210 protein-coding genes, 4 tRNA genes and 4 pseudogenes (2 of these 218 running past the window's edge) are annotated in these 229,039 nt (G+C 59.6%); 116 read left to right on the top strand and 102 right to left on the bottom strand.

From position 1 onward, the window contains the following. On the top strand, positions 1–549 hold the 3' portion of the coding sequence (locus KI231_RS19120) for a shikimate 5-dehydrogenase (protein ID WP_212809586.1). The gene continues 270 nt to the left of window position 1, outside the view; only the last 549 of its 819 coding nucleotides appear in the window; its start codon lies beyond the left edge, outside the window; it ends in the stop codon at positions 547–549. Between the two features lie 347 nt (positions 550–896). Next, on the top strand, positions 897–1,415 hold the full coding sequence (locus KI231_RS19115) for a cupin domain-containing protein (RefSeq protein ID WP_212809584.1): 519 nt from the start codon (positions 897–899) through the stop codon (positions 1,413–1,415). A gap of 117 nt (positions 1,416–1,532) precedes the next feature. Here the strand turns inward: KI231_RS19115 and KI231_RS19110 are convergent, their stop codons facing one another. Continuing rightward, positions 1,533–2,177, bottom strand: a complete 645-nt coding sequence (locus tag KI231_RS19110; protein WP_103306619.1) for a YceH family protein — start codon at positions 2,175–2,177, stop codon at positions 1,533–1,535. Between the two features lie 125 nt (positions 2,178–2,302). Between KI231_RS19110 and KI231_RS19105 the strand changes: the two genes are divergently transcribed. Next, the gene (locus tag KI231_RS19105; protein WP_123529389.1) at positions 2,303–2,812 is read left to right on the top strand and encodes a DUF1993 domain-containing protein; all 510 of its coding nucleotides are present in this window, start codon (positions 2,303–2,305) and stop codon (positions 2,810–2,812) included. 254 nt (positions 2,813–3,066) lie between these two features. Here KI231_RS19105 and sstT read toward each other — a convergent pair whose 3' ends face one another. Beyond that, entirely contained in the window at positions 3,067–4,299 is a 1,233-nt protein-coding gene (gene sstT, locus KI231_RS19100) for a serine/threonine transporter SstT (protein ID WP_103305221.1), read from the bottom strand. A 338-nt stretch (positions 4,300–4,637) separates the two neighbouring features. Here sstT and KI231_RS19095 point away from each other — a divergent pair, with 338 nt between their 5' ends. Next, positions 4,638–5,801: an MFS transporter gene (locus tag KI231_RS19095; protein ID WP_103305222.1), complete on the top strand. Its 1,164-nt coding sequence runs from the start codon at positions 4,638–4,640 to the stop codon at positions 5,799–5,801. Here the strand turns inward: KI231_RS19095 and nhaR are convergent. Beyond that, complete coding sequence (nhaR, locus tag KI231_RS19090) at positions 5,796–6,695, bottom strand: transcriptional activator NhaR (protein ID WP_212809583.1); 900 nt, start codon at positions 6,693–6,695, stop codon at positions 5,796–5,798. The two genes, KI231_RS19095 and nhaR, sit on opposite strands and share 6 nt — an antisense overlap. Positions 6,696–6,837: 142 nt before the next feature. Between nhaR and KI231_RS19085 the strand changes: the two genes are divergently transcribed. Then, entirely contained in the window at positions 6,838–7,080 is a 243-nt protein-coding gene (locus KI231_RS19085; RefSeq protein ID WP_103305224.1) for a hypothetical protein, read from the top strand. Positions 7,081–7,109: 29 nt separating this feature from the next. Then, positions 7,110–7,859, top strand: coding sequence for a TerC family protein (locus KI231_RS19080; protein WP_103305225.1), 750 nt, complete (start codon positions 7,110–7,112; stop codon positions 7,857–7,859). A gap of 242 nt (positions 7,860–8,101) precedes the next feature. Here the strand turns inward: KI231_RS19080 and KI231_RS19075 are convergent, their stop codons facing one another. Next, the gene (locus tag KI231_RS19075; protein ID WP_177431430.1) at positions 8,102–8,269 is read right to left on the bottom strand and encodes a hypothetical protein; all 168 of its coding nucleotides are present in this window, start codon (positions 8,267–8,269) and stop codon (positions 8,102–8,104) included. 233 nt (positions 8,270–8,502) lie between these two features. Here KI231_RS19075 and KI231_RS19070 point away from each other — a divergent pair, with 233 nt between their 5' ends. The 3 genes from KI231_RS19070 (at position 8,503) to KI231_RS19060 (ending at position 9,686) form a co-directional block, all read left to right on the top strand. Next, positions 8,503–9,174: a C39 family peptidase gene (locus KI231_RS19070; RefSeq protein ID WP_103305226.1), complete on the top strand. Its 672-nt coding sequence runs from the start codon at positions 8,503–8,505 to the stop codon at positions 9,172–9,174. Positions 9,175–9,263: 89 nt separating this feature from the next. Beyond that, entirely contained in the window at positions 9,264–9,470 is a 207-nt protein-coding gene (locus tag KI231_RS19065) for a DUF6021 family protein (RefSeq protein ID WP_212809581.1), read from the top strand. A gap of 12 nt (positions 9,471–9,482) precedes the next feature. Continuing rightward, positions 9,483–9,686: a hypothetical protein gene (locus KI231_RS19060; protein WP_212809579.1), complete on the top strand. Its 204-nt coding sequence runs from the start codon at positions 9,483–9,485 to the stop codon at positions 9,684–9,686. 53 nt (positions 9,687–9,739) lie between these two features. Here the strand turns inward: KI231_RS19060 and pbpG are convergent, their stop codons facing one another. Then, positions 9,740–10,678 carry a D-alanyl-D-alanine endopeptidase gene (gene pbpG, locus KI231_RS19055; RefSeq protein ID WP_103305229.1) on the bottom strand — a complete coding sequence of 313 codons (939 nt, stop codon included), beginning with the start codon at positions 10,676–10,678 and terminating at the stop codon, positions 9,740–9,742. 230 nt (positions 10,679–10,908) lie between these two features. Continuing rightward, positions 10,909–11,763, bottom strand: a complete 855-nt coding sequence (folD, locus tag KI231_RS19050; RefSeq protein WP_212809577.1) for a bifunctional methylenetetrahydrofolate dehydrogenase/methenyltetrahydrofolate cyclohydrolase FolD — start codon at positions 11,761–11,763, stop codon at positions 10,909–10,911. A gap of 275 nt (positions 11,764–12,038) precedes the next feature. Here folD and KI231_RS19045 point away from each other — a divergent pair. From KI231_RS19045 to KI231_RS19000, 10 genes are all read left to right on the top strand, one after another. Then, positions 12,039–12,115: transfer RNA gene (locus KI231_RS19045), tRNA-Arg, on the top strand. A gap of 32 nt (positions 12,116–12,147) precedes the next feature. Continuing rightward, positions 12,148–12,223: transfer RNA gene (locus KI231_RS19040), tRNA-His, on the top strand. 58 nt (positions 12,224–12,281) lie between these two features. Beyond that, positions 12,282–12,366 (top strand) — tRNA-Leu (locus KI231_RS19035). A 76-nt stretch (positions 12,367–12,442) separates the two neighbouring features. After that, positions 12,443–12,518, top strand: a tRNA-His gene (locus tag KI231_RS19030). A 402-nt stretch (positions 12,519–12,920) separates the two neighbouring features. After that, the gene (gene tig / locus KI231_RS19025; protein ID WP_103305231.1) at positions 12,921–14,231 is read left to right on the top strand and encodes a trigger factor; all 1,311 of its coding nucleotides are present in this window, start codon (positions 12,921–12,923) and stop codon (positions 14,229–14,231) included. Between the two features lie 92 nt (positions 14,232–14,323). Continuing rightward, positions 14,324–14,959 carry an ATP-dependent Clp endopeptidase proteolytic subunit ClpP gene (gene clpP, locus KI231_RS19020; protein ID WP_007951559.1) on the top strand — a complete coding sequence of 212 codons (636 nt, stop codon included), beginning with the start codon at positions 14,324–14,326 and terminating at the stop codon, positions 14,957–14,959. Between the two features lie 112 nt (positions 14,960–15,071). Continuing rightward, positions 15,072–16,355 carry an ATP-dependent Clp protease ATP-binding subunit ClpX gene (gene clpX / locus KI231_RS19015; RefSeq protein ID WP_016775335.1) on the top strand — a complete coding sequence of 428 codons (1,284 nt, stop codon included), beginning with the start codon at positions 15,072–15,074 and terminating at the stop codon, positions 16,353–16,355. 163 nt (positions 16,356–16,518) lie between these two features. Continuing rightward, positions 16,519–18,915: an endopeptidase La gene (lon, locus tag KI231_RS19010; RefSeq protein WP_007917325.1), complete on the top strand. Its 2,397-nt coding sequence runs from the start codon at positions 16,519–16,521 to the stop codon at positions 18,913–18,915. 148 nt (positions 18,916–19,063) lie between these two features. Then, a complete protein-coding gene (locus KI231_RS19005; protein ID WP_003183171.1) occupies positions 19,064–19,336 on the top strand; it encodes an HU family DNA-binding protein in 273 nt (90 codons plus the stop codon). 227 nt (positions 19,337–19,563) lie between these two features. Continuing rightward, positions 19,564–21,435, top strand: coding sequence for a SurA N-terminal domain-containing protein (locus KI231_RS19000; RefSeq protein ID WP_212809575.1), 1,872 nt, complete (start codon positions 19,564–19,566; stop codon positions 21,433–21,435). 725 nt (positions 21,436–22,160) lie between these two features. Here KI231_RS19000 and KI231_RS18995 read toward each other — a convergent pair. Further along, entirely contained in the window at positions 22,161–23,366 is a 1,206-nt protein-coding gene (locus KI231_RS18995; protein WP_212809574.1) for an MFS transporter, read from the bottom strand. 118 nt (positions 23,367–23,484) lie between these two features. Here KI231_RS18995 and KI231_RS18990 point away from each other — a divergent pair, with 118 nt between their 5' ends. Together KI231_RS18990 and KI231_RS18985 are read left to right on the top strand one after the other, a co-directional pair. Continuing rightward, the gene (locus tag KI231_RS18990) at positions 23,485–24,384 is read left to right on the top strand and encodes a LysR family transcriptional regulator (protein WP_212809573.1); all 900 of its coding nucleotides are present in this window, start codon (positions 23,485–23,487) and stop codon (positions 24,382–24,384) included. A gap of 92 nt (positions 24,385–24,476) precedes the next feature. Further along, positions 24,477–25,322, top strand: coding sequence for a DUF2242 domain-containing protein (locus tag KI231_RS18985; protein WP_212809572.1), 846 nt, complete (start codon positions 24,477–24,479; stop codon positions 25,320–25,322). 345 nt (positions 25,323–25,667) lie between these two features. Here KI231_RS18985 and KI231_RS18980 read toward each other — a convergent pair whose 3' ends face one another. Together KI231_RS18980 and KI231_RS18975 are read right to left on the bottom strand one after the other, a co-directional pair. After that, a complete protein-coding gene (locus KI231_RS18980; protein WP_212809570.1) occupies positions 25,668–26,708 on the bottom strand; it encodes an AraC family transcriptional regulator in 1,041 nt (346 codons plus the stop codon). Between the two features lie 3 nt (positions 26,709–26,711). Continuing rightward, positions 26,712–27,839: a carbon-nitrogen hydrolase family protein gene (locus tag KI231_RS18975; RefSeq protein WP_212809569.1), complete on the bottom strand. Its 1,128-nt coding sequence runs from the start codon at positions 27,837–27,839 to the stop codon at positions 26,712–26,714. A gap of 208 nt (positions 27,840–28,047) precedes the next feature. Here KI231_RS18975 and KI231_RS18970 point away from each other — a divergent pair, with 208 nt between their 5' ends. Both KI231_RS18970 and KI231_RS18965 read left to right on the top strand, forming a co-directional pair. Next, a complete protein-coding gene (locus KI231_RS18970; protein ID WP_103305237.1) occupies positions 28,048–30,087 on the top strand; it encodes an oxidoreductase in 2,040 nt (679 codons plus the stop codon). 145 nt (positions 30,088–30,232) lie between these two features. Next, positions 30,233–31,159 (top strand): 1-aminocyclopropane-1-carboxylate deaminase/D-cysteine desulfhydrase, encoded by a 927-nt coding sequence (locus KI231_RS18965; RefSeq protein ID WP_212809567.1) that lies wholly within the window; start codon positions 30,233–30,235, stop codon positions 31,157–31,159. 207 nt (positions 31,160–31,366) lie between these two features. Here KI231_RS18965 and KI231_RS18960 read toward each other — a convergent pair whose 3' ends face one another. The 3 genes from KI231_RS18960 to KI231_RS18950 form a co-directional block, all read right to left on the bottom strand. Beyond that, positions 31,367–31,915: a cytochrome b gene (locus KI231_RS18960; RefSeq protein WP_212809566.1), complete on the bottom strand. Its 549-nt coding sequence runs from the start codon at positions 31,913–31,915 to the stop codon at positions 31,367–31,369. 191 nt (positions 31,916–32,106) lie between these two features. Beyond that, complete coding sequence (gene phnX, locus KI231_RS18955; RefSeq protein ID WP_212809564.1) at positions 32,107–32,934, bottom strand: phosphonoacetaldehyde hydrolase; 828 nt, start codon at positions 32,932–32,934, stop codon at positions 32,107–32,109. Between the two features lie 151 nt (positions 32,935–33,085). Further along, entirely contained in the window at positions 33,086–34,195 is a 1,110-nt protein-coding gene (locus tag KI231_RS18950; RefSeq protein ID WP_212809562.1) for a 2-aminoethylphosphonate--pyruvate transaminase, read from the bottom strand. A 112-nt stretch (positions 34,196–34,307) separates the two neighbouring features. On the opposite strand from KI231_RS18950, the gene KI231_RS18945 reads away from it, so the two are divergent. Continuing rightward, positions 34,308–35,168, top strand: coding sequence for a LysR substrate-binding domain-containing protein (locus KI231_RS18945; RefSeq protein ID WP_212809560.1), 861 nt, complete (start codon positions 34,308–34,310; stop codon positions 35,166–35,168). Positions 35,169–35,360: 192 nt separating this feature from the next. On the opposite strand, the gene KI231_RS18940 is transcribed toward KI231_RS18945, so the two are convergent. Continuing rightward, positions 35,361–36,233 carry a LysR family transcriptional regulator gene (locus KI231_RS18940; RefSeq protein WP_103305243.1) on the bottom strand — a complete coding sequence of 291 codons (873 nt, stop codon included), beginning with the start codon at positions 36,231–36,233 and terminating at the stop codon, positions 35,361–35,363. Between the two features lie 282 nt (positions 36,234–36,515). Between KI231_RS18940 and KI231_RS18935 the strand changes: the two genes are divergently transcribed. Both KI231_RS18935 and KI231_RS18930 read left to right on the top strand, forming a co-directional pair. Beyond that, positions 36,516–37,841 carry an MFS transporter gene (locus KI231_RS18935; protein ID WP_212809558.1) on the top strand — a complete coding sequence of 442 codons (1,326 nt, stop codon included), beginning with the start codon at positions 36,516–36,518 and terminating at the stop codon, positions 37,839–37,841. A gap of 72 nt (positions 37,842–37,913) precedes the next feature. Further along, the gene (locus tag KI231_RS18930) at positions 37,914–39,305 is read left to right on the top strand and encodes an FAD-dependent oxidoreductase (RefSeq protein WP_212809556.1); all 1,392 of its coding nucleotides are present in this window, start codon (positions 37,914–37,916) and stop codon (positions 39,303–39,305) included. A gap of 6 nt (positions 39,306–39,311) precedes the next feature. Here the strand turns inward: KI231_RS18930 and KI231_RS18925 are convergent, their stop codons facing one another. After that, positions 39,312–40,712 (bottom strand): type VI secretion system Vgr family protein, encoded by a 1,401-nt coding sequence (locus tag KI231_RS18925; RefSeq protein WP_212809554.1) that lies wholly within the window; start codon positions 40,710–40,712, stop codon positions 39,312–39,314. Between the two features lie 221 nt (positions 40,713–40,933). On the opposite strand from KI231_RS18925, the gene KI231_RS18920 reads away from it, so the two are divergent. Then, entirely contained in the window at positions 40,934–41,638 is a 705-nt protein-coding gene (locus KI231_RS18920) for a YebC/PmpR family DNA-binding transcriptional regulator (RefSeq protein ID WP_038362748.1), read from the top strand. A gap of 123 nt (positions 41,639–41,761) precedes the next feature. On the opposite strand, the gene KI231_RS18915 is transcribed toward KI231_RS18920, so the two are convergent. Both KI231_RS18915 and zapE read right to left on the bottom strand, forming a co-directional pair. Further along, positions 41,762–43,075 (bottom strand): leucine-rich repeat-containing protein kinase family protein, encoded by a 1,314-nt coding sequence (locus KI231_RS18915; protein ID WP_212809552.1) that lies wholly within the window; start codon positions 43,073–43,075, stop codon positions 41,762–41,764. 96 nt (positions 43,076–43,171) lie between these two features. Continuing rightward, positions 43,172–44,311: a cell division protein ZapE gene (zapE, locus tag KI231_RS18910; protein WP_212809550.1), complete on the bottom strand. Its 1,140-nt coding sequence runs from the start codon at positions 44,309–44,311 to the stop codon at positions 43,172–43,174. A 285-nt stretch (positions 44,312–44,596) separates the two neighbouring features. On the opposite strand from zapE, the gene KI231_RS18905 reads away from it, so the two are divergent. From KI231_RS18905 to KI231_RS18875, 7 genes and pseudogenes are all read left to right on the top strand, one after another. Continuing rightward, positions 44,597–45,118, top strand: a complete 522-nt coding sequence (locus KI231_RS18905; RefSeq protein ID WP_502937183.1) for a Csu type fimbrial protein — start codon at positions 44,597–44,599, stop codon at positions 45,116–45,118. 106 nt (positions 45,119–45,224) lie between these two features. Beyond that, complete coding sequence (locus KI231_RS18900) at positions 45,225–45,758, top strand: Csu type fimbrial protein (protein WP_103305250.1); 534 nt, start codon at positions 45,225–45,227, stop codon at positions 45,756–45,758. A 20-nt stretch (positions 45,759–45,778) separates the two neighbouring features. Further along, positions 45,779–46,314: pseudogene (locus KI231_RS18895) on the top strand (Csu type fimbrial protein). 4 nt (positions 46,315–46,318) lie between these two features. Beyond that, positions 46,319–46,819, top strand: a complete 501-nt coding sequence (locus KI231_RS18890) for a Csu type fimbrial protein (protein WP_103305252.1) — start codon at positions 46,319–46,321, stop codon at positions 46,817–46,819. A 34-nt stretch (positions 46,820–46,853) separates the two neighbouring features. Continuing rightward, positions 46,854–47,642 carry a fimbrial biogenesis chaperone gene (locus KI231_RS18885; RefSeq protein WP_212809548.1) on the top strand — a complete coding sequence of 263 codons (789 nt, stop codon included), beginning with the start codon at positions 46,854–46,856 and terminating at the stop codon, positions 47,640–47,642. 245 nt (positions 47,643–47,887) lie between these two features. Next, positions 47,888–50,245, top strand: a complete 2,358-nt coding sequence (locus KI231_RS18880; protein ID WP_212809546.1) for a fimbria/pilus outer membrane usher protein — start codon at positions 47,888–47,890, stop codon at positions 50,243–50,245. Continuing rightward, positions 50,242–51,213, top strand: a complete 972-nt coding sequence (locus KI231_RS18875) for a Csu type fimbrial protein (protein ID WP_103305256.1) — start codon at positions 50,242–50,244, stop codon at positions 51,211–51,213. The genes KI231_RS18880 and KI231_RS18875 overlap by 4 nt, the downstream gene beginning before the upstream one ends. 122 nt (positions 51,214–51,335) lie before the next feature. On the opposite strand, the gene KI231_RS18870 is transcribed toward KI231_RS18875, so the two are convergent. Both KI231_RS18870 and KI231_RS18865 read right to left on the bottom strand, forming a co-directional pair. After that, complete coding sequence (locus tag KI231_RS18870) at positions 51,336–52,082, bottom strand: anti-sigma factor family protein (RefSeq protein ID WP_212809544.1); 747 nt, start codon at positions 52,080–52,082, stop codon at positions 51,336–51,338. Continuing rightward, positions 52,079–52,585 (bottom strand): RNA polymerase sigma factor, encoded by a 507-nt coding sequence (locus KI231_RS18865; protein ID WP_212809542.1) that lies wholly within the window; start codon positions 52,583–52,585, stop codon positions 52,079–52,081. Before KI231_RS18865 ends, KI231_RS18870 begins: the two co-directional genes overlap by 4 nt. Before the next feature lie 269 nt (positions 52,586–52,854). Between KI231_RS18865 and KI231_RS18860 the strand changes: the two genes are divergently transcribed. The 5 genes from KI231_RS18860 (at position 52,855) to KI231_RS18840 (ending at position 58,368) form a co-directional block, all read left to right on the top strand. Next, on the top strand, positions 52,855–54,450 hold the full coding sequence (locus KI231_RS18860) for an amino acid adenylation domain-containing protein (protein ID WP_212809540.1): 1,596 nt from the start codon (positions 52,855–52,857) through the stop codon (positions 54,448–54,450). Beyond that, positions 54,447–55,781, top strand: a complete 1,335-nt coding sequence (locus KI231_RS18855; protein WP_212809538.1) for an FNR domain-containing protein — start codon at positions 54,447–54,449, stop codon at positions 55,779–55,781. The genes KI231_RS18860 and KI231_RS18855 overlap by 4 nt, the downstream gene beginning before the upstream one ends. 52 nt (positions 55,782–55,833) lie before the next feature. Next, positions 55,834–56,598: an enoyl-CoA hydratase-related protein gene (locus tag KI231_RS18850; protein ID WP_212809536.1), complete on the top strand. Its 765-nt coding sequence runs from the start codon at positions 55,834–55,836 to the stop codon at positions 56,596–56,598. Positions 56,599–56,719: 121 nt separating this feature from the next. Continuing rightward, on the top strand, positions 56,720–57,826 hold the full coding sequence (locus KI231_RS18845; protein ID WP_212809534.1) for a catalase family peroxidase: 1,107 nt from the start codon (positions 56,720–56,722) through the stop codon (positions 57,824–57,826). Then, entirely contained in the window at positions 57,823–58,368 is a 546-nt protein-coding gene (locus KI231_RS18840; protein WP_103305262.1) for a cytochrome b, read from the top strand. The genes KI231_RS18845 and KI231_RS18840 overlap by 4 nt, the downstream gene beginning before the upstream one ends. Here KI231_RS18840 and KI231_RS18835 read toward each other — a convergent pair. Further along, positions 58,365–59,579: an MFS transporter gene (locus KI231_RS18835; RefSeq protein ID WP_212809532.1), complete on the bottom strand. Its 1,215-nt coding sequence runs from the start codon at positions 59,577–59,579 to the stop codon at positions 58,365–58,367. The two genes, KI231_RS18840 and KI231_RS18835, sit on opposite strands and share 4 nt — an antisense overlap. Positions 59,580–59,729: 150 nt before the next feature. Continuing rightward, a complete protein-coding gene (locus KI231_RS18830; RefSeq protein ID WP_103305264.1) occupies positions 59,730–60,881 on the bottom strand; it encodes a M14 family metallopeptidase in 1,152 nt (383 codons plus the stop codon). 97 nt (positions 60,882–60,978) lie between these two features. On the opposite strand from KI231_RS18830, the gene KI231_RS18825 reads away from it, so the two are divergent. Beyond that, on the top strand, positions 60,979–61,218 hold the full coding sequence (locus tag KI231_RS18825) for a hypothetical protein (protein ID WP_103305265.1): 240 nt from the start codon (positions 60,979–60,981) through the stop codon (positions 61,216–61,218). A 143-nt stretch (positions 61,219–61,361) separates the two neighbouring features. Here the strand turns inward: KI231_RS18825 and KI231_RS18820 are convergent, their stop codons facing one another. Further along, entirely contained in the window at positions 61,362–61,700 is a 339-nt protein-coding gene (locus KI231_RS18820; RefSeq protein ID WP_103305266.1) for a DUF6124 family protein, read from the bottom strand. A 129-nt stretch (positions 61,701–61,829) separates the two neighbouring features. On the opposite strand from KI231_RS18820, the gene KI231_RS18815 reads away from it, so the two are divergent. Then, positions 61,830–62,489, top strand: a complete 660-nt coding sequence (locus KI231_RS18815) for a LexA family protein (protein WP_249412051.1) — start codon at positions 61,830–61,832, stop codon at positions 62,487–62,489. 41 nt (positions 62,490–62,530) lie between these two features. On the opposite strand, the gene KI231_RS18810 is transcribed toward KI231_RS18815, so the two are convergent. The 4 genes from KI231_RS18810 to KI231_RS18795 are packed head-to-tail and all read right to left on the bottom strand — an operon-like array spanning position 62,531 to position 68,093. Next, a complete protein-coding gene (locus tag KI231_RS18810) occupies positions 62,531–64,480 on the bottom strand; it encodes an acetyl/propionyl/methylcrotonyl-CoA carboxylase subunit alpha (protein WP_212809528.1) in 1,950 nt (649 codons plus the stop codon). Continuing rightward, complete coding sequence (locus KI231_RS18805) at positions 64,480–65,295, bottom strand: gamma-carboxygeranoyl-CoA hydratase (RefSeq protein WP_212809526.1); 816 nt, start codon at positions 65,293–65,295, stop codon at positions 64,480–64,482. The genes KI231_RS18810 and KI231_RS18805 overlap by 1 nt, the downstream gene beginning before the upstream one ends. Before the next feature lie 13 nt (positions 65,296–65,308). Beyond that, positions 65,309–66,916: a carboxyl transferase domain-containing protein gene (locus KI231_RS18800; RefSeq protein WP_212809524.1), complete on the bottom strand. Its 1,608-nt coding sequence runs from the start codon at positions 66,914–66,916 to the stop codon at positions 65,309–65,311. A 13-nt stretch (positions 66,917–66,929) separates the two neighbouring features. Continuing rightward, positions 66,930–68,093, bottom strand: a complete 1,164-nt coding sequence (locus KI231_RS18795; protein WP_103305271.1) for an isovaleryl-CoA dehydrogenase — start codon at positions 68,091–68,093, stop codon at positions 66,930–66,932. A 359-nt stretch (positions 68,094–68,452) separates the two neighbouring features. On the opposite strand from KI231_RS18795, the gene KI231_RS18790 reads away from it, so the two are divergent. Then, a complete protein-coding gene (locus tag KI231_RS18790) occupies positions 68,453–70,150 on the top strand; it encodes an AMP-binding protein (protein WP_212809522.1) in 1,698 nt (565 codons plus the stop codon). Between the two features lie 682 nt (positions 70,151–70,832). Here KI231_RS18790 and KI231_RS18785 read toward each other — a convergent pair. The 3 genes from KI231_RS18785 to KI231_RS18775 form a co-directional block, all read right to left on the bottom strand. Beyond that, entirely contained in the window at positions 70,833–71,732 is a 900-nt protein-coding gene (locus tag KI231_RS18785) for a hydroxymethylglutaryl-CoA lyase (RefSeq protein WP_212809520.1), read from the bottom strand. Between the two features lie 138 nt (positions 71,733–71,870). Then, complete coding sequence (locus KI231_RS18780) at positions 71,871–72,272, bottom strand: MerR family transcriptional regulator (protein ID WP_212809518.1); 402 nt, start codon at positions 72,270–72,272, stop codon at positions 71,871–71,873. 196 nt (positions 72,273–72,468) lie between these two features. Then, positions 72,469–73,398, bottom strand: coding sequence for a LysR family transcriptional regulator (locus KI231_RS18775; protein WP_095189900.1), 930 nt, complete (start codon positions 73,396–73,398; stop codon positions 72,469–72,471). Positions 73,399–73,580: 182 nt separating this feature from the next. Here KI231_RS18775 and KI231_RS18770 point away from each other — a divergent pair, with 182 nt between their 5' ends. Further along, positions 73,581–74,810 (top strand): acyl-CoA dehydrogenase, encoded by a 1,230-nt coding sequence (locus tag KI231_RS18770; protein ID WP_212809516.1) that lies wholly within the window; start codon positions 73,581–73,583, stop codon positions 74,808–74,810. A 130-nt stretch (positions 74,811–74,940) separates the two neighbouring features. On the opposite strand, the gene KI231_RS18765 is transcribed toward KI231_RS18770, so the two are convergent. Both KI231_RS18765 and xthA read right to left on the bottom strand, forming a co-directional pair. Continuing rightward, positions 74,941–76,275: a substrate-binding domain-containing protein gene (locus tag KI231_RS18765; protein ID WP_212809514.1), complete on the bottom strand. Its 1,335-nt coding sequence runs from the start codon at positions 76,273–76,275 to the stop codon at positions 74,941–74,943. Positions 76,276–76,542: 267 nt separating this feature from the next. Beyond that, positions 76,543–77,355: an exodeoxyribonuclease III gene (xthA, locus tag KI231_RS18760; RefSeq protein WP_103305276.1), complete on the bottom strand. Its 813-nt coding sequence runs from the start codon at positions 77,353–77,355 to the stop codon at positions 76,543–76,545. Between the two features lie 322 nt (positions 77,356–77,677). Here xthA and KI231_RS18755 point away from each other — a divergent pair, with 322 nt between their 5' ends. The 8 genes from KI231_RS18755 (at position 77,678) to KI231_RS18720 (ending at position 90,380) form a co-directional block, all read left to right on the top strand. Continuing rightward, the gene (locus tag KI231_RS18755) at positions 77,678–78,328 is read left to right on the top strand and encodes a GNAT family N-acetyltransferase (RefSeq protein ID WP_103305277.1); all 651 of its coding nucleotides are present in this window, start codon (positions 77,678–77,680) and stop codon (positions 78,326–78,328) included. A 65-nt stretch (positions 78,329–78,393) separates the two neighbouring features. Next, a complete protein-coding gene (locus KI231_RS18750; RefSeq protein ID WP_212809512.1) occupies positions 78,394–80,121 on the top strand; it encodes an autotransporter assembly complex protein TamA in 1,728 nt (575 codons plus the stop codon). Then, the gene (locus KI231_RS18745; protein WP_212809510.1) at positions 80,118–83,792 is read left to right on the top strand and encodes a translocation/assembly module TamB domain-containing protein; all 3,675 of its coding nucleotides are present in this window, start codon (positions 80,118–80,120) and stop codon (positions 83,790–83,792) included. The genes KI231_RS18750 and KI231_RS18745 overlap by 4 nt, the downstream gene beginning before the upstream one ends. Before the next feature lie 118 nt (positions 83,793–83,910). After that, complete coding sequence (locus tag KI231_RS18740) at positions 83,911–85,233, top strand: HdeD family acid-resistance protein (protein WP_212809508.1); 1,323 nt, start codon at positions 83,911–83,913, stop codon at positions 85,231–85,233. Positions 85,234–85,487: 254 nt separating this feature from the next. Further along, complete coding sequence (locus KI231_RS18735; RefSeq protein WP_103305281.1) at positions 85,488–85,970, top strand: MarR family winged helix-turn-helix transcriptional regulator; 483 nt, start codon at positions 85,488–85,490, stop codon at positions 85,968–85,970. Then, complete coding sequence (locus KI231_RS18730; RefSeq protein ID WP_212809506.1) at positions 85,960–87,429, top strand: efflux transporter outer membrane subunit; 1,470 nt, start codon at positions 85,960–85,962, stop codon at positions 87,427–87,429. The genes KI231_RS18735 and KI231_RS18730 overlap by 11 nt, the downstream gene beginning before the upstream one ends. Positions 87,430–87,444: 15 nt before the next feature. Then, entirely contained in the window at positions 87,445–88,647 is a 1,203-nt protein-coding gene (locus KI231_RS18725; protein WP_212809504.1) for an HlyD family secretion protein, read from the top strand. Between the two features lie 203 nt (positions 88,648–88,850). Then, positions 88,851–90,380: a DHA2 family efflux MFS transporter permease subunit gene (locus KI231_RS18720; protein ID WP_103305284.1), complete on the top strand. Its 1,530-nt coding sequence runs from the start codon at positions 88,851–88,853 to the stop codon at positions 90,378–90,380. A 124-nt stretch (positions 90,381–90,504) separates the two neighbouring features. Here KI231_RS18720 and lpxH read toward each other — a convergent pair whose 3' ends face one another. Both lpxH and KI231_RS18710 read right to left on the bottom strand, forming a co-directional pair. Further along, entirely contained in the window at positions 90,505–91,257 is a 753-nt protein-coding gene (lpxH, locus tag KI231_RS18715) for a UDP-2,3-diacylglucosamine diphosphatase (protein ID WP_212809501.1), read from the bottom strand. Next, positions 91,254–91,760, bottom strand: coding sequence for a peptidylprolyl isomerase (locus KI231_RS18710; protein ID WP_103305286.1), 507 nt, complete (start codon positions 91,758–91,760; stop codon positions 91,254–91,256). The genes lpxH and KI231_RS18710 overlap by 4 nt, the downstream gene beginning before the upstream one ends. A gap of 251 nt (positions 91,761–92,011) precedes the next feature. Between KI231_RS18710 and KI231_RS18705 the strand changes: the two genes are divergently transcribed. From KI231_RS18705 to KI231_RS18695, 3 genes are all read left to right on the top strand, one after another. Beyond that, positions 92,012–93,712 (top strand): glutamine--tRNA ligase/YqeY domain fusion protein, encoded by a 1,701-nt coding sequence (locus KI231_RS18705; RefSeq protein WP_212809499.1) that lies wholly within the window; start codon positions 92,012–92,014, stop codon positions 93,710–93,712. A 22-nt stretch (positions 93,713–93,734) separates the two neighbouring features. Further along, positions 93,735–95,117, top strand: a complete 1,383-nt coding sequence (gene cysS / locus KI231_RS18700) for a cysteine--tRNA ligase (RefSeq protein ID WP_139054552.1) — start codon at positions 93,735–93,737, stop codon at positions 95,115–95,117. 297 nt (positions 95,118–95,414) lie between these two features. Next, entirely contained in the window at positions 95,415–96,623 is a 1,209-nt protein-coding gene (locus KI231_RS18695; RefSeq protein WP_212809497.1) for an MFS transporter, read from the top strand. A gap of 107 nt (positions 96,624–96,730) precedes the next feature. Here the strand turns inward: KI231_RS18695 and KI231_RS18690 are convergent, their stop codons facing one another. Further along, a complete protein-coding gene (locus tag KI231_RS18690; protein ID WP_212809495.1) occupies positions 96,731–98,569 on the bottom strand; it encodes a sigma-54-dependent Fis family transcriptional regulator in 1,839 nt (612 codons plus the stop codon). Positions 98,570–98,951: 382 nt separating this feature from the next. On the opposite strand from KI231_RS18690, the gene KI231_RS18685 reads away from it, so the two are divergent. The 6 genes from KI231_RS18685 to KI231_RS18660 are packed head-to-tail and all read left to right on the top strand — an operon-like array spanning position 98,952 to position 104,902. Next, complete coding sequence (locus KI231_RS18685) at positions 98,952–100,046, top strand: ABC transporter ATP-binding protein (RefSeq protein WP_212809494.1); 1,095 nt, start codon at positions 98,952–98,954, stop codon at positions 100,044–100,046. Then, positions 100,046–101,155, top strand: coding sequence for an ABC transporter ATP-binding protein (locus KI231_RS18680; RefSeq protein WP_212809493.1), 1,110 nt, complete (start codon positions 100,046–100,048; stop codon positions 101,153–101,155). The genes KI231_RS18685 and KI231_RS18680 overlap by 1 nt, the downstream gene beginning before the upstream one ends. Beyond that, entirely contained in the window at positions 101,152–102,018 is an 867-nt protein-coding gene (locus tag KI231_RS18675) for a carbohydrate ABC transporter permease (RefSeq protein WP_007912484.1), read from the top strand. The genes KI231_RS18680 and KI231_RS18675 overlap by 4 nt, the downstream gene beginning before the upstream one ends. A gap of 9 nt (positions 102,019–102,027) precedes the next feature. Continuing rightward, complete coding sequence (locus KI231_RS18670; protein ID WP_003192012.1) at positions 102,028–102,828, top strand: carbohydrate ABC transporter permease; 801 nt, start codon at positions 102,028–102,030, stop codon at positions 102,826–102,828. Positions 102,829–102,838: 10 nt separating this feature from the next. Further along, a complete protein-coding gene (locus tag KI231_RS18665; protein ID WP_103305295.1) occupies positions 102,839–103,111 on the top strand; it encodes a DUF2160 domain-containing protein in 273 nt (90 codons plus the stop codon). A gap of 48 nt (positions 103,112–103,159) precedes the next feature. Continuing rightward, positions 103,160–104,902 carry an ABC transporter substrate-binding protein gene (locus tag KI231_RS18660; RefSeq protein ID WP_103305296.1) on the top strand — a complete coding sequence of 581 codons (1,743 nt, stop codon included), beginning with the start codon at positions 103,160–103,162 and terminating at the stop codon, positions 104,900–104,902. Positions 104,903–105,140: 238 nt separating this feature from the next. On the opposite strand, the gene KI231_RS18655 is transcribed toward KI231_RS18660, so the two are convergent. The 4 genes from KI231_RS18655 to KI231_RS18640 all read right to left on the bottom strand — a co-directional run bounded on the left by KI231_RS18655 (position 105,141) and on the right by KI231_RS18640 (position 108,194). Next, positions 105,141–105,518, bottom strand: a complete 378-nt coding sequence (locus KI231_RS18655; protein ID WP_100845719.1) for a type II toxin-antitoxin system VapC family toxin — start codon at positions 105,516–105,518, stop codon at positions 105,141–105,143. After that, complete coding sequence (locus KI231_RS18650) at positions 105,515–105,853, bottom strand: type II toxin-antitoxin system Phd/YefM family antitoxin (protein WP_224789363.1); 339 nt, start codon at positions 105,851–105,853, stop codon at positions 105,515–105,517. Before KI231_RS18650 ends, KI231_RS18655 begins: the two co-directional genes overlap by 4 nt. Positions 105,854–106,089: 236 nt before the next feature. Continuing rightward, positions 106,090–107,523 (bottom strand): heavy metal sensor histidine kinase, encoded by a 1,434-nt coding sequence (locus KI231_RS18645; RefSeq protein WP_212809490.1) that lies wholly within the window; start codon positions 107,521–107,523, stop codon positions 106,090–106,092. Next, positions 107,520–108,194 (bottom strand): heavy metal response regulator transcription factor, encoded by a 675-nt coding sequence (locus tag KI231_RS18640; protein WP_212809488.1) that lies wholly within the window; start codon positions 108,192–108,194, stop codon positions 107,520–107,522. Before KI231_RS18640 ends, KI231_RS18645 begins: the two co-directional genes overlap by 4 nt. A gap of 411 nt (positions 108,195–108,605) precedes the next feature. Here KI231_RS18640 and KI231_RS18635 point away from each other — a divergent pair, with 411 nt between their 5' ends. From KI231_RS18635 to KI231_RS18610, 6 genes are all read left to right on the top strand, one after another. Continuing rightward, a complete protein-coding gene (locus tag KI231_RS18635; RefSeq protein ID WP_212809486.1) occupies positions 108,606–109,853 on the top strand; it encodes a TolC family protein in 1,248 nt (415 codons plus the stop codon). A 49-nt stretch (positions 109,854–109,902) separates the two neighbouring features. Continuing rightward, positions 109,903–111,096, top strand: a complete 1,194-nt coding sequence (locus KI231_RS18630) for an efflux RND transporter periplasmic adaptor subunit (RefSeq protein ID WP_212809484.1) — start codon at positions 109,903–109,905, stop codon at positions 111,094–111,096. Between the two features lie 15 nt (positions 111,097–111,111). Then, positions 111,112–114,261: a CusA/CzcA family heavy metal efflux RND transporter gene (locus tag KI231_RS18625; RefSeq protein WP_212809481.1), complete on the top strand. Its 3,150-nt coding sequence runs from the start codon at positions 111,112–111,114 to the stop codon at positions 114,259–114,261. A 201-nt stretch (positions 114,262–114,462) separates the two neighbouring features. Then, positions 114,463–114,666, top strand: coding sequence for a co-regulatory protein PtrA N-terminal domain-containing protein (locus tag KI231_RS18620; protein WP_212809479.1), 204 nt, complete (start codon positions 114,463–114,465; stop codon positions 114,664–114,666). Between the two features lie 67 nt (positions 114,667–114,733). Beyond that, entirely contained in the window at positions 114,734–115,066 is a 333-nt protein-coding gene (locus KI231_RS18615; RefSeq protein WP_212809476.1) for a DUF2790 domain-containing protein, read from the top strand. Between the two features lie 369 nt (positions 115,067–115,435). Next, a complete protein-coding gene (locus tag KI231_RS18610) occupies positions 115,436–115,816 on the top strand; it encodes a DUF6124 family protein (protein WP_103306800.1) in 381 nt (126 codons plus the stop codon). Positions 115,817–115,883: 67 nt separating this feature from the next. On the opposite strand, the gene KI231_RS18605 is transcribed toward KI231_RS18610, so the two are convergent. Both KI231_RS18605 and KI231_RS18600 read right to left on the bottom strand, forming a co-directional pair. Continuing rightward, positions 115,884–116,666, bottom strand: coding sequence for a hypothetical protein (locus tag KI231_RS18605; protein WP_249412050.1), 783 nt, complete (start codon positions 116,664–116,666; stop codon positions 115,884–115,886). A 217-nt stretch (positions 116,667–116,883) separates the two neighbouring features. Beyond that, on the bottom strand, positions 116,884–118,209 hold the full coding sequence (locus tag KI231_RS18600; protein ID WP_212809474.1) for an OprD family porin: 1,326 nt from the start codon (positions 118,207–118,209) through the stop codon (positions 116,884–116,886). A 520-nt stretch (positions 118,210–118,729) separates the two neighbouring features. Between KI231_RS18600 and KI231_RS18595 the strand changes: the two genes are divergently transcribed. After that, positions 118,730–119,197 carry a GNAT family N-acetyltransferase gene (locus KI231_RS18595; protein ID WP_212809473.1) on the top strand — a complete coding sequence of 156 codons (468 nt, stop codon included), beginning with the start codon at positions 118,730–118,732 and terminating at the stop codon, positions 119,195–119,197. Between the two features lie 70 nt (positions 119,198–119,267). Here the strand turns inward: KI231_RS18595 and nuoN are convergent, their stop codons facing one another. The 22 genes from nuoN to KI231_RS18485 form a co-directional block, all read right to left on the bottom strand. Then, entirely contained in the window at positions 119,268–120,731 is a 1,464-nt protein-coding gene (gene nuoN, locus KI231_RS18590) for an NADH-quinone oxidoreductase subunit NuoN (protein ID WP_007920173.1), read from the bottom strand. A 7-nt stretch (positions 120,732–120,738) separates the two neighbouring features. Next, a complete protein-coding gene (nuoM, locus tag KI231_RS18585; RefSeq protein WP_212809471.1) occupies positions 120,739–122,271 on the bottom strand; it encodes an NADH-quinone oxidoreductase subunit M in 1,533 nt (510 codons plus the stop codon). 39 nt (positions 122,272–122,310) lie between these two features. After that, positions 122,311–124,164, bottom strand: a complete 1,854-nt coding sequence (gene nuoL / locus KI231_RS18580) for an NADH-quinone oxidoreductase subunit L (protein ID WP_212809469.1) — start codon at positions 124,162–124,164, stop codon at positions 122,311–122,313. Then, positions 124,161–124,469, bottom strand: a complete 309-nt coding sequence (gene nuoK / locus KI231_RS18575) for an NADH-quinone oxidoreductase subunit NuoK (protein ID WP_003180046.1) — start codon at positions 124,467–124,469, stop codon at positions 124,161–124,163. Before nuoK ends, nuoL begins: the two co-directional genes overlap by 4 nt. Positions 124,470–124,472: 3 nt before the next feature. After that, on the bottom strand, positions 124,473–124,973 hold the full coding sequence (nuoJ, locus tag KI231_RS18570) for an NADH-quinone oxidoreductase subunit J (RefSeq protein WP_025108991.1): 501 nt from the start codon (positions 124,971–124,973) through the stop codon (positions 124,473–124,475). A gap of 9 nt (positions 124,974–124,982) precedes the next feature. Then, a complete protein-coding gene (gene nuoI / locus KI231_RS18565) occupies positions 124,983–125,531 on the bottom strand; it encodes an NADH-quinone oxidoreductase subunit NuoI (protein WP_016987418.1) in 549 nt (182 codons plus the stop codon). Positions 125,532–125,542: 11 nt separating this feature from the next. Continuing rightward, a complete protein-coding gene (gene nuoH / locus KI231_RS18560; protein WP_007964859.1) occupies positions 125,543–126,550 on the bottom strand; it encodes an NADH-quinone oxidoreductase subunit NuoH in 1,008 nt (335 codons plus the stop codon). Beyond that, on the bottom strand, positions 126,547–129,261 hold the full coding sequence (gene nuoG / locus KI231_RS18555) for an NADH-quinone oxidoreductase subunit NuoG (protein ID WP_212809467.1): 2,715 nt from the start codon (positions 129,259–129,261) through the stop codon (positions 126,547–126,549). The genes nuoH and nuoG overlap by 4 nt, the downstream gene beginning before the upstream one ends. Positions 129,262–129,397: 136 nt before the next feature. Continuing rightward, positions 129,398–130,750, bottom strand: coding sequence for an NADH-quinone oxidoreductase subunit NuoF (nuoF, locus tag KI231_RS18550; protein ID WP_212809465.1), 1,353 nt, complete (start codon positions 130,748–130,750; stop codon positions 129,398–129,400). Continuing rightward, entirely contained in the window at positions 130,747–131,244 is a 498-nt protein-coding gene (nuoE, locus tag KI231_RS18545) for an NADH-quinone oxidoreductase subunit NuoE (RefSeq protein ID WP_003223804.1), read from the bottom strand. Before nuoE ends, nuoF begins: the two co-directional genes overlap by 4 nt. Before the next feature lie 2 nt (positions 131,245–131,246). After that, positions 131,247–133,031, bottom strand: a complete 1,785-nt coding sequence (gene nuoC, locus KI231_RS18540) for an NADH-quinone oxidoreductase subunit C/D (RefSeq protein ID WP_103306793.1) — start codon at positions 133,029–133,031, stop codon at positions 131,247–131,249. A gap of 73 nt (positions 133,032–133,104) precedes the next feature. After that, positions 133,105–133,779, bottom strand: coding sequence for a NuoB/complex I 20 kDa subunit family protein (locus tag KI231_RS18535; protein ID WP_103306792.1), 675 nt, complete (start codon positions 133,777–133,779; stop codon positions 133,105–133,107). A 10-nt stretch (positions 133,780–133,789) separates the two neighbouring features. Continuing rightward, on the bottom strand, positions 133,790–134,203 hold the full coding sequence (locus tag KI231_RS18530) for an NADH-quinone oxidoreductase subunit A (protein WP_003223812.1): 414 nt from the start codon (positions 134,201–134,203) through the stop codon (positions 133,790–133,792). A gap of 646 nt (positions 134,204–134,849) precedes the next feature. Then, entirely contained in the window at positions 134,850–136,175 is a 1,326-nt protein-coding gene (gene aceA / locus KI231_RS18525; RefSeq protein ID WP_093434273.1) for an isocitrate lyase, read from the bottom strand. A 477-nt stretch (positions 136,176–136,652) separates the two neighbouring features. Beyond that, the gene (locus KI231_RS18520; RefSeq protein WP_212809463.1) at positions 136,653–137,405 is read right to left on the bottom strand and encodes a secretin N-terminal domain-containing protein; all 753 of its coding nucleotides are present in this window, start codon (positions 137,403–137,405) and stop codon (positions 136,653–136,655) included. A gap of 254 nt (positions 137,406–137,659) precedes the next feature. Continuing rightward, on the bottom strand, positions 137,660–138,085 hold the full coding sequence (locus KI231_RS18515) for a GNAT family N-acetyltransferase (RefSeq protein WP_016987414.1): 426 nt from the start codon (positions 138,083–138,085) through the stop codon (positions 137,660–137,662). After that, complete coding sequence (locus KI231_RS18510) at positions 138,078–139,247, bottom strand: ribosomal protein uL16 3-hydroxylase (RefSeq protein WP_201237675.1); 1,170 nt, start codon at positions 139,245–139,247, stop codon at positions 138,078–138,080. The genes KI231_RS18515 and KI231_RS18510 overlap by 8 nt, the downstream gene beginning before the upstream one ends. 86 nt (positions 139,248–139,333) lie before the next feature. Further along, complete coding sequence (gene purB / locus KI231_RS18505; protein WP_016987412.1) at positions 139,334–140,704, bottom strand: adenylosuccinate lyase; 1,371 nt, start codon at positions 140,702–140,704, stop codon at positions 139,334–139,336. Positions 140,705–140,830: 126 nt separating this feature from the next. After that, positions 140,831–141,454, bottom strand: coding sequence for a high frequency lysogenization protein HflD (gene hflD, locus KI231_RS18500; RefSeq protein ID WP_103306789.1), 624 nt, complete (start codon positions 141,452–141,454; stop codon positions 140,831–140,833). Further along, on the bottom strand, positions 141,451–142,575 hold the full coding sequence (gene mnmA, locus KI231_RS18495) for a tRNA 2-thiouridine(34) synthase MnmA (protein WP_212809461.1): 1,125 nt from the start codon (positions 142,573–142,575) through the stop codon (positions 141,451–141,453). Before mnmA ends, hflD begins: the two co-directional genes overlap by 4 nt. Before the next feature lie 59 nt (positions 142,576–142,634). Beyond that, positions 142,635–143,081, bottom strand: coding sequence for an NUDIX hydrolase (locus KI231_RS18490; RefSeq protein ID WP_103486069.1), 447 nt, complete (start codon positions 143,079–143,081; stop codon positions 142,635–142,637). Between the two features lie 202 nt (positions 143,082–143,283). Beyond that, positions 143,284–145,509, bottom strand: a complete 2,226-nt coding sequence (locus KI231_RS18485) for an NADP-dependent isocitrate dehydrogenase (RefSeq protein WP_212809459.1) — start codon at positions 145,507–145,509, stop codon at positions 143,284–143,286. Between the two features lie 481 nt (positions 145,510–145,990). Between KI231_RS18485 and icd the strand changes: the two genes are divergently transcribed. Beyond that, positions 145,991–147,247 carry an NADP-dependent isocitrate dehydrogenase gene (gene icd / locus KI231_RS18480; RefSeq protein ID WP_212809457.1) on the top strand — a complete coding sequence of 419 codons (1,257 nt, stop codon included), beginning with the start codon at positions 145,991–145,993 and terminating at the stop codon, positions 147,245–147,247. A 78-nt stretch (positions 147,248–147,325) separates the two neighbouring features. Here icd and KI231_RS18475 read toward each other — a convergent pair whose 3' ends face one another. Further along, a complete protein-coding gene (locus KI231_RS18475) occupies positions 147,326–147,607 on the bottom strand; it encodes a cold shock domain-containing protein (RefSeq protein ID WP_212809455.1) in 282 nt (93 codons plus the stop codon). A 224-nt stretch (positions 147,608–147,831) separates the two neighbouring features. Here KI231_RS18475 and clpS point away from each other — a divergent pair, with 224 nt between their 5' ends. Then, positions 147,832–148,215 carry an ATP-dependent Clp protease adapter ClpS gene (gene clpS, locus KI231_RS18470; RefSeq protein ID WP_011334948.1) on the top strand — a complete coding sequence of 128 codons (384 nt, stop codon included), beginning with the start codon at positions 147,832–147,834 and terminating at the stop codon, positions 148,213–148,215. A 30-nt stretch (positions 148,216–148,245) separates the two neighbouring features. Beyond that, entirely contained in the window at positions 148,246–150,516 is a 2,271-nt protein-coding gene (gene clpA, locus KI231_RS18465; RefSeq protein ID WP_103306784.1) for an ATP-dependent Clp protease ATP-binding subunit ClpA, read from the top strand. 819 nt (positions 150,517–151,335) lie between these two features. Here clpA and KI231_RS18460 read toward each other — a convergent pair. The 5 genes from KI231_RS18460 to trxB all read right to left on the bottom strand — a co-directional run bounded on the left by KI231_RS18460 (position 151,336) and on the right by trxB (position 155,790). Continuing rightward, positions 151,336–152,478 carry an IS481 family transposase gene (locus KI231_RS18460; RefSeq protein WP_212809453.1) on the bottom strand — a complete coding sequence of 381 codons (1,143 nt, stop codon included), beginning with the start codon at positions 152,476–152,478 and terminating at the stop codon, positions 151,336–151,338. Between the two features lie 513 nt (positions 152,479–152,991). Next, positions 152,992–153,210: a translation initiation factor IF-1 gene (infA, locus tag KI231_RS18455; RefSeq protein ID WP_002553999.1), complete on the bottom strand. Its 219-nt coding sequence runs from the start codon at positions 153,208–153,210 to the stop codon at positions 152,992–152,994. 112 nt (positions 153,211–153,322) lie between these two features. After that, positions 153,323–154,030, bottom strand: a complete 708-nt coding sequence (locus KI231_RS18450; RefSeq protein WP_103306781.1) for an arginyltransferase — start codon at positions 154,028–154,030, stop codon at positions 153,323–153,325. 57 nt (positions 154,031–154,087) lie between these two features. Next, on the bottom strand, positions 154,088–154,768 hold the full coding sequence (gene aat, locus KI231_RS18445; protein ID WP_212809451.1) for a leucyl/phenylalanyl-tRNA--protein transferase: 681 nt from the start codon (positions 154,766–154,768) through the stop codon (positions 154,088–154,090). A gap of 62 nt (positions 154,769–154,830) precedes the next feature. After that, on the bottom strand, positions 154,831–155,790 hold the full coding sequence (gene trxB / locus KI231_RS18440) for a thioredoxin-disulfide reductase (RefSeq protein WP_212809449.1): 960 nt from the start codon (positions 155,788–155,790) through the stop codon (positions 154,831–154,833). Positions 155,791–156,053: 263 nt separating this feature from the next. Between trxB and KI231_RS18435 the strand changes: the two genes are divergently transcribed. The 6 genes from KI231_RS18435 to cysG all read left to right on the top strand — a co-directional run bounded on the left by KI231_RS18435 (position 156,054) and on the right by cysG (position 163,734). Continuing rightward, on the top strand, positions 156,054–158,495 hold the full coding sequence (locus KI231_RS18435; protein ID WP_166223936.1) for a DNA translocase FtsK: 2,442 nt from the start codon (positions 156,054–156,056) through the stop codon (positions 158,493–158,495). 67 nt (positions 158,496–158,562) lie between these two features. After that, positions 158,563–159,183: an outer membrane lipoprotein periplasmic chaperone LolA gene (lolA, locus tag KI231_RS18430; RefSeq protein WP_008087013.1), complete on the top strand. Its 621-nt coding sequence runs from the start codon at positions 158,563–158,565 to the stop codon at positions 159,181–159,183. A gap of 163 nt (positions 159,184–159,346) precedes the next feature. After that, positions 159,347–160,669, top strand: coding sequence for a replication-associated recombination protein A (locus KI231_RS18425; RefSeq protein WP_064117801.1), 1,323 nt, complete (start codon positions 159,347–159,349; stop codon positions 160,667–160,669). Further along, positions 160,669–161,043: a fluoride efflux transporter CrcB gene (gene crcB / locus KI231_RS18420; protein ID WP_103306776.1), complete on the top strand. Its 375-nt coding sequence runs from the start codon at positions 160,669–160,671 to the stop codon at positions 161,041–161,043. Before KI231_RS18425 ends, crcB begins: the two co-directional genes overlap by 1 nt. A gap of 15 nt (positions 161,044–161,058) precedes the next feature. Then, the gene (serS, locus tag KI231_RS18415) at positions 161,059–162,339 is read left to right on the top strand and encodes a serine--tRNA ligase (RefSeq protein ID WP_212809447.1); all 1,281 of its coding nucleotides are present in this window, start codon (positions 161,059–161,061) and stop codon (positions 162,337–162,339) included. Beyond that, positions 162,340–163,734: a siroheme synthase CysG gene (gene cysG, locus KI231_RS18410; RefSeq protein WP_212809445.1), complete on the top strand. Its 1,395-nt coding sequence runs from the start codon at positions 162,340–162,342 to the stop codon at positions 163,732–163,734. Positions 163,735–163,882: 148 nt separating this feature from the next. Here cysG and KI231_RS18405 read toward each other — a convergent pair whose 3' ends face one another. The 8 genes from KI231_RS18405 to KI231_RS18370 all read right to left on the bottom strand — a co-directional run bounded on the left by KI231_RS18405 (position 163,883) and on the right by KI231_RS18370 (position 168,515). Further along, a complete protein-coding gene (locus KI231_RS18405; RefSeq protein WP_212809443.1) occupies positions 163,883–164,884 on the bottom strand; it encodes a glutathione S-transferase family protein in 1,002 nt (333 codons plus the stop codon). Between the two features lie 92 nt (positions 164,885–164,976). Further along, positions 164,977–165,978, bottom strand: a complete 1,002-nt coding sequence (locus KI231_RS18400) for a glycosyl transferase family protein (RefSeq protein ID WP_212809441.1) — start codon at positions 165,976–165,978, stop codon at positions 164,977–164,979. Then, positions 165,975–166,310: a TusE/DsrC/DsvC family sulfur relay protein gene (locus KI231_RS18395; protein WP_212809439.1), complete on the bottom strand. Its 336-nt coding sequence runs from the start codon at positions 166,308–166,310 to the stop codon at positions 165,975–165,977. Before KI231_RS18395 ends, KI231_RS18400 begins: the two co-directional genes overlap by 4 nt. Continuing rightward, on the bottom strand, positions 166,307–166,600 hold the full coding sequence (gene tusB, locus KI231_RS18390; protein ID WP_212809437.1) for a sulfurtransferase complex subunit TusB: 294 nt from the start codon (positions 166,598–166,600) through the stop codon (positions 166,307–166,309). The genes KI231_RS18395 and tusB overlap by 4 nt, the downstream gene beginning before the upstream one ends. Further along, the gene (gene tusC / locus KI231_RS18385) at positions 166,600–166,956 is read right to left on the bottom strand and encodes a sulfurtransferase complex subunit TusC (RefSeq protein WP_103306769.1); all 357 of its coding nucleotides are present in this window, start codon (positions 166,954–166,956) and stop codon (positions 166,600–166,602) included. The genes tusB and tusC overlap by 1 nt, the downstream gene beginning before the upstream one ends. A gap of 1 nt (position 166,957) precedes the next feature. Further along, the gene (gene tusD / locus KI231_RS18380) at positions 166,958–167,350 is read right to left on the bottom strand and encodes a sulfurtransferase complex subunit TusD (RefSeq protein ID WP_103306768.1); all 393 of its coding nucleotides are present in this window, start codon (positions 167,348–167,350) and stop codon (positions 166,958–166,960) included. 105 nt (positions 167,351–167,455) lie between these two features. Beyond that, positions 167,456–168,160, bottom strand: coding sequence for a YoaK family protein (locus KI231_RS18375; RefSeq protein WP_212809435.1), 705 nt, complete (start codon positions 168,158–168,160; stop codon positions 167,456–167,458). Between the two features lie 25 nt (positions 168,161–168,185). Next, entirely contained in the window at positions 168,186–168,515 is a 330-nt protein-coding gene (locus KI231_RS18370; RefSeq protein WP_212809434.1) for a DUF6388 family protein, read from the bottom strand. 134 nt (positions 168,516–168,649) lie between these two features. On the opposite strand from KI231_RS18370, the gene KI231_RS18365 reads away from it, so the two are divergent. Beyond that, the gene (locus KI231_RS18365) at positions 168,650–169,000 is read left to right on the top strand and encodes a hypothetical protein (RefSeq protein WP_103306766.1); all 351 of its coding nucleotides are present in this window, start codon (positions 168,650–168,652) and stop codon (positions 168,998–169,000) included. A gap of 99 nt (positions 169,001–169,099) precedes the next feature. Here the strand turns inward: KI231_RS18365 and KI231_RS18360 are convergent, their stop codons facing one another. Continuing rightward, positions 169,100–169,525, bottom strand: coding sequence for a GNAT family N-acetyltransferase (locus KI231_RS18360; protein WP_103306765.1), 426 nt, complete (start codon positions 169,523–169,525; stop codon positions 169,100–169,102). 149 nt (positions 169,526–169,674) lie between these two features. On the opposite strand from KI231_RS18360, the gene KI231_RS18355 reads away from it, so the two are divergent. The 4 genes and pseudogenes from KI231_RS18355 (at position 169,675) to KI231_RS18340 (ending at position 172,758) form a co-directional block, all read left to right on the top strand. Further along, positions 169,675–170,112: a hemerythrin domain-containing protein gene (locus KI231_RS18355; protein ID WP_103306764.1), complete on the top strand. Its 438-nt coding sequence runs from the start codon at positions 169,675–169,677 to the stop codon at positions 170,110–170,112. A 222-nt stretch (positions 170,113–170,334) separates the two neighbouring features. Beyond that, entirely contained in the window at positions 170,335–170,970 is a 636-nt protein-coding gene (locus KI231_RS18350; protein ID WP_212809432.1) for a lytic polysaccharide monooxygenase auxiliary activity family 9 protein, read from the top strand. A gap of 43 nt (positions 170,971–171,013) precedes the next feature. After that, positions 171,014–172,012: pseudogene (locus tag KI231_RS18345) on the top strand (chitinase); the annotation flags it as partial. Between the two features lie 155 nt (positions 172,013–172,167). Further along, on the top strand, positions 172,168–172,758 hold the full coding sequence (locus KI231_RS18340) for an NUDIX domain-containing protein (protein WP_212809430.1): 591 nt from the start codon (positions 172,168–172,170) through the stop codon (positions 172,756–172,758). 111 nt (positions 172,759–172,869) lie between these two features. On the opposite strand, the gene KI231_RS18335 is transcribed toward KI231_RS18340, so the two are convergent. Beyond that, entirely contained in the window at positions 172,870–173,385 is a 516-nt protein-coding gene (locus KI231_RS18335) for a methylated-DNA--[protein]-cysteine S-methyltransferase (protein ID WP_213028813.1), read from the bottom strand. A 152-nt stretch (positions 173,386–173,537) separates the two neighbouring features. Between KI231_RS18335 and ggt the strand changes: the two genes are divergently transcribed. From ggt to KI231_RS18320, 3 genes are all read left to right on the top strand, one after another. Then, positions 173,538–175,265, top strand: a complete 1,728-nt coding sequence (gene ggt / locus KI231_RS18330; protein ID WP_212809428.1) for a gamma-glutamyltransferase — start codon at positions 173,538–173,540, stop codon at positions 175,263–175,265. Positions 175,266–175,332: 67 nt separating this feature from the next. Continuing rightward, a complete protein-coding gene (locus tag KI231_RS18325; protein WP_212809426.1) occupies positions 175,333–175,866 on the top strand; it encodes a cysteine hydrolase family protein in 534 nt (177 codons plus the stop codon). 193 nt (positions 175,867–176,059) lie between these two features. Next, the gene (locus tag KI231_RS18320) at positions 176,060–177,073 is read left to right on the top strand and encodes a lysozyme inhibitor LprI family protein (RefSeq protein ID WP_212809424.1); all 1,014 of its coding nucleotides are present in this window, start codon (positions 176,060–176,062) and stop codon (positions 177,071–177,073) included. A 67-nt stretch (positions 177,074–177,140) separates the two neighbouring features. Here the strand turns inward: KI231_RS18320 and KI231_RS18315 are convergent, their stop codons facing one another. Continuing rightward, the gene (locus KI231_RS18315) at positions 177,141–177,785 is read right to left on the bottom strand and encodes a TetR/AcrR family transcriptional regulator (protein ID WP_212809422.1); all 645 of its coding nucleotides are present in this window, start codon (positions 177,783–177,785) and stop codon (positions 177,141–177,143) included. 142 nt (positions 177,786–177,927) lie between these two features. Between KI231_RS18315 and KI231_RS18310 the strand changes: the two genes are divergently transcribed. Continuing rightward, positions 177,928–178,386, top strand: coding sequence for a GNAT family N-acetyltransferase (locus KI231_RS18310; RefSeq protein ID WP_212809420.1), 459 nt, complete (start codon positions 177,928–177,930; stop codon positions 178,384–178,386). A gap of 118 nt (positions 178,387–178,504) precedes the next feature. Continuing rightward, a complete protein-coding gene (locus KI231_RS18305; RefSeq protein ID WP_212809418.1) occupies positions 178,505–179,140 on the top strand; it encodes a hypothetical protein in 636 nt (211 codons plus the stop codon). A gap of 42 nt (positions 179,141–179,182) precedes the next feature. On the opposite strand, the gene KI231_RS18300 is transcribed toward KI231_RS18305, so the two are convergent. Together KI231_RS18300 and KI231_RS18295 are read right to left on the bottom strand one after the other, a co-directional pair. Beyond that, a complete protein-coding gene (locus tag KI231_RS18300) occupies positions 179,183–179,728 on the bottom strand; it encodes a hypothetical protein (RefSeq protein ID WP_212809416.1) in 546 nt (181 codons plus the stop codon). A gap of 107 nt (positions 179,729–179,835) precedes the next feature. Beyond that, entirely contained in the window at positions 179,836–180,138 is a 303-nt protein-coding gene (locus tag KI231_RS18295) for a DUF7693 family protein (protein WP_212809414.1), read from the bottom strand. Positions 180,139–180,296: 158 nt separating this feature from the next. Here KI231_RS18295 and KI231_RS18290 point away from each other — a divergent pair, with 158 nt between their 5' ends. Beyond that, complete coding sequence (locus tag KI231_RS18290) at positions 180,297–181,742, top strand: SulP family inorganic anion transporter (RefSeq protein WP_212809412.1); 1,446 nt, start codon at positions 180,297–180,299, stop codon at positions 181,740–181,742. An 82-nt stretch (positions 181,743–181,824) separates the two neighbouring features. On the opposite strand, the gene KI231_RS18285 is transcribed toward KI231_RS18290, so the two are convergent. Continuing rightward, a complete protein-coding gene (locus KI231_RS18285; RefSeq protein ID WP_212809410.1) occupies positions 181,825–182,718 on the bottom strand; it encodes a DMT family transporter in 894 nt (297 codons plus the stop codon). A gap of 90 nt (positions 182,719–182,808) precedes the next feature. Between KI231_RS18285 and KI231_RS18280 the strand changes: the two genes are divergently transcribed. Next, positions 182,809–184,140, top strand: coding sequence for an aminotransferase-like domain-containing protein (locus tag KI231_RS18280; RefSeq protein ID WP_212809408.1), 1,332 nt, complete (start codon positions 182,809–182,811; stop codon positions 184,138–184,140). An 88-nt stretch (positions 184,141–184,228) separates the two neighbouring features. Beyond that, positions 184,229–184,612, top strand: coding sequence for a c-type cytochrome (locus KI231_RS18275; RefSeq protein WP_212809406.1), 384 nt, complete (start codon positions 184,229–184,231; stop codon positions 184,610–184,612). 21 nt (positions 184,613–184,633) lie between these two features. Here KI231_RS18275 and KI231_RS18270 read toward each other — a convergent pair. Further along, positions 184,634–185,523, bottom strand: a pseudogene (locus tag KI231_RS18270) (LysR family transcriptional regulator). Positions 185,524–185,683: 160 nt separating this feature from the next. Here KI231_RS18270 and KI231_RS18265 point away from each other — a divergent pair. After that, the gene (locus KI231_RS18265) at positions 185,684–186,985 is read left to right on the top strand and encodes an NAD(P)/FAD-dependent oxidoreductase (RefSeq protein WP_212809404.1); all 1,302 of its coding nucleotides are present in this window, start codon (positions 185,684–185,686) and stop codon (positions 186,983–186,985) included. A 52-nt stretch (positions 186,986–187,037) separates the two neighbouring features. Next, positions 187,038–188,126: a polyamine ABC transporter substrate-binding protein gene (locus KI231_RS18260; RefSeq protein WP_212809401.1), complete on the top strand. Its 1,089-nt coding sequence runs from the start codon at positions 187,038–187,040 to the stop codon at positions 188,124–188,126. A gap of 81 nt (positions 188,127–188,207) precedes the next feature. On the opposite strand, the gene KI231_RS18255 is transcribed toward KI231_RS18260, so the two are convergent. After that, positions 188,208–188,648 (bottom strand): phage infection protein, encoded by a 441-nt coding sequence (locus KI231_RS18255; protein ID WP_212809399.1) that lies wholly within the window; start codon positions 188,646–188,648, stop codon positions 188,208–188,210. A gap of 157 nt (positions 188,649–188,805) precedes the next feature. Further along, positions 188,806–189,378 (bottom strand): chorismate mutase, encoded by a 573-nt coding sequence (locus KI231_RS18250; RefSeq protein WP_212809398.1) that lies wholly within the window; start codon positions 189,376–189,378, stop codon positions 188,806–188,808. Positions 189,379–189,536: 158 nt separating this feature from the next. Here KI231_RS18250 and KI231_RS18245 point away from each other — a divergent pair, with 158 nt between their 5' ends. From KI231_RS18245 to KI231_RS18235, 3 genes and pseudogenes are all read left to right on the top strand, one after another. After that, positions 189,537–190,895, top strand: a complete 1,359-nt coding sequence (locus KI231_RS18245; RefSeq protein WP_212809397.1) for an MATE family efflux transporter — start codon at positions 189,537–189,539, stop codon at positions 190,893–190,895. A 157-nt stretch (positions 190,896–191,052) separates the two neighbouring features. Then, positions 191,053–192,050: pseudogene (locus KI231_RS18240) on the top strand (acyltransferase family protein). A gap of 93 nt (positions 192,051–192,143) precedes the next feature. Continuing rightward, positions 192,144–192,701 (top strand): YceI family protein, encoded by a 558-nt coding sequence (locus KI231_RS18235; protein WP_212809396.1) that lies wholly within the window; start codon positions 192,144–192,146, stop codon positions 192,699–192,701. Between the two features lie 15 nt (positions 192,702–192,716). Here KI231_RS18235 and KI231_RS18230 read toward each other — a convergent pair whose 3' ends face one another. Both KI231_RS18230 and KI231_RS18225 read right to left on the bottom strand, forming a co-directional pair. Beyond that, positions 192,717–192,929: a YXWGXW repeat-containing protein gene (locus tag KI231_RS18230; protein ID WP_212809394.1), complete on the bottom strand. Its 213-nt coding sequence runs from the start codon at positions 192,927–192,929 to the stop codon at positions 192,717–192,719. 42 nt (positions 192,930–192,971) lie between these two features. After that, positions 192,972–193,295, bottom strand: coding sequence for a YXWGXW repeat-containing protein (locus KI231_RS18225; RefSeq protein WP_103306738.1), 324 nt, complete (start codon positions 193,293–193,295; stop codon positions 192,972–192,974). A gap of 218 nt (positions 193,296–193,513) precedes the next feature. On the opposite strand from KI231_RS18225, the gene KI231_RS18220 reads away from it, so the two are divergent. Beyond that, positions 193,514–194,200: a GNAT family N-acetyltransferase gene (locus KI231_RS18220; RefSeq protein ID WP_212809392.1), complete on the top strand. Its 687-nt coding sequence runs from the start codon at positions 193,514–193,516 to the stop codon at positions 194,198–194,200. A gap of 198 nt (positions 194,201–194,398) precedes the next feature. On the opposite strand, the gene KI231_RS18215 is transcribed toward KI231_RS18220, so the two are convergent. Continuing rightward, positions 194,399–195,037, bottom strand: a complete 639-nt coding sequence (locus KI231_RS18215) for a TetR/AcrR family transcriptional regulator (RefSeq protein ID WP_212809390.1) — start codon at positions 195,035–195,037, stop codon at positions 194,399–194,401. A gap of 85 nt (positions 195,038–195,122) precedes the next feature. On the opposite strand from KI231_RS18215, the gene KI231_RS18210 reads away from it, so the two are divergent. Then, positions 195,123–195,710 (top strand): NAD(P)H-dependent oxidoreductase, encoded by a 588-nt coding sequence (locus KI231_RS18210; protein WP_212809388.1) that lies wholly within the window; start codon positions 195,123–195,125, stop codon positions 195,708–195,710. Between the two features lie 19 nt (positions 195,711–195,729). Here KI231_RS18210 and KI231_RS18205 read toward each other — a convergent pair whose 3' ends face one another. After that, positions 195,730–196,848 carry a DmpA family aminopeptidase gene (locus KI231_RS18205; RefSeq protein ID WP_212809386.1) on the bottom strand — a complete coding sequence of 373 codons (1,119 nt, stop codon included), beginning with the start codon at positions 196,846–196,848 and terminating at the stop codon, positions 195,730–195,732. Positions 196,849–197,015: 167 nt separating this feature from the next. Beyond that, a complete protein-coding gene (locus KI231_RS18200; protein ID WP_212809384.1) occupies positions 197,016–198,119 on the bottom strand; it encodes a polyamine ABC transporter substrate-binding protein in 1,104 nt (367 codons plus the stop codon). Between the two features lie 110 nt (positions 198,120–198,229). Here KI231_RS18200 and KI231_RS18195 point away from each other — a divergent pair, with 110 nt between their 5' ends. Continuing rightward, positions 198,230–199,003: a helix-turn-helix transcriptional regulator gene (locus tag KI231_RS18195; protein WP_212809382.1), complete on the top strand. Its 774-nt coding sequence runs from the start codon at positions 198,230–198,232 to the stop codon at positions 199,001–199,003. Between the two features lie 157 nt (positions 199,004–199,160). Here KI231_RS18195 and KI231_RS18190 read toward each other — a convergent pair whose 3' ends face one another. Next, positions 199,161–200,102: a class I SAM-dependent methyltransferase gene (locus tag KI231_RS18190; RefSeq protein WP_212809380.1), complete on the bottom strand. Its 942-nt coding sequence runs from the start codon at positions 200,100–200,102 to the stop codon at positions 199,161–199,163. 199 nt (positions 200,103–200,301) lie between these two features. Between KI231_RS18190 and KI231_RS18185 the strand changes: the two genes are divergently transcribed. Then, positions 200,302–200,715 (top strand): response regulator, encoded by a 414-nt coding sequence (locus tag KI231_RS18185; protein ID WP_103307235.1) that lies wholly within the window; start codon positions 200,302–200,304, stop codon positions 200,713–200,715. A 55-nt stretch (positions 200,716–200,770) separates the two neighbouring features. After that, positions 200,771–201,436: an HAD-IA family hydrolase gene (locus KI231_RS18180; RefSeq protein WP_212809378.1), complete on the top strand. Its 666-nt coding sequence runs from the start codon at positions 200,771–200,773 to the stop codon at positions 201,434–201,436. A 125-nt stretch (positions 201,437–201,561) separates the two neighbouring features. Here the strand turns inward: KI231_RS18180 and KI231_RS18175 are convergent, their stop codons facing one another. Together KI231_RS18175 and KI231_RS18170 are read right to left on the bottom strand one after the other, a co-directional pair. Further along, entirely contained in the window at positions 201,562–202,221 is a 660-nt protein-coding gene (locus KI231_RS18175) for a methyltransferase family protein (RefSeq protein WP_212809376.1), read from the bottom strand. Positions 202,222–202,309: 88 nt separating this feature from the next. Then, on the bottom strand, positions 202,310–203,251 hold the full coding sequence (locus KI231_RS18170) for a LysR substrate-binding domain-containing protein (protein WP_212809374.1): 942 nt from the start codon (positions 203,249–203,251) through the stop codon (positions 202,310–202,312). Positions 203,252–203,363: 112 nt separating this feature from the next. Here KI231_RS18170 and KI231_RS18165 point away from each other — a divergent pair, with 112 nt between their 5' ends. From KI231_RS18165 to KI231_RS18155, 3 genes are read left to right on the top strand one after another with little or no spacing between them, the layout of a single operon-like run. After that, the gene (locus tag KI231_RS18165) at positions 203,364–204,386 is read left to right on the top strand and encodes an aldo/keto reductase (protein ID WP_212809372.1); all 1,023 of its coding nucleotides are present in this window, start codon (positions 203,364–203,366) and stop codon (positions 204,384–204,386) included. Further along, positions 204,383–205,180: an SDR family NAD(P)-dependent oxidoreductase gene (locus KI231_RS18160; protein ID WP_212809370.1), complete on the top strand. Its 798-nt coding sequence runs from the start codon at positions 204,383–204,385 to the stop codon at positions 205,178–205,180. Before KI231_RS18165 ends, KI231_RS18160 begins: the two co-directional genes overlap by 4 nt. Positions 205,181–205,200: 20 nt before the next feature. Continuing rightward, positions 205,201–205,611: an SRPBCC family protein gene (locus KI231_RS18155; protein ID WP_103307229.1), complete on the top strand. Its 411-nt coding sequence runs from the start codon at positions 205,201–205,203 to the stop codon at positions 205,609–205,611. Positions 205,612–205,735: 124 nt separating this feature from the next. Here the strand turns inward: KI231_RS18155 and KI231_RS18150 are convergent, their stop codons facing one another. Both KI231_RS18150 and KI231_RS18145 read right to left on the bottom strand, forming a co-directional pair. Further along, positions 205,736–207,130 (bottom strand): sensor histidine kinase, encoded by a 1,395-nt coding sequence (locus KI231_RS18150; RefSeq protein WP_212809368.1) that lies wholly within the window; start codon positions 207,128–207,130, stop codon positions 205,736–205,738. Beyond that, entirely contained in the window at positions 207,108–207,791 is a 684-nt protein-coding gene (locus KI231_RS18145; protein WP_042559723.1) for a response regulator transcription factor, read from the bottom strand. The genes KI231_RS18150 and KI231_RS18145 overlap by 23 nt, the downstream gene beginning before the upstream one ends. Before the next feature lie 165 nt (positions 207,792–207,956). Here KI231_RS18145 and KI231_RS18140 point away from each other — a divergent pair, with 165 nt between their 5' ends. The 7 genes from KI231_RS18140 to hcnC all read left to right on the top strand — a co-directional run bounded on the left by KI231_RS18140 (position 207,957) and on the right by hcnC (position 214,961). Continuing rightward, the gene (locus tag KI231_RS18140; protein WP_212809365.1) at positions 207,957–208,292 is read left to right on the top strand and encodes a YdcA family protein; all 336 of its coding nucleotides are present in this window, start codon (positions 207,957–207,959) and stop codon (positions 208,290–208,292) included. A gap of 191 nt (positions 208,293–208,483) precedes the next feature. Further along, entirely contained in the window at positions 208,484–209,425 is a 942-nt protein-coding gene (locus KI231_RS18135) for a hypothetical protein (protein WP_103307226.1), read from the top strand. 295 nt (positions 209,426–209,720) lie between these two features. Beyond that, positions 209,721–211,070, top strand: coding sequence for an NHL repeat-containing protein (locus KI231_RS18130; RefSeq protein WP_212809364.1), 1,350 nt, complete (start codon positions 209,721–209,723; stop codon positions 211,068–211,070). Positions 211,071–211,207: 137 nt separating this feature from the next. Next, positions 211,208–211,747, top strand: coding sequence for a hypothetical protein (locus tag KI231_RS18125; protein WP_103307224.1), 540 nt, complete (start codon positions 211,208–211,210; stop codon positions 211,745–211,747). 241 nt (positions 211,748–211,988) lie between these two features. Then, positions 211,989–212,303, top strand: coding sequence for a (2Fe-2S)-binding protein (locus tag KI231_RS18120; protein ID WP_103307239.1), 315 nt, complete (start codon positions 211,989–211,991; stop codon positions 212,301–212,303). Further along, on the top strand, positions 212,300–213,709 hold the full coding sequence (gene hcnB / locus KI231_RS18115) for a cyanide-forming glycine dehydrogenase subunit HcnB (RefSeq protein ID WP_212809362.1): 1,410 nt from the start codon (positions 212,300–212,302) through the stop codon (positions 213,707–213,709). Before KI231_RS18120 ends, hcnB begins: the two co-directional genes overlap by 4 nt. Continuing rightward, positions 213,702–214,961: a cyanide-forming glycine dehydrogenase subunit HcnC gene (gene hcnC / locus KI231_RS18110; protein ID WP_212809360.1), complete on the top strand. Its 1,260-nt coding sequence runs from the start codon at positions 213,702–213,704 to the stop codon at positions 214,959–214,961. The genes hcnB and hcnC overlap by 8 nt, the downstream gene beginning before the upstream one ends. Positions 214,962–215,109: 148 nt before the next feature. Here hcnC and KI231_RS18105 read toward each other — a convergent pair whose 3' ends face one another. Further along, a complete protein-coding gene (locus tag KI231_RS18105) occupies positions 215,110–216,918 on the bottom strand; it encodes a monovalent cation:proton antiporter-2 (CPA2) family protein (RefSeq protein ID WP_103305854.1) in 1,809 nt (602 codons plus the stop codon). Positions 216,919–217,162: 244 nt separating this feature from the next. Between KI231_RS18105 and KI231_RS18100 the strand changes: the two genes are divergently transcribed. Next, a complete protein-coding gene (locus tag KI231_RS18100; protein WP_212809358.1) occupies positions 217,163–218,206 on the top strand; it encodes a hypothetical protein in 1,044 nt (347 codons plus the stop codon). 124 nt (positions 218,207–218,330) lie between these two features. Then, positions 218,331–219,245, top strand: coding sequence for a LysR family transcriptional regulator (locus KI231_RS18095; RefSeq protein ID WP_103305856.1), 915 nt, complete (start codon positions 218,331–218,333; stop codon positions 219,243–219,245). On the opposite strand, the gene KI231_RS18090 is transcribed toward KI231_RS18095, so the two are convergent. Both KI231_RS18090 and KI231_RS18085 read right to left on the bottom strand, forming a co-directional pair. Beyond that, entirely contained in the window at positions 219,235–220,005 is a 771-nt protein-coding gene (locus KI231_RS18090; protein WP_212809356.1) for a substrate-binding domain-containing protein, read from the bottom strand. The two genes, KI231_RS18095 and KI231_RS18090, sit on opposite strands and share 11 nt — an antisense overlap. Before the next feature lie 12 nt (positions 220,006–220,017). Next, on the bottom strand, positions 220,018–221,310 hold the full coding sequence (locus KI231_RS18085) for an MFS transporter (RefSeq protein WP_212809354.1): 1,293 nt from the start codon (positions 221,308–221,310) through the stop codon (positions 220,018–220,020). Between the two features lie 545 nt (positions 221,311–221,855). On the opposite strand from KI231_RS18085, the gene KI231_RS18080 reads away from it, so the two are divergent. Continuing rightward, positions 221,856–222,164 carry an RcnB family protein gene (locus tag KI231_RS18080; RefSeq protein WP_103305859.1) on the top strand — a complete coding sequence of 103 codons (309 nt, stop codon included), beginning with the start codon at positions 221,856–221,858 and terminating at the stop codon, positions 222,162–222,164. A gap of 9 nt (positions 222,165–222,173) precedes the next feature. Here the strand turns inward: KI231_RS18080 and KI231_RS18075 are convergent, their stop codons facing one another. Further along, positions 222,174–223,253, bottom strand: a complete 1,080-nt coding sequence (locus KI231_RS18075) for a sensor domain-containing diguanylate cyclase (protein ID WP_212809352.1) — start codon at positions 223,251–223,253, stop codon at positions 222,174–222,176. Positions 223,254–223,416: 163 nt separating this feature from the next. Between KI231_RS18075 and KI231_RS18070 the strand changes: the two genes are divergently transcribed. Next, positions 223,417–223,755, top strand: a complete 339-nt coding sequence (locus KI231_RS18070) for an FKBP-type peptidyl-prolyl cis-trans isomerase (protein ID WP_103305861.1) — start codon at positions 223,417–223,419, stop codon at positions 223,753–223,755. 87 nt (positions 223,756–223,842) lie between these two features. Here the strand turns inward: KI231_RS18070 and KI231_RS18065 are convergent, their stop codons facing one another. From KI231_RS18065 to ftrA, 4 genes are all read right to left on the bottom strand, one after another. Next, on the bottom strand, positions 223,843–224,145 hold the full coding sequence (locus tag KI231_RS18065; RefSeq protein ID WP_103305862.1) for a helix-turn-helix domain-containing protein: 303 nt from the start codon (positions 224,143–224,145) through the stop codon (positions 223,843–223,845). Between the two features lie 165 nt (positions 224,146–224,310). After that, entirely contained in the window at positions 224,311–224,580 is a 270-nt protein-coding gene (locus KI231_RS18060) for a hypothetical protein (RefSeq protein ID WP_103305863.1), read from the bottom strand. Between the two features lie 2 nt (positions 224,581–224,582). After that, positions 224,583–224,963, bottom strand: coding sequence for a DUF6124 family protein (locus KI231_RS18055; protein WP_103305864.1), 381 nt, complete (start codon positions 224,961–224,963; stop codon positions 224,583–224,585). A 439-nt stretch (positions 224,964–225,402) separates the two neighbouring features. Next, complete coding sequence (ftrA, locus tag KI231_RS18050; protein WP_212809350.1) at positions 225,403–226,377, bottom strand: transcriptional regulator FtrA; 975 nt, start codon at positions 226,375–226,377, stop codon at positions 225,403–225,405. A gap of 101 nt (positions 226,378–226,478) precedes the next feature. On the opposite strand from ftrA, the gene KI231_RS18045 reads away from it, so the two are divergent. From KI231_RS18045 to KI231_RS18035, 3 genes are all read left to right on the top strand, one after another. Then, positions 226,479–226,907 (top strand): rhodanese-like domain-containing protein, encoded by a 429-nt coding sequence (locus KI231_RS18045; protein ID WP_212809348.1) that lies wholly within the window; start codon positions 226,479–226,481, stop codon positions 226,905–226,907. Between the two features lie 261 nt (positions 226,908–227,168). Further along, the gene (gene aotJ, locus KI231_RS18040; protein ID WP_008082447.1) at positions 227,169–227,948 is read left to right on the top strand and encodes an L-arginine-binding protein AotJ; all 780 of its coding nucleotides are present in this window, start codon (positions 227,169–227,171) and stop codon (positions 227,946–227,948) included. Positions 227,949–228,145: 197 nt separating this feature from the next. Beyond that, positions 228,146–229,039 carry the 5' portion of a succinylglutamate desuccinylase/aspartoacylase family protein gene (locus KI231_RS18035; protein WP_212809346.1) on the top strand. It continues 219 nt past the right edge of the window, so only the first 894 of its 1,113 coding nucleotides appear in the window; its start codon is at positions 228,146–228,148; the stop codon falls past the right edge of the window.

Below are 229,039 nucleotides of genomic sequence, written 5' to 3'. Positions count from 1 at the left end.
AACACCATCGTCAACACAAAGGGCCATCTCAAGGCCTACAACACCGATTACATCGCCGTCGCGCAGTTGCTGGAAACCCATGCGGTGCCCAAGACATCGACTTTCGCTCTGCGCGGCAGCGGCGGCATGGCCAAAGCGGTGGCCAGTGCCTTGCGCGATGGTGGCTATAAAAACGGTTTGATCATCGCCCGCAACGAGCGCGCCGGGCGTGCGCTGGCGGACTCGCTGGGCTATCGCTGGCAGGCTGAACTGGGCGATGAACGTGTGCAGATGCTGATCAACGTTACCCCGGTTGGTATGGATGGCGGCCCGGAAGCGGGGCAGTTGGCGTTTGAGCCTGAGGTGATCGCGGCCGCAGAGACGGTGTTCGATGTGGTGGCGATTCCGTCGGAAACACCGCTGATCGTGCGTGGCCGGGCCGAAGGCAAGCGGGTGATTACCGGACTTGAGGTGATTGCGATCCAGGCGCTGGAGCAGTTTGTGTTGTACACCGGGGTGCGGCCGACTGAGGAGCAGTTTCAGGCAGCGGTGAATTTCGCACGTAGCTGATGCTGCAGATTCTGTGGTGAACGAGCGGGCCCCATCGCTGGCAAGCCAGCTCCCACAATGCCGGGGACTGTTCACATACTTGTATTCCACCCCGATACCTGTGAGAGCTGGCAAGCCAGCTCCCACAATGCCGGGGACTGTTCACATACTTGTATTCCACCCCGATACCTGTGAGAGCTGGTAAGTCAACTCCCCCAATATTGCGGGTTGTTCACTTATTTGTGTTCCACCCCGATACCTGTGGGAGCTGGCTTGCCAGCGATGAAGTCACCGCGGTTTATCGGTTGCCTACACTGAATCTCCCAGCAAGCACAGACTTGCCCACACACAAAAAAACCGAGGTCAGCATGCATCCGCCCATCCTCAACCTGCATCAGGTCGAACTCGAACCGCTTCCCGCAGCCCTGGCGCCAGAAGGCGAAACCGCCGGGCGCTACCAGCAGCGCATGGCCCGAATCGGTCAGCAACTCGGTGCGCAGAAGCTCGGTTATCGTTTGTATGCGTTGCCGCCGGGCATGCGCGGCAGCCCGTTTCACAGTCATCGGGTCAATGAAGAGATGTTTTACGTGGTGGCCGGGGAGGGCGAGGTGCGCCTCGGCGCCGAGCGCTTCCCGATCCGCGCCGGAGACGTGATCGCTTGCCCGGCGGGTGGCCCGGAAAAGGCGCATCAGATCATCAATACCAGCCAGGCTGAATTACGTTATCTGGCAGTCAGCACCCAGCAGCAACCGGACATCTGTGAATACCCGGATTCGAACAAGTACGCAGTGATGGACAACTTCAGTGTCGATGCCGAGGGCAACGCCTCAGGCTTTGTCGCCGTGGCACGGCAGGCGGATGGCGTTGATTACTGGGATGGGGAATAAAACGTAGAACCCCTGTAGGAGTGAGCCTGCTCGCGATGGCGTCGTGCCAGTCACATCATCTTTGGATGACACTCCGCTATCGCGAGCAGGCTCACTCCTACCTTGGATTTGTGGTGGTTATTCGAGGCGCGCCAGGCGTTCTTCCAGCGCTGCAATCCGCGCTTCCAGCTCTTCGATTCGTTCCACCGAAACACCGCCGCTCGCACGTTCCCCCGGATTCTGCCGAGCCGCCAGAATCGCCTCGATATCCGCCGGATCACCCAGCGCATGGGTATAGCGATCCTCGCGCTGCCCCGCCTGACGCGGAATCAACACCGCCAGCCCGCGCGCAATCAAGCGTTCCAGCTGATGCACCACCTGCTCGGCATCTTCAAAATCATGCATGCGTCCGCTGCGGGTGAGCAATTCGTTGATGGTTTGCGGACCACGCAAAAACATCAAACCACTCAGAATCACCTGCGCCGGCACCAGTTCCAGCGCCTTGTCGACCTTGTGCTCCCAGCGGTCGGCGCGGCTGCCCATGACCAGTTTGGCGAAACCACGACCTTCGAGGGCGCGCAGGCTCTGGCCGACCTGGCCCTGGGTGAGGTTCATCACCGGTTCGCGGCTGGTTTTCTGATTGCAGGCCGTTACCAGCGCGTTGAGGGTCAGCGGATAGGTTTCCGGGCTGGTCGCCTGTTTCTCGATCAGCGAACCCAGAATACGGATTTCCGTGGCGTTGAGCCGTGGCTCGTCAAAGGTGGATTCTTGTTCGGTGGTCATCGCGCGTTCCCTTTGCAGTCGAAGGCGCTTAGCCTAATCCTTGCCAAACAAAAGGCAAGCCGTGTGGTCATCAAGCATGGCTATAATCGCCCCCACGATCCACCCAGCCACTACACGAGACTGCCATGACCATTTCCCTGTACGCCGCATCCGTCCCGGTTTTTCAACAAATGCTCAACGCCCTGAGCGATGTGCTGAAAAAGGCTGAAGCCCACGCCACCGAGAAAAACATCGACCCGAACGCCTTCCTGCAAGCACGCCTGTACCCGGACATGTTCCCGCTGGTGCGTCAGGTACAGATCGCGGTCGACTTCGCCAAGGGCGTTTCCTCGCGTCTGGCTGAAGTCGAAGTGCCGAAGTACGACGACACTGAAACCACTTTCGCCGAGCTGCAAGCGCTGATTGCCAAGGTTCTCGCCTACATCGGCGAGATCAAGCCTGAGCAGATCAATGGCAAGGAAGGTATCGAAATCGTCACCCGCCCGGGCACGCCGAAAGAGAAGCGCTTCAGCGGCCAGGCTTACCTGCTGACTTACGGTCTGCCGCAGTTCTTCTTCCACGTCACCACCACCTACGCGCTGCTGCGCCATAACGGTGTTGAAGTGGGCAAGCGTGATTACATGGGCGCGTTCTAAATCGCCAAGAGCCCCTAATCGGAACGCCGCCCGCCTAACCCTCTCCCGGAGGGAGAGGGGACTGATCGCTGTGTTCTTGCGTCCTGCATCGACCTGATCCATCGAGTCGAACTCAGAATCTGAACAGCCCCCGATCAGCTCCCTTTCCCCCTCGCCCCCTTGGGGGAGAGGGTTGGGGTGAGGGGGTAAAGATCTCAGCCACAAAAAAGCCCGCCCAGGTTCACACCTCGGCGGGCTTTTCATTGCAGCGATTATTATGCGGCGCGTTGGGCCTTCTCTTCCTCACCCAGACAGGCTGCGGCGGTGAACAAAACATCGGTGGACGAATTCAACGCCGTCTCCGCCGAATCCTGCAACACCCCAATAATGAAACCAACCGCCACCACCTGCATGGCGATCTCGCTCGGAATGCCGAACAGGCTGCACGCCAGCGGGATCAGCAGCAGCGAACCACCGGCCACGCCCGACGCACCGCACGCGCAGATTGCCGCTACGACGCTGAGCAGGATTGCGGTCGGGATATCCACGGCAATACCCAACGTGTGCACGGCCGCCAGGGTCAGCACAGTGATGGTAATCGCCGCACCGGCCATGTTGATGGTCGCGCCCAGCGGGATCGACACCGAATACGTATCTTCATGTAGGCCCAGACGCTTGCTCAATTCCAGGTTGACCGGAATGTTCGCCGCCGAACTGCGGGTGAAGAACGCGGTGATGCCGCTTTCGCGCAGGCACTGGAGGGTCAGCGGGTAGGGGTTGCGACGCAGTTTCCAGAACACGATCATCGGGTTCATCACCAGCGCCACGAACAGCATGCAGCCGAGCAGCACGGCCAGCAGATGCGCGTAACCGATCAGCGCGCCGAAGCCCGAGGTGGCGAGGGTCGAGGCGACCAGGCCGAAAATGCCCAGCGGTGCGAAGCGAATCACCACGCGTACAATCAGGGTCACGCCATTGGACAGGTCACCCAGCACTTCGCGGGTGGTGTCACCGGCATGCCGGATCGCGACCCCCATGCCGATCGCCCACGCCAGAATGCCGATGAAGTTGGCGTTCATCAGCGCGGTCACCGGGTTGTCGACCACGCTCAGCAGCAGGCTTTGCAGCACTTCGGCGATGCCGCCCGGTGCGGTCACGGCAATATTGTCGGTCGACAGCACCAAGTGCGACGGAAACGCCATGCTGGCAACCACCGCGACTACCGCCGCAGCGAACGTGCCCAGCAGATACAGAAACAGAATCGGCCGAATATGGGTTTCCTGGCCGTGTTTGTGATTGGCAATCGAGGCCATCACCAGCACGAACACCAGAATCGGTGCCACGGCTTTCAGCGCCGAGACAAATACCTTGCCGATAAATGCAGTGCTTTTCGCCGCATCCGGGGCGAACATCGCCAGGGCGATACCGGCAATCAGACCGATCAGGATCTGCGTGACCAGGCTCAGGTTCTTGAGACGGTGCAATAGAGAAGGGGAAGAAGCGGTCATAACGGCATCTCTGATTTTTTATAGGGTGCAAGGCTGCGCGAAAGCGGTGGCAATATCAGGGGCAGGCCACCGTCACGAGCCGAAAGGTCTGACGCAACATCAGCGCTTTTAAACACGACGCTGAATAGGCTGTTCGTTTTTCAGGGCGCGGACTTTATCACAGCGTAGGCTTTATCCTTCAGGCCTGTGACGATCTGCCACCCGACTGACCGTCAAGATCGGCAGGTTTGTGCAAGTCAGTCTCGAAACACTCTGTTAAGATTCTCCATCCTCATTTTCAAGTTCTGCCAGCGGGCCTTACGGTCAACGCTGGTGTCGTCGTTTTGCTGGAGTTACCCATGCTGTTGCCCATCCTTCTGTTGTCTGCCGCCGGCTTCACGGTGCTGACCACGGAGTTCGTCATCGTCGGCCTGCTGCCGTCGATTGCCCGCGACCTTGAAGTCACGATCCCGCAGGCCGGTCTGCTGGTGACTCTATTCGCTTTTACCGTGGCGATGTTCGGCCCATTCTTGACTGCGTATTTCGCCCGCTTCGAACGGCGGAAACTGTTTATCACCATCCTGATCATGTTCGGCCTGGCCAATACCGTGGCCGCGCTGGCGCCGAACATCTGGGTGATGGCGATTGCCCGCTTGATCCCGGCACTGGGGCTGCCGGTGTTCTGGGCGCTTGCCAGTGAAACGGCGGTGGACATCGTCGGCCCGGACTATGCCGGTCGCGCCATCGCCAAGATCGGCTTCGGCATTGTCTGCGCCACGGTGTTCGGCATTCCGGTCGGCACGCTGATTTCCGACGCATTCGGCTGGCGCAGTGCTTTCGGCATTCTCGCGGTTATCGCGTTTGCCAAGGCGCTGTTGTTGTTTGTCTACCTGCCAAAAACCGATCTGCACCAGCACCAGGTCAGCTTCCGCTCACAGTTCAAGATCCTGCGCAGCCCGTTGATGATCGGCCACATCCTGCTGTCGATTCTGGTGTTCAGCGGCATGTTTACCGCTTACACCTATCTGGCCGACATTCTTGAACGCCTGGCCGGATTCAACGGCACGGTGGTCGGCTGGTGCCTGATGGGCTTCGGCGCGGTCGGGCTCATCGGCAACTCCTTGGGCGGGCGTGCCGTGGACCGCCATCCGCTGGGGGCGTCGGTGTTGTTCTGTGCGTTCATGATTGCCGGCATGGTGTCGCTGGTGCCGAACATTCATTCGCCGTTGGGCCTGGCCGTGGCGATGGGCATCTGGGGCGTGACCCAGGCGGCGCTGTTCCTGGTCAGCCATGTGCGTCTGATGAAAGCCGCGCCAGAAGCGCCAGCCTTTGCCGCCTCGTTGAATATCGCCGGGGCCAATCTGGGGATTGGCCTGGGCGCCATGGTCGGTGGCCGGGTCATCGACAGCGCAGGTCTAGGCTTCCTTGGCTTTGCTGCCGCCGGGTTCATTCTGCTGTCGGTATTCCTCGCCATGGTCTTGATGACGCTCAAGCCGCGCGAAATGTGCGCAGAGGCCTCATAACGCTGTAAACAGCTCGCGTCGGGCACCTTCGGTAATCGCAACGATGCCGGGGTGCTTGACCTTGCGCTCCACCGAAATGGCGTAAAACGACTCGGTCACGGCATCGGTCTGGCCAATCAGCTCGACGCCATACTGGCGCCTCACCTCATCGGCAATCACGCTCGGGCCGATAAAAATCCCGCTGCCGGATTGGCCGAATGCCTGCATCAAGGCACTGTCATCGAACTCCCCAACGATTTGCGGCTGGATCTGCTGTTCGGCAAACCAGCGCTGCAAACGGCTGCGCACCACGGTTTCCGCCCCGGGAATCAACAGTGGCGCGCCGTGCAGGCTGCGCGGAAAGTCCTGCCCGTAACGCTCGGCGAGTTCGGCGGTGGCGAAGAAACTGATCCCGCACTCGCCGAGCTTCTGGCTGTAGCCCTTGATGTCGAGGTGCGACGGCATCGGACTGTCGGAGATCACCAGATCGAGACGTTGAATCGCCAGATCCGCCAGCAAGCGTTCGAGTTTGTCCTCGCGACAGGTGATGCGCAGCGGCTCGTTCAGCTCCATGGTCGGCGCGATCAGGCGATAAACGATGGATTTTGGCACCACATCGGCAACGCCGACGCGGAACAGGATCTGCTGTTCGTTGGGCTGGGCGCGCAGCATCAACTCCAGTTCGCCGCCCAACTGAAACATCTGTTCGGCGTAGGGCAGGGCCTGGCGCCCGGCTTCGGTGAGTTCGAGTTGTCTTCCCACCCGTTTAAACAAATCGATGCCGTAAGTTTGTTCGAGCAGGGAGATCTGTCCGCTGATGGTCTGCGGTGTCAGGTTCAGTTGCTCGCAGGCACGCACGATGCTGCCAGTCTTGGCCACCACCCAGAAGTAATGCAGTTGTCGGTAATTGAGCATCGGTGCGTCCCTGGTGTGCGGATTCGTAAAAAACGAAGTATAGCCGCTGAAAATACGAATTTTCCTGAAGTGTTTGTCTCCCTAGAATGCCCAGCCATCGACGGCCGGTCTGTGACCCTGTCTGTTCATTCGAAGGAAGCCCATGAAATACACACTCCCAGCGTTGTTGTTTACGTCTTTACTGGTTCTGACCGGTTGCGATCAGGCCGAGAAAAGCGCCCAGCAGTTGATGGGCAAAGCCGCCGAAAGTGCCAAACAGGCCATCGACGACACCCACAAGGCTGCCGAACAAGCGCTCAGCGATGCCACCGGCGGGCTGATCGAGAAAAAAGAAACCCCGGAAAAAGACTCGGAAAAATCCGAGTCTTCCTCCAAGACCATCTAATTCGTCTTACACAGAGTCAGGACTGACCCATGGAATATCTGTTAGAACTCGCCGCCAGCCCCACCGCCTGGGTTGCTTTGGCCACACTGGTGGTGATGGAGATCGTGCTTGGCATCGATAACCTGATCTTTATCTCGATCCTGACCAACAAGCTGCCCGAACAGCACCGGCAGAAAGCGCGCCGCATCGGTATTGGCATGGCGTTGATCCTGCGACTGGCGCTGTTGAGCACCATCGCATTCATCGTGCAGTTGACTGCGCCGGTGATCGAAATCCTTGGCCAGGCCTTCTCCTGGAAGGACATGATCCTGATTGCCGGTGGTCTGTTCCTGGTGTGGAAGGCAACGACGGAAATCCATCACAGCATGGATCCGGCGCCGGAAGATCCGAAGTCGGCCACGTCGACGGTGACCCTGGGCTTCGCGGCCGCTATTGGCCAGATCCTGATGCTCGACATGGTGTTCTCGATCGACAGCATCATTACCGCGGTCGGCATGACCGAACATTTGCCGATCATGATCATCGCGGTGGTGGTCTCGGTGCTGGTGATGTTGCTGGCGGCTGACCCGCTGGCCAAGTTCATCAACGACAACCCGACGGTGGTGATGCTGGCCCTGGGCTTCCTGATCATGATCGGCATGACGCTGATCGCCGAAGGCTTCGGTGCCCACGTACCGAAAGGTTATGTGTATGCCGCGATGGCGTTCTCGGCGGCGATTGAAGTGTTGAACATGATGTCGCGCCGGGCTCGGCAGAAGAAAGTGGCTGAGCAGGTGTAAACGCTGAAAATGCAAAAACCGCCTGAGCTATTGAAGTTCAGGCGGTTTTTTTTTGCTCAGGAGTTGTGCTGCGCATCGGAGCCAACCCCTCACCCCAGCCCTCTCCCGAGGAAGAGGGAGCCGATCTTTTGTTGTTTTCAAACCTGAGTTCGACTCGATATTTCAGGTCGATGTACTTCGGATGAACAACCCGGTCAACTCCCTCTCCCTCTGGCAGAGGGCTAGGGTGAGGGGCTATCGCTTCAGTGCGCAGTCGCGTGGCGAACGCGTTGCTTTTCAACTTTTTCAATGGGCGTGGTGTGAACCGGAGGGTGATGACGCCGCGCAATCCGCAACACCCCCCAAAGCATGGCGGCGGCAACAGCCAGCCAGCCGGCAATCAACATTACGATGGTCATGGTCAGGCTCATCAGTGCCTCCTCTTCGCCCTGCATCGGGCGCACACTTTTCAATTCGCTCTGTTTCAGTGACAGTCTAGTCAACGCCGTGTTTCAGGCTATTGACCAAAGGTCGGTGGTGACCAATCAGTTCGCTCTATGCAATCGATGCGTCTACGGTTTAGAGCTATACCGCAGCCGTTCGCGGCCCTATGATCGCTGGCGTTGCCGGAACACGATGACCGGTGTCTGAACAGAGAGTGACGATGGTCCAGGTATTTTCTCGAATGCGTGCGGCGTTGCTGGTCGCTGGCTGCGTGGCGGTGTTGGCCGGGTGTGCGGGCAGTGTGGCGCCAGAGGTCAAGCGCCTGCCGGAGCGGGTCGAGCTCAGTGGCACGTTCTATAGGGGTGAGGCCAACCAGTCCGGGCCGCAGGTGCTCGCCAGCCTGTTGTCGCAGCAAGGGATCGTGATCACCCCGGGGCTGCTGGAGAAACCACTGCACCTGCCCGGTGCCGAAGACAAGCTGCAAGAGAACATGCAGAACCTTGCCCGGGAATACGGCATGGTCGTCTATCCCCTGGACAAGAATCTGCCGGCCTTGCTGACACAGGTCGCCGCCGGGTATCCGGTGATGGTGCGCTTTAGCGAAGGCTCGGCATTCTGGGCCGAACCGCGTTACGCAATCCTTTCCGGCTACGACCGCAACAAACAGAAAGTGCTCCTGCGCGCCGGTATGAATCGCCGCGAATTGATGGGGTTCAGTGCCTTCGAGTCGGCCTTCGAAAAGTCTGGCGGGTGGGCCATCCTGATCCAGAAGCCCTCGCAGATCCCGGCAGCCGTTGATAGTCAGCGATGGCTGAAAGCGGCCGATGAGTTGTCACGTGCCGGTCAGGAACCGGAAGCGGCGCAGGCGCGCAAGGCGCTGGCTGCGCACTGACGTTCCGTTCGTCATTTGCCGGGCACGACTGCGCCCGGCAAGCCTCCTACGCTTATAGCCCGTTGTTCGCGGGTGAATCAGGAGGCGACATGACAGATTCCCCATCTCCGCAAGGCCCGCATTCTTCCGAGCATTCCTCAGGCGATGATCTCGGATTCGACCCGGACTCCCCGGATCTCGATGATCCGCAAGTCGATCCTGTGGGGCCCGCCAAGGCGCCCAAGGATGTACAGCCCGGTGAGGACAACAAGAAACCGTCCAAACCCTACGATCCGTTAGCCAATCTCAAACCTTGAGGTGAGGTGCGTATGAGTACCGATTCAAGCTTCGATGACCAAAAGCCCGATAGTGTGCCGACCACTCCGGAAGAGGGCGTCGATCCGGTACTGGACCCGGACAGTCCGATGCGCGATCCATTGGCTCGGCCTCTGGTAGCACCAGGGCTTACGCCGGATCCGAGCAAGGGCGATGGCATTCCTGATGACGACAAGATGCCACTGCCCAACGACTGATTCACAGACGAAAAAAAGCCCCGAAGATTCGGGGCTTTTTCTTATGCTGCGATTTACTTGGACGCTTCAACCACGCCGCTCTGGCGCGCCTTGAGGTTTTTCTCGGCTTTGTATTGCTGAGCCACCGCCGGAACACTGGCGCTCTTGCCGGTTTCCATCCAGCTGCGAATGCGGCTGGCATCGGCAAAATGCGTGTACTTGCCAAACGCGTCGAGAATCACCAGCGCAACCGGGCGGTTGCCCATCTTCGTCACCAATACCAGGCAATGGCCGGCGGGATTGGTGAAGCCGGTTTTGGTGATCTTGATATCCCAATCGGCCTTGTTGACCAAGTGATCGGTATTGCGGAAACCCAGGGTGTAATTGGGTTTGCGGAAAGAGACGGTTTTTTCCTTGGTGGTGGTGAGTTCGCTGAGGATCGGATATTTGCTCGCGGCCACCAGCAACTTGCTCAGATCGCGGGCAGTGGAAACGTTGCGCTCCGACAGACCGGTCGGCTCGACGTAGTGGGTGTTGGTCATGCCCAGCGCCCTGGCCTTGGCGTTCATCGCCGCGATAAAGGCGACATATCCACCCGGGTAATGATGCGCGAGGCTGGCGGCCGCGCGGTTTTCCGAGGACATCAGGGCAATCAGCAGCATCTCGCGGCGCGGCAGCTCACTCTTGAGTTTGACTCGGGAAAACACGCCCTTCATTTCCGGCGTGTGGCTGATATCGACATCGATCCATTCGTCCATGTTCTGTCGGGCTTCAACCACTACCAATCCAGTCATCAGCTTACTGACGGAAGCGATCGGCACGATCACGTCAGGGTTGCTGGAGTAGATGACTTTGTTGGTCTGCATATCCATGAGCAGGGCGCTGCCGGAAGCGATCTTCAATGTCGAAGCGTCACGTGGGGCAGCGGTGGTTTCCGCAGCGTTGATCGTTGGCGTGATGAATGTGCCTGTAAAAGCAAAAAACAGGCTCAGAATCGAAAGACGAATTTTCACGCTGGCAAACTCATAAAGGTTGGATATTCCGTTAGTTTGTAACGGGTTATTTCTTAAAACCGGCGCATTCTAGGAGTATGGCTGAAGATCTGTCGATGGTTGTTTGGAAGACCTGAAAATCTCGTGAAAAGGCCTGAAAAAAGAGGGGTTTCCGGCGAACGGTTAGTGTTTTTTCTCAGGCATGAAAAACCCCGCACGGGGCGGGGTTTCGGTACTGCGAAAAATACGGTTTAAACGTGCAGGGTTTCCGCTGCATAAAGCGTATTTTCCAGCAGGCAGGCACGGGTCATCGGGCCGACGCCGCCCGGGACCGGAGTAATCCAGCCGGCGCGCGGCAGGGCGGTTTCGTAGACAACGTCACCGACCAGTTTGCCGTCGTCCTGACGGTTGATACCGACGTCGATGACGATCGCGCCTTCCTTGATCCACTCGCCTTTGACCAGCCCCGGCTTGCCGGCGGCCACGACCACCAGGTCAGCACGGCCGACGTGGCCAGCCAGATCCTTGGTGAAGCGGTGGGTCACGGTCACGGTGCAACCGGCCAGCAGCAGCTCCATCGCCATCGGGCGACCGACGATGTTGGACGCGCCGACAACGACGGCGTCCATGCCATAAAGATCAGCACCCGTGCTTTCCAGCAAGGTCATGATGCCTTTAGGCGTGCACGGGCGTAGCAGCGGAATGCGCTGGGCCAGGCGACCGACGTTATAAGGATGGAAACCGTCAACGTCTTTGTCCGGGCGGATGCGCTCCAGCAGCTTGGAGGCGTCCAGATGCTCGGGCAGCGGCAGTTGAAGCAGGATGCCGTCGATCGCCGGGTCGTCATTGAGACGATCGATCAGATCGGTCAGCGCCTGCTGAGTGGTTTCAGAGGGCAGGTCGTAGGCTTGAGAGAGGAAGCCGACCTCTTCACAGTCTTTACGCTTGTGCGAGACATAAACCTGAGAGGCAGGATCGCTGCCGACCAGGATCACCGCGAGGCCGGGAGTGCGCAGGCCTTGCTGGCGACGCTCGGCAACTCGTTGGGCGATCTGCTGGCGCAGGCTGGCGGCGATCGATTTGCCGTCGATTAGTTGTGCAGTCATTGCGCGTGATTAACCATCGAGAGGGGAAAAAAAGAGAACGCATTCTCGCATGTCGAGCGGTGAGGGCAAAGGCGCTTGGTCAGCAAATTCCCCTAACTCCTTTAATTAAATGAATTTTTTTCAAAAATGATTTGACGACCTTCGGAGCGCTCTATACTATTCGTCGCACTTGTCGGGCACAGCCTAGCACTGGTTAAGAAGGTGAGGCGGAATCAACGTTCTGCAACACTGGAAAGCACTTAGTTTGTAGTCCTTTAAGAGTACAGATTAATAAGGCGCCCGTAGCTCAGCTGGATAGAGCATCCGCCTTCTAAGCGGATGGTCGCAGGTTCGAGTCCTGCCGGGTGCGCCATTAGGCAGCTTTGGCACAAGTAGCGTTATATGGTGGGCGTAGCTCAGTTGGTAGAGCACGGGATTGTGACTCCCGTTGTCGTGGGTTCGATCCCCATCGTCCACCCCATATTTCGAAAGGCGCCAGATGTAACAGTCTGGCGCCTTTGCTTTAAAAAGCTTCATCCGCGGATGTGGTGGAATTGGTAGACACACTGGATTTAGGTTCCAGCGCCGCGAGGCGTAAGAGTTCGAGTCTCTTCATCCGCACCAATCAAAGCTTCATGCATGTCTTCGGGCTGGTGAGGTTCAACAAAGAAGTTGTTTGGCTTTTTTGTTACGCAATATGGTGGGCGTAGCTCAGTTGGTAGAGCACGGGATTGTGACTCCCGTTGTCGTGGGTTCGATCCCCATCGTCCACCCCATATTTCGAAAGGCGCCAGATTTAACAGTCTGGCGCCTTTTTTGTTTTTGCGGTTTCAAAAGCCGGCGCTTGCCGGTTTTCGGTCGCAGGGGCAGGGCGCTTCGTCGTATTTATGTTGCTCGATGATGCTGCACTGCTCGCCGGGCTTGCTTGCAAGAACGGCCGTCAAGGAGTGATGGGCAGTCCCTTCTATATATAGAAGAGGTCGGCGCAGAGCCTTGGCGTGATTGGTTGTATTCGCCTGTGGGACGCGCTGCATCTGTGCATCTATCCCTATAAATTGCCCGCTGTTTTTTTACCCGTTTTCAGTAGGGTGACTTCTTGAGTTTGACCCACTAGAATGCATGCCCTTGATTCTGGGGTCGGAAACGGCCGGCTAACGTCTGTGCAACGAGGAATATCCATGCAAGTTTCTGTTGAAAATACTACTGCTCTCGAGCGCCGCATGAGCGTCACTGTGCCGGCAGAGCGCATCGAGACTCAGGTCAACAAGCGTCTGCAGCAGACTGCCCAAAAGGCCAAGATTGCTGGCTTCCGTCCAGGCAAAGTGCCAATGAGCGAAATCAAGCGCCGTTTCGGTGCGGATGCTCGTCAGGAAGCTGTTGGTGATGTCATCCAGTCCTCCTTCTATGAAGCAGTGGTTGAGCAAAAGCTGAACCCGGCAGGTTCGCCATCGATCGAGCCTAAGTCGCTCGAAGCTGGCAAGGATCTGGAATACGTTGCTGTATTCGAAGTGTTCCCTGAGTTCACCGTTGCCGGCTTCGAAGGCATCACTGTTGAGCGCCTGAGCGCTGACGTGGCTGACGCTGATCTGGACAAGATGCTCGACATCCTGCGCAAGCAGAACACCCGTTTCGAAGTGGCCGATCGCGCTGCCCAGAACGAAGACCAACTGAACATCGATTTCGTTGGCAAGGTTGACGGCGAAGCATTCGCTGGCGGCTCCGCCAAGGGCACTCAGCTGGTGCTGGGTTCCGGCCGCATGATCCCGGGCTTCGAAGAAGGCCTGGTAGGTGCTAAAGCTGGCGAAGAACGCGTTCTGAACCTGACTTTCCCTGAGGACTATCAGAACCTGGACCTGGCTGGCAAAACCGCCGAGTTCACCGTCACTGTAAACACCGTTTCCGAGCCAAAACTGCCTGAGCTGAACGAAGAGTTCTTCGCTCAATTCGGCATCAAGGAAAGCGGCATCGACGGTTTCCGCACCGAAGTTCGCAAGAACATGGAGCGTGAACTGCGTCAGGCGATCAAATCCAAGGTCAAGAATCAGGTAATGGACGGTCTGCTGGCCACCAACCCGATCGAAGTGCCTAAGGCTCTGCTGTCCAACGAAGTTGACCGTCTGCGCGTGCAGGCTGTTCAGCAGTTCGGTGGCAACATCAAGCCTGATCAACTGCCGGCCGAGCTGTTCGAAGAGCAAGCCAAGCGTCGCGTAGTGCTGGGTCTGATCGTGGCTGAAGTGGTCAAGCAGTTCGACCTGAAGCCTGACGAAGCCCGCGTTCGCGAAATGATTCAGGAAATGGCTTCGGCTTACCAGGAGCCTGAGCAGGTCGTGTCGTGGTACTACAAAAACGAGCAACAACTGAACGAAGTGCGTTCGGTTGTGCTGGAAGAACAAGTTGTGGATACTGTTCTGCAGAAAGCTAGCGTGACCGACAAATCGGTCTCTTACGAAGAAGCGGTCAAGCCGGTAGAAGCTCCAAAAGCCGACTGATTGTTTTTGCGTTAAGAAGTACACACATAAGCCAGCCTTCGAGCTGGCTTATGCGTATTCAAGACATAACTATTTGGGAGTGACTGCAGAGCATGTTCCGTAATTCGTATATTCAGCAGAACTCTGATATCCAGGCCGCAGGCGGCCTGGTCCCGATGGTTGTCGAGCAATCTGCTCGTGGCGAACGCGCCTATGACATCTACTCGCGCCTGCTCAAGGAGCGAGTGATCTTTCTGGTTGGTCCGGTAGAGGACTACATGGCCAACCTGATCTGCGCGCAACTGCTGTTCCTTGAAGCGGAAAACCCGGACAAGGACATCCATCTCTATATCAACTCCCCGGGCGGTTCGGTGACTGCAGGCATGTCGATCTACGACACCATGCAGTTCATCAAACCCAACGTATCAACCACTTGCATCGGCCAGGCCTGCAGCATGGGCGCATTCCTGCTGACCGCAGGTGCTCCAGGCAAGCGTTTCTGCCTGCCGAACTCGCGTGTGATGATTCACCAGCCTTTGGGCGGTTTCCAGGGCCAGGCGTCGGACATCGAAATCCACGCCAAGGAAATCCTCTTCATTCGCGAGCGTCTGAACACGCTGATGGCCAAACACAGCGGTCGCACTCTGGAAGAAATCGAGCGCGATACCAACCGCGACAACTTCATGAGTGCGGAAGCTGCGAAGGAATACGGCTTGATCGACGAAGTGATCAACCAGCGCCCAGCTTAAAATAAGCAGCTCAAAATAGGCTTGGTCGGCTGGTCTGATCAGCGGCGGGCTTGAAAAAGCCCGCAATAGCCTTCATCTTGTGTTGCAAGCCTATCGGATTTGGATCGAACGAATGACTGACACCCGCAACGGCGAGGACAACGGCAAGCTGCTCTATTGCTCCTTCTGTGGCAAAAGCCAGCATGAAGTGCGCAAATTGATTGCCGGCCCCTCGGTCTTTATCTGCGACGAGTGCGTCGACCTGTGCAATGACATCATCCGCGAGGAGGTGCAGGAAGCCCAGGCCGAAAGCAGCGCGCATAAATTGCCTTCGCCTAAAGAAATCAGCGGCATCCTTGATCAGTATGTGATTGGTCAGGAGCGTGCGAAAAAGGTTTTGGCCGTAGCGGTGTACAACCACTACAAGCGCCTGAACCAGCGTGACAAAAAGGCTGACGACGTCGAACTCGGCAAGAGCAACATCCTGCTGATCGGCCCGACAGGCTCCGGTAAAACCCTGCTGGCCGAAACACTGGCCCGCCTGCTGAACGTTCCGTTCACCATCGCTGACGCAACCACCCTCACCGAGGCGGGGTACGTAGGTGAAGATGTCGAGAACATCATTCAGAAACTGCTGCAGAAGTGCGATTACGACGTAGAAAAAGCCCAGATGGGTATTGTCTACATCGACGAAATCGACAAGATTTCCCGCAAGTCCGACAACCCGTCGATCACCCGCGATGTTTCCGGTGAAGGCGTGCAGCAGGCCTTGCTCAAGTTGATCGAAGGCACGGTCGCTTCCGTTCCGCCGCAAGGTGGCCGCAAGCATCCGCAGCAGGAATTCCTGCAGGTCGACACTCGTAACATCCTGTTCATCTGCGGTGGTGCTTTCTCGGGTCTCGAGAAGGTTATCCAGAACCGTTCCACCAAAGGTGGCATCGGTTTCAACGCGGAAGTGCGCAGCAAGGAAGAAGGCAAGAAAGTCGGCGAATCCCTGCGTGAAGTCGAGCCTGACGATCTGGTCAAGTTCGGTCTGATCCCTGAGTTTGTCGGTCGTCTGCCAGTCCTCGCGACGCTGGACGAGCTGGATGAGGCTGCGTTGATGCAGATCCTCACCGAGCCGAAAAATGCTCTGACCAAACAGTATGCCAAGCTGTTCGAGATGGAAGGCGTGGATCTGGAATTCCGTTCCGACGCGCTGAAATCTGTCGCCAAACGTGCCCTGGAACGTAAAACCGGTGCCCGTGGGTTGCGCTCGATTCTCGAAGGTGTGCTACTCGACACGATGTACGAAATCCCCTCGCAGTCCGAGGTGAGTAAAGTCGTGATCGACGAGAGTGTGATCGAAGGCAAGTCCAAGCCACTGTATATCTACGAAAACAGTGAGCCGACGGCCAAGGCAGCGCCGGACGCGTAAGCGTCCACCGCGTCGCAACAAAGAAGGGGCCTTCGGGCCTCTTTTTTTTTATGTCGTTTTTTACATCCGCTTTGCGCTTGTTTTTTTTCAAGGCAGCCCCCATCTTGGTTTCAAGCTTAATTCCATCTGATTACGGCCATATGGCCGCCGTAGAGGCGAAATCATGAAGACAACCATCGAATTGCCTCTCCTGCCATTGCGTGATGTCGTGGTTTATCCGCACATGGTTATCCCGCTGTTCGTGGGGCGCGAGAAATCCATCGAAGCCCTCGAGGCAGCGATGACGGGCGACAAGCAGATCCTGCTGCTGGCCCAGAGAAACCCGGCTGACGATGATCCCGGTGAAGACGCTCTCTATCGCGTAGGTACCATCGCCACTGTTCTACAGCTGCTCAAGCTGCCTGACGGCACCGTCAAGGTTCTGGTCGAGGGTGAGCAGCGCGGCACCGTCGAGCGCTTCAGCGAAGTCGACGGCCACTGCCGTGCCGAGGTCTCGCTGATCGAAGAAGTCGACGCCGCCGAGCGCGAATCCGAAGTGTTCGTGCGCACGCTGCTGTCGCAGTTCGAACAATATGTACAGTTGGGCAAGAAAGTCCCGGCTGAAGTCCTGTCTTCGCTCAACAGCATCGATGAGCCGGGCCGCCTGGTCGACACCATGGCTGCGCACATGGCGTTGAAGATCGAGCAGAAGCAGGAAATCCTCGAAATCATCGATTTGTCTGCCCGGGTCGAGCACGTTCTGGCGTTGCTGGATGCCGAGATCGATCTGCTGCAAGTCGAAAAACGTATTCGTGGTCGCGTCAAAAAACAAATGGAGCGCAGTCAGCGCGAGTACTACCTGAACGAGCAGATGAAGGCCATTCAGAAAGAACTCGGCGACAGCGACGAAGGCCACAACGAAATCGAAGACCTGAAAAAGCGTATCGACGCTGCCGGTCTGCCGAAAGACGCGTTGGCCAAGGCCACTGCCGAGCTGAACAAGCTCAAGCAAATGTCGCCGATGTCCGCTGAGGCCACCGTGGTGCGCTCGTACATCGACTGGCTGGTGCAGGTGCCTTGGAAGGCCCAGAGCAAGGTACGTCTGGACCTGGCGCGCGCTGAAGACATTCTCGATGCCGATCACTACGGCCTCGAAGAGGTCAAGGAACGTATCCTTGAATACCTCGCCGTACAAAAACGCGTGAAGAAAATCCGTGGTCCGGTGTTGTGCCTGGTCGGTCCTCCGGGCGTGGGTAAAACCTCGCTGGCAGAGTCGATTGCCCACGCCACCAACCGTAAATTCGTGCGCATGGCCTTGGGTGGCGTACGTGATGAAGCGGAAATTCGTGGTCATCGCCGGACTTACATCGGTTCGATGCCGGGAAGATTGATTCAAAAGATGACAAAGGTTGGCGTACGCAACCCGCTGTTCCTGCTCGATGAAATCGACAAGATGGGTAGCGACATGCGTGGCGATCCGGCGTCGGCGTTGCTGGAAGTGCTCGATCCCGAGCAAAACCACAACTTCAACGATCACTATCTTGAAGTCGATTACGACCTGTCGGATGTGATGTTCCTCTGCACCTCGAACTCGATGAACATCCCGCCGGCGCTGCTCGACCGGATGGAAGTGATCCGTCTGCCGGGCTACACCGAAGACGAGAAGATCAACATCGCAGTCAAATACCTGTCGCCCAAACAGATTGCCGCCAATGGTCTGAAGAAGGGCGAGCTGGAATTCGACGCAGAAGCGATCCGCGACATCATTCGTTACTACACCCGTGAAGCGGGTGTGCGTGGCCTTGAACGTCAGATCGCCAAGGTCTGCCGCAAGGCTGTGAAAGAGCACGCGCTGGAAAAACGCTTCTCGGTGAAAGTGACAGCTGATCTGCTGGAGCATTTCCTCGGTGTGCGCAAATTCCGCTACGGTCTGGCTGAGCAGCAAGATCAGATCGGTCAGGTGACCGGGCTTGCCTGGACTCAGGTTGGCGGCGAACTGCTGACCATCGAAGCGGCGGTCGTACCGGGCAAGGGACAGTTGATCAAGACCGGTTCGCTGGGTGATGTGATGGTCGAATCGATCACTGCGGCCCTGACAGTGGTGCGCAGCCGTGCGAAGAGCCTGGGCATTCCTCTGGACTTCCACGAGAAGCGCGACACGCACATTCACATGCCGGAAGGGGCGACGCCGAAAGACGGTCCTAGCGCCGGTGTGGGCATGTGCACGGCGCTGGTGTCGGCATTGACCGGCATCCCGGTGCGCGCCGATGTTGCCATGACCGGTGAAATCACTCTGCGTGGTCAGGTGCTGGCAATTGGTGGTTTGAAGGAAAAACTGCTGGCGGCCCACCGCGGTGGAATCAAGATTGTGATTATTCCGGAAGAGAACGTGCGCGATCTGAAGGAGATTCCTGACAATATCAAGCAGGATCTGCAGATTAAACCGGTTAAATGGATTGACGAGGTCCTGCAAATTGCGCTGCAATACGCGCCGGAGCCCTTGCCGGATGTGGCTCCGGAGATAGTTGCCAAGGACGAAAAACGCGAGTCTGACTCTAAGGAAAGAATTAGCACGCATTAATACGTTTTTGCCTGGGTGGCTTCCTTGACAGCTTTTTAGAGCCCTTGTTATAAAGCGGCTCTTAAGTGTCTGTAGGCCATTCAGCACTCGTTTTTGCTTTCACCAAAAAACTTAGAATCATCTCAAAATAGATATAAGGGGACTTAGAGTGAACAAGTCGGAACTGATTGATGCTATCGCTGCATCCGCTGATATCCCGAAAGCTGCTGCTGGCCGTGCGCTGGACGCTGTAATCGAATCCGTCACTGGCGCTCTGAAGGCTGGCGACTCCGTTGTTCTGGTTGGTTTCGGTACTTTCTCCGTGACTGACCGTCCGGCTCGTACCGGTCGTAACCCTCAGACCGGCAAGACTCTGGAAATCCCGGCTGCCAAGAAGCCAGGTTTCAAAGCCGGTAAAGCATTGAAAGAAGCTGTTAACTAAGTTTCAGGTTTTTACCCATCCGGGTCGGGGTCATGCCTGACTTGGCAGCGGAGCGGTAGCGCAGGTCGCTGAAACAGCTGCCTGTAACGCCGGGATCGAGGGTTCGAGCCCTGTCCGCTCCGCCAGTTACGAGAAGGCGCATCCTCGGATGCGCCTTTCTTCTATCCGGATTCTACCCACGCTCCACGGTTGCCTAATTTTGAAGTTCAACCGTTTCTGGGGGACGCATGCTGCAGAATATCAGGGACAATTCACAAGGCTGGATTGCCAAGACCATTATCGGAGCCATCATTTTGCTGATGGCGTTGACCGGTTTCGACGCCATTTTCCAGGCCGCCACTCACAAGAATGAGGCGGCCAAGGTCAACGGTGAAGAAATCAGCCAGAACGAGCTGAGCCAGGCGGTTGATATGCAACGCCGTCAGCTGATGCAACAGTTGGGCAAGGACTTCGATGCTTCTTTGCTTGACGAGAAAATGCTCCGCGAATCGGCCCTCAAGGGACTGATCGATCGCAAGCTGCTGCTGCAAGGCGCAGAACAATCGAAATTCGCTTTCTCCGAAGGCGCGCTGGATCAAGTGATCCTGCAGACACCTGAATTCCAGGTCGACGGCAAGTTCAGCTCCGAGCGTTTCGACCAGGTGATCCGTCAACTGGGTTACAGCCGTATGCAGTTCCGCCAGATGCTGGCTCAGGAAATGCTGATCGGCCAACTGCGCGCCGGTGTGGCGGGCAGCGGTTTTGTCACTGACGCCGAAGTGATGGCATTCGCCCGTCTGGAAAAACAGACCCGTGATTTCGCTACGCTGAACATCAAGGCTGACCCGGCTGCGGTCAAACTGACCGACGACGAAGTCAAGGCTTACTACGATGAACACGCCAAGGAGTTCATGACTCCGGATCAGGTGATCATCGACTATGTAGAGCTGAAGAAGTCTTCGTTCTTCGATCAGGTCGCCGTCAAGGACGAAGACCTGCAGGCGGCGTATCAAAAAGAGATCGCCAACCTGTCGGAGCAGCGTCGTGCCGCGCACATTCTGATCGAAGTGAACGACAAGATCACCGAAGCTCAGGCCAAAGCGAAGATCGAAGAAGTCCAGGCGCGTCTGGCCAAGGGCGAGAAGTTCGAAGCGCTGGCCAAGGAGTTCTCGCAGGACCCGGGTTCGGCCAACAATGGTGGCGACCTCGGTTATGCCGGTCCTGGCGTCTATGACCCTGCCTTCGAAAAAGCTTTGTACTCTTTGGCCAAAGATCAGGTGTCGGAGCCGGTGCGCACCGACTTCGGTTACCACTTGATCAAACTGTTGGGTGTGGAAGCGCCTGAAGTGCCAACGCTGGCCAGCCTGAAAGACAAGCTGACCCGCGAGTTGAAAGCAGCGCAGGTTGAGCAACGTTTCGTCGAAGCGACCAAGCAACTGGAAGACTCCGCGTTCGAAGCATCTGACCTGGCTCAGCCAGCGGCGGATCTGAAGCTGACCGTGCACACCTCCAAGCCGTTTGGCCGTGAAGGCGGTGAAGGTGTTGCCGCTAACCGTGCCGTGGTCACTGCCGCATTCAGCACTGAAGTGATTGATGAAGGTGCCAACAGCACCGCCATCGAACTGGATCCGGAAACTGTGATTGTGCTGCGCTCCAAGGAGCATCTGAAGCCTGCGCAACTGCCTCTGGAAAGCGTGAGTGCGGCGATTCGCACCCAGCTGACCAAAGAGCAGGCCAGCGCTGCTGCCAAGACCAAGGCCGAGAAGCTGATCGCCGATCTGCGCGATGGCAAGGCGCCGCTGGACAAGGCTGTTGAAGGGCAGAACTGGAAAACCACTGAAGCGGCCACTCGTGGTCAGGAAGGGGTTGATCCTGCTGTGTTGCAAGCGCTGTTCCGTATGCCGAAACCGGCTGCCAAGGACAAACCGACGTTCAGCAGCGTGACGTTGCCGGATGGCAGTCTGATGATCGTGCGTCTGAATGGCGTTAACGAAGCGGCTGCGCCGACTGATGAAGAGAAGGTCCAGTACCGTCGCTTCCTGGCGTCGCGTGAAGGTCAGCAGGACTTTGCGGCGTATCGCAAGCAGTTGGAGAGTCAGGCTGACATCAAGAAGTTCTGATGTTTGACTGAGATTTGATAAGGGAGCCCCGGCCGATTGGTCGGGGCTTTTTTATTGGGCGGGTGATTGTTGGTGGATCCGTTGCTGTGGGTGTGGCTGATTAGGGTTCCGCCCTTACGGCGGGTCACTTTTTCCAGACGCCGAAAAAGTAACCAAAAAGGCTTTACCCTGACGTACGGCCCTCGCTGTGGCTCGGGTTCCTTCGCTCCGGGGTTCATCCGGGGCATCGCCTCCGGTTTGCTTCGCTGCACCTCCTCTCGATGTCCTCCCCGGATGAACCCCTCCGCTCAGCCTTCCGACGGGCGATTTAGATCAAGAGCGGTACTCGAGCTAACGCTCATTGTGTTGAGTGGTGAAGGTCAAAGGCGGTACTCGAGCTAACGCTCATTGTGTTGAGTGGGGCGGCATGCGCCGCGTTTGGGGTCTACGCATTTCTTTGTGGGAGCTGGCTTGCCAGCGATGGCGGGCTGACAGCCGACCAATCTCTGGCTGGTGAACCTGTTTCAAACTGTGGGAGGGGGGCTTGCTTCCGAAGGCAGTGTTACGGCCACTAATTTCTGGCGGGTATTCTCATGCTCTCTAGGAGCTGCCGAAGGCTGCGATCTTTTGACTTTGACGTTGTGATGATCAAAAGATCGTGGCCTGCGGCAGCCCTACACAGGGAATCTCGGCATCGCCGGGGGATATCCGGTCGGGTGTTGCGAGGGTATTTAAACCATTGAGCATTATGCCGCTCGTGGAAATCCATGGTGTCGAGCATTGGTAGCGGCATAGAAGGTCGTGACCAGCAGCACCGCGACGATCCACGGAAAGTGCTCGACCCCCACGCTGTCCAGCAGCAGTCCACCCGCCAGTCCCCCTCCGGCTATGCCGACATTCCACAGCGTGACCAGCATCGACTGGGCGGTGTCGGCGGCGTCCTTCGCGGCTTTCGCTGAAGCGGTTTGCAGCAGCGAGGGCATGGCGCCGAATGCCAGTCCCCACACGGCTGTGGCGATGTAGACCACGCTTGGCGATTCGCGCCAGATGCCCAGGGCGATGGCTGCAAACATGAAGAGGATTGCGCTGATCAGCACCAATTCGCGCAGCCAGCGGTCGATCAGGCTGCCAACGATCCACAGGCTCAGTACTGACGCCACGCCGAATGCCAGCAACACCCGGTCGATTTCACCGCCCAATCCTGACAGTTGCAGGAATGGCGCGATGTAGGTGTACAGAAGATTGTGTGCAACCACGTAGGACAGGGTTACGAACAGCACCGGTCGCACGCCTGGCAGGGTGAAGACCTGACGCAGTGGCAGGCGTTTGCCGGCACGCTCGCCTGGGAAGTCTGGCACTTGCCAGCGTACCCAGATCACCAGCAGCACGGTCAATGCGGTCATGATTGCGAAGCTCAGACGCCAGCCAATCAGGGTGCCGAGCAGGGTGCCGGCGGGGATTCCCAGGGACAGTGCAATCGGTGCGCCGAGCATGGCCACGGTGATCGCGCGACCTTGCAGGTGTGGGGCGACCATTCGGCTTGCGAATCCGGCGAGCAGGGCCCAGAGCAGGCCGGCAAACACGCCGGCGATGAACCGTGCAGTCAGGGTCAGCCAGTACAGCTCAGACACGGCGGTAATGCTGTTGGCAATGGCAAAGCCGCCGATGGCGGACAGCAGCAGTGGTCGGCGACGCCAGCCGCGAGTGGCGATGGTCAGCGGTATGGCGGCGACGATCGAGCCGATGGCGTAGAGCGTGACCAGTTGCCCGATCAGCGCTTGAGAGACATTCAGGCCACTGCTCATTTGTGGCAACAGGCCGGCCGGCATGGCTTCGGTCATTACTGTGATGAAACCGGCGGTCGCCAGCGCCAGTAACGCGGCGAGCGGTAAGCGTTCGGCGGTTGCGGGTGGATTATCGAGCGTAGTGCAGGTGAGTGGTGCGTCGTTCATGAGCCAGCATCCCTGTGCAGAGTTGACGAGGGACACAGGGTAGAGCGCTGCGCATTGGCGAAAAACAGGTTATGGTTCCGAACATATCGGACATGGATGTCGTCAATGGAGGGTTGGTATGGATAGCCTGGGCAGTATTTCGGTGTTTGTTCAGGTCGCCGAAACGCGCAGTTTTACTGAGGCTGGCCGGTTGCAAGGGGTGTCGTCTTCGGCGGTGGGTAAAAGCATTGCGCGACTTGAGGCGCGGCTGAACGTACGGCTGTTTCATCGCACCACACGCAGTGTCACGCTGACCAGCGAGGGCGCACTGTTTCTCGAGCGTTGCCGCAAGATCCTCGCCGAGGTCGAGGCGGCTGAGTTCGAGCTGTGCGATGCCGCTTCGCAACCCCACGGCAAGTTGCGGATCAGCCTGCCGCAGGTGCATGGGCTGGTGATGCCGGTCATGAACGAATTCATGACGCAGTATCCACAGATCGAACTGGATCTGGATCTGACTGATCGCATGGTCGACGTGGTGGAGGAGGGTTTCGATGCTGTCATCCGTACCGGCAAACCGCGTGATTCACGGCTGATGGCACGACCGTTGGGCGAATTTCATATGGTGTTGGTGGCCAGCCCGGCTTATTTGCAGCAACGCGGTGTGCCACAAACCCCCACCGAGCTGGCGACTCACGCGTGTTTACGCCACACCTTCCATGCCACCGGCAAACTGGAGCCGTGGCCCTTGCGTAGAGAACCCTTCACCGCAGAGCCGATATTGCCGGCGCGGCTGGTCAGCACGTCCATTGAGGCCGTTGCCCACGCGGCATTCGCCGGCATGGGCATTGCCTGCCTGCCGGATTTCATGACCCTTGAAGCGGTCGCGCAGGGACGCCTGCAGCGGGTGCTGGACGCGTATCTGGAGCACACCGGGCAGTTTTGGGTCTTGTGGCCGTCGAGCCGCCATGCCACCGCCAAATTGCGGGTTTTCATCGATCATTTATCGAGGCGACTTTTTCCCGACGCCGAAGGTCGATAGAGTTGTAACCGTTTTAAGACACTAATCCATACGCCGCGGGGTCACGATCTGTTGCACAATACGCCCCGGACTGTTTTCCCTCAGGATGTTCAATGTTGATTTCCACTCCCATGCGTGTTGTCGGGTTGGCGCTGTTGTTGACCGCTGTTGCCGGCTGTTCGAAAGACAAGCCGATGTATGAGCATGAAAACTTCGATGATTCCGGTACGTTCTCGCGCAATTATCCGGTGACCGACACCGCCAGTTGCGAAGCGGCACGCCGGGCGTTGCTCAGTCAGGGCTACATCATCACCAGCAGCGACCCTAAACTGGTCAGCGGCCACAAGAGCTTCCAGCAGACCGGCGAAACGCACCTGGAAATCAGTTTCAACGTGGTCTGTGCCGAAGATGCCAGTGGCAAGCATCACGCCACGGTGTTCGCCAACGCCCTGCAGGATCGCTACGCACTGAAGAAGACCAACAATTCGGCCAGTCTGGGTGTCGGTGTGCTCGGCTCGGTGTCGATGCCGATCGGCTCGTCGGACGATTCGATGGTCAAGGTCGCCAGTGAAACGGTGACGGCGCAGAAGTTCTATGAGCGCTTCTTTACCCTGGTCGAGCAGTTCTTGCCGGCAGAGACGAAGAAAGCGGCGCACATCGAAGAGAAACCCAAGACCGACCTGGGCGTACCTGAGCCGAAAGCGGCTCCGGCGAATCTGGCGCCGGCTGCTGAAACCGCTCCTGCACCGGCAGCCCCGGCCGTGACCGCACCAGCTCCCGTCGAGACCGCCCCGGTCAGTTCCGAACCGGTTGCGCCGCCAGTGGACGCTACGCCGATCACTCCGGCACCAAGCGCAGAACCTGCGCCGACCACGGAAACCATCACGCCACCGGCTAATCCGACGAACATCCCACCGCCGTCCGAGCCGATTCCGGCGTTGCCTGCCAACGGCCAATAAGCCAACGCCGGGCACCCTTCTGTGGGAGCGGGCTTGCTCGCGAAAGCGGTTGATCAGTCACATCGATGTCGGATGTGCCGACGCTTTCGCGAACAAGCTTGCTCCCACAGTGGTTTCAGGCCTTCTTGAAAAATCCCATGATAAATTCCTGACCGCCTGCTACGTTTTATCCATGAAGGTCGCGTTTCACTATTCCTTCATACGGGCAAGATATGCTCGGGACACAAACGAAGAGAGCAGTAGGGGAATACACAATGGACGACTATCAAGAAGAACTGCTCGAATACCAGGCCTTTGAGCTGGATCCGCCAGAGCCTGCGGAAGACGCGACCGAGCTTTGAGGTTTCAGGCTGTTTTGCGATGACTGCGGCGGAATTCGCCAGGCGTCTGGCTGCTCCAGCGCTTGAATGCTCGCTGGAACGCTTCGGCTGAAGCAAACCCCAGCAGGTAAGCGATCTCGCCAAACGCCAGTTCCGTGTCGCGGATGTAGGTCATCGCCAGATCACGGCGAGTGTCATTGAGGATCGCGCGAAACTGCGTGCCTTCTTCGGCCAGTTTGCGCCGCAAGGTCCAGGTCGGCAGCTTCAGGCGCGCCGCCACTTCCTCCAGATCCGGTTCCCGCCCACCGTTGAGCAACGGACCGAGCAATTGCGTGATGCGTTCGCGCAGGCTGCGGGTGCGGGTCAGTTGTTCCAGTTCCCGTTCACACAGTTGCAGCAAGTGCCGCCAGGTACTCGGGCAGTGTTCGGGGTTGCGCTGGGCGAGGCTGCTCAGGCTCAGGCGTAATTGGTTGCGTTCGGCGCCGAACTGAATCGGGTTATCTCCCAGGGTTGCATAGGCATCGCGATAATCCGGTTCATCGAATTCGATGTCGATGCGCTCGGCGCGCAATGGTTCGCGACCGACGCTGGATAACTGGTGCAGCCAGCCAGCGATGATCGAGTCCACCACAAAGCGGTTGTAGGCGTTGTACGGGCTGATCGAATAGAAGCGCAACCAAGCACCGTTGGCGTCTTCGTGGAAACTCGACTGGCCGCGATAATTGGAACCGTACAACGGCTCGAAACGGATCAGGCAGCGGGCCGCTTCACGCACCGTCGGCGCCTGCGCGGCGGTCACACCGGCCAGTCCCGCCTGGCTCAATCGGCTGAGCTGGCCCATGCGCAGGCCTAATGCCGGATCTTCCGTCAGTTGAATCGCGCTATGGCCCAGACGCATATAACGCGGAATCGACAGCCGTGCTCCGGCCTCGGCCAAACGAGCGGCATCCAGACCGTATTGCTCAAGCAGCGGCTGGGGATCGGCGCCATGACTGCGCACGGCATCGACGAGGCTATGCACGAAACCTACCGACAGATCCCCGAGACGCATCGGTAGCGGCTTCATCATTTACAACCAGATATTCAGCAAACGGGCGCCACGGGCTTCGCCATCGGCGAACTGCTGACCGTTGCTGCTGAGAAAACTTTGACCGGAGCTCGACAGGTCCCAGAACTGCCCGCGCAGAAACACGCTCATGCCGGCAATCGCGCGGCTGCTGGGCGGTTGCGCAGTCAGGGTCAGGCGATGCCATGCCTGACCTTCACTGACCTCACCGGGCTTGAGGCTGACCGAACTCGGTGTGCTCGACCCCTTATAGCCACGCCACGGCTTGTCCCACGTGCCATGGCCGAACACCTGCGCCGGCACCGCAACCAATTGCGCGCCTTGCTCGTCGAGTTTGCGATAGTTGTCCGGATACCAGCTGTCGCTGCCGATCAACACGCCGAGGCGCCCGGCCGGGGTGTCGACGACGTTGATTGTCTGTTCACCGGCCTGGATGACATCACGCTGATCGAACACCGAATGCATCTGCCGTTGCGGCTGGCCGAGGGGCGCACCGTCGCGACCGAATACCACGCTGCTGTTGTAGAGCGCACCGCTGCCGGGTTTGAGCTGACCATCACGGATGCTGGGCTCGGGCAGCACGATCGAGCCGGCTACCAGCGTCACGTGAAATTCCTTGGCCAGACCACCGAACAGGGCCTGGTAATCCTTGGCCATGGATCGCGACTTCATGCGCAGGTGCGCGTCGTTGACGCGGTCGCTGCCCTTGGCGCTGAGCCAGGCGCGGGCGAATAACAGTGGATTGCTCGCCGCCAGCCAGTTCATCGCTTCGGCGAGACTTGGCGCCTGATACAACTCATCTTTCTCGCCGCTGATCATCAGCCAGGTGCCGATGTGTTCCGGCAACACCACCACAGTTTTGTCGTTCAACAGGCCCTGATCCTGCGCTTGCTGCAGATAGGCCGCGAGTTTGCGGTGCAGGCGCTCGGGGCTCTGATAATCGGTAGGGAACAGTTCGGGCTGAATGCCTAGCAGATTGCCACGGTCGGCCGGTGTGCCTTGGTCGACCGCCAGTTTGATGCGCAAGTCCGACAGGTAATGTCCCGCCGGCCGGTCTGCCGCCCACATGGCGTAGGTGGTCAGGGTGGCCACGATGGCCATGGAGAAAAACAGGTACAGAAGTTTGCGCATGAAAACCAACAACAGCCGGGTACAGGGTGTGGCGACTAGGGTAGGGCCCATGGCGCTGGTTGCCAAGGGGCGCTGCGCATTTTGATCATTAACTTGTCAGTTACGGTCATTGAGTGACAGCGATGCGACTCTTAGTCTGTCGAACATGACTGACGGGGGACGTAGAGCTCCCGCAATTTTTCCGTGATCGCTCGTTGTGGAGTTACCGATGACCACCGCTCATTACCCGCACCTGTTGGCCCCGCTGGACCTGGGATTCACCACGCTGCGCAACCGCACCCTGATGGGCTCGATGCACACTGGTCTTGAAGAGAAACCGGGCGGCTTCGAGCGCATGGCGGCGTACTTTGCCGAACGTGCCCGTGGCGGCGTCGGCCTGATGGTGACTGGCGGTATCGGCCCGAACGATGAGGGCGGCGTGTACTCCGGCGCGGCCAAGCTGACTACCGAGGAAGAAGCGCTCAAGCATCGCATCGTCACCCGCGCGGTGCATGAAGCGGGCGGCAAGATTTGCATGCAGATCCTCCACGCCGGACGTTATGCCTACAGCCCGAAACAAGTTGCGCCAAGTGCGATTCAGGCGCCGATCAATCCGTTCAAGCCCAAAGAGCTGGACGAGGAAGGCATCGAAAAGCAGATCAGCGATTTCGTCACCTGTTCGGTACTGGCGCAGACCGCCGAGTACGACGGCGTCGAGATCATGGGCTCGGAAGGTTATTTCATTAACCAGTTCCTCGCCGCGCATACCAACCACCGCACCGACCGTTGGGGCGGCAGCTACGAAAACCGTATGCGCCTGCCGGTGGAGATCGTGCGTCGCGTCCGCGAAGCGGTCGGCCCGAACTTCATCATCATCTTCCGTCTGTCGATGCTCGATCTGGTCGAGGGCGGCAGCACCTGGGACGAGATCGTCACCCTGGCCAAAGCCATCGAGCAGGCAGGCGCGACCATCATCAACACCGGTATCGGCTGGCACGAGGCGCGGATCCCGACCATCGCCACCAAAGTGCCGCGTGCGGCATTCAGCAAGGTCACGGCCAAGCTGCGCGGTTCGGTGAACATTCCGCTGATCACCACCAACCGCATCAACACCCCGGAAATCGCCGAGCAGATTCTGGCCGAGGGCGATGCCGACATGGTTTCGATGGCGCGGCCGTTCCTCGCCGACCCGGACTTCGTCAACAAGGCTGCCGAAGGCCGTGCCGACGAAATCAATACGTGCATCGGCTGCAACCAGGCGTGCCTCGACCACACCTTCGGCGGCAAGCTCACCAGTTGCCTGGTCAACCCGCGTGCCTGCCACGAAACCGAGCTTAACTATTTGCCGGTGCAGCAGATCAAGAAAATCGCCGTGGTCGGTGCCGGCCCTGCCGGGTTGTCCGCCGCCACCGTGGCGGCCGAGCGCGGCCATCAGGTGACCTTGTTCGATTCGGCCAGTGAAATTGGCGGCCAGTTCAACATCGCCAAGCGTGTGCCGGGCAAAGAGGAATTTTTTGAAACCCTGCGCTACTTCAAACGCAAGTTGCAGACCACCCATGTCGAGGTGTGCCTGAACACCCGTGTCGACGTGGCGAAACTGGTGGAAGGCGGTTATGACGAGATCATCCTCGCCACCGGTATTGCGCCGCGTGTGCCGGCGATTCCGGGCGTCGAGAATGCCAAGGTATTGAGCTATCTCGACGTGATCCTTGAGCGCAAGCCGGTCGGCAAGCGTGTCGCGGTGATTGGCGCTGGCGGTATCGGTTTCGATGTGTCGGAATTCCTTGTCCATCAAGGTGTGGCCACCAGCCAGGATCGCGCCGCGTTCTGGAAGGAGTGGGGCATCGACACTCACCTTGAGGCACGGGGTGGTGTCGCCGGGATCAAACCTGAGCCACATGCACCGGCCCGCGAAGTGTTCCTGTTGCAGCGCAAAAAAACCAAGGTCGGCGACGGTCTGGGCAAGACCACCGGCTGGATTCATCGCACAGGTCTGAAGAACAAGCAGGTGCAGATGCTCAACAGCGTTGAATACCTGAGCATCGACGACGAAGGCCTGCACATCCGTATCGGCGAAACCGGCGAGCCGCAGGTGTTGGCGGTGGACAACATCGTGATCTGCGCGGGCCAGGATCCGTTGCGTGAGCTGCACGACGGGCTGGTGGAGGCCGGGCAGAACGTGCACCTGATCGGCGGTGCGGATGTCGCGGCCGAGCTGGATGCCAAACGGGCGATCAACCAGGGCTCGCGTCTGGCGGCCGAACTCTGATTTCCCAGGCCTAGCGTGCCAATGGCTATCGCGAGCAGGCTCACTCCTACAGGTGGACGCATTTCAAATGCAGGAGTGAGCCTGCTCGCGATGGCTGCTTATGAGCGACTAGAATGCTGGCTCTGTCCAGATCGAATCGCCGCTCATGTTTTTGCCTCCCTCCGATTGGCCACCCCAAGCCCCTCTCGAACCACTTCAACTCCACTGGCTCACTGCCGCCAATGTTGAAGTGGCGATCCTGCGCCTGGATCAGATCGATCCGCTGATCAGCGGCAACAAGTGGTTCAAGCTTACCGAACATCTCAAGGCCGCCGAACGGGCCGGTGCCGAAGGCATCATCAGCCTCGGCGGCGCACATTCCAATCATCTGCATGCGCTAGCGGCGGCGGGCAAACGGCTAGGCTTCAAAACGGTCGGGCTATTGCGTGGGCATGCGCAGGAAACGCCCACGGCGAGGGATTTGCAGGCGTTCGGCATGCAGCTGCATTGGCTGGGTTACGGCGGTTATCGGGCGCGGCATGAACCGGGGTTCTGGGCACCGTGGCAGGCGCAATATCCGACGCTGTTTGCGGTGCCAGAGGGCGGCGGTGGATTGCCTGGGGCGTTGGGTTGCGCGGCGCTGAAGGTTCAGGTGGACGCGCAATTGGCGAATCTCGGCTGGAGCGATTACCACGGATGGTGGCTCGCATGTGGCACCGGAACCACTTTGGCGGGGCTGGTGCTGGCGGAGGCGGGTGCGCATCCGGTGTATGGCGCGCTGGCGGTGCCGGAGGATCATGGGGTGGCGCCTCAGATCAAGGCAGTCCTCCACGAAGCTGGAATGGCCAATACAGGGTATGAATTGATTGATGCCAGTCGTGGCGGTTTTGCCAGGGTCGATGCTGGGCTGCTTGAGTTTATCGACCGTAGCCAGCAGGCGAGCGGTATGCTGCTGGAGCCGCTTTACACCGGCAAGGCGTTGCTGGCGCTAAAGAGCCACGTCGAGGCGGGTAGATTTGCCAGCGGCACTCGGCTGATTTTCGTGCATACCGGCGGATTGCAGGGGCGACGGGGATTCGACCGCGTCCCCTGATTGCAGCGTATCTCTGTCATGAGGGGATTTATTGTGGCGAGGGGATTTAGCGAAACGTCGCACCGCCCCGATGGGCTGCGAAGCGGCCCCAAAACTTCAATATGCGGTAAATCAGGACGACCAGTGGTGGCTGAATTGGGGCCGCTGCGCAGCCCATCGGGGATAAATCCCCTCACCACAGGGAATCCAGCATGTTCCAAAAGCGTTTCAGCCGCGTTTGGGCATCATCCGCAACATCGTGTTATCCCTCACCACGTAATGGTGATAGATCCCCGCCAGCGCGTGCAGCCCGATCAGCCAGTAACCGATAGTGGCGATCAGCACGTGCCAGCCTTCCACTTGTTTGGCGAACGCTTTGTCCTCACCCACCAGCAACGGCAGATCAAACCCGTAGAACATCACCTGATGCCCTTCGGCGCTGGTGATCAACCAGCCGAGAATCGGCATGCTGATCATGAACAGGTACAGCGCCCAGTGCATCAGCCGAGCCAGCACGGTTTGCCATTGCGGCGAAGCAGGAAAAATCTGCGGGGCGGGGCCGACGCTGCGGGCCAGCAGGCGAAACCACACCAGCACGAACACGGTCAGGCCGAGCATGTAGTGGGCTTCCTTGATGAGCGTGCGCCCTCCACTGCCCTTGGGGAACAGGCCGCGCAATTCCATGCTGGCGTACACCAGCACCAACAACACCAGCATCAGCCAGTGCAGCAGAACCGATACGGTGCTGTAGCGAGATTCGGAGCTTGTCCACGGCATACGGTGTTTCCTCACAGATCAGCGTCGAAAACGGCCGTTCTTGCGCGACGGCATGTCTTAACTGTAATTCGCTTTGGCGGATTTGCTTGAGACTGATCGGCCTTTCAATGCGCTGGGTCAGGGGGATGGACAATAAAAAAACGCCAGTGTCGGGCAGACACTGGCGTTTTGGCTTTGAGCTCAGACGGTGATCAACTCGATTGCGGCATCTCGCCATTGGCCAGGCGCTTGTTGATGTCAGCGATTACTTCCGGCAGATCGCTGATGGTGTCGATCATGTAATGCGGGCGCGAACTTTCGAACAACGCGTGGATGCGCTTGCGCTCGCTGGCCAGTTCGTCGCTGCCCAGCGCACGGAAACCGGCGTAATCAAGCCCAAGCGCGTTGCCGGAACAGATCAGCGCCACGGTCCACATCCCGGCGCGACGGCCTTCGAGGATGCCCGGTACGGTGTCGTCGATCTTCACGCAAGCGGCGACATCGTCAATACCCAGGGCAATCACGTTGGCCAGTGCCTGCGCCGGCCATGGGCGACCATTGGGTACTTCGTCGGTGGCGACTACGTGATCGGCGACGTAGCCGTTGCTGGCGGCCAGCGCCACGACTTTGTCCATCACCTGTTTCGGGTAGCCGGAGCAGGAACCGATCTTGATGCCCTGTTGGCGCAGGTTGGCAATGGTCTCCAGCGCGCCGGGAATCAGCGCCGAGTGCTCGGCGATTTTCTCGATTTGCAGGGGCATGAAGCGGTTGTAGATGGCGGTGACGTCATCGTCGGTCGGGGTGCGGCCGAACGCTTTGCGATAACGCTCGGCGACTTGTGGCTGATCGCACAGAGTGCGGATGTGATCCCACTTGCCCATGCCCATTGGCCCGCGGGCTTCTTCGATGGAGACTTGGACGTCGAACTCGGCAAAGGCTTCGACGAAAATCTGCGTGGGTGCGAACGAGCCGAAATCGACCACGGTGCCGGCCCAGTCGAGGATGGCGGCTTGCAGCTGGGTTGGGTTGGTGTAGTTCATGGCAAAGATTCCTATGAGAACAAGCTATTCAAAAGGTTCGGCGATCCTGTGGGAGCGGGCTTGCCCGCGATGGGGCACTTTCAGTCGACATTTATGCTGAATGTCATACCGCTATCGCGGGCAAGCCCGCTCCCACAGGGATCAAGTCGGATCAGATTTCGAGGACTTCCATCTCGCGCAGTACTTCGCCCACGGCCGCGACGGCCTGGCGCATTTCGTCCGGGCTGACGTGACCAATGCAGCCAACGCGGAAGGTTTCGACCTGGGTCAGTTTGCCGGGGTAGAGGATGTAACCCTTGGCCTTGACCCGTTCGTAGAAATCCTTGAACTGGTAACGCGGATCTTTCGGCGCATGAAACGTGGCGATGATCGGCGCCTGAATGGCCGCCGGCAGGAAGCTGCGCAAACCCAGCTTGCCCATCTCTTCCATCAGGGCCTGACAGTTGGCGACGTAGCGCGCGTGCCGTGCCGGCAGGCCGCCTTCTTCGTTGTATTGCAGCAAGGCTTCGTGCAGCGCCGCGACCACGTGGGTCGGCGGGGTGAAGCGCCACTGGCCGGTTTTTTTCATGTAGGCGTGCTGGTCGAACAGGTCCATCGCCAGCGAATGCGAATTGCCGGCCGCCGCAGCCAGCGACTCTTTGCGAGCGAAAACAAAACCCATCCCCGGCACGCCTTCCAGGCATTTGCCGGACGCGGCGATCAGCGCATCGAACGGCACGTGCTGCGCATCCACCGGCAGTGCGCCGAAGGAACTCATGGCATCGATGATCAGACGTTTGCCGTGTTGCTGAACAACCTGGGCGATCTCTGGCAACGGATTGAGGATGCCGGTGCTGGTTTCGCAGTGAATCAAGGCGACGTGGGTGATGGAGACGTCGGCGCGCAGCAGACGATCGACGTCAGCAGCGGTAGTCGGTTCGTCTTCAGCGGTTTCGAAGGTACTGAAAGATCGGCCGAGCACTTCGCAGATCTTCGCCAGACGCTTGCCATAAGCGCCGTTGATCAGCACCAGCACTTTGCCGTCGCGTGGCACCAGTGTGCCGATGGCCGCTTCAACCGCGAAGGTGCCGCTGCCTTGCAGGGGCACGCATTCATGGGTCGCGGCGCCATTGAGGATCGCCAGCAGTTGTTCGCAAAGGCTGGCGGTCAGTTGATTGAAGCGGTCATCCCATGACCCCCAGTCGACCATCATCGCCTGGCGGGTGCGGGCCGAAGTGGTCAACGGGCCGGGAGTGAGCAGGATGGGTTCGGCGATACTCATTCGTGTGTCCTCGGATTGCGCTGGGGGATGAAGCTACGGGGCATACGTTGCAATTCGCCGTTGCATCAATCAAATTGTTTGTTGTTATGCCAGCCATCAGTGAGAGTTATTCATGAATCTGTTCCAGCTCCGCGCCTTTGATGCCGTGGCCCGTGAGGGCAGCTTCACCCGTGCCGCCGCGCGCCTGTTTATCAGCCAACCGGCGGTCACCGGACACATCAAGGCGCTGGAGGAGCACTACCAGATCACCTTGCTGCGACGCACTGCGCGACGGGTGGAACTGACGGAGGAGGGCACCAAACTGGCGGCCATTACCCGGGCGATGTTCGGGCTGGCGGAAGAAGCGCAGACGATGCTCGAAGCCAACCGGCAATTGCTCACCGGGCGGCTGGAAGTGGCGGCGGATGGCCCGCACATGGTGATGCCGATGCTCGCCAGTCTGCGTGCGCGCTATCCGGGGATCACGGTCAATCTGCGCTTGGGCAATGCGCAGGAAACCCTGACGGCGCTGTTATCCGAACACGCCGACGTAGCCGTGCTGACCGAAGTCGAACCGCGTAAAGGCTTGCATTTGCAGGCGCTGAGCGAGTCGCGGATTTGCGCGTTGGTGCCGGCAGGGCATCCGTGGGCGGCGCGCGCTTTAGACGTGAAACTCAAAGAGCTGGATCAAGTGATCATGGTGCTGCGTGAGCCGAGTTCGATTACCCGGCGCACGTTTGACCAGGCCTGTACGCAGGCGTCGATCCAGCCGCGGGTGTTGCTGGAACTGGACAGCCGCGAGGCAGTAACGGAAGCGGTGGCGGCGGAACTGGGGGTGGGCGTGGTGTCCTCGGTGGAAGTCAGCCATGACCCGCGAGTGGTAGCGATTCCGATTATTGGCGAGGGATTGGTCAATCGGCACATGATCGGCTGCATGGAGCGGCGACGGGAGTTGCGCTTGATTCAGGCGTTTTTTGGTCTCGCACCAGTCTGATACACCGTGGCGCATTCATCGCTGGCAAGCCAGCTCCTACAGGTTTTTCTGGTGTACACAAAATGTGTGAACGGGCTGAATCCCTGTGGGGGCTGGTAAGCCAGCTCCTACAGGTTTTTCTGGTGTACACAAAATGTGTGAACGGCTGAATCCCTGTGGGAGCTGGCTTGCCAGCGATGGGGCAGGTCCTGATTACACAAGACTCTCCCGGACCATCTCCAGGAAAGTCGCCACCACCCGCCGCGAGCTCTGCTCGCGCAAACACACCAGTGTCTCGGTCAAGCGCCGGGTGCAATCGATGATCGGCAATGCGCACACCCGCGAATCCGCACCAAACTCCGCCGCCGACACCACCCCGACACCAATCCCCACCACCACCGCCTCGCGTGCCGCTTCCCGGCCTTCGACCTGAATGGCCGGGCGTATGCGAAATCCGGCCCGGGCCATTTCCTCTTCCAGCGTCTGCCGCGTCACCGAACCATGTTCGCGCAACACCAGCGGCGTGTCGTCGAGGTCCGCCAGACAGATCGACTCGCGTTCGGCCCACGGATGATTGCGCGACACGAACGCCACCATCGGATCGTTGCGCAGTGGCACGCAGAGCAAGCGCTCATCACTGACATCGCGGCCCAGCAGCGCCAGATCGGCCTGATAGTTGAACAGCCGAAACAGTGATTCATCGGTGTTGCCGGTCTCGATCTTCACGCTGATCCCCGGATAGCGCTCGCAAAATCGCGCGATCTGCGGCAGCACATGCACCGGCGCATCCACCGCCAGAATCAGGCTGCCGGTCTGCAAGGCCTGGGACTCCTGCAACAATTCCTGTGCTTCGGCTTCAATCACAAACAGGCGCTGGGTAATCGCCAGCAAGCGCTCGCCCAGATCCGTCAGGCGTACCGAACGTTTATTGCGATGAAACAGCAGAACGCCGAAGCGTTCTTCCAGTTTGCGCACCTGGTCGGAAATCGCCGGTTGCGTGAGGAAAAGCCGCTCGGCGGCTTTGGTGAAGCTTCCGTGTACGGCCACGGCATGAAACGCTTTGAGCTGAGCGTGGGAGACAGACATGGTGGCTCCTGATTAAACGGTCAGTAACAAGCTGAGCTTATGTGTGAAATACGATAAATCGATTTTATTTATTAAACAGTAATTGCTTTGATCCGCTCACGCCATCGCTGACTGCCCGCTCGGACAGCAGGGTTGGCGATGAGCCTGCGTGTGCAAAAGCAGGACTCATCTGACCGGTATCGCCATAGGGATGGGGTGATATCGCAGTGCTCAACAATAAAAAACACAGGCGTTTACTCAACGATTCTGCCGGCACACTCACACCCTGAGGTCAGAACCACCATGAACAAGCACATCGGCACCATTGCGCGTTGGCGCATGCAGATTTTCGCGATCACCTGGCTTGCATACGCCGCTTTCTACTTCACTCGCAAAGCGTTCTCGGTGGCCAAACTGGGCATCGGCGAAGACCCGACGTTCATGCTCGACAAGATGGCCATGGCCAACCTCGATGCGATCTATCTGGCGGCATACGCCATCGGCCAATTCACCTGGGGCATGCTCGCCGACCGCTTTGGCCCACGGGTCGTGGTGCTCGGTGGCTTGCTGATCTCCGCGGCGGCGGCGCTGGTGATGGGCAGTTTTGCGACGTTGCCGATTTTCGCCACCTGCATGTTGATCCAGGGGTTGGCGCAGTCCACCGGATGGTCGGGCTTGTGTAAAAACCTGGGCAGTTTTTTCCCTTCCGAGCAGCGCGGGCGCGTGCTCGGGTTGTGGAGTTCCTGCTACGCCTTTGGCGGTCTGGTGGCGTCGCCATTCGCCGGTTGGTGGGCGTACACGCTGGTCGGTACCTGGCACGCGGCGTTTATCTCCAGCGCGGTGGTGGTGGCGGTGGTGGCTGTTCTGTTCTTTATCTTCCAGCGCGACAAACCGGAAGACGTCGGCCTGCCAGCGGTGGAACCGGAGCCGGAACTGACTGCTGAAGAGGCCGAAGCCAACAGTAAACTCAGTGTGTGGGAGCCGTTGAAGGAGATCCTGCGCAACCGCACGGTGCTGGTGCTCGGTCTTGCGTATTTCATGCTGAAACCGGCGCGTTACGCGATTCTGTTGTGGGGGCCTGTGATCGTTTTCGAGCAAATGCCCAGCGTCGGCAAGGTTGGCGCGGCGATCATTCCCACGTCTTTTGAACTGGCCGGGTTGCTCGGGCCAATCATGATCGGTCTGGCTTCGGACAAACTTTTCGGCGCCCGGCGCATGCCGGCCTGCGTGCTGAGTCTGTTGGCACTGACCGTGACGCTGGCGTTGTTCATGGGCGCGTTACACACCGGCAGCGTGTTGCTGGTGGTGGCGCTGCTGTTTGTCATGGGCCTGACCCTCTACGGCCCGGACTCGATGATCAGCGGCGCGGCCGCCATCGACTTCGGAAAAGCCAAGGCGGGCGCCACGGCGGCCGGATTCGTCAACGGCTGCGGCTCGGTCGGCGCGGTGCTCGGTGGCTTGCTGCCTGGGTACTTCGATTCGGTGACGGTGTTCATCGTCTTCGCCGGATGCGCGCTGTTCTCGGCGCTGGTGCTGATTCCACACTGGAACAGCCGCCCGGTTGGCCTGATGGAGCCGCGCGCCTCAATTCCCAATTGCCGGCTGACGATCAAACCGCTGCGTACCTGAAAACCCTTGCCTCGTGGCCTGCTGCGGCGTTCGCGGCAGGCTGTGCCGTGGCCCACTGACTGGAGAAAACCCATGAGACCGTTTTGGCTGGAGCAGGCCTTGCAGGCCGATACGTCGGCGACTTGCCCACCTCTGCAAGGCGAAGTCCGCACCGATGTGTGCATCGTCGGCGGTGGTTACACCGGATTGTGGACGGCAATCATGCTCAAGCAACAGAACCCCGAACTCGATGTGCTGTTGATCGAGGCCGACATCTGCGGCGCCGGCGCCAGTGGCCGCAATGGCGGCTGTGCGCTGTCGTGGTCGGCCAAGTATTTCACCCTCGAGCGCTTGTTCGGTGTCGAGGAAGCAGTGCGCCTGGTCAAGGAGTCCGAGCGCAGCATTCACGCCATCGGCGAGTTCTGCGAGCAGTACGGCGTCGATGCCGAATACCGTCTCGACGGCACCTTGTACACCGCGACCAATCAGGCGCAGGTCGGCTCGACAGATGCAGTGATCGCGGCGCTTGAGCGCAACGGCATCAACTCGTTCAGCCAACGTCCGGTCGCCGATGTGCAGCGCATGGCCGGGTCGAGCAAGCATCTGGAAGGCTGGTTTTCGCCAGCGGCGGCCAGTGTGCAACCGGGCAAACTGGTGCGCGGATTGCGCCGGGTGGCGTTGCAATTGGGGGTAAAAATCCACGAAAACACGGCGATGACCGGCCTCGAAGAAGGGCGCCCGGCGCGGATCCAGACGGCGAACGGCAACGTCATCGCCGACCGTGTGGTGCTGGCGATGAACGCGTGGATGGCCCGTGCCTTTCCACAGTTCGAACGCAGTGTGGCGATTGTCTCCAGCGACATGCTGATCACCGAACCGCGTCCGGATCTGTTGCAGGACATCGGTTTGACCAGTGGCGTCACCGTGCTCGACTCGCGGATTTTCGTGCACTACTACCACAACACCGCTGACGGCCGGATCATGCTCGGCAAGGGCGGCAACACCTTTGCCTATGGCGGGCGAATGCTGCCGGTGTTCGATCAGCCATCGCCGTATGCGGGCTTGCTCAAGCGCAGTCTCGGCGACTTTTTCCCGGCGTTTGCCGAAGTAAAAATCGATGCGACGTGGAATGGGCCCTCGGATCGCTCGGTCACCGGTTTGCCGTTCTTTGGCCAGATGAGCAATAGCGGCAATGTGTTTTACGGCTTTGGTTACTCCGGCAGCGGTGTCGGCCCGTGTCACATGGGCGGGCAGATTCTCGCGTCGCTGGTGCAGGGCCTGGATAACCCGTGGACCCGCTCGCCACTGGTCAACGGGCCGCTGGGGTATTTTCCGCCGGAGCCGATCCGTTACCTCGGCTCGCTGATGGTGCGCAACGCCATCCGCCGCAAGGAGCGCGCCGAAGATCATGGCCGGCGCCCCCGGCATCTGGACGTACGCCTGGCGAAATTTGCAGCGGCGGCGGGCAAGGCCGACAAGGGCTGACGGCGCCTACAGGGAGTGCGGCTGATTGAGCAGCCAGTCGAGCAACAAGCTGTCGTCGTGCAGGGGCGGTGTTTTGTGCGGCGGCGGATTGCGCTGGGTGCCCAGGCATAGAATCGGTCGGTCCGGATCGCCATCAAGAAAACTCACCCATACCTCACTGCCTGCACAAGGCAAGTCATCGGGCGCGACTCGGCCGTTGGCTCGGGTCATGGCGACAGGTAGCCAGATTGCATCGCTATCGGCGGTTAACGATGGTTGCGCAGGCCACAATCTGACGGCGACGCGCCCTTGTTCATCGAGTCGTGCCGGTTGCCCCGTTGCGCCAAGCACTTGCGCCAGATGGTAGCCGGCGATGCCGGGGCGCGGTTGTTTGAGCGGCGGGCGGAAGTCGCTTGACCAGGGTTGAGCGGTGAAGTCGTTGTGATAGCGATGTTCGCTCGGACGCGGGTCAAGAATCGATGGGTGCTGACCCTGGTGGCGGATGGAGGTGATCCGCCATTGTTCGTTGAAGCTGTTGATCGGGTGCTCCGTCACCTGCAGCAAATGTCCGCTGAGTAAACCGATGCAGTCGCTGCGACCATTGATCGAACGGTGCTGACAACGTTGGCGCTCCAGGTGGCGACGACTGCGTTGTTCACTGTGGCGTTGTTCCAGTGACGGCAGGGTTGCTTGCGCATTGGCCGGGGTCTGATTGGCGGCCGCTTCTCTGCTTGCCTGCGGCCCTCTATTGCGCACGGCATGCAGCGTCGCAATGGGCGCGGCGTGGTGATGCTGGTACAGCGCGCTGACACTGGGCAACGGCACTTGCGCATCATCGGTGAACGGCAGCAGCGCCGGTTCCTGCGGCAGGCTCAAGCTGTCATCGGCGAACACGACAATGTGACTGTCCGCCCGGTGTTCAAAGTGATAGTGGATGCCTTCCTCTTCGCAAAGCCTGTGCAGCAGCGCCAGATCGCTTTCGTCGAACTGGATGCAGAACGGCCGTGCCGGGTAGTGGCCCACGGTCATTTCAATCCGATAGCCATCGTCAGGCAGGGTATTTTCATCGAGCAACTGCTGCAGGATCTGCGGCACGCTCAGTTGCACGAACACACGCCGTTTGCTCGGTTGCGCCAACTTTTGCAGGGCTGGCACCACAACAAGTCGGTAGCCGATCCGGTGAGTACCGCGGTGTTCGCAGCTGGCACTGTGGACCACGCCGTGAATCCCATGCTGGTCGTCCAGGCGCAGAAACACGGGTTGCTGCAACAATGCGCCCGGCGTCACGGCGGGCGCCAGGCCAATCAGTTCGATGTCGAAGCGATAGGGCTGGTTGAGCGCTTCCTCGCCGTGAAAGCGCAATACCGGCAGGCACAATCCGCTATCAGTCAGGGTGAGGGTGAACGGACTTTCCTTGTCATTGAGCATTCGCACAGGCTCTGTCAGGCAATACGGGTCTCAGAGGGTACGAAACCCCAGCGCGGAATGGTTATGTCAAAGGGGTTTTTCAGAATCGCCCTACAAGCTCTGGTGAAGAAGTCGATTCCACATCGGATTTTTTTGGTCGATTGCCGACTTTAGGCCGTATAAACTGGCCGGCACGCGTCGGCCAATAGATGTCTCGGCGCCACAGATCAAGAGAGTGAGTAATGGGCGCACAGTGGAAGGTTAAACACAAAGAAGCGGCAGCCAACGCCAAGGGCAAAATCTTCGGCAAACTGGTGAAAGAAATCACCATTGCTGCCCGCAACGGTGCCGATACCACCACCAACGCACACCTGCGTCTGGTGGTCGAACAGGCCAAGAAAGCCTCGATGCCGAAGGAAACCCTGGATCGCGCCATCAAGAAAGGCGCCGGTCTGTTGGGCGAAACCGTGCAATACCATCGCGTGACCTACGAAGGTTTTGCCCCGCACCAGGTGCCGCTGATCGTCGAGTGCGTGACCGACAACATCAACCGCACCGTCGCGGAAATCCGCGTGGCGTTCCGCAAGGGCCAGTTGGGGGCTTCGGGCTCGGTGGCCTGGGACTTCAACCATGTGGGCATGATCGAAGCGTCGCCGGACACCCCGGACGCCGATCCGGAAATGGCCGCGATCGAAGCCGGTGCCCAGGATTTTGAACCCGGTGAAGAGGGCGCGACCCTGTTCCTGACCGATCCGACCGACCTCGATTCGGTGCAGAAAGCCCTGCCGGAACAAGGTTTCACCGTGCTGTCGGCCAAGCTGGGCTACCAGCCGAAGAACCCGGTCAGCGGCTTGAGCGATGAGCAGATGGCTGAAGTTGAAGCGTTCCTTGAAGGCCTCGACAACCATGACGACGTGCAGGATATGTTCGTCGGTCTGGCTGGCTGATTTGTTTCAAAACTGACCTGTGGCGAGGGAGCTTGCTCCCGCTGGGTGGCGAAGCCGTCCCAAAGCGACGACTGCTGCGCAGCCGAGCGGGAGCAAGCTCCCTCGCCACAGGGTTTGTATTAATCAGAGATTTTGCAATTGCTGCACGACCTCACTGAACCCCGGCCGCGCCAGCACATCCGCCTGACAGCAGCGCTGCTCCAGTACTTCCAGCACCGCACGCCGCTCATCGCTCAGCCCTGAGTCGATCCGCGCCAGCAGTTCCCCAAGCAAAACCCCGAACGCCCTTACTTCGATGCGTTGCAGCGCACGCGTTTCGAGGTTATCCGTGGTGGCATGAAACGACGCCGCGCCGAAATCCCCCAGTAAACACTCACCCTGATCGTTCAACAGAATGTTGTGTCCATAGAGATCGCCGTGGGTGATGCCTTGCTGATGCAGATGCTCGGCCGCCGCAGCGATGCCCTTGGCAATGCTCAGCGCCACCTCGGCGGTGAAGCGGCAATCCTCGGCATAGACATCCCGCGAGCATGACGCCAGGCTCGGCAATGCCGCGAGGTTGCGAAAGCTCGGATCAATCAGTTGCATCACCAGACCCTGTTGGCCGTCGGGATGGCCATGAATACGACCTTCCACGCGAATCAGATTCGGGTGCAATCCTGCGGTGATGCAGGCGTTCATTTCATACAGCGGTGAGCCGTCGCTGGTCATCTCGCCTTTGTACAGTTTCACCGCGACCGGCTGCTGCGAGACGTCGGCGCGTTGCCAGATCGCCCGGGAAATCACCCCAGAGGCGCCTTCGCCCAGTTGTTGCTCCAGACGCAGCGCCGACCAGTCGATCAGCGGTGTGGCTTCAAGGGCGGCGGCATCGGCCTCGGTTTCCAGCGGATTACCCGCGTAGGCCAGCCACGTCAGGCTCGGCAATGTCAGCAGCGCCGGGGGCAACTCGGTGAGGCGGTTGGCGGCGATGCGGATCAGTTCCAGGCGATGACAACCGCTTAAAGATGCGGGCAGCGATTGCAGGCGATTGCCCGCCAGCATGAGTTTTTGCAGGTAAGGGCGCTCGCCGAGTTCGTCCGGCAGGGTTTCGATGCAGTTGTCGGTGAGGATCAGCCAGCGCAGTAAGGGCGGCAGCGCTGCGCCGGGCACCTCGACGATGCGGTTGGCCTTGAAGCCGATCATGCTCAGCGCAGCGCATTGGCCGAGGCAGGCTGGCAGTTCGGTGAACTGGTTGTCGGAGCAGAACAGCACACGCAGCCGGGTCAGGCGGTGCAGATCATCCGGCAGGCTGCTCAAGGCGTTGCCGCTGAGATTGAGCACCTCAAGGGTGTCGGCCAGGTCGAAGATCTGCGACGGGAACTCGGTCAGGCCACAGGCCAGATCCAGCCGTGTAATGCCCGACAATTCGCCGGCGCGCAATTGAGCAAGGGTATGCATGAAGGTATTCGCAATAGAGGGTCGCTGAGAATGGGCGACATGATAACGGCAGATGCCTGCCCGGCGCAGACCCGAGTGCGAAACTGCGCTGAAACCCTACAAGTAGTGTGCGGTGGTTGTCAGGTGCTGCAACTGGCCCAGTCGGCTGCGGGTGCGGGCCAGGTCGATGGCGTCGCCCGCCAGGCTTTCATGCAACGGCAGTCGACTCAGCAATGTCAGGTGTTTGTCCTGGTCGTACAGCACGTCGATCAGGTTGATGAAGCGTTGTTGTGTGGCGATCGAGCACCCGTCCAGTAGCGGCAGGTGGTCGATGATCCAGTGGTCGAAACGCCGACACAACTCCAGATAATCCATCACGGCCGTCGGCTGTTCGCACAGATCGGCGAAGGTAAAAACCACACGTCGATCGTCATGCAGCCGCGCCTGAAACGGCCGATTGCCGACCACTAACGAAATGGCTGGCGCATTCTCTGCTGGCAGACTCAAGGCCTGACGCTGCGCTGACGTGGCTGGCCACACGTACTGGCCCTGAGTGAACAGTTGATGCGCATGGTTGTGCGCCAGAGTGCGGTAGTCGTGCGGGCCGCCCACTTCCATGACCTGCATGCGCGCGTTGATCAGCTCGATCACCGGTTTGAAACGCGCGTGATAGAGCGGATTGGGCAGCAAGCCTTGAGGCGGATAGTTGGAGGTCAGCAACAGCAGAATGCCGCGCTGGAACAACGCCTTGAACAACCGCGTGATGAGCATCGCATCGCCAATGTCATGCACGTGAAACTCGTCGAAACACAGCACCCGACAGTCCTGCAACAGCTCGTCGAGGGTGATGGCCAAGGCATCGTCCTCCCGGCGATGGCGGAACATGCCCTGATGCAGTTGCGCAAAGAATTCATGGAAATGCAGGCGCCGCTTCTGCGTGATCGGCAGTGCCTGAAAAAAGCCATCCAGTAACCAGCTCTTGCCGCGTCCGACCGCTCCGTGCAGATAAAGGCTCGGCGGGGTGTGCGTTGACGCGCCGAACAGCAGGCTGGCCTGCTGCGCCATGCAATCGATCACTCGCTGCTGGGCATGGCTGAGGGTGTAGCCCTGGCTGCGAGCCTTGTTGCCGAAGTAATCGCGGATCGACTGCGCACTGGCGTCATGCCCCGCGCTGGCGGGCAGGCCTCTGCCGAACAGGCGGCGCAACGCCGGCCAGCGCTGGGTCAGTGGTGATCGTTTCGGCGGTTGGGCGGGCACGCTGCGTCACTCCGAGTCATCAATCCGGCGCCCGGGAGCGCGGCGGCACAGTGTAACCAGACGTGCAACGGACGCTCCAGTGCCGTCGCTGGAAAGTGGGCGGTCAGTGAACAATATTGTGCGGCGCGTACAGCTATTTTCAGCGAGATAATTCCGCCTGTGGCCAATCTTTCGAAACATATCCCGTTCTGTCCATGGATCCAATTGACTGGCGCAATCGCCGTCCGTTGCTAACCTGAAACACAGTAACGACAACGCAAGCGATCGCTGACAAGGAACCGGGTAGTGAATCTACGGGTGGTCATGGGCCTGCTGGGTGCGTGTGTTGCACCCGTGTACGCGGCGGATCTTCAGGTCGAGGTACGTGTCGACGTGCAGCGTGGCTGCCAGTTGATCGGCCAGCAGCGCGAGGCCGGTATCGAGCAGCTCGGCGTGCTTGATTTCGGCAGTACCGCGCGCCTCGACGACCCGGCCGGGCCACTCGGAGCGGCCTTGACCAATCAACGGCTGCCGCGCCTGGAATGCAACCCGGACACGCCTTATCAGTTGCGCGTCGATGGCGGTTTGCACGGCGGTGTCGGGGAAGTCCGTTACATGGCCGGGGCGGCTGACAGCAAGCCGATTCCGTACCGCTTGTATCAGGACGCCGCGCGTCGTATGCCACTGGTGGTGGATGTACCCGTCAGCGGTCGAGTGCCGGACACGGGCACCGTGGAGCTGCCGTTGTATGCGCGGATCGAGCGCCTGGCGGAGGTTCCGAAGGTCAGTCGTTATTCGGACCTGGTCAAGGTGACGGTGACCTGGTGATCGCCAGGTTGTGATTGGCAATCCGCCGGATGCGGATTGTGCAAGGAAGGTGTTCAGCAATGAACGTGGTGGTTGAGCCATTCCTCAAGGAGCAGGGACGGACACAATGACAGGCAAGTACTGGATGGTCGTGGCGGCAGGTACGCTCGCGTTACTCGCTGACGACGCACAAGCGGCGGTGAGCGGGCAGATTCATGCGCGGCTGATCCTCATTGCCGGCTGCGAAGTGACCAACACCAGCGACCCCGCCAGCCCGGTCAGCGATCTGGGCAAGCTTGACTTCGGACTTCAGGGCCCGACCTGGAACGCACCGATCAAGGCCAGCCTCGATGGTGACAGCAGTGGCAGACTGAATGTCGCCTGCAACCCTTCGGTCACCGGTTTCACCGTCAGCATCGACGGTGGCGCCCATGGTGACGGCAACACCCGGCGCCTGAGCAACGGCCGCCAGACCATTCCCTATCAGTTGTTTCTCGATGCCTCCGGCAGTCAGAGCTACAGCATCGGTCAACAACACAATTTCGCTGTCACCAGCGGTGCGCAGATACCGATCCCGGTATTTGGCTCGGTGGTGGCGAATACCCGCGCGGTCCCGGCAGGTGTCTATACCGACACCCTGACGGTGACGCTCGACTGGTAACCCCGTAGAGGACGGAAACCATGCGTATGTATGCATCAAGGATAGGTTTGTCGTTGCTTGGTCTGGCACTGGTTTCCAGTGCCCATGCCGCCACCACTGTCACCGGCCAGATCACCTCGAGCCTGATCCTGACCAGCAGCTGTCAGGTCAACGGCGCCGGAGGCTCCACCGGTCTGAACTTCGGTGCGTTGAACTTCGGCACCGCCAACAGCCTGTTCACCACGGCCACCGGGCAAGTGCTGGGCGGTGGTGGCGGGGCGTTGTCGATTCTCTGCTCCAGTGGCACCACACCGACGGTCAAGGTCCGGGCGGGCTCCCATGACGGCATGTCACCGGGGGGACGCGCGCGCTGTACGACGGCGTCGCCAATTATGTGCCGTACGACTTGTACACCGACGCCGGGCATTCGCAGCTGTTGGCGATTGACGGCACGATCAATCTGGCCGCCAGCACCGGCGTGGCGCAAACGGTGAATATCTACGGTCAAGCGGTGGGCAAGGCCGGTTTGCCGGCAGGGACCTACACCGACACTGTCGCTGTTGAACTGACGTTCTGATGCCATGCGCCGTCAAGGCTGCATCGCGCTGCTCCTGCTTTGTGCGGGCAGTGCGCCGCTGCCGCTGACCGCTGCGACCAGTCAGAGCTTTCAGGTCAGCGCCACGGTCACGGCGGGGTGTCTGGTGGTCGGTGGGGTGTCGAACTATGGCGGGCTGAATTTCGGTTCACGTTCGGCCCTGGCCACCGGCACGGTGCAGGTCGCGCTGACCGGCGGTGTGCAATTGCAATGCACACCGGGGGTGACACTGAACATGAGCGTCGATGGCGGTCAGTACAACAGCAGCGGCCGGCACATGCAGATCAACAGTGGCAGCGCGCGGGTGGCGTATACGCTGTTTCGCGATGCGGCGTACAGCCAGAGCCTGGGCATCGGCCAGAGCGTGGCGGTGGCCTATAGCGATGCGAACAACATCAGCCTGCCGATTTACGGTCAGGTGCAATTGCCGGGCAATCAGCCTGGGGGGACGTACAGCGACGTGTTGCAGGTGCAACTGTCGTGGTGAGGCGAAGGCTGGATTGCCGACAAGGAGCAGGTCTATGGGGTCAGTTACATCACGGCTTTCGTTGGTTCAGTGCGCGATGTTGGCGCTGGTCATGCTTGGGACCGGCAACGCGCTAGCGGCCAGTTCGGTATTGATCTGGCCGATTGACCCGGTGCTGGAGGCCGATCAGCAGGCCAGTGCGTTATGGCTGGAGAACCGCGGCAACGAAACCGCCAATCTGCAGATTCGCGTGTTCAGTTGGACCCAGAGCGGGTTCGAGGAGCAATACCAGAATCAACGCGACGTGATCGGCAGTCCGCCGGTGGCAAAGATCGAGCCGGGGCAAAAACAACTGGTGCGCCTGACCCGCACCAAAGACGTGCCGCCGGGGCAGGAACTGGCTTATCGAATCATCATCGACGAAATCCCGTCCGCACAACCGGCCTCCGCTGACGGCGGCAAGACCGCCGCTGCCATCCGCTTCCAGATGCGCTATTCGGTGCCGCTGTTTGCCTACGGCGCGGGGCTGTGGAGCAAGGAGGACAGCACTCGCCCGCGAGATCCCAAAGGCATCGGCCTGCCGCAATTGAGCTGGCGCACGGTGGCCGTGGAGGGGCGGCCATATGTAGAGGTGCGCAATCAGGGCGCGGTGCATGCGCGATTGACCGACGTGGCGATCAAGCAGGGCGGGCAGAGCAAGCCATTGGCCGAGGGACTGCTCGGTTACGTGTTGCCGGGCGCGGTGATGCGCTGGCCGGCGCCAGGTGCTGCGGCGGCTGATTCGGCGTTGCAGGTACGGGTCAATGGGGCGCCGCAGGTGCAGAGCATCAGCCCGGCACGGTAGCCGGACGAAGATTTTTTAGCTGTGCTTTTTGTGGTGAGGGAGCTTGCTCCCGCTGGGCTGCGAAGCAGCCCCAAAACAGATGACTGCAGTGTCTCAATTAAATTTGGGTGACTGGTTTTACGACGGCTGCGCCGCCGAGCGGGAGCAAGCTCCCTCGCCACATGGGTTGGGTAGTGTCACTGAGATATGAGTCTGGCTAGGGAAGTATCAGGAGGAATCAGTCCATTGACGGACGTAAAGCGCGTATGAGCCCAGGATGGGCTCGCCGTATTCAGCGTCCGTTGTGGCTCATGACCGGCGCGTGTTGCCTGGTGTTCGTTCAACCATCCGGGGGCGGTGAACTGCCGCCGCCTCCCAGCGGCATGGAGGCCGTCAGCGATGCACAGCTGTTTCTCGAACTGGTGGTCAACCAGATGAATACCGGACGTGTGGTGGCGGTGGATCAGCGCGACGGGCGGCTGTTTCTGCCGAGCACGGCGTTACGCGAAACCGGCATGAAACTGCCCGACGGTGTTGGCGCCGAAGTCGACCTCGACAGCCTGCCGGGGCTGCACAGCGATTACGACAGTGTCGGCCAGCGCCTGCTGCTGGATGTGCCACCGGAGTGGTTGCCGGAGCAGTTCATCGGCAATCGTCAGAACTACCCGCGCACGCCGGCACTGAGCAGTTTCGGCGCGCTGTTCAACTATGACCTGTACCTCAACGACACCGACGATGCCGGCACCTATCTGGCGGCGTGGAACGAGGTGCGGCTGTTCGACAGCTGGGGCACGTTGTCCAATACCGGGCAATACCGGCGCACCTTGTCCGGTGATTCGCTCAATACGATGAACAACGGCTACCTGCGTTACGACACCACATGGCGTTACTCCGATGACGAGCGAATGCTCACCTACGAGGCGGGCGACGTGATCAGCGGCGCGCTGCCCTGGAGCAGTTCGGTGCGCCTGGGGGGCGTGCAATTCTCCCGCGACTTTGCCGTGCGCCCGGATCTGGTGACCTATCCGCTGCCACAGTTTGCCGGCGAGGCGGCGGTGCCATCCTCGGTGGATCTGTTCATCAATGGCTACAAATCCAGCAGCGCGGAGCTGCAACCGGGGCCGTATACGCTGACCAACATTCCGTTCATCAACGGTGCCGGCGAAGCGGTGGTGGTGACCACGGATGCACTGGGGCGGCAGGTGTCGACCACTGTGCCGTTTTATGTGACCAGCAGTTTGCTGCAAAAGGGCCTGAGCGACTTTTCTGTGGCGGCCGGTACCTTGCGTCGCGACTACGCGCTGAAGGATTTCAACTATGGGCCGGGCGTCACTTCCGGCAGCCTGCGTTACGGCGTCAGCGACAGTTTTACCCTGGAAAGCCATGCTGAAGCCGCGCAAAACCTGACCCTCGGCGGGCTCGGCGGTAACCTGCGCCTGGGCAATTTCGGCGTGCTCAACAGTGCCATCAGTCAGAGCCGTTTCGACGGAGACGGCGGCGAGCAATTGAGCCTCGGTTATCAGTACAGCAATCAGCGTTTCAGCTTTTCTTACCAGCGCCTGCAACGCCACGATCAATACGCTGACCTGACCGTGGTCGACAGCCCCTATATCAGCCTCAGCCGCCGCAGCGAACAGGCCACGCTGAGCCTCAACCTGGATCGCTGGGGCAGCCTCGGTGCCGGGTATTTCGATGTGCGTGCCGCCGACGATTCCCGTACGCGCCTGCTCAACCTGAGCTGGAGCAAACCGTTGTGGCGCAACAGCAGTTTTTATCTGTCGGCCAACCGCGAGATCGGCGACAGCAACTGGGCTGTGCAGGCGCAACTGGTGATCCCGTTCGATCTGCGTGGCAGCCTGGCGATCAGCAGCGAGCGCAGCAAGACCGGGCAAACCCAGCAGCGCGTCAACTACAGTCGCTCGGTGCCGACCGAGGGCGGGGTCGGCTTCAATCTGGGGTACGCCAAGGGTGATGGCGCCGATTATCGCCAGGCCGACGTGACCTGGCGCCTGCAATCGGTGCAGTTGCAGGCCGGTGTGTATGGCACGTCCGACGCCGAAACCCGTTGGGCCGATGCCAGTGGATCGCTGGTGTGGATGGACCGGCAGGTGTTTGCCGCCAACCGCATCGACGATGCCTTTGTGGTGGTCAGCACCGATGGTTTTGCCGACATTCCGGTGCGTTACGAAAACCAGCAGGTGGGCCAGACCGATAAAAACGGTCATCTCCTGGTGCCGTGGAGCAGCGCTTACTACCGTGGCAAGTACGAAATCGATCCGCTGAACCTGCCGCCGAATGTGCGCAGCCCCAATGTTGAACAGCGCATCGCGGTACGCCGTGGTAGCGGTTATCTGCTGGAATTTCCGCTGAGCAAAATCATTGCCGCGAGTATCGTCCTGGTCGATGCGCAGCAACGTGAGCTGCCGTTGGGCGCAGGCGTGCTGCATGAAGAGAGCGGCGCACGCACCGTGGTCGGTTGGGATGGCCTGGTCTATCTGGAAAACCTGCAAGCGCAAAACTCGCTACAAGTAACGCTGGCGGATGGCAAAACCTGCAAGGCGCAGTTCAATGTCGACATGAACCAGAATCAGGTGCCGCTGATCGGCCCGCTGGTGTGCCAATGATCGGCGCACGCTGGCTGTTGTGGTTGGCGCTGTTGTCGCCGGGGGCGGCGCAGGCCGCTTGCTCGGTGGTCAGTACCACGCCGGCGGCCTTCGGAACGCTCAGTTCAATTGCCGTTCGCACTACATCGCAACCCAGCTCCACGCTCAATGGCGGGCTGAGTTGCACCGGCTCTTTGCTGTCACTGCTCACCAGCAATGACCACTTCTGGGGCACCGTTTCGTCGACCCAGAGCGGACTGCTCGGGCCCACTGGCGATGTCATCAGTTACACGGTCTACGCCAACAACAGCACCAGTTACCCGCTGACTCGCGGCACGGCGTATGACTTCGCCCGCAATGGCATCATCGATGCCTTGGGACTGCTGGGCGGTACGACGCCGAAAACCGTGCCGCTCTACCTGGGGACGACCATCGGCAGCAACGTCGCAGCGGGGGTGTATACCGAAACCCTGAGCATCTTCTGGAACTGGAATTACTGTTCGGGTATCGGCATCGGCGCCATTTGCCTTGGGCGCGACATCAACAGCGGCACTACCACGTTGACCGTGAACCTGACCGTCTCCAACGACTGCACGATCACGGCGCCAAACATCGCGTTCGGCAGCGCACCGGTGGTCAGCGCCTTCACACCGGTCACCGGGCAGACCATCAACCTGGCCTGCACCAAGGGCAGCGCCTACACCGTGGGCCTGAGCGACGGGCAAAACCCGGTCAGCGCGGGTGGGCGACGACGGATGATTTCCGGGAGCAACTATCTGGCCTATGACATTTTCAAAAGTGCCGGCACGACGCGCTGGGGCAGTGTCGGGGCGGCACGTCGGGCGAGTACCGATGCCGAGGTCAATCCGGGCAATGGACTCGGGACTGGCAGCCAGATTTTCAATTACAACGCGAAGATCTACACCGACCAGACCACACCGCCGGCAGGGACGTATCTGGACAACGTGGTGCTGGATGTGGGGTTCTGAACCTTGCGCCGACCCCTAGTGGGAGCGGGCTTGCCCGCGAAAGCGGAGTGTCAGCCAATATAAATATCGCCTGACACGACGCCTTCGCGGGCAAGCCCGCTCCCACAGGGTCATGCAGTGTTTCAAAACTGTTTCAGCAGGGGGGCAGCCGGTGTATCAACCGGGCTGACCATCGCATAGTTGTAGCCACCACCCGACCAGTATTCGGCCTGCAGATCCCCGTCACTGCGGGTGCCACGCGGCAAAAAGGTGTTTTTCGGGCCGGGTGGGCGAACGTAAAAGCTCACCTTGTGCCCACTCGCATCCTCATACATCACCATCGCCGCTGGCCCCTCATCGGTGCTGAGCAGACGTCCGCTGACCGGTTGGAACCCGGCCGCCGTCAGATCCGGCAAACGACGGGCCTGCGTGAAATAGCGGTCGAGCCAGCGCTGCATATCGCCATCGCCTGCCATTTGGTAATCCGCCGGCAGCATGCCTTGCTGAGCAATCAGTCGATAAGCCTGCAAGGCGTCGGTCATGGGTAATACAGAGGAGCGCACCAAGGTCATTTCCCGAGCCTGCCAACCGCTGAAACCGCCGACGCTCACCGCGATCAGCAACACCGCGGCGCTGGCCAGATGACGGCGTGACTGACGTTTCTGGCGCTGGCGAATCATCGCCGGATCAAGCGCTGGATTCATCGGTTGCTGCAACGCGCCACTCAACGCCGCGCGCAGTTGCTGGGCATCCTGTTGCCAGGCGCGAACCTGCGCGGCGTCATCCGGGTGGCTGGCCAGCCAGGTCTCCAGCACACGCCGATCGGCATCGCTGAGCTGGTGGTCGACATAAGCGTGCAGGTCACGCTCGTTGGGAGGCAGGCTGATCATTTGAGTATCCGCAAAGAAGGACTGCTGATTTCGCCGTCGCTGAGTTGGCGCAAGGCCTGGCGGGCGCGGGACAGGCGCGACATCACGGTGCCGATCGGGGCGCCAAGGATCTCGGCGACCTCTTTGTAGGAAAGGCCTTCGACCGAGACCATCAGCAGCAGGGCACGCTGCTCGGTGGGCAGTCGGTCGAAGGCTTGCAGGGTCGACTGGGCGATGACGGTGCGCTCCACCGAAGGTTCGGCATCGTCGCGACCGGTGAAGAATTCGAGCATCCGCGCATAGCGGCGCGAACGACGATGGGCATCGAGAAACTGGCGGTACAGGATCGCGAACAGCCATGCACGCAAATCGCCGTCGGCGCGCTTGTCGCCCCAACCCGACAGGGCGCGCTCCAGACTCGCCTGCACCAGATCGTCGGCGCTGCTGCTGTTGCGTGTCAGTGACACGGCAAAGCGGCGCAATCTGGGGATCAGCTCACGCAGTTGTTCATCGAGTGCGTTCATGCCGAGGTTTTCATCGAAGGCAATACCCTGAGCCAGAAAGACAGTGTTGAGAAGGAAGACGCCCCTCAGCGAAGCTTATTCCATCCTCGTAGCTGTAAGTTTTTATCCTTCGTTTTGTATGACGGCTCTCCGCGAGTTGTAGTCCATGTAATGGATTTCAATTTCCCTGCTCAACACATTTGAAAGGCGCGTTTTTCTACCGGTGCAGCCAAGGCCACCGATGACGGACGTGACCAGAAAATGGTTGAAATCAGAAAAGGGAATTTCCAATGAATGCGTTCGCGATAACTAACCGGTCGACACGGGGCTTCGATTCCCGGTTGAAAGTTCAGTCCAACCCATGGCAGCGCTTTGGCTGCGGCCCAAAAGTCGAGCCTGACGCGAGGTTGATTCATCGCGCAATCGAAGCACAAGCCCTTGCCCGGCCTCAGGCTGTCGCCGCTCGGCATCAGGGCCATTCCATCACCTACGGCGAACTGAACCGCCAGGCTAATCGACTCGCCGCAGTTTTGCTCAAACAAGGCGTGTTACCGGGCGACCATTTGGGACTGTTCGTCGAAAGGTCGATTCCGATGCTGGTGGGCATGCTGGCCACGCTGAAAGTCGGGGCCGCCTATATTCCGCAGCATGTGGGTATTACCCCCGCTGCGCAATTACGCCACATCATGGACGTCGCCCAGGTGCGGGTAGTCCTGACGCTATCCGAACTGGCGCCGGCGATTCCGCTGGCCGCGGCACAACACTGCATCCACCTGGATGAATTCATCCGTGTCGCCAGTGTCGCCGCGGACGAACTGAATACTTTTGGCGCAACATCATCAGCTGACTCACTGTGTTTTGTATTGTTTACGTCGGGCACCACCGGACTGCCCAATGGCGTACGTGTGACTCAGCGCAACGTCTGCAACATTCTGCTGACCGAGCCCGGCAATCTCGGCATGCGACCGGGGTTGAAAGTCGGTCAGATCCTCAACATCGCGTTCGATATGGCGGCCTGGGAAGTGCTGGGGTGTCTGGCTCACGGTGCGACGCTCATGATCCGAGGCAAAGACATCGCGCAGACCGCTGAACAGTGTGACGTGTTAATCGCGACTCCGTCGATTCTTGCCACGCTTGACCCCGCTCGTTGTGGCCAAGTGAAAGTGGTCGCTTTGGCGGGTGAGCCTTGCCCACAGCCGTTGGCGGATCGCTGGGCAGCGATTTGCACGTTTTACAATGCGTGTGGGCCGACGGAAACCACGATCGTCAATACCATGCAGCACTATCGGGGCTCGGGAGCACTGACGATTGGCAAGCCGACGCCCAACAACACGGTGTATGTGCTCGATGAAGCAGGGCAACTTTGCGAGCCGGGTGAGCAGGGCGAGATGTGGGCGGGCGGCGATTGCGTGACGGCGGGTTATCTGGGCAATGCTCAACTGACCCGTGAGCGTTATCGGCCCGACCCATTTCTGGGCCAGGGGCGCGTGATGTTCCGGACCCGCGATCTGGGGCGCTGGACGGCAGACGGTGAGCTTGAGCACCTGGGACGTGTCGATGATCAGGTAAAGGTCAGGGGCTTTCGGGTTGAGCTCGACTCGGTGTCTGCGGTCCTGGAGTCTGCGCCGAACTGTGAACGCGCGGTCACACTGAAGCTCGATAATCGTCAACTGGTAGCCTTCGTCTATCCCGCCAGAACTGACGTCGATGCGGCGCGAGTCTGCTGTGAAGCACGGCTTGCCTATTATTGTGTGCCCTCGCTGATTCTCGCTGTGGATGAGATTCCGCTGACGTCCCGGGGCAAAATCGACAAGCGATTACTACTCGAGTGGGCTGTGGCGCATCAGGCGTCAAATGCGGGCGTCGATGCTCAGGTGAAGGCATGAGCGGGCCTGATTTGAACATCGTTTTACCTGCTCGACGGGTGCTCTGGCGGCGCCTGGGAACGCTGCCGATGTTCTCGCATTACAATCGTCTGGTGGTGCTGGTGCTGGCCTGCAACATCGCCGTGCTGGTTTACGGCATCAAGGTCGGACAATGGTGGGCGACCGCCGGTGCGGATTTGCAGACGCTGTCCGGGCTGGTGGTGGCTAACCTGTCGTTGGCCATACTGATTCGTCAGCAGTACCTCATCAATCTGTTGTTCTGGCTGGCTACCCGGGCGCCCACCAGCTGGCCGCTGGCGATTCGGCGAACGCTGGCCAAGGTCTTCCACTTCGGCGGGCTGCACAGCGGTGGGGCGATGGCTGCGATTGCGTGGTTTGCGTTGTTGTTCGGTTCGATGCTCTGGCAGCGCTTTCAGGGGCCGGGCGGTGTTTCGCTGACCTTGATCGGACTGAATGGCGGGCTGCTAGGGTTAATGTTGCTGGTGGCAATCATGGCCATGCCGGCCATTCGCGGGCGATTCCACAATGCATTCGAACGAACTCACCGTTTTGCCGGATGGGCTGCGCTCGCGATGTTCTGGGCGATGACGCTGGTGTCTACCCGAGAGCAGAATCCGACGGCGGCGATGATGGACGTTCTTTCTGTGTCTGCCTCGTTCTGGGTGTTGCTGCTGGTGACGTTCAGCATCGCGTTGCCCTGGCTGCATTTGCGAAAAGTGCCGGTCAGTCTGGTTCGGCCTTCGTCACATGCAGTGATTGCCCACTTCAGTCACCACACACCGTTTGCCGGGTCCGCGACGGCCATCAGCCGTAATCCGCTGTGGGAATGGCATTCCTTCGCCAATATTCCTGCGCCGGGGCAGGACGGTTTCCGACTGATTATTTCCCGTGCCGGCGACTGGACCGGTGCTTTTATCGAGCAGGCGCCAACGCATGTTTGGGTCAAGGGCATTACCACCGCCGGCGTGGCGCACATTGAAACGCTGTTCAAATCGGTGGTGTATATCGCCACCGGCAGCGGTATCGGGCCGGTGCTGCCACATCTGTTGGCCAGACAAGTGCCCATACGCTTGATCTGGTCGACTCGCAGTCCGAGAGCCACCTACGGCGATCCGCTGGTGGACGAAATCCTCGAAGCCCAGCCTGACGCCCTGATCTGGGACACGGACGTGCGGGGAAAACCCGATCTGGTGACCCTGGCTTATACCGCCGTACAGTCGTTCGGCGCTGAAGCGGTCATTTGCATCTCCAATCAGACATTGACTGAGCGCGTGGTCGAGGAAATGGAAGCTCGGGGCATACCGGCCTACGGCGCTATCTGGGATTCCTGACAAGGCTGCGAAGTTTTTCTGACAGGCACTATTTTCAAGAAATGAGATGAACATGAATCTACTGATTGAACGACTGGGCCGGGTTGTGCTGATCCGGCTGAATCGCCCGCAAGCCCGAAATGCCCTGAGTACGCAGATGATGCAGGAGCTGTTGGATACGCTTCGTGGGCTGGATGCTGATCCGGATGTGGGTTGTTTCGTGATTACCGGTACGAAGGAGTACTTTGCCGCGGGCGCCGATATCAAGGAAATGTATGCGAAATCCTGCGTGGAAATGATCCAGGAGGATTACTTTGCCGGCTGGGATGCTTTCACCGGATTCCGGACGCCGAAGGTGGCAGCCGTCGCGGGTTTTGCCTATGGCGGTGGCTGTGAGTTGGCGATGATGTGTGATGTGATCATCGCGGCTGAATCGGCGAAGTTTGCGTTGCCGGAAATTACCCTGGGTGTAATGCCGGGCATGGGCGGAACTCAACGGTTGACGCGCGCAATAGGTCGGGCAAAAGCCATGGACATGATTCTCACCGGACGTTCTATCAACGCCAGGGAGGCCGAACAGGCGGGACTGGTGTCGCGTGTAACGGCCACCGATCAATTGCTCGAACAGGCACTGGCGGTTGCGCAGCGGATTGCCGGATTTTCAGGCGCGGCGACGGCGGCTGCCCGCGAAGCGGTAGATCGTGCGCAGGAATTAGCACTGCGCGAAGGCATATTGTTTGAGCGTCGGGTATTTCATGGCTTGTTTGCCACCCCCGGGCAGAAAGAGGGAATGCAGGCGTTTCTGGAGAAGCGTGAACCCCGATTCGAGCATGTTTAAATTACTCAAACGCAGCGTCACACGTAGTGCGGTGAAAGAAACTACAGTTCAAAGGGAATAAACCTACGAGGCGTGCGTCTCATAGCACCTTTCCCTATGGCCATTGGCCCTGGAGTCTTTCATGGTTGATCGCATCTCACCCGATATCAAGAGGCCCGGCGGGCCGCAACGCCCGCCATTGAGTGCGGCGAGCCTGATTCTGCGTCTGGGCGGCATTGCTGTGGTAGTCGCTGCGGTGGCCGGAGCGTTTGCCTACGTTCACGGTAACTTTGACCCACAGCGTCTGACGCCCAAGGCGCTGGTCGATGTACTGGAAAAGAACAACGGCGTCCACCCGGGCTTTCGCCGCAATCACGCCAAAGGTGTGTGCGTGATCGGGCATTTCGAGAGCAGTGGCGAGGCGCGGGTGTTCTCCACCGCGCAGGTGTTCAACGAGCCACGCACTCCGGTGGTCGGGCGTTTTGCGTTGCCGGCGGGCAATCCTTATGCGCCGGACAGCAGCGTGCCGATCCGCAGTCTGGCGCTGCGATTTACCCAGGCCAATGGGCAGCAATGGCGCACCGGGATGAACAGCATGCCGGTGTTCCCGGTTGGCACGCCTGAGGCGTTCTATCAATTGCAGCAGGCGCAGTCGCCGGATCCGGCCACGGGTAAGCCTGACCCGGCGAAGGTTCCGGCGTTCTTCGCCTCTCACCCGGAAGCCGTGCCGTTTCTGACGTGGGTCAAGACTGCAAAACCGTCCGCCAGTTATGCCACCGAAACCTATAACAGCGTCAACGCGTTCTACCTGGTCGACGCCAGCGGCAAAAAGCAGGCGGTGCGCTGGAGCATGACGCCGTTGGCGCAAGACGCGGCCGGTGCCAGTGCACCTGAGGGCGCAGATTTTCTGGAAAAAGACTTGGTGCAACGCTTGGCCGCTGCGCCGCTGCGTTTTCAGCTGAACATCACCCTGGCGGACGCCGATGACCCGGTAAACGATGCCAGCAAAACCTGGCCCGCCGGGCGCAAGGTGTTGAACGCCGGCACGTTGGTGCTGGAAAAGACCCAGCCGCAACTCAGTGGCGAGTGCCGCGACATCAACTATGACCCGCTGGTGCTGCCAGCCGGGATTCAAGGTACCGACGACCCGTTGCTAGCCGCGCGTTCGGCCGGCTACGCCGATTCCTATCTGCGCCGTACCAGCGAAGTCAGCCAGTTGCCCGCCGCCAAACAGGAGGCTCGTCAATGAGAACTCAACCGACTCATTTCGCGCTGCTGGCGCGGTTGCTGCACTGGCTGATGGCGCTGATGATCATTGCGATGCTGTTTATCGGGGCCGGAATGGTCACCTCGGTGTCAGAACGGCATGAATGGCTGATCCACCTGCACAAGCCGTTGGGGATTGCGATTCTTGCGCTGGTGATCGTGCGCCTGCTGGTGCGTTTCTCGACTCGCCAGCCACCGCTGCCGGCAGACCTGCCGGACTGGCAGGTACTGGCGGCGAAGGCTTCGCACGTCTTGCTGTACGCGCTGATGCTGGCGCTGCCGTTGCTCGGCTGGGCGATGATCAGCGCGTCGGGCGAGCCCGTCATGCTCAGCAGTTCGCTGCAATTGCCGTCGATTGTGCCGGCGGATGCGCAGCTGTTTGCGCTGCTGCGCAAGGCTCATGGTTATCTGGCCTACCTGTTGTTCCTGACGGTGCTGCTGCACTTGGCGGCGGCGCTGTTTCACGGCTGGGTGCGCCGCGACGAAGTGCTCGACAGCATGTTGCGCGGGCGTGATCGCGATTAACGCCGGGCCTCTGTGGTCAGGGAGCAAGCTCCCTCGCCACGAGGTTGTGGCGCCAGGGTTTTCCACCAGTAGAGCAGGGCGACGGTGTTGATTGCGGCACCGAGCAGGCACACGGCGGTCCAGCCGGCCCACGCATACATGGCGGTCGAGCCGATTGAGCCCAGGGCGCTACCGATCGAGTAGAACAGCATATATCCGGCGGTGAGGCGGCTTTGCGCTTCGGGGCGCACGCTGTAGATCATGCTTTGACTGGTCACGTGAACGGCTTGCAGGCCCAGATCGAGGGTGATCACGCCGAGCAGCAGCGCCCATAGCGAAGACTGGGTGAGGGCGATCGGCAGCCACGAACCGAGCATCAGCAACAACGACAGTCCGCTGACCCATTGGCCCAGACCACGATCAGCCAGGTGCCCGGCGCGCGCCGCAGCCAGTGCACCGGCTGCACCGGCAAGGCCAAACAGGCCGATTTCGCTGTGCGACAGCGAGAGCGGTGGCGCTGCGAGCGGCAGGACCATCGGCGTCCACAGCACCATGGCGCTGGCGAATGTCAGCAGGGCGAGCAGCGCGCGTTGGCGCAGAACCGGTTCTTCCTTGAACAGGACGAATACCGAGGTGATCAATGCGCGATAGGTCGACGCCGGTTGTGGGTCTTCATGCTTGGGCAATACGCGAAGCAACAGCAACGCCATCAACAACGTCAGGCCCGCCGACAGCCAATAGATTGCGCGCCATCCGGCCAGATCAGCCATTCCTCCTGCAACGGTACGCGCCAGCAGGATGCCGACGACGATGCCGCTGGTGACCACACCCACCACTCGTCCCCGTTGTGCCGGGATCGCCAGGGTCGCGGCATAGGCCACCAGCACTTGCGTCACCACGGCGAGTAAACCGGTCAGTGTCATGCCCAGCAGCAACCAGACGCTGTTGGGGGCCAGTCCGATCATTAACAGGGCCACGGCGGATAGCAGCGTCTGGCTGACGATCAACCGCCGTCGGTTGAGCAAATCGCCGAGTGGCACCAGCAGCACCAATCCGACGCCGTAACCCACCTGTGTCAGGGTGATAACGATACCGATGGTTGCCGGCGACAAAGCGAATGCGTCGGCCATGGCATCCAGCAGTGGCTGCGCGTAATACACATTGCCCACTGCCAGACCACAGGCCACGGCGAAGAGCAGCACCACGCTGCTACTGAGTGATTGAGGTTTCATACCCGGATCCTTTTTAGGTTTCAAATTAAAACCAGAATCACGGTAGGTAATTTGGTTTCACTTTGCAACCTGATTAATCGAATCCGTGGACCACACAAAGCAAAAGATCGCAGACAAGCTGCGATCTTTTGCAGGCGCGAGGGGAGCGGATCAGCGCAGGGTATCGACCATATCGGCGATTGTGGTCAGCACGTCCTTGCCCAGTTGTTTCGAGCGTTTGCCCGACCAGCCGGTTTGCGGGTTCGGCGCGTCGTCGTGATCCTTGAACGGCATTTCCAGGGTCAGCGACAGGCAGTCATACTTCTGGCCGACGCTATTGCACGCTAGGGTCATGTTGGCCTGGCCCGGTTCGTCGCGGGTGTAGCCGTACTGGGTCTGGAAGTCCTTGGTGGTGCGCTTGAGGTGGCTGCGGAAATGCTCTTCGAGTTTCTCGATCCGTGGCGTGTAACCCGGATTGCCCTCGCAACCAGCGGTGAATACGTGAGGGATTTCTTCATCGCCGTGTACGTCAAGGAACAGATCGACGCCGTACTTTTCCATCTGCTGCTGGACGAACAGTACTTCGGGGCTGACTTCCTGGCTGGCATTCTGCCAGGCGCGGTTCAGATCCTGCCCCATTGCATTGGTGCGCAGATGACCATGGAAAGCGCCGTCCGGGTTCATGTTCGGTACAAGGTAAAGGTCGGCGCTGGCGAGCAGTTTGTTCAAGACCGGATCGTCGTGTTTTTCCAGACGCTCGATCACGCCTTCCATGAACCATTCGGCCATGTGCTCGCCCGGATGCTGTTGGGCGATGATCCAGACTTTGCGCTGGCCTTCGGCGCCACTGCCTTTGCGCAGCAGTTGAATGTCGCGGCCCTCGACGCTCTTGCCGGTCGCCAGCAACTCGGTGCCGGCCTTGGTCAGTGCCTGCTCGATCAGCCAGTCGTGGCGGCCACGGCTATAGGGTTCGAAGTAGGCGAACCAGGCGTGGGTCTGCTCGGCTTCGAGGCAGAAGCGCAGGCTGTCACCTTCGAATTGGGTGGGTATGCGGAACCAGTTGACGTGGTCGTAGGACGCAACGGCCTGGTAGCCGGTCCAGGCTTTGTTGTAGGAGGACTGGCTGGCGTTGACCAGGCGAAACCAGTGTTCCTGATGGACATGCAGGCCGCTGGCCTTGAAGTGGAACCACTGGAAATGCGCGCTGCGGGTGTCTGGGCGAATAGCCAGAACCGGGTTGAGCGGATTACTGATGTCGATGACTTGGATGTTGCCGCTGTCGAAGTTGGCGCTGATGTCGAACGAAGATTTGGCCACGGTCATAATCGGTTCCTGAATATGATTTTTATGGCGGCTACTTTACACGCAAGACAGCGGTGAAACCGAGGGAAATTGCGGGGTGTGGCGGGGGGCGTCTTCCATGACGCGGACGCAGCTTAGGGGCTATGCGATTGATTCTCAAGTGCTAATTGCTATTAGTTTGGCCCAATGTGGCCGGGCCTGGCTTGCCAACCGATATTCTTTTGATATTATCCGCGCCATCGAATTTGCAGCACATAAAGACTTCATTAGCCTGAAGCCACAAGCCCGAAAAACGGGCAAAAAAAAGACCCGGCAAAAAGCCGGGTCAAAAACCGTGATTAGCCTGATGAGGAGATAGTCCAGAAGACCGACCTAAGGTCTCTGGTCCATCGACTGATCTCGCGACCAGCTGCTTGCAATAATAATCATTATCATTTGCAAGTCAAATGTTTTTATCTGCGCGATTGGAAAATTCTTTCCTGTCCGTCCCAATTCCGTTCCTCAGACTTCCTCGCTATCGAGTGAATGGTCGACCATCGCCCGCGCCATATCCACCATGTGCACCACCGAAAAGGCCAGGTCGCGACTCGCGCCTTGCAAATTTTCCGCTGCCTTGAAGGCGGTCGCCGCCGCACATCGCAGCAAATCCGAGGCGTGCACCAGGGCCTCTTCGCCACTGAGATGGCGTCTGACGTCGAAAAATCGTTCATCGACTTCGGGTTCTGATACAGCAGGTTTCAAGTAATAGTCCAGGGCACGCTGTGCCGCTGCGTTGCCTTGGGGAGAGGTGAACGTGGTGTCCATTTGCAGATCTGGCAAGTCTTTGCTGCTGATATTCATGATAAGGGCCACTCCTTGTTCGATTGAAAATCCGTGGCTTCAGAATAGTACGATGCGTAGTTGTGACTAGAATTTAAATACTACAATATGTGTTTTGTCGGCCGAAGGCGTCAGCGTAAGGTGCCGCACATGGATAAATGGATTGAGTTGGTCAAGGCCAAGATGAGTGAACTCAAAATCACTCAAACAGAGCTCGGAGAGCGCGTCGGCATGTCCCAGGGCGGGATCGGCCATTGGCTGAACAAACGCCGGGAGCCTGGTATCACGCAAATGAACCGCGTGCTGCAGGCACTGGGCATGGACTTCCTTGAAGTGGTCCTGGTGATTCGCGAACCGCAAGTCACGCCGGACGACGACATGCCGCTGGCGCAGAAGTACAACCCGTACTTCCGCTACCCGGTCAGCGATTGGCGAACACCGTGCGAAGTGCGCGAAAACGGTCAGCCGGCCTACGTCTCGTCGACAGACAAGCAGGTTTTCCAACTGACGGACTACCATGCCCGAGGGGCGGCGTTCTGGCTGACGGTGGCTGGAGACTCGATGACCGCACCCCGCGGCCCGAGCATTGCCGAAGGCATGCTGATCCTGGTGGATCCGGAGGCGGAAGCGGTGCCTGGCAAACTGGTGATTGCGCGGTGGGCCGACAGCGAAGAGGCGATCTTCCGCAAGCTGGACGAAGAGGGCGGCCAGCGTTACCTGGTGCCGCTCAATCCGACCTGGCCGAAAGCCTTGTTTACCGATGACTGTCGAATCATCGGCGTAGTGGTTCAGGCAACGGCGCGTTACTAGTCAGATCGATCCTCGCTTGGCGTAGGATCGATCTTCGTCATTTACACTTCTTCCAATTCAACCAGAGCGCTGCCTTCGCCAACCATTTCACCTTCCTGGCAATACAGCGCTTTGATCACCCCGGCATGCGGCGCGCGGATACTGTGTTCCATCTTCATGGCTTCCAGCACCACCAGTTGCGCACCGGCCTCTACTGATTGCCCGGCCTCGACCAGAACACGCACGATGCTGCCGTTCATGGGCGCAGTCAGGCCACCCTGATGACTATGGCTGGCTTCTACGGCGCTGATCGGGTCAAAGGCCTGAATACGCCGCAACTCACCCTCCCATTGCAGAAACAACGAATCGCCCTGGCGAATCGCGCGCAAGGAACGACGCACGCCGTCGTGTTCGACAACCAGCGCTTCACCGGAAAGTTTCGCGTCGCCACTGGCGCCCAAGGTCAGCGCTCGATCCTGGCCTTCGCAACTCAAATGCACAGTGATTTCCTGCGGCAGACCTGCACGCAAACCACTGTTCATTGCCCATGGCGAACTCGGGTCATCCTTGCGCGCAAGCGCCGGCAAAGTCTGCACGAACGCTTGCGCCCCGGCATTCCAGAACGCATCACTCAACTCGCCCGGAACCGGCAACAGTTGCTCCTGATAACGCGGAATAAACCCGGTATCCAGTTCCGCTGCGGCAAACGCCGGATGCGCGATGATTCGGCGCAGAAAATTGATGTTGGTCTTCAGTCCGCCAATCGCGAATTCATCGAGCATGCCCAACAACCGCAGTCGCGCCTGTTCACGATCCTCGCCCCAAGCAATCAGCTTGCCGAGCATCGGGTCGTAGAATGGCGAAATCTCGTCACCTTCTGCAACGCCGCTATCCACCCGCCGTCCCGGCCCCTCAGCCGATTCGCGATATAACTCCAGACGCCCGGTGGCTGGCAGGAAATCGTTCGACGGATCTTCGGCATACAGCCGCACTTCAATTGCATGTCCGTTGAGCGGCACTTGCGCTTGTGTGATCGGCAGCGCTTCCCCACGGGCCACGCGAATCTGCCACGCCACCAGATCCAGTCCGGTGATGGCTTCGGTGACTGGATGCTCGACCTGCAGCCGCGTATTCATCTCCATGAAGAAGAACTCGCCGCGTGCATCCAGCAAGAACTCCACGGTGCCGGCGCCGACATAGCCGATCGCCTGCGCCGAACGAACCGCTGCCTCGCCCATGGCGCGACGCAGTTCCGGTGTCAGGCCAGGTGCCGGTGCTTCCTCGACGACTTTCTGGTGGCGGCGCTGAATCGAGCAGTCACGCTCGTTGAGGTAAAGGCAATTGCCATGCTGGTCGGCAAACACCTGGATCTCCACATGGCGCGGCTTGAGCAGGTATTTCTCCACCAGCATCCGCGAATCACCGAACGACGACTGCGCCTCACGCTGAGCCGAGGCCAGCGCTTCGGCCAATTGACTGACGTCCTCGACGACTTTCATGCCCTTGCCGCCGCCACCGGCAGTGGCCTTGAGCAACACTGGATAACCAATCCGCTCACAGGCATCACGAAAGGTATCCAGATCCTGGGCTTCGCCGTGATAACCCGGCACCAGCGGCACGCCAGCCGTTTCCATCAACGCCTTGGCGGCGGATTTGCTGCCCATGGCGTCGATGGCCGAGGCGGGTGGGCCGAGGAAAATCAGGCCCGCCACTTCAATGGCGCGAGCAAACCCGGCGTTCTCGGAGAGAAAGCCATAACCCGGGTGAATCGCCTGCGCGCCGCTGGCTTTCGCTGCAGCGATCAGTTTGTCGATTTGCAGATAGCTGTCGGCGGCTTTGCTGCCACCGAGATCAACGCGGATATCCGCTTCACGGCTGTGCCGCGCGTCGCGGTCGGTGGCGCTGTGCACAGCGACGGTGGTCAGGCCCAGAGCCTTGGCGGTGCGCATCACGCGGCAAGCGATTTCGCCACGGTTGGCCACCAGCAGGGTGGTGAGAACAGGTGCGCTCATCAACGCGGCTCCTTGGTGGTGGTTGCGGCTTGCCAGCCCGGTGGGCGTTTTTGCAGAAAGGCGCGCAAGCCTTCCTGGCCTTCGGGGCTGACGCGGATGCGCGCGATGGCGTTTTCGGTGTAGCGACGCAGCGCCGGGGTCAGTGCACCGTTGCCGACCTCGCGCAGCAAGTCTTTGCTGGCTCGCATGGCAGCGGGGCTGTTGAGCAGCAGGTTGTCGATCCACTGTTCAACTTGCCCATCAAGTTCGGTCGCCGGATAGCTCTCGGACAACAAACCGATTTCCCGAGCACGCTGGCCACCAAAGCGTTCGGCGGTCAGGGCATATCGACGTGCGGCACGTTCGCCGATGGCCTGCACCACGAACGGGCTGATCACCGCAGGTGCCAAACCGATGCGCACTTCCGACAGGCAGAACTGCGCGTCATCCGCACCAATCGCCATGTCGCAGCAACTGATCAGGCCCAGTGCGCCGCCGAACGCCGCGCCCTGGACCACGGCCAGGGTCGGGATTTTCAGCTTGGCGAGGTTGTACATCAACTCTGCCAGTTCGCGGGCGTCGTCGAGGTTGGTGTGGTAATCAAGTTCGGCCGATTGCTGCATCCAGGCCAGATCGGCACCGGCGCTGAAATGTTTGCCGCGCCCGCGCACCAGGAGGAAACGCAGACTGGCGTCGCTGGCCACCTTGTCGAGGGCGAGGATCAGCTCGCGGATCATCTCGGCATTGAACGCGTTGTTCTTTTCGGCGCGGTTGAGCCACAGCGTGGCGAAACCGCGTGGGTCAGTCTGCAGTTCAAGGGTGTTGAAATCGCTCATGAGATTCTCCCGATCACATCCGGAACACGCCGAAGCGGCTCGGTTCGATTGGCGCGTTCAGCGACGCGGACAAGGCCAGGGCCAGCACATCGCGGGTCTGCGCCGGGTCGATGACGCCGTCGTCCCACAGCCGCGCACTGGAATAGTAGGGATGCCCCTGTTCTTCGTATTGGTCGAGGATCGGCTGCTTGATGTCGGCTTCCTGCTCGGCACTGAAGTGCTGGCCGCTACGCTCGGCCTGTTCGCGTTTGACCTGCACCAGTACACCCGCTGCCTGTTCGGCGCCCATCACGCCAATTCGCGCGTTCGGCCACATCCACAGAAAACGCGGATCGTAGGCCCGGCCGCACATGCCGTAGTTACCGGCGCCGAAGCTGCCGCCGATGATCACGGTGAATTTCGGCACCTTGGCACAGGCCACGGCGGTCACCAGTTTCGCGCCGTGCTTGGCGATGCCGCCGGCCTCGTATTTCTGCCCGACCATGAAGCCGGTAATGTTCTGCAGGAACAGCAATGGAATGCCACGCTGGCAGGCCAGTTCGATGAAGTGCGCGCCTTTCTGCGCGGCTTCAGCGAAGAGGATGCCGTTGTTGGCGAGGATCGCAATCGGATAGCCGTGCAGATGAGCAAAACCGCACACCAGCGTGGTACCGAACAGCGCTTTGAACTCATCGAACACCGATCCGTCGACCAGTCGCGCAATCACTTCGTGCACATCGAACGGTTGCTTGGCGTCGGCCGAGACCACGCCATATAGCTCGTCACTGGCGTACAGCGGTGCAATCGGCGCGCGCTGCTGCACTTCGCCGAGCTTGCGCCAGTTGAGGTTGGCAACGCTGCGGCGGGCGAGGGCGAGGGCGTGCTCGTCGCTCTCGGCATAATGGTCGGCCACCCCGGAAATCTTGCAGTGCACATCGGCGCCACCAAGGTCCTCGGCGCTGACCACTTCTCCGGTCGCGGCTTTCACCAACGGCGGGCCAGCGAGGAAAATGGTTGCCTGATTGCGCACCATGATCGCTTCGTCAGCCATCGCTGGCACGTACGCACCACCAGCGGTGCACGAGCCCATGACCACGGCGATCTGCGGGATGCCCATGGCGCTCATGTTGGCCTGGTTGAAAAAGATCCGGCCGAAGTGCTCGCGATCCGGGAACACTTCATCCTGACGCGGCAGGTTGGCGCCGCCGGAGTCCACCAGATAAATGCACGGCAGGCGGTTTTGCTGGGCGATGGTCTGCGCGCGCAGGTGTTTCTTCACGGTCAGCGGATAATACGAGCCACCTTTCACGGTCGCGTCGTTGGCGACGATCATGCATTCGACGCCTTCAACCCGACCGATCCCGGCAATCACGCCAGCGGCGGGCACGTCTTCGCCATAAACGGCGTGCGCGGCCAACTGACTGATTTCCAGAAACGGCGAGCCCGGATCGAGCAAGCGATTGATGCGCTCACGCGGCAGCAGTTTGCCCCGTGAGGTGTGGCGTTCCTGAGCCTTTGCGCCGCCACCCTGCGCCACTTGGGCAAGCAGGGTATGCAAGGCGTCGACTTGCTTGAGCATCGCTGCGCTGTTGGCGGCGAACTCCGCTGATCGAGGATTGAGCTGAGTGTGCAAAATAGCCATGGCCAGCTCCGTTTTAGCGGGTTTCGTTGAACAGTTCGCGACCGATCAGCATGCGACGGATCTCACTGGTGCCGGCGCCGATTTCGTACAGCTTGGCGTCACGCAACAGACGCCCGGCCGGGAACTCGTTGATGTAGCCGTTGCCGCCAAGAATCTGGATCGCGTCGAGGGCCATTTGTGTGGCGCGCTCGGCGGTGTAGAGGATCACGCCGGCGGCGTCCTTGCGCGTGGTTTCGCCGCGCTCGCAGGCCTGGGCGACGGCGTAGAGATAGGCGCGGCTGGCGTTGAGCTGGGTGTACATGTCAGCAACTTTGCCCTGGATCAGCTGGAATTCGCCGATGCTCTGGCCGAACTGTTTGCGGTCGTGAATGTACGGCACGATCAGGTCCATGCACGACTGCATGATCCCGGTCGGGCCACCTGAAAGAACAACGCGCTCGTAATCGAGGCCGCTCATCAAGACTTTTACGCCGCCGTTGAGCACGCCGAGAATGTTCTCTTCCGGCACTTCAACGTCGTCGAAAAACAGCTCGCAAGTGTTTGAGCCGCGCATGCCGAGCTTGTCGAACTTGTTGCTGCGGCTGAAGCCTTTCCAGTCGCGCTCGACGATGAATGCGGTGATGCCGTGCGGGCCTTTTTCCAGATCGGTCTTGGCGTAGATCACGTAGGTGTTGGCGTCGGGGCCGTTGGTGATCCAGGTCTTGCTGCCGTTGAGGACAAAGCGATCACCGCGTCTGTCGGCGCGCAGTTTCATCGAAACCACGTCGGAGCCGGCGTTAGGCTCGCTCATCGCGAGGGCGCCGACGTGTTCGCCGCTGATCAGCTTCGGCAGGTATTTGCTTTTCTGTTCGTGGTTGCCGTTGCGGTTGATCTGGTTGACGCAGAGGTTGGAGTGCGCGCCGTAGGACAACGCCACCGACGCCGAGCCGCGACTGATTTCTTCCATCGCCACCACGTGCGCCAGGTAACCCAGGCCAGCACCGCCGTACTCTTCCGGCACGGTGATGCCGAGCAGGCCCATGTCACCGAATTTGCGCCACATGTCGGCGGGGAACAGGTTGTCACTGTCGATCTGCGCCGCACGCGGAGCGATCTCCTTAGCGACGAAGGACTGAACCTGATCGCGCAGCATGTCGATGGTTTCACCGAGGGCGAAATTCAGGGATGGATAGCTCATGAGGCACCTTTTGGCTTTTTTGTAGGGTGGGGAGAGTGGCGTTTCAGTTCTCACCTTTACGTTAACGTAAGCCTGTGGCGAATGGCTGTCAATCACCCTTTACGTTAACGTCAACTTGAGCGAGAGTAGGGGTAGTTCAAGATTGAAAGCGGACCGGTTCTGTAGGACTGAGCCTTTGTGGTGAGGGGATTTATCCCCGATGGGGCGCGTAGCGGCCCTGAAACCTGTGATCGCGTTAAAAACGCATTCGCCGGGTACTCGTCTGCTTCGCAGCCGATCGGGGATAAATCCTCTCGCCACAAAGCTCAATCCTGCAAGTGACTGTCGGCAACCCATAAATAAAGACAATAGGGGTCGTCATGGATCAACCCAGTGCAAACCCGCAGCGCAGCTATAGCCGCGGTTCTCAGGACAAGGCCTTGCTGGCGATGACCATCGGGCAGAAGTTCGACGAGACCGTCACGCAGTACGCGGACGGCGAGGCGCTGGTGGTGCGCCATCAGCAGTTGCGCTACTCATGGCGACAACTGGCCGACGCCGTGGATGTGCATGCCAGAGCCTTGCTCGCATTGGGTTTGCAGGCTGGCGACCGGCTCGGCATCTGGGCACCGAATTGCGCGCAGTGGTGCATCACGCAAATCGCCACGGCGAAAATCGGCGTGATCCTGGTCAACATCAATCCGGCTTACCGCAGCTCCGAACTGGAATACGTGCTCAAGCAGTCCGGCTGTCAGTGGCTGGTCTGTGCGGGGGCGTTCAAGTCTTCCGACTATCACGGCATGTTGCAGGGCCTGGTGCCGGAGCTGGCCGAGCAATCCATCGGTCAGTTGCGGAGCGAGCGTCTGCCGGATTTGCGCGGAGTGATCAGTCTCGACAAACAGCCGCCGTCAGGTTTCCTGCCATGGTCACAATTGGCCGATCTGGCCATCAATGCCTCCCCAGAGCAATTACGTGAACGCAGCAACAGCCTGCACTTTGATCAACCCGTGAACATCCAGTACACCTCCGGCACAACCGGTTTCCCCAAGGGCGCGACCCTCAGTCACTACAACATCCTCAACAACGGTTACATGGTCGGCGAAAGCATTGGCCTGACCCCGACTGATCGCCTGGTGATCCCGGTGCCGCTGTATCACTGCTTCGGCATGGTCATGGGCAACCTTGGTTGCATTACCCACGGCAGCACGATGGTTTACCCCAACGATGCCTTCGATCCGTTGCTGACCCTGCAAACCGTCGCCGAGGAAAAGGCCACCGGGTTGTATGGCGTGCCAACCATGTTCATTGCCATGCTCGATCAGCCGCAACGCGCCGAACTCGATCTGTCGAGCCTGCGCACCGGGATCATGGCTGGCGCTACCTGCCCGATCGAAGTGATGCGCCGGGTCATCAGCGAGATGCACATGAACGAAGTGCAGATCGCTTACGGCATGACTGAAACGAGCCCGGTGTCGTTGCAAACCGGCCCGAATGACGAGCTTGAATTGCGTGTGACCACCGTCGGCCGCACTCAGCCGCAACTGGAAAGCAAGATCATCGACGAAACCGGCAACCCGGTACCACGCGGCACCATCGGCGAGCTGTGCACTCGCGGTTACAGCGTGATGCTCGGTTACTGGAGCAATCCGCAAGCCACGGCAGAGGCTATCGATGAGGCGGGCTGGATGCACACCGGCGATCTGGCGAGCATGAATGAAGAGGGTTACGTCAACATCGCCGGGCGCAACAAGGACATGATCATCCGTGGCGGCGAGAACATTTATCCGCGTGAGCTGGAAGAATTCTTCTTCACTCACCCGGCGGTAGCGGACGTGCAGGTGATCGGCATTCCGTGTTCGCGTTACGGTGAAGAGATCGTCGCCTGGATCAAGTTTCACCCCGGCCACCACGCTTCCGAGCTGGAGCTGCAAACCTGGTGCAAGGAGCGCATCGCGCACTTCAAGACGCCACGGCACTTCAAGTTCGTCGAAGAGTTTCCGATGACGGTGACGGGCAAGATTCAGAAGTTCAGGATGCGGGAAATGAGCATCGAAGAGCTGAAAACAATCAAGCGGTGAACACAAACACTGTGGGAGCTGGCTTGCCAGCGATGGCGTCGAATCAGCCAGCATCAATGTTGAATGATCTACCGCAATCGCTGGCAAGTCGAATCGTCGCACCGCAGCTCCCACAGGGATTTGAGGGGATTCAGGAATCACAGAAAGCACAAAGGGGAGCCGAGGCTCCCCTTTAATTTTGTCGTCGCGTGCTCTTTTTTATTATTGAGGGTCGGTCTGTTGTTGTTTTTGGCAACCGTGGCCCTTTACCGCTGTTTTTGGCGACCCCCATCCGGGGTCAAGAGCAAACGTATTTTTTTGAGCGCTGATCTGCTTTCTCGTTAAACGATCCAACCGATTCGGGAGCTACCTGAAGGTAGTTTTATTGTTCTCTGCCCGGTTGCGGGTCACTCCTGAGAGCACCCTGAAAAGCACACCTTCTCCAAAAAAATCTGTTAGCTGCGTCTCTGCCGTGTTGTTTTTGTTATGTCAGAGTCGGTACGTCTTATTTTTATTGTGGTTTGCTGCTTTTTATTCTTGTTATGCCATAGAGATAGCAGAACGCGTGCCAACTTTTAAAAAACCTTATAAATCAAGAAGATATGATTTGTTGGGATTTTTCGCTTCGGTAAAGCCAGACAATTTGTTTCCGTGTTACTCGCTTATGCCCACGTTTTCGACTCCGCGGTAACACCGTGGTCCCTCACTGTGCGCTGCGAGCCTTGGCCACGCGCGAACCGCTCGGCCGACCGAGCACCGCGCTGATCTGCTGACCCGCGGTAATCAAGGCGTCCAGGTCGATACCGGTGTCGATTCCCAGGCCATTGAGCAGGTACACAACGTCTTCGGTGGCGACGTTACCGCTCGCACCTTTTGCGTACGGGCAGCCGCCAAGCCCCGCGATAGAGCTGTCGAACACGGAAATGCCTTCGAGCAGGCTGGCGTAGATATTGGCCATCGCCTGGCCATAGGTGTCGTGGAAATGCCCGGCGAGCTTGTCGCGTGGTACTTGCGCCGACACCACTTCAAACAGCCGGCGGGTGGCGCCAGCGGTGCCGGTGCCGATGGTGTCGCCCAGCGAAACCTCGTAGCAGCCCATCGCGTACAACTCGCGCGCGACCATTGCCACCTGCTCCGGCGCGACCGTGCCTTCATAAGGGCAGCCGAGCACGCAAGACACGTAACCGCGCACGGTAACGCCATGCTGTTGCGCCGCTTCCATGATCGGCGCAAAGCGCGCCAGGCTTTCGCTGATCGAGCAGTTGATGTTGCGCTGCGAGAAGGCTTCGGACGCGGCGGCGAACACCGCGACTTCCTTCACACCGGCAGAAATCGCATCTTCAAAGCCACGCAGGTTCGGCGCCAGTGCACCGTAGGTGACGCCGGGTTTGCGCTGGATCTGCGCGAACACTTCGGCGGAACCGGCCATTTGCGGCACCCATTTCGGTGAAACGAAACTGCCGACTTCTATATAGCCAAGACCGGCGGCGCTCAAGGCGTCGACCAATTGCACCTTGTCGGCAACGCTGATCGGTTGAGCTTCGTTCTGCAGGCCATCGCGTGGGCCGACTTCGATCAGGCGTACTTGGGAGGGGAGGGACATAGGCTGACCTGCTCATTTTCTGAAATACATGAGGTCCCCTGTGGGAGCGGGCTTGCCCGCGATGGCGTCGGGTCAGTCAGCATATTTGCTGGAGGTGCCGGCCTCATCGCGGGCAAGCCCGCTCCCACAGGGGTTTGATTACTGCGCCGCTTGCTGGCTTTTAAGCGTCTGCTCCAGCGCCTGCACACAGCGCTCTTCGGCGGTGTCGAGTTCCAGTTTCATCTGCTCGATGTCGAGCAACTGCTGCTCCAGCTGTTCGCGACGTTCGCTGATTTTCGCCAGCATGCTGTTGAGTTGTTTGGTGTTACCGCTCGACGGGTCGTAGAGCTCGATCAGTTCGCGGCATTCGGCCAGTGAAAAACCGATGCGCTTGCCGCGCAGGATCAGCTTCAGGCTGACCTTGTCGCGTGGCGAATAGATGCGTTCCTGGCCACGACGCTCGGGGCTGAGCAGGCCTTGTTCTTCATAAAAACGGATCGCCCGGGTGGTGATGTCGAGCTCGCGGGCGAGGTCGGAAATGCTGTAAGTCTGGCTGCTCATGAAAGCGCTCGAAAAAAGGTCTTGGCGCTAAGCTAATGGCAGGTTGACGTTTACGTCAAGAAGGATGATCTGTGGTGTTCATGCTGGCCTCATCGCGAGCAGGCTCACTCCTACAATTGGTTGCATTTCTTCAGATGAAACACGGTCAACTGTAGGAGTGAGCCTGCTCGCGATGGGCGCGCCTCGGTTTAAAGTCTTACACCTTATCCAGCTTCTTCTCATGCGCCGTCACCTGCTGGCACAACTCGATCATCTGCTCGCGCATCCAGCGATTCGCCGGGTCCTGGTCGGTGCTTTCATGCCAGTACAAATGCGTCTCCACCGGCGGTACATCGTTGACCGGCAGATTGAATGCATGCAGTTCATGTCGTCGGGCAAAGCGCTCCGGCACGGTCATGACCATATCGGTTTGCTGCATCACCTGCGACGCCATCAGGTAGTGCTGCGAGCGCAGGGCGATCTTGCGCTGAATGCCCATTTTGCCCAGCGCCAGATCGACATAACCCAGACCACTGCGGCGGCTGGAAATGTGGATGTGAGTCAGCGACAGATAATCATCAAGCGACAGTTTTTCCTTGCCCGCCATCGGATGGCCCTTGCGCATCGCACACACGTAGCGATCTTCCATCAGCTTGACGTGGCGCACCTGCGGGTCAGTGTTGAGCGGCGCATCCACGGCAAAATCCAGACGCCCGGCCGCCAGTTCCTTGGTGGTCTCGCGGCGTTTCGACAGAAAGCTTTCGATGATTACAGTTGGCGCCAGGCGGCGCAGACGCTGGAACAGCGGCGGCAAAATCACCGCTTCGGTGAGGTCGGTCATGCTGATGCGGTAGGTCTTGACCGCCTGCGCCGGATTGAAAATCCGGCTTTCCTGAACCGATACGCGCAACAGTGATAGCGCGTTGCGCACCGGGCCAATGATGTTCTGCGCCATCGGTGTCGGCACCATGCCCTGGGCGGTGCGCACGAACAGCGGGTCGTTGAACGTTTCGCGCAGCCGCGCCAGTGCGTTGGACACCGCTGGCTGAGTGATCCCGACGATCTGCCCGGCGCGGGTCAGGTTGGCTTCGGTATAGATCGCGTCAAAGACGATGAAAAGGTTGAGGTCGACCTTGCTCAGATTCATAACGCGGCTTCTCTTGTTATTCAGGGCGATGTTTAGGGGCTGACGATCACTGGATCATATATCGGTGATGAATGTTTATACACGCCGAGAATAGGCTAGGTAAATTATCAGCGCTGTTCTAGCATCGATTGCATGCCTTAAACAACCTCTGCTGAAGAACTGCCAACCATCGGGAGCTGCTCATGGATTTCGCTTATTCGCCCAAGGTGCAAGAACTGCGTGAGCGCGTAACCGCGTTCATGGACACTTACGTTTATCCGGCTGAAGCGGTGTTCGAACGCCAGGTTGCCGAAGGCGATCGCTGGCAGCCGACAGCGATCATGGAAGAGCTCAAAGCCAAGGCCAAGGCCGAGGGTTTGTGGAATTTGTTTCTGCCTGAGTCGGAACTCGGTGCCGGCCTGACCAACCTCGAATACGCGCCACTGGCGGAAATCATGGGTCGCTCGCTGCTCGGCCCTGAGCCGTTCAACTGCTCGGCACCGGACACCGGCAACATGGAAGTGCTGGTGCGCTACGCTAATGAAGAACAGAAACAGCACTGGCTCGAACCGTTGTTGCGCGGTGAGATCCGTTCGGCTTTCGCCATGACCGAGCCGGACGTGGCCTCATCCGACGCCACCAACATGGCCGCCCGTGCCGTGCGCGATGGTGACGAGTGGGTGATCAACGGCAAGAAGTGGTGGACTTCCGGCGCCTGCGACCCGCGCTGCAAAATCCTCATCTTCATGGGCCTGAGCAATCCTGATGCGCCCCGTCACGCCCAGCACTCGATGATCCTCGTGCCGGTTGATACCCCCGGGGTGAAAATCGTCCGTCCGCTGCCGGTGTTCGGCTACGACGACGCGCCGCACGGTCACGCCGAAGTGCTGTTCGACAATGTGCGGGTGCCTTACGAAAACGTCCTGTTGGGTGAAGGACGCGGCTTCGAGATCGCGCAGGGTCGCCTTGGCCCAGGGCGGATTCACCACTGCATGCGTTCGATCGGCATGGCCGAGCGAGCACTGGAACTGATGTGCAAACGCTCGGTGAGCCGAACCGCGTTCGGCAAACCGCTGGCGCGTTTGGGCGGTAACGTCGACAAGATCGCCGACTCGCGGATGGAAATCGATATGGCGCGCCTGCTGACGCTGAAAGCGGCATACATGATGGACACCGTGGGTAACAAGGTGGCGAAGAGCGAGATTGCGCAGATCAAAGTCGTTGCGCCAAATGTTGCGCTGCGCGTGATCGATCGGGCGATCCAGATCCATGGCGGGGCAGGGGTTTCCAACGATTTCCCACTGGCCTACATGTACGCCATGCAACGCACCCTGCGCCTGGCTGATGGCCCGGACGAAGTGCACCGTGCGGCGATCGGCAAGTTCGAGATCGGCAAGTATGTGCCGAAGGAAATGTTGCGTAGCGAGCGCTGAGCCAGAACTTCACCCCTGATCGTTCCCACGCTCTGCGTGGGAATGCATCCCGTGACGCTCCGCGTCACAGCGGACGCGGAGCGTCCATGGTGGCGTTACCACGCTCTGCGTGGGAACGATCAGGCGCAAGTCAATACACCCAAACCTCAACCCGCCGATTCTTGATCCGCCCTTCATCCGCATTGTTCGCCGCCACCGGCATCAGCGCCCCAAAGCCGCGAACCTCACGCAACACCACCCCGTTCTTCACCAACTCGCGCCGCACCGCCATCGCCCGCAGCTTCGACAGCAAATCTGCCCGCGCCGGGTCGTCCTTGATATCGCCAAATCCGACCAATGTCACTGCGCGTTCGGTCTTGTCATGGCGCTTTATATAGTCGAGTACCCGTGCCAGATCTTGGCGCGCCTTGTTATCCAGGGTCGCGCTGCCTTCTTCAAAACGGAAATTCACTGTCAGACGCTGGGCATGCCGGCTGAGGGATTGATAACCCTCCGGCATCAGCGCATTCGGTGCGACCGTCATGGCCTGCACGGTCTGGCTGATAAAACCGTTGGCCGCGACAATCGCCTGACCCTGAGGGCTCTGCGCAAATGCCACCAACGCTTTGGCCCATGGGTTCTTGCTGTCCGGTGGCAGATAGAAGAACAGCCGTCGCGACAGTGGATAGTCTTCGGTGGCGATCAGGCTGTTGAGCGGCAGCATCGATTGCGACGCGCCATCGGCAATCGCCACGGCTTTGGCTTGACGCACGTAGGGCAAACCGATGAAACCGATGCCTTGCGGATCGGTGCCGACGGCGTCGGACAATTGCTCACTGGATTCGAACCTTTTCGCTGAAGTACTCAGACTTTTCCCACGACGACTCAGGACCAGTTCCTTAAACGTGTCGTACGTGCCGGACTGATCATCCCGGGCATATAAATGAATCGGCCCGCCACGGGCACCGAGGTCTTCCCAGGTCTTCACCTCGCCGCTGAAGATCCGCGCCAGTTGCTCGGTATCCAGTTGCTGCAATGGGTTATCGGGGTGAAGGATGATCGCCAGTCCATCGATGGCGATGACTTGCTCGGCGCTGGGACTTTTCAGATCGCCGAGCGCTTGCAGGCCGAGCAACTCGCTGTCTTTGATCTCGCGGGAAGAGGCGGCCACATCGGCGCTGGCGTTTTTCAACGCGGTGAAACCGGTGCTGGAACCGTGGGCGGTGACGTCGACGACCACGCGTTTGCCGTCGGCAGTCTGCCCAACGACGCGTAGTTCGTTGGCGGTGTCCGGGGTTTCGCGATGGACCTTCAGCAAGCCTTGCTCTTGCAGCAAGCCTTCGACCAGCGCCGGGCCGAGTTCCGCGCCAATCGTGTTGGAGCCCTGAATGCGCAGCGCCGGGCCGTTTTCGGGTATCGGCAGGGCCGCGGCAGAGACCGACAGCCATGCACTGAATAGAAAAACGCACAGAACACGCAGGGTCATGCCGGCACCGAATCAAGCCAAGGGGATTGCCGGGGAGATTAAGTCAGGCGTATGACCAAAACGTGACAGCCATTCAATGTAGAGGAGCCTTTGTGGCGAGGGGATTTATCCCCGATGGTTGGCGAAGCCGACCCAAAACTCGTGAATGCGGTTTAACAGGAAAAATTTTGGGGGCGTTTCGCACCCCATCGGGGATAAATCCCCTCGCCACAGGTCAGCCGACCACAGAACCTCATTGTCAAATGTGATTCTGTGGTGGCTTCAAGGTCAGGCCAGTTCAAGCCAGATCGGCGCATGGTCCGAAGGCTTTTCCATGCCGCGCAGTTCATAGTCCACGCCCGCCGCTTTCACCCGTGGCAACAAACCGTGCGACGCCAGAATCACATCGATGCGCAGTCCACGCTTGGGCTCATCTTCAAAGCCACGGCTGCGGTAGTCGAACCAACTGAACATGTCAGTCACGTCCGGGTTCAGGTGACGATAGCTGTCGGTCAGGCCCCAATTCTTCAGGCGGGCCATCCACTCGCGCTCCTCCGGCAGGAAGCTGCATTTGCCGGTTTTCAGCCAGCGCTTCATGTTGTCCGGGCCGATGCCGATGTCGCAGTCTTCCGGAGAAATGTTCACATCGCCCATCACCACCAGTGGCTGTTCGTTGTGGAACTGGCTTTCCAGCAGCGCTTGCAGGTCGCTGTAGAAGCGCTGTTTGGCGGGGAATTTGGTCGGGTGGTCGCGGCTTTCGCCCTGTGGGAAATAGCCGTTCATGATTGTCACCGGCACACCATTGGCGTCGGCAAAAGTGCCCCAGATGAAGCGGCGCTGGGCGTCTTCTTCGTCAGTGGCGAAACCTTTGTGGATCGCGATCGGTTCCTGGCGCGAGAGCAGGGCAACGCCGTAATGACCTTTCTGACCGTGGAAATACACGTGGTAGCCGAGGGCGCGGACTTCTTCCAGCGGGAACTGATCGTCGTGGACTTTGGTTTCTTGCAGGCCGATCACGTCTGGCTGGTGTTTTTCGATCAGCGCTGCCAGCTGATGCGGACGGGCGCGCAGTCCGTTGATGTTGAAGGAAACGATCTTCATGGTCGGCAGTCCTGGCAAAAGGGCGATGCTAGCTGACATGGGGGATGGGGGCCAGTGTGGGAGAAATCATTTTGGTCTGTGGGATGGGCGGTGCCTGTTTTGGCCTCATCGCTGGCAAGCCAGCTCCCACAAGTTTCTCGGGTGTACAGGAATGTTGTGTACGACGCGGACCATGTGGGAGCTGGCTTGCCAGCGATGGGGCCAGTCCAGTCGATGAAGATCCATGGTTGGTCTATACCTGTGGGGAACTGTGCCAACGCCAAAGGGTTCGTACCAACAAGAGCGCAGCCAATTGAGCCGTGCCCCGGGGAGAATCATCGTCATGCCTGAAACCCAGACCGCCATCGCCGACATACATATGCTTGATCGCGGTTACTCCCGCGAAGCCCGATCCTTGCTGTATCAGGCTTATCGCCACGAGCCGACCTTCGGTTACCTGTTCGAGGCCGAGCGCCCCGGCTACGAGCAGCGCGTGCGGGCGACGGTGCGCGAGTTGGTCAAACAACACTTCCTCCAGGATTTGCCGGCCATCGGTCTGCTGGTCAACGACCGCTTGATCGGCATCGCCCTGATCGCACCGCCGCAACGTCGGCTGGGCATCACCGAAAGTTGGGCGTGGCGCTTGCGCATGGTGCTCAGCACCGGTTTTCGCTGCACCCGGCGCTATCTGGAATATCACGATGCCGTGGCCGCGTGCGTGCCCAGCGATTCGGTGCACATGCTGCCGCTGCTTGGTGTACACCCGCAGTTCCAGGGCAAACACTTCGGCGAGCAACTGCTGACCGCCGTGCACAACTGGTGCGCGGTGGATGAAACCTCACAAGGCGTGGTGCTCGACACCGGTAACCCGCGTTACCTGGAATTTTATAAACGTCAGGGTTACGAGGAGATTGGCGAAGTTGCCGTCGGCCCAGTGCGAGAACACGTATTTTTTCACGCCAATCCACAAGTGTTACAAACTGCAACGGCTTAGAGGTCGAACTTTACCGGCACCCCAGGCTCTATCACGCTCCCAAGCTCGTGATAGCATCCGCGCCTATGAAGTTTCCAGGAAGATTTACCAGTGGCGTGCTCATGCTGTTAACCAGCTGTGCGGCACTGGCGCAAAGTGAATTGGATGTGCGGATCAAACCGTCCAACGATGAACTCAAGGCCAATATAGAAGGCTATATCGGCAGCCTCGGCGATCGCGACGAAGAAGCCTTGCTGCGCTTCAGTCGCGGTGCCGAAGAGCAGGCGCGCAAGGCGGCCCAGGCGTTGGGCTACTATCAGCCGCAGATCGAAAGCGACGTCAAGGGCGGGGACAAACCGCGTCTTGTTCTGAAAATCGATCCCGGCGAACCGATTCGCCTGCGCAACGTCACCATTCGCGTCGACGGCCCGGCTGCCTCCCTCAAATCCTTTCGTGTGCCGAACAGCGACGTGCTCAAATCCGGCGCGGTGCTCAACCATGGTCGCTACGAGGACGCCAAACGCCTGATCCAGAATCAGGCTTCGCGCTTCGGTTATTTCAGCGGCCACTTCACCAGTCAAAAACTTTTGGTCGACCCACGCGCTGGCGTCGCCGATGTCGAATTGATCTACGAAAGCGGCCCGCGCTATGCGCTGGGCAAAGTCAAATTCGAGGGTGACACGCCGTTCGACGAAGACCTGCTGCAACGCATGGTGCCGTTCAAGGAAGGCGAGCCCTACGACTCCGAGCTGATCGCCGAACTCAATCGCGACCTGCAATCGAGCGGCTATTTTGAAGGCATACGCGTCGATGCCGCACCGACCGCGGCGAAAAACGACGTGATCCCGGTGGACGTCAAACTCGATACGCGCAAGCCGCGCACCATGGGCCTGGGCCTCGGGTATTCCACCGACGTCGGGCCGCGGGTCAAAGCCAACTGGACACGCCACTGGGTCAACCCGCAAGGCGACAGTTATGGCTGGGAAGCGGAAATCTCTGCGCCACGGCAAAACGTCGGGCTGTTCTATGACATTCCGCTCGACCCGCCACTGACTGACAAATTGCGTTGGGCCGGCGGCTATCAATTTGAAGATATCGACGGCTCCGACACGTTGAGCAAACTGCTGACCTTCGGCCCGGAATGGCACAGCAAGTTGCCCAGCGGCTGGCAGCGCGTGATCTCGCTGAAATGGCAGCGCGAAGAATATGAACTCGGCGACGACTCCGGCCTGAGTACTTTGCTGATGCCCGGCATCAGCTATTCCTACCTGAAAAGCGACAACCGCATCGACCCGCACAACGGCTATCGCCTGACTTTTGAAAGCAAAGTGGCGAAGGAGGGCGTCGGTTCCGACAACAACCTGCTGTATGGCACCGCGCTGGTCAAAGGCCTGACCACGGTGTTCGACAAACACCGTTTCCTCGGCCGTGTGCAGGTCGGCGGCAGCGCCACCAACGGTTACAACTCGGTGCCGCCGTCGCTGCGCTTCTTCGCCGGTGGCGATCAGAGCGTGCGCGGTTACGACTACCAGAGCCTGTCGCCGAAAAACTCCGACGGCGACCGCATCGGTGGCCGCTACATGGTCGCCGGCAGCGTCGAGTATCAATACTCGGTTGCCGAGAAATGGCGGGTCGCGACCTTTGTCGACCAGGGCAACTCTTTCAACAAACTCGAACTGCCGAACCTCAAGACCGGGGTCGGTATTGGTGTGCGCTGGGTCTCGCCGGTAGGGCCGATCCGCCTCGACCTGGCCCATGCGCTGGACGACGATGGCGGCATCCGGCTGCACTTTTCCATGGGGCCTGAGCTGTGAAGCGTGGTTTGAAAATTGCGGCGCTGGCGCTGTTGGCGCTGGTGCTTTTTGTTGTCTTGAGCATCGCCACCGTGCTCGGCACCCAGGCGGGCAGCCGCTGGGTGTTGGGTCTGGTGCCGGGCTTGAGCGTGGAGAATTTCCAGGGCCGGCTCGCTGGGCAGTGGAGCGCCGATCATCTGTTGTGGCAGCAGGACAGCAGTCGTGTCGAGTTGAACAAGGCGATTTTCGCCTGGTCACCGCTGTGCCTGACCCGCATGACACTGTGCATCGAACAGCTCAAGGCTGATCAGGTCATCCTGCAATTCCCGCCGAGTGAAGAAAGCACTGAAAGCGGTCCGATCAAACTGCCGGATCTGCAACTGCCCGTAGCGATCGAACTCGGCGACGTGCAGGTCGGCAGCTTGCTGTTCAACGGCAGCGAGCAGCTCAAGGGCCTGCAACTGGCGGCGCACTGGACGGCCCAAGGCATGCAGATCGACAGCGTGAAATTGCAGCGCGACGAGCTCAGCCTGAACCTGTCCGGAACACTCACGCCGACCGATAACTGGCCGCTGAACATCGCCGGGGATCTGACCCTGCCGTCTCCCGGCACCGGTCCCTGGACGCTGGCGTTGAAAATCGACGGCGATCTATTGAAAACCCTCAACTTGCACGCCGACAGCCATGGCTACCTCGACGGTCAACTGACTGGCGAGCTGCAACCGCTGGCGGAAAACCTGCCGGCCAAGGTGCGCATCACCAGCGAGGCCTTCAAACCGAGTGCCGATCTACCCGACACCCTGCAACTCAATCAATTGCTGCTGACCGGCGAAGGCGATCTGAACAACGGTTACCAGCTCAACGGCAACGCCACGCTGCCGGCGGATAAAGGCCCGGTAGCGCTGCTGCTCACCGGCAAGGTCGACGCCAGCGGCGCGCAGATCGCCGGCCTCGATTTGACAGCCAACGACAAGCAAAGCCTCAAACTCACCGGCAGCGTCGACTGGAGCAAAGGCCTCACGGCGCAAGCCAACATCAATTGGCAGGACTTCCCGTGGCATCGGCTCTATAACGAAGTCGACGAGCCGGAAGTCGCCTTGCGTACCTTCACTGGCGAAGTCTCCTACACCGATGGTCAGTACATCGGCAACTTCGCCGCCGCCCTCGATGGCCCGGCGGGGGCGTTTACACTGAGCAGTCCGTTCAGTGGCAATCTCAAACAGATCGCTTTGCCGCAACTGCAAATGCAAGCCGGGCAGGGCAAGGCTGAAGGTCACATCAACGTGCAGTTCGCCGACGGTATCGCCTGGGACACCGCGTTGGACTTGTCGGCGCTCAACCCGGCGTACTGGGTCGCCGAGTTGCCGGGCACTTTAGCTGGCCCGCTTAAAAGCCAGGGCGAAATGAAAAACGAACGCCTGAGCCTGACCGCCGATCTCGACCTGAAGGGCAAACTGCGCGGCCAACCGGCGATTCTGCAAGCCAAGGCTGATGGTGCTGGCGAACAGTGGAACCTCAATGCCCTGCAAATCCGCCTCGGCGACAACAGCATCAATGGCAAAGGCAGCCTGCAACAGAAACTCACCGGGCAGATCGACATCAAGCTGTCGCGGCTGGCCCAGCTGTGGCCAGAACTGCGCGGGCAGATCAACGGTCAGGTCAACGTCGCCGGTACGCTGAAGGCGCCGCAAGGCAAACTCGGTCTGCAAGGTTCGCAACTGGCGTTTCAGGACAATCGCCTGCAAAGCCTCAACCTCGACGCCACGCTCGACAGTGCGCAACGAGCCAAGATCGATCTGAAGGGCAGCGGGATTCAGGCCGGCGATACCAATCTGGGCACGCTGACCGCCAGCGCTCAGGGCGACATCAAGAACCAGAAACTCAGTCTCGATCTGCTCGGCCCGAAGCTGAAACTGGCCCTCGGTCTGGACGGCAATCTGGACAAGGGCAACTGGCGCGGGCGCTTGGCCAGCGGCGATATTCAGGCCGGCGGTCAGGACTGGAAGCTGCAAAACCCGGCGAAACTCGAACGTCTGGCTGACGGCAAAATCAACTTCGGCGCCCATTGCTGGATGTCCGGCAGCGCCAGCCTGTGTGGTGAGGATCAACGGCTGATGCCCGATCCGAAACTGCGTTACCACCTCAAGCAATTCCCGATCGAAAGCCTGGCGCAATGGCTGCCCAAGGATTTCGCCTGGCAGGGCAAGCTTAACGCCGACCTGCAACTGGATCTGCCGGCCAGTGGCCCGAACGGTGTGATCAACATCGACGCCAGCGGCGGCACCTTGCGGATGAAAGAAAAGGATCAGTGGCTGGATTTCCCTTACCAGACCCTGAAACTCACCAGCAAACTGACGCCCAAGCGTGTCGATACCGAACTGAATTTCGTCGGCGGCAAACTCGGTGAACTGATGGTGCAGGCGCAGCTCAATCCGCTGCCGAAAAACAAACCGCTAAGCGGCTCGTTCCGTCTCACCGGGCTCGACCTGTCGGTGGCGCGGCCGTTTGTGCCGATGGTCGAAAAGCTCACCGGACGCCTGAACGGCAGCGGCACCATTTCCGGCGGATTGCTGGCGCCGCTGGTCAACGGCACCGTGCAGCTCAGCGACGGCGAAGTGTCCGGCGCCGAGTTGCCGACGGAGCTGCAGGGCCTGCAACTCAAAGCGGTGATTGCCGGTGAGTCGGTGCGTCTGGACGGCGGCTGGAAAAGCGGCAAGACCGGGCAGGGCAGCCTCAACGGTAACGTCGCCTGGGGCCAGGCGCTGATGGTCGATCTGGCGTTGAAAGGCACGCAACTGCCGGTCACCGTCGAACCGTACGCCAAGCTGGAAGTGGCACCCGATCTGAAAATCTCCATGGCCGGCGACGAGCTGAAAATCGCCGGCAAAGTGCTGGTGCCCAAAGGTGAAATCACCGTGCGTGAATTGCCGCCATCCACGGTGAAAGTCTCCGACGACACGATCATCGTCGGTGCGCAGACCGAAGAGGGCAAGCCGCCGATGGCCATGAAAATGGACATCGATGTGGTGGTCGGCGAGGACCGACTCAGCTTCGCCGGGTTCGGCCTGACCGCCAACCTGCAAGGGCATGTGCACATCGGCGACAACATGGACACCCGTGGCGAGCTGTGGCTCAACGACGGCAAATACCGCGCCTACGGCCAACGCCTGACGGTGCGGCGTGCGCGCCTGCTGTTTGCCGGGCCCATCGATCAACCGTATCTGGACATCGAAGCGATCCGCCAGACCGACGACGTCATCGCCGGTATTCGCCTTAGCGGCAGCGCCGAGCAACCGACCACGCAGATCTTCTCCGAGCCGGCCATGAGTCAGGAGCAGGCGTTGTCCTATCTGGTCTTGGGCCGCCCTCTGAGCACCAACGGCGAAGACAACAACATGCTCGCGCAAGCGGCGTTGGGTCTGGGTTTGATGGGCAGTTCCGGGGTGACCAGCAGCCTGGCCAAGGATCTGGGGATTCAGGACTTCCAGCTCGACACCCAGGGCAGCGGCAACACCACCAGCGTGGTCGCCAGCGGCAACATTTCCGAAAAACTCAGTTTGCGTTATGGCGTCGGCGTGTTTGAACCGGCCAACACCATCGCGCTGCGTTACAAGCTGAGCAAGAAGGTTTATGTCGAGGCGGCCAGTGGCGTCGCCAGCTCGCTGGATATCTTCTACAAGCGCGATTTCTAGGTCGCGCTCCCCATCGCCGGATCGCACCGCAGCGATCCGGCATTGCCCGAATGTATTAGACTCAGCGCAGCTCGAAAGCTGCGCGGTTTGCGGCTGCCCGAAGACAACAGGGAAGCCTATGGTTCGCTTGAGTATGGTTTTGCTCGGTAACGATTTTGTCCGCAAGCGTTGGTCGGCGCTGGCGCTGACGGGCATCGTCTGGGGGGCGGCCGGCGTGGCCATCTTCATCGATGCGCTGGACGGCGTGCTGTATTTTCCGCTGCATGTGTTCGGCTATCTGTTGTTGCTCGAAGCCCTGATCATTCTGCTGGTGCCGGCACCGCAAACCGGCACCGCCACTGCTACTGCTCTGCGCAAAGTGCGAGGTCTGGCTTTCCTGATACTTGGACTGCTGATCGTCGACAGGCAACATGCTGCCAGCCTGATTCTGGCAGTGCTGTGTGGTGTGGCGTTTCTGCTCGATGGCGGCTTTCGGCTGGCGGCGGCGGTAGTGGTGCGCTTTGTCGGTTGGCAAGTGTCATTGCTCACGGGGTTGTTCGAAATCGGCTTTGGCCTGTTCATCCTCGAACCGTACCCGACGCTTTATAAGGGCACTGTGCCGTTCTGCATTGGCATGAGCCTCTTTCTCTCGGGCGGCGCCTTGCTGCGGCAGTCTTTGCGCTTCAAAAACTGGCAGTCGCCGTTAAGCCCTTTCTCGGTCAGCGCGCCGGCACCCAGCACCTCGCTGGTGATCCACGTCTGGACACCGAGTGGCACAGTTGACGACACCTTGGTACGCAACCGCCTGCTCAACCGCTATATCGCGGCGGTCGACATCAACGGCGTGATCTCTGCCGGCCACGCGGCACTGGCATGTGGCCCGGACATCTACATCAGCCATTACCCGCTGGACGACATTGATCGATCGGCGGGGGATTTCGTCCGGTTGTTGCGGGCGACGCCGAACAACGATGTGGCCGGCAGGTTTCTGCCTGACTATGCCGGCGAGGTGGCGGACTGGTGTCCGTCTTCGGTGCAGGTCAGTTTTGCCCATTACGATGCCCGGCGGCTGGCGGCGTTCTGGGCGGATTATCGGCAGAACACCACGTACAACCTCACCAGCCGCAATTGTTCCAGTGCCGTCGCCCATAGCCTCGAAGCGGCCCTTGAGGGGGCGATGAATCGAGGCCAGTCGAGCATGCTTGATTTCGCCCGGATCATTACCAGCCCCGAGTTCTGGGTGGCGGCGCAAGTGCGCAAACGCGCCGAGGCGATGGCCTGGACGCCGGGGCTGGTGCTTGATTATGCGCGGGCATTGCATGCGGCCATCGAGCCGGCGCCACCGGGCTGGCATGGCCTTTACGCGGGCGCCAAACGTGCCTGCGGGTATGTGGCTACTGCCTTGCGTGGGCGTGAGGTGCATCCGGTGCAGCCGCCTGCGAACCCTTCCGACCAGTCCTGACCGGCATTACACGAGTCGCCCCAATCGCTGGCAAGCCAGCTCCCACAGGTTTCTCTGGTGTTCACCGAGTTTGTGTTCACCGCAGATCCCTGTGGGAGCTGGCTTGCCAGCGATGGCGTGCGCCTGTGCAACAGAAAACCCCAGTCCACTGGTCAACTAATTACCAAGCCTCCTAACTATTCCATTGACATTCGCTGCCTAGGCAGTAACATCTCGACATACATTCACTGCCTAGGCAGTTATTAGGTGAGCAAATGAAGCATTTCACCCCGGACGAATTCAAACACTGCCACCTCGGCCTGTTGCTTGGCCGTGCTGCGCTGCTCAAAGACAAGATCATCGACACTCACATGGAACCCCACGGCATCACCGCCGCGCAGTTCAAGGTGTTGATCATCATGGCCCAATTCGGCGTCGATACCCCGGCCGAACTGTGCCGGCACCTGTCGCTGGACAGCGGTTCGATGACACGCATGCTCGATCGTCTGGAGCAGAAAGGCTTTCTGGCTCGCCAACGCAGCGAAGGCGATCGCCGTCAGGTGCAGCTCAAGCTCACCGAACAGGGCCAGCAACTGGCCGATCGCCTGCCGCACATTGGTGCCGACGCCATGAATGAACTGGCCGGCGCCGTGACCCCGGACGAGTTGAAAACCCTGGAATACATTCTCAAGAAAATCCTGCTGGCAGCCGGTGACCCGATCACTATCCAGCGGTTAGGTGAACACAATGAGCGGTAAAACCTTGCGCAGCAGCCTGACGCTGGTGCTGTCGGCGATGATCCTCGCCGGTTGCGCCAACTACAGCGGCCTCGATACCCACGGCCAGAACCTCGATGCGAAAAGCCTGAAAGTCGGCCAGTCCCTGAACGGCGTGACCCTGTCGCCGGCCGCTTGGCCGAAAAGCGACTGGTGGACCAGCCTCGGCGATCCGCAACTCGACGGTTTGATCCGCGAAGCCCTGCACGACAGCCCGGACATGCAGATCGCCGAAGCCCGCGCCCATCAGGCCAGCGCCGCCGCCTATGCCGCCGACGCCGCACGTTATCCGACCCTCGACGCCAGCGCCGGCATCAGCCGTTCGCGTCTGGCCAAGGATCAGGATCCGCGCGGGCAGGGCGATGCCTACGCCACCGTGCGTAACGTCAGCGCCGGTTTCAATTACAACTTTGACCTGTGGGGTGGCCAGCGCGATGCGTGGGAAGCTGCACTCGGTCAGGCCCGCGCCGCCGAAGTCGACCGTCAGGCCGCGCAGTTGACGCTGGCTGCCGACGTCGCCCGTGCCTACAGCGATCTCGGTCAGGCGCACATCGTTTATGACCTGGCCAACGACGACCTCAAGCGCACCAGACAAATGCTCGACCTGAGCCAGCGTCGCCTGAGTTCGGGGATCGACAGTCAGTACCAGTTCCAGCAAACCCAAAGTCTGGAGGCCAGCTCCGAAGCCAGCCTGATCGATGCGGAAAAGCGCCTGAACAGCGCGAAGATCGCCTTGGCCGTGTTGCTCGGCAAAGGCCCGGATCGCGGCAATGAAATTGCCCGGCCGAAAGTCCTGCAAGCCAGCGCTGTCGCGGTGCCGTCGGTCTTGCCGGCAGAACTGCTCGGTCGTCGCCCGGATCTGGTTGCTGCCCGCTGGCGCGTCGAAGCGGCGAGCAAAGACATCGATTCGGCCAAGACTCAGTTCTATCCCAACTTGAACCTCACGGCCTCGGCCGGTGCCGAATCTTTGTTGGGTGACGCAATGTTCGGTTCGGCCAGTCGCTTCTTCAACATTGCCCCGACCATTTCGGTGCCGATCTTCGACGGCGGGCGCCTGCGTGCCAACCTCGATGCGCGCGACGCCGATTACGATCTGGCGGTGGCGCAGTACAACAAAAGTCTGGTGAAAGCACTGGGCGATGTCAGCGACACGATCAATCAGTTGCGTGACATCGGCCGGCAGATCGGCGCGCAGCAACACGCCACCGAGATTGCTCAGGACTCTTACAACACCGTCGTCCAGCGTTACGGTTCCGGCATCGGCAACTACCTGGACGTGCTCAGCATCGAGCAGCAATTGCTGCAGGCCCAGCGTCAATTGGCCAACCTCAATGCCGAGCAGATCGACCTGTCGATTCAACTGATGCAAGCGCTGGGCGGCGGCTTCCAGGGTGAAACCCTGACCGCAGCCAACGCCAGCCCAGCCACGCCGCACAACTAATTCAAGGTATTTGTCATGGCCACTGCCGAAAACACCCAAGCTCAAGACAACACCCCCGACACCGGCAATCCGCGCAAACGCAAAGTCATGCTGGTGGTGCTGGCCGTTGTCGTCCTTCTCTCCTGCGCTGGCGTCTGGGCCTATCACGAGTTCATCGGGCGCTTTAACGAAAGCACCGACGACGCCTACGTCAACGGCAACGTCGTGGAAATCACTCCGTTGGTGACCGGCACCGTGGTCAGCATTGGTGCTGACGATGGTGATCTGGTTCACGAAGGTCAGGTGCTGATCAACTTCGACCCGAATGACGCCGAAGTCGGCCTGCAAAGCGCGCAGGCGAAACTGGCGCGCACCGTGCGTCAGGTGCGCGGTCTGTATAGCAACGTCGACGGCATGAAAGCCCAGGTCAACGCGCAACAGGCCGAAGTGCAGAAAGCCCAGGACAACTACAACCGCCGGAAAAACCTGGCGCAGGGCGGGGCGATTTCCCAGGAAGAACTGTCCCACGCCCGCGACGACCTGACCTCCGCGCAAAACGCTCTGGCCAACGCCAGGCAGCAACTGAAAACCACCAGCGCATTGGTTGATGACACCGTGGTGTCGTCGCACCCGGACGTGATGTCGGCCGCCGCCGATTTGCGTCAGGCCTATCTGACCAATGCGCGCAGCACCTTGATCGCGCCGGTCACCGGTTACGTGGCCAAACGTACCGTGCAGCTCGGTCAGCGCGTACAGCCGGGCACCGCGCTGATGGCGGTGATTCCGCTGGATCAGTTGTGGATCGACGCCAACTTCAAGGAAACCCAACTGCGTGACATGCGCATCGGTCAGCCGGTCGACATCGAGTCCGACATCTATGGCAGCGACGTGAAATACAGCGGCACCGTCGACAGCCTCGGCGCCGGTACCGGTAGCGCGTTTGCCTTGCTGCCGGCGCAGAACGCCACCGGTAACTGGATCAAGATCGTTCAGCGTGTGCCAGTGCGCATTCACATCAACGCCGAAGAGTTGGCCAAGCATCCGCTGCGCGTCGGCCTGTCGACCAACGTTGAAGTGAACCTGCATGACCAGAGCGGCCCGGTATTGGCTCAGCAGCCACCGCAAAAAGCTTCGTTCAGCACCAACGTCTACGACCGCCAACTGGCCGAAGCCGACGCGATGATTGCGCAACTGATCCACGACAACAGCGCTGCGGTGAGCAAAACCGCGCAACGCTGATCTGCACTGACCTTGTAGGAGTGAGCCTTGTGGTGAGGGGATTTATCCCCGATGGACTGCGCAGCAGGCCCGGCTTTTTCCATCAAAAGAGGGGCCGCTTCGCGACCCATCGGGGATAAATCCCCTCACCACAGGATTCACTCCTACAAGTGCTGCTGTGTCTTTAACAGACGCGGCGCCAACCCTGCTTCATAGGATTCACAATGAGCAATAACGCCTCTTTCACGCCGCCCAGCCTGTTGCTCAGCACCATCGGCCTGTCGCTGGCGACCTTCATGCAAGTGCTCGACACCACCATCGCCAACGTGGCGCTGCCGACGATATCCGGCAACCTTGGGGTGAGTTCGGAGCAGGGCACCTGGGTCATTACGTCATTTGCCGTAAGTAACGCGATTGCGCTGCCGCTGACCGGTTGGCTCAGCCGCCGTTTCGGTGAGGTGAAGCTGTTTCTCTGGGCCACCATGCTGTTTGTGCTGGCCTCGTTTCTCTGCGGTATCTCGACTTCGATGCCGGAGCTGATCGGCTTCCGTGTCCTGCAAGGTCTGGTGGCCGGGCCGCTGTACCCGATGACGCAAACCCTGTTGATCGCCGTGTATCCTCCCGCGAGGCGCGGCATGGCCTTGGCGTTACTGGCGATGGTCACGGTGGTCGCGCCGATTGCCGGGCCGATTCTCGGTGGCTGGATTACCGACAGCTACAGCTGGCCGTGGATCTTCTTCATCAACGTGCCGATCGGCATCTTCGCGGTGATGGTGGTGCGTTCGCAACTGGCCAAACGGCCGGTGGAAACCAGCCGTCAGCCGATGGATTACGTTGGCCTGATCTCCCTGATCATCGGCGTCGGCGCTTTGCAGGTGATCCTCGACAAGGGCAATGACCTGGACTGGTTCGAGTCGAACTTCATCATCATCGGCGCGGCGATTTCGGTGATCGCGCTGGCGGTGTTCATCATCTGGGAAATGACCGATCAGCACCCGGTGGTGAATCTGCGCCTGTTCGCCCACCGTAACTTCCGCATCGGCACGCTGGTGTTGGTGTTGGGTTACGCCGGGTTCTTCGGCATCAACCTGATCCTGCCGCAGTGGTTGCAGACCCAGATGGGCTACACCGCGACCTGGGCGGGGCTGGCGGTGGCGCCAATCGGTATTTTGCCGGTGCTGCTGTCGCCGTTTGTCGGCAAGTACGCGAACAAGTTCGACCTGCGCTTGCTGGCCGGTCTGGCGTTTCTGGCGATTGGCTTGAGCTGTTTCATGCGCGCCGGGTTCACCAATGAAGTGGACTTCCAGCACATCGCTTTGGTGCAGCTGTTCATGGGCATTGGCGTGGCGCTGTTCTTCATGCCGACCCTGAGCATCCTGATGTCGGACTTGCCGCCAAGCCAGATCGCTGATGGTGCCGGGCTTGCGACTTTTCTGCGAACGCTGGGCGGTAGCTTTGCGGCATCGCTGACCACGTGGATCTGGATTCGTCGGGCTGATCAGCATCATGCGTACATGAGTGAAAGCATCAGCACCTATGAGCCGGCGACACGCGAGACCTTGAACCATTTAGGCGGCGCGAGCCAATCGGCTTACGCGCAGATGGATCAGATTTTGACCAGCCAGGCGTACATGCTCTCCACCGTGGATTACTTCACGTTGCTGGGTTGGGGGTTTATGGGGTTGATTCTGATTGTGTGGTTGGCGAAACCGCCGTTTGCTGCCAAGGCAGGCCCGGCCGCCAGCGGTCACTGAGTAAAACGCGGTCAAACTGTAGGAGTGAGCCTGCTCGCGATATCGGTATCACATTCAACATCTTCGTTGACTGATACACCGTTATCGCGAGCAGGCTCACTCCTACAGTGGTTTGTGTTTGGCTTTAGATTGCGGGGGCGGGCAGGGCTGGCGGCGGGGCGAAGTCGAACGGCGCCAAGGCATACCCGCTCTCATCGACCTGCAACGCCCAGCCCTGACGATCCCAATCCCCCAGCACAATCCGTTTCGCCGCTTGCTCACCGAGCTGCAGCTTATGGATCGCCGGACGATGGGTGTGCCCGTGGATCAAGGTTTTCACGCCGAACTCCTGCATGATCCGCGGGATTTCCTCAGGCGTGACATCAACAATGTCATTGGCCTTCATCCGCGTCTGCGCAAGGCTTTCGCTACGCAGTTTGCGCGCCAGTTTGTGCCGGGTGCTCAGCGGCAGGTGCCGCAGGATAAACAGGGTGATCGGGTTGCGCAGATAGCGCCGCAGCTTCATATAGCCAACGTCGCGAGTGCACAGGCTGTCGCCGTGCATCAACAGCACTGGCTCGCCGTAAAACTGCACGACACTCGGGTCCTTCAACAGTGTGCAGCCGGCCTGTTTACAAAAGGCCTTGCCGAGCATGAAGTCGCGATTGCCGTGCATCAGAAAGATCGCCGTGCCGCTGTCGCTCAATTGGCGCAGGGCCTGGCAGATGGAACGCTGGAAGGGCGTCATGGCATCGTCGCCAATCCACGCCTCGAAAAAGTCGCCCAGAATGTACAACGCACTCGCCGAGCGGGCGCGTCCGGCGAGCAAATCCAGAAACGCCCGGGTAATGTCCGGGCGCTCCTCTTCCAGATGCAAGTCTGAAATCAGCAGTATCACGCTTCGATGATCTCGGCTTTCTCGATGATCACGTCGTCTGCTGGTACGTCCTGGTGGCCTGCTTTGGACGTGGTGGAAACGCCTTCGATCTTGTCGACAACGTCAGTGCCTGCAACCACTTTGCCGAATACGGCATAACCCCAACCCTGAGCGGTTTTGGCGGTGTGGTTGAGGAAGCTGTTGTCGGTGGCGTTGATGAAGAACTGCGCCGATGCCGAATGCGGCTCCATGGTGCGAGCCATGGCCAGGGTGTACTTCTCGTTCTTCAGACCGTTGTCAGCTTCGTTCTGAATGCTTGGGCTCTTGTCTTTCTTTTCCTTCATGCCAGGCTCGAAACCGCCGCCCTGGATCATGAAACCCTTGATCACACGGTGGAACACGACGTTCTCGTAGTGACCCTTTTTGACGTACTCGATGAAGTTGGCCACGGTGATCGGGGCTTTCTCGGCGTTCAGTTCGATGACGATGTCACCGAAGTTGGTGGTCAGTTTGACTTGAGTCATGGTCATTACTCTTTATAAGGAATTCGTGGTTTTGGAGCGCCAGGCCCCGCAACCGGTTCAGCCTGCATCGGCCAAGGTGCGCAGTTTAGCGTGACAGGCGCGAATTTCGAGGCTGTTTTTCAAATCCCGGCGATTAAATGCGCTCCTTTATAGGCCGTGCTCTGTCAGCCCCTTGACAGCATCGGCTATGATAGCGGCTTTGTTTTGTCTGGCCCCCCTTTGCGGCCGCGCACATGTAAGTCAAGGATCCTATGAGCAAGCCCACTGTCGACCCTACCTCGAATGCCAAGTCCGGCCCTGCCGTGCCGGTCAATTTCCTGCGGCCGATCATCCAGGCAGACCTGGACTCGGGCAAGCACACCCAGATCGTCACCCGTTTCCCGCCCGAGCCCAACGGCTACCTGCACATCGGCCACGCCAAGTCGATCTGCGTGAACTTCGGCCTGGCCCAGGAGTTCGGCGGCGTCACGCACCTGCGTTTCGACGACACCAACCCGGCCAAGGAAGACCAGGAATACATCGACGCGATCGAAAGCGACGTCAAATGGCTGGGCTTCGAATGGTCCGGCGAAGTGCGCTACGCCTCGCAGTATTTCGTCCAGTTGCACGACTGGGCGGTGGAGTTGATCAAGGTTGGCAAGGCCTACGTCGACGACCTGACCCCTGAGCAGGCCAAGGAATACCGTGGCAGCCTGACCGAGCCGGGAAAGAACAGCCCGTTCCGCGACCGTTCGGTGGAAGAGAACCTCGACTGGTTCGCCCGCATGCGCGCTGGTGAGTTCCCGGACGGCGCCCGCGTGCTGCGCGCGAAGATCGACATGGCCTCGCCGAACATGAACCTGCGCGACCCGATCATGTACCGCATCCGCCACGCCCATCACCACCAGACCGGTGACAAGTGGTGCATCTACCCGAACTACGACTTCACCCACGGTCAGTCGGACGCCATCGAAGGCATCACCCATTCGATCTGCACCCTGGAGTTCGAAAGCCATCGTCCGCTGTACGAGTGGTTCCTCGACGCACTGCCAGTGCCGGCGCACCCGCGTCAGTACGAGTTCAGCCGTCTGAACCTCAACTACACCATCACCAGCAAGCGCAAGCTCAAGCAGCTTGTGGACGAGAAACACGTCAATGGCTGGGACGACCCGCGCATGTCGACGCTGTCGGGCTTCCGCCGCCGTGGCTACACGCCGGCGTCGATCCGCAACTTCTGCGACATGATCGGCACCAACCGTTCCGACGGCGTGGTCGACTTCGGCATGCTCGAGTTCAGCATCCGTCAGGACCTGGACGCGAACGCCCCGCGCGCCATGTGCGTGTTGCGTCCGTTGAAAGTCGTGATCACCAACTACCCGGAAGATAAGGTCGACAACCTCGAACTGCCACGTCATCCGCAGAAAGAAGAACTCGGCGTGCGCAAGCTGCCGTTCGCCCGTGAAATCTACATCGACCGCGATGACTTCATGGAAGAGCCGCCAAAGGGCTACAAGCGTCTGGAGCCGAATGGCGAAGTGCGTCTGCGCGGCAGCTACGTGATCCGTGCCGACGAAGCGATCAAGGACGCCGACGGCAACATCGTCGAACTGCGTTGCTCGTACGACCCGGACACCCTCGGCAAGAACCCTGAAGGCCGCAAGGTCAAAGGCGTGATCCACTGGGTGCCGGCCGCCGCCAGCGTCGAGTGCGAAGTGCGCCTGTACGATCGCCTGTTCCGTTCTCCGAACCCGGAGAAGGCCGAAGACAGCGCCAGTTTCCTCGACAACATCAACCCTGACTCACTGCAAGTGCTGACCGGTTGTCGTGCAGAACCCTCGCTGGGCAATGCACAGCCGGAAGACCGTTTCCAGTTCGAGCGCGAAGGCTACTTCGTTGCGGACATCAAGGACTCGAAACCAGGTCAGCCGGTATTCAACCGTACCGTGACCCTGCGTGATTCGTGGGGCCAGTGATTCAGCGTCAAGGAAATTAAAAGTGCTGACGATTTACAACACGCTCACCAAGAGCAAAGAAGTCTTCAAGCCGCTCGATGGCAACAATGTGCGCATGTACGTCTGCGGGATGACCGTCTACGATTACTGCCACATTGGCCACGGCCGCAGCATGGTTGCGTTCGACCTGGTGACCCGCTGGTTGCGGTTCAGCGGTTACAACCTGACCTACGTGCGCAACATCACCGATATTGAAGACAAGATCATCAATCGCGCCCGCGAAAACGGCGAGCCGTACGACGCACTGACCGAGCGCATGATCACGGCGATGCACGAGGACGAGGCGCGCCTCAACATCCTCAAGCCGGACATGGAACCGCGTGCCACTGACCATATTCCGGGCATGCTGAGCATGATCCAGACGCTGATCGACAAGGGTTACGCCTACGCCCCGGGCAATGGCGACGTGTACTACCGCGTCGCCAAGTTCATGGGCTACGGCAAACTGTCGCGCAAGAAGATCGAAGACCTGCGCATCGGCGCGCGGATCGAAGTCGACGAAGCCAAGCAGGATCCGTTGGACTTCGTGCTGTGGAAAGCCACCAAGCCGGGCGAGCCAAGCTGGGAATCGCCGTGGGGCGCCGGGCGTCCGGGCTGGCACATCGAGTGCTCGGTGATGTCCACCTGCTGCCTGGGTGAGACTTTCGACATTCATGGCGGCGGCAGCGATCTGGAATTCCCGCACCACGAAAACGAAATCGCCCAGAGCGAAGCGGCCACCGGCAAGACCTACGCCAACGCGTGGATGCATTGCGGCATGATCCGAATCAATGGCGAGAAGATGTCCAAGTCCTTGAACAACTTCTTCACTATTCGCGACGTGCTCGACAAGTACCACCCGGAAGTCGTGCGTTATCTGCTGGTGTCGAGCCACTACCGCAGCGCGATCAATTACTCGGAAGACAACCTCAAGGACGCCAAAGGCGCACTCGAGCGTTTCTACCACGCGTTGAAAGGCCTGCCGAGCGTTGCGCCGGCTGGCGGCGAAGCGTTCGTCGAGCGTTTCACCACGGTGATGAACGACGACTTCGGCACGCCGGAAGCCTGTGCGGTGCTGTTTGAGATGGTGCGTGAGATCAACCGTCTGCGTGAGAGCGATCTCGATGCGGCGGCGGGTTTGGCGGCACGTCTGAAAGAGCTGGCGAGCGTGTTGGGTGTGTTGCAGCTTGAGGCTGATGACTTCCTGCAAGCGGGCGCTGAAGGGCGTGTCGATGCGGCTGAGGTTGATGCGCTGATTGCTGCGCGTCTGGCAGCACGTGCCGGCAAGGACTGGGCCGAATCCGACCGCATCCGCGACCAGCTCACCGCCATGGGTGTGGTGCTGGAAGATGGCAAGGGTGGGACTACCTGGCGTCTGGCTGACTGATCGCTGTACCTGCTGGAGACATCCGCCGCGATGATCGTTCCCACGCTCTGCGTGGGAATGCCTCTTCGGACGCTCCGCGTTCGGCTTTGCAGGGACGCAGAGCGTCCCGGGCTGCATGCCCACGCGGAGCGTGGGAACGATCAAAACAAAACCCGCCTTGTGCGGGTTTTTGTTTTTCTGCTGCTTAGCCAAGGTTGCTTTTGCTGTTCGCGTAGGTCTTGATGTCGGACGTGGTCAACACTGGCTGCGCGCATGCAGCCGGATGCTGATCAGCGACGTTTATAAAATGGAGAAATCATGGCTAATCACTATCGCGAGCTTCTAACGACCCCCGGCGCCACCGGGTTAGTGCTCGCGAGCTCCATCGCCCGCTTGCCGCAGGCAATGATCGGCATTGGCATCATCACCATGCTGGTGCAGCAAACAGGCGTGTACTGGCTGGCCGGCGCCGTCGCCGGTACGTTTACCCTGGCCAATGCGCTGCTCGGCCCGCGCATCTCGAAACTGGTTGATCAGCGCGGCCAGAGCCGCGTGCTGCCCATCGTCACGGCGTTCAGCGTTGTCATGCTGCTGGCGCTGATCTTCGCTGTTTACATGAGGGCTCCTGCCGCATTGTTCTTCGTGCTTGCCGCGCTGGCGGGAACGATGCCGAGCATGCCGTCGATGATCAGGGCTCGCTGGTCGCAGCTGTTTCGTGGCAAACCGCAGCTGCACACAGCGTTCTCTCTGGATACGGTGCTGACCGAACTGGCTTACATCATCGGTCCGCCGCTGGCTATCGGTTTGAGTGTGAGCTTTTTCGCCGAAGCCGGGCCGCTTGTGGCGGTGGCGCTGTTGGCCATCGGGGTGACGGCTTTTCTCCTGCAGCGCCAGACCGAACCGAAAGTGGTCTTGGGCCACAAGAACCAAACCGGCTCCACCTTGTTGATTCCCGGCGTTCGCACCATCGTGCTGGCGTTGTTGGCGATGGGGGTCATTGGCGGAGCAATCGATGTCGCCGTTGTGGCGTTCGCCAATGCCCAAGGCTGGCCAGCGTCTGCCACCTTCATCCTCGCTGCCTATGCGTTCGGCTCCCTGGTGGCGGGCCTGACGTTCGGTGCATTACGGGTTTCCCTGCCGATCGAAAAACAGTTCTTTATTGGCATATTGGTCACGGCCGTGACCGGCGTACTGCCGGTTTTCGCAACAGATGTTTATGTCCTGTCAGCGATGCTGTTTATCGCGGGCATATCGTTTGCGCCCACCATGGTCGTGGTCATGAAGCTGGGGACGATCATCATCCCTGCGTCCAGGATGACCGAAGGGCTGACGTGGATGACCACTGGCATCAGCATTGGCGTAGCGCTTGGGGGCATGCTCGCGGGGCCGGTGATTGATGCTTATGGCGCGCGTGCGGGGTTCGGGGTGGCGATTGGTGCGGGGGTGATGATGATGGCGGTTGTGTTGATTGGGTTGCGCACGCTCGGTTTAGCGTCAGCGACACAGGTAGAGTCGACGTGCCAGTGATTGCGTGGATTTAGAGTCAAAAGATCGCAGCCTGCGGCAGCTCCTACACGGGGATGGTGTACACCGTGCAGGAGCTGCCGCAGGCTGCGATCTTTTGATCTTCGCTGTTAACCGCCCAACTGCCGCAACCGCTTATAAAGCGTATTGCGACTAACCCCCAACCGACGCGCCAAGTGCGAAATGTTCCCACCAGCCGCCTTCAACTCCCGATTCAACGCTTCAACATCATTCAAATCCAGACCCAGCGGCTGCACGCTCTCCACCGGCTCCATCTCCAGATCGACAAAAAAATCATCCGGCAAATGCTCCGGCCGCACTGGTTGTTCCTCGGCCATGGCCAGCGCCACCTGCATCACGCTGCTGACTTGGCGCAGATTCCCAGGCCACGGATGACGGCCAAACAGCTCCAGCACTTCACGGCTCAACCCTGCCCATTGCGTCGGTTCACGATGCTGTTCCCACAGTCGTTTAAACAACGCTTCTTTATCACTGCGCTCCCTAAGCGGCGGCAGTTCCAGAGTCAGTCCGCCAATGCGGTAATAAAGATCCTCACGAAACCGCCCCAATTGCACCTGTTCCCTCAAAGAGCGGTTGGTCGCCGAGATAATCCGCAAATCCACCGCGAACAACTCGCTGCTGCCCACCGGTTGCACGCAACGTTCCTGCAGCACCCGCAATAACCGCGCCTGGGTCGGCAATGGCATGTCGCCGATTTCATCGAGGAACAGCGTGCCTTTGTCAGCCTTGCGAATCAGGCCGATGCTGCCTTTCTGGTTGGCGCCGGTGAACGCGCCTTTCTCGTAGCCAAATAGCTCAGACTCCACCAGTTCAGCGGGGATCGCCGCGCAATTGACGGCGATAAATGCCTGTTTGCTCCGTGAGCTGGCCTGATGCAGGGCTTTGACGAACACTTCCTTGCCGACCCCGGTTTCGCCGTGAATCAACAGGGGAATGTCTTTCTCCAGTAACCGTTCCGCCTGCCGCACGGCTTTTTCAACGCGACTGTCGCCGAAGTGCAGAGTGTTTAGACTGATGGCGGTGGGCGCGGCAGTTTTCGGTTCAGCCGCAAAAACGCGCGGTTGAATCGGCGCCTGTTTCGGCCGCTTCAACAGACACTGAAAGCGGTTACGACCGGAGGTCTGCAAGGCAAACGGTAAACCGTCCGGCTGATTGATCAACTCCAGCAACGACACCTTGAACAGACTCTCGACGCTGACCCGCGACAAGCGCACGCCCAACAGATTGTCGGCCCGACGATTGGCCGACAGCACCTGACCGCTCTCATCAAAAATCAATAGCCCGGCCCATTGGCTGTCGAGGTTGTTCAACCCGGTGTTGAAGGTCAGTTGAAAGTGCTGGCCGTGAAACAGGTTGAGGATCAGCCGGTTCTCCACGGTCTGGCTCATCATCTTGACCATGCCCAAAGTGTGCGAGGGCGGCAGATAACTGTCGCTGGACACATCAAGCACCGCAATCACCTTGCGCTCGGCGTCGAAAATCGGCGCGGCGGAGCCGGTCATGAAGCGGTTGGCCTTGAGGAAATGCTCATCGTGTTCAATGTGTACCGCCTGCTCACAGGCCAGCGCAGTGCCGATGGCATTGGTGCCACTGCAACGTTCCATCCAGCTTGCACCCGCCTGAAAACCCCGGGCCAGACTGGGTTCGATAAAACGCTGCGTGCCCCACGACGTCAGCACCTGGCCCTGATTGTCGGCGAGCATGATCAGGCAATTGGAATTACTGAGGATGTTCTCGTAGTAAGGCAGCACTTCCTGGTGGGTGGTCTGCACCAGCGAGTGCTGACTGTCGAGCAACTGCGCGATGCCGGCGGCGGGCAGCTGATCGAAGGCCGGAGTGCTTTGGTGGTCGAGGCCGAACGCGCGGCAACGTTGCCAGGAACTCTGGACGAGGGCGTCGTGGGACAGCGGCGGGGCAGGTGCGGCCATGGCAATGGGCCTCTGATGCAGCGATTTTTATTGTTGTTATGAACCCAATCTTCGAAACCTATACAAATCCCCTGTAGGAGTGAGCCTGCTCGCGATAACGGTGTGTCAGTCAATACATATATGTCCGATAGACCGCTATCGCGAGCAGGCTCACTCCTACAAGGGATCTTTAGTGTTCACGAAATCGGGCAAAAAGCGTTCATAGAGTGTTGTTCACTATTGTTCATTGTCAATCGCCCAACTGTTCAAATGTGTTCAGCAATGAACGCCCAATCCCCACGCTTTCAACGATTTTCACGACAAATCAACCACTTGCCATTTCTGGCACGAATGTCGCTCTACTGTCTCGGTCGCTTGACTCCAATAATAAAAAGGCCGAGCCATGTCACTCACCCTGGAGCACGTCTGCCGTACCGTCGAAGGCCAGACTTGGATCGACGATGCGTGCCTGAAATTCGAACCCGGTTCCTTCAACGTTTTGCTCGGCCGCACCCTGTCCGGCAAAACCAGTCTGATGCGTTTGATGGCCGGTCTGGACAAACCCGACAGCGGCCGCATCCTGATGAACGGCGTCGACGTCACCCAGCGCCCGGTGCGTTTGCGCAACGTGTCGATGGTCTATCAGCAGTTCATCAACTACCCGACCATGACCGTGTTCGAGAACATCGCCTCGCCACTGCGGCAGGCCGGTGTCTCAAAAGAGATTATCTACAGCAAGGTGCAGGAAACCGCGAAGATGCTGCGCATCGAGAAGTTTCTGCAACGCTATCCGCTGGAACTCTCCGGCGGTCAGCAACAGCGCACCGCCATGGCCCGCGCGTTGGTCAAGGATGCCGAACTGATCCTGTTCGACGAGCCGCTGGTCAACCTCGACTACAAACTGCGCGAAGAACTGCGCCAGGAAATGCGCGAGCTGTTCAAGCTGCGCCACACCATCGCCATCTACGCCACCACCGAGCCCAACGAAGCGCTGGCGCTGGGCGGCACTACCACGATTCTGCACGAAGGCCGGGTGATCCAGAGCGGCCCGTCGACCGAGGTTTATCACCAGCCGCAATCGGTACTGGCGGCGGAATTGTTCTCCGAGCCACCGATCAACCTGATGCCCGGGCGCATCGCCGGCAACGAAGTCAGCTTCGCCAATTTTGTGCACTTCCCGTTGAACGTCGATTTGCGTCCGGTGGGCGAGGGCGAGTTCCGTTTCGGCGTACGCCCGAGCCACATCTCGCTGGTGCCGAGCAACGATGACGATCTGGAATTGGCGGTGACCGTCGAAGTCGCCGAGATCAGCGGTTCGGAAACCTTCCTGCACGTGCGCAACGAGCATTTCCTGCTGGTGCTGCACCTGCCTGGCGTTCACGAATACGACGTCGATGCGCCGATCCGCATCTATATCCCGACCCACAAACTGTTCGTTTTCGATGCGCAGGGCCGACTGGTGCAAGCACCGGGCCGGCGCGTCGCGAGGGTTGCCTGATGGCCGAAATCCATTTGCAACACCTCGCCCATAGCTACAGCAAAACCCCCGGCGGCGCGGAGGATTACGCGATCCGCGAGATGGACCACGTCTGGGAACAGGGCGGCGCCTATGCCTTGCTCGGACCTTCGGGTTGCGGCAAGTCGACCTTGCTCAACATCATTTCCGGCCTGCTCAGCCCCTCGCAGGGCCATGTGCTGTTCGACGGCAAAGCGGTCAACGACCTGACCCCGGAGAAACGCAACATCGCTCAGGTTTTCCAGTTTCCGGTGGTCTACGACACCATGACCGTGTTCGACAACCTCGCCTTCCCTCTGCGCAATCAGGGCATGGCCGAGGCGAAAGTGCACAGCAAGGTGCAGGAAATTGCCGAGGTTCTCGATCTGCAAAGCCTGCTGAGCAAAAAGGCCCGTAACCTCACCGCCGATGAAAAACAGAAAGTCTCCATGGGCCGTGGTCTGGTCCGTGACGACGTTTCGGCAATCCTCTTTGATGAACCGCTGACGGTGATCGACCCGCACCTGAAGTGGAAACTGCGGCGCAAGCTCAAGCAGATACACGAGCAGTTCAACATCACCATGGTCTACGTCACCCACGATCAGCTGGAGGCTTCGACCTTCGCCGACAAGATCGCGGTGATGTACGGCGGCCAGATCGTCCAGTTCGGCACGCCACGGGAATTGTTCGAGCGGCCGAGCCACACCTTTGTCGGCTATTTCATCGGCAGCCCCGGGATGAACCTGATCGAGGTGCAGCCACAACCCGGCGGCGTCGGTTTTGCCTCGACACACCTGCCGTTGTCCGACGCCATGCAGCGACATATCGAACACGGCCAGTGGAAAAATCTGAAGGTCGGCATCCGCCCCGAGTTCATTCACGTGTGGGACGAGCCATTTGACGACGCGATGCAGGCTAGGGTCGTACACGTCGAAGACCTTGGCACCTACAAGATCATGACCCTCAATCTCGACGGCGCGCCGCTGAAAGTGCGTCTGGCCGAAGACAAACCGGTGCCCCAGGGCACCGCGTACATCAGTTTTCCGGCGCAGTGGCTGATGGTTTATGCCGATGAGTTTCTGCTTGAAGCCGATGATGAGGTGCAGCCATGAACAAGGTGCAGAACAACAAGGCCTGGTGGCTGGTGTTGCCGGTGTTCCTGCTGGTGGCGTTCAGTGCAGTGATACCGATGATGACCGTGGTCAACTATTCGGTGCAGGACATCTTCGACCAGTCCAGCCGCTACTTCGTCGGTGCCGACTGGTACAAGCAGGTGCTGCTTGATCCGCGTCTGCACGACTCGTTGCTGCGCCAGTTCATCTACTCGGCCTGCGTGTTGTTGATTGAAATTCCGCTGGGCATCGCCGTCGCCCTGACCATGCCGACCAAGGGCCGCTGGTCCTCGGTGGTACTGATCATTCTGGCGATTCCGTTGCTGATTCCGTGGAACGTGGTTGGCACGATCTGGCAGATCTTTGGCCGCGCCGACATTGGTTTGCTCGGGTCGAGCCTCAACGCCATGGGCATCAGCTACAACTACGCGGCCAACACCATGGACGCTTGGGTCACGGTGCTGGTGATGGACGTCTGGCACTGGACTTCGTTGGTAGCGTTGCTGTGCTTCTCTGGCTTACGCGCGATTCCCGACGTGTATTACCAGGCCGCGCGGATTGACCGCGCTTCGGCGTGGGCGGTGTTTCGCCATATTCAGTTGCCGAAGCTCAAAAGCGTGCTGCTGATCGCGGTGATGCTGCGCTTCATGGACAGTTTCATGATCTACACCGAGCCGTTCGTGCTCACCGGCGGCGGGCCGGGCAATGCCACGACCTTCTTGAGTCAGACGTTGACGCAGATGGCTGTAGGGCAATTCGACCTCGGTCCGGCAGCGGCGTTTTCGCTGGTGTACTTCCTGATCATCCTGTTGGTGTCCTGGCTGTTCTACACCGCCATGACGCACTCCGACGCCAACCGCTGAGGCCCGGCCATGAGCAAAAGAAAGCTTATTCCGTTGCTGGTTTACATCCTGTTCCTGCTGGTGCCGATCTACTGGCTGCTGAACATGTCCTTCAAGAGCAACACCGAAATCCTCGGCGGCCTGACCCTGTTTCCGCAGGATTTCACGCTGGCGAACTACAAAGTGATCTTCACCGATCCGAGCTGGTACACCGGTTATCTCAACTCGCTGTATTACGTGAGTCTGAACACGGTGATCTCGCTGAGCGTGGCGCTGCCGGCAGCCTATGCGTTTTCCCGCTATCGTTTTCTCGGCGACAAGCATTTGTTCTTCTGGCTGCTGACCAACCGCATGGCGCCACCGGCGGTGTTTCTGCTGCCGTTTTTTCAGTTGTATTCGTCGATTGGTTTGTTCGACACGCACATCGCCGTTGCGCTGGCGCACTGCCTGTTCAACGTGCCGTTGGCGGTGTGGATTCTGGAGGGCTTCATGTCGGGTGTGCCGAAGGAAATCGACGAAACCGCCTACATTGATGGCTACAGTTTTCCCAAGTTCTTCGTGAAGATTTTCATCCCGTTGATCGGCTCCGGCATCGGTGTCACGGCGTTTTTCTGCTTCATGTTTTCCTGGGTCGAACTGCTGCTGGCGCGCACGTTGACCTCGGTAAACGCCAAACCGATTGCTGCGGTGATGACCCGTACGGTGTCGGCGTCGGGGATCGACTGGGGCGTGCTGGCGGCAGCGGGGGTGTTGACCATCCTGCCGGGCATGCTGGTGATCTGGTTTGTGCGCAACCACGTGGCCAAGGGCTTTGCCCTCGGTCGAGTCTGAGGAACTGATGATGGAATGGATGAGCTGGACCACCCCGACAGCGGGGTTCTTCATCGCCATTGGTCTGCTGCTGGTGGGCATGACCACGTGGGAATTGCGCTCGCCGAGCATCCTGCGGCGAGGTTTTCTGCCGATTGCCACCACCCGTGGCGATCGCTTGTTTATCGGTCTTCTCGGCAGCGCCTACCTGCATTTGCTGGTCATCGGCGCCACCGACTGGAGCATCTGGGTGGCGTCCGCGTTGTCCCTGGTGTGGCTGTTGGCTGTGATGCGTTGGGGCTAGTCGAATCGATCGGCAACCGTGCTCCGAAATCCTAAACAGGAGGTCTCTATGTTCGACAAAAACAATAAGCTGCGACATAGCATTTCATTGGCAGCCATGCTGGCACTCAGCGGTTTGAGCGCCGCCGCGTGGGCTGATGCCTACGAAGACGCGGCAAAAAAATGGATCGGCAGTGAATTCAAACCGTCGACCCTGACGGCGGATCAGCAACTCGAAGAATTGAAGTGGTTCATCAAGGCTGCCGAGCCGTTTCGCGGCATGGAAATCAAGGTCGTTTCCGAGACCCTGACCACCCACGAATACGAGTCGAAAGTGCTGGCCAAGGCCTTCACCGAAATCACCGGGATCAAGCTCACCCACGACCTGCTGCAAGAAGGCGACGTGGTCGAAAAAATGCAGACGGTGATGCAGTCCGACAAGAATATCTATGACGGCTGGGTCAACGACTCGGACCTGATCGGGACGCACTTTCGCTACGGCAAGACCGAATCGATCACCGACCTGATGGCCAACGAAGGCAAGAACTTCACCTCACCGACCCTCGATATCAAGGACTTCATCGGTATCTCGTTCACCACCGCGCCGGACGGCAAGATCTATCAACTGCCCGACCAGCAATTCGCCAACCTCTACTGGTTCCGCGCCGACTGGTTCGAGCGTGCCGACCTGAAAGCCAAGTTCAAGGAAAAGTACGGCTACGAATTGGGCGTGCCAGTGAACTGGTCGGCCTATGAAGACATCGCCAAATTCTTCAGCGAAGACGTCAAGGAAATCGACGGCAAGCGCGTCTACGGGCACATGGACTACGGCAAGAAAGACCCGTCGCTGGGTTGGCGCTTCACCGATGCTTGGTTCTCCATGGCCGGTGGCGGCGACAAAGGTCTGCCCAACGGTTTGCCGGTGGACGAGTGGGGGATTCGCGTCGAGGACTGCCACCCGGTCGGCTCCAGCGTGACCCGTGGCGGCGACACCAACGGCCCGGCGGCGGTGTTCGCCACGCAGAAATATGTCGACTGGCTCAAGGCCTACGCGCCGCCGGAAGCGGCGGGCATGACCTTCTCCGAATCCGGGCCGGTGCCGTCGCAAGGCAACATCGCTCAGCAGATCTTCTGGTACACCGCGTTCACCGCCGACATGACCAAACCGGGCCTGCCGGTGGTCAACGCCGACGGCACGCCGAAATGGCGCATGGCGCCGTCGCCGCGCGGGCCGTATTGGGAAGAGGGCATGAAGCTCGGCTATCAGGACGTGGGGTCGTGGACGTTCATGAAATCCACGCCTGAGAAACAGAAATTGGCGGCGTGGCTGTACGCGCAGTTTGTGACCTCGAAAACCGTATCGCTGAAGAAAACCATCGTCGGTCTGACGCCGATTCGCGAGTCGGACATCAATTCGCAGGCGATGACCGATCTGGCGCCGAAACTCGGTGGCCTGGTCGAGTTCTACCGCAGCCCGGCCCGCGTGCAATGGACCCCGACCGGGACCAACGTGCCGGACTACCCGCGTCTGGCGCAACTGTGGTGGAGCCACATCGCCGAAGCGGCCAGCGGCGAGAAAACCCCGCAACAGGCGCTGGATGGCTTGGCCAAGGATCAGGACGCGATCATGACGCGCCTCGAACGCTCCAAGGCTCAGGCCACTTGTGCGCCGAAGATGAACCCGGAACGGGATGCTCAGTACTGGTTTGATCAACCGGGCGCACCGAAACCGAAACTGGCCAACGAGAAGCCGAAGGGCGAGACCGTCAGCTACAACGAACTGCTGAAATCGTGGGCGGATGCGCGTAAGTAAACGCTGAAATGTGAAGAGCAAACGGCACCGTGAGGTGCCGTTTTTTTTGGCGCCTGATCTACCGCTTTCGCTTGCAGGCAAGCTCCCACAGGTTTCTGAGTCACTCACATATTCCGAGTGCACCCGAAACCACTGTGGGAGCTTGCCTGCAAGCGATTCGATCTGACATTCAACATTGATATCGACTGACCCGCCGCCATCGTCAATAGGCTGGCTCCCACAGGTTCAGGGGCGGTGGTTAGACTAAAACAGCCAGATCGGTGTACCGAGCAACCAAAGGATCAGCCGTGAGCAACTTCATCGGTTCGGTCATTGCTGTGGCCACGATAATGCGGTCAAACGGATCCCGGTGATGGTGCTCAAGATCCTTAACGGCGATGGCGTGCTCTGCAGTCACAGGCAGTTCGATAAAGCCACTGTCGAGACAATATTGGCGGACTTCTTCCAGATCAACATTCAGCTTGCCGAGCCCGACCTTGATCGCCATTTCCCAGAAGGTGGCGGCGCTGATGTAGATTTCGGCGGCGTTCTCAATCAATTTTCTGGCTTTGCCGGACAGTCTGGCGTCATCACTGAGCGTCCAGAGCAAAATGTGCGTGTCGAGCAGAAGCCTCATGCTTGAGTGCCCTCAAATGCATCAAGCATGTCATCTGGCAATGGTGAGTCGAAATCGTCGGGCAACACCAGTTTGCCCTTCATTGCGCCAATACGCTGAGCGCTGGGTTTTCCTACGGGAACGAGGCGAGCCATCGCCCGCCCATGCTTGGCAATCGTGATGACTTGGCCAGCAGCGGCATCATCGACGAGTTTGGATAAATTGTTTTTGGCTTCAGCCAGCGGAACGATGATCATCAGCTCACCCCTGTATTCTGGACAAATATAGCCAGAATATTTCAACGCTGCCAAACCATAGACTTCTTCAGCCCATTCGCAAACGATATCCCTGTTCATTTTTAGCCTCTCGTCGGTTTTCCATCTGCCATGCCTCCACCATAGAGCTATGTACTCAAACTGGCTGTAGGACAAAACGGAGGTTGCGGCGAGAGCTTTCGGCGTTTGTGTGGGGACGGGAGCAAATCGGTAAAAAATCGTACAAAAATATCGACTGACCCAGCGCCATCGCCACCGCTGGCAAACCAGCTCCCATAGGTTTCTGTGGTGCTCACAAATTCCGGGTACACCCGAAATCACTGTGGGAGCTGGCTTGCCAGCGATGGGGTCGTTGGAGTCACCGCAGGAAATTCAAGTCTGAACACGGTCATCGCGCCAGGCAGGCTTTTTACGTCGGCCATACCCTGATGCAGGCTCATGATCGAGCGCACAATCGCCAGCCCCAACCCGGTACTGCCTTGTGAGCGCGAGCGGCTGCTGTCGACACGGTAGAAGCGGTCGAACAGATGCGGTAGATGTTGCGCTTCAATCCCGGCCCCGGGATTGCTGACCAGCAGCGAGCTTTGCGTGGCACCTTGTTCGATCAACAACGTCACGGTTTTCCCGGACGGGCAATGCCGCAACGCGTTCGACAGCAAATTGGAAATCGCCCGCTGAATCATCAACCGATCGCCCATCACCGAGGCGCTGCCGAGCACATTCAAATGAATCTGCTTGTCCTGCGCTGACAGCGAAAACATCTCGGCGACTTTCGACGCTTCCTCTTCCAAAGCAATCTGTTCAAAAGGCGCCAGCGCCGACGGATGACTGACCTGCGCCAGAAACAACATGTCCGAAACAATCCGCGCCACGCGCTCCAGTTCTTCGGTGCACGACACCAGCACATCCTTGTACTCATCCACCGAGCGTTCGCGCGACAGCGTCACTTGCGCCTTGCCCATCAGGTTGTTGATCGGCGTGCGCAGTTCATGCGCCAGATCATCGGAGAACTGCGACAGCAGCTGCACGCCGGCATCGAGGCGGTGCAACATGAAGTTGATGCCCTGCGCCAGTTCGCTCAGTTCCTGCGGCATGTTCACCACTGACAGTCGATGATCCAGATCCTGGGTCGAGACCATCGCCGCCACTTTGCGAAACTCGCGCATCGGCGCCAGCCCGCGCTGCACCGCGCCCCAGGCCGTCAGGCCAATGAAGATCAGCAGCAACGGCAAGGCCATCAGCGTCGAGCGCAGGTAGGCACTGAGCAAGGCCTGATCGTGAGCGTTATCCATCGAGAGCAACACCGGTACGCTGCTGCCATCCTTGAGGCGGATCAACTTTGACACCGTCAGAAACTTTGCGCCTTCAGCATCAGTGCTATCGCTGTAGCTCAACTGCTCGGTGGTCGCCCGAACCGCTTTTAATTCAATCCGTGGATCGGCCAGTCCCGAGCCGGATTTCAGCAGCGGCGTACGCAGATTTGCGCGGTCGTAAATGGTCAACGTGAGGTTGTCATGGCCCATCACCTGATCGAGCAAGATATGCGGTTTCGAGCGAATCTCACCAGCATCGGCGTACAGCGACAGGCTGTGTTCGACTTGCTCCACCTTCTTTTCCAAGCTGTCTCTGGAAAGCGCATTGAGCTCATGGGTCAACGCGAAGTAGGCAAGGATCGCCAGAAACACCACCAGCAGTGCACCGAGAATACTCACCGTCAAACCCAGGCGCATCGACAGGCTGGCGGGCTTCATTCGCGCGCCTCCAGCACATAGCCGACGCCGCGCAGGGTGTGGATCAACTTATTGTCGAACGGCTCATCGATCTTCGCCCGTAACCGGCGGATCGACACCTCGACCACGTTGGTGTCGCAGTCGAAATTCATGTCCCATACCAGCGAGATGATCTGCGTGCGGGTCAGCACTTCGCCGGACTGGCGCATCAGCAGATGCAGCAGGGCGAATTCCTTGGTGGTCAGGTCGATGCGCTGCGCGCCGCGAAACGCGCGATGACGGCCCGGGTCGAGTTCCAGATCGGCGACTTTCAGCACTTGCGGTACCGGGATGTTTTCGCTGCGCCGCATCAACGTGCGCACCCGCGCCAGCAACTCGGGAAACTCGAACGGCTTGACCAGATAATCGTCGGCGCCCAGGTCGAGGCTGCGAATCTTGTCGGCCAGCCGCCCGCGCGCGGTGAGCATCATCACCCGCGTCGAATGCGTGCGGCGCAGTTGCTCCAGTACGCCCCAACCGTCGAGTTCGGGCAGATTGACGTCGAGAATGATCAGGTCATAAACCTGTTGTTGCGCCAGGTGCAAACCATCAGCGCCGGTGGCCGCGTGGTCAACGATATAGCCACTTTCGGTTAAACCCTGATGCAAGTATTCGGCAGCTTTAAGCTCGTCCTCGATCACAAGGATTCGCATGATCTTTCACCACTTCTATTTAATGGATATTTAATTAAGGGTGGCCGGGAAAGTTGTTGTTTTTGTAGGGGCTTCCGAGTGCAGTAAATAACTGAGTGAGGTGCACGGTAAACGCTGTAGTGGCTACAGGGTCAACGTTTGACCCCTTTAATTCGGCCATCTGCGACAGCCTGTCGCAGCAGGAAGGTGCAAATAGCTATGTATTGCGTTCAGGCAAGTGCTGTTGAGCAGATAACTTCGGCGTATTTGTTTCCATGTATTGCATAGTTGCGTTGCGCACTCCGCATGCTAGAGCAAAACAACTTCCTGCAACCGTGGATAACGGATTTGTAATCTTCCAGTCACCTTGTCGATAAGTTCAAAACCCTACCGTGGCGCCATCAAAGATTCTTGAATAAAGGAAGTACGCCATTGCCAGGTTTAACAGAACTGACGGCGCGATCACGCCTGAAAAAAATAGCCAGCGGCATTCTGTTGCTGGCCACTGCAAACCTTGCGGTTGCATCGACCCTGACTCTGGAGCAGGCCCTGCAAACCGCATTCGCCGGCAACCCCGATCTGGCCGCTGCCCAATGGGAAATCGGCATCGCCGAGGGCGACCGCAAACAGGCTGGCCTGATCCCCAACCCTGAAGTCTCGTGGGAGGCCGAGGACACCCGCCGCGAATCCCGCACCACCACAGTGAAGCTCAGCCAGCCGATCGAACTGGGTGGCAAACGCGGCGCGCGCATTGACGTCGCCAGCCGTGCGCAGGATGCCGCCGGAATCGAGCTTGAGCGCAAGCGCAACACCTTGCGCGCCGATGTCATTCAGGCGTTCAACGGCGCCCAGACCGCGCAGCAACGCTTGCAGTTGTCGCGCCAGTCACTGCAACTGGCCGAGCATGGCTTGCGCGTTGCGCAAGGGCGGATCGAGGCCGGTAAATCATCGCCGGTAGAAGGTACAAGGGCGCAGGTGCAGCTCTCCGAAGTGCGCCTGGAGTTGAGCCGCGCCGAGCGCGATCAGGCCAACGCCTATCAACAATTGGCGCAGGTCATAGGTGCGCCGTTGCCGACCTCGACCACGGTGCAAGCAGCCCCGCAAAACCTCGCCAATGTGCCGCCGCCGAACCGTTTGCTTGAGCGTCTGAACGAGACCGCCGAGTTGCGTCTGGCCAAGCTGCAGATCGATCAGCGCGAAGCGTCGTTGGGCCTGGAAAAGTCCCAGCGTATCCCCGATCTGACCGTAAGCCTCGGCAGTCAATACAGCGAAACCGAGCGCGAGCGGGTCAACGTGGTCGGGCTGTCGATGCCGATTCCGCTGTTCAATCGCAATCAGGGCAACGTCCTCGCGGCGGCGCGGCGCACCGATCAGGCGCGGGATCTGCGCAACGCCACCGAACTGCGTTTGCGCACGGAAATCCAGACCAGCCTTGCGCAATGGCAGACCGCCAACGGCGAAGTCACAGCGTTCAACCAGACCATCCTCCCCGCCGCGCAAAGTGCGGTGGACAGCGCCACGCGCGGTTTCGAAATGGGCAAGTTCGGCTTCCTCGACGTGCTTGATGCTCAGCGCACTCTGATCAGTGCGCGCAGCCAATACATCCAGGCTGTCAGCGAAGCCACCGATGCCCGCGTGCGCATCGAACGAATCTTCGGCGACCTCGCCGTCAGCCCTTGAATTTCATCTTTTTGATCACTGCGCGATGGTTTGGCGCAGAGGAGTTTCCATGGAAAAAAAACTGATTGTGGTCGCTGCGGCGACGTTGGCGCTGGGCATCGGCATCGGCTCGATGTGGCCGGGCAACGCGTCCATCGACGCCCACGCTGATGAAGCGGCCGAACATGCCGATCACGCCGAAGAAGGCGCAGCCGCCGACGGCGAACATGACGAAGAAGGGCATATCGAGTTGAGCGCCGAGCAGATCGCTGCGGCGGGCATTCAACTGGCCCGGGCACAGGCGCAGAACATCAGCCTCGGCCTGCCGTTCCCCGGCGAAGTGCGTTTCGACGAAGACCGCACCGCCCACGTCGTGCCGCGTGTTCCCGGTGTGGTCGAGTCGGTGGCAGTCAACCTCGGCCAATCGGTGAAGAAGGGCCAGTTGCTGGCTGTCATCGCCAGTCAGCAGATCTCCGATCAGCGCAGCGAGCAGGCGGCAGCGCAACGCCGTTTGGCCTTGGCGCGCACCACCTATGAGCGCGAAAAGAAGCTGTGGCAGGACAAGATCTCCGCCGAGCAGGATTTCCTTCAGGCGCGCCAAGCGCTGGAAGAAGCCGAAATCGCCGTCAGCAACGCCCGGCAAAAAATCAGCGTGCTCAGCGGCAGCGTGGTCGCTACCGGCGGCAATCGCTATGAACTGCGGGCGCCGTTCGACGGTGTCGTGGTGGAAAAACACCTGACGCCCGGGGAGGTGGTTGATGAAACCACAGCGGCCTTCACGCTCTCGGATTTGTCGCGGGTGTGGGTGACGTTCGGCGTGTCACCCAAGGATTTGACCAAGGTGCAAGTGGGCAAATTGGTCACCGTCAGCGCGCCGGAATTGAATGCGCAAGTCACCGGCAGCGTGGCCTACGTCGGCAGTCTGCTTGGCGAACAAACCCGCACGGCGACTGTGCGCGTCGCCCTGGAAAACCCGCAGGGCTCGTGGCGTCCGGGGCTGTTCGTGACCGCGCTGGTGGCCACCGACAGCCGTCAGGCGCAAGTCGCGGTGCCGGAAACCGCGATCCAGACCGTCGAGGACAAACCCACGGTGTTCGTGCGCACCGACGACGGCTTCAAGGCGCAAGCGGTGGAGCTGGGCAGTCGCGCGGCGGGGCAGGTGGAAATTACCCAAGGCCTGGAGGCCGGCGCGCAAGTCGCCAGCGCCGGCAGCTTTGTCCTCAAATCGGAACTGGGCAAAGCCTCAGCCGAGCACAGTCATTAATCCTGGAAGGTCCTCATGTTCGAACGCCTGATCCAGTTTGCCATTGAGCAGCGCATCATCGTCCTGCTCGCCGTTCTGCTCATGGCCGGCCTCGGCATCGCCAGTTATCAAAAACTGCCGATCGACGCCGTGCCCGACATCACCAACGTCCAGGTGCAGATCAACACCGGCGCCGCCGGGTTCTCGCCGCTGGAAACCGAGCAGCGCATCACTTTCCCGATTGAAACCGCCATGGCCGGTTTGCCGGCCCTGGAGCAGACCCGTTCGCTGTCGCGCTCGGGGCTGTCGCAGGTTACGGTGATCTTCAAGGACGGCACCGATCTGTTCTTTGCCCGTCAATTGGTCAACGAACGTTTGCAGATCGCCAAGGAGCAATTGCCCGAAGGCGCGGAAGCAGTCATGGGGCCGATTTCCACCGGCCTCGGCGAGATTTTCCTGTGGACGGTTGAAGCCAAGGAAGGCGCGCTGAAGGACGACGGCACGCCGTACACGCCAACCGATCTGCGGGTGATTCAGGACTGGATCATCAAGCCGCAATTGCGCAACGTCCCGGGCGTGGCCGAGATCAACACCATCGGCGGCTTCGCCAAGGAATATCAGATTGCCCCGGACCCGAAACGCCTGGCCGCCTACAAGCTGACCCTCACCGATCTGGTCACGGCACTGGAGCGCAACAACGCCAACGTCGGCGCCGGTTACATCGAGCGCAGCGGCGAGCAATTGCTGATCCGTGCGCCGGGGCAAGTGGCGAGCACCGAGGACATCGCCAACATCGTCATGGCCAATGTCGACGGCACGCCGATCCGCATCAAGAACGTCGCCACCGTGGACATCGGCCGCGAATTGCGCAGTGGTGCGGCCACGGAAAATGGTCGCGAAGTGGTACTCGGTACGGTGTTCATGTTAATCGGCGAGAACAGCCGTACCGTCTCGCAAGCGGTCGCGAGCAAGCTTGAACAGATCAATAAATCCCTGCCTGTCGGGGTGATCGCCGTGCCGGTTTACGACCGTACGCACCTGGTCGACAAAGCCATCGCTACGGTGAAGAAAAACCTCATTGAAGGCGCGATTCTGGTGATCGCGATTCTGTTCCTGTTCCTCGGCAACATTCGTGCGGCGCTGATTACCGCGATGGTGATTCCGCTGTCGATGCTGTTCACCTTCACCGGGATGTTCAGCAACAAGGTCAGCGCCAATTTGATGAGCCTCGGTGCGCTCGACTTCGGCATCATCGTCGACGGCGCGGTGGTGATCGTCGAAAACACCCTGCGCCGACTCGCTCACGCGCAGCAGCACCATGGGCGTTTGCTGAGCCGCGCCGAGCGTTTCAAGGAAGTATTTGCGGCGGCGAAAGAGGCGCGGCGACCGCTGATTTTCGGCCAGTTGATCATCATGGTCGTGTACCTGCCGATCTTCGCGCTCAGCGGCGTCGAAGGGAAAATGTTCCACCCGATGGCGTTCACTGTGGTGATTGCGTTGCTGGGTGCGATGCTGTTGTCGGTGACCTTCGTGCCGGCGGCGATTGCGCTGTTTGTTACCGGCAAGGTCAAGGAAGAAGAGGGCGCGGTGATGCGCGGCGCACGCAAGGTGTATGCGCCGGCACTGGCCTGGGTCATGTCGCATCGCGCTGTCGCCGTGGGCGCGGCGGTGGCGGTGATCGTGCTCAGCGGCGTGCTCACCAGCCGTATGGGCAGCGAGTTTGTGCCGAGTCTCAGCGAGGGCGATTTTGCCTTGCAAGCCTTGCGCGTGCCGGGCACCAGCCTGACGCAATCGGTGGACATGCAGCAGCGGCTGGAGACGTTGATTCTGGCCAAGGTGCCGGAAGTCGAACGTGTATTTGCCCGCACCGGCACCGCCGAAATCGCCTCCGATCCAATGCCGCCGAACATCTCCGACAGCTATGTGATGCTCAAACCCAAGGAGCAGTGGCCGGACCCGGGCAAGTCCCGCGAAACCCTGATGGCCGAACTGCAAGCCGCCGCCGCGACTTTGCCGGGCAGCAACTATGAGCTGTCGCAACCGATTCAGTTGCGCTTCAACGAACTGATCTCCGGCGTGCGCAGCGACGTGGCAGTGAAGGTGTTTGGTGATGACATGGACGTGCTCAATGCCACCGCCGCGAAGATCGCTACGGCGATGCAGAAGGTCAACGGCGCCTCTGAAGTGAAGGTCGAGCAAACCACCGGGTTGCCGGTGCTGACCATCAACATTGATCGCGATAAAGCGGCACGTTACGGGCTCAACGTCGGTGATGTGCAGGACACCATTGCCGTGGCGGTGGGCGGGCGTCAGGCCGGGACGTTGTATGAGGGTGACCGACGTTTCGACATGGTCGTGCGTTTGTCCGACGCCATGCGTAAGGACATCGACGGCTTGTCAGCGCTTCTGATTCCGGTGCCTGCTGTGAACGGCACGGCCAATCAGATTGGTTTCATCGCCCTGCAAGACGTCGCCAGCCTCGACCTGGTGCTGGGGCCGAACCAGGTCAGCCGGGAAAACGGCAAGCGTCTGGTGATCGTCAGCGCCAACGTGCGGGGGCGTGATATTGGTTCGTTCGTTGAAGAGGCGGGCGCAGTGATCGAGCGTGACGTGCAGGTGCCGGCCGGTTACTGGACCAGTTGGGGCGGGCAGTTCGAGCAACTGCAATCGGCGGCAAAACGCTTGCAGATCGTGGTGCCGGCTGCGCTGCTGCTGGTGTTCGGTTTGTTGTTCATGATGTTCAACAACTTGAAGGATGGCTTGCTGGTGTTTACCGGGATTCCGTTTGCGTTGACCGGCGGGGTGATGGCGCTGTGGTTGCGCGATATTCCGCTGTCTATTTCTGCCGGCGTCGGGTTCATCGCGCTGTCGGGTGTGGCGGTGCTTAACGGCTTGGTGATGATCGCGTTTATCCGCAATCTGCGCGAGGAGGGGCGGTCGCTTGCGGATGCGATCAACGAAGGTGCATTGACGCGTTTGCGCCCGGTGTTGATGACCGCGTTGGTGGCGTCGCTGGGGTTTATCCCGATGGCGCTGGCGACCGGCACGGGTGCGGAAGTGCAGCGCCCGTTGGCGACGGTGGTGATCGGCGGGATTCTGTCCTCGACCATTCTCACGCTGCTGATCTTGCCGGCGCTGTACCAACTGGCCCATCGCCGGGATGAGGACACGGTTCCAACTAGATAGGTAATCCCCCTGTAGGAGTGAGCCTGCTCGCGATAGCGGTCTATCAGTCAAATCTACATTGGCTGACCCACCGCCATCGCGAGCAGGCTCACTCCTACAGGTTTTGCGCCCACATAACGGATATGTAATTTCCCCGCCACCGTCACGATAGGTTCGGATTGTTACCTTGATCCCGTCAGCTACTTAAACGAGGAATCAAAGATGAAATTCGCTCAGATCAGTGCCTTTACCGCAGCTTTGGCGTTGTCTTCCCTGGCCATGGCCGAAGGTGGCGGCGACCGTACTTTTGAAAAAATGATGGCCGCCAGCGACCGCTCGGTAGAGCTGTTTGTCGCCAAGGAAAAGGCTGCAGGCAATCCGGTCGTCGTCAATGAAAAGAAAGACGACAAGACCCAGGATCTGTAACCACACCGTGCTGGAACAAGCCTGTCATCGCGCATCGATGCCGGGCTTTTTTATGGAGGAGTTGAACATGAAATTGATCAAGTCGTTGACCCTCGCCGGCGTCATGGCGATGTCCATGAATGTGCTGGCCGAGGGCGGGGGCGACCGCGCGTTCGAGCGCGCATTCAGCGCCAATGCCAAAGCCATGGCGCAATACGCCGCCAACCAGGGCAAAGCGCCGCCGGTGGTGAGGGATTACGAATACGGGATGAAGCTGGACGTGGTGAAAATCGTCAGCGTGGTGAAGCCGCAGCCTGCCTGCTCGGTCGTCCCCACCGCCATGACCTATGAAGATTCGCAAGGGCAGCTCAACACCCTCAAATACAGCGTGGCGGGCGTTTGCCGGAACAGCGGTGGATAGCCGACACCGGGGGTATTGCAATATCACGATCTGTATTTCGCTTCGGGATGTTTAAGGGTGTAGGTCAATCGCAGAACCTTCCCACAATGTTTTCAGGTTGTCCGTCGGACGTCGGCTCTCTAGTGTGTGGATGTCGCTGCCAAATCAGCGATCGGGATTGGAACCCCGGACCACCCGAAAGCGCAAAATTGGCTTTCATAACGTATGCTTGCGCACCTTGATGGTGTGCACTCCGTTATGGCGGCTGTGCGCGGGAGACTTCGAGTCTGTCGGGTTTTGTCTGGTGGCCCGGGTTCCAACCTGCGTACAGCTGCCACCCTTCGATTGGAACCGAATGGGCCAGCTCCATTGCCACACCGGAGTTTCATTATGAAAAAGCCAACACCCAATCCGCCTGAAACAACCGTTCCAGCGGACGCCGATACAACATCCCCCTACGTCTCCGCCGACATTCGAAAACTCCACAAAGCCGCCGACCGCGCCCTCGACTTTTACCTCAAACCCAGCGCCGCCATCATGGCCACGCCCTACACCCCCAATCAGATGTTCCTGGCCAATCCCAAAGCCGACACCGAATCCCTGCTGGCCAACGCCTGCGAATCCCTGGCCTCCGCCTCCGTCATGCTCGGCGACTTCGCCGCGCTGCTGGAAGGCACGCATCGCAAGACGATTCTGGGCATCGCCCAAGTCGTCATGCTCGGCGAACTGGCGGTGAACAGGGCTTTGGATAACGTCGAGCCTGCTGGCTGATCAATCTGCCGAGAGGGGTGAAAAAACGCGGCGCTATCCAGGCCGCGTTTTATTGAAAGACTGATCGTCAGGCGAACACTCCGAAGATCCACGCCGTGCAGTAAACCGCGACAAAACCCGGAACAGAGTAGCCAAACATCCGGGCCGGAATATTGACCCAGTTCCGCAGAGGCAACGGAAAACGGTCAATCTCGGGGATGGCATCGGGATCACTGGCCTGCAGATAGCCATAGTCCAGGAACAGAATGTTCGAGATGTGGTACAGGCGGCAGGAGCGGCCATAAACACTGTCACCCAGCACCCGCCTGTTTCGTTCGACGAAGTAGGACTCTTTCAGAAAAGACTCGATTTCAGTCAGTTTGAAAAAACTGACGTACGTCCGCACGGACAGCGCCACAGCTGCCACCAGTACACAGGCGATCATGGCTGCCACGTACAGCAGCTTGGCGTCGCTCGCCGGTGTGGAAAGCGTCGTACATAACCGCTCGAAACCGAGCCAAAGCAACAGTAGACAGGCCCCCATCAGAGCCATTCGCAGAAGGCATCGTGGCATCGCCAGCCACTTTTTCAGGTGCGCCGGTAAGCGCTCGGCCTCCATGACCGCGTGGCGCTCCAGCATAAGGGGGTAAGTGATTCGGCCGGTGAGTGCGCGAATCTGCCTGACTCTCTTCATTCGCCCCAACGGGCCATTGCCCAGTCTTTTTCGTTCAGTGCCGACAAAGTCAGACTCGATGAGGTGGCGTTCCATCTGATCGAGCCGGAACCCGGCGGCAAACAGCGTTATTGCTTCGCTGAGGAAAATCAGCAGCAGTACAACGCCCCATGAAGCGCGGTAAATGAGGTCAAGCACAATTGATCCTTGGAATTGATCCACCTGACTCCGGTTCAGGTGTAGGGAACGTCGGAACGCCACTCTTTACCTGATAGTTCTTGGGGTCACAAGCGCTCTCGCCACTCTGTCTGTTAAACACCGGGCATAAAAAAAGCGCCCCGAAGGACGCCAAAAGATTCACCTCTTACCAAAGGAGCAAGGAGCTTCTAAAGGTGAATGTGTATTGCTCGTGAACTCAGAGAATCGCCAACGGATATTCGACAATCACCCGCACTTCATCCAGGTCCGACTCGAACGCCGTGGAGCGAGTGGTGGCCTGGCGCAAGCGCAGCGACATGTCCTTCAACGAACCGCTCTGCACCACGTATTTGACTTCGATGTCGCGCTCCCAACGCTTCTGATCGGTCAGCGGGTTACCTTCGGCATCCCGGCGCATGTACACCGCGTTGGCGTTGGAATAATCGGCATCGGTGCCGTGCGCGTAACGGGTCATGAACGACAGACCGGGCACGCCGTAGGTCGTCATGTCGAGGTCGTAACGCACCATCCACGAACGCTCTTTCGGCGAGTTGAAGTCGCTGTACTGGATGGAGTTGTCGAGGAAGATCGAGTCGGACTGGCGCAGGTAATCGAAGTCGTCATTGCCGTTGTTGCGCTGGTGGGAGAGGGCGACGGAGTGGGCGCCGAACTTCACGCCGGCACGGCCGCTCCAGATGTTGTTGTCGAACTCGCCGAGCAGTTGTTTGCCCTCATCGACAGCCTTGTAATAGTTCAGGCCGCCGAACAGCGACAGGTCATCCGACAGTGGATACGTCCACGTAGTACCGGCGTAGTACTGATTCCAGGCGTCCTTGAGACGACTGGAGTAGAGGCTGAAACTGAGGTTTTTGTTAAGCGCATAATCGCCGCCGCCGTAAGCGATCCACGGCGAATTGACCGGGCCTGCATAGAAGGTTGCGAAGTTCTCGCGCATGTCACTCGACACGGGCTGGCTCATCGCATGCAGTCGACCGCCCTGAACCGACAGACCTTCGATGCTGGTGTTGGTCGCGGTCACACCACGGAAACTTTCCGGCAGCAATCGCGAGTCTCCCGCTGCGACTACCGGATTGGCCGGGAACACATCACCGACCCTGACCACCGTATCGAACGCCCGCACCTTGGCTGCGCCACCGACCTTGGTGTATTCGTCCCGCGCCTCGCCGTCACTGTTGACCGGCAGCACATCAAACGAACTGCGCCCGCCATTACGTCCGTCACCGGTGTCGAGCTTCAAGCCGATCATGGCAAACGCATCCACACCGACCCCGACGGTGCCTTGGGTAAAACCGGATTCAAACTTGCTGATCACCGCATGCGCCCAAGCTTCGGAATAGCCGTTGCCGGTGGGGCTGGACTGGCCGTTGCGGTGATCACGATTGAAGTAGAAGTTGCGGTTGAGCACCGTCAGGCTGCTGCCTTCGATAAAGCCCTCAGGCTTGTCTTCTGCAAACACCATGGACGGCCCGGAGCCGACCACCACCGCTAAAGCGGCCATCGAAATTTTTGTATTGTTAACCATCAAACACTCCTTGGGTTCGGCAGAACGGGAACGTGCTTCGGCGTGGGTTTTATTGTTCGACGGGCATGGGGCTCGTCGGCATGGTCGCCGGGGGACATCGTTGCAAGCTGCGGATAACGCCAAGGTGATGCGGGAATTACAATTTCGTCATGTGGCTGTAACGCCAAGCCATGCGGGTGTACCTGGATTTATGAACACCACTGAAACCTGTGGGAGCGGGCTTGCCCGCGAAAGCGTTGGGTCAGGCAATGATGATGCTGAATGTGCCGGCGTCATCGCGGGCAAGCCACGCTCCCACATGGGTTTAGGGGAAACTTCGCGATTGACGCGTCGGAACAATCCACAGCACTATCGCCCAATGAATACCCAACACCGAATGAACAAGATGTGCTCCTCTATGACCGCTTCCGGCGGGCCATAAGGTCATACGTGTTTTCCATTTCACGTGTTACCCGAAGCCCCGCCAGAAATGGACGGGGCTTTTTCATTGCCCGTCCGCACATGGCTCATGGAGAGAGAAATGTTCGAAATCAGAAGAGCGACCCCGGACGATGCCCAGATTGCCTTCGATATCCGGCGACTAGCGATTCGGCATCAGTGCATCGGTGCCTACAGCGAGCAGCAAATGCTCGATTGGACGAGAGGTTCGGCCGAGGACGGTTACGACACACTCATGGCAAAGCATTTCTATTTGGGGTGCGTGGACGGTGAAGCGATAGCGACCGGGATGCTTGATCTGCAGCATCGTGAAATCGGCGCGATCTTTATTCTTCCTGATTTCATGCAGCGGGGGTTGGGTCAGCGTGTCCTGTATTTTCTTGAGAGCCTAGCGCGAGAGCTGGGGCTGACAGAGGTGTGTCTGGACGCAACGTTGAACGCTGCCGACTTTTACCGGCGTTGCGGTTACATCGGGGAGGGGAGTGCGATTTATCAATCGCCTTCGGGTCTGCAACTGGCGTGTGTGCCAATGGTGAAAGCGTTGCGATAAAGATCAAGAGACCGCACAAAACAAAAACGGCACCCGAAGGTGCCGTTTCCGTTTCCAGCCAGCCAAGCAATCAGCCCGCCAGACCCGCCTGCTGAACCAGTGTCAGCAATGGCTGCGGGTAAACGCCGAGGAAGAACGCAACCAGGGCGATGGCCAGCAGCATCACGCCGCCTGCCTTCTGTTCCCAGTGCAGTTGCGCATCGTGGCGGCGCAGGTTTGGTTCGATCAGGTACAGGGTGACCATCACGCGCAGGTAGTAGAAGACGCCGATGGCGCTGCCCAGTACCAGCGAACCGACCAGCCACCATTGGTGCGACTCGACACCGGTAGCGATGATGTAGAACTTGCCGATGAAGCCTGCGGTTAGCGGGATACCGGCCAGGGACAGCATCATCACGGTCAGTACGGCGGTCAGGTACGGACGGCGCCAGAACAGGCCGCGATACTCGTACAGGGCATCTGCGTCACGACCGTTGTACGGCGAGGACATCAGAGTGATCACGCCGAACGCGCCAAGGCTGGTGATCACGTAGGTGACCAGGTAGACGCCGATGGCTTCCACCGCCAGACCCTTGCTCGCCACCAGTGCGATCAGCAGGTAGCCGAAGTGCGCGATGGACGAGTAACCGAGCAGACGCTTGAGGTTGCTCTGGGTCAGGGCCAGCAGGTTACCGAACAGGATCGAGGCGATGGCGATGACAGTCAGCACGTCGCTCAGTACACCGCTGCTGGCAGCAGGGGAGATCTGGAACAGACGCACCATTACCGCAAACACGGCAACCTTCGAAGCGGTCGCGAGGAACGCGGCGACCGGCGCCGGAGCACCTTCGTAGACGTCCGGCGTCCACAGGTGGAACGGTACTAGCGACAGCTTGAACGCCAGACCGATCAGCATCATGCCCAGACCCAGTTGCGCCAGCGAGCTAGGCAGGCCAGTTGCAGCCAGTGCCTGACCGATACCGACGAAGCTCAGCGAACCCGAATCGGCGTACAGCAGCGCCATACCGAACAACAGGAACGCCGAACCGGCGGCCGACAGCACCATGTACTTGATGCCGGCTTCCAGCGAACGCTTGTTGAAGAAGGCGTAAGCCACCAGACCGTAAACCGGCACCGACAGCAGTTCCAGACCGATGAACAAACCGGCCAGGTGCTGCGCGCTGACCAGAACCAGACCACCGGCGGCGGCCATCAGGATCAGCAGGTAGAGTTCTTCACGGTTGCCCGGGTAACCCGAACCGCCATCGCCGAGGTAGGCGTGGGCGAGGGTGACGCAAGCGAGGGTGGCGACCAGGATCAGCGCCATGTACAGGCAGGCGAAGGTGTCGATCTGCAGCAATGGGGTCACGGCCAGAGGCGCGACTTTCAGGGCTGGCAGGATCGACAGCAAAGCCAGGTTCAGACCGGCGACCGAGATCAGGAAGGTCTGCGAGTGGTTGCGGCGCCAGGCGATTGCCAGCATCACCACGATAATGGTGAGGCTGGTGATCAACAGTGGCGCAAGCGCAATAAAGTGTTGAATCGTGAATTCCATAGCGCTCTTACCGGGCCGAAGCGAGTTGAGTGAAGGCGGTGCCGAGCCACTGCTGCACGCCATGCATCGTGGCGGCAGAAGTATCGAGGAACGGTTGCGGGTAAACGCCGAGGTAAATCAGCAGCACCGCAAGGCCCAGCACCATGATCAGTTCGCGACCGTCCATGCCGTGCAGGATCGAATCCGATTTGGCCGGACCGAAGTAAGCACGGTGGATCATGATCAGCGAGTAGACCGAACCGAACACCAGACCGGAGGTGGCAATCGCAGTGATCCATGGAGCGCTGGCGAAAGTACCGATCAGGATCAGGAACTCGCCGACAAAGTTACCGGTACCCGGCAAGCCCAAGGAGGCGGCTGCGAAGAACAGGCTGATTGCCGGCAGGTAAGCGATACGCGACCACAGACCGCCCATCTCACGCATGTCACGAGTGTGCAGACGCTCGTACAACTGACCGCTGAGGATAAACAGTGCCGCCGCCGACAGACCGTGCGCGAGCATCTGGATGACTGCACCTTGCAGTGCCAGTTGGCTACCGGAGTAGATGCCGATCAGTACGAAGCCCATGTGGGAAACGGACGAGAAGGCGATCAGACGCTTGATGTCGGTTTGCGCGAACGCGAGGAACGCACCGTAGAAGATCCCGATCAGACCGAGGGTCATGGCGATCGGCGCGAACTCGGCCGAGGCATTCGGGAACAGCGGCAGGGCGAAACGCAACAGACCGTAAGCCGCTGTTTTCAGCAGGATACCGGCGAGGTCGACGGAACCGGCAGTCGGCGCCTGGGCGTGAGCATCAGGCAACCACGAGTGGAACGGTACGACTGGCAGCTTGACCGCGAAGGCGATGAAGAAGCCGAGCATCAGGATGTACTCGGTGGTCATCGACATCTTGGTTTTCAACAGGTCGGCGTAGTTGAAGGTAATCACGCCAGTGTTGTTGAAGTTGACCAGCACCAGACCGAGGATCGCCACCAGCATGATCAGACCGGAAGCCTGAGTGAAGATGAAGAACTTGGTTGCTGCGTAGATCCGGGTTTTCTTGCCGTCCGAAGAACTGTGACCCCAGAGCGCGATGAGGAAGTACATCGGCACCAGCATCATTTCCCAGAAGAAGAAGAACATGAACAGGTCGAGGGCGAGGAACACGCCGACAACGCCGCCCAGGATCCACATCAGGTTCAGGTGGAAGAAGCCAACATGACGTTGAATCTCTTTCCACGAGCAGAGTACCGAGAGGATACCCAGCAGACCGGTCAGCAGGATCATCAACAGCGACAGGCCGTCGAGGGCCAGGTGCACGTTGATGCCGAAGCGCTGGATCCAGACGTGCTTGAACTCAAGCGCCCAGGTCGGATCGGCGCCAGGCGCCGGAGCAAATGAATAGTCACCGTGGGCCCACAGCCAGAGGCCGAGGGCGAGTTCCAGGGTCATGGTCAACAGCGCAATCCAGCGGGGGAGGGTAGCGCCGAAGCGCTCACCCATCCAGCACAGCAGGCCGCCGATGAAGGGGATCAGGATTAGCCAAGGCAGAATCATGACGGGCTCGTTTCCTTTCGCAAATTCGCAAGGTTCATATCAGACCGCTACCAGCACGATGGCGCCGATTACCAGCACGGCACCAGCAGCCATCGAAGCAGCGTACCAACGCAGTTGACCGGTCTCGGTGCGGCTCAGGGCAGTGTGACCACCCTTGGCCATACGCGGGATCAGACCGATGGTCTGGTCGAGCGGGTCTTTGCGCAGCATGTGGCTGATCGCAAGGTACGGCTTGACGAACAGTTTGTCGTAGATCCAGTCGAAGCCCCAGGCAGCGAACCACCAGGCCGAAAGGAAACGGCCGATGCCGCTGTTGGCGATTGCCGTCACGAAGCGACGCTTGCCAAGGAACAGCAGGGCCGCCAGCAGGATACCGGCCAGGGCGATGGCGCCCGAGGCGATTTCCAGACTGTGCTTGGCTTCGCCGCCGGCATGGCCGACGCTTTCCGGCAGAACGCCGTGCAGCGGTGGCACGATCATCGCGCCGACGAAGGTCGACAGCACGATCAGCACCGACAGTGGCAGCCAGTGAGCGATGCCGTGACCGGCGTGGGCTTCGGTCTTGGCTTCACCGTGGAACGTGATGAAGATCAGGCGGAAGGTGTACAGCGAAGTCATGAACGCGCCGACCAGACCTGCGTAGAGCAGACCGTGGTTGCCGCTGGCAAACGCTTCCCAAAGGATTTCGTCCTTGGAGTAGAAGCCTGCGGTAACCAGTGGCAGAGCGGCCAGGGCAGCACCACCGACGATGAAGCTGGCATAGGCCAGTGGCAGTTTTTTCCACAGACCGCCCATCTTGAAGATGTTCTGCTCGTGGTGGCAGGCAACGATCACCGCACCGGAAGCAAGGAACAGCAGGGCCTTGAAGAAGGCGTGGGTCATCAGGTGGAAAATCGCGCCATCCCAAGCGCCAACCCCCAACGCCAGGAACATGTAGCCGATCTGGCTCATGGTCGAGTAGGCGAGGATACGTTTGATGTCGGTTTGTACCAGTGCGGCGAAACCGGCCAGAACCAGAGTCACGCCGCCGACGATGCCGACCAGGTGCAGGATGTCCGGCGCCAGGGTGAACAGACCGTGGGTACGGGCGATCAGGTAGACACCGGCGGTCACCATGGTTGCGGCGTGGATCAGTGCCGAAACCGGGGTAGGGCCGGCCATCGCGTCCGCGAGCCAGGTTTGTAGCGGCAGTTGTGCCGATTTACCGACTGCGCCACCCAGCAGCATCAGAGTCGCCAGGGTGATCCAGAAGTCACCGACCTGGAATTTCTGTGGTGCCAGCACCAGCAGTTCCTGGATGTTCAGCGTGCCCACTTGCTGGAACAGGATGAACAGGCCGATGGCCATGAACACGTCGCCGATCCGGGTCACGATGAAGGCCTTGAGGGCGGCGTTACCGTTGTTGCGGTTGCTGTAGTAGAAACCGATCAACAGGTACGAGCACAGGCCTACGCCTTCCCAGCCGAAGTACAGGAACAACAGGTTATCGCCGAGCACCAGGAACAGCATGCTGGCGATAAACAGGTTGGTGTACGAGAAGAAGCGCGAGTAGCCCGCTTCGCCGCGCATGTACCAGGACGCGAACAGGTGGATCAGGAAACCGACGCCCACCACCACGCCGAGCATGGTGATCGACAGGCCGTCGACGTAGAGGGCGAAGTCAGGCTTGAAGCCTTCGACCGCCATCCACTGCCAGAGCACCAGGGTGTAGTGACCGCCTTCGGGTGGCGCGACGTTGAATTGCCAGATGACGTAAGCGGCGACAATCGCCGACAAGCCAATGGAACCCACGCCGATCAGCGCCGAGAGGTTTTCCGACCAGCGTCCACGGGAGAACGACAGCAGCAGGAAACCGATCAGAGGGAATACGAAAGTCAGAAAGATCAGGTTCATCCGCGCATCTCACTGGCAGCGTCGATATCGAGCGTGTGGAAGCGGCGATACAGTTGCAGCAGGATCGCCAGACCAATACTGGCCTCGGCAGCTGCAAGGCTGATCACCAGGATGAACATGATCTGTCCATCCGGCTGCGCCCAGCGGGCGCCCGCGACGATGAAGGCCAGTGCAGAGGCGTTCATCATCACTTCCAGACTCATCAACACGAACAAAATGTTGCGGCGGACCATCAGGCCGACCAGACCAAGGCAGAACAGGATGCCGGCAACGGCCAATCCATGTTCGAGAGGGATAGCAGGCATGTCTTACTCCTTCGCCTCGTTACGGCCCAAATGGAACGCCGTGACGGCTGCGGCGAGCAGCAGCATCGAGGCGAGTTCGACCACCAGCAGGTACGGGCCGAACAGGCTGATGCCCACGGCTTTCGCATCTACGGTGGTATGTCCGATGGCCTGACCGCTCTGGTGAGCGAACAGCACATACAGCAGTTCGGCCAGCAGCAGCGCGGCGAGAATCACCGGCCCTGCCCAGATGCCAGGCTTGAGCCAGCTGCGTTCTTGCTGAACCGAGGCGGGCCCCAGGTTCAGCATCATCACCACGAACACGAACAGCACCATGATGGCGCCGGCGTAGGCGATCACTTCCAGCACGCCGGCGAACGGTGCGCCGAGTGCGAAGAAGGTCATGGCCACGGCGATCAACGAGATGATCAGGTAGAGCAGGGCGTGCACAGGGTTGGTGTTGGTGACCACGCGAAGCGTGGACACAACAGCGATACCCGATGCGAAATAGAAAGCGAATTCCATCGTTCTTCCTTAAGGCAGCAAGCTCTTCACGTTGATCGGTTCGGCTTCGTTCTGCGCGGCGCCTTTCGGCTTGCCAGCGATTGCCATACCTGCAACACGATAGAAGTTGTAATCAGGGTTTTTGCCGGGGCCGGAGATCAGCAGATCTTCTTTCTCGTACACCAGGTCCTGACGTTTGAACTCGGCCATCTCGAAATCCGGAGTCAACTGGATTGCGGTGGTCGGACAGGCTTCCTCGCAGAGACCGCAGAAAATGCAGCGCGAGAAGTTGATACGGAAGAAGTCCGGGTACCAGCGACCGTCTTCGGTTTCAGCTTTCTGCAGCGAGATGCAACCCACCGGGCAGGCCACGGCGCACAGGTTGCAGGCTACGCAACGCTCTTCGCCATCGGGGTCGCGGGTCAGGACGATACGGCCACGGTAGCGTGGAGGCAGGTAGACCGCTTCTTCCGGGTATTGCAGGGTGTCGCGCTTGCGGAAGCCATGGCCGAAGACCATGACCAGGCTGCGCAACTGGGTACCAGTACCCTTAACGATGTCGCCAATATATTTGAACATGGGTCAAATCCTCACTGAACCGCAACCGCAGGTGTGTTCCACAACACAACCGCAGCGGTTATCAGCAAATTGATCAGGGTCAGTGGCAGGCAGAATTTCCAGCTGAAATCCATCACCTGGTCATAACGCGGACGCGGGATGGAAGCGCGCAGCAGGATGAACAGCATGATGAAGAACGCGGTCTTCAGTGCGAACCAGACGAAGGACAGTTGCGGCAGGATGCCGAACGGACCGTGCCAGCCACCGAAGAACAGGGTGACCAACAGCGCCGAGATCAGGATGATGCCGATGTATTCACCGACGAAGAACATGCCCCATTTCATACCGGCGTATTCAATGTGGTAACCGTCTGCCAGTTCCTGTTCCGCTTCCGGCTGGTCGAACGGGTGACGGTGAGTCACGGCGACGCCAGCGATGAAGAAGGTACAGAAGCCGAAGAACTGCGGAATGATGAACCACAGGTTCTGCGCCTGGTACTCGACGATGTCGCGCATGTTGAACGAGCCGACCTGCACCACGATGCCCATCAGGGCCAGGCCCATGAACACTTCGTAGGACACGGTCTGCGCCGAGGCACGCAAGCTGCCGAGCAGGGCGAACTTGTTGTTACTCGACCAGCCGGCGAACAGCACCGCGTAGACCGACAGACCGGCCATGGCGAAGAAGAACAGCAGGCCGATGTTCAGATCCGCCACACCCCAGGTCGGGGTGATCGGGATGATCGCAAACGCGATCAGTAGGGCGGACATGGCCACCACCGGTGCCAAAGTGAAGATCACTTTATCGGCGAACGGCGGGGTCCAGTCTTCCTTGAAGAACATCTTCAGCATGTCGGCGGCGATCTGGAACATACCAAACGGGCCAACGCGGTTCGGACCGTAACGGTCCTGCCACCAGCCCAGCAGGCGACGTTCGACAAAGCTGAGCAACGCGCCTGCGACCACAACGGCCAGCAGAATCACGATGGCTTTGATGACCGTCAGGATCACATCGATCACTTCAGGGGTGAACCAGGTCATTGCGCTGCCTCCTGCAGACCGTCGACGGATACGCCGGCGAATGCCGGTGGAATGCCGGCGATGCCCGCAGGCAATGCCACCAGACCTGCGCCCAGTTCTTCATTGATACGCAGCGGCAGACGCAGGGTCTGGCCGGCGACGTTCAGGCTCAGCAGGGCACCGTCGTTGACGCCCAGACGATCCGCTTCGGATTTGGCCAGAGCAACATACGGAGCCGGAATGCGCTCTTGCACCGGTGCGGCTTTCGACGAGTTCTCGTCGCTGCCGAACAGGTGGTAGAACGGCACGGCTTGCCAGGTGCCCGGCGCCGGGTTGAACGCACGCGGAGCGGCAGCGAACCAGTTCAGCGAATCGCCAGTGCTTTCGATCAGGCGGGTGCCCGGGTCGCCAGCGCGCAGGTGACCACCGACTTCGTCCTGGAACTTGTTCCACGCTTGTGGCGAGTTCCAGCCCGGGGACCAGGCGAATGGCACTTGCTGACGTGGCTCAGCCGAACCCGAGTAACCTTCCATGGAGAAGGCGAACGCGGTGTCTTTGTCTTGCGGGGTGCGTGGTTCGTGAACGCTGATGTCGGCGCGCATCGCGGTGCGACCGGAATAACGCAGCGGCTCACGCGCCAGTTTCAGACCCTTGATGCGGAACGCGGCGGACGGTGCAGCGTCGACGATACGCGCCAGTTGCTCGGTGCTCGAAGCCACGGCAGCGGTGACGTGGTCGAGTTGCGTCCAGTCGATCGGCTGGTTCAGCAGAGTGGCGCGCAGGGCGTGCAGCCAGCGCCAGCCTTCGTGAACAAGAATGCTTGCGTCGAGGTATTGCGGATCGAAAACCTGGAAGAAGCGCTGGGCGCGACCTTCCTGGCTGACCAGCGTACCGTCGCCTTCAGCGAAGCTTGCGGCTGGCAGAACCAGGTGCGCGCGATCGCTGGTGGCGGTCTTCTGATGGTCGGCAACGATCACTACTTTCGCAGCATTCAGTGCAGCATCGACCTTGTCTTTGGCAGTGCGGGTGTACAGATCGTTTTCCAGCACAACGATAGCGTCGGCCTTGCCGTCGATGACTGCTTGCAGCGCCGCATCAACCGATTCGCCACCGAGCATGGCCAGGCCGAGGCTGTTGGCTTCCGGCACGATCAGGCTGATCGAACCGTTCTTCTCGCGCAGCTTCAGGGCTTTGGCGATGTTCGCAGCGGCTTCGATCAGCGCTTTGGAGCCCAGCGAAGTACCGGCGATGATCAGCGGACGTTTGGCCGCGAGCAGGGCATCAGCAATGCGCTTGGCCAGTTCCAGTGCTTCGGCGTCCAGACCTTCGACGGCCGGCGCGCTGGCATCCAGAGCGTGAGCAACGGCGAAACCGATGCGCGCCAGATCGTCGGGAGCGGCGTGTACGCATTCTTCAGCGACGTCGTCGAGCTTGGTTTCCGCCAGGCTGGCGATGAACAGCGGGTTCAGCGCGTGCTGACCGATGTTCTTCACTGCGGCGTCGAGCCAAGGCTGAACGCGCATGGCTTCAGCCATGTCTTCAGCTTTGCCTTTGACCGATTGACGCAGGGCCAGGGCCATACGGGCGGCGGTCTGGGTCAGGTCTTCACCGAGGACGAAAATGGCGTCGTGGTCTTCGATGTCGCGCATGTTCGGCACTGGCAGCGGGCTGTCTTTGAGCACTTGCAGGACCAGACGGATGCGCTCCAACTCGGAGGCTTCGATACCGGAGTAGAAGTGCTCGGCGCCGACCAGTTCGCGCAACGCGTAGTTGCTTTCGAGGCTGGCACGCGGCGAACCGATACCGACGATATTGCGACCGCGCAGCAGATCAGCGGCTTTATCCAGTGCGGCGTCGAGGCCCAGCTTGGTGCCGTCGGCCAGCAGCGGCTGACGTGGACGGTCGGTGCGGTTGACGTAGCCATAACCGAAACGGCCACGGTCGCACAGGAAGTACTGGTTCACCGAACCGTTGTAACGGTTCTCGATGCGACGCAGTTCGCCGTAACGCTCGCCCGGGGAGATGTTGCAACCGCTCGAGCAGCCATGGCAGATGCTCGGCGAGAACTGCATGTCCCACTTACGGTTGTAGCGCTCGGAGTGAGTCTTGTCGGTGAACACACCGGTCGGGCAGACCTCGGTGAGGTTGCCGGAGAACTCGCTTTCGAGGGTGCCGTCTTCAACGCGACCGAAGTACACGTTGTCGTGGGCGCCGAACACACCGAGGTCGGTGCCGCCGGCGTAATCCTTGTAGAAGCGCACGCAGCGGTAGCAAGCGATGCAGCGGTTCATTTCGTGGGAAATGAACGGGCCCAGTTGCTGGTTCTGGTGGGTGCGTTTGGTGAAGCGATAACGGCGCTCGTTGTGGCCGGTCATCACGGTCATGTCTTGCAGGTGGCAGTGACCGCCTTCTTCGCACACAGGGCAGTCGTGCGGGTGGTTGGTCATCAGCCATTCGACAACACTGGCGCGGAACGCCTTGGATTCTTCATCGTCGATGGAGATCCAGGTGTTATCGGTGGCCGGGGTCATGCAGGACATGACGATGCGACCACGGGTGTCGTTCTCGTCGGTGTACTGCTTGACCGCGCACTGGCGGCAAGCCCCGACGCTACCAAGCGCGGGGTGCCAGCAGAAATAAGGGATGTCGAGGCCCAGCGACAGACATGCCTGTAACAGGTTGTCTGCCCCGTCGACTTCGAGCGCTTTGCCGTCTACGTGGATAGTGGCCATGGTTCAAAGGTCTTCGTTGGCCCGGTGTCAGCGGGCGTGGCTAATGGAATCTTGTTATCCGTCCGAATCCAGTCAGCCCCGAAAGGCGTCATCGGACGAAAGGCGAAGGGCACGGACCCTTCGCCTTTTTAAGCGTTTACGCGCCGACTACGATCGGCCTTGCCAGAGGCGGGACGGCGCTTACAGGCGCAATACCGGCTTCGAACTCTGGACGGAAGTATTTGATGGCACTGCCCAACGGCTCCACGGCACCTGGTGCGTGAGCACAGAAGGTCTTGCCCGGGCCGAGGAAGTTGACCAGACCCAGCAGGGTCTCGATGTCGCCTGGCTGACCGCGGCCTTCTTCGATGGCCATCAAGAGCTTGACGCTCCATGGCAAACCATCACGGCACGGGGTGCAGAAGCCGCAGGACTCGCGAGCGAAGAACTGCTCCATGTTGCGCAGCAGGGAAACCATGTTGACGCTGTCATCCACAGCCATGGCCAGGCCGGTACCCATACGGGTGCCCACTTTGGCGATGCCGCCGGCGTACATTTGTGCGTCGAGGTGTTCTGGCAAGAGGAAACCGGTACCGGCGCCACCTGGCTGCCAGGCCTTGAGCTTGAAGCCGTCGCGCATGCCGCCGGCGTAGTCTTCGAACAGCTCGCGACCGGTGACGCCGAATGGCAGTTCCCACAGGCCCGGGTTTTTCACTTTGCCGGAGAAGCCCATGAGCTTGGTGCCCATGTCTTCGCTGCCTTCGCGGGCCAACGATTTGTACCAGTCAACGCCGTCGGCAATGATCGCCGGCACGTTGCACAGGGTTTCCACGTTGTTCACGCAAGTCGGCTTGCCCCACACGCCGACGGCGGCAGGGAAGGGCGGCTTGGAGCGCGGGTTGGCGCGGCGGCCTTCGAGGGAGTTGATCAGTGCGGTTTCTTCACCGCAGATGTAACGCCCGGCGCCGGTGTGGACGAACAGTTCGAAATCAAAACCGCTGCCCAGAATGTTTTTGCCCAGCAGGCCCGCTGCCTTGGCTTCTTCCACGGCACGGTTGAGGTGCTTGGCGGCGGTGGTGTATTCGCCACGCAGGAAGATGTAGCCACGGTAGGTTTTCAGTGCGCGGGCACTGATCAGCATGCCTTCGATCAGCAGATGGGGCAGTTGCTCCATCAGCATGCGGTCTTTCCAGGTGTTCGGCTCCATTTCATCCGCGTTGCACAGCAGGTAGCGGATGTTGATGGATTCGTCTTTGGGCATCAGGCCCCACTTCACCCCAGTGGGGAAGCCTGCACCACCGCGACCTTTCAAACCTGCGTCTTTCACGGTCTGGACGATGGCATCCTGATCCATGTCGGCGAAGGCTTTGCGTGCTGCGGCGTAACCGTTCTTGGCCTGGTATTCGTCGAGCCACACGGCTTCGCCGTCGTCACGCAGACGCCAGGTCAGCGGGTGAGTCTCGGCCGAACGCTGAATGCGGTTGGCAGGACCGAAAGATGTCAGGGTCATACGTAGCCCTCGAGCAGTTTGGCGACGCCAGCAGGTTGCACGTCGCCAAAGGTGTCGTCGTCGATCATCAGCGCCGGAGCCTTGTCGCAGTTGCCGAGGCAGCAGACAGGCAGCAGGGTGAAACGACCGTCGGCGGTGGTCTGACCCAGGCCGATGCCCAGATTGTTCTGGATTTCGCTGACCACCGACTCGTGGCCGCCGATGTAGCAGACCATGCTGTCGCAGACGCGAATGATGTGACGGCCAACCGGTTGACGGAAGATCTGGCTATAGAACGTCGCCACACCTTCAACGTCGCTGGCCGGGATGCCGAGGATCTCGCCGATCGCGTACAAGGCGCCATCCGGCACCCAGCCGCGTTCTTTCTGAACGATCTTCAGGGCTTCGATCGACGCCGCGCGCGGGTCTTCGTAGTGATGCAGCTCGTGCTCGATGGCCGAGCGCTCGGTTTCACTCAGGGTGAAACGGTCTGTCTGGATAAGCGTGCTGTTCATGCTTAGCGGTCCACGTCGGCCATAACGAAGTCGATACTACCCAGGTACGCAATCAAGTCCGCGACCATGCTGCCTTTGATCACCGAAGGGATCTGTTGCAGATGCGGGAAGCTCGGAGTACGGATCCGGGTACGGTAGCTCATGGTGCCGCCGTCGCTCGTCAGGTAATAACTGTTGATGCCCTTGGTCGCTTCGATCATCTGGAAGGATTCGTTGGCCGGCATGACCGGGCCCCACGAAACTTGCAGGAAGTGCGTGATCAAGGTTTCGATGTGCTGCAGCGTGCGCTCTTTCGGCGGCGGCGTGGTCAGCGGGTGATCCGCCTTGTACGGGCCTTCCGGCATGTTGCGCATGCACTGGTCGATGATCTTGATGCTCTGACGCATCTCTTCGACGCGGACCATGCAGCGGTCGTAGGCATCGCCGTTGGCGGCCAGCGGCACTTCGAACTCGAAGTTCTCGTAGCCGGAGTACGGACGCGCTTTACGCAGGTCGAAGTCGCAACCGGTCGAACGCAGGCCAGCACCGGTGACACCCCATTCCAGGGCTTCCTTGGTGTTGTACTGGGCGACGCCGATGGTACGGCCCTTGAGGATGCTGTTCTGCAGGGCAGCCTTGGTGTATTCGTCGAGGCGTTTTGGCAGCCATTCAACGAAGTCTTTCACCAGTTTGTCCCAGCCGCGCGGCAGGTCGTGGGCAACACCACCGATGCGGTACCAGGCCGGGTGCAGACGGAAACCGGTAATGGCTTCAATCACCGTGTACGCCTTCTGGCGGTCGGTGAAGGTGAAGAATACCGGGGTCATGGCGCCGACGTCCTGGATGTAGGTACCCAGGAACAGCAGGTGGCTGGTGATCCGGAAGAACTCGGCCATCATGATGCGGATGACGTCGACTTTCTCGGGCACCTTGATGCCGGCCAGCTTCTCGACCGAGAGCACGTATGGCAGGTTGTTCATCACGCCGCCGAGGTAGTCGATACGGTCGGTGTACGGAATGAAGCTGTGCCAGGACTGACGTTCGGCCATTTTCTCGGCACCACGGTGGTGGTAACCGATGTCCGGGACGCAGTCGACGATTTCTTCGCCGTCCAGTTGCAGGATGATACGGAACGCACCGTGAGCCGAAGGGTGGTTCGGGCCCAGGTTGAGGAACATGTAGTCCTCGTTGGCCCCGGAGCGCTTCATGCCCCAGTCTTCAGGACGGAAGCGCGCGGCTTCTTCCTCAAGCTGTTGCTTGGCGAGGTTGAGGCTGTACGGATCGAATTCGGTGGCGCGCGCCGGGAAGTCCTTGCGCAGCGGGTGACCTTCCCAGGTCGGCGGCATCATGATGCGCGACAGGTGCGGGTGGCCTTTGAAGTCGATGCCGAACATGTCCCAGACTTCACGCTCGTACCAGTTGGCGTTCGGCCAGATACCGGTCACGGTCGGCAAGCTCAGGTCACTCTCGGACAAGGCGACCTTGATCATCACGTCACTGTTACGCTCAAGCGACATGAGGTGATAGAACACGGTGAACTCCGCGTCCGATGGCAGCCCTTGACGCTTGGTGCGCAGACGCTCGTCCACGCCGTGCAGGTCATAGAGCATGACGTACGGCTTGGGCAGGTTGCGCAGGAAAGTCAGGACTTCAACGAGCCTGGCGCGAGCGACCCACAGTACCGGCATACCGGTGCGGGTCGACTGAGCGGTGAACGCTTCGGCGCCAAAACGGTTGTTCAATTCAACGACCACATCCTGGTCGTCTGCCTTATAAGGCGGGATGTACAGAGCGCTGCCTGTAGTCATGGTTATTTTTTCGCTTTCGGTCAACGTAAAGAATGAAGCCAGCTTCTCGTTTCTTTGTAAGAACAGATCTGGATCAGACTTCGTCAGGGCTGCGCAGGTTTGTGACTGCGATTCGCTGTTCGCGGCGCTGTTCTTTCTGCGAAGGCATGTCGGCGCGATAAACGCCTTGATCACCAACGACCCAGGACAGTGGGCGACGCTCCTGGCCAATCGATTCCTGCAACAGCATCAAGCCTTGCAGAAATGCTTCTGGACGGGGCGGGCAGCCAGGTACGTAGACGTCCACGGGCAAGAACTTGTCCACCCCTTGAACCACAGAGTAGATGTCGTACATGCCACCGGAGTTGGCACACGAACCCATGGAGATAACCCATTTCGGTTCGAGCATTTGCTCGTAGAGACGCTGAATGATCGGCGCCATCTTGATGAAGCAGGTACCGGCGATAACCATGAAGTCGGCCTGACGCGGTGATGCCCGGATAACTTCGGCGCCGAAGCGCGCGATGTCGTGGGGCGCCGTGAAGGCGGTGGTCATTTCCACGTAGCAGCACGACAAGCCGAAGTTGTACGGCCACAGGGAGTTTTTACGTCCCCAGTTGACCGCACCGTTCAGCACGTCTTCCAGCTTGCCCATGAAAATGTTTTTGTGAACTTGATCTTCTAACGGATCGGAAACGGTTTCACGTTCGCCAATCGGATACTGCTCGTTAGGAGCATCGGGGTCGATTCTGGTGAGATTGTATTGCATTGCCAAAGCCTCATTGTTTCAGCTTCGCCTGCCGCTTGCGACGAGCTTCCGGAGCCCAGTCAAGGGCGCCCACTCGGAACAGGTAGACAAGACCTGCCAACAGAATTGCTATGAAAACGAGAGCTTCGACGAATCCGGTCCAGCCGCTTTCGCGGACGGACACAGACCATGCAAAGAGAAAGAGGGCTTCGATATCGAAGATCACGAACAGCATCGCGACCAGATAGAATTTGGCTGAGAGCCGCAAGCGGGCGCCACCGGTAGGTAGCATGCCGGACTCGAACGGTTCGTTTTTGCTGCGGCCCCAGGCTTTTGACCCGAGGAGGCTGGAGACGCCGAGCATGAAGGCACACAGGCCGACTACACCCAGAAGGAAAATGGCAAAGCCCCAGTTGTGGGCCATGAGTCCTGTCGCTTCGGGCATGCTGGTAATCCTTAACAGAGAGCAAAGGTCTCTGAGCTTGATAAAGAAATAAGGCAGTGACGATATGTCGCAGCAATCAATCGCGCTGATTTTATGGCTAAACACCCGGCAAGTAAAATTCCTATAGCGAAATTATTTATTGGAATAAGGACATAGCGCACCTCCGATGCCCTGCAGCCCATGCGTTGCGGGCATTAGCCGGTTTTGCGTGAATTATGTTTTGTGGGAAATGTAACGAACATAGTTGTGGCTAAATGATAATTAATATCGTTTGAGGTGGTTTTGTAACTGTTTAGCGGTGCAGTAATCAGGAAGTTGTCTTATATGCCTGTTACTGCAAGTAGCGGTGGTCCCAGTTTTAGCTGATTTTTCTGACGTCTATAGCGCTCTGGATCAATGTTTTTTCAGAAAGGTCTGACACTGTACCTGTGGGAGCGGGCTTGCCCGCGATAGCGGTGTATCAGTTTGCTCATGTGTTGAAGCTGAGCCGCCATCGCGGGCAAGCCCGCTCCCACAGGGTTCTTCAGGTGTCTGAGAAAACGTGGGCAAAAAAAAACGCCCCGAACCAGTCGGGGCGTCAGTTTTGCGGCTCTGCGGTTAGCTTTCTATACGATCCGCAAAGGCCGTTTGCTCAGGCGAAGCAGAATCAGTGGAACTGTTCTTCTTCAGTCGAACCGGTCAGTGCGGTTACCGAGGACGAGCCACCCTGAATCACGGTGGTCATGTCGTCGAAGTAGCCGGTGCCCACTTCCTGCTGGTGAGCCACGAAGGTGTAACCCTTGGCAGCGTCAGCAAATTCCTGCTCTTGCAGCTTCACGTAGGCAGTCATGTCGTTGCGGGCGTAGTCGTGCGCCAGGTTGAACATGCTGTGCCACATGTTGTGAATGCCGGCCAGGGTGATGAACTGGTGCTTGTAGCCCATGGCGGACAGTTCGCGCTGGAACTTGGCGATGGTCGCGTCGTCCAGGTTTTTCTTCCAGTTGAAGGAAGGCGAGCAGTTGTACGACAGCAGTTGGTCCGGGTATTCCTTTTTGATCGCTTCAGCGAAGCGACGAGCCTCGTCCAGATCCGGCTTGGCGGTTTCGCACCAGATCAGGTCGGCGTACGGCGCGTAAGCCAGGCCACGAGCGATCGCTTGATCCAGACCGGCACGAACCTTGTAGAAACCTTCCTGAGTGCGCTCGCCAGTCACGAACGGCTGGTCGTACGGGTCGCAATCGGAAGTCAGCAGGTCAGCCGCGTTGGCGTCGGTGCGGGCCAGAATGATGGTCGGCGTACCGGCAACGTCTGCAGCCAAGCGAGCAGCGGTCAGTTTCTGCACGGCTTCCTGAGTAGGCACCAGTACTTTACCGCCCATGTGACCGCACTTCTTCACGGAAGCCAGTTGGTCTTCGAAGTGAACGCCGGCGGCGCCTGCTTCGATCATGCTTTTCATCAGCTCATAGGCGTTCAGAACGCCGCCGAAACCGGCTTCAGCGTCAGCCACGATTGGCGCGAAGTAGTCGATGTAGCCGTCGTCGCCAGGGTTCTTGCCGGCTTTCCACTGGATCTGGTCAGCACGACGGAACGAGTTGTTGATGCGCTTGACCACGGTTGGCACCGAGTCCACCGGGTACAGCGACTGGTCCGGGTACATCGATTCTGCGGAGTTGTTGTCCGCAGCAACCTGCCAGCCCGACAGGTAGATTGCCTGGATACCGGCCTTGACCTGTTGAACAGCCTGGCCGCCGGTCAGGGCGCCCATGCAGTTGACGAAATCTTTCTCTGGGCGGAAGGACGGCTTGGCACCCTGGGTGACCAGGTTCCACAGCTTCTCGGCGCCCATTTTCGCAAAGGTGTGCTCAGGTTGAACCGAGCCACGCAGACGGACGACGTCAGCAGCGGAATAAGTGCGAGTCACGCCTTTCCAGCGCGGGTTTTCAGCCCAGTCTTTTTCAAGGGCTGCAATTTGCTGTTCGCGTGTCAGTGCCATGGAGATAAACCTCGTCGCGTCTTTATGAAAAGTTGTTCTGCGGTGGAAAATTCCTTGCGCTCGCTGACCAGAAGCTTAGGTGGTCAGGTCGGGTTCGGCGGGGCAGGCGACGGGATGAACGATGGGCTCGAGGGGAAGTGAGCAGGTAGTGGCGAAACTGGCGGGCGCATTCGGGCATCGTGGGCCTTTATACGAACTACAGTGTGATGCCGGGTTACCTAATTACGCTTCCGTCCCTCGGGACAACTTCGTTCCAGTCGGCAACCTCGTCAAACACACCTTGTGGGCGGTACAGACACGAAACGGTTCGCGGGGGTAGGTGCGAACATCGCTTCGAAGGCCCTTGCCAGGGCCTCTGATTAGCGGGAGCGAGGCCATCATGCCTTCGCTTTTTTGCCTCGTCAAACGTTTTGTAGTGCTTTTTTTCAAGCACTACATCTTTCGTCTAATACGACTAATCAGTCAGTTTTCGGTGCTTTAGTCCAAGGCGTCGACTTTGACCTTCAGGGTCATGTCATCCCGGCCTTGAGTCGAGTAGCTGCGGGCCAGGCCCTGTTTATCAGCCTGAGTCTGGCGATTCACGCCCGCCAGCGTGATCCATTCACCCAGGCGTCCGCTGACCGTTGTGTCGGTGCTTTGCACGTTCACTACATCGGAACGTTCCTGGCTCATGCGGTCACGGTTGGTACTGATCGCCAGATGAACGATGTCGCCGGTGACGCTGGCGGTGACATAGAAACCCTGGGTGACGTTGCGATATTGGGTCTGGCTGCTGTAGTCGCCGTAGGAATTGCTCTGGCTGCTGGTGATCGGCACGCTCTGGCCAACCTGAATCAGTGCGGGCATGCCGTCGGTGGCCTGCACCTGCTGCACGCCGCCGTCGCGGCTGGCGGTGCTGCGACTGATGATGCGCGTTTGCGCGCCGTTGACTGAATAACCTTCGTCGCCACGACCATTGTTCTCGTTGGTGTCGACTGTGATCAGCAGGCGCTTCGGCGCGGTGTCGAGCTGGGTGATCAGTGCCTTGAGTTCCTGGATCTTGTCCGGCTCGGCCTTGATGATCAGTTGATTGCCATAGGCACTGACCTGGCCGTCCTTGCCGAGAAAGTCTTGCGCCATCGGCAGCATGTCGGTGCTGGTGCGGTAATTGAGTGGCACGATTTCTGTGGCTGCCATCACCGAGAAACTGCAACCAAGCAGCAGGGTGGTGAGCAGGGTGCGTAGGGACATGTCCGTTATCTCCGCTTTCGAAAGGCTTGATATTGCCAGTTTGTCGGCCCGGGGTGGGGCAAGTTGAATCGTAGACAGCAAAACGCCCCGGCATCCGAAAATGGCGGGGCGTTTTGAGAGCTGCTCTTGTGGTGATCGTTCCCACGCTCCGCGTGGGAATGCAGCCAGTGACGCTCTGCGTCACATGTCGCAAGGGACGCGGAGCGTCCCGAGAGGCATTCCCACGCAGAGCATGGGAACGATCAGCGCAGCGTTCAGGCCGAATGGCGAACCATGTCGACATGCGGAATTCCTGCTTCCAGGAACTCCTCACTGACCAGACTGAAGCCCAGGCGCTCGTAGAACGCCGTGGCCTGAACCTGCGCGCTGAGCATTTGCTCTTTCAAGCCGCGCGCTTCCGCTTCAGCAATCACCGCTTGCATCAGCGCATCGCCGACCTTCATGCCGCGCCAGTCTTTCAGCACCGAAACCCGGCCGATGTGCCCATCGGGCAACAGGCGCGCAGTGCCGATCGGAAAGTCGCCTTCAAACGCCAGAAAATGCACAGCGGTCGCGTCATCCGCGTCCCATTCCAACTCAGGTGGCACCGATTGTTCGGCGATGAACACCGTTTCACGAATGCGCCGGATCTCGGCGATGTCCTTCTGCCAGTCTGCGACACGTACGCGAATTTTATTCATCAGCGAACCCCAGGCTGCCTTGCTTGACCAGTTCGCACAGCAGGCCGCGACCGTCTTCGTCGTTCAGCCACTCGCCGAGGTTGTCGGTGTGCAGGGCGTCTGCGGCGCAGATCAGCTTCAGCAGCTCGCGCAGTTTGCCCGGCAGATAACGGCTCTGGCCGCTGGCGAACAGCAGCAGATCGTCATCGACTTCCGACCAGGCCAGGCGCGCGCTCGGGTTGCGGATTAGTATCGCGCCATCTTGCAGGGCGCTGAGGAAGTCTTCTTCTTCGACTTCTTCCGGGCCAACCACCAGTTCCGGGTAGCGCGGCTCGGTCATGTACTGGCCGAACCAGGTCAGCAGCAGGCGCTCGTCGCTCATGTGCTCGGCGAGCAGGCTCTTCAGGCGATCCAGTGCGTCATGTTGAATCTGGTGTGGATCGGCCGCTGGCTGCGCGTCGGCATCGGTGTAACGTTCTTCGTCGGTCAGGAACTGGCTGAGGAAGTCGGTGAAGTGGGTCAGTACTTCGGAGGCGCTCGGTGCGCGGAAGCCAACCGAATAGGTCATGCAGTTGTCGACCGCGACACCGCAGTGGGCCAGGCGTGGCGGCAGGTAGAGCATGTCGCCCGGTTCCAGCACCCACTCTTCGGTCTCATGGAATTCGGCGAGGATGCGCAGGTCCGCGTGTTGCAGCAGCGGGCTCTCGGAATCGCACATCTGGCCGATTTTCCAGTTGCGCTTGCCGTGACCTTGCAGCAGGAACACGTCGTAGTTGTCGAAGTGCGGACCAACGCTGCCACCCGGGGCGGCGAAGCTGATCATCACATCGTCAACGCGCCAGCTCGGCAGGAAGCGGAAGTTTTCCAGCAGCTCGCTGACTTCCGGTACGAATTGATCGACTGCCTGAACGAGCAGGGTCCACTCTTTTTCCGGCAGCTTGCTGAATTCGTCTTCAGCGAACGGGCCGCGACGCAGTTCCCATGGGCGCTCGCCGTGTTCGATCACCAGACGCGATTCGACTTCTTCTTCCAGGGCCAGGCCGGCCAGTTCGTCGGCGTCGATCGGGCTTTCGAAGTCAGGAATCGCCTGACGGATCAGCAGTGGCTTTTTCTGCCAGTAGTCGCGCAGGAATTCGCGCGCCGTGAGACCGCCCAGAAGTTGAAGAGGAATATCGGAATTCATATGTAACCTATTGAAAAAAAGCACTTTTCAGACGGGAATAAAAACGCCCGGCGCGGCCGGGCGTCTCAAACGGGTCAAGCGGTCGATCAGATGCGTTTGGCTTGCGCTACAGCGTTGCCGATGTAGTTGGCCGGGGTCAGTTGCTTGAGCTCGGCTTTCGCTTGCGCTGGCATGTCCAGGCCGTCGATGAAAGTCTGCAACGCTTCAGGGCTGATGCCCTTGCCGCGGGTCAGTTCTTTCAGCTTCTCGTACGGGTTTTCGATGTTGTAACGACGCATCACGGTCTGGATCGGCTCAGCCAAAACTTCCCAGCAAGCGTCGAGGTCAGCGGCAATCTTTTGCTCGTTGAGCTCCAGTTTGCTGATGCCTTTGAGGCTGGCTTCGTAAGCGATCACGCTGTGGGCGAAGCCGACACCGAGGTTGCGCAGGACGGTGGAGTCGGTCAGGTCGCGCTGCCAGCGGGAGATCGGCAGTTTGCTTGCCAGGTGCTGGAACAGTGCGTTGGCGATGCCCAGGTTGCCTTCGGAGTTTTCGAAGTCGATCGGGTTGACCTTGTGCGGCATGGTCGACGAACCGATTTCGCCAGCGATGGTGCGCTGCTTGAAGTAACCCAGGGAAATGTAGCCCCAGATGTCGCGGTCGAAGTCGATCAGGATGGTGTTGAAGCGCGCAATGGCGTCGAACAGCTCGGCAATGTAGTCGTGCGGTTCGATCTGCGTGGTGTACGGGTTGAAGCCCAGACCCAGCTCGTCTTCGATGAAGGCGCGGGCGTTGGCTTCCCAGTCGATCTGCGGGTAGGCCGACAGGTGCGCGTTGTAGTTGCCGACAGCACCGTTGATCTTGCCCAGCAGCGGCACGGCAGCGACTTGAGCGATCTGACGCTCGAGACGGTAAACCACGTTCGCCAGCTCTTTACCCAGAGTGGTCGGGGAGGCTGGTTGGCCGTGGGTGCGCGACAGCATCGGCACGTCGGCGAAACGGATGGCCAGTTCGCGGATGGCGTTGGCAGTCTGGCGCATCAGCGGCAGCATCACGTCGTCACGGCCTTCGCGCAGCATCAGGGCGTGGGACAGGTTGTTGATGTCTTCGCTGGTGCAGGCAAAGTGGATGAACTCGCTGACCTTGGCCAGCTCCGGCAGCTTGGCCGCCTGCTCTTTGAGCAGGTATTCGATCGCTTTGACGTCGTGGTTGGTAGTGCGCTCGATTTCTTTGACGCGCTCGGCGTGCTCCAGCGAGAAGTTTTCAGCCAGTTCATTGAGAACGGCGTTGGCCTCGGCGGAGAAGGCTGGCACTTCCGGGATACCGGCGTGGGCGGCGAGGCGCTGGAGCCAGCGCACTTCAACCAGAACGCGGGCACGGATCAGGCCGTACTCGCTGAAAATCGGGCGCAGGGCCTGGGTTTTGCCGGCGTAGCGGCCGTCAACAGGGGAAACCGCAGTGAGCGAAGAAAGCTGCATGGGGTGTTCTCGGACAGTCGGGCAACGAAATGGGGCGCGTATCATACATGAAAAAATCCGCCGGTCCGTTGCCAACTGACCGGCGTATTACGCGTTACAGGCTACAAAACTTTTATTGCGTGGCGTTTACTCGCTGCGCAGCAACGGATACAGCTCTTTGAGCAATTTGCGACGGCTGATCACCAATTGCCAGCGGTGGCCGCCGAGCTGTCGCCACAGGCGCGCTGAACGGATACCGGCGAGCAGCAGGGCGCGGATCTTCGAGGCATTGCTCGGCTGCTGCAGGTTGCGCATGTCGCCATGCACCTGAATGCGTTGGCGCAGGGTGCTCAGGGTGTCCTGATACAGCGCACCGCAAGCGGCGACGACGTTTTCGTGGGCCGGGCCGAAGTGTTCGACCTGCGACTGAATCTGCGGCAGGCGCTTGCCGATGGTGTCGAGCATGTCGTCACGCTTGGCCAGTTGACGTTCCAGACCGAGCATCGACAGGGCATAACGCAGCGGCTCGCGCTGCAAGGTGCTCGGATCGCGCTCCAATGCGCCGATCAGCGCTCGATAGCCCTCGCGCAGATTGAGGTCGTCGCCGCCGTACACGTCCAGCGTATCTTTCGGGTCGCGCACCAGCAGGCTGCCGAGCATGCAGCTCAGGCCGGCCTCGCTGGTCTGGCCGGTCTTGGCGATCCGGTCGACCAAAACAGCGGCGAGAAACACACCGCCGAGCGCCGTCAGTTGCTCCTGAGTCGGGCTCATGCCTGACCGCTCCACGGCTCGGCGACTTCGATCACGCCGCCACCGAGGCAGATTTCACCGTCATAGAAAACCACGGACTGGCCCGGCGTCACTGCGCGTTGTGGTTCGTCGAACACGGCGCGGTAGCCGCTGGCGGTTTTTTCCAGGGTGCAGGCCTGATCGCTCTGGCGATAACGCACTTTCGCGGTCAGGCGCAACGGCTGGCTCAGGTCGATCGGGTTGACCCAATAGATTTCCGAAGCGAGCAGGGCGCTGGAGAACAGCCACGGGTGGTTGTTGCCCTGGCCAACGATCAGCTCGTTGGTATCGAGATCCTTGCGCAGCACGTACCACGGCTCATCGCCGGCATCTTTCAGACCGCCGATGCCGAGGCCCTGGCGCTGACCGATGGTGTGGTACATCAAGCCGTGGTGACGGCCGATGACTTCGCCTTCGGTGGTTTTGATTTCGCCCGGTTGTGCCGGCAGATATTGCTTGAGGAAGTCGCTGAAACGACGCTCGCCGATGAAGCAGATCCCGGTGGAATCCTTCTTCTTGGCGGTCGCCAGCTCGTATTTCTCGGCAATTGCGCGCACTTGCGGCTTTTCCAGTTCGCCGACCGGGAACAGCGTCTTGGCGATCTGTTCGCCGCCGACGGCGTGCAGGAAGTAGCTCTGGTCCTTGTTCGGATCGAGGCCCTTGAGCAATTCGGTGCGGCCATCGATATCGCGACGACGCACGTAGTGGCCGGTGGCGATCAGGTCGGCGCCGAGCATCATGGCGTAGTCGAGGAACGCCTTGAACTTGATCTCGCGGTTGCACAGGATGTCCGGGTTCGGGGTACGCCCGGCCTTGTATTCGGCGAGGAAGTGCTCGAACACGTTGTCCCAGTACTCGGCGGCGAAGTTGGCGGTGTGCAGCTTGATACCGATCTTGTCGCACACAGCCTGGGCGTCCGCCAGGTCGTCCATGGCGGTGCAGTATTCCGTTCCGTCGTCTTCTTCCCAGTTCTTCATGAACAGGCCTTCCACCTCATAGCCCTGCTCGATCAGCAGGAGAGCGGAAACGGAAGAGTCCACGCCGCCGGACATGCCGACAATGACGCGCTTCTTGGATGTGTCAGAAGGGGCTGGATCACGCATAGGGATTCAATGAGTGTCTTGAAAAAGGACGCGATTCTAGCAGGCTCGCGGCCTCAAGGCTAAAGAGAAGGGCGGATCAGTTCGAGGCTGAAGTGATGACCGGCCAGATAATCGTCGATGCAACGGATGATCAGCTCGCTGCGCCAGTTGTCGCGTTGGGCGATTAATTCACTGCGGGTCAGCCACTTGGCGCCGACGATGCCGTCGTCGAGTTGATAATCCGGGTGGTGTTTGACGGCTTTGGCACTGAAGCACACGCGCTGATAAGTCACGCCGTTGCTCGGCGCGGTGTACAGGTAAATGCCGACCACGCCGGTGGGCTCGACGTCCCAGCCGGTTTCTTCGAGGGTTTCGCGGATGGCAGCCTCAATCAGGGTTTCATCCGGGTCGAGATGGCCGGCGGGCTGATTGAGCACGTTACGGCCAGCCTTGTGTTCTTCGACCATCAGGAAACGGCCGTTGTCCTCGACGATAGTGGCGACGGTGATGTGGGGGAGCCATTCCATACGGTGTCCTCGTTTTTGAATATTGGAACCCGATCCCTGTGGGAGGCTTGCCAGCGATGGCGGCCTATCATTCAGCATTGAAGGTGACTGATCCACCGCTATCGCTGGCAAGCCAGCTCCCACAGGGTTTTGTGGTGATCATAAAACCCGGAAACACAAACCCCGGCGCTGGGCCGGGGTTTGTGATGTTCCCTTTACAACCTTAAACCAGCGCAGCAATCGCCGCGTTGAAGGTTGCGCTTGGGCGCATGGCCTTGCTGATCAGCTCGGCGTCGGCGTGGTAGTAACCGCCGATGTCCACTGGCTTGCCCTGAACGGCGTTGAGCTCGGCAACGATGGTTGCTTCGTTCTCGGTCAGGGTTTTGGCCAGGCTCGCGAACTGCGCTTGCAGTGCAGCGTCTTCGGTCTGGGCAGCCAGGGCTTGAGCCCAGTACAGCGCCAGGTAGAAGTGGCTGCCGCGGTTGTCGATGTTGCCGACTTTGCGCGATGGCGACTTGTTGTTGTCGAGGAACTGGCCGGTGGCCTGATCCAGGGTCTTGGACAGAACCAGTGCTTTCGGGTTGTTGTAGTTCACACCCAAATGCTCAAGGGACGCTGCCAGTGCGAGGAACTCGCCCAGCGAATCCCAGCGCAGGAAGTTCTCTTCAACCAGTTGCTGCACGTGCTTCGGAGCCGAACCGCCGGCACCGGTTTCGAACAAGCCACCGCCGTTCATCAGCGGCACGATCGACAGCATCTTGGCGCTGGTGCCCAGTTCCATGATCGGGAACAGGTCGGTCAGGTAGTCGCGCAGTACGTTGCCGGTCACCGAGATGGTGTCCTTGCCTTCGCGGGTGCGCTGCAGGGTGTATTTCATGGCGTCGACCGGCGCCATGATCTGGATGTCCAGACCGGCAGTGTCGTGATCCTTCAGGTAAGCCTGAACTTTCTCGATCACTACGCCGTCGTGAGCGCGCATCGGGTCCAGCCAGAAAATAGCCGGGGTGCTGCTTGCGCGGGCACGGTTGACGGCCAGTTTGACCCAGTCCTGGATCGGCGCGTCTTTGGTCTGGCACATGCGGAAGATGTCGCCGGCTTCAACGGCCTGTTCCATCAGCAGGGTGCCTTTGCTGTCGGTCACGCGAACGACGCCGTCAGCCTTGATCTGGAAGGTCTTGTCGTGCGAGCCGTACTCTTCGGCTTTTTTCGCCATCAGACCAACGTTTGGCACGCTGCCCATGGTGGTCGGATCGAAAGCGCCGTTGGCTTTGCAATCTTCGATCACAGCCTGGTAGATGGTCGCGTAGCAACGATCCGGGATCACAGCCTTGGTGTCGTGCAACTGACCGTCGGTGCCCCACATCTTGCCGGAGTCACGGATCATCGCTGGCATCGAGGCGTCGACGATAACGTCGCTCGGCACGTGCAGGTTGGTGATGCCTTTGTCGGAGTTGACCATCGCCAGCGACGGACGAGCGGCGTAGACCGCGGCCATATCAGCTTCGATCTGTGCTTGCTGCTCGGCCGGCAGGGCCTTGATGCGCGCGTACAGATCGCCGATGCCGTTGTTCAGGTTGAAGCCGATCTGGGCCAGCACGTCAGCGTGCTTGGTCAGTGCGTCTTTATAGAACTCGGCAACGATCTGGCCGAACATGATCGGGTCGGAGACCTTCATCATGGTCGCTTTCAGGTGCACCGACAGCAGCACGCCTTGCGCCTTGGCGCTGTCGATTTCAGCAGCGATGAACGCGCGCAGAGCGTTTTTGCTCATCACGGCGCAGTCGAGGATCTCGCCAGCCTGAACGGTGGTTTTTTCTTTCAGGACGGTCGCGGTGCCGTCTTTGGCGATCAGCTCGATCTTCACAGCGTCAGCGGCGTCGATCAGGGCAGCTTTTTCGCTACCGTAGAAATCGCCGGTGCTCATGTGAGCGACGTGGGACTTGGAGTCTTTGGCCCAGGCGCCCATTTTGTGCGGGTGCTTGCGAGCATAGTTTTTAACCGACAGCGGAGCGCGACGGTCGGAGTTGCCTTCACGCAGAACCGGGTTCACGGCGCTGCCCTTGACCTTGTCGTAACGCGCCTTGGCGTCTTTGTCGGCGTCGCTGGTCACGGTTTCCGGGTAGTCCGGCAGGTTGTAACCCTGAGCTTGCAGCTCTTTGATCGCGGCTTGCAGCTGTGGCACCGAAGCACTGATGTTCGGCAGCTTGATGATGTTGGCTTCAGGCGTAACGGCCAGGTCGCCCAGTTCGGCGAGGTGGTCGGCTACGGCTTTGTCACCCAGTTGCTCGGGGAAGCTGGCCAGAATGCGCGCTGCAAGAGAGATATCGCGGGTTTCCACGGCGATATCGGCCGAGGCGGTGTAAGCCTCGATGATCGGCAGCAGGGAATAGGTGGCGAGGGCTGGAGCTTCGTCGGTGAAGGTATAGATGATCTTCGAGCGGGTGGGCATATTCGGATTAACTCTCTCTTCTTTGCTAAAGCGTGCGCAGAAACTCGAGGGGCGCCGGGTAAGCGCGTTCGTTCAAAGTCATCCATGAACCGAATGTCGAGATTCTTCGCGGTGATGTTGGGTGCATCAGTAGAGCGTCAAGCAGTCGGACTGCGGTAACAACCCGACCAATCAGGCGGAAAGTCTCGTGCTAGAGAGGCCAGCCGTCGTGACCCTGTGGTCAGCGGGCGGCATTATACATAGGTAGCTGGCAATCTGCCGATGGTTCATATGCAACGAATCTCGTCCATTGGTCTAAAGGTCGCAGGGCGGGGTGGGGCGTAGAGTCGTCGCGAATGCTTGAGTTTGGCGCTTTTCCCTTTGCTTTCAGGCTTGTACGAATCGAGTTGTGCGAATGCCGGGAACTGAGGGTTTGCGTGTTGATTTAACTGGGTTACGCTCGAACCAAGCCAGATGTTCAATCCAAACAATGGAGTTCAGCATGGGTTACAAGAAGATTCAGGTTCCAGCCGTCGGCGACAAAATCACCGTCAATGCAGACCATTCTCTCAATGTTCCTGATAACCCGATCATCCCCTTCATTGAAGGTGACGGCATTGGCGTCGACGTCAGCCCTGTGATGATCAAAGTGGTTGATGCTGCCGTAGAGAAAGCCTACGGAGGCAAGCGCAAGATTTCCTGGATGGAAGTCTACGCTGGCGAAAAAGCGACTCAGGTCTATGACCAGGACACCTGGCTGCCCCAGGAAACCCTGGACGCGGTCAAGGATTACGTGGTTTCCATCAAAGGCCCGCTGACCACGCCGGTTGGTGGCGGTATCCGCTCGCTGAACGTGGCCCTGCGTCAGCAACTCGATCTCTATGTATGCCTGCGCCCGGTGGTGTGGTTCGAAGGTGTGCCAAGCCCGGTGAAAAAGCCCGGCGACGTCGACATGGTGATCTTCCGCGAGAACTCCGAAGACATTTATGCCGGGATCGAATGGAAGGCCGGCTCCCCTGAAGCCATCAAGGTCATCAAGTTCCTCAAAGAAGAAATGGGCGTCACCAAGATCCGTTTCGACCAGGATTGCGGCATCGGCATCAAGCCGGTTTCCAAAGAAGGCACCAAGCGCCTGGTGCGCAAGGCTCTGCAATATGTCGTGGACAACGATCGCAAGTCGCTGACCATCGTGCACAAGGGCAACATCATGAAGTTCACCGAAGGTGCCTTCAAGGACTGGGGCTACGAGGTGGCGAAGGAAGAATTCGGTGCCGAGCTGCTCGATGGCGGCCCGTGGATGAAGTTCAAGAACCCGAAAACCGGGCGTGAAGTCATCGTCAAGGATGCCATCGCCGACGCCATGCTCCAGCAGATCCTGCTGCGCCCGGCCGAATACGATGTGATCGCCACCCTGAACCTCAACGGTGACTACCTCTCCGACGCGCTGGCGGCGGAAGTGGGCGGTATTGGTATCGCGCCGGGCGCCAACCTGTCCGACACCGTGGCCATGTTCGAGGCCACCCACGGCACTGCGCCGAAATATGCCGGCAAGGACCAGGTCAACCCGGGTTCGGTGATTCTGTCGGCCGAGATGATGCTGCGCCACCTGGGCTGGACCGAGGCGGCAGACCTGATCATCAAAGGCACCAACGGCGCGATCAAGGCCAAGACCGTGACCTACGACTTCGAACGTCTGATGGAAGGCGCCACGCTGGTGTCTTCTTCGGGCTTCGGTGAGGCGCTGATCAAACACATGTAATCATCGCAGGCATGCGAAAACCGCCCGACTCGAATGATCGAGTCGGGCGGTTTTTTTCTGGCAGGCGATAAACTGGTTTTAGCTGGTGACCGATTGCGCCAGAGCGGCGGCCGAGGCTGCATCTGTTGCGGCTGGCTCGTTTTGAATTTTTATCGCATGCAGGCCTTTCGGGCCTTGCACGATGTCGAATTTCACCTGCTGTCCCGCTTTCAGGGTTTTATACCCGTCCATCTCAATGGCGGAGTAGTGCGCAAAGAAATCGATCTCTTTGCCATCCTCATCGCGACCCTCATGGGTATCGGTGTTGATGAAACCGAACCCCTTGGCATTGTTGAACCATTTCACCTTGCCGACAGCCATGCTCAAATCCCTCTGCAACAGACTCCATCGCTGGAGTATCATCCAAGTCATCCGCAATCTAATCCGTTAAAAGGATTGACTCCGCGGATCTTTTTTACCCACTGTGGGCTCTATTGGTTGTAACACCGTTTTCCCGATAGTCAAGGTGACCGGGCAGTCGGAGTTGAAAACGTGAACAACCGCCCCCACCACTGTATTTGCACAACTGACGAACCTTTCTTTCCATGCATGCAATCAGCCAGATTCGACTAACATTCAATCAGGATCGCCCGCTTCTCCAAAAGGATCTTCCACAGGAGCACGACGACGATTCGGCAGGCGTTGCTGTTCAGGAAGCAAAGCCTGCGTTACAGGCGCCGCCGATGTACAAGGTGGTTTTGTTCAACGATGACTACACACCGATGGATTTCGTCGTCGAAGTGCTCGAGGTGTTTTTTAACCTGAATCGCGAGCTGGCGACCAAGGTCATGCTGGCCGTCCACACAGAAGGGCGGGCAGTATGTGGAGTGTTTACCCGCGACATCGCCGAGACAAAGGCCATGCAGGTCAACCAGTACGCCAGGGAAAGCCAGCATCCGCTACTCTGTGAAATCGAGAAGGACGGTTAATCGCCGACCACTTGGGTATGAGGTGAAGCTATGTTAAACCGCGAGCTCGAAGTCACCCTCAATCTAGCCTTCAAGGAGGCTCGTTCGAAACGTCATGAATTCATGACCGTCGAACACCTGCTGCTGGCCCTATTGGACAATGAGGCTGCCGCCACCGTTTTGCGTGCCTGCGGCGCAAACCTCGACAAACTCAAGCATGACCTGCAGGAGTTCATCGACTCCACCACGCCATTGATCCCCGTTCATGACGAAGATCGCGAAACCCAGCCAACCCTGGGCTTCCAGCGTGTACTGCAACGTGCTGTTTTCCACGTACAGAGCTCGGGCAAACGCGAAGTGACTGGCGCCAATGTGCTGGTTGCAATCTTCAGTGAGCAAGAGAGTCAGGCAGTGTTCCTGCTGAAACAGCAGAGCGTTGCGCGCATCGATGTCGTCAATTACATCGCACACGGCATTTCCAAAGTGCCGGGGCATGGCGATCACTCTGAAGGTGAACAAGATATGCAGGACGACGAGGGCGGTGAGTCTTCTTCCTCAGGCAATCCTCTGGATGCTTATGCCAGCAACCTCAACGAACTCGCGCGCCAGGGTCGCATCGATCCGTTGGTCGGCCGCGAATCGGAAGTCGAGCGTGTCGCGCAGATTCTTGCGCGTCGGCGCAAAAACAATCCGCTGCTGGTCGGTGAGGCAGGTGTGGGTAAAACCGCGATTGCCGAAGGTCTGGCCAAGCGCATTGTCGACAACCAGGTGCCGGATCTGCTGGCCAACAGCGTCGTTTACTCGCTCGACCTTGGTGCTTTGCTCGCGGGCACCAAGTATCGCGGTGATTTCGAGAAGCGCTTCAAGGCGCTGCTCAATGAACTGAAAAAGCGTCCGCAGGCGATCCTGTTCATCGACGAGATCCACACCATTATTGGTGCCGGCGCTGCTTCCGGTGGCGTCATGGATGCCTCGAACCTGCTCAAGCCGCTGCTGTCGTCTGGCGACATTCGTTGCATCGGTTCAACTACGTTCCAGGAATTCCGTGGCATCTTCGAGAAGGATCGTGCCTTGGCGCGGCGCTTCCAGAAAGTCGATGTCGTCGAGCCGTCGGTGGAAGACACCATCGGCATCCTGCGCGGCCTGAAAGGGCGTTTTGAAGCGCACCACAACATCGAATACAGCGATGAGTCGTTGCGCGCCGCTGCTGAACTGGCGTCGCGCTACATCAATGACCGGCATATGCCGGACAAGGCCATCGACGTGATCGACGAGGCGGGCGCCTACCAGCGTCTGCAGCCGGTCGAAAAACGTGTGAAGCGCATTGAAGTGCCACAGGTCGAAGACATCGTGGCGAAGATTGCGCGGATTCCGCCGAAGCACGTCACCAGTTCCGACAAGGAACTGCTGCGTAATCTGGAGCGTGACCTGAAGCTGACGGTGTTTGGTCAGGACGCCGCGATCGATTCGCTGTCGACTGCGATCAAGCTGTCCCGTGCCGGCCTCAAGTCGCCGGATAAGCCAGTCGGTTCGTTCCTGTTCGCAGGTCCGACCGGTGTCGGTAAAACCGAGGCCGCGCGGCAATTGGCCAAGGCCTTGGGGATCGAGCTGGTTCGCTTCGACATGTCCGAGTACATGGAACGCCACACCGTATCGCGTCTGATTGGTGCGCCTCCAGGCTATGTCGGTTTTGATCAGGGCGGTCTGTTGACCGAAGCGATTACCAAGCAACCGCATTGCGTATTGCTGCTCGATGAAATCGAGAAGGCGCATCCGGAAGTCTTCAACCTGCTGCTGCAGGTCATGGATCACGGCACGCTGACCGATAACAACGGGCGCAAGGCGGATTTCCGCAATGTGATCGTGATCATGACGACCAACGCCGGTGCCGAAACGGCGGCGCGTGCTTCGATCGGTTTCACTCATCAGGACCACTCGTCTGATGCGATGGAAGTGATCAAGAAGAGCTTCACGCCGGAGTTCCGTAACCGTCTGGACACCATTATCCAGTTTGGTCGCCTCAGTCATGAGGTCATCAAAAGTGTGGTGGACAAGTTCCTTACCGAGCTTCAGGCGCAGCTGGAAGACAAGCGTGTGTTGCTTGAGGTTACTGATGCGGCGCGCAGTTGGTTGGCGGCGGGTGGTTATGACTCGGCGATGGGTGCGCGTCCGATGGCGCGTCTGATTCAGGACAAGATCAAGCGTCCGTTGGCGGAGGAGATTCTGTTTGGCGAGCTGGCCGAGCATGGCGGTGTGGTTCACATCGACATCAAGGATGGTGAGTTGACCTTTGACTTTGAGACTACCGCTGAGATGGCCTGACGGCCTGTTGTAAGCGAAAGGCGCCTTCGGGCGCCTTTTTGTTGTCTGGAGTTTTTGGGTTTTGGGTGTATATCCGTTGCTGCGGTGATGGCTGCTTAGGGTTCCGCCCTTACGGCGGGTCACTTTTTCCAGACGCCGAAAAAGTAACCAAAAAGGCTTTACCCTGACGTACGGCCCTCGCTGTGGCTCGGGTTCCTTCGCTGCGGGATCGATCCGGGGGTCATCGCCTCCGGTTTGCTTCGCTGCACCTCCTCTCGATGTGTTTGGCTTCGCCAAACGGTCGCTGCGCTCCCACCCCGGATCAATCCCTCCACTCAGCCTTCCGACGGGCGCTTAAGATCAAGAGCGGTACTCGAGCTAACGCTCATTGTGTTGAGTGGTGGAGATCAAGAGCGGTACTTGAGCTAACGCTCATTGTGTTGATTGGTGAAGGTCAAGAGCGGTACTTGAGCTGATGCTCATTGTGTTGAGTGGTGAGAAGCGTGCGGTCGGCTTTGGTTTTGTGTTGGGTTTGCCCCTCACCCCAGCCCTCTCTCCAAGGTGAGGGAGCCGATTTGTGAATCTTTCAGAATCTGAGTTCGACTCGGTATTTCATGTCGGCGTAGCTCTCTCAAATACCTCGGTCAGTCCTCTCTCCCTCCGGGAGAGGGCTATGGTCCAAGGAGAGGAGCCGATTTGCGAGCCTTTCAGAATCTGAGTTCGACTCGGTATTTCATGTCGGCGTAGCTCTCTCAAACACCTCGGTCAGTCCCCTCTCCCTCCGGGAGTGTATGTACCGGAGACATGGTGGACACATGTTCGGAGACATGGTGGACGGTTTTAGATCTTCTTACCTGCCGTAACGATCTGCAAGTTCAAGTCGATTCGGGCAATACGATGTCTACTCCAGTAGACATCGCGGATGCCATCTTCCGTCGTTTCCCTGATAGCTACTGACCTCCCATAAAAAGCTTTTCCGACTGTGTATTCACGGTTCCGCCAGTAGATCTCGCCCTTCACCTGAACCTTCCTGACCACATCCCCATCGTCGTACTCCGGCGCCGCGGGTTGCTCCTGATATTCCCGTGGGCTGCTGCTGTAGCGAGTAGCAGGCACCTGCATGTCCAACGCTTGATGTGGACGCTTCTGGTTGTAGATATCACGCCAGATATCAAACGCCCGTTGTGCACCGTTGAGATCAATAAAATGTCGGTCTCGCAGGACTTCATTTTTCAGGCTGCGGTGGAAGCGTTCCAGCTTTCCTTGGGTTTGCGGATGATAAGGTCGAGAGTGCCCGACCTTGATGCCCTGACTCATCAGCCAGACCTCCAGCGCGGTATAAACGCCAGTCTGGTCACCCCAGGGTGAACCGTTGTCCATCGTCATGCGCAAAGGCAGACCATGACGCCGAAAGACCCTGATTAGATGCTCCTGAACGGTTTCACGTCGCTCATCGAGGCAGGCCGCGATACACAGCGAAAACCGCGAATGATCGTCCAGTATCGTCAACGGATGGCAACGTCCCTGAGCCAGGCTGATATGGCCCTTGAAGTCCATCTGCCAAAGATCGTTGGGCGCTTCATGCTCGAAGCGGATAAACGGTTTAATCTCAGCGGCCTTTGAATCAACGCGTGAATGACGCTGTAAAACCGCATGCACGGTACTGACCGAAGGCATTACTGCGCCGCTGTCTTCCAGCACACGTTTGAGCTTGCGAGCGCCCCAAGCCGCGTATTCCTCACTCACGGTCAGAATCTGCTGCTCAACCTCTTCAGCGCAGCGTTTGGGTGACGTCTTCGGTCGTCGAGACTGATCGATCAAGCCCTCTGCACCTGAAGTTTCAAACCTGTTGAGCCATTTGTAGGCAGTGCTTGGGCTGATATTGAATCGGCGGCAAAGCTGCCGGACATTGGCTCCTTCTTGCCGAGCCAAATGCACGAACTCTGAACGAAGCTGCACGGTGGACACCTCTTCCCAGGACACAGGTCATCTCCTTGGTGATGAGCAATGTGTCTATTAAAAAGTGTCCACCATGTCTCCGAACACCTGTCCACCATGTCTCCGGTACATACAGGGAGAGGGCTAGGGTGAGGGGCTCTTGATTTGGCTTTTGATCTGGCTTTTGATCCTGCTCTTGATCTTCAGGCCCATCGGCAGGCCGAGCGGAGGTGTTCATCCGGGGTAGGCGCGCAGCGCCGTTTGGCGAAGCCAAACACATCGAGAGGAGGTGCAGCGAAGCAAACCGGAGGCGATGCCCCCGGATGGACGCCGTAGCGAGGGAACACTGAGCCTAGGCGAAGTGCCGTACGTCAGGGAGCAGCCTTTTTGGTTACTTTTTCGGCGTCTGGAAAAAGTGACCCGCCGTAAGGGCGGAACCCTAATCAGCAACACCCGCAGCAACGGATATGCCCCCAAACCCCAAGACCCCAAGACCCCAACCAAATCGCAGACAAACAAAAACGCCCGGCATAAACCGGGCGTTCTGTATTGACTTGATTAACGAGCGCGGTAAGTAATGCGCCCTTTGCTCAAATCATAGGGCGTCAGCTCGACGCGCACTTTGTCACCGGTAAGAATACGAATGTAGTTCTTGCGCATCTTGCCGGAAATATGCGCGGTTACGACGTGCCCATTTTCCAACTCCACACGAAACATGGTGTTGGGCAGGGTGTCGACGACAGTGCCTTCCATTTCGAAGCTGTCTTCTTTCGACATGCAGTAAAGCCCTCGGTATCCAATGAATGGCCCGGTGCAACTGCGCCAGGCAAAAGCGGCGTGCATTGTGCCCGAAAAATGGTGTTTACGCCAAGGGGTTTACGGCTTGTGTTCAGTTCAGGATGACCCAACGCTGATTAATCAGCAGTTCGATAGGGCGATATTGGGTCTTGTAGTTCATCTTTTTGCAGTTTTTGATCCAGTAACCCAGGTACACCGCCTCAAGCCCCAGGCGCTGGCTCTCGGCGATTTGCCACAGGATGGCGAAACGGCCAAGGCTGCGGCGTTCTTCGGCCGGTTCGTAAAACGTGTACACCGCTGACAGGCCGTTAGGCAGCAAATCGGTCACCGCGACAGCCAGCAACCGTCCGTCGAGACGAAACTCGTAAAAACGCGAGAAGGGCAGATCGCGCACCAGAAAAGTCGAGAATTGATCACGGCTCGGTGGGTACATGTCGCCGTCGGCGTGACGCTGTTCGATGTAGCGCTGATACAGATCGAAGTATTCTTCACTGAACTGGGGTTTGGCCGGGCGCACCTGCAAATCGGCGTTGCGCTTGAAAATCCGTTTCTGCTGACGATTGGGGGTGAACGGCGCCACGGGAATGCGCGCAGGCACGCACGCATTGCAATTCTGGCAATGGGGGCGATACAAGTGATCGCCGCTGCGACGAAAGCCCATTTCCGACAGGTCTGCGTAGACATGCACATCCATGGGCTGACTTGGGTCGAGAAACAGGGTCGTGGCCTGCTCCTCAGGCAGATAACTGCAAGAGTGAGGCTGAGTGGCATAGAACTTCAAGCGCGCCAACTCGGTCATGATCAACCCTCGGGATAAGCTGGTGAATTAAGTGTAAGCCACGCGCGCAAAAGTCGCTCAGCAAACCCAGGTGGCGTGATTGGGTTGATCCAGATGTCGGGCCAGATAGTTGGCGAATTCGAGGCGGGGAATCGCCCGAGCGCCGAGGCTGTGCAGATGGTCGGTAGGCATCTGACAGTCGATCAGCACAAAACCCGAGTCCTTCAGATGCCGCACCAGTGTGGCAAAGCCATATTTGGAGGCATTGTCGGCGCGGCTGAACATCGACTCACCAAAAAACAGTCGCCCCATCGCCAGCCCGTACAGACCGCCGACCAATTCGCCCTGATCCCGGACTTCGACAGAATGGGCGAAGCCGCGACGATGCAGTTCAACGTAGGCGTTCTGCATGGCTTCGGTGATCCAGGTGCCGTCGGCGTAATCCCTGGGCGCGGCGCAGGCACGGATCACCGCCTCAAAGTCCTGATCGAAGGTGACTTGGTAGCGCTCCTTGCGCAGCAGTTTGCTCAGGCTGCGTGAGACGTGCAGTTCGTCGGGAAACAAAACCGTGCGGGGATCCGGCGACCACCAGAGAATCGGCTGGCCTTCGGAAAACCACGGAAAGCAGCCATGGCGATAAGCCTGAATCAGACGATCGGCGGACAGATCGCCACCTGCGGCGAGCAATCCGTTGGGGTCGCGCATGGCCTTTTCCAGTGGAGGAAAAGTCAGGGAGTTGCGTTGTAACCAAGTCAGCATGGCATCCAGGCTTGCAGAAGGGGAGGGCGGTGCGGGCTGTTTGCCCGCGATAAAGTGTGCCGTTAAATGACCGGAATGTCGTCCAGATACTTCTCGGCATCCAGCGCGGCCATGCAGCCGGCGCCGGCTGAGGTCACTGCCTGGCGATAAACATGGTCGGCGACGTCGCCGGCAGCAAACACGCCGGGGATCGCGGTGGACGTGGCGTCGCCGTCGCTGCCGCCCTTGATCAGCAGATAGCCGTCGCGCATCGGTAACTGGCCCTCGAACAGGTCGGTGTTGGGTTTGTGACCGATGGCGATGAACACGCCGGCCAGCGCCAGTTCATGGGTTTCGCCGGTGTGGCTGTCACGCAAACGCGCGCCAGTGACGCCGCTGGCATCGCCAAGCACTTCATCGAGATTCTGGTTCCAGTGCAGGCGCACATTGCCGGTGGCGGCTTTCTCGAAGAGTTTGTCCTGAAGGATTTTCTCCGAGCGTAATTTGTCGCGGCGATGGATCAGGTGGACTTCTTTGGCGATGTTGGACAAGTACAGTGCCTCCTCGACGGCAGTGTTGCCACCGCCGACCACCGCGACCACCTGATTGCGATAAAAGAAGCCGTCACAGGTCGCACAGGCGGAAACGCCTTTGCCGGCGAAGGCTTCCTCCGATGGCAGGCCCAGGTATTGCGCCGAAGCACCGGTGGCAATGATCAGGGCATCGCAGGTGTAGGTGCCGCTGTCGCCGACGAGTTCGAACGGGCGCTGTTGCAACTTGGCGGTGTGGATGTGGTCGTAAACGATCTCTGTGGCAAAGCGTTTGGCGTGTTTCTGCATGCGCTCCATCAGCACCGGGCCGGTGAGGCCTTCGACGTCGCCGGGCCAGTTGTCGACTTCGACTGTGGTGGTGAGCTGGCCGCCGGCCTGCAACCCGGTAATCACCACGGGTTTGAGGTTGGCGCGGGCGGCGTATACGGCGGCGCTGTAACCGGCCGGGCCGGAGCCGAGAATGATCAGGCGTGAATGCTTCGCTGCGTTCATCAAATACACCTCATAAGCCTTTGTCACAAAAGGTAATGCATGCTCAAATTGAACCGCAGGTCTTGTCGGCTTGGCTATGCTCAACACTGGGGTTTGAAGCATGGCATCAAGCGCACAAACCCGTACAATGCCGGGCTGTTACAGAATATTCGCCGCGCGCCGTGTTTATAAAACCCTGAGCGCAGTGTTAAAAGTAGTCTCAGTTGCACCCGTTAACTTTTTTACCTGCCTGGATTGGGCAGTTTTTTATCGTCATTCAATAGATGGACGCGCCTCGGCGCAGGAAAAGTAGCGTTTTGAAGAAATCCACCGAAGCACCAAAAACAGTCGTTCCGCTCTGGCGCCAACAGTTGCACTACCGGCTCAAGGAAGGTGCATTGATCGCCATCGGCGCTCTGTGCCTGTTCCTGATGATGGCGTTGCTGACCTACGGCAAGGACGATCCGGGCTGGAGCCATAACAGCAAGATCGACGACGTGCAGAATTTCGGCGGCCCGGCGGGCTCCTACAGCGCCGATATCCTGTTCATGGTGCTCGGCTACTTCGCCTACATTTTCCCGTTGCTGCTGGCGATCAAGGCGTATCAGATCTTCCGTCAGCGCCACGAGCCGTGGCAGTGGAGCGGCTGGCTGTTCTCCTGGCGCCTGATCGGTCTGGTGTTTCTGGTGCTCTCCGGTGCCGCGCTGGCGCACATTCATTTTCATGCCGCGACCGGTCTGCCGGCCGGTGCCGGTGGCGCACTGGGCGAAAGCCTTGGCGATCTGGCGAAGAATGCTTTGAATATTCAAGGCAGCACGCTGCTGTTCATTGCCCTGTTTCTGTTTGGCCTGACCGTGTTCACCGACCTGTCGTGGTTCAAGGTGATGGACATCACCGGCAAGATCACCCTCGACCTGTTCGAGCTGTTCCAGGGCGCGCTCAACCGCTGGTGGTCGGCGCGTACCGAACGCAAGCAACTGGTTGCGCAACTGCGTGAAGTCGATGACCGCGTGCACGATGTGGTCGCCCCGACGGTGACTGACAAGCGTGAGCAGGCCAAAGTCAAAGAACGCCTGATTGAGCGTGAGCAAGCGCTGAGCAAGCACATGTCCGACCGCGAGAAGCAGGTCCCGCCGGTCATCGCTCCGGCACCGGCCAAGGCTCCCGAGCCGAGCAAGCGCGTGCAGAAAGAGAAACAGGCACCATTGTTCGTCGACAGTGCCGTGGAAGGCACCTTGCCGCCGATCTCGATTCTTGATCCGGCAGAAAAGAAACAACTCAATTACTCCCCGGAATCCCTGGCTGCGGTCGGCCACTTGCTGGAGATCAAGCTCAAGGAGTTCGGCGTTGAGGTCACGGTGGATTCGATCCATCCCGGCCCGGTCATTACCCGTTACGAAATCCAGCCTGCGGCCGGCGTCAAGGTCAGTCGCATCGCCAACCTCGCCAAAGACCTTGCACGTTCCCTGGCCGTGACCAGCGTGCGCGTGGTTGAGGTGATCCCGGGCAAGACCACCGTCGGTATCGAGATCCCCAACGAAGACCGGCAGATCGTGCGCTTCTCCGAAGTGCTGTCGACGCCCGAGTACGACAACTTCAAATCGCCGGTCACTCTGGCGCTGGGCCACGACATCGGCGGCAAACCGGTCATCACCGACCTGGCGAAGATGCCGCACTTGCTGGTGGCCGGTACGACCGGTTCCGGTAAGTCGGTGGGTGTGAACGCGATGATCCTGTCGATCCTGTTCAAATCCGGCCCGGAAGACGCCAAGCTGATCATGATCGACCCAAAGATGTTGGAACTGTCGATCTACGAAGGCATTCCGCACTTGCTCTGCCCGGTTGTGACCGACATGAAGGACGCCGCCAACGCCCTGCGCTGGAGCGTTGCCGAGATGGAGCGCCGCTACAAACTGATGGCGAAAATGGGCGTGCGTAACCTGTCCGGCTTCAACGCCAAGGTCAAGGAAGCCCAGGACGCTGGCGAGCCGTTGAGCGATCCGCTGTACAAGCGCGAAAGCATTCACGACGAAGCACCGTTGCTGCAGAAGCTGCCGACCATCGTCGTGGTGGTCGACGAATTCGCCGACATGATGATGATCGTCGGCAAGAAGGTTGAAGAACTGATCGCCCGTATCGCCCAAAAGGCGCGTGCGGCGGGCATTCACTTGATCCTCGCGACCCAACGACCTTCGGTGGACGTGATCACCGGTCTGATCAAGGCCAACATTCCGACGCGTATGGCGTTCCAGGTGTCGAGCAAGATCGACTCGCGGACCATCATCGACCAGGGCGGCGCCGAGCAATTGCTCGGCCACGGTGACATGCTCTACATGCCACCGGGCACCAGCCTGCCGATCCGCGTTCACGGCGCCTTCGTTTCCGACGATGAAGTCCACCGTGTGGTCGAAGCGTGGAAACTGCGCGGCGCGCCGGAATACAACGATGACATCCTCAACGGTGTCGAAGAGGCGGGCAGCGGCTTTGAAGGCAGCAGCGGCGGTGGTGATGGTGATGATCCGGAAGCCGACGCACTGTATGACGAAGCCGTACAGTTCGTGCTGGAAAGCCGCCGCGCCTCGATTTCCGCCGTACAGCGCAAGCTGAAGATCGGCTACAACCGCGCCGCCCGGATGATCGAAGCCATGGAAATGGCTGGCGTCGTCACCTCGATGAACACCAACGGTTCCCGTGAAGTCCTGGCCCCGGGCCCGGTGCGCGACTGATTGCAAAAGCAAGAGGCGGGACAATGATGTCCCGCCGCTCTCCCAACGAGTATTCAAGAGGACTCCCATGCGTCTTATCCGCATGCTGCTGCCAGTACTGGCTTTGACCACACTCACGGCCCACGCCGATGACAAGGACGTGGCTCGTTTGACCCAATTGCTGGAAACATCCAAGACCCTGAGCGCGAACTTCTCGCAGCTGACCCTCGACGGCAGCGGCACTCAGTTGCAGGAAACCACCGGCGACATGACCCTGCAGCGTCCGGGCCTGTTCTACTGGCACACCAATGCGCCGGCCGAGCAGACCATGGTCTCCGATGGCAAGAAAGTTACCCTGTGGGACCCGGATCTTGAGCAAGCCACCATCAAGAAGCTCGACGAGCGCCTGACCCAGACGCCGGCACTGCTGTTGTCCGGTGATGTGTCGAAGATCAGCCAGAGCTTCGACATCAGCGCGAAAGAGGCGGGCGGTGTAATCGACTTCACCCTCAAGCCGAAAACCAAGGACACCCTGTTCGACAACCTGCGCCTGTCGTTCCGTAACGGTCTGCTCAACGACATGCAACTGATCGACAGCGTCGGCCAGCGCACCAACATCCTGTTTACCGGAGTCAAGGCCAACGAGCCGGTGCCAGCGTCGAAGTTCAAGTTCGACATCCCGAAGGGTGCGGACGTGATTCAGGAATAAACATATGATTTGTGGGGTCGAGCCTTTGTGGTGAGGGGATTTATCCCCGATTGACTGCGCAGCAGTCACCTTTTTTGGGGCCGCTTCGCAGCCCATCGGGGATGAATCCCCTCGCCACAGGGTTTTCCACAAAATTCGAAATTCGAGGTTTCAACGGTACGTGATGGATTTGTTTCGCAGTGCACCGATTGCTCAGCCACTGGCCGCGCGTTTGCGTGCGACCAATCTGGATGAGTACGTCGGTCAGGAGCACCTGCTCGCTCGCGGCAAGCCTCTGCGTGAAGCGCTGGAGCAGGGTGCCCTGCATTCGATGATCTTCTGGGGCCCGCCGGGTGTGGGCAAGACCACACTGGCGCGGTTGCTCGCGGAAGTCTCGGATGCGCACTTCGAAACGGTCTCGGCGGTGCTCGCCGGGGTCAAAGAGATCCGTCAGGCCGTTGAAATCGCCAAGCAGCAAGCCGGCCAGTACGGCAAGCGCACGATTCTGTTTGTCGATGAAGTACACCGCTTCAACAAGTCTCAGCAGGATGCGTTCCTGCCCTACGTTGAAGACGGCACGCTGATCTTCATCGGCGCCACCACCGAAAACCCTTCGTTTGAACTGAACAACGCGCTGTTGTCGCGGGCTCGCGTCTATGTGCTGAAGAGCCTCGACGAGGCGGCGCTGCGCAAACTGGTGCACCGCGCCCTCACCGAAGAGCGCGGCTTGGGCAAGCGCAACCTGACGCTCAACGATGAAGGCTTCCAGATGCTGCTGTCCGCCGCCGATGGCGATGGCCGGCGTCTGCTCAATCTGCTGGAGAACGCGTCGGACCTGGCCGAAGATAACAGCGAGATCGGCACCGAGCTGCTGCAAAGCCTGCTCGGCGACACCCGTCGGCGCTTCGACAAGGGCGGCGAAGCGTTCTACGACCAGATCTCCGCACTGCACAAGTCGGTGCGCGGCTCCAACCCCGACGGTGCGCTGTACTGGTTTGCGCGGATGATCGACGGCGGCTGCGATCCGCTTTATCTGGCCCGGCGCGTGGTGCGCATGGCCAGCGAAGACATCGGCAATGCCGATCCGCGCGCCCTCAGCCTGTGCTTGGCCGCATGGGAAGTTCAGGAACGTCTCGGCAGTCCGGAAGGCGAGTTGGCGGTGGCGCAGGCCATTACCTATCTGGCCTGCGCACCGAAAAGCAACGCGGTGTACATGGGCTTCAAAACGGCCTTGCGCGCCGCCGCTGAAAACGGCTCGCTGGAAGTGCCGTTGCACCTGCGCAACGCGCCGACCAAGCTAATGAAGCAATTGGGCTACGGCGACGAATACCGCTACGCCCACGACGAACCGGATGCGTATGCCGCCGGCGAAGATTATTTCCCGGAAGAGCTCGAGCCGATTCCGTTCTACCAACCGGTGCCCCGAGGCCTTGAGTTGAAGATCGGCGAGAAGCTCAACCACCTCGCGCAACTCGACCGTTTAAGCCCAAGACAGCGGAGAAAATAGTGCTTCCATTGATCATTGCGGTCTCCGTCGGCGGGATTGCCGGCACGTTATTGCGCTTCGCCACTGGAAATTGGGTCAACGCCAATTGGCCGCGGCACTTCTATACCGCGACGCTGGCCGTTAATATCGTGGGCTGCCTGCTGATTGGCGTGTTGTACGGCCTGTTTTTGATACGCCCGGAAGTGCCGATCGAGGTGCGTGCCGGGTTGATGGTCGGCTTCCTCGGGGGGCTGACGACTTTTTCATCCTTTTCACTGGATACGGTGCGCCTGCTGGAAAGCGGGCAAGTGTTGCTGGCCCTCGGCTATGCGGCACTCAGCGTATTCGGCGGGCTGCTCGCGACGTGGGCTGGCCTGTCCCTGACCAAACTTTGATAACGAGAAACCGACATGCTCGATTCCAAACTGTTACGTAGCAACCTTCAGGACGTAGCGGACCGCCTGGCTTCCCGTGGCTTTGCCCTGGATACCGCGCGCATCGAAGCGCTGGAAGAACAGCGCAAGACCGTCCAGACCCGCACCGAAGCACTGCAGGCTGAGCGTAATGCGCGTTCCAAATCCATCGGTCAGGCCAAGCAGCGCGGCGAAGACATCGCGCCGCTGATGGCGGACGTCGAGCGCATGGCGGGTGAGTTGAGCGCCGGTAAAGTCGAGCTGGACGCGATCCAGACCGAACTGGACTCGATCCTGTTGGGCATCCCGAACCTGCCGCACGAATCCGTTCCGGTCGGTAAAGATGAAGACGACAACGTCGAAGTGCGCCGCTGGGGCACCCCGACGACCTTCGACTTCGAAGTCAAAGATCACGTTGCACTTGGCGAGAAGTTCGGCTGGCTGGATTTTGAAACCGCCGCCAAGCTCTCCGGCGCACGTTTCGCGCTGTTGCGTGGCCCGATCGCCCGTCTGCACCGCGCTTTGGCGCAGTTCATGATCAACCTGCACGTCAACGAGCACGGCTACGAAGAGGCTTACACGCCTTATCTGGTTCAGGCCCCGGCGCTGCAAGGCACCGGTCAATTGCCGAAGTTCGAAGAAGACCTGTTCAAGATCGCCCGCGAAGGCGAAGCCGATCTGTACCTGATCCCGACTGCCGAAGTGTCGCTGACCAACATCGTTGCCGGCGAAATCGTCGACTCGAAACTGCTGCCGATCAAGTTCGTGGCGCACACGCCGTGCTTCCGTAGCGAAGCCGGTGCGTCGGGCCGTGACACGCGCGGTATGATCCGTCAGCACCAGTTCGACAAGGTTGAAATGGTCCAGATCGTTGAGCCATCGACTTCGATGGAAGCGCTGGAAGGCCTGACCGCCAACGCCGAGAAAGTCCTGCAACTGCTGGGTCTGCCTTACCGCACCCTGGCACTGTGCACCGGCGACATGGGCTTCGGCGCGGTCAAGACTTACGATCTGGAAGTGTGGATCCCGAGCCAGGACAAGTACCGCGAAATCTCGTCGTGCTCCAACTGCGGCGACTTCCAGGCCCGCCGTATGCAGGCGCGTTTCCGCAACCCGGAAACCGGCAAGCCTGAGCTGGTGCACACCTTGAACGGTTCTGGTCTGGCTGTTGGCCGTACACTGGTTGCCGTGCTGGAAAACTACCAGCAGGCCGACGGTTCGATCCGCGTGCCGGACGTGCTGAAGCCGTACATGGGTGGCCTTGAGGTCATCGGCTAAATGAAATATCTGCCGCTGTTTCACAACCTGCGCGGCAGTCGTGTGTTGGTCGTCGGTGGGGGGGAGATTGCCTTGCGCAAATCCCGCCTGCTGGCCGATGCCGGTGCGCTGCTGCGGGTGGTCGCACCTGAAATCGAAACGCAACTGCGCGACCTGGTCGCCGCCTCAGGTGGTGAATGCGTGTTGCGCGGTTACGTCGAAGCGGATCTGGACGGTTGCGGGCTGATCATTGCCGCCACCGACGATGAAACGCTGAATGCGCAAGTCTCCAGTGATGCCCATCGGCGCTGCGTGCCGGTCAACGTGGTCGACGCGCCGCAGTTGTGCAGCGTGATCTTCCCGGCGATCGTCGACCGTTCGCCGCTGATCATTGCGGTGTCCAGCGGTGGCGATGCGCCGGTGCTGGCGCGGCTGATTCGCGCCAAGATCGAAACCTGGATTCCGTCGACCTACGGTCAGTTGGCCGGGCTCGCCGCACGTTTCCGCAATCAGGTTAAAAACCTGTTTCCGGATGTGCAGCAGCGTCGCGGGTTCTGGGAAGACGTTTTTCAGGGGCCGATTGCTGACCGGCAACTGGCCGGGCAGGGCACCGAAGCCGAGCGTCTGCTGCAAGCCAAGATCGATGGCGAAGCGACAATCACCACCGGTGAGGTGTATCTGGTCGGCGCCGGCCCGGGTGATCCGGATCTACTGACTTTCCGTGCTCTGCGGCTGATGCAGCAAGCCGACGTGGTGCTGTACGACCGCTTGGTGGCGCCAGCGATTCTTGAGTTGTGCCGTCGCGATGCCGAGCGGGTTTACGTCGGCAAGCGTCGCGCCGATCACGCGGTGCCGCAGGATCAGATCAACCAGCAACTGGTCGATCTGGCCAAGGCCGGCAAGCGTGTGGTGCGGTTGAAGGGCGGTGATCCGTTCATCTTCGGCCGTGGCGGCGAAGAGATCGAGGAGCTGGCGGCGCATGGGATTCCATTCCAGGTGGTGCCGGGGATTACGGCGGCCAGTGGTTGCGCGGCGTATGCCGGGATTCCGCTGACCCATCGTGATTACGCGCAGTCCGTGCGCTTCGTTACCGGGCATTTGAAGGACGGTTCCACCGATCTGCCATGGGCCGACCTTGTCGCCCCGGCGCAGACGCTGGTGTTCTACATGGGCCTGGTGGGGTTGCCGGTGATTTGCGAGCAGTTGATCAAGCACGGTCGTGCGGCGACTACCCCGGCGGCGCTGATTCAGCAGGGCACCACGGTCAATCAGCGCGTCTTTACCGGCACGCTGGCGGATTTGCCGCGACTGGTGGCGGAGCATGAAGTGCATGCGCCAACATTGGTGATCGTTGGGGAAGTGGTGCAACTGCGCGAAAAACTGGCTTGGTTTGAAGGGGCTCAGGCGCAAGTCTGAAAACCGGGTTGAACCCAATCGCTGGCAAGCCAGCTCCCACAGGTTTTATGTTGAAGCTGCAATCATCAGCATCACGCAAATCCCTGTGGGAGCTGCGGTGCGACGATTCGACTTGCCAGCGATTGGTCCTTCAAAAACGATACAAATCTCAGCCCCGGCGCCAAACCCCTTTGCCAGCAAGCCGCGCCCGATCATGGGCCTCCGTGAAATCCTGCTCCGGCCCCTTCGGCACAATGCCCGTCGGATTGATGGTCTTGTGACTGCCGTAGTAGTGGTTCTTGATGTGCTGGAAATCCACCGTCTCGCCAATCCCCGGCATCTGATACAGCTCACGCAGCCAGTTCGACAGATTCGGATAGTCGGCAATCCGCCGCAGGTTGCACTTGAAGTGGCCGTGATACACCGCGTCAAAACGGATGATCGTGGTGAACAGGCGAATATCCGCTTCAGTCAGGTACTCACCGCTTAAATAACGGTTGGCACCAAGCACCCGCTCCAGATGATCCAGCTCGGCAAACACCCCGTCGAAGGCTTCCTCATAAGCCTGTTGCGAAGTCGCAAAGCCTGCGCGATACACGCCGTTGTTCACCGCCGGATAAATCCGCTCGTTCAACGCGTCGATCTCACCGCGCAACGGCGCCGGGTAGAAATCCAGATCGTTGCCGGTCAAGTCATCGAACGCGCTGTTGAACATGCGGATGATCTCCGCTGATTCATTGCTGACGATGCGTTTGAGCTGCTTGTCCCACAACACCGGCACCGTCACGCGACCGGTGTAATCGGCCGTGTCAGCGGTGTAGCGCTGATGCATGAAGTCAAAACCGTCGAGCTTGTCACCGGTCGAGCCGAGCGCCGTGTCGAAGGTCCAGCCGTTTTCCAGCATCAGCCAACTGACCACCGACACGTCGATCAGACTTTCCAGGCCTTTGAGTTTGCGCAGGATCAACGTGCGGTGCGCCCACGGGCAGGCGAGGGAAACATAAAGGTGATAGCGCCCGGCCTCGGCGGCAAAACCGCCTTCGCCACTCGGGCCGGGTTGGCCGTCGGCGGTCACCCAGTGGCGACGCTTCGCCTGTTCGCGCTGGAACGCGCCATCCTTGCTGCTTTCGTACCACTTGTCCTGCCAGCGGCCATCGACTAACAAACCCATGTTCAAGACTCCTGTGAACCAATAATCATTGGAGCCGAGTCTATTCCGATGAGTTCGAACAAAAAGCGCAAAGATCGGGCGCGAATGATCGGTTAAATCGATTTGTCCCGCGCGGCCCAGTATTGCTCGGCGGTTTCGAAAGCCTGTTCACGGCTTTGCCCCAGACCTCGCAGCGCCAGCGCCATGGTCGAGATCAGCGCCATTTGCGGATAGCTGTCGACCACCTCGTCGCGCCACAACGCTTTCAAATGCTCGATGTCCAGCGAGGCTGGTTTGACGTGGCGTTGTGCCGACAACTGTGGCCATTCCTCGTCCCAGCTTTCGCCGCCGCGAGTACCGTAGAGATGGCTGTCGGCATCCGGGTTGATCTCGATTTCGCCGCCATCGCCTTTCACCACTATCGCGGTATCGCCCAGCAAGCCACTGGCATCACGGTGCACGGCCTGATAGCCGGGATGGAAGATGCTTTGCAGCCCACAGCGGGCGCCCAGCGGGTTGAGAATCCGCGCCAGCGAGTGGATCGGCGAGCGCAAGCCCATGGTGTTGCGCAGGTCGATCATCTTTTGCAGCTGTGGCGCCCAGTCCATCAGCGGCATAAACGCGAGGCCACCGTTGTCCAGCGCGTCGCCGACCTGCTGCCAGGTGCGGCACAACGGGATGTTCAGCTCTCCCAGCAATTGTTCCGTGTACAGGCGCCCGGCGGTGTGCGCGCCGCCGCCGTGCATGAAAATGCGCACGCCGTTCTGTGCCAGGCATTTCGCCGCCAGCAGATACCACGGCAGATGGCGCTTTTTGCCGGCATAGGTCGGCCAGTCCAGATCGACGTTCAGTGCCGGCGCCTGCAAACGAGCGCGCAGGGCCTCGGTGAAACCGGCCATTTCCTCGGCGCTTTCTTCCTTGTGCCGCAGCAGCATCAGGAAGGCGCCGAGCTGGGTGTCCTCGACTTTGTCGTCGAGCACCATGCCCATGGCTTCGCGGGCCTCTTCTCGGGTCAGATCGCGGGCGCCGCGCTTGCCTTTGCCAAGGATTCGCACGAATTGGGCGAACGGATGTTCGGCAGGCGTTTCGAGGGTCAGCGCTGGGAAGTCGGTCATAAGCAATTCGTCGGTTTGGGCAGGCCCGCCAGTTTCGCGGCGAGTTTGGCAGGGGTGCCTTTGAACAGTCGGTTCAGGTGCAGGCTGTTGCCTTTGTCCGGGCCGAGTTTCAGCGCGGTGTACTTGATCAGCGGGCGGGTCGCCGGGGACAGCTGGAATTCGGCATAGAAGCTGCGCAGCAGTTCGAGGATTTCCCAGTGGTCGGCAGTCAGTTCGATATCTTCGGCGGCAGCGAGGGCGCTGGCGACGTCAGGCGACCAATCGCTCAGCTCAACCAGAAAGCCATCCTTGTCCAGCTCGATGGCGCGGGCGCCGACGGTCATGGAATTCATAGCCAGCTGTTGACCTTGTCGTGGTGGATCGTCAGTTCGACGAAGGCCGGGTAATCGATGGCTTCGGCCCAGTCCGGAATCGACACGGCGCGGGCCTGCACGTCTTCCTCCAGCACGAACAGTTTTATCTGGCGGCTTTGCAACGCCGCAAACGGCGCGGTATCCGGTTGCAGTGCGTAAACCGCGTCACCGCTCAGCAGCAAAGCATCAGCGCTACCGATCAAACGCAGGCAACTGGTCAGGCGATCGTCGCCGAACGGGGAATGAGACAACACATGCAAAGTCGACATCAGAGGGTGATCACCTGGTCGTAACGGTCAATAAGGGCGGTGATTTGCTCGGCGGCGAGCGGTTGTGCCTCATCCAGCGAGAGGTTTTTCAGCCCTCGGTCACTGGCGCTGTCGGCGCAGTAAAACAGCTCTTCGACACCGAACATCGGCAGTGCTTGCAGGTTGGCGCTGAGGTCTTTCTGCTGCAAGGCCTTGGCGTTCTGCCCAGCGGCCAGTTGCAGCACGCCGTCATCCAGAAACAGCAGACCGATCGGCAGATCGAAGGCGCCGCCGGCCAGCACGATGTCCAGCGCTTCGCGGGCACCGGGGCCGGACCATGGCGATTGACGGCTGATGATCAACAGGGATTTGGCCATCTCACGCACCTCCGAAACAGATCAGGCGATCGGCGTCTTGCACCGCATCATGCAACTGACCGAGGCCGGACAATTCCCACGGCGCACTGACCGACACGGCCTCACGCTGATAGCGTTTGGCTTCTTCGCCGTTGAGCACGCCTCGGCGCAGGGCCGCGGCGATGCACACCACGCCATCCAGCTTCTGCTCGCTGATGAACGTGCGCCATTGCTTGGGCAAGTCCAGTTCATCCTGCGGGGTGACCACCGCGTCGGAGGCGTTGTAGACGCCATCCTGATAGAAAAACAGCCGGACAATCTCATGCCCGCCGGCCAGCGCAGCTTGCGCAAACAGCAGGGCACGGCGCGAGGAGGGCGCATGGGCGGCGGAAAACAACGCGATGGCGAACTTCATGATGGACTCGGTCAGCAAAACTGCGGCCATGATAAAGCTTTATCGGGGTAGCGGCGAAACCCAAGTTGTGTACGCGCCCCCACAGGGAATTAATCTCGGTAACAGTCAGCGTGGCATATAGCCGAGTTGCCAGCGCCGCGGGATTTTCAGAGAGAGCAGTCCGATGATCGCCGCCAGCACACCGCTGACGAACATCGCCTTGAGCCCCAAGTGATGTTCCAGCACGGCGCCAAGAATCGCGCCGATAAACATCCCGCTCCACGGCACCAGTTGCACGCGCCAGCCACTGCGCCGCTCGCCGAGCAGCCATCGGCCCAGTCCACGGCCGAACCGTGACAATGCACCGGTGACATAGGTCAGCCCGACCGGCAGACCATTCACTTCCTCGACCGACGCATTGAGCATGCCCATGGCGATGATCGCCGCCAGCAGGGCCGGCAGTTGCGAATCAAACGGCCAGGCAGCAGCGGCGCAGAGCAGGGTGGCGATACACAGTAGAAGAGGCAGCGCCCGTCGGCCGCCGAGACGCGCGACGAGTACACCCAATGCATTACCGACAACAAAAGTAGCGACGAGGATCACCAGACGCAGGGTCAAGCCGAGGTCGCCATCACTGATCGCCACCGCCAGCCGCGTGGTGTTGCCACTCATGAACGAGACGAAATCACCGCTGGCCATAAAGCCGATGGCGTCGGTCATCCCGGCCAGTACCGACAGGCTGGCCACCAGCGTCAGACCCACGCGGCCACGCCATTTCTGCGTGTGCAGATGGCCGGGGCTGGCCCGGTGAGTCGAGGCGGAAGGCAGCATCGTCAATTGTTTCCTTGAGCGGCGGTTACGGTTCTATTCCATACAGATCGCAGTTTTCCAGCCACTCCATGCCGGCCATTTCCGCTACTTCGCGGTGTACCTCAAGACGCTGGGCCTGATATTCCTCGGGCGAATCGGCCGTCAGTTTCAAGGTCAGTTCCCAAGCAAACAACCCGAGGCTTTCTGCTTCCTCCTCAAAGGCTTCGTGCAGACGCTCTTCGCGATACTGCGCCTTGGTTTCACCCTTGGCTTGGGCCAAAAGCGGATTGAGATGATCAAGCGTTTCGCGCAATTCGGGGCGTTGATCGAGAAACAGTTTCAGAGCGTGTTCATGTCGCTGATCGGTAGGCGCCATGGGTTTTCCTTGTGAGGCTGATGACCTTAGGTTGCCGCAGCGGCCTGCGCGTGTCGCGCTATAAATGCAGTAAAGCAGAACGATTTCTGCTGCTGCGGTGATACAGTCCGCTTTTTTCTGAATGAGCGAATGCAATGCGAATTCTGATGGTGGCGCTGGCCGCGACGGTGCTGGCCGGTTGCGCGGGTTCGGTGATGGACGATGCTCGCACTAAAACTCCCTACAAAACCCTGACCTCGGACAAGCCTGAGAAAGTCGTCGCCCAGTGCGTGCAATTCGCGTGGCAGGACGAAGTGGTGTTCGGCGTGGATGCAGGGGCTTATCTGCAACCGGGCAAGAAGGGCGGTTCGACGGTGTATACGCGTTCGGCGGAGTCGTTTGTCGATGTCAGCACGCAGGCGTCGGGCACGGCGCTGAACTACTACGCGCAGAAAGATGATTTTGTGGCCAAGCGGCGGTTGGCGGCGTTGGCGACTTGCCTTTGATGATGTGTTGAGGCTGCTTCCGTCTTCGCAAGCAGGCTCGCTCCCACAGCAATGCATTTCAAGGTGGGAGCGAGCCTGCTCGCGAAGGGGCCGTCAAATTCAATCCATCAAGCGCTTCTGGAAAAAATGCCGCTTGTGCCCCGGCGGATAATCGACGATTTCACCAAACTGGCTGAACCCCAGCTTCTGGTAAAACCCCGGCGCCTGAAAGTCGAAGGTGTCCAGCCACATGCCCAGGCAATTCTTCTCTCTGGCCAACGCTTCGGCCATGGCCATCAGTTCCGAGCCAATGCCCCGTCCCCGGCCCTGTTCGGGCACTGACAGCAACTCAATGAACATCCACTGAAAAATCACACGGCCATACAAACCGCCAAGGATTGTGTCGTGGTCATCGCGCACCATGAGGGCGAACGGTTCGGACTTTGAGCCGCCCGTTTTGGCATCGTTATACGCAATCAGGGGCAAGAGTATGGCTTGGCGTTGTTCGTCGGTGGGGTTGTTCGACAACTCGATACGCAAGTTCATGCATGACTTCCTTGTGGTGAGAACCCGCAGCCTATCCTGTGCAGGGGATGTCTTCCAAGCCCCGCTGCAACCCGGTGGAACCGCCGCGCTCGCGCTGCGGTCTAGCTTTCTACAGCGTCATTCCAGAACGCGGTTGATGAGGACACCCCATGAACATTTTCGAAGCCCTTCGCGAAAGCCATGACCGCCAGCGCACCTACGCCAAAGCCCTGATCGAGACCAGCGGTGACAGCCCGGAACGGGTCGAGGCCTACAAGCAGCTCAAGGCTGAACTGCAAGCCCACGAAACCGCTGAAGAACGCCATTTCTATATCCCGCTGATGGAGTTCGACAACGGTGTCGATCTCAGCCGTCACGCCATTTCCGAGCACCACGAAATGGACGAGATGATGGAAGAGCTGGACGAGACCGAGATGTCCAGTCCGGCGTGGCTCGCCACGGCGAAAAAGCTTTCGGACAAGGTCCACCACCACCTCAAGGAAGAAGAGCAGAAGTTCTTCCAGATGGCCGGCAAATTGCTCAACGAAAAACAGAAAGTGCAGCTGGCCGGTCAGTACGAAAAGGAGTTTCAGGCACAACTGCCATGAGTAGCCAATGCGGGATTTCACAACTTCGACGTGTACGTCTTTGGCTATACGTCGAGTGCGAGCTGTCGCAATAAGCTGTATATCTATCCAGTATTTTCGGTGTTTTGCGAATTGTGACCGGGCAGACTGCGACAAAACCGCCGATGGACAAAAAATCCCCCTCCGTTAGCTTGAAGGCCTCTCCTCGGGAAGGAGAGTTCTTAAATCAACGGAGTGAAAAACATGAATCAGGCAAATCTGGAAACCCAACTGCGACATGGTCGCGTCACCTCTCCAGCGAGCCGTGGCTCGGTGGCCATCGATCTCGGGTTGCTGGCCGGTTGGCAGGTCAACGAAATGGAAGGCGGCAAGAACTTTCCGGCACTGGCGGCCGGGCCGTTCCCGGCGCCCTATGGCAGCGACAGTGACAGCGTCACGCCGCCCACTGACGGCTACATTCTCAGTGGCGGCAAGTCCGACGCTCGCGATTGCGTGAACTTCACCAGTGAGGAAATGAGCAAGAAGCTCAATCGTCCGTTCGCCTGGCCGTTGCTCAACGTCACCGCGGGCCAGACCCTCAAGGTCAACTGGGTGTACACCGCGGCGCATACCACCCGTGGCTACCGCTGGCTGATCACCAAGGATGGCTGGGATCCGCAGCAGCGCATCACCCGTGCGCAACTGGAGGCGCAACCGTTTTTCGAAGACTTCTACACTCAGGTTCCGTACTACAGCCACGCGGGTGAGATGAAGGCCAAGGTCGATCACGAAGTGAAACTACCGGCCAACAAGAAGGGGCATCACGTCATCGTACTGATGTGGATCGTTGCCAACACCGGTAACGCCTTCTATCAGGCCTTCGACGTCGACTTCAAATAACGGCGCAGCGTCGCCCAATCCACACGTTCTGAAGGATTAGAACATGTCAAAAATCGACTTCACTTTATTGCAGAATGCGGCGACCGATGCGGCTTCGCTGATGCCGAGCATCGCCGGCAAAAAGATCCTCATGGGCTTCTGGCACAACTGGCCGGCGGGACCCAGCGACGGCTATCGGCAGGGCCGGTTTGCCAGCATCGCGCTGGAGGATGTACCCAAGGAATACAACGTCGTCGCCGTGGCCTTCATGAAAGGCAGCGGGATTCCGACCTTCAAGCCGTTCAACGTTTCCGATGCCGAGTTTCGCCGCCAGGTCGGCGTGCTCAACAGTCAGGGGCGGGCGGTGCTGATCTCCCTTGGCGGAGCCGATGCGCACATCGAACTGCGCAGCGGTCAGGAGCAACCACTGGCCAATGAAATCATCCGCCTGGTGGAAACCTACGGCTTCGATGGTCTGGACATCGATCTTGAACAGAGCGCGATTGATTTCGCCGCCAACAAGACCGTGCTCCCGGCTGCGCTGAAACTGGTCAAGGATCACTACGCCGGCCAGGGCAAGCACTTCATCATCAGCATGGCCCCGGAGTTTCCGTACCTCACCAGCAACGGCAAGTACGTCGGTTACCTGCAAGCGCTGGAAGGCTACTACGATTTCATCGCACCGCAGTTCTACAATCAGGGTGGCGACGGGGTCTGGGTGCCGGAGGCCAACAACGGCGCCGGCGCGTGGATCGCGCAGAACAACGATGCGCTGAAAGAGGATTTCCTCTATTACCTGACCGAAAGTCTGGTGACCGGCACTCGAGGGTTCACGAAGATCGCGGCGGACAAGTTCGTCATCGGCCTGCCCGCCAACGTCGACGCTGCCGCCACCGGTTATGTGATCGACAAGACCGTCGTCGGCAATGTGCTCAAACGGCTGGCGATCAAAGGGCACCTGATCAAAGGCCTGATGACCTGGTCGGTGAACTGGGACAACGGCGTCAGCAAGGATCGTGTGCCGTACAACTGGGAGTTCAGTCGGCGCTACGGCCCGCTGATCACGGGCGTGCAGGCAAGCACGCCAGTAGTGGATGAAACGCTGTCGCACATGGCCCGTTAATCGCCAATAAAAAGCCCGGTAGCGCTGCCGGGCTTTTTTTGTGGGTTCGATTGATCGACTATGGACGCTTTCTGATGACAAAAGGATCAGGCGTCATGTCCAACACAGCCGAGCGGGTCAACATTATCGATACCGAGGTGTTGTCCCACGACTGGTATCTGTTGAAGAAAGTCACCTTTGACTATCACCGCAATAACGGCGAGTGGCAGCGTCAGACCCGCGAGGTGTATGACCGAGGCAATGGCGCGGCGATTCTGCTGTTCAATCGCGAAAAGCGCTCAGTGGTGCTGACCCGACAGTTCCGCCTGCCGGTGTTCGTCAATGGCCATGACGGCCTGTTGATCGAAGTGGCGGCGGGGTTGCTGGAAGGTGCTGCGCCGGAGCAGCGTATTCGCGATGAAGCCGAAGAGGAAACCGGTTATCGCGTGCACGACGTCAAGAAGGTGTTCGAGGCTTACATGAGCCCCGGTTCGGTCACCGAGAAACTGCACTTCTTCATCGCCGAGTACGACTCGGCGTCGAAGGTCGGCAACGGTGGCGGTCTGGAAGAAGAGACCGAAGAGCTGGAAGTGCTGGAGTGGGGTTTCGACGAGGCATTGGCGGCGTTCCAGCGCGGTGAGATCTGCGATGCCAAGACCATCATGCTGCTGCAATTCGCGGCGATGAATAATCTGTTTACCGACTGAATACCATTGTGCCGAGGGAGCTTGCTCCCGCTGGGCTGCGCAGCGGCCCCAATATTTTGCCAGTGCTGCGCACTGGAGCGGGAGCAAGCTCCCTCGCCACAAACGCGGAGGCTAAAACAGTTCCCCCGTTCGACCTACCTCCGACCACTGGCTACCCTCCAGCCTCAACAACCGCTCCTTTGCCTCAAGCCCGCCAGCAAACCCGGTCAATTTCCCCGACGCCCCGATGACCCGATGGCACGGCGCGACTATCGAAATCGGATTCCGTCCGTTCGCCGCTCCCACTGCGCGCACCGCACTCGGATTGCCGATCTGCTCGGCAATCTGGCTGTACGTGCGAGTTTCCCCAAAAGGAATGGTCAGCAACGCCGCCCACACCTTTTTCTGAAAATCGGTGCCGGCAAAATCCAGTTCCAGATCGAAGCAATTGCGTGTCCCGGCAAAATATTCTTCCAGCTGTCGTGCTGTGTTGATCAGGACCGGATTATCCGGTGCCTCACTCATCGGCCCCAGACGCACGCGGTTCGGTTTGTCGTTTTCCCAGAGGATGGCCGCCAGTCGTGAACCGTTCGCGACCAGCTTCAGCTCGCCGACCGGCGAGGGCAGGGTGATGAACGTGTAGGGCATCGGGAAGAACTCCGGATCGGCACGGTAACGACGCCCAGCATACTGGCTGATCGGGGAGGCGCAAACCGTAAAGCCGACCATACTGCTTGTTGCTCTTGAAGCGTTCCCCTCTGTTTTGCACAGACCCTAAAAACAAAAAAAGAGATCGACTCATGAAGTACGAACCTTTGGCCAGATCGCTGATAGCGACCTCACTGGCACTCAGCTGTCTCATGGCTCACGCTGCCTCGGTGGCACCGGTTGCGGCGGAAAACGGCATGGTGGTCACCGCGCAACATCTGGCCACGCATGTGGGCGTCGATGTGTTGAAAAACGGCGGTAACGCCGTCGATGCGGCGGTCGCGGTGGGTTATGCGCTGGCGGTGGTTTATCCCGCAGCGGGCAACCTGGGTGGCGGCGGATTCATGACCATTCAACTGGCAGACGGGCGCAAGACCTTCCTCGACTTCCGTGAAAAAGCCCCGCTGGCCGCGACGGCCAACATGTACCTCGACAAGGACGGCAACGTCATCCCGGACCTCAGCACCCGGGGCCATCTGGCGGTTGGCGTGCCGGGCACCGTGTCCGGCATGGAGCTGGCGCTGAGCAAGTACGGCACCAAACAGCGCAAGGAGATGATCGCCCCGGCGATCAAATTGGCTGAAGACGGTTTCGAGTTGCAGCAGGGTGATGTCGAACTGCTCGAATACGCTACGGATGTGTTCAAAAAGGACATCCGCGATTCCGGCTCGATCTTCCTGAGTAATGGCGAGCCGATGCAGGTCGGGCAGAAACTGATGCAGAAAGACCTGGCAAAAACCCTGCGCACCATCTCTGAAAAAGGTGCCGACGGTTTCTACAAAGGCTGGGTCGCCGACGCCATCGTCACCTCCAGTCAGGCCAACAAAGGCATCATCACCCAGGCCGACCTCGACAAATACAAAACCCGTGAACTGGCTCCGGTGGAATGCGATTACCGTGGCTACCACGTAGTTTCCGCACCACCGCCAAGCTCCGGCGGGGTGGTGATCTGTCAGATCATGAACATCCTTGAAGGCTATCCGATGAAGGATCTGGGCTTCCATTCGGCCCAGGGCATGCACTATCAGATCGAAGCGATGCGTCACGCTTATGTCGATCGCAACAGCTACCTCGGCGATCCGGATTTTGTGAAAAACCCGATCGAGCACCTGCTCGACAAGAACTACGCGACCAAGCTGCGTGATGCGATCCAGCCACAAAAGGCTGGCGTCTCGGCCGAGCTGAAACCCGGCGTCGCGCCCCACGAAGGCAGCAACACCACGCACTATTCGATCGTCGACAAGTGGGGCAATGCGGTCTCGGTCACCTACACCCTCAACGATTGGTTCGGCGCAGGCGTGATGGCGAGCAAGACCGGGGTGATCCTCAATGACGAAATGGACGACTTCACCTCCAAGGTCGGCGTGCCGAACATGTACGGGCTGGTGCAAGGCGAAGCCAATGCCATTGCTCCGGGCAAGGCGCCGCTGTCGTCGATGAGCCCGACCATCGTCACCAAGGACGGCAAAGTGGTCATGGTAGTCGGCACCCCGGGCGGTAGCCGCATCATCACCGCCACCTTGCTGACCATGCTCAATGTCATCGACTACGGCATGGGCTTGCAGGAAGCGGTCGATGCGCCACGCTTCCACCAACAGTGGATGCCGGAAGAAACCAACCTAGAAGACTTCGCCGCCAGCCCGGATACCCGGAAGATCCTCGAAAGCTGGGGCCACAAGTTCGCCGGTCCGCAGGACGCCAACCACATTGCCGCGATCCTGGTGGGCGCGCCGTCGCTGGGGGGTAAACCGGTCGGCAAAAACCGTTTCTACGGCGCCAACGATCCACGGCGCAATACCGGGTTGTCACTGGGTTACTGAGAGGCGTAAAAAAGGGGGCGGACGCCAGTCCGTCCCTGTCTCAAGGAATGATCAAGGAAGGCTCATCATGACCACCGCATTACTGATCATCGACGTCCAGCGCGCCCTGTGCTCGGGCGAATACCAGTGTCACGACATCCACCGTGTGATCGACACCATCAACGACCTCAGCACCCGAGCACGCAAGGCCGGGGTTCCGGTGGTGCTGATTCAGCATGAGGAAAAAGACAGCCCGCTGGCTCATGGTGCCGATGGCTGGCAACTGGCCGTAGGTTTGGAGACATCCCCGCAAGATCTGCGCGTAAGCAAAACCACCCCGGATTCGTTCTACCAGACCGACCTGCGCAAATTGCTGCCGACCGAAGATTTCGAGCGATTGGTGATCTGCGGTCTGCAAACCGATTATTGCGTCAACGCCACCGTGCGTCAGGCCCATCAGTTGGGGTACGACGTGGTGCTCGTCGCGGATGCGCATTCCACCCTCGACAACGGCAACATGAGTGCCGAAGACATCATCGCCGAACACAACAAGGATCTGGCACACCTCACCGGTTCCGTGGCGCGGATCGATGTCAAACCGGGCGCAGACATTGCGTTCTAAGCCCGATTGCCTGTGGGAGTGGGCTTGCTCACGGAGGCGGAGTGCCAGTTACCGAGGATTTGCCTGACCGGACGTCTTCGCGGGCAAGCCCGCTCCCACAGGGATCTGCGGCGGCTGAAACCTTTGTGTCCAGCGAGGATTTTCGTCAGCAGCACTGGCATACTGCCCGCCGTTTGAAGAATGGATTCTGTCGATGCTCGTTTTCACCCTCCGTCATGCCTTGGCGCTGACCACCCTCGCGTTTGCCTGCGCCACCCACGCCAGCAGTTTCGATTGCGCCAGTGCTTCGAGTAAAACCGAAAAAGCCATTTGCGCCGATCCATATCTGTCGCAACTGGATGAGCAACTCGCCGAACGCTGGGGTTCTACTCTGGCCAAGGTTCCCGATGCCAAGGCGCTCAAGACTGATCAACGGCAGTGGCTGAAGAGCCGCAACGCCTGTGGCGCGCTGACTGCCTGTTTGCGCCGTCAGTATGTGATGCGTCTGGCCGAACTGGAGCATGCTGTTCAGCCGTTCAGTTGGGATGCGACCTGGCAACTCATTCCTTCTCGAACATCAACGGCAGCCACGCTGACCACGCATCGCCGCGATGCTGCGCACATTACGTTTGATATCGCGGCGGGAGAGGGGGCCAACTCCGGCGACCTCGACGGCACCGCTGAACTCAAGGACGGCGAAGCACATTACGTAGAAGGCGAGTGCGCGTTGAGCTTCACCCCCCTGAACGGCGTACTGAACATCTCGCAAGCCGGCTCCGATGCCGACTGCGGCGCCGGAATGGGCGTGTTTTACGCCGGCACTTACGTCGCCTCGGAGCAACCACTGACGCTCGATTACGACATGCTCAGCCTTGGTCTGGCGCGCAACCCTGAAGAAAATCAGATCCTGCACGCTTTGCTCAAGGATGATTATCAAAAGCTGGTGGAGTTCTCCGGCAACTTGCATATCGGTGATCCCTCAACCGATATACCGGGCAGTCAGGTCGTGGAAATGTGGATGCGAGGCCTGGGCGGCACCGGCATCATGGTGAGCACAACCGACCAGCATTTTTGGGTCATCATGCTGACCTACGGAGCAAACGGACAGGAGCGAATGCGCTATTACACCAACGCTGCGAAATGGAAAGGACGTCTGCCCGACGTTTTGCAAGCCTGGTACCAACGCACCAACGGCAATCGTGGGATTCCTTTGGACCATATGCCCTGACGCTGTGGCGAGGGGATTTAGCGGAACGTCGCACCGCCCGATGGCTACGCAGCAGTCCGCAATCCCCTCAAGTGGCAAACAAAACCCCACGAATTTCCCCAACCCGCGGTGTCACCACCACACCCTCCAGCACCATTCGCGTAATCGTTTCTGCCGCTGTTTGATAGTCCTCATCCAGCGGCACCTCGCGCTGCATGATCCGGCCCATCTGCCAGCCGATATTGGTGTAGGTACGCGTCGCCGACCAAATGAACAGCATCAAATGTTCAGGATCCACCGGCGCCAGCAAGCCACGGTCGATCCAGCTGCGCAGGCACTCGACATTGCGCCGCGCTTCAGCGTGCAACAGATCGCGGCACTCATCCGGCAACTGCCGCCCCCCGAGCAACAATTCACCGCTGAACACCTTGGCAATCGCCGGGTGCTCGCGGGCGATACGAATCCGCGCAGCGACATAGGCACGCAAGCCAATCAGCGGATCGTCGCTTTCACGCAGCACCGCCGACGCCTCCAGCAGCGGCTCGACAAAACCCAACAGCACCTTGCTGTAAAGGTTTTCCTTGGACTGGAAGTAGTAATACAGATTGGCCTTGGGCACCCCGGCACGGGCCGCGATGTCGCGGGTCTGGGTGGCGTCGAAGCCCTTGGCGGCAAACTCTTCACTGGCAGCGGCAAGGATCAACTGTTCGTTGCGGACTCGAATAGCGCTCATGGACACACGAAAGTAAAAGACGACATAAACAGATTCTGGCGATTTCGGTTTCGCAATATACAAAACTATATAGCGGTGAGGCCAGCACGCTCGACAGACAGCGCTATGCTGGTTCGATCATTTATGCAGGCGAGGAGGGGATATGACTATTCGGGCACTGCGGGCGAACGCGACTCATCTGGATGCGGTGGCGCCGTTGTTCGACGCCTACCGGGGGTTCTATGAACAACCGTCGAACCTTGAGCAATCGCGCGCCTTTATCGCCGAGCGTATGGCGGGCAATGAATCAGTGATTTTTCTCGCTGAGGATGAACACGGTGAAGGGCTGGGTTTCGTGCAGTTGTACCCGACGTTTTCGTCCATCGACGCCCACCGCACTTGGTTGCTCAGCGATCTGTTCACCGCGCCTTCCGCCCGTGGTCGTGGCGTCGGCAGGTTATTGATGAACACAGCCCGCGACTTTGCCCTGGAGACGGGCGCCAAGGGACTGGTGCTGGAAACGGCGATCGACAACTTCACCGCCCAGGGTTTGTACGAGTCGCTGGGCTATGTGCGAGACACCGGCTACTACACCTACCTGCTCGATTTGCGCCAAGGCTGAGTCGAAATTTTTGTCTTTTTCTCTTTCCCCCGACGCCGGCTCTCTCTAGAATCCGCCCGGCCTCCGCAATGGAGGCTCATTGCCATCATTTGGCGTTGTTCAAATAGGGACGGACATCATGCAATTCGGGAAAATCCTGGCGCTGGGCCTGGTAATGGCGCTCGGCGGTTGTGCCAGTTTCACTAAAGACGAAGTGGCGCCGGTGACAATGCCGTCGATGGCCAGTTATGCCAACAAGCCTAACGTCTATGTCGATTTCGACTTCTATCAGGGCGAGCCGAAAAGCGCCTCGGCCGTAGAAGTGCCGCAGGCACGTGACCAGCTCAAGCCGGAGCTGCAAAAGATTCTGACGGATTCCGGTCTGTTCGGTCGTGTCACGCTGGATGAGTTCCAGAAGCAACCAGGCGACTACAGCCTGCGTCTGAAAATGTACAACCATCCGCCGAATGCCGGTTCGATGGTGCTGGGCTTCATCAGTGGTTTCAGCCTGGGGGTGATCCCGGCGTACGGCACCGATCAGTACACCATGAGCCTGGAAGCCGTGGACGGAACAGGTCAGGCCCTGAGCACCGCGAGCAACCACGATGCGATCGGCACCTGGGTCGGTATCTGGTTCATTCCGCTGATGGGCAATACCCCGAAGGCGGCGGTCAACGACACGTTCGCCCGTCAGGTCAACGCGCTGCTCAAGCAAATGATCGACAACAAGAACCTGAAGTACTCAGCGCTCGACTCCCGTATTCCACGGGCGTGACGCGAAAAAAAAAGAGCCGCAATCGCGGCTCTTTTTTTACCCTTATTTCAGGGCCTGGATGAACTGCGGATCGCTGTACAGATCTTTCAGCAAATCACGCAACATCGGGTTGTAAGCGTTAACCGCGTTCGGGATCGCAATGAAACCGAAGAAGCTGCTGCTCCACTGGCTGCTGACATCCTTGGTCGCGTCGTACACCACATCATTGCCATTGAGCAGGGTGAAACGTGCAGCAAGCTTGCCGCTACCTGTGCCCATGCCAGCGGTCATTTCATTCTTCACCACCAGCACTTTCAATTGTCGCTGGGCGTTAGGATCCAGCAAACCAGCCTTGCGCAGCTCTTCGGTGATTGCGTCCTGAATGTGCGCCGGGATGCTCCCGGACGGCGAGCGGATCGGGTTGGCGCGGACCATCAGCGAACCTTCACCGGTTTCGGCGGTGACTTGAGGATTGCTGATCGCGTGCAGCGGTGGGGTCTGCTTGAGCTTCTGCACGTTTTCGTAACTCGGCTCGTAGCGGGTCATGGTCATGCCACAGCCTTGCAGCAACAACGCCAGCATCGGGATCAACAACAGCGACTTCTTCACGGCAGTTCCTTGCGTGGGAATGTAGGGGGCGCGAATTATGGGCAGAGTGCCATCATCGAGCAACCGTGTTTACTCACTCGCAAGAAACATTTTCTCGCTGGGCAATATCAGCCTCGCTCAGCCAGCAAGTTTTCGATCTGCGCCAGTTCCCAGGTGCTGAGCAAACTCACCGGATCGGTGCCGTAACGCTGCCAGGTGTCGAGCGCGCCTTCGTGGCCATTGTCGTCACGAGCGAATTCACAGTGATGCAACCGTTTACCTTCAAAATCCAGCAGCAAATGCCAGCCTTCGATCTCGACCGCGACAAGTCCGGCCTCGGCAGGCGCCGCGGACACCTGCAACGCAAGCACGCCAAGTGCGGCATCGCGCAGTCGTTGGCAAACCTCACGGGCGCTCAGAAACTCAGACATGTTTGAACTCGATGGATGCACAAGCGCGCCAGCATAAAGCGCATGTCGACGAGTGTCAGCGATCACTGGCCCGAACCCGGACAATTCCGTAACATCCGCCACCCTCTTTTTCGTGAACATCGCCGGCCGTGCTCAGCGGCCGCTCAATCAGGTAAGCCATGAAACCGATACGTCTGCGCGCCGATGTCCTGGCCGGACTCACTACCTCGTTTGCCCTGTTGCCCGAATGCATTGCGTTTGCGCTGGTGGCGCACCTCAATCCATTGATGGGCTTGTATGGCGCCTTCATCATTTGTACGCTGACCGCGTTGTTTGGCGGTCGGCCGGGCATGGTGTCCGGCGCGGCGGGTTCAATGGCGGTGGTGATCGTCGCACTGGTGGTGCAGCACGGCGTGCAGTATCTGCTGGCAACCGTGCTGTTGGGCGGGCTGATCATGATGGCCTTCGGGCTGTTGCGGCTGGGCAAACTGGTGCGCATGGTGCCGCACCCGGTGATGCTCGGCTTCGTCAACGGCCTGGCGATCATCATTGCGCTGGCGCAACTGGAACATTTCAAAAGTGGTGAGCACTGGCTCAGCGGCACGCCGCTGTACCTGATGACCGGGCTGGTGCTGCTGACCATGGCCATCGTCTACATCCTGCCGCGTCTGACCCGTGCAGTGCCGCCGGCGCTGGTGGCCATTCTCGGTGTGGGCCTGCTGGTTTATCTGTTCGGCCTGCCGACCCGCACCCTTGGCGACATGGCGCACATCGCCGGTGGCCTGCCGACTTTTGCACTGCCGAACATCCCGTGGAACCTGCAAACCCTGAGCATTATCGCCCCGTACGCGATCCTGATGGCGCTGGTCGGTCTGCTGGAAACCCTGTTGACGCTGAACCTCACCGACGAAATCACCGAAACCCGTGGCTACCCGGATCGCGAGTGTGTGGCGCTGGGCGCGGCGAACATGGTCTCGGGCGCATTCGGCGGCATGGGCGGCTGCGCGATGATCGGCCAGACCGTGATCAACCTCAGCTCCGGCGGGCGCGGGCGTTTGTCTGGCGTGGTGGCGGGCGTGCTGATTCTGTTGTTCATCCTGTTTCTGTCACCGTTGATCGAGCGCATTCCGCTGGCGGCGTTGGTGGGCGTGATGTTCGTGGTGTCGCAGCAGACTTTCGCCTGGGCCTCGTTGCGGGTGGTGAACAAGGTGCCGCTCAACGATGTGCTGGTGATCATCGCCGTGACCACCATCACCGTGTTCACCGATCTGGCCACGGCGGTGCTGTGCGGCATCATCATCGCTGCACTGAATTTCGCCTGGCAGCAGGCGCGCGAGTTGTACGCCGATGAACATCTGGAGGCCGACGGCAGCAAACTCTATCGCCTGCACGGCACGTTGTTCTTTGCCTCGACTACACCGTTCCTCAACCAGTTCGACCCGGCCAATGATCCCGCCAGGGTCACGCTCGATTGCCGGCATTTGAGCTTCGTCGATTACTCGGCGATCGCCGCGCTGAAAACCCTGCGCGAACGCTATGAGAAGGCCGGCAAGCATCTGCAGGTGTTTCATTTGTCGGAGCGCTGCAAGAAACTGCTCAAACGTGCCGGTGTCGATCACGACTGAGTACGCAACTCAATAGGGGAGGGAGCAAGGCCCCTCCCACAAGAGTGATGCTCAGATGGCCACAAAGTTGATGCTCAGGTGGCTATTTAGCAAATTTCTTCGCCCCGGCCACGCACAGAATCACGCCCAGCGTCACCGCGAGCATGCCGACGCTGACGTGTTCATGCAGCAGTGTGGCGGCCAGTGCCAAGCCGAAAAACGGTTGCAGCAACTGCAACTGCCCAACCGCCGCAATCCCGCCCAGGGCGAGTCCGCGATACCAGAACACAAAGCCGATCAGCATGCTGAACAGCGCCACGTAGGCCAGACACAACCATGCCGTCAGGCTGATGTTGGCGAACGAGGCGGGCGCCAGCCACAGACTCGATAGCGCCATCACCGGCAATGACAGCACCAGCGCCCAGCAGATCACCTGCCAGCCACCGAGGGTCCGCGACAGCTTCGCGCCTTCAGCGTAACCGAGGCCGCAGACCAGGATCGCCGCGAGCATCAACAAGTCTCCTGTGGGCGATGCGGTCAGACCCTGAGACAGGGCGAAACCGACCACCAAGGCACTGCCCAGCAGCGAGAAAAACCAGAACACCGGTCGCGGACGTTCACCGCCACGCAACACGCCGAAAATCGCCGTCGCCAACGGCAGCAGTCCGACAAAGACAATCGAATGTGCCGACGTCACGTGTTGCAGCGCCAGCGCCGTCAGCAACGGAAAACCCAGCACCACACCCAGTGCGACAATCAACAGCGACAGCCACTGATGCCTTGCCGGAGGTCGTTCCCGAAACAACCCCAGTAACCCCACCGCCAACAGCCCGGCAATCGCCGCGCGCAACACGGTGAGAAACACAGGTTCGAATTCCAGCACCGCCAGACGTGTGGCCGGCAGCGAGCCGCTGAAGATCACCACGCCAATGAAACCGTTGATCCAGTCGCTGGTTTTTTCCAGGGCCGGGGTGTCCAGGTTTGCAGTCCGTTCCATACAAAGTCGCGCTCCAGGTGGGGTTGCTTTTCAGCGATCCTGGAGCCGAGAATCGGGACAATCAAATAATTGTCATGGATACATCCCACGATGCCGCGCTCGCGCTACAAGACTCTCGTTGACACGTTCGCGGCTGACATTCGCTCGGGGCGCCTGGTGCCCGGTACGCGATTGCCGACCCACCGGCAGCTGGCCGTCAGCGAGGGGCTGGCGCTGGTCACGGCTTCGCGGGTCTACGCTGAACTGGAGGCGATGGGCCTGGTCAGCGGCGAAACCGGGCGCGGCACCTTCGTGCGGGAAACCTCGCTGGCGCCGGGGCAGGGTATCGGTCAGAAGGACGTGGCGGTGGGCATGATCGACCTCAACTTCAACTACCCGTCATTGCCGGGGCAGGCGGATTTGTTGCGCACGGCGTTGCGGCAATTGGCGTTGTCCGGGGATCTGGAGTCGCTGCTGCGTTATCAGCCGCACGCCGGTCGCCAGCATGAACGAGCCTCGGTCGCGCGACATCTGTTGGCCCGTGGCGTAAACGTCGAGGCCGAGCAAGTGCTGATCGTCAACGGCGCCCAGCAAGGGCTGGCGGTGACATTGATGGCGTTGCTCAAACCGGGTGATGTGATTGCGGCGGATGCGCTGACGTATTCCGGGTTCAAGGTCTTGGCCGAGGCACTGCATCTGGAGGTGGTGGCCATTGCGGTCAACGACCACGGGCCGGATCTGGCGGCGCTGGAAAAGCTTTGCCAAACCCGCCCGGTGCGCGCCGTGTACAGCATGCCGACGCTGCACAATCCGCTGGGTTGGGTGATGCCTTTAGAGCAGCGCGAGCAACTGGTAGCGATTGCCCGTCGGCATGATCTGACGATCATCGAAGATGCGGCCTACGCCTTTCTGGTGGAAAACCCACCGCGAACGCTGATCGACATGGCGCCGGAGCGAACGGTGTATGTCTCAGGTCTTTCCAAGAACATCGCCACCGGCCTGCGCGTCGGTTTCATCGCAGCGCCCGCACCCAGAGTACCGGCACTGGAGCGCATCATTCGCGCCACCACCTGGAACACGCCGGGCGTGATGACGGCGATTGCTTGCGGCTGGCTTGATGACGGCACCGTCACGCTGCTTGAAGAGCAGAAACGTCACGATGCCAAAGCTCGCCAGGCGTTGGCCGCCGAGTTGTTGCAAGGGCTGACGTGCATCGGCCATCCGTTCTCGTATTTCCTGTGGCTACCGCTGCCGGAAGACGTGCGCGCCGATCAGATCGTCGTGGAACTGATGCACGAACAGATTTCAGTGACCACCGCCGAACCGTTTTCAGTGGCGCCGCACGTCCCGCATGCGATTCGTCTGGCACTCGGCTCGGTGGACATGGCGGTGTTGCGCCAGGCCTTGATCACCGTCAGAAAGGTCATCGCCGCTTACCTGTAAAAAACAAACCTGTGGCAAGGCAGCAAGCTCTCTTGCCACAAAGTGTTAGCCTTTGCCCCAATTGCAATACATCGCTCTGGATCGCTAGATGAAAAACACCGCTTCACTGTCCCTCGCCTTGATCCTCACTGCTGGCCTGCTCAGCACCACCGCCCATGCAGCGGGCGATCCCGAAGCCGGCGCGAAAATCTTCCCGCGCCTGTGCGGCGGTTGCCATCAAGTGGGCGAATCCGCCCGCCCTGGATTCGGCCCGCAACTCAACGGCATCATCGGCCGGCCCGCCGGGACCTCGGCGAACTACGTGTATTCCGATGCGATGAAAAATTCCGGCGTGACCTGGGATCACGAAACATTGAAGGCCTACCTGAAAGATCCGAAAGGCGTGGTGCCCGGGACGCGGATGATTTTCTGGGGGCTGAGTGACGAAGAAAAACTCGAAAACCTGCTGGCATATCTCCAGACTTTCCCTTAAGTAACGATCCTGCGACAACTCCTACACGGGAATCAGGTTGATGGCCTGTTCAGCAAACCAACTCATGATCAATGCGCATTGGGGGTGCGAAACCGCGGAGGGTTGTGGGCAAAGCGAGTAGATCCCCCGGTCTTCAATGGCTGCCCAAACGGCACCACCAACACCCCGCGCTCGATGGATTCCGCCGCGAGCGTCATGTCCGTCACCGCCACGCCCAATCCCCGCGCCGCCGCATCCAGTGCCAGCTCATCGAGGTTGAACGGGATGTGCCGGTAATCCTCCAGCGGTTTTCCCTCATTCGCCGCCAGCCATTCGATCCAGGCTTGCCGGTCCGCCGAACGATGCAGCAAGGCGAAGCGCGACAATTCGTCGACCGAACGCGGGGCGTTTTTCAGGTTGGGTGAACACACCGGCACCAGCATTTCCTCGAACAGCGTCAGGCACTCCGCATCACTCGACGGCTGCGGCAGATAAACAATGTACGCATCACTGTCGTTGCCCGGCTCGACGACTTCGGTGGCGACCGTCTCGATCGCCAGCGACACCTGCGGATGACTCAGATAGAAGTCGCTGAGTTTGGGCAGTAGCCAGCGCACAGCCAGCGAGACGTGCATACGGATGCGGAACGGACGCTTCTGCGGGGCGAGGCGTTCTTCGAGGGTTTTCAGTTGTTCAAGGATGCTGCGGGCGCTGGCCAGCACCTGTTCGCCCTCCGGAGTCAGGCGCAGGTTGCGACTGGTCCTGATGAACAGCGCGACGTTGAAGTGGCTTTCCAGTTGCTGGATCTGCCGGCTGACAGCGCTTTGGGTCAGGCACAACGTCTGCGCAGCGCTGGTGAAGCTGCCGCAGCGGGCCACTTCGACCAGGGCTTGCATGGCTTGCAGTGAGGGTACGTGGCGAAGGTTATCCATGCGTTTTCAGAATGGCTCGATGATTTTATAGCGTTGGTCGGTCGTGCGAAGACCTAATAGATTCTAGCTCTGACGGTGATCTTCTCAAGTTGCCCATGCGATTCACGCATGTCATCGAATCAGAAGCAAGCCGCAGAACGACAGTCGAACGAGGTGGTGCATGGAAAACGTATGTGGCTGGATCGCGCAGGCTGGCAGCTCGCCGGAACGCGGTCGTCTGAGTGGCGTGCAAAAAGCCGACTGGGTGGTGATCGGCGCCGGGATCACCGGACTCAGTGCCGCACACACCCTTGCTGAAATGCACCCTCAGGCGCGCATTGTGGTGGTTGATCGACAACGCGCAGCGCAAGGGGCTTCGGCGCGCAATTCAGGTTTTGTTGTGGCCCATGAACATCCGGCGCACAGCGAGTTGATAGGTGCGCAGGGCTTTGCCGGGTTTGAAGTCGACACAATGATTTCCCGTGCCGCCAGCGAAGAAGTACGCCAGCGCATCGCTCGCCATGCCATCGACTGTAACTTTCGCGACAGCGGCTATTACTTCGCCGTCAGCGACCGGGCCAAGCTCGATCACGTTGACGCCAAACTGGCGACGCTACGCGCCCTCGGCGCCCGTGCCGAGTTTTTGCAAGGCACGGCCCTTGCGCAGAAACTCGGCACCCGCCATTACCAAGCGGCGATCTGGTGCGGCCAAGGCAACGCGCTGCTGCAACCGGCCCAATACGTGAAAGGCTTGCTCAACGCATTGCCGGGCTCTATCACCGTTTACGAGAACACTGACATCACCGGTATCGAGCGCCTGAGCCAGGGACGGCTGAGAGCGAGTGCGGCGGATGGCAGTATCGAAGCCAAGCAGATTCTGGTGTGCCTGAACGCGTTCATTCCTCGGGTCGGGATTGCCGACAGCGGCACGTTCCCGATGGAACTCAGCGCCAGCCTCACGCGACCGCTAACGGATCAGGAGTTTCAGGCCATCGGCGCGGTGGAGCCCTGGGGCGTGTTGTCGACCCGGCCGCTCGGCGCCACGGTGCGGTTGACCCCGGACCGTCGGGTGATGATCCGCAACACCGCCGAATATCGCACGCGTGACCTGTCCAACAGCGAACTGGCGCTACGTCGGCAACACCATGTTCGTGGCTTGCAGCGGCGTTTTCCGTTCCTCGGCGAGCAAGACATTCAATACACCTGGACCGGCCATTTAAGCGCAAGCCGCAGCGGTCAGGCGTTTTTCGACCGGGTCGAGGAGGGCGTGTTTGCCGTGGCCGGCTGCAATGGTTCGGGCGTGGCGCGCGGGACTTTGTGGGGACGGTTGCTGGCCGAACTGGCCTCGGGCGTTGATTCGCCGCTGTTGCAATCGGTGATGGACAGGGCCGAACCCGGCTGGCTGCCACCGCGGCCATTCTTCGACATCGGTGCCATGGTTCGCATGCGCGTGGAGGCGGTCAGGGCCAGAACAGAGATCTGAAATTCCCGCAAATCGCACAAGAACAAAAGCCACTTAATACAGGTGATAGAACATGCGCATCCAGCCACTTTCCCTGGCGATCGTACTCGCTGCCGGTTCGGCGACCGCTTACGCCGATGAAACGGTCAACATTTCCAACTGGAACAGTTACATCGCACCAGACACCTTGGCCAACTTCACCCAGACCAGCGGTATCAAGACCACTTACGACATTCATGACAGTAACGAAGTGCTCGAATCGAAGTTGATGACCGGCAATACCGGTTATGACGTCGTCAGCCCGTCGAACCACTTTCTGTCGCGGCTGATCAAGGCCGGGGCGATTCAGAAGCTGGACAAGTCGCAACTGCCGAACTGGAAAAACCTCGATCCGCTGTTGATGCAGAAACTTGAAGTCAACGACCCCGGCAACCAGTACGGCTATCCCTACATGTGGGGCACCGCCGGCATCGGTTACAACGTCGAGAAGATCAAGGCAATCTTCGGCAATACCGATGTCACGCGCTCGTGGAAGATGCTGTTCGACGAGGAGAACATCAAGAAGCTCAGCCAGTGCGGCGTGGCGTTCATTGATAACCCGACTCAGGTCTTGCCGATTACCCTCAACTATCTGGGCCTGCCGCCGCACAGCCACGAACCGGCGGATTACAAGAAAGCCGAGCAGGCCTTGTTGAAAATTCGCCCGTACATCCAATACTTTCACGCTTCGAAATACATCAGTGATCTGGCCAACGGCAACGTATGCGCGGTGATCGGCTTCAACGGCGATATCGTTCAGGCGGCGGCCAGTGCCAAGGAAGCGAAGAATGGTATCGATATCGCTTACTCGATCCCGGACGAAGGCACGACCTTGTGGTTCGACATGCTGGTCATGCCGAAAAGCGCGCCCCATGCAAAGAACGGCTACGCCTACATGAACTACCTGCTTGAACCCAAGGTGATCGCCAACATCAGTAACAGCATTCACTACGCCAACCCCAATGCGGCGGCCAATGAGTTTCTGAACCCGGATGTGAAAGAGGATGCAGCGATTTATCCGCCGAAAAGCGTGATGGAAAAGTTGTTCACCGTAGAAGAGTTGCCGGCGGCGATTGCACGACTGACCACGCGGTTGTGGACCAAACTCAAAACCAACACTTGATCCATACCGGTAACAACTGACGTGAAAAAGCCCGGCTGATCAGGCCGGGCTTTTTCCGTTAACTGCGGTGCGGCTATTGATTCATGCAACGCGACGTTCGATCAGACGATCCGAGCCACCTTCAGCAACGCGACGTTCGATCAGTCGATCCGAGCCACCTTCAGCAACGCGGCGTTCGAGCAGACGATCCGAGCCACCTTCGGCAACGCGGCGTTCGAGCAGACGATCCGAACCACCTTCAGCAACGCGACGTTCGATCAGTCGATCCGAACCACCTTCGGCAACGCGGCGTTCGAGCAGTCGATCCGAGCCACCTTCAGCAACGCGGCGTTCGAGCAGACGATCCGAACCACCTTCAGCAACGCGACGTTCGAGCAGACGATCCGAACCACCTTCGGCAACGCGGCGTTCGAGCAGACGATCCGAACCGCCTTCAGCGATCAAGGTGTGAGCCGGTGTTGCGGCAAAAGCGTTAACTGCGAAAACCGAGAAAGCGATGCTGAGTAAGGTTTGGCGTTTCATGATCGTGTGCTCCAAGGGTGTTGTTGGTTGGTATGGAGGCGATCTTACGCCGCGGATTTTTTATGAGAACTTCATTGCCGTGATGGTGAACATCGACGCCGATGATGGTTACCAGACCCGCCGTCTATCCCTGTAGGCTTTGACCTTCACCCCGCATTCAAAGCCCCTCGACCGCTCGTACACACAACTCGCCAGTGGCGCGGACCAGCGCCAACTCATGCAACGCATCATGTGCCAGACCGTTACGAGCCTCAGCCAGCCACACCGAACAATTCGGATCACGGCGATAAGGCGCAAAGTCCGCGTACTGCTGCAACAACCGGTTTTGCAGCTCATCCAGACGCGGACGAATCTGCTTGCCCAGATCCGGGCGCGGCGTGTCCGGTGCCTTGCCGGCTGCTTGCCATTGCGCGAGCAAACCGTACTGCACCAGTTTATTGGCCTCCATTTGCGCCGCGAGCAACTGCGCCACCGCGTCCGGATCGAGCTTGCGCTCAGCCGCCAGTGTGCGGGCGTTGGCGATGACTTGAGCCTCACGCGGGCTGTCCTGAATCGGCTTGCCACTGTCCCATTTGGTCAGCGCGACGAGATCGCCGATGTTCAGGCGTTCGTTCAATGTCATCAGTAGCGGCTTCAGGGATTGAGGTGGCGCGGGAAGCGTGGCGGCCTGGGCGCAAGTGGCGGACAGGGCGAGAAGGGTGCAGGTCAGCAGGTTTGGAAAGTAGGGCATGAGCCGAGCCTCGATGGCTGAATTCTGGGAGGGGGGTGTTTATCACAACCCGGAAACGGCACCGAGAATAAACAACCTGAAATGTTAATTGCACCTCGCATCGAACTCACCGAAGCTATCCTCCATCAGCCTCCGCCGTCGAGATGGACCTCCAGTCAATGCAAACCCCCAGCGTCATCAAACCCCTCTGGCAAACCTATCTGCTGTTCCTGGCGCCAATGGTGCTGTCCAATTTTCTGCAATCGATGTCGGGCACAGTCAACAGCATCTACATCGGCCAGATGCTCGGTACTCAGGCATTGGCGGCAGTGTCGGGCATGTTTCCCGTGGTGTTTTTCTTTATCGCGCTGGTGATCGGCCTCGGCGCGGGTGCGGGCGTGTTGATCGGTCAGGCGTGGGGCGCGCGCGAGCCGCACATGGTCAAGGCGATTGCAGGGGCAACGTTGTTGCTGGGGGTGTTGATCGGTCTGGTGGCGGCGGTGTTGGGCAGTGTGTTTGCGCGGCAGGCGCTGGCGGGATTGGGGACGCCGGCGGATGTACTGGATGATGCGGTGGCGTATGCCCATGTGATGATGTGGATCTTGCCATCGCTGCTGGTGTTCGTGCTGTTCACGCAGTTGCTGCGCGGTGTGAGTGACACGCTGTCGCCATTGCTGGCGCTGATGGTGTCGACCTGTGTCGGGCTGGCGCTGACACCGGCGTTGATTCGTGGCTGGTTCGGTCTGCCGCAATTGGGCATTCAGAGCGCCGCGTATGCAGGGCTCGCGGGTAACCTGGCGGCGATGGCGTGGCTTTCGTGGCGGCTGATTCGCAAGGGCCATCCGCTGGCGCCGGACCGGGAGTTCTTTGCGGCGCTGCGGCTCGACGGGGCGATTCTTGGCAAGGTCCTGCGCATCGGTTTGCCGACCGGCGTGCAGATGATTGTGTTGTCACTGTCGGAGCTGGTGATTCTGGCGCTGGTCAACCAGCACGGATCGCAAGCGACAGCGGCCTATGGTGCAGTGACGCAGATCGTCAATTACGTGCAGTTCCCGGCGTTGTCGATTGCGATCACCGCGTCGATCCTTGGCGCACAGGCCATTGGCGCCGGGCGACTGGAGCGGATGGGACCGATTCTGCGCACCGGTCTGTTGATCAACGTGTGTCTGACCGGTGGCTTGATTGTGCTGGGTTATCTGCTTTCGCACTGGCTGCTCGGGTTGTTCCTGACCGAGGACTCGACCCGGGCGATGGCCGAGCATCTGCTGCACATCATGCTGTGGAGCCTGTTGGTATTCGGCTTCCAGGCGATCATCGGCGGGATCATGCGCGCCAGCGGCACGGTGCTGGTGCCGGTCGCGATTGCGATTGTCTGTGTGGTCGGCGTGCAGTTGCCGGCGGCGTATTGGCTGGACGGGCAGTTTGGTTTGCAAGGGGTGTGGATGGCGTTTCCGGTGGCGTATCTCGGGATGCTGGTGTTGCAGACGCTGTATTACAAACTCGTCTGGCAGCACCAGAAAATCGAACGACTGGTTTGATCCCTGTAGGAGCTGCCGCGGGCTGCGATCTTTTGATTTTGCTTTGAAGGGTCTCAGCCTGCGGCAGCCCCACATCAAACGAGCAGAAATTTCTGTTTTCGCGGGGCAAAGCATCGTAGCTTACGCAACATAAATATAAGGACGTTCGAGGTTGTAAGTGGGAGCTTTCAGACTGCTGTTGGCCGTTCTGGTCGCCGTGTCTCATATGGGTAAAACCATCGCAGGGCTCAACCCGGGGTGGTTGCCGTGATTTCCTTCCTGATCATCAGCGGTTTTGTGATGACTTCGCTCATCGAGCGAAACTACCGCGCACCCGAGAAAATCGGCCTGTTCTATGTCGATAGAGCGTTGAGGCTGTACCCGCAGTTTCTGTTCTATTTCGTTGTTTCCTGCCTGGTGATTCATTTTCTTCTTCCCGGTACGCCCCAGGCCGCTGAGCTGACATTGAAAACGATCGTCTCGAGCCTGCCCATCCTGCCGTTGGGGTTCTACATGTTCGGCATCGGCGGCACGCAAATCCTGCCGCCCGCCTGGTCGCTCGGGCTGGAGATGTGCTTCTACCTGTTGATTCCGTTTCTGCTTATTTTCAACGCCCGAGGGGTGGCGTTTACCCTTTCAGTCGGCGTTTTTCTGCTGGCGTGCCTGGGTTACATCGACGCGGATGTCTACGGCTATCGCTTGCTGCCGGGCGTTTTGTTCATGTTCCTGTGTGGCAGTTATCTGTACAAGGCGGACAACAAGGGGCTGACGATTGCGGCGGGTACTGCTGTGGTGGCAGGGCTGCTTTTTGTGGCGATCATGACGGGGCTGATCGAGCGCCGACCGTTCAATGCCGAAGTCACCCTTGGTATTGCACTGGGCATTCCGGCGGTGTATCTGCTGACCCGGGTCAAGTTTCATCCGGTGGATGAGTTGCTCGGCAACATCAGCTACGGCGTGTTCCTCAACCACTTTGTGGTGATGTATCTGTTGCGTGGTTTCTGGCCGGTGGCCTATGACACCCGAATGGTCGTGGCGGTGCTGGTGCTGGCCTTCCTGTTTAGCGGTGTGTCGTATTACTGCGTCGAACGACCGGCGCTGAAATGGCGACACCGCTTGCGTGCGGGTGTGAAACAAGGTGCAGCGCCATCACGCAGCAACGAAATGGCCGTTTGAACGAAGAGCCCTTAAGGGTGAACTGGCGTAACGGCAGGTTGTTTGCTTAAGTCAAACGAGTCCCTCGACGGCAAGCGCTGCCCGGAGAATCCCATGTCGATCCGATTGCTGCTGGCTGCCGCGTTTTGCCTGTGCACGTTGCCCGCCGCACAGGCTGTCGAATACACCCGGGTCAACACCACCGCCAGTCAGATCAGTTTCACCTACAACCAGATGGGCTCGCGGATGTACGGCACCTTCGGCAAGTTCGAGGCGACGCTGGACTTCAACACCGATGACCTCGCCAGCGCCCATACCACTTTGCACATCGACCTCACCAGCATCGACGCGGGCAGCGAAGATGCCAATACCGAACTGGTGAAGCCCGCCTGGTTCGACACGGCGAAATATCCCGTCGCGGTATTCGAATCGAGCCATTTCACGCGGGTGGGCGAAAACCATTATCTGATCGCCGGCCAGCTCACGCTCAAAGGCATTACCCGCGAAGTTCAGGTGCCGGTGGAATTGAAACCGGACAACGCCATCGGGATTTTCGACGGTGAGCTGGTGCTCAAGCGCGACGAGTTCGGCCTGGGCGCGGGGGAGTGGGCGGACACCGTGGTGTCGAAAGATATCGCGATCAAGTTCAAGGTGGTGGCGCCACAGCAGTGACGCCACCAGACCGGATCAATAGGCGCGCCAGTGCCCCGGCACCCAGCGCCATTGATTACCGCCCCAGCGGTAGTGACCGGCGACCCAGTGATAACCCGGCGCCGGCATCACCGGCACCACTTCAACTGGCGGCGGCGGGCGGTGGGGGCGAGCCGGTGCGACGACGCAGCCGGAGAGGGTGATCGCGACCAGCGTGGCGGCAAGCAGGGAGTTAACGGTTTTCGACATGGTGATATTCCCGGAAAGTAACGTTTGCAGGCGGGCTAATGATCAACGCACCCAATGCCCTTCAACCCAGAACCAGTTCGGCCCGCGTGCCTGCCAGTGCCCCGGTTTCCAGCGGGCGCCGTGTCTCACCGGCTGCCAATGGCCGGGCATCCACACGTAACCTCGTCCTTCCCAGCGCCAATGGCCTTGGTCCCAGACATAGCCGGGGCGCGGGCCGGGCATCACTTCCATGCGCATCGGTGGCGGGGCTTGCTGGACGATCACCACTTGTTGAGCAAACACTGGCGCGCTGGCCAGCGCCGCCAGCGTCAACGGCACCAGCAGCAAGGTTTTCCGCCATTTGGACAGCGAACGCAAAACGCTCATGACAACTCCTCAAGGCCTGTGTTGGAAAATCAACGCAGTTGAAGAATTGGACGTTGAAACGGCGAAAGATCCTGTTGGCGGCGGATGAAATTTTCTTCAGCTATTCGGCCTTCGCATCCAGGTGCAATTAACGCAGCCGGCTGTTCAGCCGGCACACCTACAGGCAGATCTGGCCTACAAGGTATGATGTCGCAGTTTTCCGCCAGAGTTCACCCGCCATGCCACGCATCACCCACTACAAAACCCCATGCCCCGAAGGCGTCAACAGCCAGATTCTGCAAATGGTCGTCGACTACCTGACCGACATCAGTGCAGTGGGGCTCGGCCCGAGCAACCTGTTGTACAACGTCTATCAGTACGCGGTGGGCTATGAGGTCCATCTGTACCTGGAAGCGTTGAACGGCGAGAAGGGCACCGAGGTGGAGTTGCTGGTTGTCACCGACGAGGAGGATCCGGAACAGGTCATCGGTTTCCTCTTGTATCTACCGGTGCAGGGCGATTGGGAAGCCTGCAGCGTTGCCTATATGGCGGTGCGTGAAGGTCATCGGCGTCAGGGCGTGGCGCGCGCGATGATTGGCGAAATGCTCGGGCGTTATCCCCACGCCGAACTGGCCTGTACCGTTGGCAAAGTCCCGTATTTCGAGGCGTTGGGCTTTGAGGTGATCGGTCAGCGTGAAACGCAGGTGCTGATGAGTACCCGGCATCACCGCAGCAATGGCTTGCGTGGATTTATCGACACGACGCCGATCTACCGTTCGCTGGAGGTGCAGCAGATTCATACCTATCTGCTGCAGAAGAACGGCAAGCGCGCCATGCTCGACGCCGAGAAACAGCGTGACCGGCATCTCGATCAGACGACCCGTCATACCGGGGAATTTGTCCGTCAACGGCTCACCGTTCACTGATCAAGCGAAGCCGGATTTGCGCAGACAAAAAAAGAGCCTCAAAGCTCTTTGATGGGGAGGAAGTGGAGCCCGTGAGGCTCAAGGTGCGCATGAAGCAAAGGCGCGGGCTTGATTGGGGTTCAGAGCACCCGCGCCTACGCAGCACTCGATGATCAAAGCCGCTGCGTGATTTCATCCTAGGAGCGTGCGCGGGTGCGCTCAAGTACCGCCAGTCGCGCGGGCGGCGGCTCTTTCAACCATCGCCATGATGGTTTCATACAGCTCGTCACTGGCCTGTTCGGCGCTGATTTCGCCGTTGGCTGCGGCATGCGACAAGGCTTCCGCCGCGCCAAGCATGGCACGCAAAGCCGCTTGAGTGATCTGCCCGCCGCTGGCATAGGGCGCCAGATCCGCGCGGCATTTTTCGAGGAAGATCGCCTCGTACTCACGCTTGATCTTCTCCAGTTCCGGCGTGCTCGCCAAGGCCGCAATCACTCCGGGAATCTCGTTGCCTTGCAGCAACACACAATCGACGTACGCCTTGGCAATTACCGACGCGGTGCTGATCAATGTCGGCTCGCAATTGGCGATCGCGGCGTCCATCACCAGCGTCTGTCGCGCATCGAAATCCCGGTACAGCGCCGCCAGCAATCCGGCGCGAGTGACGAAGTGGTCGTAGACCACCGGTTTGGTCACGCCAGCCTTTTCCGCGAGGTAGCCGAGGGTCAGAGCGTCGGTGCCTTCGGCGCGGATGATTTGCCAGGCGACGTCGAGCAACTGGCGCAGGCGGTCTTCACGGGACAGTCTTCGGCGGGGTTGAGCGGGAGCGTTCTGTTCGGAAATTTCAGTGGTTGACATCGTTATATACCAAACGTAACTTACTGTTCGTAACTTACCAAGAGTATATAAGCCTTGGTTGGCAATCACCAACAGGAGATTTCCCATGCACACCTTGATTGTTGTCGCGCATCACGATCCTCGTTCATTGACCCACGGCGTGGCAGCGCAGATCGCCGAAGGTCTGACGCAGGCCGATCCGCACAATACCGTTGAGATCGCCGATCTTTACGCCGAAGGGTTCGAGCCGCGTTTCGGCGCCGCCGATTTCGCCGTGCATCACCGCGAGGCGCAGCCGCCTGCGGATGTGCTGGCGGAGCAGGCCCGCATCGATCGCGCCGATACGTTGGTGCTGGTGTATCCGGTGTACTGGTGGTCGATGCCGGCGCTGCTCAAAGGCTGGATCGACCGGGTCTTCAGCAATGGCTGGGCGTTCGATTTCAGCGGCGACCTCAAGCATGTGAAGTTGCTGCAGCGTATGCGCGTGCACTTGGTCCAGCTCGCCGGGGCGGATACGCGCACCTACCAGCGCCATGGCTATGGCGCGGCGATGAAGGCGCAGATCGAACACGGGATTTTCGATTACAGCGGGGCGACGGTGCTGAGTTCCACGTTGCTGCCGGAATCGGAGTTGCGTGATCCCGCGCAGCAACTGCGTGCCGCCCGAGAACTCGGCACCCAAATGGCCAAGTGATCCCGTGTATAAACGTGCGTTAGCGCGAGCCCGGCCAGCCGGCCTTGGCGAGGGCTGCGAGCAGGGTCTCGGCGTCCAGTCCCGGCACCGAGTGGCCATTGCCGTCGGTGCTGTTGCTGGCGAGCAGGGCATTGATGATCGCTTCTTCAACCGCCTCGGTGGCCGCCAGGAACAGCTCGCTGATGTGGTCGTTGTTGACCATGCGCAAGCCCTCACAGGCCGGTGCGCCTTTGCCCTCATAGGCCGCGGGCGGCACGTGATCGTTGCCGGTGGCGAAGGCGATAAAGATGTCGCCGCTGTGGTCTTCATTGCCGCCGCCGGTCCGCGCCAGACCAAGGCTGGCGCGCTGCGCCAGACGCGTGCATTGGTGCGGCAACAGCGGCGCGTCAGTCGCCAGGCACACGACGATCGAGCCCATGCCCGGATGCGGCAACGACGCTCGCAGAAACGGCGAATCCACCTGTTCCATGTAACGCCCGACGGGATAGCCATCAACGCGCAACTCACTGCGAATGCCGTGGTTGGCCTGCACGATTGCCCCTACGGTCCAGCCACCTTGTGCGGCACTCAATTTGCGCGAAGCGGTGCCGATGCCCCCCTTGAACTCATGGCAGATCATGCCGCTGCCACCGCCGACGGCACCTTCCTGCACCGGCCCCCCGACAGCGCTGTGCAGGGCTTCGGCGACATGCTCGGGCCTGACGTGAAACCCGTTGATGTCGTTGAGCAAACCGTCGAAGGTCTCCAGCACCACCGGCATGTTCCAGTAGAGGCGGCCGTCGTCCGGTTGCTGCTGGCGATCCAGTGCAATCAGCGCATCTCGCACCACGCCGAGGCTGTGAGTGTTGGTAAAGGCAATCGGACTGGTCAGCAACCCGGCCTCACGAATCCACTCGAGTCCAGTGGCATCGCCATTGCCGTTGAGCACATGGATACCGGCGAAGCACGGTTGCTGGTTGGTCGAGCCGTGGCGTGGTTCGATCAGAGTGACGCCGGTGCAGATGTCGCGACCGGCACTGCTGCGGCCACGCACATTGCTGTGGCCGACGCGAACGCCGGGGACATCGGTGATGGCGTTGAGCGGGCCGGTCGGCAGTTGGCCGATGCGGATGTTCAGATCTCGGGCGCGAGGTTTCATGGATGTTGTCTCTCTCAGGCAGAAATAAGGAAGGCAGGTTGATCACAAAACCTGTGGGAGCCGGGCTTGCCCGCGATGGTGTCCATTCAGTCAATACATTCGTTGTCTGACACACCGTCATCGCGGGCAAGCCCGCTCCCACAGGTCTTCTGGTGTTTTTAGGGGGGTTATTGGCCGTTCTTGACCTTGCTCCACACCCGCGTACGCACGCGCTCGGTGGCTTTGGGCAACGGCTCAAGGGTGTACAGCGTGGCCATTGCGGCGGCCGATGGATAAACCGCCGGGTTGTCCCGGGTCGCCTCAGCCACCAGCGGCGTGGCTGCGCGATTGCCGTTCGGATACGACAGATGATCACTGACCGGGGCGATCACCTCGGGGCGCAACAGGTAATCGATGAACGCCAGACCCTGAGCCCGATTCGGCGCATCCTTGAGCAGCACCAGCGTGTCGAACCACACCGGCGCGCCTTCCTTCGGCAGGCTGTAGGCGATCTTCACGCCGTTGTGGGCTTGCTCGGCATTGGTCTTGGCTTCAAGCATCGCCCCCGACCAGCCGACCGCCACGCAGATGTTGCCGTTGGACAGGTCGCTGATGAATTTCGACGAATTGAAATAGGCAATGTGCGGACGCAGCTTCAGCAGCAGTGCCTCGGCTTTTTTATAGTCTTCGGCATTCGTGCTGTTCGGTGGCAGCCCCAGGTAGTGCAGGGCAACCGGGAGCATTTCCGACGGCGAATCGAGCATCGCCACGCCGCACTGACCGAGCTTGGCGAGGTTCTCTTCGTTGAACACCAGATCCCAGGAATCCACCGGCGCCTTGTCGCCCAACGCAGCCCGGACCTTGTCGACGTTGTAACCGATGCCGTTGGTGCCCCACAGGTAGGGCACCGCGTATTGATTGCCGGGATCGTTGTTGGCCAGTTTGCTCAGCAGATCGTTGTCGAGGTTCTTCCAGCCCGGCAATTGATCGCGCGGCAGCGGGGCGAGGGCGCCCGCCTTGATCAGCGTTGGCAGGCTGAAGTTACTCGCCACCACCACGTCGTAACCGCTGCGGCTGGTCATCAGTTTGCCTTCAAGCACCTCGGCACTGTCGAAGGTGTCGTACACCGGCGCAATACCACTGTCACGCTGAAAATCGTGCAGCGTGTTCGGGCCGATGTAGTCGTACCAGTTGTAGACATGCACGCTCGGCGCATCGACTGCATTGGCGGCGGATGTCACGCCCAGACAGGCGAGCAGGCCCAAGTTGATATAGCCACGATGACGACGCATGATGCGGCACTCCTGGCCTGTGCAGGCCGGTGATGAACAGGAGCGGTCAGCCTATCGGGCCGATCTCGCCTGACCCATTCCCATCATGGGTTACTCAAAAGGGGTAGTGCGTGGACGCGTTGTTGCAGGAATTGCCAGTGCATCAAAGTCTGGCGCGGGTGTTTGCCGCTGTCGGGCAGGACGGTTTCTGGCGCGCTCTGGTAGACACCTTGCGCTTGCTGGTGCCGCTGGATAACGCGTTGGTAGCGCTGATGAAACCCGGCCAGGCGCCGCAACTGTTGATTGATTTCGACAGCAAGGGCCGCGCCGACGAACAGGAGGAACTGGCGGATTACACCGCAGGGATGTACCTGCTCGACCCGTTTTATCAAGCCGCCTCGACCGGCATCAACGACGGTTTGCACAGCCTGGCCTCGGTGGCGCCGGATCAGTTCCTGCACAGCGAGTATTACCAGAGTTATTTTCGTTCGGTGGTGGGCGAGGACGAGTTGCAGTTCATGATCAACGTCGAAGGCGGCGTGCTCGGTTTGTCACTGGGCCGATCGACGACGTTCGAATCGGCGGAGCAGGGGCGACTGCTGTGCGTGCGCGATTGGGTGCTGGCAGCGATGCGTCGGCATGTGCAGTTGTTGCCGCCGCAAGGTCCGGTCGCTGAAGCTGTGGCTGGAGATCTGGCGACGTTGCTTGATCGTTTCGATGTGCGGCTGACGGTGCGCGAGGTCGACACGGCGCGGCTGATTCTGCAGGGCTTCTCCAGCAAGGCGATGGCTCAGCAGATGGGGATTTCGCCGGAAACCGTCAAAGTCCATCGGCGCAATCTCTATCACAAGCTCAACGTGAACGGGCATGGCGAGTTGTTTGCGCTGGTGCTGAGACCCTTGTGACTTTTGGTCTAACACAAAACCTGTGGGAGCTGGCTTGCCGGCGATGACGGTGGTCCAGTCAACCTTAATTCCGACTGACACACCGGCATCGCGGGCAAGTCGAATCGTCGCACCGCCCCTCCCACAGGGATTTGTGTTGTTCCGAGAGTTTTGTCCGTCAATCGATGCGTTGGAAAACCAAGGCTTTTAGGCCGCTTTGCGGATCGATATCGGGAAACTCCGGCGGATTTTCCAGGCGCTGCTCAAAGCGCAAACTCGGCGCCTCCTGCGTCACCCCGTCAATCAAAAAGTCCGAACCGAACGCCGGGTCATTCATGCACGCCAGCACCACGCCGTCAGCCGTCAGCAGTTCCGGCAAACGGCGCAGCACCCGCTGGTAGTCCTTGGTCAGCAGGAAACTGCCTTTCTGGAACGACGGCGGATCGATGATCACCAGGTCATACGGGCCGCTGTTGATCACCTTGCCCCAGGACTTGAACAGGTCGTGGCCGAGGAAGCTGACCTTGCTCAGGTCATGCCCGTTCAGCCGATGGTTGTCGCGGCCGCGGCTCAAGGCTGCGCGGGACATGTCCAGGTTGACCACATGACTGGCACCACCTTCGATGGCCGCCACGGAAAAGCCACAGGTGTAGGCGAACAGATTGAGTACGCGCTTGCCCGTGGCTTGCTCGCGCACCCAGTTGCGCCCGTAACGCATGTCGAGAAACAGCCCCGCGTTTTGTTTGCGGCCCAGGTCGACGCGATATTGCAGACCGCCCTCGACAATGGTCATTTCGTCGATCTCGGCGCCGACCAGCCATTCGGCAGTGCTTTGCGGCAGATAGCGATGCTGGATCAACAGCGTATGCGCGCCGCTCTGCTGCCACTCGGCCGAACCGCTGATGTTCACCAACAAATGCTTGAGGGCTTCAAGCTGTTCAGGCACCGGTTCCTTGAACAGCGACACCAGCACCACGCCTTGCAGCCAATCCACGGTCAATTGCTCCAGACCCGGCCAGCAACGCCCGCGCCCGTGGAACAGACGACGGGTTTCGCTCGGTGCCGCCGCGAGCGCGGGCAGCAAATGGGCGTGGAGGGTGGCGAGGGCTTCAGGGTTCATCGGTCACGGTCGGCAAGCAAAAGGGCCGGCATTTTAACCACAAATACAGCCGTGCGAACGTCTGTCGCGACCGGGTAAATACGGCCGTTGAGAAAAGACCTGTATCAAAAATGAATTTCTGCAAAGACCGCCGCTCATACCAGATAAGCAGCGGATTCAAGCCGCTAAATCGTTAATGCAATTCAGGGAGTGCAGTTTCATGTGCCCAACACCGACGGCGGACACGCACCTTCCTGACGGATTGATTCTGGTGGTTGAGGATGATCCGTTGATTCTGGAGTTTCTCTGCGAAATTCTTCAGGAGGAAGGTTTCAAGGTCGAGCCGCAAACCAGCGCTGACGCGGCTTCGGTCTATCTCGAGCATCACGCGCAGCAAGTCGCTTTACTGCTGACCGACATCACCATGCCCGGCACCCTCAATGGCGCCGATCTGGCTAATCTGGTCGGTGATCGCTGGCCGGAAAAACCGGTGATGGTGATGTCGGGCTATGAAACGCCGGAGACGTCCGGGGTCAAGCATCCGGTGGTGTTCATCAAAAAGCCTTGGGCCATCGGCCAGTTGCTCGATTGTGTCGCCAGCGCGTTCAAGCCCAAGGCTCCGCGCCTGCACTGACAAGTGCTACATTGCCGGGCACATTTGCCCGGCCCCTTGCCAGAGGAAGCGACTTTTGTCTGCTCACGATTGTGTTTTCGACCGCGCGTTCGGCGCGTTCCTGTTCGACATGGACGGCACCGTCCTCAATTCCATCGCCGCCGCCGAGCGCATCTGGTCAGCCTGGGCCGTGCGACAGGGTGTGGACGTCGCGTCGTTCTTGCCGACCATTCACGGCGCCCGAGCCATCGATACCATCAATCGGCTGAACCTGCCGGGCGTGGACGCCGAGGCGCAAGCCGCGTTTATCACCGAGGCGGAAATTGGCGATGTGGAAGGCATCGTCGAGATTCCGGGCGCGGCGGCATTTCTCAACAGTTTGCCCGTCGAACGCTGGGCCATGGTCACTTCGGCACCGCGTGATCTGGCCCTGCGCCGGATGGCCGCAGCGGGCATTCCGACGCCAGCGGTGATGATCACGGCGGAGGATGTCAAGGCCGGCAAACCTGATCCGGCCGGTTACCTCCTCGCTGCCAAGCGCCTGGGATTTGAACCCCGCGACTGCCTGATCTTCGAAGACGCCACCGTCGGCATTCAGGCCGCCGAAGCTGCCGGCGCAGCACTGATGATCATCACCACAACGCACCAGCACCCGTTGGAAACGTCCCACGCGACATTGGCCAGTTACGCTGAGGTCAGCGTCAACATCGACAACGGCCGGTTGCAACTGCGTAAGAACTGATACAACACCGTCCCTGTGGGAGCTGGCTTGCCAGCGATTGCAGTGTGTCAGTCACTTGAAGAACTGGCTGTGCTGGCCTCATCGCTGGCAAGCCAGCTCCCACAGGTTTATCGGTGATCTTTCGGTTAGTAAACGCCGGGAAGCAAGCGCCAACTCCGCGCGCAGTAGGCGTCGTACTCGGCGCCAAACTGGCCGCGCAACAAGGCTTCCTCGGAATGAATCCGGGCAATCAGCGGGATCAATGTCAGCGCCGCCAGCAGCAATCCGAGCACCGATCGAAACGCCAGCGCCCAACCCACGGCATTCACCACCAGTCCCAGATAACTCGGATTGCGCAGGTGCTGGTAGATGCCGTCAGTGACCAGCCGATGCCCCGGCTGAATCGCCACCAAGCCGCTGAATCGCCGCCCCAGCACAAACACCGGCCACAAGCGCAATGCACCGCCGATGATAAACAGCAGAGCCCCGAGCCAGCGCACCCCCTCGCCGCCAAACGTCCAGAAGTCGACGCGGTCGCAATACGCCGGCAAGAAGCCACTGAGCAAACCAATGACGCCGAACGCTGGCAGCACCCAGCGATTGGCGCGGTCCTCCCGCTCGCCGGCACTCATGTTGACGTCGGTAAACAGCGACGCCACCACCATGGCCACCGTCGCCAGCGCGACCACCACCAGCGAGCCGTGGGCGAAAAACACCGCCACGCCGCCGATCCCCCAGACCGCCAGGCCGAGGTAGGCGAGGGTGGCGAGTACCGCCACCACGGTCATTTGCGCAGACATTTTCATGGTCACCTCATCGAGGGAACTGATGAGTGAAGTGTAGTGCGTGTCACCGAAGAACTGTGGGAGGGGGCTTGCTCCCGAATGCGGCGGGTCAGTCGACAGCGATGCGGGATGGCGCGGTACTTTCGCGATCAAGCTCGCTGCCACGGGGGACGGGGTCGGTGAGGACTTTTCTGAAGGTCTCCACCAGCGGCCGCAAATTGATCCGGTGCCAGGCTGCCCACAGCGGCGTGGTAAACGTCAGCCACGGCACCTCGCGCAAGACCACGCCCGGCGGCGCGTTATGGCTCAAGCCTTTCTGGATCATCGCGATGCCCAATCCCGACGCCACCAGCCCCAGCGCGGTAAACGGCTCGGTCGCCTGCATGCGCACATCCGGGGTGAAGCCTGCGCGGATGCACGCGCTGACGAACTCGTCGCTGGCATCCTGCCGAGGCTGCACGGCGATCCATTCCTGATCGGCCAGATCCTGTGGGCTCAACGATGCCGCGTAGGCCAATGGATGCTGCTCGGGCAACGCCAGCAGCATCGGATCATCAAGCACTTGAAACCCGAGCAAATCGGGATCGTCATCGGTCGGCGGTTCGCTCACCAGGGCGATATCGAGACTACGCTGTCGCAGGCCCTCCAATTGTTCGGCGGAACTGAGGTTGTACAGCGCGACATGCACATTCGGCCGGTCCACGCGCAATACGCGCAGGGCATTGGGCAGAACGCCGGCGTGCATGGCGTTTTCGATATAGCCGATGCACAACCCGCCTTCTTCGCCCCGGCCTAGCCGCTTGCCCAAGGATTCGAGGCGATTGGCGTGAGTCAGCAAGGCGCGGGTTTCGGCGAGGAACGTCTGGCCATCACGGGTCAGGCGAATACGCTGTTGGCTGCGTTCGAACAGCGTCAACCCGAGGCGTTCTTCCAGTTGGGCGATCTGCCGGCTCAGCGGCGACTGGGAAATATGCAGGCGTTCGGCTGCACGGCCGACGTGCTCTTCTTCGGCGACGGCGACGAAGTAGCGCAATTGACGGATGTCGATCATGTCAGACCTCTGAGGACTCAAGTGCTGCACATTATGTCTTGGACGGTCTCGGCGTCGCAATCTAGGATTTGCTCAACGGTCACACAGACCACGAACGAATGAGGACAATCCAATGAGTTTGAAAGACAAACTGCCCGGTCAACTGGGCTTCGGCACCGCGCCACTGGGCAACATGTTTCGCGCCATTCCCGAAGACGAAGCGCAGGCCACCGTGCATGCTGCGTGGGATGCTGGCGTGCGTTACTTCGACACCGCGCCGTTCTACGGTTCCGGCCTGTCGGAGATCCGCCTCGGTGAAGCGCTGAAACAGTACAACCGTGACGACTATGTCCTGAGCAGCAAAGTCGGCCGGGTGATTCTTGATGAAATCGAAGACGCGGCGGCTCGCGACCTCGGCGAAAAGAGCGGGGTGTTTGAACACGGCCGCCCGAACAAGATCGTCAACGACTACAGCGCCGACGCGACCCTGCGCTCGATTGAAGACAGCCTCAAGCGCCTGCAAACCGATCGCCTCGATATCGTCTGGGTGCATGACATTGCTCAGGATTTCTACGGCGATCAATGGCTGGAATACTTCAATCAGGCCCGCACCGGCGCGTTCAAAGTGCTGACTCGTCTGCGCGAGGAGGGCGTGATCAAGGGCTGGGGCCTGGGTGTCAACAAGGTCGAGCCCTGTGAACTGACGCTGGATCTGACCGAAGCACAGCCCGATGGCTTCCTGCTCGCCGGTCGCTACACGCTGCTCGACCATGAACGCCCGTTGCAACGCTTGATGGAGTCGGCACGGGCGCAAAACGTCGAAATCGTCGTCGGTGGCCCTTACAGCTCAGGGATTCTGGCCGGTGGTGCGCACTTCGAATACCAGAAGGCCAGCCCTGAAGTCATCGCCAAAGTCGGGCAGATCCAGCGCATCGCCGCTACTTTTAACGTCGATGTAAAAGCCGCCGCACTGCAATTCTCATTGGCCAACCCGGCGGTCGCCGCTGTCATTCCCGGTGCGAGCAAACCGGGCCGCATCGCCGAAGACGTCGCGGCACTGTCGGCCACCATTCCCGCCGGTTTCTGGCAGGCCATGCGGGAGGCAAAACTGGTCTCCGAACGCGCACCATTACCTATCGATGAGGTGAAAGCATGAAGATTGATCTGAGTGGAAAACTGGCCATCGTCAGCGGCAGCACCGCGGGCATTGGTTTGGGCATCAGCCAGTCGCTGGCCGAATCCGGCGCCACGGTGGTGGTGATTGGCCGCGACACGGCCAAGGTCGAACAGGCACTGGCGAGCATTCGCCAGAAAGTGCCGGGCGCACAATTGCGCGGTTTGACCGCCGATCTCGGTACCGCCGAAGGCGCGCAGACGCTGTTCGCTGCCGAGCCGAAAGCCGACATCCTGGTGAACAACCTCGGCATCTACAACAACGTGGATTTCTTCGACGCAGCCGACGAGGAGTGGACGCGCTTCTATGAAGTCAATGTGATCTCCGGCGTGCGCCTGTCGCGGCATTACGTGCCGGCGATGGTCGAGCAGGGTTGGGGGCGGGTGATCTTCCTGTCTTCGGAATCGGGCGTGGCGACACCGGCCGACATGATCAACTACGGCGTGACCAAAAGCGCCAATCTGGCGGTGTCCCACGGTCTGGCCAAACGCCTGGCGGGCACCGGGGTTACGGTCAATTCGATCCTGCCGGGGCCGACCTACACCGACGGCGTCGAGGCGATGCTCAAGGACGCTGCCGCCGAGTCTGGCCGCAGCTTGCGCGACGAGGCTGACGCGTTTGTGCGCAGGGCGCGGCCGACCTCGATCATTCAGCGCGTGGCGGATGTCGAAGAGGTTGCGCACCTGGTGACCTACATTGCTTCGCCGCTGTCCTCGGCCACCACCGGCGCCGCTTTGCGCGTTGATGGCGGTGTGGTAGACAGCCTGACCATTTGAGTATTTGAAGAGAGATTTTTATGGCAACTGCATCCGCAACTATCGACATTCCGGCATCGGCCGATCAGGTCTGGCAATTGATCGGCGGCTTCAACACGCTGCCGGACTGGCTGCCGTTCATACCCCACAGCGAGTTGAGTGACGGCGGCCGCGTGCGTACTTTGCAAACCGCCGATGGCGGCGTGGTGATCGAGCGCCTGCAAGCGTTCGACAACGCAGCGAAGAGCTACAGCTATTCGATTGAACAGGCACCGTTTCCGGCCACTGACTATCTGGCCACGATCAAGGTTGAAGCCCAGGGGCAGGGCGCACGCGTAACGTGGTCAGGACGCTTCACGGCCAACGGCGTGAGCGATGAAGAAGTGGTGGCGTTGTTCAACGGCATCTACCAGGGCGGCCTCGAAGCACTGCGCGCCAATTACCCGGCTTAATCACCCAACACAAAAAACTGTGGGAGCTGGCTTGCCAGCGATGACGGTGCTCCAGTCAACATTTATACCGACTGACCCACCGCCATCGCTGGCAAGCCAGCTCCCACAGGGTTCCGCGGTGTTTTCAAGATTGCGAGATCAAACTCTGCCGACAATCCAGCACAAGTTTCGCCCCACCCAGGTCACTGCTGTTCACTTCAAGCGTAAAGCCGTGCAGGCTGACAATCGCCGCGACAATCGACAACCCCAGGCCAAAGCCGCTGTGCGGCTGTCCGCCCTCGGCCCGATAGAAACGCTGAAACACCGCTTCACGTTCGGATTCCGGAATGCCCGGCCCGGAGTCGTGCACTTCAATCCGCGTATGCCCGGCGTCATTCACCCCGCGCAAGATCACCGTGCCGCCGGGTGGGGTGAATTTGATCGAGTTGCTCAGCAGATTCGCCAGCGCTTCAAACAGCAATGCCCGATCGCCATTGAGCGGCGGCAATGTCTCCGGCATGTTCAACTCGAAACGCAGCTCGCCTTCCTCGGCCAGCGGCAGGTAAAACTCGTGCAATTCCTGTAGCAACAACACCGGATCAAGCTCGACAAACCCCGAGCGACGCTGGCGATCCTCCAGCTCGGAAATCCGCAACAAGCCGCGAAACCGCGCCATCAGCGTATCCGCCTCGGCCAGCACCAGATCCAGTTGCGCCGCCTCCTGCGAGCCTTCGCCCGCCTGCTGCTGCATGCGATACAGCTGCGCACGCAGACGGGTCAGCGGTGTGCGCAAGTCATGGGCGATGTTGTCGCACACGCCTTTGACTTCATTCATCAAACGCTCGATGCGCTCGAGCATGGCGTTGACGATGGCGGCGAGCATGTCCAGTTCATCGCGGCGATTGGACAGCGGCAACCGGTGAGTCAGGTCGCCGGCGACAATCGACTGCGCGCTCGCCTGAATCGCGCGGATGCGCCGCAACGGCCGGCGCCGTAGCAAATGCCAACCGGCAATGCCTGGCAGAATCGTCAGCGACACTCCCCAGAACAACGCATGCAAAATGATTCGCGTCACCGCGAACAGTGAACCGTTGTCACGCAGCAACACCAGCCAGCGCCCATCGCGGGTCTGCGTGGCGACGGCGTCGCAGCTGTCATTGGGCAAGGTCGGGTCATCGGAGTTGGCGCAGTCGGCGAGCATGTGAATCTTGCCGTCCAGCGGCAGGCCGTCGGGGATCTGCTGGAGTGCGCCGCCGAGGTAAACGCCCTCGGCATCGAACAGGCCATAGGCGTCGATGCCGCGAATGTCGAAGGTCATGCTCGCGGCGAGGGCTTCTTCCAGTTGCTCGCCACGAAAGTGCGAAAACAGATGCTGACGTTGCATCAGCGAATGCTTGGCGAGGTTATCGAGGTAGCCGGAGACCTCGTAATACATGACCCCCATGAGGATCGCGCTCCAGGCCACAAACAACGAACTGTACAGCGCCAGCAAACGGCTGCTGGAGGAACGCCAACCGTCAGACGGGTTCGGCAATGACATAACCCGAGCCCCGTACCGTGCGAATCAGCGGCACGTTGCCTGCTGCGTCGATTTTCTTGCGCAGACGCCCGATGTGTACGTCTATCAGATTGGTGCCAGGGTCGAAGTGATAGCCCCAGACCTCTTCGAAAATCATCATCCGCGAGAGGATCTGGCCGCTGTTGCGCATGAGGAATTCCAGCAGTTTGTACTCGGTCGGCAGCAGCGTCAGCACCTGTTCGGCGCGGCGTGCTTCATGGCTGATCAAGTCCAGCTGCAGATCCGCCACCTGCAACGTGGTGGCCTGGGTGGCGCCGCTGTTCTGCCGGCGCAGCAACACTTCGACCCGTGCGGCCATCTCGTCGGTGGCAAACGGTTTGGTCAGGTAGTCATCGCCGCCTGCGCGCAAGCCGCGTACGCGCTCATCGACATCGGAAAGGGCGCTGATCATCAGGATCGGCGTAGCCACGCCCATGGTGCGCAGCGTGGTGACGATGGCCAGACCATCCAGCTCCGGCAACATGCGGTCTAGGGTGATCAGGTCGTAATTGCCGCTCACGGCACGGTCGAGGCCTTCGCGGCCATTGTCGACCCAATCCACGTCGAGGCCGTGGCTGCTCAGTTCGGCGACGATTTCCCGGGCGGTCACGGCGTCGTCTTCGATGGTCAAAATACGCGTCATAGGGCTGGCCTTGATCGGTTCAAACGGAATGGCAGCATTTTGCCAAGAAATTTCCGTGACGCTTTAAATTAACTTTCATGTTGTAGCTGGCATTCACGTGACCTGGAAATAAATTTGTCGAAACATTGATATCATCTGGCCATAACTTCAAGCAGGAGTGGTTCCGTGCGTATCTTGATTCGCCGTGGCTGGATGCCGATCACCGCTTTATTACTGGCTCTGCTGAGCGCTTCGACCTTTGCCGCCAATACGCCCTGTTCCGGCAAAAAGGGCGGTATTGCTCGCTGCGACGGCGATCTGTTCCTGTGCAATGACGGGTCCATCAGCGGGTCGAAGAAAAGCTGCGCAGCCATGTTCGGTTACGAGCGTCAGGTTCGCCCGCAAAACCTTCTTCAAAGCAACGATGGCTGTGCCTGTGGCACGGGCTCGTTTTGCACTGGCCCACGGGGTGGCGTCTATTGCCTGACACCCAGCGGTAACAAGAGCTACAGGCGTAAGTGATCGGCTTTGTGCCAATGCATAAAACCCGCTGCAAAACGCCTCTTGTTGCAATTTGCAATGTCCTAAGAAGTTCATCTTTTCTAATTGATTGAAAAATAACGATTTATTAAATGTTGGCGACTGGCACGGTCACTGCAATTCATCTTGCGACGAGTTGTAACACCATTTTTCATGCCTGGAGCACTACAACAATGAATAGATCCTCTGATGGGTTTTATCCTGCCTACGAAGGAGAGTCGAGCAACGTCTCAGGCGTGTCCTGGGGCGCGATCTTCGCCGGTGCGGCGGCCGCCGCTGCCTTGTCGATGATTCTGGTGCTGCTTGGCTTCGGTCTGGGTTTCTCTGCCGTTTCGCCATGGGCCGGTGAGGGCATCAGCGCCAAGGGCCTGGGCATTTCGACGATTGTCTGGCTGGCGGCGACGCAAATCATCGCTTCCGGGCTGGGTGGCTACATTGCCGGTCGCCTGCGAGTGAAGTGGGCGAACATGCACGGTGATGAAGTGTATTTCCGTGATACCGCCCATGGCTTCCTTGCCTGGTGCGTGGCCACACTGGTCACCGCGATTCTGGTGGTCGGTTCGGTCAGCAGCGTCATCAGCGGTGGCGTTCAGGCTGGTGCCAGTGTTGCCGGCGGTGCAGCCAGTGCTGTGACACAAGCAGCCGGTACTGCAGCGGCCAACACCGACAGCAACCAGTACGGTTACTACATCGACAACCTGTTCCGCGATGATCGTCCGGCGTCCGTCAGCGATGACGCGGCCCATGGCGCAGTGGCGCGGATCTTCGCTCAGAGCCTGGCCAACGGTCAGCTCAGCGCTGAAGACCGCACCTACCTCGCTCAGCTCGTCGCGCAACGGACCAATCTGAGCCAGGCCGATGCCGAACGTCGTGTCGATGAGGTTTACGCCCGCACTCAGAAAGCCATTGCCGACGCCAAGCTGAAAGCCCAGCAAGCGGCCGATACCGCTGCGAAAGTCGCTGCCTGGACCTCGCTGTGGATGTTCATCGCGCTTCTGGCCGGTGCGTTCTTTGCCAGCCTTGCAGCCACCTTCGGCGGTCGTCGCCGGGATGCGGTCGAGTACGTCGAAGTCGAAACCTATACCGCTACCACCACACTGCCTCCAGTCCGTTAAATAGGGAGAATCACCATGCGCTCATTACTGCTGTTTTTCCTCGGCGTACCGATCCCGATCATCATCCTGATCGCCCTGTTCGTGCACTGATTGCTCTATTGGGGCCTCTTGCCTCGGCCGCTTCCACCTTCGGGTGGAAGCGGCTTTTTCATGTATGGCTCGGCGGGTCATCAATTTGGCTTCAACGGGTAGTCGAACTAGTATTTCTGACAGGTGTTGTTGCGTGAGGGTACTGCTGCAATCGAGGCATGAATGAACACGACGTTTATTCAGATTCTGCTTCGAGGAACTGGACATGAATACGCGGTTGAGACCTGAAAGCGCAGGAACGCTTGATCCTGCTTTTGCTGATGCGGGGGTTTTAACGTTTCCATTGAACGGATTGCCTGATCTTGAGGCGGTAGCCGTTTTGGCACTGCCGGACAAAAAGACTCTGGTTGGGTTTTACCCGTTTGAATTGTATGGCCCGGCCACCGTTGCCCGATTCCACGAGGACGGAACGCTGGACACTCAATTCGGCGGGGGAAAGGGGTTTATAGAAATCGCTCTGGAAAACGCAATCATGGCGCATGTTATCGGGCTCAGCCTCCTGGAGGATGGCGCATGGCTGTTGCGGGGCACCTATGAGCGAGAAGACGTTGGTGTAGAGGGTATTGCGCTTGTACGCTGTCTTTCTGACGGGCAGCAAGATCAGTCTTTCGCTGAAAAAGGTGTTCGTTACCTACGTTTCGATCAAATGGATAAGCCTGATTCAGGTACATCCACTCATCTGAAATCACGCTCGCAGCATTGGAAGAAAGCCTTTTCTTCGCAGGCGAATGCGGCATCAAGCGTTTCCATGGCCCAGCAGTCCGACGGCAAAATTGTCGTGGTCTTCTATCTCTATAACTATGAGACCGAGAAGTGGCGTGGCATTGTTCTGCGACTCAACGCCGACGGGTCCAGCGACAAGACATTCAATGACCACGGATTTGCCCTGATCGAGTTCGGCAACAGTTCCAATTTTGCCTTGGGTGTCGCCATTCAGTCAGACGGAAAGATTCTCGTCTGTGGCCGATATAACGACGACCAACCGGGACTTCAAGGTGGATATCTGACGCGTTTCGATGCGTTCGGGCGTATCGATAGCACATTCAATGGCGGTGAGGTTTTCAAACTGAAAACCCGCTGGGAGGAACTCAACGCTGTATCGGTCAGGGAAAGCGATGGCCTGATCGTCGCCGCCGGTGCCGCATCCCCCATGGGCGTCGTGCAAGGGGCGCTGGTAGTGCTCAATGCCAATGGCCACTTCAATCTGGTTTTTAACGGCGGGAAACCGTTGTATTCGCCATTGCTGGAGTCGGGTACTCATTGGAAAAACTGCGTGGCGCACACAGATGGATCAATTGTCGTCGGGGGACATGGTAGCGGTGGACTTATCAACGGTGGTGACAGCTGCGTAGTTGCTCGCTATCGGGCTGACGGATCTCTGGATCCAGCATTTAATGGAACAGGGTTTGCCGTTTTCGCCGATAAAGAAAAGACGAGCTATTACAAGAGCATGAGCGTGATGGAGGATGGACGAATCATTGCGTGTGGTTTTCACGAACTCGATCCTTGGTTGGGACCTTTGATTGGGGGCTGGGTCATACGCTATCTGGTTTGACGCAGTACGATGCCGGGTGTGTGCTCTGGCCGCTTTCGCTCTGGTGGAAGCGGCTTTTTGATTTCTGCCGGAGCAGCGGCGAGAATCGCCAGCGAAAGTGGATGGGCCGCTTTCGCTGGTAGTTAAGGATGAGCACGTTGGACAAGAAGGAAATCAAGCGGCGACTGGTGGAAATGCTCGACGCTGGCCGCTCGAAGAGCGAAACCTTCAAGGCGCTGTCGGGGGGCAAGGTCAAGGATCGCGTGCTGGCGGCCTGGATCGGTAGTCGTCTGGATCCGGCCCTGAGAAAACGCCATTCGCTCAAAGTCACTGTTCTGGTGGTGCTGACGGCTATTCTCGGGCTGCTCGGGATGCTCGCCGGGCTGGTGCAAATCAACGAGGGCGGCGTCGCAATGGCGGTGGCCATCGTGCTGATTGCCGGTGCCATTCCGCTGTTTTTTGCATGGGGCTTCTACAAAGGGATCGCGTTGGTTTACACGATCTACATAACTTTCACGATGAGTCAGGTTCCGCGCCTGTTTGTCGGCTACAGCGAAGAACCCGTGTCGACGGTGGTCGGCGTGGCCTTCACGCTGGCCATGATGTTCTACGCCGCGTGGGTCAAATCGCTGCTGTTCCCGGACCTCGCCCTTATCGGGCCCAAAAAGATCAAGGGCCAGTTTGTCTTTTCCAACTGATCGTTGAACAATCCGACCGTTTCACTGGCCTGGATCAATATTTCCGTTGGCAATCTCGCCTAACGTAAATGATCCAAGCCTTAGCCGGGACATGAACTACATTGTCCTCGCGCGCATCTTGTAGCGCTGACGGAGTACCCCGCGAGCCCGCCCGATCGAAGAATTAAACGGGCCGCAAGGTGTAGTGCAGCAAGGAGCTGACGCGACACTCCCCTGAACCTTTTCACGGATGAACACCGCAATGCACTGCCTAGAAAGAACCTTCGATATCCAGCCGTTGGCGCAGGCGGATATGACTGTCCATATCAACGGTCAACCGGTCACCGCCGCCATTGGCGAAACCGTCCTCAGCGTGATTCAGTCCCTCGGCGTGCGCCAGATCGCCCGCAACGACCATGACCAGATCAGCGGCGCCTACTGCGGCATGGGCGTGTGCCAGTGCTGCCTGGTGAAAATCAACGGCCGGCACAAACGCCGCGCCTGCCAGACCGTGGTGCGCGACGGCATGCACATCGAAACCCAGGTCAACCGCATCGCCGGGCAGGAGGTCGTATGAGCCTGCAACCGGTAATCGTCGGCGGTGGCCCGGCGGGCATGGCGGCGGCCATTGAACTGGCCCGCCACGGCGTGCGCTGCACGTTGTTGGAAGAGGCTTCGCGCCTGGGCGGTGTGGTCTATCGCGGCCCGCTGCGTGACGGCGTGCAACTGGATTATCTCGGGCCGCGTTATTCCGAAGCGCTGGGCAAACTGCACGGCGAATTCCAGGAGCAATCCGGCCTGATCGACGTGCACCTCAATCATCGCGTGGTCGGCGCCGAAGGCACCCGTGCCCTGGTGGTGCTGGACGGCGACGAGCAACTGCACGAGTACGAATATTCACAACTGCTGTTGTCCGCCGGTTGCCACGAACGCAGCGTGCCGTTTCCTGGCTGGACGCTGCCCGGGGTGATTCTGCTCGGCGGTCTGCAACTGCAAATCAAGAGTGGCGTGGTCAAGCCGCAAGGGCCGGTGATCATCGCCGGCACCGGGCCGTTGCTGCCGCTGGTGGCGACGCAACTGCACGCATCCGGCGTCAAGGTTGCGGGCGTGTATGAAGCCTGTGCGTTCGGCAAGATTGCCCGCGAAAGCCTGGCGCTGCTGAACAAGCCGCAATTGTTCCTCGACGGCTTGAGCATGCTCGCCTACCTGAAACTGCACGGCATCCCGATGAACTACGGCTGGGGCGTGGTCGAGGCGCATGGCGAGGGTGAACTGAAAAGCGTCAGCGTCGCACCGTATTCCGACACCTGGGAGCCGGACCTGACCCGCGTCGAGCGTTTTGAAGCGCAGACATTGGCCGTCGGTTACGGCTTTATTCCGCGCACCCAGCTCAGTCAGCAAATGGGCCTCGATCACGGCTTCAGCGACGACGGCTATCTGCGCGCCAACGCGAACATCTGGCAGCAAAGCAACGAACCTCACGTGCATCTGGCCGGTGATATGGGCGGGATTCGCGGCGGTGAAGCAGCGATGCTGGCCGGCAAGATCGCCGCGACCTCGATCCTGTTGCAACGCGGTGTGCTGGAAGAAGACCTGGCCCGCGTTCGCCGCGACCGCTATCTGGGCAAACTGAAAGCCATCGTGCGTTTCCGCGCAGCCGTGGACCGCTACACCGAACGCGGCGTCGGCCAGACCGCATTGCCGGCCGCCGACACGGTAATCTGCCGCTGCGAACACGCGACCCGCGCCGACATTGACCGGGCGCTGGAGCAGGGCGTGCAAGACATCGCCAGCCTGAAGATGCGCACCCGCGTGAGCATGGGCGATTGTCAGGGGCGGATGTGCGTCGGCTATTGCAGCGACCGTCTGCGCCAGGCCACCGGACGCAAAGACGTCGGTTGGCTGCGCCCGCGTTTCCCGATTGATCCGATCCCTTTTTCCGCGTTCCAGTCCATCGGCACGGAGGCCGCTTCCCATGAGTAAGTTCTACGACGTGGTCATCGCCGGCGGCGGCGTGATCGGGGCGTCCTGCGCCTATCAATTGTCCAAACGCAAAAACCTCAAAGTCGCGTTGATCGACGCCAAGCGCCCGGGCAATGCGACCCGTGCTTCGGCCGGCGGTTTGTGGGCGATCGGCGAGTCGGTCGGCCTCGGCTGCGGGGTGATTTTCTTCCGCATGATGTCCGCCAACCGCAAGCGCGAAACCCAGGGCGCGGCGGTGGCCGTGGACGCCAGCACACCGCACATCCTGCCGGAGTCATTCTTCGATTTCGCCTTGCAGTCCAACGCGCTGTACCCAGAGCTGCACCGTGAGTTGCAAGACAACCACGGCATGGATTTCAAGTTCGAAAAGACCGGGCTGAAATTCGTAATTTATGACGACGAGGATCGGCTCTACGCCGAGCACATCGTCGGCTGCATCCCGCACCTCGCCGATCAAGTGCGCTGGCTCGATCAGGCTGCATTGCGCGAATCCGAACCGAGCGTCAGCCATGAAGCCCGAGGGGCGCTGGAGTTTCTCTGCGACCATCAGGTCAGCCCGTTCCGCCTCGCCGACGCCTACATGGAAGGCGCGCGGCAGAATGGCGTGGATATCTTCGTCAACACCAACGTCACCGGCGTGTTGCATCACGGCACACGGGTGACCGGCGTACAGACGGCCGAGGAGGGCGTGTTCCACTGCAAGACACTGATCAACGCCGGCGGTGCCTGGGCCGCAGACTTGAGCGAGTGGGCGACCGGCATCCGCATTCCGGTGAAACCGGTCAAAGGCCAGATCCTGCTGACCGAGCGCATGCCAAAAATCCTCAACGGCTGCCTGACCACCAGCGACTGCTACGTGGCGCAAAAGGACAACGGCGAGATCCTGATCGGCAGCACCACCGAAGACAAAGGCTTCGACGTCACCACCACCTACCCGGAAATCGCCGGGCTGGTGCAGGGCGCGGTGCGGTGTCTGCCGGAGCTTGCGGACGTCAACTTGAAGCGCACCTGGGCCGGACTGCGCCCGGGCTCGCCGGACGAGTTGCCGATTCTTGGGCCGATGCGTGGCGTGGAGGGGTACCTCAATGCCTGCGGGCACTTCCGCACCGGCATTCTGACCTCGGCGATTACTGGTGTGCTGCTGGACAAACTGGTCAATGACGAACCGCTGCCGCTGGATATCACGCCGTTTCTGGCGGATCGGTTTGAGTCCGCCCAGGTCAAACCGGAGCGCACGCTAGAGCCGGCCTGACCTTAGCGGATTTGATGTTGACTGTGCTGGCCCCTTCGCGGGCAAGCCCGCTCCCACAGGGTTCAGCGTCGTACACAAAGTATTGGTACGACTCGACCACTGTGGGAGCTGGCTTGCCAGCGATGAGGCCTGCGCGGCGCCTGATCTTTCAGATTTTGCGCGATTCCTCTTCCAGTTGATCCGATTCAAACAACCGCGCCAGCTCCGCCCGGGCTTCCTGGGCGGTTTGCAGGACTTTGGCGGCGTCGTCGTACACCGCGTGTTGCGCCTCCAGCACTTGTTCGTCGTGGTGCTTGAAGCGCTTGATCCGCGCATCGGCCTGCGCCTGGGTCAAGCCGAGACCGACCAGCGTGCGCCGGCTCATTTCCAGGCTTGAATAATAGGTTTCCCGAATCGCCTCCGCGCCGACATCGACCAAGCGGTGTACGTGTTGACGGTTGCGCGCCCGGGCGATGATTTTCATGTGCGGGTAGAGCTTGCGCACCACCTCGGCGGTTTTGATGTTGGTCTCCGGGTCATCCGTGGCAATCACGAAATATTCCGCTTCGCCGACCTTGGCCGCATTGAGGATTTCCGGGCGCATCGGGTCGCCATAGAACACCGGCACCCCGCCGAAGCTGCGCGACAGTTCGATGGTTTCCACCGAGGTGTCCAGCGCGACGAACCTGATGTTCTGTGCGCGCAGAATCCGCGCGACGATCTGGCCCATCCGGCCCATGCCGGCGATCACCACACGCGGGGTTTCGGTGTCGATCTCGCGGAATTTCTCGGGCACTTCCACGGGCTGCACCTTGGGGCTGACCAGCCGCGCGCAAATCAACAGCAACAACGGCGTCAAGGCCATCGACAGGGTGATGGTCAGCACCAGCAAGTCGTACAGGCGCGGCTCGAACAGACCCTGATCGCGACCGATCTTGAACACCACAAAAGCAAACTCGCCGCCCGCCGCGAGGACGATGCCGAGGCGAATTGCGCTGATTCTGTTCAAGCCGCCGGCCAGGCGTCCCACCACAAACAACAGCGGCAGTTTCAGACCGATCAACAGCAGCGTCAGCCCCAACACGGTGATCGGTGCACTGAGCAGCAGACTCAAATTGGCACCCATGCCGACACTGATGAAAAACAACCCCAGCAGCAGGCCCTTGAACGGCTCGATCTGCGCTTCCAGTTCATGGCGGTATTCCGAGTCCGCCAGCAGCAGGCCGGCAAGAAACGCCCCCAGCGCCATCGACACACCGACCAGATCCATCAACCACGCCGTGCCGATCACCACCAGCAACGCCGTGGCCGTGGACACTTCCGGCAGGCCGGTTTTCGCCACCACGCGGAACACCGGGCGCAACAGATAACGCCCGCCGACCACCACCACGGCGATCCCGCCGAGTACCTGCAAACCGTGATTCAGACTCTCGGCATTGCTGGTGGTGTGATCACCGCCGGCAAGCATCGGTACCAATGCAATCAAGGGGATCGCGGCGATGTCCTGAAACAGCAGAATGGCGAACGCCAGGCGCCCGTGGGGGCTGGTCAGTTCCTTGCGTTCGGCAAGGCTTTGCAGGCCAAACGCGGTGGACGACAGCGCCAGACCCAACCCCAACACGATCGCACTGTTCAGCGGCTGGCCGAACACCGACAACGCCAGCACGCCAATTACCGAAGCCGTCAACAACACCTGAGCCAGACCGACGCCGAACACCGATTTGCGCATCACCCACAAGCGTCGCGGCGACAGCTCCAGACCGATGATAAACAGCAGCAACACCACGCCCAGTTCGGAAATATGCGCGACGCTTTGCGGATTGCCGATCAGGCCCAGCACCGACGGGCCGATGATCACCCCGGCAAACAGATAACCCAGCACCGCGCCCAATTGCAGACGTTTGGCCAAGGGCACGGTGAGCACCGCGGCGAACAGAAACACGACAGCGGCTTGCAACAGATTGCCTTCATGGGGCATGGATTGACTCCTGACAGCGGTACGGCGGGGGCGACAAGGATAAGGGCTGAATCGATTCAAGATCCACAGAAGATCCCGCCGCAGAACGGGTTGTACTGATCACGCGGCGCACGTCCGATGGTATCGTGCGGGCCCCGACGCAAGGTGCAACCGAAGCGTCAGGTTCATCTCGATACTTCGTGACGTTACAAGGAGCTTCTCCGGAATGGATTTTAGAACCCTGCTGTGTGCCGGGCTTGTATGTATGACCGCAATTGACGCCAACGCCGAATCCTCGACACTGCCCGGGCATTACTACCTGTCCGGCGTCATGGAAATGGGCGCCGAATTGCTGTTGCAGGCAGACGGCACGTTCAAGGCCGGCGTCGAATATGGTTCCGCCAGCGGCATGGCCAACGGCAAGTGGTACGTCGAGGATGACGTCGTGACGCTGGAAAGCCAGGCCAGTACGCAACCCGCCGAGGCGCTGGCCTTTGAAGAGCCCGGAGAAATCAGCCTGGCGCAGCTGGAAGAAAATGCCACGCACTATCCGGATGAGCGCGCTGGCGTATGGCGCGATCACTATCTTTTAGAGATGCGCCATGCCCGTTTGCGTGAGGCGCCAAAGGTCCAACCGGGTTTTGTCTACGTTCAGTTCGACCATGGCGTCAGCGGTCCTTTGCCGTTGGAAGCCGGCATCCCGGCCAGACTCTGGCTGCCTTACGATCCACAGAAAACCATCCGCAAAATCGGCTTCAGTGCCCTGAAAGACACCGCGCCCAAACAATGGCTGGAGGTCTCGCCCGACACGCGTCTGTTCAGCTTCAACTGGAAAAAACCCAAGCTTCAACCCATCGTGGTCGACACGCCGCAGGAAGATAAATTGGCCGATGCGCAACGGTTTTTACCCGAGGATGAGCAAGGCCGTATCCAGAATCACTACCTGATCGAGCTGTTCCATTACGATCCGATCCCCGCGCCGCCGATAAAACCGGTCGACGTGTATTGGCAGTTTGCCGATGGATCGACTCAGCAGCAGAGCTGGACCGACTCGAGTCAGGCTCGGTTGACGCAGCCCTATACCGGCGCCAGCCCCTTGCAGAAACTTGGCCTGCGCACGCATGGATCGGCTGAGGAAATTCAGTGGTTCGACGTCGCCCCTGACACGCGTTTACTGAAGGTGCAGTGGCAGGCCGAGCACGGTCCCGGAGAGTTGGCGGCGATGTTCGAGGATCTGCAATTGCAGGTCGAGCCAAACTGTCTGGCGGTGAGTGGCTGGAGTGACAGAGCCTGTTTCCGTCGTCGCTGATGGCCTGACGCGGCATGACCCAAACCCGCCCTTGTGGCGGGTTTTTACTGCGCGGCGAGGCTGTAACAAATTGCATCAATTGGTTACATTTATAACCTCTGCGAATCAATCTCCGAGTCCGCCCATGGCCATCAACTTCGACCTCAACGACCTGCAAGCCTTTCGCGCAGTGGTCGAGCAGGGCAGTTTCCGCAAGGCCGCCGACACGGTGCGCCTGTCGCAACCGGCGCTGAGCCGACGCATCGAAAAGCTCGAAGACGCCCTCGGCGTGAAACTGTTCGAGCGCACCACACGCAAAGTCAGCCTGACCCAGGCCGGACGCGCTTTCATGCCCAGCGTCGAACGACTGCTCGATGACCTTGACGTGGCGTTGCTCGGCATCAGCGAAGTCGCCTCGACCCGTTTGGGCCACGTCACCGTCGCTTGCGTGCCGTCCGCCGCGTACTACTTCATGCCCCGCGTCGTTGCGCGTTATCACCAGCAATTTCCACGAATCAAAGTCAAAGTGCTCGACTCCAGCGCCCACGACGTCTTGAGTGCGGTGGTCAATGGCGAAGCCGATTTCGGCTTGAGTTTCATGGGCACTCAGGAAGCCAAAGTCGAATTCGAGCCGCTGGTTCAGGAAAGCTACGTGGTCGCCTGTCGCCGTGATCATCCGCTGGCCGGGCGCAGCAGCGTGACGTGGGACGAGTTTTATCAGCAGGATTACATCTCGTTGGACAAGACCTCGGGCAACCGTTTTCTGCTCGATCAGGCCTTGAGCAGCGTCGTGCCGCAGCGTCCGAGTATCTGCGAAACCCGTCATGTCACAACGATGATCGGTCTGGTGGAGGCGGGGTTGGGCGTGGCAGCGGTGCCACTGATGGCAATGCCGGGGCCGGATCATCCGATCCTGACGCGGGTGCCGTTGACCGATCCGCAGGTGATGCGCAGTGTCGGCATCATCAAGCGCCGGGATCGCACCTTGACCCCGGCGGCATTGGAACTGGAGCGGCTGGTGGTGGCCATGAAGGTCCAGCCGCCGACTCTTAGCGCTTGACCGAATCCAGCCCGGTGGCTTGCACGTCCGTCTGGGCGGCAGGCGCCGCGAGGTAAGCGAGCAGCGCCTTGGCTTCTTGTGGATGTTGCGCACCCACCGGAATCCCGGCCGCGAACCGCGTCACCGACTGCACCGACTCCGGAATCTTCGCGACAAAACTCACCCCCGGCACCGGCAGCAACTCGCTGACTTGCTGAAAGCCCAACTGATAGTCGCCCGTGGCGACCACCGAGCCGACCGGGATTTTCGGAATCATTTTGGCCTTCGGTTTCAGCTGATCTTCGATCCCCAGTTTCTTGAACAACTGCTGCTCGATGTACACGCCGCTGGCGCTGTCGGAGTAGGCCACCGACTGCGCGCCGAGCAGGGTTTGCTTGAGCGCTTCGACGTTGCTGATGTCCGGTTTCGGTGCGCCTTCACGCACCACCAGACCGATCCGCGAATCTGCCAGTTCAACCCGCGAGGCCGGGTCGACCTTGCCCTGTTTGATCAAGTCATCGAGAGCGTAGCCGACCATGATCACCACGTCGGCGTGTTCACCGCGCGCGAGACGATTGGGGATCGCTTCGGGGGCTTTGCCCATCGACGGGCCGAGGCTGGTAGTCAGTGTGTTGCCGGTGCTGGCGGCGAATTTGGGTCCGAGAATCTTGTAGGCGGCAGTGAAGCCCCCGGAGGTCATCACGCTCAATTCTTCGGCCTGGGCCGCAAGGTTGAACGCCAGACCGGCGAGCAGGGCGGTGACAGTAAACAGTTTTTTCATGGCGAGTTTTCCTCAGGCCGCGACAGGTTGCAGACGACCACCGGCACGGCGGTACAGATAAAGAGTGGCGCACAAGGCACACAGCGCACCGACACTCATCCAGTAACCCGGCGCGGCTTTGTCGCCGGTGTACTGGATCAGGAAGGTCGACATTGCCGGCGTGAAACCGCCGAAAATTGCGGTGGCCAGGCTGTAGGCGAGGGAGAAACCGGCGACCCGGACTTCCACCGGCATGATTTCGGTGAGCGCTGGAATCATCGCGCCGTTGTACAAGCCGTAGATAAATGACAGCCACAACAGCGACAGCAGCATGTGGCTGAAGCTCGGCGCCTGCACCAGGTACGACAGCGCCGGATAGGTCGTCGCCAACGCCAGCAGCGACATGGCGATCAGTACCGGACGACGCCCGACACGGTCGGACAGCATGCCGCCAATCGGCAGCCAGAAGAAGTTCGACACACCGACCAACAGCGTCACCAGCAACGCGTCAGAAGTGCTCAGGTGCAGCACGGTTTTGCCGAAGGTCGGCGCGTACACGGTGATCAGGTAGAACGCGGTCGTGGTCAGGGCGACCATCAACATCCCGCCGAGCACCACCACCCAGTTCTGGCCAAGGGTGCGGAACACTTCCTTCATGCTCGGGCGATGTTTGCGTGCGGCAAACTCTTCGGTTTCCGCCAGATTGCGCCGCAGGAAAAAGATGAACGGCACGATCATGCAACCGACGAAAAACGGAATCCGCCAGCCCCAGTCGGCAATCACATCCGGCGCCATCCACGCGTTCAGGGCGTAGCCCAACGCGGCGGCGACGATGATCGCCACCTGCTGACTGGCCGACTGCCAGGCGGTGAAGAAACCTTTGCGGCCCGGCGTGGCGATCTCCGAGAGATACACCGACACTCCACCCAATTCCGCGCCGGCGGAGAAGCCTTGCAGCAAGCGCCCGATCAGCACCAACGCCGGGGCCAACAGACCGATGGACTCGTAACCGGGCACCAGCACAATCAATATGGTGCCGCTGGCCATGATCGACAGGGTGACGATCAGCCCTTTGCGCCGGCCGACGTCGTCGATGTAGGCACCGAGCACAATGGCCCCGAGTGGACGCATCAAAAAGCCTGCGCCGAACACGGCAAAGGTCATCATCAGGGAGGCGAATTCACTGCTCGCCGGAAAGAACACCGCCGCGATCTGCGTGGCGTAAAAGCCGAACAGAAAGAAGTCGAACTGTTCGAGGAAGTTGCCCGAGGTCACCCGGAAAATGGCGCCGGCCCGCGAGCCGCCGTGTGGGATTGAGGCTGTCATAGAAAAGTACTCCACCGCTTTTATGACGTGCGCTACGGGAGGGCGGCGCACGGTTTTTATTGAGGCGGATGGTGGCGCAGATGTAACAATCTGTTAATTGCATTGTTGGTATGGATTGATGTGCAAAGTGGATCAATCCGGGTCGGACACCCCTTGGACCCTGTGGGAGCGAGCCTGCTCGCGAAAGCGGTGAGTCTGGCAATGAAGATGTCGACTGAGCTGGCCCTATCGCTGGCAAGCCAGCTCCCACAGGTTTCTTTGGTGTACACAACCTTTGTAAACGACCTGATCCACTGTGGGAGCTGGCTTGCCAGCGATAGCGGCCCTACAGGCAACTACAATCCCCCAGCCAGCCTGCTCCCACAATTTGCGCAGTGTCCTCACTGCTCCTGCAAACAACAAAAAACCTGTGGGAGCTGGCTTGCCAGCGATAGCGGCCCAACTGACAACTACAATCCCCCAGCCAGCCCAGGAAAAAAAACAAGGAATGATTCCCGAACCCGGCAGTCCGAGTTCAGGTGTCACACACCACAGGAGGTTCACCGATGAACAGCAAAACCCTAATCGCCAGCCTGGCCCTCGTCGCCGGCATTGCCGGGATCAGCCCACTTGTTCAAGCGGCGCAAACCTCAAGCGAACCCGCCGTTCAATCCCCGGTCAGCGACCGTGAATTGAAGGTCAATGACCGCGCTCCCGACGTTTATCAGCGCAGCGACAAAGCGTTGAAAAACTGGAAGCAGAAAGGCTTGAAAGCACCGATCGAACAGGCGCAGTGGGTGCAGATCAACGACAAGTACGTAATGGTGATGATTACCAACGGGACGATTGTCGAGATGCAACCGGTCGAGCGTTAAGCCTGCGTTTCAAAAGCCTTGCGTCTGCACGCGCGCAGGGCTTTCCCCGCCCAATCGATACTGATTATTGCCACTGCGCTTGGCCTCATACATCGCCAGATCGGCAATGTGCAGCAGGCGGTCCATGGCTGTCGCATGATCCGGAAACACCGCCACTCCAAGGCTGGTACCAACGTGCCGCTGGTCGTTGCCGATGCTGATCGGTGGCGACAGTTCGATGAAGATTTTCTGGCAAATGCGACGGGCTTCGTCCTGTAGGTCGAGGCCCGGTGCCAGGCCTTGCAGGATCACCACGAACTCATCACCGCCAATGCGCGCAACGGTGTCGGTGACGCGCAGAATGCGTTTCAGCCGCGTGGCTGTGGTGATCAGCACCCGGTCGCCGGCGGCATGGCCGTAGTGGTCGTTGATGGTTTTGAAACCGTTGAGGTCGATAAATACCAGGGCTACGCGAGTGTCAGTCTGCCGCGCGTGATCCAGTGCTTCTGACAGTTTTTGTTCCAGCACCAGACGATTGGGCAGACCGGTCAGCGGATCGAAATGGGCGAGGTGTTGCAGGTAGCTGGCCGAGGCTTTTTCTTCGGTGATGTCGCGCACCACGCCCATCATTTTGATCACCGCGTCGTGGTCATTGCGCACCACGTTGCCGGTTTCCCGCAGCCAGCGAATCGTGCCGTCGGGCCAGACCACGCGGTACTCCTCATCGTGATTTTCACCGGTTTCCAGACAACGCAGTTCACCGGCGCGCACCCTGACGCGATCGTCCGGGTGTACGCAGGAACAGAACAGCGCATAGGACGGTGTGATTTCGCCGATCCTGAAGCCGAACATGCCGTAGATCGCGTCTGACCAGTACAGCCGGTCCGTGTCTACTTCCCAATCCCAGGTGCCGATGCGCGCGAAATACTGGCTGCGCTTGAAGCGCTCGACGTCGCCGTCCTGATGAATGTTCTGACCCTCGGCGGCCCTGGTCAGCAGTTCACGGTATTCGGCAAGCTGCTTGCGCAAACTGCGCTGACGCCAGCTCAGCAGAATAATGACAGCAAGCAAAGCCCCGCCGATGAGGAGGCTGATCCAGAGCTGAATCATTGAGGAGCTGCCAGCATGGCGAGTCGATCCGAGAAGTAATGGCGGTTGGCTATCTTAATTGTTCCGCACTCGCTTCGGATACCACGTTGATCTGCGCTTACGGGTTGCCATCGACTGGCAATTCTGGGAAAACGGCGGCGAGCCGAACAATAGAGTGAATGTCATGAATGATGAACTGCAGGTAATCGATCTTCAGGTGGGCGAGGGCAAAGCCGCTGTCAAAGGCGCGCTGATCACCACCCACTACACCGGTTGGCTGGAAGATGGTAGCGAATTCGATTCCTCCCACAGTCGCGGCAAACCGTTTCAGTGCGTGATTGGCACGGGGCGGGTAATCAAGGGTTGGGATCAGGGCTTGATGGGCATGCAGGTCGGCGGCAAACGCAAACTGCTGGTGCCGGCGCACCTGGGTTACGGCGAGAGAACGATGGGCAAGATCCCGCCGAATTCGAATCTGGTGTTTGAGATTGAGTTGCTGGAAGTGCTGACGCGGGATGATTGACGTGGGTGGCGATCGCTATGGGCGTGAGAGGGGCGATGCCCCTCATCATTTGTCTGGACAGTGGATTGGTGGCGGGTCAGCTTTCTTTCAAGCCCATTGCAACGGTTGACCCAGCGGGAAGCAGATGTCTACCTCCAGTTTTGCTGCGGCTGACAGATTGACCAACGCATCCAAAGAGAACTTGTCGATTTTGCCATTGAGCACATCGTTGAGTCGCGGCTGGGTGATACCCAAGCGTTTAGCCGCTTCTTTTTGAGGAAGCTCCCAAGCTCGAATGGTCTCGCAAAGCGTGCGCATCAGCTTGGCCCGCAGACGCATATTGGCGGCGTCCTGCGGCGTGTCTTCGAGTGCATCCCAGACACTTGAGTAGCGCGGGTGATGTTCCTTCATGGCTTGGGCCTTCCTGGGGTTTGGCTTTCAGATATTCGTCAGCACAAAGAAAGCTTTCGCGAGCAGGCTCACTCCTACAGTGATTGCGGTGGCTCATGGGATTTGAGTGCACTGCAGATCCCGTGTGGGAGCGAGCCTGCTCGCGAAGAGCTGTCACTCGGTCAATCAGGCTGCATGCGCCATCTCGGCCAAGGTGTCGGCCACCGTCCTTTGCAGTGAGGGGAATCGGCGGCTCACTCGGCGCAGCGCCGGCAGGACGGCGTCGATTTCCAGTTCATCGAGTTGGGCGAGGACGGTGACGGCGGAGGCGACGATGGTTTCTCGTTCGCTTTCGAATAGCACCAGGCAGGTGTTCTGTGCCCAGCGTCTGTCCCGTTCGTTGAAGCCCATGGCCACCAATGCCGCGACGACTTGTGCATCTGTTTTGTGAGTCATGGTCATTGCCTCAGGTCGGGGTCAAGTTTGTCGAGGGCGCGGTTGACTGCGAGTTCGCCGAGCATGACGACCTGTTGAATGCCGAGCACGGTGTTGCGGTAGGGCGAGTCGAGCAGGGCGGCGAAGTCGCTGAGCATGATGCTGGCCGAGGCCATCGATTCGCAGGCGTGGGCCATGAGGTCTTCGGTGCCGGTGTTGGGGTCAACGAGGAACATCGTGCTGGGTCTGCGCGGTGGCGAAGGCGGTGTGGGTTTCAGGTAGTGATCGAGGGCGCGTTCGGCGGCTTCGTGGAGTTTTCTGGAGCCCGGCGTGGAATAGGGGGACGTAGGATTTGGATCGATTTCTGCGCCTGTTTCGGGCGGATTTGGCGTGATTTTGAACATGGTGTGGTTTTCCAAAGTGATGCTGACACCACCTCGCGACTAAACGATAAGGTGGCAGCTATACGCAGGTTAGTCGACCGGAAATCCACACCAAAACCGGCGCACCCGAAGGCGCCCTGCGCACAGCTACCATTGAGTGAAGTATCGAAATACCTACTGTCTGGAGCGTTGTGCGGTTTAAGTAGATTACCGAGCGACTAAACCCGATCACTGAACATTCAGCGACGCGAACCAAGTTACCGGCACCCCTCAAGCCGCACAAGCCGGCGGATTCTGGCGTAGTTGTAGGCAAAGGCGCAAGGCGCTGTAGCCTCATGGCTGATGTCTAAATGATGCTGCGTTTTTCCTGACGCCTTCGCGAGCAAGCTCGCTACCACAGGGGCAATGCATTCCAAAATGTAGGAGCGAGCCTGCTCGCGATGGGGCCTTCAAAACTCACTCAAGAACTGACCTTCACCCCACGCCCAAACCGCTCCCGATACACCGACGGCGGCACCCCCACCACCCCGCGAAACGCCACGCGAAAACTCTCCACCGAGCGATACCCGCAGCGCTCGGCAATCTGTTCGGTGTGCTGATCCGTGCTCTCAAGCAACTCCCGCGCCCGCGCCAGCCGTTCATGCTGCAGCCACGCCTTGGGCGACTGGCCACTGGCCTCGGTAAAGCGCCGCAAAAACGTACGTTCGCTCATCGCCGCTTCACTGGCCAGATCGCGCACTTCCAGCGGTTCATGCAAACGCTCGCGCGCCCACTGCATCACCCGAGACAGATCGTTGCGCGGCGTCGGGCTGACCGGCGTCGGAATAAATTGCGCCTGCCCGCCGGTACGCTGCGGCGACATCACCAGTCGCCGCGCCACCGAGTTGGCCACCTGAGTGCCGAAGTCCCGCGCCACCAGATGCAGGCAGGCGTCGATGCCGGCTGCGCTGCCCGCCGAAGTGATCAACTGGCCAGCGTCGACGTAAAGCACATCCGGATCGACCGCAATCGCCGGAAAGCGCTGCGCCAGTTCCGTGGCGTAGCGCCAATGGGTGGTGGCGCCGTGGCCGTCGAGCAGGCCGCTGGCGGCCAGTACAAACACACCCGAGCAGATCGACAACAACCGTGCGCCACGGGCATGGGCCTGACGCAGAGCATCGAGCAGCGCTTGTGGCACTTCTGCATTTCGATCGCGCCAGCCGGGAATGATGATGGTGCGCGCCTCGGCGAGCAGTTCCAGACCGCCATCAGCCAATACCTGAATGCCACCCAAGGCACGCATCGGGCCTTGATCGACCGCCGCAATGGCGTGGGTGTACCACGGGAAATCGAACTCCGGCCGGGCCAGGCCGAAGATCTCCACGGCTATGCCGAACTCGAAAGTACAGAGGCCGTCGTAGGCCAGAATTGCGACGAGACCTGGTGATGTCGGCATTTGGCGGAAAATTCCCGGTGAGTGTCTTGTGCGCCACTTTAGCTGCAAGCGGTCGCTCGATAAAGTCTGTTCACCCCCCTACAGACAAAGGAGCAACACCCATGACAAGCCTCGTTCGCGAGATCCCTGCCGCTCCGTCGGCGATCGCCCTGATGCACTTCAGCAATCGTCTGACCTTCGAAACCGATTGTTCCGACGTGTTCAGCAGCCAAGAGGCTGGCGAGATTGATTTTGTTCTGGTCGACGTGCGCGGCCCGCTAGCTTTTGAGCGCGGGCATGTGCCGGGCGCGATCAATATCCCGAACCGGCTGCTGACGGCGGCGGAACTGGCGGGCTATCCGAAAACCACGCTGTTCGTGGTCTATTGCGCCGGCCCGCACTGCAACTGCGCGAACAAGGCGGCGGTGAAACTGGCGGCGCTGGGTTACCCGGTCAAGGAGATGATCGGCGGCGTTACCGGATGGCTTGATGAAGGCTTTCAACTGAGTGTTGAGCCAGTCGGCAAAACCGCAATCGGCTGTGAATGCTGATCCCTCGCCACAAAGGGTACTCATCGCAGATTTCCTGCGCGAAATAAGGTTCTGTCCTACAGCCTTTGCACCACAACGGCGCACCGTTGACCCCGGTCAATCGGTGCGCCGATCTTTCGTAAGTATTTGTCGCTTAAACACAATTTACCCTGTGCGCGCCGCCATAGACTGCCGGCCACTTCGGTTTTTATAGCCAATTGGCCATGACCGAACGCTGAATCGAAAGCTGCCAATAAAAGCCTCCGCACACAGGAGTAATAAATGAAGAAGCTAGTGATGTTCGGTGCCCTGGCACTGTCGATGTTGTCCCTGACCGCTGTGGCCGAAGACGCCAAGCCGATCCGCATCGGTATCGAAGCCGGTTACCCGCCATTCTCGATGAAAACCCCGGACGGCAAACTGGCCGGTTTTGACGTGGACATCGGCGATGCGTTGTGTGAGCAGATGAAAGTCAAATGTACTTGGGTCGAGCAGGAATTCGATGGCCTGATCCCGGCGCTGAAAGTGAAGAAAATCGACGCCATCCTGTCCTCGATGACCATCACCGACGACCGCAAGAAAAACGTCGACTTCACCATCAAGTACTACCACACCCCGGCGCGCTTCGTGATGAAGGCCGGCTCCAACATCACTGACCCGCTGACCCAGCTCAAAGGCAAGAAAGTCGGCGTGCTGCGTGCCAGTACCCACGACCGTTTCGCCACCGAAGTGCTGGTGCCGGCCGGGATCGATCTGGTTCGTTACGGCTCGCAGCAGGAAGCCAACCTCGACATGACCTCTGGTCGTCTCGACGCGATGCTGGCCGACTCGGTCAACCTCAGTGACGGCTTCCTGAAAACCGACGCTGGCAAAGGCTTCGAATTCGTTGGCCCAACCTATGAAGACGCCAAATACTTCGGCGGCGGCGCCGGCATTGCAGTGCGCAAGGGCGATACCGCGCTGGCTGAGCAATTCAACAAGGCCATCACCGAAATCCGCGCCAACGGCAAGTACAAACAAGTGCAAGACAAGTACTTTGACTTTGACGTGTACGGCCATTAATACGCCGTAAAAAAAGTGGCCCTGTTAGCGCGGTGGCCACTTTTTTTGCGCTCTAATTGTGGTGAGACCTTTGTAGGAGTGAGCCTGCTCGCGATAGCGGAGTATCAGACGACGATGATGTTGAATGTTAAACCGCTATCGCGAGCAGGCTCACTCCTACAGGGGATCTTTGTGATCCAGATATTGAGGAGTTACCCATGCAACGCATCGACCACGTTCTGCCCTGGAGCCACTTGGGCAGCGAACGCTCACTCAGCGTGTTCCGCTATGGCGCGGGCACTCGCAAGGTGTACATCCAGGCCAGCCTGCATGCCGATGAACTGCCGGGCATGCGCACCGCATGGGAACTCAAGCAACGCCTCAACGAACTAGAAGCGCAGGGCCGCTTGCAAGGCGTGATCGAACTGGTGCCGGTCGCCAACCCGATCGGGCTCGACCAGCATCTGCAAGGCAATCACATGGGCCGCTTCGAGTTGGGCAGCGGCAAGAATTTCAACCGCGCTTTCGTTGAACTCAGCGCACCGGTGGCGGCATTGATCGGCGATCAATTGGGCGCTGATGCCGAAGCCAACATCGCCCTGATCCGCCAGGCCATGGGCCAGGTTTTCGATGAACTGCCGCCAGCGGCGTCGCAACTGGAGGCACTGCATCGTTTGCTGCTGCGTCATGCCTGCGACGCCGACATCACCCTCGATCTGCATTGCGATTTCGAGGCGGCGATTCACCTGTATGCGTTGCCGCAACATTGGCCGCAGTGGCAATCCCTGGCGGCGCGGCTGAAGGCTGGCGTGGCGCTGCTGTGTGAAGACTCCGGCGGCAGCTCGTTCGATGAATCCTGCTCGACGCCGTGGTTGCGTCTGGCGCGAGCATTCCCGAATGCGGCGATTCCAGCGGCAAACCTCGCCACCACGCTGGAGCTGGGCAGTATGGGCGACACCCGGGTCGATCAGGCTCAAGCCAACTGCGAGGCGATTCTGGGTTTTCTGGCGGAACAGGGTTTCATCAGCGGCGAATGGCCGACGGCGCCGAGCGAGTGCTGCGAAGGGATGCCGTTTGCGGGCACCGAATACCTGTTTGCGCCGCACCATGGC

The organism is Pseudomonas sp. Seg1 (genome assembly GCF_018326005.1).
GTDB lineage: Bacteria > Pseudomonadota > Gammaproteobacteria > Pseudomonadales > Pseudomonadaceae > Aquipseudomonas.
Note: the sequence above shows the minus strand (reverse complement) of the source record. Positions and strands in the feature narration are given on the sequence as shown.

Excerpts from the sequence above, each read along its gene's own strand:
- KI231_RS19115 (WP_212809584.1), top strand. The coding sequence starts at position 897 with ATGCATCCGCCCATCCTCAACCTGCATCAGGTCGAACTCGAACCGCTT.
- KI231_RS19110 (WP_103306619.1), bottom strand. The coding sequence starts at position 2,177 with ATGACCACCGAACAAGAATCCACCTTTGACGAGCCACGGCTCAACGCC.
- KI231_RS19105 (WP_123529389.1), top strand. The coding sequence starts at position 2,303 with ATGACCATTTCCCTGTACGCCGCATCCGTCCCGGTTTTTCAACAAATG.
- sstT (WP_103305221.1), bottom strand. The coding sequence starts at position 4,299 with ATGACCGCTTCTTCCCCTTCTCTATTGCACCGTCTCAAGAACCTGAGC.
- KI231_RS19095 (WP_103305222.1), top strand. The coding sequence starts at position 4,638 with ATGCTGTTGCCCATCCTTCTGTTGTCTGCCGCCGGCTTCACGGTGCTG.
- nhaR (WP_212809583.1), bottom strand. The coding sequence starts at position 6,695 with ATGCTCAATTACCGACAACTGCATTACTTCTGGGTGGTGGCCAAGACT.
- KI231_RS19085 (WP_103305224.1), top strand. The coding sequence starts at position 6,838 with ATGAAATACACACTCCCAGCGTTGTTGTTTACGTCTTTACTGGTTCTG.
- KI231_RS19080 (WP_103305225.1), top strand. The coding sequence starts at position 7,110 with ATGGAATATCTGTTAGAACTCGCCGCCAGCCCCACCGCCTGGGTTGCT.
- KI231_RS19075 (WP_177431430.1), bottom strand. The coding sequence starts at position 8,269 with ATGAGCCTGACCATGACCATCGTAATGTTGATTGCCGGCTGGCTGGCT.
- KI231_RS19070 (WP_103305226.1), top strand. The coding sequence starts at position 8,503 with ATGGTCCAGGTATTTTCTCGAATGCGTGCGGCGTTGCTGGTCGCTGGC.
- KI231_RS19065 (WP_212809581.1), top strand. The coding sequence starts at position 9,264 with ATGACAGATTCCCCATCTCCGCAAGGCCCGCATTCTTCCGAGCATTCC.
- KI231_RS19060 (WP_212809579.1), top strand. The coding sequence starts at position 9,483 with ATGAGTACCGATTCAAGCTTCGATGACCAAAAGCCCGATAGTGTGCCG.
- folD (WP_212809577.1), bottom strand. The coding sequence starts at position 11,763 with ATGACTGCACAACTAATCGACGGCAAATCGATCGCCGCCAGCCTGCGC.
- tig (WP_103305231.1), top strand. The coding sequence starts at position 12,921 with ATGCAAGTTTCTGTTGAAAATACTACTGCTCTCGAGCGCCGCATGAGC.
- clpP (WP_007951559.1), top strand. The coding sequence starts at position 14,324 with ATGTTCCGTAATTCGTATATTCAGCAGAACTCTGATATCCAGGCCGCA.
- clpX (WP_016775335.1), top strand. The coding sequence starts at position 15,072 with ATGACTGACACCCGCAACGGCGAGGACAACGGCAAGCTGCTCTATTGC.
- lon (WP_007917325.1), top strand. The coding sequence starts at position 16,519 with ATGAAGACAACCATCGAATTGCCTCTCCTGCCATTGCGTGATGTCGTG.
- KI231_RS19000 (WP_212809575.1), top strand. The coding sequence starts at position 19,564 with ATGCTGCAGAATATCAGGGACAATTCACAAGGCTGGATTGCCAAGACC.
- KI231_RS18995 (WP_212809574.1), bottom strand. The coding sequence starts at position 23,366 with ATGAACGACGCACCACTCACCTGCACTACGCTCGATAATCCACCCGCA.
- KI231_RS18990 (WP_212809573.1), top strand. The coding sequence starts at position 23,485 with ATGGATAGCCTGGGCAGTATTTCGGTGTTTGTTCAGGTCGCCGAAACG.
- KI231_RS18985 (WP_212809572.1), top strand. The coding sequence starts at position 24,477 with ATGTTGATTTCCACTCCCATGCGTGTTGTCGGGTTGGCGCTGTTGTTG.
- KI231_RS18980 (WP_212809570.1), bottom strand. The coding sequence starts at position 26,708 with ATGAAGCCGCTACCGATGCGTCTCGGGGATCTGTCGGTAGGTTTCGTG.
- KI231_RS18975 (WP_212809569.1), bottom strand. The coding sequence starts at position 27,839 with ATGCGCAAACTTCTGTACCTGTTTTTCTCCATGGCCATCGTGGCCACC.
- KI231_RS18970 (WP_103305237.1), top strand. The coding sequence starts at position 28,048 with ATGACCACCGCTCATTACCCGCACCTGTTGGCCCCGCTGGACCTGGGA.
- KI231_RS18965 (WP_212809567.1), top strand. The coding sequence starts at position 30,233 with ATGTTTTTGCCTCCCTCCGATTGGCCACCCCAAGCCCCTCTCGAACCA.
- KI231_RS18960 (WP_212809566.1), bottom strand. The coding sequence starts at position 31,915 with ATGCCGTGGACAAGCTCCGAATCTCGCTACAGCACCGTATCGGTTCTG.
- phnX (WP_212809564.1), bottom strand. The coding sequence starts at position 32,934 with ATGAACTACACCAACCCAACCCAGCTGCAAGCCGCCATCCTCGACTGG.
- KI231_RS18950 (WP_212809562.1), bottom strand. The coding sequence starts at position 34,195 with ATGAGTATCGCCGAACCCATCCTGCTCACTCCCGGCCCGTTGACCACT.
- KI231_RS18945 (WP_212809560.1), top strand. The coding sequence starts at position 34,308 with ATGAATCTGTTCCAGCTCCGCGCCTTTGATGCCGTGGCCCGTGAGGGC.
- KI231_RS18940 (WP_103305243.1), bottom strand. The coding sequence starts at position 36,233 with ATGTCTGTCTCCCACGCTCAGCTCAAAGCGTTTCATGCCGTGGCCGTA.
- KI231_RS18935 (WP_212809558.1), top strand. The coding sequence starts at position 36,516 with ATGAACAAGCACATCGGCACCATTGCGCGTTGGCGCATGCAGATTTTC.
- KI231_RS18930 (WP_212809556.1), top strand. The coding sequence starts at position 37,914 with ATGAGACCGTTTTGGCTGGAGCAGGCCTTGCAGGCCGATACGTCGGCG.
- KI231_RS18925 (WP_212809554.1), bottom strand. The coding sequence starts at position 40,712 with ATGCTCAATGACAAGGAAAGTCCGTTCACCCTCACCCTGACTGATAGC.
- KI231_RS18920 (WP_038362748.1), top strand. The coding sequence starts at position 40,934 with ATGGGCGCACAGTGGAAGGTTAAACACAAAGAAGCGGCAGCCAACGCC.
- KI231_RS18915 (WP_212809552.1), bottom strand. The coding sequence starts at position 43,075 with ATGCATACCCTTGCTCAATTGCGCGCCGGCGAATTGTCGGGCATTACA.
- KI231_RS18900 (WP_103305250.1), top strand. The coding sequence starts at position 45,225 with ATGACAGGCAAGTACTGGATGGTCGTGGCGGCAGGTACGCTCGCGTTA.
- KI231_RS18890 (WP_103305252.1), top strand. The coding sequence starts at position 46,319 with ATGCGCCGTCAAGGCTGCATCGCGCTGCTCCTGCTTTGTGCGGGCAGT.
- KI231_RS18885 (WP_212809548.1), top strand. The coding sequence starts at position 46,854 with ATGGGGTCAGTTACATCACGGCTTTCGTTGGTTCAGTGCGCGATGTTG.
- KI231_RS18880 (WP_212809546.1), top strand. The coding sequence starts at position 47,888 with ATGAGCCCAGGATGGGCTCGCCGTATTCAGCGTCCGTTGTGGCTCATG.
- KI231_RS18875 (WP_103305256.1), top strand. The coding sequence starts at position 50,242 with ATGATCGGCGCACGCTGGCTGTTGTGGTTGGCGCTGTTGTCGCCGGGG.
- KI231_RS18870 (WP_212809544.1), bottom strand. The coding sequence starts at position 52,082 with ATGATCAGCCTGCCTCCCAACGAGCGTGACCTGCACGCTTATGTCGAC.
- KI231_RS18865 (WP_212809542.1), bottom strand. The coding sequence starts at position 52,585 with ATGAACGCACTCGATGAACAACTGCGTGAGCTGATCCCCAGATTGCGC.
- KI231_RS18860 (WP_212809540.1), top strand. The coding sequence starts at position 52,855 with ATGAATGCGTTCGCGATAACTAACCGGTCGACACGGGGCTTCGATTCC.
- KI231_RS18855 (WP_212809538.1), top strand. The coding sequence starts at position 54,447 with ATGAGCGGGCCTGATTTGAACATCGTTTTACCTGCTCGACGGGTGCTC.
- KI231_RS18850 (WP_212809536.1), top strand. The coding sequence starts at position 55,834 with ATGAATCTACTGATTGAACGACTGGGCCGGGTTGTGCTGATCCGGCTG.
- KI231_RS18845 (WP_212809534.1), top strand. The coding sequence starts at position 56,720 with ATGGTTGATCGCATCTCACCCGATATCAAGAGGCCCGGCGGGCCGCAA.
- KI231_RS18840 (WP_103305262.1), top strand. The coding sequence starts at position 57,823 with ATGAGAACTCAACCGACTCATTTCGCGCTGCTGGCGCGGTTGCTGCAC.
- KI231_RS18835 (WP_212809532.1), bottom strand. The coding sequence starts at position 59,579 with ATGAAACCTCAATCACTCAGTAGCAGCGTGGTGCTGCTCTTCGCCGTG.
- KI231_RS18830 (WP_103305264.1), bottom strand. The coding sequence starts at position 60,881 with ATGACCGTGGCCAAATCTTCGTTCGACATCAGCGCCAACTTCGACAGC.
- KI231_RS18825 (WP_103305265.1), top strand. The coding sequence starts at position 60,979 with ATGACGCGGACGCAGCTTAGGGGCTATGCGATTGATTCTCAAGTGCTA.
- KI231_RS18820 (WP_103305266.1), bottom strand. The coding sequence starts at position 61,700 with ATGAATATCAGCAGCAAAGACTTGCCAGATCTGCAAATGGACACCACG.
- KI231_RS18815 (WP_249412051.1), top strand. The coding sequence starts at position 61,830 with ATGGATAAATGGATTGAGTTGGTCAAGGCCAAGATGAGTGAACTCAAA.
- KI231_RS18810 (WP_212809528.1), bottom strand. The coding sequence starts at position 64,480 with ATGAGCGCACCTGTTCTCACCACCCTGCTGGTGGCCAACCGTGGCGAA.
- KI231_RS18805 (WP_212809526.1), bottom strand. The coding sequence starts at position 65,295 with ATGAGCGATTTCAACACCCTTGAACTGCAGACTGACCCACGCGGTTTC.
- KI231_RS18800 (WP_212809524.1), bottom strand. The coding sequence starts at position 66,916 with ATGGCTATTTTGCACACTCAGCTCAATCCTCGATCAGCGGAGTTCGCC.
- KI231_RS18795 (WP_103305271.1), bottom strand. The coding sequence starts at position 68,093 with ATGAGCTATCCATCCCTGAATTTCGCCCTCGGTGAAACCATCGACATG.
- KI231_RS18790 (WP_212809522.1), top strand. The coding sequence starts at position 68,453 with ATGGATCAACCCAGTGCAAACCCGCAGCGCAGCTATAGCCGCGGTTCT.
- KI231_RS18785 (WP_212809520.1), bottom strand. The coding sequence starts at position 71,732 with ATGTCCCTCCCCTCCCAAGTACGCCTGATCGAAGTCGGCCCACGCGAT.
- KI231_RS18780 (WP_212809518.1), bottom strand. The coding sequence starts at position 72,272 with ATGAGCAGCCAGACTTACAGCATTTCCGACCTCGCCCGCGAGCTCGAC.
- KI231_RS18775 (WP_095189900.1), bottom strand. The coding sequence starts at position 73,398 with ATGAATCTGAGCAAGGTCGACCTCAACCTTTTCATCGTCTTTGACGCG.
- KI231_RS18770 (WP_212809516.1), top strand. The coding sequence starts at position 73,581 with ATGGATTTCGCTTATTCGCCCAAGGTGCAAGAACTGCGTGAGCGCGTA.
- KI231_RS18765 (WP_212809514.1), bottom strand. The coding sequence starts at position 76,275 with ATGACCCTGCGTGTTCTGTGCGTTTTTCTATTCAGTGCATGGCTGTCG.
- xthA (WP_103305276.1), bottom strand. The coding sequence starts at position 77,355 with ATGAAGATCGTTTCCTTCAACATCAACGGACTGCGCGCCCGTCCGCAT.
- KI231_RS18755 (WP_103305277.1), top strand. The coding sequence starts at position 77,678 with ATGCCTGAAACCCAGACCGCCATCGCCGACATACATATGCTTGATCGC.
- KI231_RS18750 (WP_212809512.1), top strand. The coding sequence starts at position 78,394 with ATGAAGTTTCCAGGAAGATTTACCAGTGGCGTGCTCATGCTGTTAACC.
- KI231_RS18740 (WP_212809508.1), top strand. The coding sequence starts at position 83,911 with ATGGTTCGCTTGAGTATGGTTTTGCTCGGTAACGATTTTGTCCGCAAG.
- KI231_RS18735 (WP_103305281.1), top strand. The coding sequence starts at position 85,488 with ATGAAGCATTTCACCCCGGACGAATTCAAACACTGCCACCTCGGCCTG.
- KI231_RS18730 (WP_212809506.1), top strand. The coding sequence starts at position 85,960 with ATGAGCGGTAAAACCTTGCGCAGCAGCCTGACGCTGGTGCTGTCGGCG.
- KI231_RS18725 (WP_212809504.1), top strand. The coding sequence starts at position 87,445 with ATGGCCACTGCCGAAAACACCCAAGCTCAAGACAACACCCCCGACACC.
- KI231_RS18720 (WP_103305284.1), top strand. The coding sequence starts at position 88,851 with ATGAGCAATAACGCCTCTTTCACGCCGCCCAGCCTGTTGCTCAGCACC.
- KI231_RS18710 (WP_103305286.1), bottom strand. The coding sequence starts at position 91,760 with ATGACTCAAGTCAAACTGACCACCAACTTCGGTGACATCGTCATCGAA.
- KI231_RS18705 (WP_212809499.1), top strand. The coding sequence starts at position 92,012 with ATGAGCAAGCCCACTGTCGACCCTACCTCGAATGCCAAGTCCGGCCCT.
- KI231_RS18695 (WP_212809497.1), top strand. The coding sequence starts at position 95,415 with ATGGCTAATCACTATCGCGAGCTTCTAACGACCCCCGGCGCCACCGGG.
- KI231_RS18690 (WP_212809495.1), bottom strand. The coding sequence starts at position 98,569 with ATGGCCGCACCTGCCCCGCCGCTGTCCCACGACGCCCTCGTCCAGAGT.
- KI231_RS18685 (WP_212809494.1), top strand. The coding sequence starts at position 98,952 with ATGTCACTCACCCTGGAGCACGTCTGCCGTACCGTCGAAGGCCAGACT.
- KI231_RS18680 (WP_212809493.1), top strand. The coding sequence starts at position 100,046 with ATGGCCGAAATCCATTTGCAACACCTCGCCCATAGCTACAGCAAAACC.
- KI231_RS18675 (WP_007912484.1), top strand. The coding sequence starts at position 101,152 with ATGAACAAGGTGCAGAACAACAAGGCCTGGTGGCTGGTGTTGCCGGTG.
- KI231_RS18670 (WP_003192012.1), top strand. The coding sequence starts at position 102,028 with ATGAGCAAAAGAAAGCTTATTCCGTTGCTGGTTTACATCCTGTTCCTG.
- KI231_RS18665 (WP_103305295.1), top strand. The coding sequence starts at position 102,839 with ATGGAATGGATGAGCTGGACCACCCCGACAGCGGGGTTCTTCATCGCC.
- KI231_RS18660 (WP_103305296.1), top strand. The coding sequence starts at position 103,160 with ATGTTCGACAAAAACAATAAGCTGCGACATAGCATTTCATTGGCAGCC.
- KI231_RS18655 (WP_100845719.1), bottom strand. The coding sequence starts at position 105,518 with ATGAGGCTTCTGCTCGACACGCACATTTTGCTCTGGACGCTCAGTGAT.
- KI231_RS18650 (WP_224789363.1), bottom strand. The coding sequence starts at position 105,853 with ATGAACAGGGATATCGTTTGCGAATGGGCTGAAGAAGTCTATGGTTTG.
- KI231_RS18645 (WP_212809490.1), bottom strand. The coding sequence starts at position 107,523 with ATGAAGCCCGCCAGCCTGTCGATGCGCCTGGGTTTGACGGTGAGTATT.
- KI231_RS18640 (WP_212809488.1), bottom strand. The coding sequence starts at position 108,194 with ATGCGAATCCTTGTGATCGAGGACGAGCTTAAAGCTGCCGAATACTTG.
- KI231_RS18630 (WP_212809484.1), top strand. The coding sequence starts at position 109,903 with ATGGAAAAAAAACTGATTGTGGTCGCTGCGGCGACGTTGGCGCTGGGC.
- KI231_RS18625 (WP_212809481.1), top strand. The coding sequence starts at position 111,112 with ATGTTCGAACGCCTGATCCAGTTTGCCATTGAGCAGCGCATCATCGTC.
- KI231_RS18620 (WP_212809479.1), top strand. The coding sequence starts at position 114,463 with ATGAAATTCGCTCAGATCAGTGCCTTTACCGCAGCTTTGGCGTTGTCT.
- KI231_RS18615 (WP_212809476.1), top strand. The coding sequence starts at position 114,734 with ATGAAATTGATCAAGTCGTTGACCCTCGCCGGCGTCATGGCGATGTCC.
- KI231_RS18610 (WP_103306800.1), top strand. The coding sequence starts at position 115,436 with ATGAAAAAGCCAACACCCAATCCGCCTGAAACAACCGTTCCAGCGGAC.
- KI231_RS18600 (WP_212809474.1), bottom strand. The coding sequence starts at position 118,209 with ATGGTTAACAATACAAAAATTTCGATGGCCGCTTTAGCGGTGGTGGTC.
- KI231_RS18595 (WP_212809473.1), top strand. The coding sequence starts at position 118,730 with ATGTTCGAAATCAGAAGAGCGACCCCGGACGATGCCCAGATTGCCTTC.
- nuoN (WP_007920173.1), bottom strand. The coding sequence starts at position 120,731 with ATGGAATTCACGATTCAACACTTTATTGCGCTTGCGCCACTGTTGATC.
- nuoM (WP_212809471.1), bottom strand. The coding sequence starts at position 122,271 with ATGATTCTGCCTTGGCTAATCCTGATCCCCTTCATCGGCGGCCTGCTG.
- nuoL (WP_212809469.1), bottom strand. The coding sequence starts at position 124,164 with ATGAACCTGATCTTTCTGACTTTCGTATTCCCTCTGATCGGTTTCCTG.
- nuoK (WP_003180046.1), bottom strand. The coding sequence starts at position 124,469 with ATGCCTGCTATCCCTCTCGAACATGGATTGGCCGTTGCCGGCATCCTG.
- nuoJ (WP_025108991.1), bottom strand. The coding sequence starts at position 124,973 with ATGGAATTCGCTTTCTATTTCGCATCGGGTATCGCTGTTGTGTCCACG.
- nuoI (WP_016987418.1), bottom strand. The coding sequence starts at position 125,531 with ATGTTCAAATATATTGGCGACATCGTTAAGGGTACTGGTACCCAGTTG.
- nuoH (WP_007964859.1), bottom strand. The coding sequence starts at position 126,550 with ATGACCTGGTTCACCCCTGAAGTGATCGATGTGATCCTGACGGTCATC.
- nuoG (WP_212809467.1), bottom strand. The coding sequence starts at position 129,261 with ATGGCCACTATCCACGTAGACGGCAAAGCGCTCGAAGTCGACGGGGCA.
- nuoF (WP_212809465.1), bottom strand. The coding sequence starts at position 130,750 with ATGACCCTGACATCTTTCGGTCCTGCCAACCGCATTCAGCGTTCGGCC.
- nuoE (WP_003223804.1), bottom strand. The coding sequence starts at position 131,244 with ATGAACAGCACGCTTATCCAGACAGACCGTTTCACCCTGAGTGAAACC.
- nuoC (WP_103306793.1), bottom strand. The coding sequence starts at position 133,031 with ATGACTACAGGCAGCGCTCTGTACATCCCGCCTTATAAGGCAGACGAC.
- KI231_RS18535 (WP_103306792.1), bottom strand. The coding sequence starts at position 133,779 with ATGCAATACAATCTCACCAGAATCGACCCCGATGCTCCTAACGAGCAG.
- KI231_RS18530 (WP_003223812.1), bottom strand. The coding sequence starts at position 134,203 with ATGCCCGAAGCGACAGGACTCATGGCCCACAACTGGGGCTTTGCCATT.
- aceA (WP_093434273.1), bottom strand. The coding sequence starts at position 136,175 with ATGGCACTGACACGCGAACAGCAAATTGCAGCCCTTGAAAAAGACTGG.
- KI231_RS18520 (WP_212809463.1), bottom strand. The coding sequence starts at position 137,405 with ATGTCCCTACGCACCCTGCTCACCACCCTGCTGCTTGGTTGCAGTTTC.
- KI231_RS18515 (WP_016987414.1), bottom strand. The coding sequence starts at position 138,085 with ATGAATAAAATTCGCGTACGTGTCGCAGACTGGCAGAAGGACATCGCC.
- KI231_RS18510 (WP_201237675.1), bottom strand. The coding sequence starts at position 139,247 with ATGAATTCCGATATTCCTCTTCAACTTCTGGGCGGTCTCACGGCGCGC.
- purB (WP_016987412.1), bottom strand. The coding sequence starts at position 140,704 with ATGCAGCTTTCTTCGCTCACTGCGGTTTCCCCTGTTGACGGCCGCTAC.
- hflD (WP_103306789.1), bottom strand. The coding sequence starts at position 141,454 with ATGAGCCCGACTCAGGAGCAACTGACGGCGCTCGGCGGTGTGTTTCTC.
- mnmA (WP_212809461.1), bottom strand. The coding sequence starts at position 142,575 with ATGCGTGATCCAGCCCCTTCTGACACATCCAAGAAGCGCGTCATTGTC.
- KI231_RS18490 (WP_103486069.1), bottom strand. The coding sequence starts at position 143,081 with ATGGAATGGCTCCCCCACATCACCGTCGCCACTATCGTCGAGGACAAC.
- KI231_RS18485 (WP_212809459.1), bottom strand. The coding sequence starts at position 145,509 with ATGCCCACCCGCTCGAAGATCATCTATACCTTCACCGACGAAGCTCCA.
- icd (WP_212809457.1), top strand. The coding sequence starts at position 145,991 with ATGGGTTACAAGAAGATTCAGGTTCCAGCCGTCGGCGACAAAATCACC.
- KI231_RS18475 (WP_212809455.1), bottom strand. The coding sequence starts at position 147,607 with ATGGCTGTCGGCAAGGTGAAATGGTTCAACAATGCCAAGGGGTTCGGT.
- clpS (WP_011334948.1), top strand. The coding sequence starts at position 147,832 with ATGCATGCAATCAGCCAGATTCGACTAACATTCAATCAGGATCGCCCG.
- clpA (WP_103306784.1), top strand. The coding sequence starts at position 148,246 with ATGTTAAACCGCGAGCTCGAAGTCACCCTCAATCTAGCCTTCAAGGAG.
- infA (WP_002553999.1), bottom strand. The coding sequence starts at position 153,210 with ATGTCGAAAGAAGACAGCTTCGAAATGGAAGGCACTGTCGTCGACACC.
- KI231_RS18450 (WP_103306781.1), bottom strand. The coding sequence starts at position 154,030 with ATGACCGAGTTGGCGCGCTTGAAGTTCTATGCCACTCAGCCTCACTCT.
- aat (WP_212809451.1), bottom strand. The coding sequence starts at position 154,768 with ATGCTGACTTGGTTACAACGCAACTCCCTGACTTTTCCTCCACTGGAA.
- trxB (WP_212809449.1), bottom strand. The coding sequence starts at position 155,790 with ATGAACGCAGCGAAGCATTCACGCCTGATCATTCTCGGCTCCGGCCCG.
- KI231_RS18435 (WP_166223936.1), top strand. The coding sequence starts at position 156,054 with ATGGACGCGCCTCGGCGCAGGAAAAGTAGCGTTTTGAAGAAATCCACC.
- lolA (WP_008087013.1), top strand. The coding sequence starts at position 158,563 with ATGCGTCTTATCCGCATGCTGCTGCCAGTACTGGCTTTGACCACACTC.
- KI231_RS18425 (WP_064117801.1), top strand. The coding sequence starts at position 159,347 with ATGGATTTGTTTCGCAGTGCACCGATTGCTCAGCCACTGGCCGCGCGT.
- serS (WP_212809447.1), top strand. The coding sequence starts at position 161,059 with ATGCTCGATTCCAAACTGTTACGTAGCAACCTTCAGGACGTAGCGGAC.
- cysG (WP_212809445.1), top strand. The coding sequence starts at position 162,340 with ATGAAATATCTGCCGCTGTTTCACAACCTGCGCGGCAGTCGTGTGTTG.
- KI231_RS18405 (WP_212809443.1), bottom strand. The coding sequence starts at position 164,884 with ATGGGTTTGTTAGTCGATGGCCGCTGGCAGGACAAGTGGTACGAAAGC.
- KI231_RS18400 (WP_212809441.1), bottom strand. The coding sequence starts at position 165,978 with ATGACCGACTTCCCAGCGCTGACCCTCGAAACGCCTGCCGAACATCCG.
- KI231_RS18395 (WP_212809439.1), bottom strand. The coding sequence starts at position 166,310 with ATGAATTCCATGACCGTCGGCGCCCGCGCCATCGAGCTGGACAAGGAT.
- tusB (WP_212809437.1), bottom strand. The coding sequence starts at position 166,600 with ATGTCGACTTTGCATGTGTTGTCTCATTCCCCGTTCGGCGACGATCGC.
- tusC (WP_103306769.1), bottom strand. The coding sequence starts at position 166,956 with ATGGCCAAATCCCTGTTGATCATCAGCCGTCAATCGCCATGGTCCGGC.
- tusD (WP_103306768.1), bottom strand. The coding sequence starts at position 167,350 with ATGAAGTTCGCCATCGCGTTGTTTTCCGCCGCCCATGCGCCCTCCTCG.
- KI231_RS18375 (WP_212809435.1), bottom strand. The coding sequence starts at position 168,160 with ATGCTGCCTTCCGCCTCGACTCACCGGGCCAGCCCCGGCCATCTGCAC.
- KI231_RS18370 (WP_212809434.1), bottom strand. The coding sequence starts at position 168,515 with ATGGCGCCTACCGATCAGCGACATGAACACGCTCTGAAACTGTTTCTC.
- KI231_RS18365 (WP_103306766.1), top strand. The coding sequence starts at position 168,650 with ATGCGAATTCTGATGGTGGCGCTGGCCGCGACGGTGCTGGCCGGTTGC.
- KI231_RS18360 (WP_103306765.1), bottom strand. The coding sequence starts at position 169,525 with ATGAACTTGCGTATCGAGTTGTCGAACAACCCCACCGACGAACAACGC.
- KI231_RS18355 (WP_103306764.1), top strand. The coding sequence starts at position 169,675 with ATGAACATTTTCGAAGCCCTTCGCGAAAGCCATGACCGCCAGCGCACC.
- KI231_RS18350 (WP_212809432.1), top strand. The coding sequence starts at position 170,335 with ATGAATCAGGCAAATCTGGAAACCCAACTGCGACATGGTCGCGTCACC.
- KI231_RS18340 (WP_212809430.1), top strand. The coding sequence starts at position 172,168 with ATGTCCAACACAGCCGAGCGGGTCAACATTATCGATACCGAGGTGTTG.
- KI231_RS18335 (WP_213028813.1), bottom strand. The coding sequence starts at position 173,385 with ATGCCCTACACGTTCATCACCCTGCCCTCGCCGGTCGGCGAGCTGAAG.
- ggt (WP_212809428.1), top strand. The coding sequence starts at position 173,538 with ATGAAGTACGAACCTTTGGCCAGATCGCTGATAGCGACCTCACTGGCA.
- KI231_RS18325 (WP_212809426.1), top strand. The coding sequence starts at position 175,333 with ATGACCACCGCATTACTGATCATCGACGTCCAGCGCGCCCTGTGCTCG.
- KI231_RS18320 (WP_212809424.1), top strand. The coding sequence starts at position 176,060 with ATGCTCGTTTTCACCCTCCGTCATGCCTTGGCGCTGACCACCCTCGCG.
- KI231_RS18315 (WP_212809422.1), bottom strand. The coding sequence starts at position 177,785 with ATGAGCGCTATTCGAGTCCGCAACGAACAGTTGATCCTTGCCGCTGCC.
- KI231_RS18310 (WP_212809420.1), top strand. The coding sequence starts at position 177,928 with ATGACTATTCGGGCACTGCGGGCGAACGCGACTCATCTGGATGCGGTG.
- KI231_RS18305 (WP_212809418.1), top strand. The coding sequence starts at position 178,505 with ATGCAATTCGGGAAAATCCTGGCGCTGGGCCTGGTAATGGCGCTCGGC.
- KI231_RS18295 (WP_212809414.1), bottom strand. The coding sequence starts at position 180,138 with ATGTCTGAGTTTCTGAGCGCCCGTGAGGTTTGCCAACGACTGCGCGAT.
- KI231_RS18290 (WP_212809412.1), top strand. The coding sequence starts at position 180,297 with ATGAAACCGATACGTCTGCGCGCCGATGTCCTGGCCGGACTCACTACC.
- KI231_RS18285 (WP_212809410.1), bottom strand. The coding sequence starts at position 182,718 with ATGGAACGGACTGCAAACCTGGACACCCCGGCCCTGGAAAAAACCAGC.
- KI231_RS18280 (WP_212809408.1), top strand. The coding sequence starts at position 182,809 with ATGCCGCGCTCGCGCTACAAGACTCTCGTTGACACGTTCGCGGCTGAC.
- KI231_RS18275 (WP_212809406.1), top strand. The coding sequence starts at position 184,229 with ATGAAAAACACCGCTTCACTGTCCCTCGCCTTGATCCTCACTGCTGGC.
- KI231_RS18265 (WP_212809404.1), top strand. The coding sequence starts at position 185,684 with ATGGAAAACGTATGTGGCTGGATCGCGCAGGCTGGCAGCTCGCCGGAA.
- KI231_RS18260 (WP_212809401.1), top strand. The coding sequence starts at position 187,038 with ATGCGCATCCAGCCACTTTCCCTGGCGATCGTACTCGCTGCCGGTTCG.
- KI231_RS18255 (WP_212809399.1), bottom strand. The coding sequence starts at position 188,648 with ATGAAACGCCAAACCTTACTCAGCATCGCTTTCTCGGTTTTCGCAGTT.
- KI231_RS18250 (WP_212809398.1), bottom strand. The coding sequence starts at position 189,378 with ATGCCCTACTTTCCAAACCTGCTGACCTGCACCCTTCTCGCCCTGTCC.
- KI231_RS18245 (WP_212809397.1), top strand. The coding sequence starts at position 189,537 with ATGCAAACCCCCAGCGTCATCAAACCCCTCTGGCAAACCTATCTGCTG.
- KI231_RS18235 (WP_212809396.1), top strand. The coding sequence starts at position 192,144 with ATGTCGATCCGATTGCTGCTGGCTGCCGCGTTTTGCCTGTGCACGTTG.
- KI231_RS18230 (WP_212809394.1), bottom strand. The coding sequence starts at position 192,929 with ATGTCGAAAACCGTTAACTCCCTGCTTGCCGCCACGCTGGTCGCGATC.
- KI231_RS18225 (WP_103306738.1), bottom strand. The coding sequence starts at position 193,295 with ATGAGCGTTTTGCGTTCGCTGTCCAAATGGCGGAAAACCTTGCTGCTG.
- KI231_RS18220 (WP_212809392.1), top strand. The coding sequence starts at position 193,514 with ATGCCACGCATCACCCACTACAAAACCCCATGCCCCGAAGGCGTCAAC.
- KI231_RS18215 (WP_212809390.1), bottom strand. The coding sequence starts at position 195,037 with ATGTCAACCACTGAAATTTCCGAACAGAACGCTCCCGCTCAACCCCGC.
- KI231_RS18210 (WP_212809388.1), top strand. The coding sequence starts at position 195,123 with ATGCACACCTTGATTGTTGTCGCGCATCACGATCCTCGTTCATTGACC.
- KI231_RS18205 (WP_212809386.1), bottom strand. The coding sequence starts at position 196,848 with ATGAAACCTCGCGCCCGAGATCTGAACATCCGCATCGGCCAACTGCCG.
- KI231_RS18200 (WP_212809384.1), bottom strand. The coding sequence starts at position 198,119 with ATGCGTCGTCATCGTGGCTATATCAACTTGGGCCTGCTCGCCTGTCTG.
- KI231_RS18190 (WP_212809380.1), bottom strand. The coding sequence starts at position 200,102 with ATGAACCCTGAAGCCCTCGCCACCCTCCACGCCCATTTGCTGCCCGCG.
- KI231_RS18185 (WP_103307235.1), top strand. The coding sequence starts at position 200,302 with ATGTGCCCAACACCGACGGCGGACACGCACCTTCCTGACGGATTGATT.
- KI231_RS18175 (WP_212809376.1), bottom strand. The coding sequence starts at position 202,221 with ATGAAAATGTCTGCGCAAATGACCGTGGTGGCGGTACTCGCCACCCTC.
- KI231_RS18170 (WP_212809374.1), bottom strand. The coding sequence starts at position 203,251 with ATGATCGACATCCGTCAATTGCGCTACTTCGTCGCCGTCGCCGAAGAA.
- KI231_RS18165 (WP_212809372.1), top strand. The coding sequence starts at position 203,364 with ATGAGTTTGAAAGACAAACTGCCCGGTCAACTGGGCTTCGGCACCGCG.
- KI231_RS18160 (WP_212809370.1), top strand. The coding sequence starts at position 204,383 with ATGAAGATTGATCTGAGTGGAAAACTGGCCATCGTCAGCGGCAGCACC.
- KI231_RS18155 (WP_103307229.1), top strand. The coding sequence starts at position 205,201 with ATGGCAACTGCATCCGCAACTATCGACATTCCGGCATCGGCCGATCAG.
- KI231_RS18150 (WP_212809368.1), bottom strand. The coding sequence starts at position 207,130 with ATGTCATTGCCGAACCCGTCTGACGGTTGGCGTTCCTCCAGCAGCCGT.
- KI231_RS18145 (WP_042559723.1), bottom strand. The coding sequence starts at position 207,791 with ATGACGCGTATTTTGACCATCGAAGACGACGCCGTGACCGCCCGGGAA.
- KI231_RS18135 (WP_103307226.1), top strand. The coding sequence starts at position 208,484 with ATGAATAGATCCTCTGATGGGTTTTATCCTGCCTACGAAGGAGAGTCG.
- KI231_RS18130 (WP_212809364.1), top strand. The coding sequence starts at position 209,721 with ATGAATACGCGGTTGAGACCTGAAAGCGCAGGAACGCTTGATCCTGCT.
- KI231_RS18120 (WP_103307239.1), top strand. The coding sequence starts at position 211,989 with ATGCACTGCCTAGAAAGAACCTTCGATATCCAGCCGTTGGCGCAGGCG.
- hcnB (WP_212809362.1), top strand. The coding sequence starts at position 212,300 with ATGAGCCTGCAACCGGTAATCGTCGGCGGTGGCCCGGCGGGCATGGCG.
- hcnC (WP_212809360.1), top strand. The coding sequence starts at position 213,702 with ATGAGTAAGTTCTACGACGTGGTCATCGCCGGCGGCGGCGTGATCGGG.
- KI231_RS18105 (WP_103305854.1), bottom strand. The coding sequence starts at position 216,918 with ATGCCCCATGAAGGCAATCTGTTGCAAGCCGCTGTCGTGTTTCTGTTC.
- KI231_RS18100 (WP_212809358.1), top strand. The coding sequence starts at position 217,163 with ATGACCGCAATTGACGCCAACGCCGAATCCTCGACACTGCCCGGGCAT.
- KI231_RS18095 (WP_103305856.1), top strand. The coding sequence starts at position 218,331 with ATGGCCATCAACTTCGACCTCAACGACCTGCAAGCCTTTCGCGCAGTG.
- KI231_RS18090 (WP_212809356.1), bottom strand. The coding sequence starts at position 220,005 with ATGAAAAAACTGTTTACTGTCACCGCCCTGCTCGCCGGTCTGGCGTTC.
- KI231_RS18085 (WP_212809354.1), bottom strand. The coding sequence starts at position 221,310 with ATGACAGCCTCAATCCCACACGGCGGCTCGCGGGCCGGCGCCATTTTC.
- KI231_RS18080 (WP_103305859.1), top strand. The coding sequence starts at position 221,856 with ATGAACAGCAAAACCCTAATCGCCAGCCTGGCCCTCGTCGCCGGCATT.
- KI231_RS18075 (WP_212809352.1), bottom strand. The coding sequence starts at position 223,253 with ATGATTCAGCTCTGGATCAGCCTCCTCATCGGCGGGGCTTTGCTTGCT.
- KI231_RS18070 (WP_103305861.1), top strand. The coding sequence starts at position 223,417 with ATGAATGATGAACTGCAGGTAATCGATCTTCAGGTGGGCGAGGGCAAA.
- KI231_RS18065 (WP_103305862.1), bottom strand. The coding sequence starts at position 224,145 with ATGAAGGAACATCACCCGCGCTACTCAAGTGTCTGGGATGCACTCGAA.
- KI231_RS18060 (WP_103305863.1), bottom strand. The coding sequence starts at position 224,580 with ATGACTCACAAAACAGATGCACAAGTCGTCGCGGCATTGGTGGCCATG.
- KI231_RS18055 (WP_103305864.1), bottom strand. The coding sequence starts at position 224,963 with ATGTTCAAAATCACGCCAAATCCGCCCGAAACAGGCGCAGAAATCGAT.
- ftrA (WP_212809350.1), bottom strand. The coding sequence starts at position 226,377 with ATGCCGACATCACCAGGTCTCGTCGCAATTCTGGCCTACGACGGCCTC.
- KI231_RS18045 (WP_212809348.1), top strand. The coding sequence starts at position 226,479 with ATGACAAGCCTCGTTCGCGAGATCCCTGCCGCTCCGTCGGCGATCGCC.
- aotJ (WP_008082447.1), top strand. The coding sequence starts at position 227,169 with ATGAAGAAGCTAGTGATGTTCGGTGCCCTGGCACTGTCGATGTTGTCC.